We start from the raw sequence: 230,686 nt of genomic DNA on the forward strand, positions 1-230,686 counted from the left end.
TTCGTGTACCCCCATGCCCAGGCCCCACAGGATGGCGCCCGGCAGCACCAGCCAGAAATTGCCCAGGAACACCAGCGGCGCGAAAGCGGCGCACAGCACGCTCAGGACGATCAGCACCACGAAACCGTAACGGTCGAACAGCAAGCCGAACAATAGCGAGCCGGCACCGCTGGCGCCCATGGCGATGGCATACAGGGCCGCCACCCACATGCCGGGCGCTACATTCGTACGGCTGAAGTGATAGGCAAGCAAGGGATAATCGGCAAAACCCGCGGCCATCAGCCCCGCAGCGACCAGGTATAGCCAGAATACCCCAGGCAACTCGCGGCGTGCGCCGGACGCGCCCGAGCTTTCGGCCATGTCCTGCGGCTGGGGATACAACACGCGGGCCAGGCCCAGCACACACCAGTTGAGCAGCGCCGGAATCGCCAGCACAGCGAAGGCCATGCGATAGTCGCCGTGGCGCGCGAGCAGCCAGGCCACCAGCAGCGGGCCGCACAATGCGCCGAGCTGATCCAGGGCTTCGTGCAGGCCGAAGGCCCAGCCGTAGCCGCCGATGTGCTGACCCGCATATGAAAGCATGGCGTCGCGCGGAGGGTTGCGGATGGCCTTGCCGATGCGCTCGATGATGATGAGCGCAGCAGCCTCGGGCCAGGTGCGTGCCAAGGCCAGGGCCGGCACCGCCGCCATCTGCACGAGATATCCAACGATGGTGATGAGCCAGAACCTGCGGGAGGTATCGGCTGCGCGTCCCGATACCCAGCGCAGCGCATAGCCTGCCAGCTCGCCGAAGCCTGTCACGGCGCCGACCACCAGGGCGCTGGCCTGCAAGCTGGCAAGAAATGGGCCGAGGATGCTGCGCGCGCCTTCGTAGGTGAAGTCGGCGAAAAAGCTGAGCGCCCCGATCAAGAGCACGAAGCGGTAAGCCATCCGGCGTGCATCGGGTGCGGCGGCAGGCGAGCGGCGGGATTCCGGAGTTTGGGTATGCGCCATATCGAGATCTTGCACAGTTTTTTTACTTTTGATGCGGCATTTCTTACGCCGTTGCCGCCGGTGCCTTTTATTCCGGGAGTCGGGGCCGTGCCCCGGCGCCGGCGTCGCGGGCCCTAGGCTTCGGGAGCCAGGCCTTCCAGGTGCGCGGTGTCGTTGACGCCGCGCACTTGTACGCGCCGCCCCTGGATCTCGATGTAGTTGATGCAGCATGGGCTTTGCGCAAGCAGCCAATATGCGGATAGAGGCTGGTCGAGCAGTTGCAGCAACAGCGCGCGGTTCACACTGTCGTGGCCGACGAGCAGCGCGACGTCGGCGGCTCCGGGGTGGCGCTGCAGCACATCGCGCAGGCCGTCCGCAGTGCGCGCCACCAGATCCTGCAGCGACTCGCCGCCGGGGAGCCTGATCAACTGCGGGCTGCCGCGCCAGCCCGCATACAGATCGGGCCAACGCTTCTTGACTTCTTCGTGGGTCAGGCCCTGCCATTGGCCATAGTCCAGGTCTTGCAGGCCCTGCAGCGGCCGAGGCTCCAGCTTCAGGAGCCGGGCGAGCGGCTCGGCGGTCTGCCGGCAACGCCCCATGGGACTGGTATAGAGCGATACGGCGGCGGGAAAGCGCGCCGCGACGCGGCCTGCCAGCCGCTCGGCCTGGAGTTTTCCCAAGGCACTGAGGTCGAGTTCGGCGCGTCCGCGAAAACGCGCAGGGAGTATGCCGTCGACGTGTCCGTGGCGCATGAGTATCAAGGTGGTCATCTCAGTCCCCCGGCTGCCCTATGGTGCCGAACTGGACAGGCGTCTTGGCATAGAACAGGTTCAGTTCGGGTTCGGCCAGCAGCCGCTGCATGATGGCGTCGCATTCCTGGTCGGAGACCACCATGGTGATTTCCACCGGCTGCTCGGTGAGGTCGAAGAAATGCGCCGAATGCAGCCTGTGGTGATGGCCGACTCCCTCCTGGGCGATGAATACCGTGACGCCGCGTATCTGCATGGATTGCGCGAGCTCCAGCAGCCATTGATGCAGCGGACGATGGTTGTGGACATGGCTTTGCTGGGTAAAGAACGTAAGTTGGTATCCCTTCATCATGATGGCATTCCCTCTCTTTCTGTGTTTACGTGGTCAATGACGGTGGTGGATCTGCAAGAGGATTGGTGGACGCGTCGGCGGGGCGCCGCGGCATCGGCGGGCGGGCGTGGCGCCGCATGCTCAGATGCCGCGCGCCAGGAAGCGCACCAGCACGACGCCCAGCAGAGTCAGGCACACGGAGCCCGTCACATGTATGCCGATCTCGAACGCGGCCGTAGCCAGTTCGCGGCTCTGTATCAGCGTGGCGGTTTCCATGGAGAAAGTGGAGAAGGTCGTCAGGCCGCCCATGAAGCCGGTAATGACGAACAAGCGCCATTCGGGCGCCAGGCCGGCGTAATGGCGGAAGAATTCGTTGGCCACGCCGATCAGCAGGCCGCCCACGAGATTGGCCGCCAGGGTTCCCAGCGGAATAACCGGCCATACGGAATTGAGCGCCATGCTCAGCGCCCAGCGCAGCAGGGCGCCGAGCGCGGCCCCGACGGCGATCGCAATGACGGAGCTCAGCATGGCTCAGCCTTGCGTGCGCGAGTCTTCGGGCGTCTGCCCGGCAGCGGGCGAAGCGCGCAAGCGGCAGGACAACTGGGTAGAGGAGGAATGGGGGAAAGCGGAGCTGCACGGTGTCATGGCGCCAGATGTTTTCAATACTTGAATACGACCCGGTCGACACCGCGAGGCAAATCATTTCCTGCAGTTCCGCACCGGGACCATGCAGGCATCATCATCCGGAACTAAGCCGGCGTTTATCGGAGGAATGCCATCTCCGTAGGGCATTCATTGTATCAACGAGGGTAGGGCTGCGCAATTTAAAAATGCGTCTGCACTTGCGCCTGTTGCGCGGATATAGCCAAGTGCGCGCAGCGCATTGCGCAAACATGGACTGGCCTGTAAACTTGATCGCAAGGAGATGGCATTCCTCCTCAAAACCGCCACCATACCGGCTAATGATGCCTACCTGTTCTTGCCTCCCCATACGGGGAAAAGGATTGGTGATGCCGGTGTCCAAAGTCCCGATAAGTTCCCAGCTTCCATGCCCGCGCAACGCCCGCCTACGCGACGTGTCGTACCGCGGCCGGCATCTTCGGCGCGCGCCCTGAGCGAGGATGCGACATGGTACGGGACATCTTGCTTCAGATCGCACAGGTTGCCACCGTCGTCATTTTCGCCCCTTTGCTGCAGGGCCTGATCCTGCAGTGGCAGGAGCGGGTACAGCGCGCACAGGGGCCCGGCATCTGGCAGCCGTATCGTGATTTATGGAAGCTCTTCCACAAGGAAATCGTGGTTCCGCAGACCGCCGGCTTCATCTATTGGCTGGCGCCGATACTGGCCTTCACCTGCATGCTGACGGTGCCGATGCTGATCCCGGTGCTGACCAACTATCCCTTGCCGCAGTCCGACATGGGAGACCTGCTGGGCGGCGGCTTCGTGCTGACGCTGGGCGCGTTCATGATTTCCCTGGCGGGCCTGGATTCCGGCAGCGCATACGGCGGCATAGGCTCGTCGCGCTCGGTCATGCTCGGAATTCTCGCGGAACCCACGCTCATCCTGGTGTTCGTCGGCATTACGCTGCTGGCCAAATCCATGTTGCCGTTCGTGGTCAACCATCTGCTGGTGCAGCAGCCAGAAGTCTACTGGGGCCCCGCGCATCTGTTCCTGGTGGCCGCTTTCTTCATCCTGCTGCTGGTCGAGACCGACAGGCTGCCCATACATTCCAGCACCCACATCGAGGTCTACATGATCGAAGAGGCGCGCATCCTGGAATATTCCGGCCCGCTGCTCGCGCTGCTGAAGTGGGGCTCGATGATGAAGCAGTTCATCCTGTACACGATTTTCTGCAATGTGCTGGTGCTGCCCTGGGGCCTTTCGTACAAGGGCGAAGCGCTAGGTGTATTGGGATCGTTGCTGGCGCTGGGCCTGAAATTCATGCTGGTCTCGCTGGTCGTGGTGTTTGTCGAGACGGCGCAATCCAGGTTGCGCTACTACCGCTACCAGGAACCCCTGGCGGCATCGTTCCTGCTGGCCATATTGGCCATCGTCGCCAACCAGGTGAGGTGAAGCATGCTTGCCGCCCATTTGCCGCCGCTGGCCGATTCGCTGTTCAGCCTGCTGGCGATCTGCAGCCTGCTGCTGGCTTTCGTCATGCTGGGTTCGCGCTGGCTCAAGGATTACCTGCTCGCCTTTGCCGCGGAGTCATGGCTGATCGCCATTCTGTCGGCTGCTGTCGGCTACTACGGGCATTACACCGAGCTCTATCTCATCGCCGTGCTTACCGCGCTGTTCCGCGGAGTGGCGCTGCCCTGGATGATCCTGCGCGTAGTCGTGCGCCTGGACGTGGACCGCGAGCTGCATGAACGCCTGTCGCCCAGCATGAGCCTGGTAATAGGTGGGCTGCTGACGCTATTCGCCTTCGTGGTTTCCAATCACCTGGCCGCCAATCTAGGGGTCACAGGCACGGTCGCCGTGCTGGCCCTGACCGTGATGCTGTCGATGAAGCTGATCGGCTTCCTGATGCTGAGCGTGCGCGGCGAGGCCATCAGCCAGGTGCTGGGCCTGCTGGTGCTGGAAAACGGCATATTCCTGGGCAGCCAGATCCTGGTTCCGGGCATGCCGCTGCTGATCGAGCTGGTCATCCTGTTCGACCTGCTGGTGGTGGTGGCTTGCTTCGGCATCCTGGTGCGCTACCTGGCGGCGCATGCCGGCGCCACCAACGCCCGAGCCTTGCGCAAGCTGGTGGGGTGAGCTCATGGCCATCGCCTGGTGCATCGCCCTCATTTTGCTGGCCCCCTTGGCCGCGGCCTTGATCTGTGCCGTCGTGCGCCATGCCCGCGCCGCGGAATTCCTGAACCTGGCCGCGGCATTGCTGGCTTTCGCGGCCACGTTGCGGCTGCTGCCGCTGAGCTTGGGCGGCCCGTTGTATCTGCTCTCGAACTACATCGTGGTGGACCCCATCGGCGCCTGGGTGCTGCTGTGCGTGGCCAGCGTCTACCTGCTGGGATCCATCTACGCCATCGGCTACATGCGCAATGTGGGAGAAGACGCACGCCTGCATCGTTTTTATGCGCTGTATGCCGGGTTCGGATTCACCACGCTGGCCTGTCCTTTCATGAACAACGTCGGGGTGTACTGGATCGCCATCGAGCTCACCACGCTGGTGTCCACCTTCCTGGTGTGTTTCGAGCTGGACGGCGAAAGCATAGAGGCCGCCTGGAAATACATCGTGGTCGTCTCGGCCGGCATCAGCCTGGCGCTGCTGGGCACCGTGCTCTATTACTGGGGCGGCAGCCTGGTCTTGGGGCAGACCTACGACATGACATGGCAGGCGCTGCGCGAGGCGGCGCCGCACCTGGATCGCTCGATCGCCACTGCATCGTTCCTGCTGGTTACCATAGGCTTCGGCACCAAGGTCGGGCTGGCGCCCATGCACACCTGGCTGCCGGACGCCCACAGCGAGGGCCCGGCGCCGGTTTCCGTGATGCTGTCCGGCGCGCTGCTGAATACCGCAATGATAGGCATAGCCCGCTACCTGCAGATAAGCGACGCGGCGCGCCTCGGCCCGATACCCAGAACCGTGGTGGTGGCGCTGGGCGTGGCCTCGCTGTTCATCGCGGCGCTGTTTATCGTGCGCCAGACCAATATCAAGCGCCTGATGGCGTATTCCAGTATCGAGCACATGGGCGTGCTGGCCCTGGGCTTCGGCTTCGGCGGCCCGCTGGGCATCGCGGGCGCGCTCTACCACATGCTGAACCATTCCCTGAATAAATCGCTGATGTTCTTCGGCGCCGGCAATGCGGTGCAGTCCTGGGGAAGCCTGGAGATCAAGTCCATACGCGAAGTGCCCAAGCGCTGGGGCGCTCCGGGCTGGCTGTGGCTGGCCGGCGCAGTGGCCATCACCGGCGCGCCTCCCTTCGGCTTGTTCCTGAGCGAGATCGTGATACTGCGGGCGGGCCTGGCAAGCATCAACGGCTGGGCGGTGTTCGCAATGGCGGTGCTGCTCATCGTGATTTTTGCCGGCTTCCTGAATCATTTCCGGGCCATGTACTTCGGCCGCCCCGCGCCGGGCGCGGCCGGGACAGGCCCGGCTCCGGGGCGGGAATCGCGCGGGCCGCATACGGCAGGCGGCGGCCCGTTGGCGCCGCTGCGCCTGTGGTGCGTGGTCCCCATGTGGCTGGCATTCATCCCGCTGCTGGTACTGGGGCTGTGGTGGCCCGACGCCATCTTGCGCTTTTTTGCCACGGCCGCGGCGAGCCTGGGCATGGGAGGCGGAACATGAACCCGCCGCGGATCGAAGACATGGATACAGGCGATTTGCAGGCGCGCTGCAAACTGCTGGTGGAACACAGCGGCACCATGCTGTTCGCCTATGCATGGCTGCCGCCGGGGGGCCGGGGCCAGCCGGAATTGCGCTACGTCGTGCAGGAAACCACCAAGTCGCCGCTATGCGTCTGGCGCTGCCGCCCGGATGCCCGCGGCGTGCCGAGCCTGGCGGCCTTGCAGCCGCTGATGTCGTGGTACGAGCGCGAGATCACCGATATGTGCGGCCTGGCCTTCGAGAACCAGCCGCAGCCCGAGCCGCTGATATTCCTGCCGGGCGCCGAAATGAGCCAGCCGCCGCTGGATGCTTCGGGCCGCGAGCCGCTGTTGAGCTATCGCGCCGTGCCTTACGAGCTGCCCGAAATGTCCGGGCCGGATCGCGACGACATCCAGCAATTGCCCTTCGGGCCGGTGCGCGCCGGGGTGGTCGAGTCGGCGCAGTTCGTATTCTTCTACATCGGCGAGGCCATACTTCACTATCACGCCCAGTTGTTCTTCAAGCACCGCGGCATGGAAAAGCGCTTCGAAGGACAATCGCCGGAACTCGCGGTATTGCTGGCCGAGCGCGTATCGGGCGTGGGCTCGGTCGCCCATGCCCTGGCATACAGCCAGGCGGTGGAGGCCGCGGCCGGCTGCGAGGTGCCCGAGCGCGCGCAGGCCCAGCGGCTGGTCCTGGCCGAGCTCGAACGGCTCTACAACCACTTGCATTATCTGGCGCACCTGAGCCACACCACGACGCTCAAGGTGGGCGAGGCCGAAGGCCTCTACCTGGAAGAACTCGCCAAGCAAATCAACGGCAAGATCTGCGGCAGCCGCTTGCTGCGCAGCGTGATCGTGCCCGGGGGGCTGCGCCGCGAGCTGTCGCTGCGCAACCTGGAGTCCGAGCTCGACGCGCTGCACAAGCAGATTTCCACTTACATGCGCATGCTGGAAAGCAGCACGCCGCACCTGGACCGGCTGATTACCAACGGCATCCTGGGCGGCCGGGCCGCCTATGACCAGGGCGCCACCGGCCCCATCGAACGGGCCAGCGGGCGCGAGCGAGACTTGCGCAGCGACCAGGCCTATGGCGGCTACGAGCATTGGCCGGTGCGTGTGGCGAGGGCGCATGCGGGCGACGCCCATGCCCGACAGCAAGTGCGGATTGCCGAGATCGAGCACAGCCTGGAAGTGCTCAGCCATGTGCTGAACCAGATGCCGCGCGGCCCGGTGCGCAGCCCTTGCGTGGCGCGGGCGCATGCCGAAGGGCTGGGTTGGGCCGAGTCGCCGCGCGGGGGCCTGTTCTATGCGGTGCACATGGGGCCGGAAGGCCGCCTGGCGCGCGTCAAGATCAAGTCCCCCAGCTTTTCCAACTGGCGCGTGTTCCCGTTTACCGTGCATGACAGCAACATGATGGATTATGCGATCAATGAAGCGAGCTTCGGCCTGACCATGGCCGGCTGCGACCGCTAGGAGCGGGCCCGTACCGAAAGAGGCGGGCGCTTTCCCTGCGGGCCCGCTGCGAGCAACAGGAGAACGACATGCCCTTGTGGACTTTGTACGGCTTGATGCAAGGCAAGGCCAGCACGGCCTGGCCCCGTTCGGGCAACGAGGGGCAGGAAGGTGTGCTGGGCATGCCGCGCTACGACCCCGAGTTGTGCGAGGATGGCTGCAGGCGTTGCGTCGACGCCTGCCTGCCGCATGCCATCACTCTGGCAGCCGACGGGCCGCAAGGGCGGCTGGACGTGGATTACGGGCGCTGCATCGTATGCCAGGCCTGTGTCGAGGCTTGCCCCAGCGGAGCCTTCAGCGCTTCGGGCGACTGGGCCTTCGGCGTGCGCCGGCGCGAAGACCTGGTATGGGCGCAGGCGCTGGCCTCGCATGAGGCGGGCCGGCTCCGGGATACGGTCCGGCGAGTCTTCGGCAGGAGCCTGCACGTGCGCCACGTCGACGCGGGTTCCTGCAACGGCTGCGAGTCGGAGCTCCAGGCCCTGAACAATCCGTTCTACAACCTGCATCGCCTGGGCATATTCTTCACGCCGTCCCCGCGTTTCGCCGATCTGCTGCTGGTGACCGGGCCGGTGACGTATGCAATGCGCGGCCCCTTGATGGAAACCTACGAAGCCATGCCGGCGCCGAAATTCGTCATGTCCATGGGAACCTGTGCGGTATCGGGCGGCGTGAACGGCGGCGGCTATGCTTGCGGCAATGGCTTGGACGGCATGCTTCCCGTCGACGTCTATCTGCCGGGCTGCCCGCCCAATCCGGCAGCCATTATCCAGGCCTTGCTGTTGCTGCTCGAGCGCGGTGCCCAGCAGGTGCACGGGGGCCGAATGGATCGAGGAGGCCAGGATGGCTGAGGGATTTCTTGTCATCTTCGTTTTGTTTGTCCTTGGCCTGTTGGCGGCGCTGTACAAGCGGACTGCCGCGGCCCGCTGGCTGATCGCCACGGGCGCAGCATTGGCCGCCATCCAGGCTGCCTGGGCGCTGCATGCGGGCACGCAGGGCTTCGGCGTGGCCTTGGCGCTGGCCGGCCAGCCCATGCGCTTCGCGTATTCCACCGACGCGCTCTGGCTGATGTTCTTCGGATTTGCGCCGGCCACGCTGGCCGTGGCCTTGTGCACCCCGGCACGGCAGGGTTCGGCCGGATGGCTGTTCGGGGTGGCCGTGTCCCTGCTCGGCGCGTTGGGCGTGTACGGAGCGCAGGATGCCTACGCATTCTTGATCGCCTGGGAACTCATGAGCCTGGGCGGGGCTGCCATGTTGCTGTCCGAATCGCTGTCGGCCCAGTCGGGGCAGGCCAGTCTGTTCATGCTGGCGCTGCTGGAAGTAGGCGCTGTGGCCCTGTTGCTGGCTTGCCTCATCCTGGGCCACGCCGCCCACGGCGCCATGGGCTTCGCGCAATTCCCGCAGGCCGCGCGAGGCATGTCCGGAGGGCTCAAGATATTCCTGGGCTTGCTGTTGCTGGCAGGGTTCGGCGCCAAGCTGGGCCTGCTGCCTTTCTACGAATGGTTCGCCGGAGCCTATGCTTCGGGCAGCGGCGCCTCGGGAGCGATTTTGTCGGGGGTGATACTCAATGCCGCATTCTTTGCGCTTGCGCGCGGGCTGGTCCAGTGGCTGCCCGGCGGGGGCCTGTGGCTGCTGATACTGGGGGCAGTGGTGACGGCGATCGGCGTGCTCTCGGCCATCTTCACGGTGCTGCATGCGTTGCAGCAGAACGACTGGCGCGCGCTCTTGTCATTGTCTACGGCCGAGAACGCGTCGGTTGCGGTGACGGCCCTGGGGGCTTGTCTCATATTCCGCGAAAATGGCCATGCGGATCTGGCGGCGCTCGCCTGGACGGTCGCCTTTCTGCATCTGGCCGGCCACGCGCTTGCCAAGGGCGGCTTGTTCTTGTGCGCCGACGGCATTTATCGCTCGGTGGGACGCTACACCATCGAGCAGCGCGGCTGGTTGCGCAGGGCCGGGCCGGCGCTCGGGGTAGGCGCCTTGTGCTGCGCGATGAGCCTGGCGGCCATCCCTCCGCAAATGGGTTTCGTCAGCGAATGGTTCACCTTCCAGACTGTGTTCCAGGGCTTCCACCTCGACGATCTGGGCAGCAAGCTGATCCTGGCGCTGGCCGGCGCCGGCTTGGCGCTCACGGCCGCAGTGGCGCTGGCCACTTTCATCAAGCTGTTCGGGGTCGGCCTGCTCGGCGCGCGCCCGGCGGGCGACCGGCAGCCTTTCCCGAAGCGCTATGGCTGGTGCGTGCTGGCGCTGGGCCTGGGCGTGCTGGTGTGCGCCGCGGGCCTGCCGGTCTGGATCAAGGCGCTGGACGACATAGACTTTGCGATCTTCGGGGCTCACGGCGCCGCAGCCATGGCCGACAACTGGATATTGGTGCCTCTGACCAATACCTTTGCCTTCATATCGCCGTCGAAGCTGGTGATCGCCATGCCGCTGCTGGCGACCATTCCCTTGCTATTGCTATGGGCCGGCTGGCGCCGCCGCCCCAGGCGGGCGCGGGTCTGGTATGGCGGCATGATCGAAGACCCGCAACGCGCCGCGACCTCCTCGCTCAGTTTCGCCAATGCCTTGCGCAATTATTACCGTTTCATTTATCGGCCGGTGCAGAGCGCCGTGCGCACGCATGGCGCGAATGTGTATTTCCTGCAAAGCCTGGATTTCCGCCACGACGTCGCCAATATGTTCGAAACCATATTGTTCGACCCGCTGAGGGAATTCGTGTGGCGCCTGGCGGGAGGCCTCAGGCGCCTGCAATCGGGCGACTTGAATTTCTATCTGTCGTTCATCGGCCTCTTGCTTGCGGCCATCCTGTTCCTGACCTTGTGGCAGTAGCCTGGGACGGGCCCCTCGATCTGCCGATTTCGCGGGTGTTGCGTGGGTGTTTTATCGACAGCGATGTATATTCAATGTTAAAATACGTGCAAGGAGATGGCATTCCTCCTTCAACCGCTGATCCCATCGGCTGATGATGCCTGCGAAGCTCTGTTCAGGAGATCGTAATGCTTCATGCAGCCAGCCAATTCCAGTTCCTATCCCATTCCCCATCGATCTTGTTCGGCTCGGCCTTGTTGCTTGCCGGGTCGTGGTATCGGTTTTTCAGACGCCCCGAAACGCGCAGCGCTACACGCGCGCAGTGACCGTGCCGATCGCGCCGCCGAGCCGGCGACCTGCGAGTACGCAGCAGTTCCGATGCACGGCCTTGTTGCGAGGCAGGACATGCCGCGGCGTATCGCCGATCCGGGCCTGAAGGGGAAAGCCTATGGACTTCGACAGCATATTGTTCCAGAAAGCCGATGAAGGCTTGCGGGTGCAAGCCTTGCCTGCGCCCGATTTTTTCGTCGACCTGAGCCTGGACAAGATCGTCGCCACGGCCATTGCGGGCAAGGAAGAATACGATCTCGCGCCGTTCTTTCGCGCACCGCTGGGCGATCTCGCAGCCATACGCTATCGCAACGAGATCATGCAGGACCTCGAGGGCGGCAGCCTGATCGACCACGTACGCGCCTTCGCCCAGGCCATGCGCGATATGCGCGAGCGGCTGCAGCAAGCCGAAAAGCTCTACTACAAGTACCAGAAGCAATGGTGGTTTCTGGACGCGGTCCGCACTTACTGTGATGGCGTCATCGCGTTTTCCCGCGACGTGGCCGCCGACCGGCCGCGGTCCGCGGGCATGGCGGCCTTGCGCGACTACCTGTCCGCCTATGTGCAGGGCGCTGCCTTCCGAGCCCTGCAGGAGCAGACTGCCGCGGTCATCGGCGGCTTGGCGGGGGTGCGCTACTGCATGCACATCCATGGCGACACGATCGAAGTCCTGCCCTATGAGGAGGAGCCCGACTACAGCGCGGTGGTCGGCAAGACTTTCGAAAAATTCAAGCTTGGAGCCGTCAAGGATTACCGCATCAAGTTTTCCGAATGGCCGGACATGAACCACATCGAGGCGCAAGTGCTCGACCTGGTGGCGCGGCGCAACCCGGAAGTCTTTGCGCAGTTGGAGGCATATTGCGCGTCCAACAAGGGCTACCTTGACGCGGTGATCGCGCGCTTCGACCGCGAGGTGCAGTTCTATGTAGCCTGGCTCGAGCACATTGCCCGCCTGCGGCGCTCGGGCCTGAAATTCTGCTACGCGGAGATGTCCGACTCCGACAAGTCGCTGCTTAGCGAAGACGGCTTCGACCTGGCCCTGGCCTACAAGCTGGCGCAGGACGGCTCGCCCGTGGTGTGCAATGACTTCCATCTCGAGGGCAAGGAGCGCATAGTCATCGTCTCCGGCCCCAACAACGGCGGCAAGACCACGTTTTCCAGGACGTTCGGGCAGTTGCACTACCTGGCCAGCCTGGGCTGTCCCGTGGCGGGCAGCCGCGCCAGGCTGTTCCTGCCGGACCGCATCTATACGCACTACGAGCGGGAAGAAAACATCAAGAATCTGCGCGGCAAGCTGCAGGACGATCTGGTGCGCATCCACGACATCCTGCAAAAAGCGACGCCTCGCAGCATCGTCATCATGAACGAGATCTTCACGTCCACGACCACGCAGGATGCGCTCGTCCTCAGCCGCAGCGTGCTGGAGCATCTCATCGAACAGGACATTATTGCAGTCTGCGTCACTTTCCTGGACGAGCTGGGCACGCTCAGCGACACGATCGTCAGCATGTCCAGCACCATCGTCCCCGACAACCCCGCGCAGCGCACCTACAAGGTCGTGCGCAAGCAGCCCGACGGGCTCGCCTATGCGCTGTCCATCGCCGAGAAGTACCGGCTTACCTACGCTTTGCTGAAGGAGCGGCTGCAATCATGAAAGCCTTCCTCATGTACAGGGACCGGGATTTCGACTTGAACCGCAAGTTGCCGGCCAACGAATGGATCCTGACCCAGGACCTGGAGCTCAACACCCTGTTCGGCGCCATGGCGCGCGACGACAAGTTCCTGTTCGACGTATCCAGGCACGCGATCCTGTCGGCCATGTCCAACGATGTGGACACGATTCTGTATCGCCAGGCGGTGTTGCGCGATTGCCAGAAGAATGCGGAGCTGGTCAAGAGCATCTACGCCTTGGCGCTGGACGCGATTGAAAAGGAAAAAAAGGTTTATTACGGTTTTTTCGGGAAATATCCGGCCGCAGTCTTGAGCCGCGCCATCGAAGTGCTGCAAACGTTCATTGCCGCACTAAAAAGCTTGCGCGCGACTGCCGAGCAGCATGCGGGCGAGTTCGAGTCCGAGGGCTTCGGCAACTTTTTCGCCATGCTCAAGAGAGAGCTCAGCGACGAGTATTTCGACGAAATCCAGGGGCACTTGAAGACATTAAAATTCCGTGACGGCGTCCTGGTCAGCGCGGAACTGGGCCAGGGCAACAAGGGCACGCACTATGTGCTGCGCCAGCCGGCGCAAAACCGGCGCTGCTGGCTTAAAAAGCTCTTGCCGCATCGTAAATCGCCGTTCGCATTCACCATCGCCGAGCGCGACGAGAACGGTGCGCGTGCGCTGTCCGAGCTCAAGGACAGGGGCATCAATATGGTGGCCAATGCGCTGGCGCAATCCACCGACCACATCCTGAGCTTCTTCACGCTGCTGCAGACCGAGCTGGCGTTCTACATAGCCTGCCTGAACTTGCACGACACCCTGGCGCGCAAACAAGAGCCCCTGTGCCTGCCCGTGCCCGTCGGCAGCGACCGGCACCTGCACGCCTTTCGCGGCCTGTACGACATCTGCCTGTCGCTGCACATGTCCAAAAGAGTGGTGGGCAATGATTTCGAGGCGGAGCCCGAACACCTGGTGATTGTCACCGGCGCCAACCAGGGAGGCAAATCGACCTTTCTGCGCAGCGTCGGGCTGTCGCAGTTGATGATGCAATGCGGCATGCACGTGGCAGCCGAATCCTATACCGCCAATGTCTGCGACGGCTTGTTCACTCATTACAAGCGCGAAGAGGACACCACCATGAAGAGCGGCAAACTCGATGAAGAACTGAGCCGCATGAACGACATCGTCGACCAGATCACCACGCATGCCATGGTGTTGTTCAACGAATCCTTCGCGGCAACCAACGAGCGCGAAGGTTCGGAAATTTCCCGCCAGATCACCGAGGCCTTGCTGGAGCAGGGAATCAAGATCGTCTTCGTCACCCATATGTACGAGTACGCGCACGATTGCTACGAACGCCGCCTTGCCGGCTCGTGGTTCCTGCGTGCGCAGCGCGAATCCGGCGGAACCCGCACCTTCAAGCTGGAATCGGGCGAGCCGCTGAAGACCGGCTATGGCGAGGATCTGTACAGCAAGATATTCGAATCGCCGCCGTCGGCGAGCAGTGCGGCGGCCATAGGAACCGGAGACGCGAATGGCTGACAATACCCGAATTTTGTTCCTGGTGGCCCAGGAAATCCTCGATTCCCGCGGCTATCCGACGGTGGAAGTATGCGCCGGCCTGCGAGACGGCACCGTGGCTTCGGCGGCGGTGCCTTCGGGCGCATCGACGGGCAGGTACGAAGCCATGGAAAGCCGCGATGGCGACCCCGGCCGCTACGAGGGCCGCGGGGTGCTGCATGCGGTGGCCAATGTCAACGACGTCATCGCCCCGGCGCTGGCGGGCATGCGCGCCGATGACCAGGCTGGCGTGGATGCGGCGCTGATAGAGCTCGACGGCACCGAGTACAAGCAACGCCTGGGCGCGAATGCCATCCTGGGCGTTTCCCTGGCCTGCGCCCGGGCCGCGGCGCGGGCGCGGAGGCAAGGCCTGTATCAATACCTGGGCGGCGGCCAGGCGCGCGTATTGCCTGTGCCCATGTTCAATGTGCTCAATGGCGGGGCTCACGCGCCGGACGGGTCCGACATCCAGGAGTTCAAGCTGATACCTGTCGGGGCGTCCAGCTTCGCGCAAGCCCTGCGCTTCGGGGCCGAAACCTATCATTGCCTCTATCACGTCCTGCGGGACGCCGGTTTGCCCACCACGGTGGGCGACGAAGGGGGATTCGCTCCTACGCTGAAGTCGAACGCAGAGTCCCTGGAGCTGATCCTGCGCGCCATAGAGCGGGCAGGCTACCGTCCCGGCGAACAGATAGCCATCGGCCTCGATCCGGCGGCCAGCGGCATGGTCAAGGACGGCCGCTATATTCTGAAGCGCGACGGACTGAACCTGTCCAGCGACGAAATGACCGATTACTGGGAAGACTGGATCGGCCGCTACCCCATCATATCGCTCGAAGACCCGCTGGCCGACGACGATTGGGACGGTTTCAGGAACCTGACGGCCCGCCTGGGCGACAGGGTGCAGGTCATCGGCGACGACTTGTTCGTCACCAACCGCAAGTTCCTGCAGCGCGGCATCGACAGCGGGGTATGCACCAGCATATTGATCAAGCCCAACCAGATCGGCACCATCACGGAGACGCTCCAGACCATTCGGCTGGCGCAACAGGCTCGCTACACCTGCCTGGTATCGCACCGTTCGGGCGAAACCTGCGACACCTCCATCGCCGACCTCGCCGTGGCCATGGACTGCAGGCAGATCAAGGCCGGCGCCCCGGCGCGCGGCGAACGAGTCGCCAAATACAACCGGCTGCTGCGCATCGAGCGCGAACTGGGCGACAAGGCCGTCTATGCCGGCAGATCGGCCTTTCCCCATCTGGGGGGAACCTGCACGGCAGCGCCGTGAATTGGACGCCCGCCGCACACGCGAAATCCTTGGGACGATGATGGTGCCGTCCGATCTCACTCGGGGTACCGGCGCAAATGGCGTTGCGGTGGGCTCCGCCGCAGAGGCGCCTGGCCCAGGCTGCGAGGTATGCGGGCAATTGGGCGAGGCGCACGACAAGTATCTGGCGCGTTTGCGCCGCGATGGCCGCATGCGGCGCGGGTTGACGCAGGCGCTGGTGGCCAGCATGGGATTCTGCCCCGGCCATGAGCAGTTGCTGCGCAGCGATCCCGAGTTGCGCGACTGGGTCGGCCTGCGCATCGATGAAGCCCGCGCGGGGTTTGCGTCGCTACTGAGCCGGACGCGGCTGCAGGACGAGGTATTGCAGGAAATCGTTTTTGGCGCCCGCAATCATTGTCCCGCTTGTCTGTACTGCCGGCGTCTCGCGGGGCACCGCATCTCCCGCAAGTTGCGGGACATCCAGGCAGGGCGGGACCGGGCCTCGGCGCTGCTGTCGGACCGGCTATGCTTCGAGCATGCGCGCCAATTGACCGAGCGCTGCGATGGCGGCGCCCTCAAGAGCCGGCTGCTGCGCGCCCTGCGGCGCAAGGGCAAGGCCATAATCGAACGTTTGCAGGCCCGCGCGGAAAGCGGCGCAAGCATGTGCTGCGATCCTCGCGACACGGCGGCGCTGGTGGAATATGTGTTCGACACAGTGCAGGCCGCATCCGATGCGGGGCAGGCGCCCGGCATGGACACGGTGTCCGGCGCAGATCTGGCGCTTTTTCGCGGCAGCGCGGCTGCAGGATTCGTCTCGTGCCCGGTATGCCGCGAACTGCGGCAGGCCCGGGCAAGTTGGCTGGACGCGGTGAGCTCGACCATACGCCTGGAGCAGCCTGCTTGGCTGGCGCTGCCGACTTGCGCCGAACATCTGGGAATCTGCCTGGACGGACAGACCACGGCCGGCCTGCGGGCGCTGGCGGGCGCATATATAGACGCTGCTTTTGCGGCTCGGCGCAAGCTCAAGCCCGTCGCGGCGCCGGCAAAGAAACGCTCGCGCAACTCCCTGCGCTGGTTCGATCCTCCCGCCAGGGCCGGGGCAGAACCGCCCGGCGGCGACGCCGCTGCGCACGGAGCCGCGCACCCGGAGGAAGATGGCGAAGAGCTTTCCTGCTATATGCGCCTGCATTGTCCGGGCTGCCAGGCTGCGGACATTGCCCTGCGCGGCGCCGTGTCGTCCTGGCTGCGTGCTTATGCCTGCGCCTCGCAAGCCGGGCAGGGCGGTCTGACCCGGCAGTTGTGTCTCAAGCATCTGGCCGAAGCCCTGATCTACGCGCCGCAGCAGAACCTGCGGGCCAGCATTCTTTCGAACTTGCAGGCGGGTGGCGGAGGCCACATTGCCTAGGACAGGGCCGCATATCGGTGCGCGGCGCCGCCGTGCGGCGCAGGGCCGCCACAGGCAGGCCGTGGCGGAGGGAATAGACCGTGCGGCCGCCGTGCCGGCCGCCGGGTTAACTGATGATCAGTACCAGCGCGCCCACCAGCCAGCAATAGAAAGCGAAGGGCCGCATAGCGTTGATTTCGTTGCGCTTGAACCAGCTCATCAGGGCCCAGACGCTGAGGTAGGCGACCACGCCGGCCACCACGGCGCCGAGCAGGGCGGTTTGCATGACCTGTGCTCCGCCTTGGTGGGCAAGCTTGGGGATTTCCAGGATGCTGGCCCCCGCGATGATCGGCGTGGCCAGCAGCATGGAATAGCGGGCCGCCGCAGCGTGGTTCAGGCCGGCCCAGAAGCCGGCGACCATGCTGGCCCCCGAGCGGGAAAAACCCGGTATCAAGGCGAGCGATTGGGCCAGGCCTATGCCCAGAGCTTGCGGCAGGCTGAGCTCGGTCAGTTCGCGAGTGCCGCGGCCGCGCACCTTTTCGCCTACGAACAGGATCACGCCGTTGACGATCAGGAACACGGCGGCGGAGGTCACATCCGAAAAAATGCCTTTCAAGGCTTTTTCGAAGATCAGCCCGATCAAGGCCGCGGGCACCGTGCCGACCACCACCAGCAGCAGTTCGCGCCGCGCCACGGCATCGCGTCCGCCCAGCACGCTGCGGGCAAAGGCGATCCAGTCCTTGCGGAAATACAGCAGCAGGGCGATGGCGGTGCCCAGGTGCAGCATCACCACTACCGGCAGGAAGTGGATCTTGAGGAATTCGGGGGTGAGATTCCAGCCGAAGGCCCAGGGCGTCAGCACCGCGTGGGCCACGCTGGAAATAGGAAACAGCTCGCTCACGCCTTGCACGATGGCGAGCAGGATGATCTGGAAGTGGGACATGGGGAAACCGGAGAGATGCGGGTGGCGGAATTGTAGCGGCCCGGCGAGCCGCCAATTATTGCCGAAAGTAAATGGGCCGAACGGATCGCAAGCATGGGCGCCGGCCGGCATAGGGCTGGAATGCGGTCTTGCGGCAGCTTTTTTGCAGGGGCGGAGCTTGCGGCCTCGTAGACATCGCAAACCTACCCGTGTTTACCCTAGGATCACGCCTGTGTCGCACTCCTGTCAATTTTGCAAGGTATCCTGCCGAGCCGCGCGGATACTGCTTATGCGGCGTTTTTCGCAGTCTCGCACATAATTTCACTCTTGTTGCACGGATGTGCAATATCTCGTATAGTCACCCTGCAATTTTTGCAGACCATGCCCCTGAGGGCCTGTGATTCCATGTCATGGAGCGCAGGGCGCGGGAATCGTTATTCACAAACTGTCGGCGCACCGGACCGCTATCACTATGCGAAAAGGGCGGGTCGGCAGCGGTACGCGGGCTAGTTGCGCACCGCCGCTATACGCGACTCGCTGCGTCGTACGCCATCCGCCGCCATGCTCGGGCGGGACTAGGCTCAAGGAGACCTCCATGCGTTTCAATTTCAAACCCCTGGCAGCCGCGACGCTGATGATGGCGGCCGCAAGCTCTGCGCACGCCGTTACCGAAATCACGTGGTGGTATTCGAATACCGGCGCCTTGAGCGACCGCATCCAGGCCATGGTGGCCGATTTCAACAAGAGCCAGCCCGACTATAAAGTAAAGGCTATCTACAAGGGTGGTTACGACGAGTCGATGGCGGCGGCGATCGCGGCCTATCGCGCCGGCAACGCGCCCAACATCCTGCAGGTGTTCGAGGTCGGCACCGCCACCATGATGCATGCCAAGGGCGCCATTGTTTCCGTCACCAAGCTGATGAAGGACGCCGGCGAGAAGTTCGATCCCAAGGCCTATGTGCCCGCGGTGGCCAGCTACTACACCACCAACAAGGGCGAGATGCTGTCGCTGCCTTTCAACAGCTCGACCACGGTGTTCTTCTATAACAAGGACATGTTCGCCAAGGCGGGGCTGGATCCCGAAAAGCCCCCGGTCACCTGGGCTGACGTGCTGGCCGACGCCAAGAAGCTCAAGGCCAGCGGCGTGCAGTGCCCGTACACCACCTCCTGGCAGTCGTGGGTCGAGCTGGAAAGTTTCTCGGCCTGGCACAACGTGGCGTTCGCCAGCGAAGACAACGGCATGGGCGGCCTGGGCGCCAGGCTGGAATTCAACAGCCCGCTGCATGTGCGCCACATCCAGAACCTCGCAAACTGGGCCAAGCAGGGCCTGTTCGTCTATTCCGGCCGCAAGACCGAGGGCGACTCCAAGTTCTTCACCGGCAAGTGCGCGATGCTGACCTCGTCCAGCGCTACCTACGGCAATATCGTCAAGAACGCGCAGTTCAAATTCGGCGTGTCGCCGCTGCCGTACTATGCGGACGTCAAGGGCGCGCCGCAGAACACCGTCATCGGCGGCGCCTCGCTGTGGGTCATGAGCGGCAAGAAGCCGGACGAATACAAGGGCGTGGCCAAGTTCTTCGAATACCTGTCGAAGCCCGAAGTTCAGGCCGAATGGCACCAGGCCACCGGCTACCTGCCGGCCACTATCGCAGCGTATGAATTGACCAAGAAGTCGGGCTTCTACAAGACGCATCCCGGCACGGACGTCGCAGTCAAGCAGATGATCGTCAAGATCACCGACAAGTCGCGCGGCATCCGCCTCGGCAATTTCGTGCAGATCCGCGGCATCATCGACGAAGAGCTCGAAGGTGTCTGGGCCGGCAAGAAGACCGCCAAGCAGGCGCTGGACAGCGCCGTGGAACGCGGCAACAAGCTGCTGGTGCGCTTCCAGAAGGCCAATCAGTAGCCTGCGCAGCAGACGCGCCGGCAAGCCACGTTCCCTGCCGCCCGGCGGGGGGCTCGGGCGGCCGGCGCCCGACGACGCTACGCACCGCCGCGCCTCATTGAATATTCGCTATGGAAAAACGCGCCCGCTTCAAATCCTACTGGCTACCTTATGCGCTGGTCGCTCCGCAGATCATCGTATCGCTGCTGTTCTTCTTCTGGCCTGCCATCGAGGCCCTGTACCAGTCGGTGCAGATGCAGGATGCATTCGGGCTTTCCTCGCAATTCGCCGGCCTGAGCAATTTTTACGACCTGTTCCAGGACGGCAGCTATCTCGCGTCGTTCAAGACCACGGCTATCTTTTCCGTCAGCGTCGCTTTCTTCGGCATGACGCTGTCGATGATCCTGGCGGCTTTCGCCGACCGGGCCTTGCGCGGCTCGGCGTTCTACCGCACCTTGCTGATCTGGCCCTACGCGGTGGCCCCCGTCGTGGTGGGCACGCTCTGGAGCTTCATGCTGTCGCCGGGACTGGGCATCATCGCCGTGGCGCTGGAACACTTCGGCATACACTGGGACAGCACGCTCAATGGCACCGATGCGATGATACTGATCGTCATCGCCGCCATCTGGAAGCAGCTCAGCTATAACTTCCTGTTCTTCCTGGCGGGCCTGCAGTCGATCCCGAAATCCCTGGTCGAGGCCGCGGCAATCGACGGCGCGGGCCCGGTGCGGCGCTTCGCCACCATCGTCTTCCCGCTGCTGTCGCCCACCACATTCTTCCTGCTGGTGATGAACATCGTCTATGCGTTCTTCGACACCTTCGGGATCATCGATGCCACCACGCAGGGCGGCCCGCAAAAAGACACGCAGATCCTGGTGTACAAGGTGTTCTTCGACGGCTTCCGCGGCGGCGACATCGGCAGCTCGGCGGCGCAGTCCGTGGTCTTGATGACCGTGGTGATCACGCTGACGGTTCTCCAGTTCAAGTACGTCGAACGCAAGGTGCAGTACTCATGATCGAACGCCGTCCCGTCCTCGATTTCATCGGCCACGCCGTGCTGCTGTGCGGCGCCGCGCTGGTCGCGTTTCCCCTCTACATCGCTTTCGTGGCCAGCACCCAGAGCGCCGAGCAGGCGGCCCAGGCGCCGCTGTCGCTGATACCGGGCACGCAGCTCATCCACAACTACGTGCAGGTATTCGTCAGCGGCTCGTCGGGCCACGTCGACGTAGGCTCGATCGGCCGCATGATGTGGGTCAGCCTGGTGTCCGCGCTGGGCATCGCGTTCGGCAAGATAGCCATCTCGATGCTGTCGGCGTTTGCACTGGTGTATTTCCGCTTTCCTGGCCGCAGTGTGGTTTTCTGGCTGATCTTCCTGACCCTGATGCTGCCCATCGAGGTGCGGATCACGCCGACCTACCAGGTGGTGTCCGACCTGGGCATGCTCAACAGCTACGCCGGCCTGACGATTCCGCTGATCGCCTCGGCCACCGCCACGTTCCTGTTCCGGCAGTTCTTTCTTACCGTGCCCGACGAGCTGGCCGAGGCCGCGCGCATCGACGGCGCGGGTCCGATGCGCTTTTTCAAGGACGTGTTGTGGCCGCTGTCGCGCACCAATCTGGTGGCGCTGTTCGTCATCATGTTCATATACGGCTGGAACCAATACCTGTGGCCGCTGCTGGCCACCACCGACCAGAGCATGTACCCCATAGGCATCGGCATCAAGCGGCTGATCTCGGGCGGCGACTCGGCGGTGGAGTGGAACGTGGTGATGGCCACACTGATACTGGCGATGCTGCCGCCGGGCCTGGTCGTGGTGTTCATGCAGAAATGGTTCGTTAAAGGGTTGGTCGATTCCGACAAATGACATGGCACAAGTACATCTGAAAAACGTCACCAAGTCCTACGGCAAGGGCGACAAGGCGCTCGAGGTCATACACGGCATCTCGGTGGATATCGCCGATGGCGAATTCGTCGTGATGGTCGGTCCTTCGGGCTGCGGCAAGTCGACGCTGCTGCGCATGGTCGCCGGCCTGGAAGAAATCACCGGCGGCGAGATCGTGATCGGCGAACGCGTGGTCAACCAGTTGGAACCCAAGGACCGCGACATCGCGATGGTGTTCCAGAACTACGCGCTGTACCCGCACATGAGCGTCTACGACAATATGGCCTACGGCCTGAAGATCCGGCGCTTTTCCAAGGCGGACATCGAGCAGCGGGTGCGCAAGGCCGCGGAAATCCTCGAACTGGCCACGCTGCTGCAACGCACGCCGCGCCAGTTGTCGGGCGGCCAGCGCCAGCGCGTGGCGATGGGACGCGCCATTGTGCGCGAGCCTGCGGTATTCCTGTTCGACGAGCCTTTGTCCAACCTGGATGCCAAGCTGCGCGTGCAGATGCGCCTGGAAATCCAGAAAATGCACCGTACGCTGGGCACCACCAGCCTGTACGTGACGCACGACCAGGTCGAGGCCATGACGCTGGGCCAGCGCATGATAGTCATGAACGCCGGCAATGCCGAGCAGATCGGCACGCCGGTCGAGGTGTACGACAAGCCCAAGAGCACTTTCGTGGCCGGGTTCATCGGCTCCCCGCCCATGAACCTGCTGCACGGCAAGGTCGAGAGCGACGGCTCGGGCTTCATGCCGGGGGAGGGCGCCGCGATTCCCCTGCCGGCGGGCTGCCGCGCACCGCAAGGCCGCGAGTGCATCATGGGCATACGGCCCGAGCACCTGGTGCTGGGCCAGCCCGGCATGGCGCTGGCGGTGGAAATGGTGGAAGCCCTGGGTTCCGAACTGCTGGTATACGGCAAGACGGGCGGGCAGTCGGTGGTAGTGCGTACCGCCACTGGCACCCGCGTCGCGGTCGGCGACAGGGTCACGGCCGGCTTCGAGCCCGCCAGCGTCCACTGGTTCGACCCGCAGACGACACTCCGGCTGGATTGATCCGGCCGCTTGCATGCGGCTGCGGAACATACCCCTGCGGGGCATGTTCCTGGGCCCGGGCACGATGCCGCCAACCGGCATCGGCCAAAACATCGACCGAAAACCGCACACGAGGCACGAGACCGTGATGAAAAGCCCGCTACGTCAATTGATCCGGACCGGGCTGTGCCTGTTCGGTGCCCTGGCCCTGAGCACCGCCGCATCGGCGGCCATCCTGGGCACTCCGCCTTCATATATTCCGGCGCAGGCCAGCACGCCCCCGAATTCCCAGGCGATCACTACGATGATCTGGGCGCCGGGGCTGAACGACGGCTTTGTGCCGCAGGGCATCACGTACGCCGACGGCCATCTGCTGGTTTCCAGCTACCAGAGCGACAATCCCAAGGTCGGCGGCGGCCCGTGCCGGATATACCAGCTCGATCCTCGTACCGGGCGCACCACGGGCCGTTTCGACCTGCCACCCACGGTCAGGCACGCCGGCGGCATCGTCTACGCCGGCAAGGGCATGCTGATCGTCTCCGACACGCGGCGCCTGTACCGGATCGACCTGGCCAGGGCTTTCGCCGACGGCAATTCCGAACATGCCCTGCAGGGCACGATCTCGCTGGGCGGCGCGGTCAAGGGGTCTTTCGTCGATTTCCGCCAAGGGTCCATACTTACCGGAGCCTATGACAAGAAGGCGGAAGGCTCCAAGGTGTTCTACCTGCCGTACGCGCTGTTCGACCGCAAGACGGATACCGTGATCGACGAGCGCGCGGCCACCCGCAGCTTTTCCATCACGCCTATGGCGCAGGGCGCAGCCTTCGATGCCCAAGGCTATCTTTGGCTGGCCTTCAGCAACAGCAAGCATGGCTTGGTGCAGAAAGTCGACCCGGTGTCGGGTAAAGTGCTGGAACAGCACACGATGGTGAACGGCATCGAAGACATGGGCTTCGACCCCCAGGGAGGGTTGTGGGCGGTGTCCGAGGCGGGTTCGCCGCGCTGGTCGAAATGGAAGACCATATTTCCTATCGTATTCAGGATGGACGTAAGCAAGCTGCAGTGACGCGCCGGCCTGCTTTTGCCGTCCGCACCCAGGCTCGGAGCTACTCATGGACTCGATGACGCAAAACGACGCCGCGGCAAACCGTTCGGCCGACGAACCGGGCTTGTGGTCCAGCGCCATTACCGTTGCGCGGCTGTATTACTACCAGCAGATGACCACCACCGACATTGCGCGCGAGCTGGGCCTGTCGCGCTCCAAGGTGTCGCGCCTGCTGAGCTTTGCACGCGACAACGGGCTGGTCGAGATCCGCATCCACGACCCGCGCGAACATCCCGGGCAGCTCGAATCGCTGCTCAAAGAGCGTTTCGGCCTGCGCCGCGCGCAAGTGGTGTCGGTGCCCGAGTCGGCGGGCGAACTGGAATGGCTGCAGCGCGTCGCCAGCCACGCCGCGGCCTACCTGAACACGGTGGTCGCGTCGAACATGGTGATCGGCCTGGCCTGGGGCAACACGGTCAATGCCGTCGTCGAGCGCCTGACGCCCAAGGCCACGGTCAACGTCGATGTGGTACAGCTCAATGGCTCGGGAACGACGCAAAGCATGAGCAACGCGTTCAGCAGCAATATCATCATGCAGTTCGCGGCCAACTACGATGCGCGCCCGCAACCCTTTCCGGTGCCTGCCTTCTTCGAATACCCCGAAACCAAGAAGGCATTGTGGCGCGAGCGCAGCGTGCGCCGCCTGCTGGAAATGCAACAGCGCGCCGACATCATGCTTTTCAGCATCGGGGCGCTGTCGGCCGCGGTCCCCAGCCAGATCCACAGCGGCGGCTACCTCGAGCCGCAGGACATGGAATCCTTGATCGCCGACGGCGTGGCGGGCGACATCGCCACGGTGTTTTTTCGCGACGACGGCAGCTATCGCGACATCGCGCTGAACAAGCGCACCAGCGGCCCCGACCTGTCGCTGTTTCGCAAGGCCAGGCATTCGATCTGCGTCATCTCGGGGCTCAGCAAAATAGACGCCATCCGGGCGGCGCTGCGCGGGCGCTACGCCAACGAACTGATCATCGACGAGCCCACGGCGCGGCTGCTGGCTTCGTCCACGCCGGCGCCCAAGTGATGAGCGCCCGTTTTTTCTGCCTTTGCGTGAGGCCCGCCGGCGGCTAGCCTTATGACAAAACGGCCCCCAGGGCTCTAGGCCTGCATGTTTCCCGGTATTTCCGGGCCGCGCCCGGCGCGGCCTTTATGATCCTTCGACAAACCGACCCTTCGACCAACACCTTCTTTCGAGTTATCAATCATGTGGCCTTTTCCCAAGATCATCGCGCATCGGGGCGGCGGCACGCTCGCCCCTGAAAATACCCTGGCCGCTATGCGCTGCGGCTTCGAGCACGGCTTTCGCGCCGTCGAATTCGATGTGATGCTGGCCGCCGACCAGGTTCCCGTGCTGATGCACGACCCGGTCTTCGGCCGCACGGTCGCCGCCGGCGGCAGCGTGCCGGAATCGACCTCGGCGCAGTTGGTGACCATGGATGCCGGCGCCTGGTTCGATCCGCGCTACGCAGGGGAGCCTGTGCCGACCTTCCTGCAAATAATCGACTACTGCAATGCCAACGACATCTGGATGAACGTCGAGATCAAGCCCGCCCCGGGTTTCGAGACGGAAACGGGACGGGCCGCCGCGCAGTTGCTGCGCCAGCACCTGCCCAAAGGCGGCCGCATGCCCTTGTTTTCCTCGTTTTCGGCCGACGCGCTGCGAGCGGCCAAAGATGTTGCGCCGGAGATCCCGCGCGGTTTTCTGTCCAGCGCGGTGCCCGACGATCTGACAGCGATCATGCAAGACCTGGGCGCGATCGCTCTGCATACGAACTACAAGCACTTGACACGCGAGCAGGCGCAGGCGGTCAAGGCCCAGGGTTTCGGGCTGTTCTGCTATACGGTGAACGAACCCGAGCTGGCGCGCGAATTGTTGTCCTGGGGCGTGGATGCGTTCTGCACCGATCGCATCGACCTGATCGGCCCCGACTTTTCCTGAATGGCGCGAGGCGCGGTCTTCAGTGGCGCGCGGCCAGCAGGCGCCGCGCCACTTCGACGAAGCCGTCGCCGCAGCGCCCCTGTGTGACGTAGGCCGGCGGATGCTCGATATCGCCGATGAATTCGCGCACGTTGGCCACGCCGATCGACTTGGGAAAATAGCGGAACATCGGCGCATCGTTGGGCGAATCGCCCACGAATATATAGTCGCCGCGGGCGGCATCCAGGTCGATGCCGTAACGTTCCCGCATCAGTATGCGCGTCATCGTCAGTTTGTCGTATTCGCCGAACCAGCCGTTGACGTGTATCGAACTGACCTTGGCCGTCATGCCTGCACGGGTCATCAGTTCGACAATGCGCTCTACGCTCTCGCGCGGCAGCGGCGGCACGTCTTCGCAAAAGTCTATGGCCACGTCCGCCACTCGGCAGAACTGGTCCGAGGCAAGCGCGCAGCCCGGCACCTCGGCGAGTATCTCTTGCGCGATCTCGGCCAATCGGCGCGCATTGTGCGCGCGGGCCGGGGCATCCGCCAGGAAGCGCTGGCGCAGCTTGCGCGCCGGCTTGTCGTAATAGAAATAGAAAGCGCCGTTCTCGCCGACGACGGCATCGACCGGCCACATCCGCGCGATATGGTCGCACCACCCGGCGGGCCTGCCTGTGATGGGAACCACGGCCACGCCGCTATCGTGCAGCGCTTCCAATGCGGAATAGGTAGCGGCGGGCAGCTTGCCTTCGGTGGTGAGCGTGTCGTCGATGTCGGTGAAAACGCCCTTGACGCCGGCAAGCGCGGCGTCGGACAAGTCGGTCAATGGCAGCATGGGGAAACAGGGAAGGAAAGGGCAGGGGGCATTCGTCGCAGGGAATATTACAGGACCGGCTCAGCCGGCCATGTTCGCGGGTTCGGCCAGCGCTTGCTGCTCCGGTGCGCCGGACAAGAAATCGCTCAGCGCGGCGCGCTGTTCTGCGTTCATGTGCAGGCCGGTCTTGGTACGGCGCCATAATATATCGTCGGCCTCGTAGGCCCACTCGTGCTCGACCAGGTAGCGAACCTCGCGCTCGTACAGGCCGCCGCCGAAATGGCGTCCGAGATCGCCGGGTTCTTTGCTGTCGCCAAGCACATCGTAGGCCAGAGATCCATAGCGCCGCACCAGATCCGCGAGCAGCGTCGCGGGCAATTGCGGATAGCGCTCACCCAGGCGCGCCTGCAGCCCGGCTGCGCCGCCGGCGCCCATGTCCGCGCCGGGCAAGGCCTCGGTACCGGTCCATTTGCCGCGCCGCTCTCCCAGCCAGGGCTGCAGCTTGTCCAGCGCAGCTTCGGCCAGCCGGCGATAGGTCGTGATCTTGCCGCCGAAAATCGACAGTTGCGGCACGCTTTGGCCGCCGTCGTCCAGCACCAGGGTGTAGTCGCGCGTGACCGCGGAGGGATCGCCCTTGCCGTTGTCGTACAGCGGACGCACGCCGCTGTAGCTCCAGGCCACCATGTCCGGCGTCACCTTGTGTGGCGTGTAGCGGCTGACGGAGGTGCAAAGGTAGTCGATTTCATCGCGGCTGATGCGAGCGCCGTCGCCGACCGCGTCGACCGCCACGTCGGTCGTGCCTATCAAGGTGAATTCATGCTCGTAGGGAATCATGAAAATGATGCGCTTGCCGGCATCCTGCACGATATAAGCGTGTTCGCCCTCGTACAGCCTGGGCACGACGATATGGCTGCCCTTGACCAGGCGAACCTTGGCCGGGCTGGCGTTGCGGCCCAGCGTGTCGGCGACCTGGGTGACCCAGGGCCCGGCAGCATTGACCAGCATGCGGGCCCGCACTTCGTGGCGTTCGCCGCTGCGGCGGTCTTCGAGGCGGGCATGCCAGCGCCCGTCCACGCGCTCGGCGCCGCAAAAGCGCGTGCGCGGCAGGATGCGGGCGCCATGCGCGGCCGCCGAGCGCAGGTTCAATATCACCAGCCGCGCGTCGTCGACACGGGCGTCCGAATAGACGAAGCCCTTGCGGAATTCCGGCTTGAGCCCCGCGCCGTAGGGGCTGCCCGGCAGGCGCACGCCGCTGGATTTGGGCAGGGTGCTGCGGCCGCCCAGGCGATCGTACAGGAACAGGCCGAGGCGGATCATCCAGGCCGGGCGCAGGCCCTGCACATAAGGCATGACGAAGCGCAGCGGATGCGCGATATGCGGCGCGATGCTCAGCAACACCTCGCGCTCGGCCAGCGCTTCGGCCACCAGCCTGAATTCGTAGTATTCCAGGTAGCGCAGGCCGCCGTGAATCAGCTTGGTGCTGGCTGACGAGGTGGCGCCCGCGAAGTCGTCTTGTTCGCACAGGACGACGGACAAGCCGCGGCCCGCGGCGTCGCGCGCAATGCCCGCGCCATTGATGCCGCCGCCGACGACGAGTAGGTCAACTTCCGTAGGGACTTGCATGGTCGAGTGTCTTGGTTTCGTGACTGGGCCCATAACCGGGCTGGCGCCAGGCGAACGTGGCCGCCGCGTGTCGGATAAACAAGGACTATAAGTCACTTTGCACAAACGTGCAACGGTATTGAATAAATGTGCAACAAATCAAAATGCCCGATCCGCGAGGCGGGCAGACGTGCTGCGGATGGGTGGCTGCAGCAGGCATATTGGGGCTTGGAAAAGAGAAAAATGCGGTAGCGCCGGAGCCGCGGCACTCGCGCTGTCCGCGATGGGCAGGCCATACCCGCGCCGCGCTTGCCGGAACTTTCGAAGGCCTGGGAAGTCACTTGATATTGAAGAATGTGATGGACCGGCCGATACCCGCGCCTCAGTCGAAACGCGGGCCAGGCCGATCTTGAGCCCCGTCGCCCGCGCCCGCTGCGGCGCTCGACGCCGGGCCAGGGCAGCCGCGGGACGGGCGACGCAAGAACACCGAGCGCCAAGCCGCAGGCTGCCGCGTCCAATATGCATCGAGGTGCCAGCCATGAGCATTCATATTCATGAGTCTTCCCAGCTTCCCATCGATCCCGAGGGCCGCCGCCGTGTCCTGCTGGGTACGGCAGTGGCCATGGGAACGGTAGGCGTGGTGGCCACTGCCGTGCCGTTCGTCGACTCCATGACACCCAGCGCTCGAGCCAAGGCCGCCGCGGGCCCGGTGGAAGTCGATGTCAGCAAGCTGGCGGTCGGCGACATGATGACGGTGCAGTGGCGCGGCCGGCCGATCTGGATCATCCACCGCTCCAAGGAAGAGCTCGCCACCTTGCCGAAGATGGTCCCGCAGTTGGTGGATCCGTACTCGCACGAGCCGCAGCAGCCCCCGGAGATGAGCAATCTGCATCTGCAAGAGGGCATACGCGCGGTCAATCCCGAATACCTGGTGCTGGTGGGCATCTGCACCCACCTGGGCTGCATTCCCAGCTACATGCCCGAGCCCGGGTCGCTGGATGCGCGCTGGCCGGGCGGCTTCCTGTGCCCCTGTCACGGTTCGCGCTACGATCTTTCGGGCAGGGTGCTGGCGAACTATCCCGCGCCGCTGAACCTGCCGGTGCCGCCTTATTATTTCGAGACCGACACCCTGATCAAGATCGGCGTGCTCAAGGACGGCAAGGGCAGCGAGTGGCAGCCGAATACCTGGTAGCGGGTTCGGCGGGGCCGCAAGCCGCGGCCCCGCGATACGAACCTGCCGCGCGTGCAGACGGCGCGGCTAGAAGGCGATGGTGGTGCGCAGGCCCGCGATGAACGCGTGGTTCAGGCCACGGGTCGGATCGTCGGGATTCTGGCCGCCGTTGGGGTGCAGGATGTATTGCACGTCCGGCTGGATCGTCCACCATGGCGTGATATGCGCCGTGTAGTTCAGTTCGAACACAGTTTCGCTGCTGCGCACCGCATAGGGCGGGCCGCTGAGCGCCAGCGCATCGCGGTCGGCGTCGATGGCGTCGCTGCTGATCTTGGCATAAGCCACGCCCAGCGTCAGGGTGTCGTCGGGGCGGCCCTTGATCAGGCCCTTCCAGCCCAGGCCGCCGTCCACATAGTACGAGAGCAGGTTGCGGTTCGCCGGCGAAAACCCGCCGCGCACGAAAGCATTCACGCTGCTGTCGTGTCCGCGCCAGATCATCTGGTCCGCAACGCCGTACAGGCCCCAGTCGCCGTGGTGGTTTTTGGCCCGGTCCAGCGTAGGGTCGGCCAGCGACACGACGCCGCCGGCGGCGTCGAGCCCATAGCGCTGGTCGGCGAATCTATGGTCCGAATACCAGGTGCCGAGCTTGTAGGTGCCGGGCAGGCCCGAGGCGTTCTTGGATTGATTGATGCCGTACTGCAGTTCGCCGATCAACAGCGTGCCGCCATCGAGCGGAAACTTGGTGCCGTGCCGGTTGCAGGTTTGCGGATCGCCGTCGCAGTCATTGCCGGCCGGATCGCCGTTGAAGACGCCGACCAGGGCCGTGAGCTGGTCGCTGGCCTTGAATTTCAGCCGCGCCCCAGGCGTGGCGAGCGGATAGGCCGGGCCGCCGTTGGTCATATTGGCGGCCATCAGGCCCGCCCAGCCGAAGGTGCCGTTGACCAGGCCCGCCGCGGTGTCGCTGGTCAGGAACTCGTCATCGGCGGCGAGCTGCCCCACGCGCAGGGAAAACCGGTCGTTGAACAGGCTTTGTTCCAGCCAGGCCGTGAAGAGCCGCGTGGTGGGGTGGGCGTCGATATTGCTCGGATCGGCAATCGAGCCCACGTTCTGCGCGGTGTCCTTGCCGCCGTTGTGGATGTTGTAGATCGTGAAGTGCGCCTTGCCGCCTTCCCAGTTCATGAGCTTCTGCAGGTCGGCGTCCACCGACAATTCGACGCGGCCTTCGTAGCTTTGCTTGCGGTCGAGCCCGCCGGAGAGCACGCCGAAGGTTTCGCCGATGTAGTTCAAGGACAGGTCCACGCCGTGATCGGACAGATCGCTGCGCACGCCGCCCCAGTCGCCCGTCAAGGTGCTGCGTTCCCAAATGGAGGGCTGGGATGCCGCGGGCTTGGCGGCGTCGCCGGCGTCGGCCGCGCGGGCCGGGGCGCTTGCCCAAGCCATGCCCGAGAGAGCCACCAGAGCGCCGGCCAGCGCCCGATACGACTTGGAGTCATTCATGTGTATACCTATGCTTCTCTGTTTACGTTTATTTCAGGCCTGGCAGGCCTGCGATATCGGGAAATATTTATGGCCGGGCTACGCATCGGCCCCGGCGGGTTCCGGGGTTCATCCGCATTGCCCCGGGTTTGCAGAGAAGGGCGTGGACCACGGCGGCTTGCGGGCCGCATGAGTCCGGGCTTCAAGTGTTCAAGCCTTTCCCCTTGCTTTGCGTATTCTTTTCAAAAGCACAAATAGAAATGATTAGCAGTTCCGGACTCTACTCGCTCGAATAGTAGTCTGTCAAGTTCTACTATTTATAGAGTAAATCCGTATAAGTATTTGATTTATATATATGTAATTCAGATTTTCAATCGAAATCAAGAGGCTGTGAGAAACGGCATTTTCTGAAAAAAACCGCACCAGGCTCCATGCCCATGGCGCGTCGGATTACGCCCGGGCGAACATGGCCGGTGCCGGTTCGGCAGGGCGCCCGAATACGCGAGATGTGGGGGATGGAAAGAGGGAAAACTCGAGCGGGATCAAAGAAAACAGGATGCGATTCCAGTACTATTTCGGCCATGCACATACTTTGCCTCAGGACTTCCTGACATGTTCGATTCCCTCATCGTGCTGGCCCGCGAGACAGCCGAGGCTTTGTTCATCATCAGCACCGTGTGCGTAGAGCTGCATAAAGCGGGGAAGAGCAGGCATTTGCCCATGGTGATCTACGGTGTGGTTACCGGAGGCCTGGCAAGTCTCGCTCTGTCCCTGGCATGGCCCGGCAGGGGTTTGTCGGGCGAGGAAAGTGCGCTGCTGACCATCTTCGCATCGCTGGCCATAGGCTTTGTCATCATGGAATCGGTGGGCTCCGCCGCATCCATCCAGCGGCGTATGTCCCGCGCTCTGGATGCCTGGCTGGACAGCGCGGCGCTGCCGGTCGCCATCTTCGTTTTTTCCGCGCTGGTCGTCTTGCGGGAGTCGCTGGAGGCCGTGTTCTTCCTGCGCCTCATCGCCGGTTGGGACGGCGCCTTCGATGCCTGGGCGGGGGGGATGCTCGGTCTCGCGGTCATCATCGGGCTGTCCCTGCTCTGGATGCTGCGTAAGCGCATGCGCAGAGGCTTGCAGATCGCCTTCCAGCTGTCTTCCTGCCTGCTGGTCGTGATGACGATACAGGCGCTGCTCACAGGCTTCGAACGATTGTTCCGCAGCTACGGAACCGTACACGTCCACGCACAGTGGGCAACGGCGATCGCCGGGCTATTGTCGGACCAGGCCTGGCATATCTGGCTTTTGGCCGCCCTGGCATTCATGCCTCTCTTCCAGTTGATAACGCGTTGGCGCAAGGAAATATCCGTTCCCGGTTGAGACGGACGCGTATCCGGCGCCGACGGTCAAGGGGACTTGTCGACGCGAGGACTGCGCACGCCGCCCAGCTGGCCGCGCACGGCTTTCCAGAAATTCCGGGTTCCTTCCACGAGGCGCCAGGCGTCGGACCGGTGCGCCAGCCTGCCCACTTCCGGCAGGACCTCTTTGAGGGACTTGAGCCCGAGGATCTTCTGGTATTTTCTGACGGTATTCGGGCTGTGCACCAGCAGCAGCACACGCCAGCCGTAATATCGTCCCAGCATCAACATCCCTACGGCGCTTTCGAGTTCGTCCAGATTGCCGTCGTACTGGTCGACGACCCGATCGACGAGCCGAAGCAGTTCTTCATCGCTCATGGGCACATGCAGCTCCCGCTTTTTAGTTTGATTGCGTGCGGCCCCGGCGCAAATCCCCGATGATTGCGCCGGCGGGCCTACGGGCCCGTCGCCGGTGGCCGGACGTGAAACTATACCTCAGCGATTGCTTGCGGTCGTTCAAAAGAGCCAGGCCCGCATAAGAAAGCGGCCGCCTGCGCCTTGCCGCCCAAGAGCCAGACCCTTACCTGCATAGCCTGTGGAGTGCCCCAGACCCGGCCCGAATGGCATGATCCGGATGACAACAAGTAATGTGATGTTATAACATATCATTTTTTTCGGAGACTACTATGAGTCGACTCTGGTTGCGGGCGGCGGCGCTGGTGCTTGCCGGTTTGCCTTTATTGTCGTTCGGCGCGAATCAGCCCATACGGATCGTGGCGGCGGAAAACTTCTACGGCGACATCGCCCAGCAGCTCGGCGGCACGCATGTGCGCGTCACCAGCATACTCAGCAAACCCGACCAGGATCCTCATCTGTTCGAAGCCAGTGTCTCCACCGCCAAGGCCATGAGCGGCGCGCAACTGGTGGTCTACAACGGCATCGATTACGACCCATGGATGGACAAGCTGCTTGCCGCGGCCCGAGCCCCGGGGCGCAAGGCCATCGTGGCTGGCCAGTTGCTCGGCAGGAAGACGGGCGACAACCCGCACTTGTGGTACGACCCCGCCACCATGCCAGCGGTGGCCAGGGCGATCAGCGCACAGCTCGACATCATCGACCCGGCCAACCGGGCGGACTACAGCCGGCGCCTGCGCACGGTCTTGGCTTCATTGAAACCCATGCAGGACAAGATCCGCGAGATCCGGGCCCGATATGCCGGCGCGCCGGTGACGGCCACCGAGCCGGTATTCGGCTATATGGCTGAGGCGCTGGGCTTGTCCATGCGCAATACCGGATTCCAGCTTGCCGTCATGAACGACACCGAACCCAGCGCGGCTCAGATGGCGGCGTTCGAAAACGACCTGGCCAACGCCCGCGTAAAAATCCTCTTCTACAACAGCCAGGTAGTGGACCAGGCAGCCGAACGAGCCAGGCGCCTTGCGCAGCAGCACCATGTGGCGGTGGTCGGTGTGACCGAAACCCAGCCCGCCGGAAAAAACTACCAGGACTGGATGATGGCCGAGCTGGTCGCGACCGAGCACGCCCTGTCGGACAAATAGCCCATGGCTGCGCTTTCGCTGACGCACGTCACCATCTCGTTCGGTTCCAGGCCTGTCTTGTCCGACATCAGCATGCAGATCGAGGCGGGGCAATTCGTGGGCGTGCTGGGGCCCAACGGGGCGGGGAAAAGCACCTTGATGCAGGCCATATTGGGGCTGGTCCGGCCCGAGGCCGGCGCGATCCAGGTGCTGGGACGGGCCGCCACGCGCGGCAATGCCGGCATAGGCTATGTTCCGCAATCGCGCAGCGCGGCGACTCGGCTGCGATTGCGCGGCTGGGATCTGGTGGCCGGCGCCAGCAATGGCCGCCGCTGGGGGCTGCCGATATTGAGCCGGGCAGCAAGGCGCGACGTGGATCGCGTCCTCGATACCGTTGGCGCGACGGATCTGGCGCACCGACCCGTATGCGAGCTTTCCGGCGGGCAGCGCCAGCGCCTGCTGATAGCCCAGGCGCTGCTGGGCCGCCCGCGGCTCCTGCTGCTGGACGAACCGCTGATCAGCCTGGACCCGCAACATCAGCGCAGTGTGGTGGAACTGGCCGCGCGCATACGGCGGGAAGCCGGGATTACCGTCTTGTTCAGCGCGCACGACTTGAACCCGCTGCTGGGCGCGGTGGACCAGGTGCTGTACCTGGGGCGCGGCCATGCCGCGCTGGGCACGGTAGCGGATGTGGTCACGGGGCCGGTGCTTACGCGGCTATATGGGGTTCCGATCGAGGTGCTGAGGATCGAGGATCGTATCTTCGTGCTGTCGGGCCGGATCGAAGTCGAAAGAGGCGCTCATGTCCACGATGCTTGATTATGATTTCATGCGCAACGCCTTTGCGGCCGGCGGCGTAGTGGCGCTGTTGTCGGGCGTGGCAGGGTATTTTCTCGTCATGCGCGGCCAGACATTCGCGGGCCATGCCTTGTCGCATGTCGGCTTTGCCGGGGCGACCGGCGCCGCTCTGCTCGGCCTGGCGCCGCTGGGCGGGATGGTCGGCGCCACCTTGCTCGGCGGTGTCGTCATGGGGCTCATGGGCGATCGCCTGCAGGGCAGCGACGTCGCCATCGGCGCGATCCTCGCGCTGTCGCTGGGCCTGGGCATGCTGTGCCTGCATTTCTACACATCCTATGCCACCCAGGCTACGGCCTTGCTCTTCGGCAATGTGCTGGGGGTCGGAGCCGGGACGCTGCGGGCCCTGTGCGCAATGGGTGCGCTGTGCCTGGTGTTGCTCGCGCTGATCTCCCGCCCGCTGGTGTTCGCCAGCCTGCAGCCGGAACTGGCCGAAGCCAGGGGCGTGTCCTTGCGCGCAGTCTCCGTGCTGTTCATGGCCCTGGTCGCGCTCGCTACCGCGCAGTGCATTCAGATCGTCGGGGTCCTGCTCGTCTTTACGTTAATGGTGGGCCCGGGCGCCACGGCGCAACGCATGACCAGCCGTCTTGGCCGCGGCGTCGCGCTAGCGGCGGTCCTGGCCATCGCCGAGGCCTGGCTGGGCATCACGCTCGCCTATTACACGGACTGGCCGACCAGCTTCTGGATTGCCGCGCTCAGCGTCGGGGGATACCTGATGGCCGTCTTGATGGAAAAGCGCGTTTTTTCCAGGCGTACGAAGATATTTTCGCTGGATTCCCGGTCTCTTCGATGAGGCCTCGGGATACCGGCAAATAGCCCGGGCCTGCTTTTGGCGTCCGGGCCACGATAAGAATGGAATAAGGTGCCCGGCGGCCCAAGCGCCGCCGCGGCGGGCCCGGCGATGCCGGCTCGCTTCGGGCAATGGGGAAAGAAGTCTAAAGAACGGCCGAAGTATATCGGCCTGCACTGGCATTAAATATGCAACGTTATAACGTTTCAATTTTTGAAGCGAGGCACGGCGCCGGCCACGGTCGCCATGCCGTCGCTCGCGGGCCCATGGCGCGCGCGCCTCCCGTTACTCCGGAACCCCTTTTTACGCCTTCCATCGCTGCGCGCTCGACCCGGGCTCGCGGTTTTCCCGGATATATCGACCCATGAAATGTTCTTCTATCGACTCGTCCCGCTCGCGCAGAGCATCTCGCGGCACATCCCGGCGTGCAATCCTTACGCCTCTTGCGCTGGCCTTGACACTGGCGCAACCTGCCTGGGCGCAGGCCGGCGCCGGCGGCGACCGGCAGCCTCCGATGCTTGAGCCCGTCGTCATCACCGGCAACCCGCTGGGCAGCGATACGCTATCCACGCCCTCGACCGTACTGGATGGCAAAGACCTGAGCCTGCGCCGCGGCGCCACTTTGGGCGAGACGCTCTATGGCTTGCCTGGCGTGGCAAGCACCACCTACGGCCCCATGGTCGGCCGGCCCATCATCCGCGGCATGGACGGCGACCGTATCCGGCTGCTGCAGAATGGGGTAGGCACCCTGGACGCATCCTCGCTGTCCTACGATCATGCCGTGCCGCAAGATCCGCTCTCGGCCGACCGGATCGAGATACTGCGCGGGCCCGCGGCATTGATGTATGGCGGCAATGCCATCGGCGGGGTCGTCAATACGATAGACAATCGGATCCCGCGCGAGGCCGTCGAAGGCGTGCAAGGTGAAATCCAGGGCAATTACGGCGGGGCCAACAACGATCGCGACGGCGCCGTGCAAGTCGAAGCCGGCAATGGGAAGTTCGCCTTGCACGCGGACGCCTTCGGGCGCAAGACAGGCGAACTGCGCATACCGGGCTATGCGCGATCGAGCCGGCAGCGTGCGAGCGACGGTCCGGGAGTCGAGCAGCCTCGATACCGCCTGCCCAATAGCGATGGCAGCGACAGCGGCGGGGCGCTGGGCATGTCATGGACGGGCGAACATGGCTACGCGGGCCTGTCCTACAGTGGCTATGACTCCGACTACGGTTCCGTGGCCGAAGACAGCGTGCGCATCAAGATGCATCAGGAACGCCTGGGCCTGGCGGGTGAAATCCGAGATCTGCCCGGGCCCTTCAAAAGCGTCAAAGGCAATTTCTCCTATACCGATTACGAACACAAGGAAGTGGACGACGGAGAGGTCGGCACGGTATTCAAGAACCGCGGCTATGAAGCCCGCATAGAGGCTCGCCATGCCGACATAGGACCCTTGCAAGGCGCCTTGGGCGCGCAATTCGGCAGCACGCAATTTTCAGCGCTGGGCTCGGAGGCCCTGGTGCCCACCACCACCACCGACACGGCCGCCTTGTTCGTGCTGGAAGAGTGGCCGATCGACCAGCGCTTCAAGCTCAGCGCCGGGGCCCGTCTCGAATACACCCGCCTGTCGCCGTCGGCGGGCGGCAACGACCGGTTCATCGGGTCGGACAAGGCCAGCTTCACCGCGCACAGCTTCTCGCTGGGCGGCGTCTATAAATTGAGCGGCATATGGTCCTTGGCTGCCAACGCCTCGTACACCGAGCGCGCGCCGACCTTTTACGAACTGTATGCGAACGGGCCGCACGAGGCCACCGGCCAGTATCTGGTCGGCGCGAGCGATCTGAAAAAGGAACGCGCCTACTCCAGCGATCTGGCTCTGCGCTTTAAGGACGGCCCGCATCGGGGCAGCGTGGGTGTGTTCTACAGCCATTTCACCAACTATCTGGCCGAGTTCAATACCGGGCGCTTTCGCGACGACGACGGCGAAGTGGTGAGCGCCGACACCGATGACGCCTTGCCGGAAGCGCAATACCGGGCGGTGCCGGCGGATTTCTTCGGATTCGAGGCCGAAGGCAGGTTCCGGATCCTGGAGCAGGGCGGCCATGCTGTCGATCTGCATTTATCGGGCGACTATACCAATGCCCGCAACAGCGACACGGGCGAGCCCTTGCCGCGTATTCCGCCGCTGCGTCTTACCGCCGGGCTGGACTATACCCATGGCCCCTGGGGCGCGGGCGCCAGCGCCACGCGCGCATTCGCCCAGCATCGCAAGCCGGATGACGACACGCCGACCAGCGCCTATTACAGCCTGGATGCCTATGCCACGTACCGGTTCAAGACCGATGGCGTGCACTGGCTGGCCTATGTGCGGGGCAACAACCTGACCAATCAGACCATACGCTACGCCAGCTCCGTCCTGAGGGATATCGCGCCCGAAGGAGGGCGCAGCGTCATGGTGGGAGTGCGCGGCCGCTTCTAGGCTTGTCTTCCCTGCGACCGCAACATGCGTCCGCCCGTGGCCATCCGGCCGCGGGCCGGGCATCTTCGCTTCGACGAGCGCACGCGGGCAGGGTTGCGCCGGGTGCGCGCATGGCCATGGCGCGTTGTAAACTGTCGCCGTGGCCAGCATATCCAAACCGACCTCCAAGCCCCCGGGCTCCAAGGTCGCCTCGCAACTGGAGGCGGCGCAGGCGCATTGCCGCGCCCAGGGAAGCCGCCTGACTGCGCAGCGCAAAGAAATCTACGAACTGCTGCTGCGGCGCGGCGGTTCGGCCAAGGCCTACGACCTGCAGGACGATATGCGCGAGCGCCATGGGCGTGTCGCACCCTCGACGGTATACCGCGCCCTGGAATTCCTGATGGCCCAGCACCTGGTCCATCGGGTCGACGCCTTGAATACCTTCGTGGCATGCACGGCCGGGCACTCGGCGCATCACCCGCTGTTGCTGGTCTGCTCGCGCTGCCAGTCCGTCACCGAACTCCAGGACGACGCAGCCTACGAGGCCGTGCGCAGCAAGCTGCGGCAAGCGGGCTCCGGTTTCGTGGAATCGGATATCGAAGTGAAAGGCGTATGCGGCAAATGCCTGGCACTGGAGCGCCCTGCCGGCCGGCACGCGGCAGCCACGGCAAAAGGCTGACGTTCGTCTTCACGCTGCCTATAGCGGGCGGCCCGTAACTGGCGTGATAGAGGCATGCCGGGCCTATTCAAGCCTGGTTCGAAGGATAGCCCGCAGGGGCGATGGCAGGCCCTTCGACCCCGTGGCTTTGCAGCGACTGCGCAATGAAGCCACCGGCCTTGAGTGATTCGATGAACTCATTCAGGGCGGAGCATGCAAGATCTCCGCGGCTTCGCTTCATGGCCAGCGACTGATGGATGGCCATGAAGGGCTGTTCGAGCATGCGCAGGCCGGGCCGGTGGCCGGCCATGTCGCGCTGGATCTGGCGCCGCACGCCCGCCGCGGCCTCGTACCCGTTTAGGACAAAGGTTTCGACCACTTCGGGCGAGGTGGCGACCTCGACGACCTGCGCGTGCCGGAGTGTCCGCGCAAGAAACAAAGCGTAGGCGCTACCCGCCCCGACGGCCACGCGATGGCCTGGACGGTCGATGTCCGCAACTGCCGTGATCGGAGAATCGCCCGGCACCACGTAGACACCCTCCATGCGGATATAGGGCGGCGTGAAGTGGATTTCCTGGCTCCGTGCCGGATCCATGGCGAAAAAACCTATATCCGCCTCTCCGTCCTGCAGCGCTTTTACAGAGAGGCGGGCGGAGTCGAATGCCACCAGCTCGACCTCCGTGCCCAGCCGGTCGCCCAGCGCCAGGGCGATGTCGGCGGCCAGTCCGGCAACGCGCCCCGACGGGGCGCGGCCGGAACACAACACCGGATTGGCCAGGTTGATGGCCGCGCGCAAGCGGCCGGTGGGCGCGATCGAGTGGGCGTGGACATGTCGCGGGCCCATATCATTGCGCCTTGATGCCTGCATTGCGCAGAATCACTGGCCATTGCGCCAGTTCCCGCGTGATGCGTTGCCCCAGAACCGCCGCCGTGCTGCCTATCGGCCGCGTTCCGGTCGCTATGAGTTTTGCCGACACGTCTTTGTCATGGATAGCCTGCATGAATGCTTTTTCCAGCTTGGCGCGTATCGGCGCCGGCGTGGCGGACGGCACGACAATGCCGATCCAGTAGGTCGATTCGAAACCCGGGTAGCCGGATTCTGCGACGGTGGGAACATTGGGAAGCTGCTCCATGCGCTGCGCGCTGGTGACCGCATACAACTTGAGCTTGCCGCTCTGTACGAAGCTGTTCGCGGTGATGTAGGCATCGACCTTCACTTGGTAGACTCCACGCACCAGGTCGGCCAGCGCGGGCGCGGCGCCCTTGTAGGGGACGTGCGTCATTTGCAATCCGGCGCGACTTTTCAGCATCTCCATCGACAAGTGGGGGAAGGTTCCCACTCCGGCGCTGCCATAGTCCAGCTTGTGTGTCTTGGCGTAGCTGATGAACTCCTTGAAATTGTTGGGTGGCAAGGAAGGATGGGCCACGAGCAGCCCTGGCATGTCGCAAAGCAGGGAGATGGGCGCGAAGTCTTTCTGTGTGTCGTAGGGCAGCGATTTGTATAGCGCCGGATTCGCCGTGTGCGAGGTGGTCGCCATCAATAATGTGTAGCCATCGGGCGCGGATCTTGCCACGTAGGCCGAGCCTATGGAGCCACCGGCGCCCGCGCGGTTCTCGACGATGACGGACTGGCCCAGGATCTGCGCCACTTTTGCGCCGACAAGGCGGCCGACGAGATCCGTGCTTCCGCCTGGCGAGAACGGCACGACCAGATGAATGGGGCGATCGGGGAAAGTATCCGCCCGCGCCATGGCGGTCCCGAATAGCGTGCTTGTCAATAAAGCGGTGGCGATGAAAATGCGCTTCATGAAAGTCTCCTTGTATTTATTGTTTCCGATTCCCGCGATGGCGAGTCGTCCCCGGGGATCCCGGGCTTCAGGCGCCGGACCGCGGTGCTGCACCATATAACTGCCCGGGATTCGTCACCAGTATCCTGGCGCGATCATGCTCGTCGGAAGCCCATTCCGAAATCAGGTCGAACAAGTCGCCGTCATTGGGCATTTCCCGGTCGACCATATTGACGTGAGGCCAGTCCGAGCCCCAGACCATGCGATCTGGAGCATGGCGGATCAACGCGCGAGCAAAAGGCGTGACTGCCGCATAGGGCATGTTGCCCGCGGCGCAGCGCATCGGCCCGGAGAGTTTGATCCAGACGCGGCCCGTGTCGAGCATCTTCAGTATGGTCTTCATCGCCGGCTGGTCCAGGCCCTTGGCCGTCGGGACGCTTCCGAAATGGTCCAGGACGATTTTTCTATTGGGCAAGGAAAGCAGGCGATCCGAATATTCGACGATGTCTTCGCCATGTGGGTAAAAATGGATGGGCCAGCCTATGTTTTCCGCCTGGGCCGCCATGTCGGGCAATATCTGCGGCAGATTCGAGGCTCGCCTGGCGCTGACGAAGCGGATGCCGCGCACGCCCAGCGTATCCAGCCGCGCAAGCTCCTCGTCGGGCAGCGTGTCGGGCGGCAGGATCACGCCGACGAAGCGCTGCGGATGGCGCTTCAGCACGTCCAGCAGGTAGCTGTAGTCGCGGCCATATCCCCCGCCGCTTACGACGACGGCGCGCGCCAGCCCAAGCGTGTCGAGCATTCGTATGGCGGTTTCGGGCAAGGCCGGCGCGGAAACATACGGACTATCCGGATCGAAAGGATAATGCTCGGCTGGGCCAAAGAGGTGAATCTGGCAGTCCCAGCCTCCGGGTGGCACTATCGTAGCCGGCTTTTTCGGGGAACTGTCGGGGGGCGGTGTCAAATAAGGCATCGAAATATAAGCTCCATTGGGCATACGACCGGATTCATGAACCTAATCCTCAGTCTCTGCGTGCAGTATGCAGAAGCGCGGGGGAGGGGGCATAATGCATTTTTGCCATGTAGCGATACTTTTTGCTTATTGTGGACGCGGCGACTTATCGTCGCGCGAGCGCCCCTAGGGACAGCAAGCTGGACGTCACAACCATCGAACCCAATCTACGGCGCCTGCGCACATTCATAGGGGTGGCGCGGTGGGGCAGTGTCAGAAAAGCGGCGCAAGAAATGCATCTGACCCAACCGGCAGTGACGCGCGCGGTCCAGAAGCTTGAAAGCGAGCTTGGGGTGTCCTTGTTCCAGCGCACTGCCCGAGGCATGTGCGCGACGTCCTTCGGCACGGTGGCATTGAAACGCGCCACACGCGCACTGGAGCATCTGGAACGGGCGCAAAGCGAGCTCGGCGACCATCTGCGCCGCGAAGAGACCGGGCAGGAAAACTCCTGGCATACGACTCGCCATCTTGTCCACGCCTTGACGCATCGCCATCTCCAGGCGCTCATCGCCACCGCGGAATCGGGTACGCAGGCGGCCGCGGCCGCGTTCCTGGGCATTTCACAGCCGGCGGTGGCGCAAGCCCTGAACGATCTCGAGAAGCAGGCCGGCGCGCCTTTGCTGCTGAGAGCCGGGAGCGGCATGATCGCCACGACCGCCGGGGAAGTCTTGCTCCGCCACGGGAAACTCGCCCTGGCCGAAATTGCCGCGATGCCCAACGATATTGCGGAGAGCACCGGGGTCATCATGGGCCGTGTCAGGATAGGCGTCCTGCCGCTGTCCGGCACGCTGCTCGTGCCGCGCGCGGTAAGCCGGCTGATCGAGGAACACCACAGCCTGCAGATATGCCTGGTGGATGGCTCCTACGATACGCTGCTGCGGCAATTGCGCTATGGCGACATAGACGTCATCGTCGGTCCGCTGCGCGCGCCGTGCCCTGCGGGCGATATCATCCAGGAGCGCCTGTTCGACAGCACTCTGTCGGTGATTGCCCGCAAGGGCCATCCGCTCGAGAAGCGCAAGGCGCTGACCCTGGCGGAACTGGGCCAATGGGGCTGGGTGCTGCCCAGGCGGGGCACCCCGGCATATCTCCTGATCGAGCGTATCCTGAGCAATGCGGGGCTTGCCATGCCATCCAACCCGATCGAGTCGAACGGCCTGGCGGCGATCCGCGCGCTGCTGGTCGAGAGCAACCGCCTGTCCATGATTTCGAGGCACCAAGTCTATTTTGAGGAAAGGGACGGCTTGCTTTGCATCCTGCCCGTCGAGCTGTACGAGACCGGACGGCCGGTCGGCATCGCAAGCAGAGCCGGAGCCGTGCATTCCGCCGGCGTTCTTGCTCTGCTCAAGCACTTGCGCGCCGTGGGCTCGGGGGATGCTCTGGTAGCGGGCAAGAGCCGTCGGGGCGACAATACAGGGCATACGCCCGCGGCCGGCCGTAGTGCGCGGGAACAAGGCACACTGCCGCGCAGCCTTGAAAATCAGTGATAGTCCTAGTGGCGTCGTCCGGATTACGCCCTAATACTTGAGAGCTTCATGGTTTTTGATTCCGTCGGCCTGCTGTCCGTCACCGAAAAACATCGCACACCCCTCGGAACACATGACCTGTATCAGTGCATCCCATTCCACACCGCATGGCACAAGTTTATGAAAGACGCCGGACAGACGCAGAACAAGAACGCTATCGTCGAGTTCCGGGGGGTGTGGAAGCGCTTTGGCGCGCTTGAAGTACTGAAAGACATCAACCTGTCCGTCGGGCGGGGCGAGGTGGTCGTGATCATCGGGCCGTCAGGGGCCGGTAAATCCACCTTGTGCCGCACCATCAACCGGCTGGAAATCATCGACCAGGGCGAGATATTCGTCGACGGCAAGCCCCAGCCCGTTGAGGGCAAAGAACTGTACAAGTTCCGTGCCGGGATAGGCATGGTCTTCCAGTCCTTCAATTTGTTTTCGCACAAGACCATACTGGATAACGTAACCCTGGCGCCGCGCAAGATCCTCGGCCAGGACAAGGCCGTGGCGCAGGACACGGCCTACCGACTGCTGGACATGGTCGGCATCCGTTCCAAGGCGGACGCGATGCCGGCGCAGCTTTCCGGAGGGCAGCGCCAGCGCGCGGCGATCGCCCGCGCCCTGGCGATGGACCCCAAGGTCATACTGTTCGACGAGCCGACCTCCGCGCTGGATCCGGAATCCACCCAGGACGTCCTGGCCACCATGCAGCAACTGGCGGGGCAGGGGACCACCATGATCGTCGTCACCCACGAAATGTCGTTCGCCCGGTCCTGCGCCGACCGGGTGGTCTTCATGGCGGACGGGGCGATCGTCGAGACGGCCAGTCCCGACGCCTTCTTCACCGAGCCCGAAAGCGAACGTGCCCGCAGCTTTCTGGCATCCGTGCGCTGAGCATTTTGATTTCTTCATCGGTTGCGCAGCTGCGCGGCTGCTGGATCACCAGGCAGATAAAAGGAGTGTAGACATGAAATTCACGAAATTGCCGCAAATCTTCCCCTCGCTGGCTCTCGCCGCCGTTTTGGCCCTGGGCAGCTACGGCAGCGCCGTCGCCGCGGATGCGGCCGTCAAGGCCTATCCGCCGGACACGACCATGGGCAAGATACAGAAGCGCGGCAAGCTGATCGTGGGCGTGAAGGTCGATTTCCCGCTGTTCGGACTGAGAAACCCGGTGACCGGCAAGCTCGAAGGGATGGACATCCTGCTTGCCCAGGGGATAGCCAAGGACTTGACCGGCAGCGCCGACAATATCCAGTACGTGGAAGTCAATAGCGGCAACCGCGAGGTATTCCTGCAGCAGCACAAGGTGGATATCGTGATCGCGACCTATCCGCCCAACGCGAAGCGCGTGAAAGCCGTCGATTTCGCAGGGCCTTATCTCATGAGTCCCATCGGCACCATGGTGAACAAGGACAACACCTCCATCAAGCAGGTGTCGGATCTCAATGGCAAGAACATCTGCGTGACCAAGGGCTCCGGCTCGGAAACTTACGTGCCGCTGAACGCACCGAAGGCGAAGCTCACGGTATTCAGCTCGATGACGCAGTGCATGGAGGCACTGGCACAGCGGCGCGTCGACGGCGTGACGACGACCCAGAGCATCCTGCTGGGCCAAATGAGCCAGAACCCCGGCAAGTTCAAGCTGGTGCCGACGGAACTCGTGAACACCACGGGCAAGAAAGCCTCGGATAACGACTCCATCGGCCTGCCCAAGGGCGACAAAGCGCTGCACGATTACCTGGACTCGTACCTGAAGAAGATTTTCGCCAACGGCGACTGGAAGAAGATGTACGACAGCACGCTGGGCACGGTGATGCCGGGCGACGTGGCGCCGCCTCCCATCCTGTATTGATAGCGCACGTCCGGCGGGGCATTTATGTCGGCTTTGTTTTCCCATCTGGGTGAATTCGCGTGGGGCATCGCGTTCACGGTAGGGCTCGTGGTGCTGGGCTGGATCGGCGCCATGATCCTGGGCACGGTGCTTGCGATCATGCGCGTAAGCCCCATACGCACGATCCGGGTGGCGGCTGCGGCCTATATCCTGGTGTTTCGCAATGTCCCCATCCCGGTCCAGATGGTGCTGTTCGTGTTCGGGCTGCCGCTGCTCGGGGTGGTGTTCCCGCTGTTTCCTTCGGCCGCGATCGTGCTGGTCACCTACCACGCAGCCTTTGTTTGCGAGACGCTCAGGTCGGGGCTGAACGCGGTGGCGGTGGGCGAACTCGAAGCCAGCCGGTCCCTGGGCTTCGGCCCGTTCGGCACCTTGCGCAATCTCGTCCTGCCGCAGGCCTTCGCGGCCGTGGTCCAGCCCATGGGCAATGTGCTGATCCTGCTGGTGAAGAATTCCTCGGTGGCCGCGATCGTCGGGGTCGCCGAACTGACCTTCGTCGCCGACAAGATCGCGATCGAAGAAGTCCAGGCCTTTGCCGTGCTCGGCGGCGCTGCCATCGCCTATGTCGTCATTTGCCTCGTGCTCAAGCGCTTCGTGGCCGTTCTCGAAAACAAGGTGGCTTTCAGCAAATGAATACCAGCCCTTTATTCGAGCAGCCCGGCCCGCGGGGCCGGCGCCGCTACCGCATCTTTGAGGCGCTTGCCTGGATAGTGATAGCCGGCGCGGCGTATCTCGCCATCCGTGCCCTGGACAAGAACGGCGCGTTCGACGCCGCGGCATGGAAGCCCTTCGGCTTATGGGGCGTCTGGCGGCAACTCGGAATAGGGCTGCTCAATAATATCCGGGCGGCGGTCGTAGGCATGCTGCTGTCCATGTTCGTCGGCTGCTTCCTGGGATGGGGGCTGCTGTCCAAAAGGAAAGCCGTCCGGTATCCGTGCCGCGTGTTCACCGACGTGTTCAACGGCATTCCGGTGCTGTTGCTGCTGTTCTTTACTTCCCTGGTGCTGCCCTCGTGGGGCCTGCCATTGCCGGATTTCTGGTTCCTGGTCATCGCGCTGTCGCTCTACAGCACCGCGGTGGTGGGAGACTTGGTGCGCGCCGGCGTACAGGCCCTGCCGCGGGGCGAATCGGAAGCCGCCGCCGCGCTCGGGTTTTCCGGTTTCCAGAGCATGTGGCTGATTCTCCTGCCGCAGGCACTGCGCATGATGAGCCCGGCGCTCGTCAGCCAGATGGTGATCGTGCTGAAAGGCACCACCTTGGCCTTCGTGCTCGGCGGCTACTTCGATCTGCTGCGCGCGGCGACCGTGCTGGGCGCCTATTACAGCCGCTCCTTGCTGCAGGCCCAGGGCATCGCCGCGCTCGCGTTCATGCTGATCAACATCGCCCTGTCGCAAATCGCGTCGGCCATAGACCGCAAGGAAAAGCAGCGCTACGGGGTGCAGCCTGTGGCGCTGGACGAATAGGGCTTCGCGAGCCGCACAGGCCGGCGCTGCGGAGAGTCAATTACTATCTGGAATACGGATAGAGATCATCTAAGTTTTATTTCTTCCGGCTAGGGCGCTCAGTGGAGGCGCTGTCTTTGCACGGCTCCAATTGCAGCCGCAGGCCGCGGAGACGCTGGAGATTGACCCAGCGGTGGAATTGGGCCTGTAGGTACTGCAGGGGCAGATCGAGGTGGGTGGGACGCGCTTATCCAGAGGCGAGTTGGGAGTGTTGAGTAACGGCTCACAGGTACAGATCGTAGCGAGCGATGGCGAGGTCGCGGAACTTGCACTGCTGGGAGGTCAACCCGCCCGGGGGGACATCCTATTCTCGGGGCCATTCGTCATGGACACACCCGAGCGCTTGGCACGGGCCAAGCGGGATTTCGCGACGGGCCGGATGGGTCGCCTGGAAGGCGTGCCGTATTGATGCCGGCGCCGAACTTTTCCTTGGGACGACGACCAAGCTTCGGGATGTGGTTATCGGCATTCCCCAAGGCCTGCGGTGGCCGCCGAGGCGGCCAGTACTCACGCTTCCACTCCAGCAATTGAGACCTTAACGGAGGACTTGTCATGAACGCCCCAATCATTCCGGTCACTTCTCTGGCCGACCTTATGGCCGCATTGACGGGTAGCGGTCCGTGCACGCTGGAGCTGCGAGCGTCCGTTTCCTGTCCTTATTCGATTATGTTGCCGCCAGGCTTTGCGCTAACAGGCAAAGACAAGGATTCCTGCCTCCTGGTGTTTGGTAATGGCGACGGCATAGGCCTGACCGCCAATAACCGCGTGGCGAATCTGAGCATTGCGGCTGCGCCATCAGCCCGCGCGATATACACCCAGGCGGGTCCAGCCGACATGGGCCGGATCACGCTGGAAAATCTGGATGTGACAGGTCAGGTGTCTATCATCACGCGCACGGGAACCGACAAGCTGGAGCTCATCGCGGACAAGATCCACGTCGCAGCCTGCGATGCCCGCCGCTACAGCGAGCAGCCGCAGAAATATGGGGTGAACGTCTACCAGGGGGCGCTGACCGTCTATAACTTCAACGGAAACGCCAAATCGGCAATCCATGCAACGCTCACCGGTATCACGGTTGGAGCAAAGAACGCGCCGGTCTTCGGCTCAGGCATTTTCGTGAGCGGTTTTGGCGACGAGGGCGGTTGGATCGAATTGGAAAAGCTGACCACCGGTGCTGTCTATTCCTGCGGAATGCTTCCTTATGGCACGGCAGACATGATCACCGCAGCTGTCTTCATCGTCTATGGCGTCAAAGCAAAGCGGGTAGAGCACTTCGACGAAGTGGTAACGTATGGCGTGAACGACATGGTTCTGGATACCTGGGGTTCAGTGGATGAGTGGATTGTCCATGCACCGGTCGTGTCGTACGGCCCCAGCGAGATCGGCTTCGTCAATTTCGGGGTGGTAGGCCGCTTTGTCGCCGAACGCGAGATCGTCACCCATGGCCTTGGCGCGCGGGGTTTCAACCTGCCGTGCTCGTCACCGGCAAAGGCTCCACGCCGCTCACCAATGTGCGTGCCAAGGCGGATGCAGGGGAAGCATTGGTCGTGAAAGACGGCGAGGTGACGGATCGGACTGGATTGGCCATCTGATGAGCCGTCCCGCGCCGTCGAGTGGCGCGTTCCAGGCCCTGGGGGCCGGAATAGTCGTTCTGCGGCGTGCCGGAGGCTAATCCGGCCGGATGTCCTTATGGGTTCGGGAGTCAAAGGCCAGGTTGATCATCAGCCGGTGCCTCCATAAATCTAACTTTACATAATATACATTATGCGAATATTCAGTATGGCCCGAAGGGTGCTCTTCCGGTATTCGCCGGGCGAAACGCTCCTGGCGCTCGAAGCTGGGTTCCAGGATTAACACGGCTGGCTTGTTCGGGAATCAGGAAGCCAAGCCCTTCAGCGTAATGCAAAGGCCGCCGGACGGACTATCGCTGATGGTCAAAGCCGCTCGATGATGTGCGGCGATTTCGCGTGCAATGGCCAGTCCCAGGCCGCTGCCGTGTTCTTTGGTGCCGGCAATCCGGAAAAAGCGATCGAATACGCGATCCCGGTCTTCGACCGCGATACCGGGCCCGCTATCCAGCACACTGACAGCGACGCCATCCGAGCCGTGCCGCAGCACTACGTCTACTTTGCCGCCTTCGGGCGTGTAGCGTACGGCGTTGTCGATCAGATTTCCAAGCAAGGTTTCAATGCCGTGCGGATCGCCCGTCACGGTATAGGGATCGTTCACGCCCGGCCCTTCGAATTCCAGCCCGAGATCGATACGTCTGGCGTCGGCAAGCGGCATATAGTTCGCAATGACGCGTTCGCAAAATTTGCGCAAGCTGAACGAGGTAAAGGCCGGAACATGCCGGGCATCTTCCCGGGCCAGGGCCAGGATCTGGCTGACCAGGTGAATGACGCGATTCAGGCGCCCTTCTATGCGCGTCAAAGTTTGCCGGCCATGCGACAAGGCCTCGTCCCGTTGTGCCGCCTGTACTTGTAGCTTCAGTGCCGTCAAGGGCGACCGTAGCTCGTGCGCCGCATCGGCGATGAAGATGCGCTGCGCCCGGGAAGCCGAGTCGAGGCGCAGGAACAGATCGTCGAGCGCATCGACCAGCGGCTTGAGCTCGATCGGGATACTTCCGTCCAGGCTCAAAGGTGCAAGGGAATTGAAGGAACGCGCCTGCAGGCTGCGCGAAATGCTGTTCAAGGGAGTCAGGCCCCGCCTGACGACCAGCATGACAATAACGATAATCGCGGGAATGAGAAGCCCCAACGGCCACAAAGTGCGCAAGGCCAGTTGCAAAGCCAGGTCATCGCGCACGGATACCGGTTGTGCGACCTGGATGAAACGATCGCCTTGTTGTGTTCCGAAGACTCGCCAATGGTATTCACCGTGTTCTATGGTCCGTATGCCCGGTAGAAAGCGCGGCAGCTCGATACCCTCGAGCGATCGGTATAGGGATTTTCCATCTTTGCCCCAGATCTCTATGAAAAGCCGATCCTCCGACAAGCCGCGAAAGTCCGGGACGCCTTTCAGGATCGACGCGGGTCCTTCGATATCCGCCGGCAAAGACAAGGCGACCGTTCTGAGCTCGTAATCGAAAAGCTCATTGGCTTCGCTGCGTGCCGTGTGGAATATGCCGAAACCCGCGGCCAGCGCGGCAGCCGCCAGGCTGGCGATCAGCCAGCCCAGCAGCCAGCGGCGTATGGATGTCATGCCAGCCTCTGCAATCGGTAGCCGACGCCGCGTACTGTTTCGATCCGGTCGGCGCCGAGCTTGCGGCGCAGGCTGTGTATGTGTACTTGAATCGCGTTGCTGCCCACCTCTTCTCCCCAGCCATACAGCTTTTCTTCCAGTTCCGAGCGGGTGTAGACCCGGGAGGGCTCCTCGATCAATATCTGCAGAAGGCTGAATTCACGCGGCACCAGGGATAGCGGCCGGCCTTGGAGCGTGGCTTCATGCGTAATGGGATTCAAAGCCAAGTCGCCGTGGGTATACACGGGGTTGGCCTGCCCGATGCGGCGGCGTAACAAGGCACGTATGCGTGCGGACAGTTCTTCCAGGTCAAAGGGCTTGACCAGATAATCGTCGGCGCCGGAGTCCAGTCCGTCGATACGGCTTTGCACGGCATCGCGCGCAGTGAGAATAATGACGGGAGTATTGCCGCCTCTGCGCCGATAGAGATCAAGCACCTCGAGTCCGTCGCCTTTAGGCAAGCCCAGGTCCAGCATCACCAGGTCGTAGAGATCATGCAACAAGGAAAGCTCGGCCTCCCGGGCATCGCGAGCCCAGTCTATCGCGTAGCCAGTCTGGTGCATGGCTTCGACGATGGTCTCGCCGATCATTTCATCATCTTCAACCAGCAGCAGCCTCATGTTGAACCTCCATTCAATGCCGCCATTCTGGCCGGAAAAACATTAAGGGACCCTTAAATTCCTGGCTTAAGCATCTCTTAATCACCGCTTGGAGAGAATGCTTCCTGTCATGGCGCGCGAGTATGCGCATGAGCGTTACCGTCCGGGAGCATTCCTTTGTATTTGAGTGTGGTTTCTTATTTTATTCGCAGCCCATATGGTTCGGGCTGGCTACGCTGCGCGTCGTTGGCCGGACTGTGCGCCCTGCTCTTCCTGTCCGGATGCGCAAGCTATCAACGCCAACCATTGCCCGGCCAGACAAGCAGCCTGTCCGGTTCGCAACTCGTCCGTGTCCGGATCGACTCAAGCAAAATGCCGCTGCCGGAACTGGCGGGACATCGTTTCGATCCTTCCAATGGGCTGGACATCGACGAAATCGCCATGCTCGCCGTGGCCGATAACCCCGCCTTGAAACTGGCCCGCGACGACTTGAGGGTCGCACGCTCGCAATCGTTCGCGGCAGGCCTGCTGCCCGATCCGCAACTGAGCTTTTCGAACGATTTCCCAGGCGCCGCCAGTGCGACCTCGTCCGCCTTCAGCGCCGGATTGAGTACGGATCTGATGGCCTTGCTCCGGCGCAGCACGACAAAATCCGTGGCCGACGCCGATGCGGCCAAAATCGACCTGGGGCTGTTGTGGCAGGAATGGCAGACAGTCGCTCAGGCGCGGCAATTATTCGTCAAGGCTCGATTCCAAAGCTACATCCTGCCTTTGCTCAAGCGTCAAAGCGATCTTGCGGAAACGCGGTACGCGCACATGGCTCAAGCGTTGCGGCAAGGCAATCTGACGGGGGATGCGCTGACTGCAGCCCTGCTGGCACAATCGGATGTCCAGAAGCAATACTCGGACGCGCAACGTGCAGCCCTGCAAACCCGGCATGCCCTGAATGCGCTGTTGGGCTTGCAGCCGGACGTGGTACTGAATCTGGCCGGAGACGGAGGCCAGGTAGCGCCAGACGACAAAGCTATCGAGAGATCACTGGCCGATCTGCCCACGCGCAGGCCCGACCTACTTGCGCTGCGGGCCGGCTACGTCGCGCAGGACCAGAAATATCGGGCCGCCATCCTTGATCAATTCCCCAGCTTGTCGATTGGCTTCGTCAGGGCGCGAGACACCTCGTCCGTGTATACGAGCGGCTTCCAGATCAGCATCAATCTGCCGATCTTTAACCGCAATCGCGGAAATATTGCGATCGAGAAGGCGACCCGGCGCCGCTTGCGAGACGAATATCAGAACCGGCTCGATCAGGCCTATGCGGAAGTTGCCCAGTTGCGCGCGGACACTGCGCTGCTCGAACGCCGATTGTCCGAAGCCGAGGCGGCGCTGCCCGGCATAAGGGCACAGGCTGTGGCGGCAGCGCGGGCTTATGCAAGCCACGATTTGGGCATGAATGCCTACGTCGATGCGCAAAGCGGGGAAATCGCCAAGCGTATCGAGGCGGCTACGCTGCGTGAATCGATCGCCGAACAATGGGTTGGCATGCAGGCCTTGCTGGGCGGCGCCATACCCGATGCATTTTCTTCTGATGTCGAGATTATCCATTCCCATGAGCATTGAACATTTGCGGCCGCGCATCGGCCGAATTCGTACCTGGCTGGCGACCGCCGCTTTTGCCTTTGGCGCCCACACCGTGGCCGCCGAAGCGCCGCCGACAGTATTGGTACGGACTTCCGTGCCGCAATATGGCGTCATCGCCCAGCCCGTGCGGGCCTACGGCGTGATCGGGACAGCCCAGGGCTCCACGCTAGCAGTGACCCTGCCCTACCCGGCCAGGATTCTCCATATATATGTGCAAAATGGCCAATCGGTTGCGCGCAGCACTCCGCTTTTTGCGGTCCAGGCAGACCCGGCAGCCTTGCTGGCAAGCAAGCAGGCCATCACGTCCTACAGGCTGGCAAAGGACGATCTGGCCCATGTCCAGGCCCTCTATGCCCAGTCCCTGGCGACGCGTTCGCAACTCGAGGCGGCGCGCAAGGCGGCACTGGACGCCAAATCGGCTCTCGACGCGCAGCGAACGCTCGGCATCGGCAACGGCACAGTAACGGTCGCAGCGCCCGCCAATGGCGTCGTAACCCGACTCAGCGCCATTCAAGGCGATCAGATGCAGGCGGGTGCGGCGATTCTATTGCTGGCCCTGCGCGCCTCCGGATCCAAGGCCGTACCGAATGTGATTCTGGGCGTGGATCCCGCCGCAGCCAGCCGGATTCAACCCGGAGATCCGGTATCCGTGAAAGGCTTGTCGCCCGAGGCGGACGGGGTTTCGGTCCGAGGCAGGATAGTGACCATTGGCGCCGCGGTGGATCCGCCGAGCCAGTTCGTGGATGTGGGCGCTGCCGTACCCTTGGCTGGAGCCGGACTGCTGCCCGGCATGCATGTGAAGGGCCGGATATCGACCCAGTCCGGCAAACATTGGATTATTCCCCGCAGCGCCGTGCTGCGCGATGCCCGCGGGGCATACGTGTACCAGGTCGGGAAAGACCGCCATGCGCACCGCGTCGACGTAACAGTACGAATCGAGAACGGCGATGACTATGGCGTCGATGGCGCACTCGACGCCGCGCAGCCATTGATTGTGACTGGCAACTATGAACTGCACGACGGCGATGCTGTACGCACGCAAGCCCAGGGGACAGCAGAGAAGCAGCAAGGAATGGCGCAATGAATTTCGGGCTATGGATGCAGTTGCACCGTCGATCCCTGCTGTTTGTCGTGACTTTGCTTGCGCTGGCGGGCGCGCTGGCGGCGTTCCGCATGCCGATCTCGCTCTTTCCCAACGTGGCTTTTCCACGAGTGGTGGTGTCGCTCGATGCCGGCGACCAGCCCGCGGAACAGATGGCGTCAACGGTGACCATGCCTGTTGAAGAAGCATTGCGGCGTGTGCCGGCGGTGCGCGACATAGAGTCCAGGACCAGCCGCGGATCCGCCGAGATTTCGGTCAACTTCGATTGGGGCACGGACATGGCCCAGGCGACCTTGCAAGCGCGCTCGGCGATCGGCGAGATCATGTCCAGCTTGCCTCCCGGCACTGCGATGCAAGTCCGGCGCATGGACCCCACCGTGTTCCCGGTGCTGGCCTATAGCCTGACCTCTACATTGCAGTCGCAAACCGCCTTGCATGATATCGCTCAATATCAATTGCGGCCCTTGCTGTCGTCGGTGGCCGGCGTTGCGCGCGTAGAAGTCATCGGCGGTGCGCGGGATGAACTGGAGGTTGACGTAGACCCCGCCCGCCTGGCAGCCCACGGCCTGTCTTTGTCCGATGTCTCCCGAGCCATCGGCGCCAGCAACATACTGATGGCGGCGGGCCGCATCGAAGATCATTACAAGCTGTATCTGGTTATCGCCAATACCGCATTTACAGGCATCAAGGACTTGGCGCATGTCGTCGTGTCCGCGCAAGGAACAGGACAAGTGCTGCTGCGCGACATCGCCACCGTGCGGCAAGGCGTCGTGCCGCAGTGGATGCGGGTAACGGCCGACGGCAAGGATGCCGTACTCATCAACATCTATCAGCAGCCGGGCGCCAATAGCGTCGCCATGGCACGGGACGTAAAGACAAAGCTGCAGGAATTCCGGCGCCAATTGCCTGCAGGTGTAGCCCTGGCAAATTGGTATGACCAGAGCGAGCTGGTCACTGCGTCGGCTTCAAGCGTACGCGACTCCATTCTCATTGGTGTAGTGCTGGCTGCCCTGACTTTGTTCCTGTCTTTGCGCAACTGGAAGATTACGGTGATAGCGGTCGGGCTGGTGCCGGTCGTCATGGCCGCAACCGTGCTGATCCTGTATGTCTTCGGCATGGGCTTCAACATCATGACCCTGGGGGGCATGGCCGCCGCGGTGGGCCTGGTCATCGACGACGCCATCGTGATGATCGAGCATATCGTACGCCGTACCAAGGAAGGCGGCACTCACGCCTTCAAGGGGCGGGTCATGGGGGCCGCCCTTGAATTCACAAGGCCGCTGGCCGGCTCCTCGGCCGCGACGCTGATCATTTTTGTTCCGCTGGCCTTCTTGTCGGGCGTGACCGGAGCCTTCTTCAAAGCCTTGTCGATCACCATGGCAAGCGCATTGCTCATATCTTTCCTGTTCACCTGGCTCGCCATCCCGATACTCTGCGACCACTGGCTGACCGAAAAAGATGCTGAAGAACATCGAGAATCGCGCTTTGCGCTATGGCTGCGGGATCGTTATGTACGCCTTGTGCGCCACACGATCGAGCGCCCTGCCCTGGCCCTGGCCGGCGTCATACCTTTGGCTGTCGCTGCAACACTGGCTTTCACTCACGTGGGCAGCGGTTTCATGCCGACCATGGACGAAGGCGGCTTCGTTCTGGACTATCACACTCGGCCCGGCACTTCGATTTCCGAAACAGACCGCCTCATCCGCCAAGTGGAAGCCATCGTCCGGGCGAATCCAAACGTGGCCAGCTATTCCCGCCGCACCGGTACCGGCCTGGGCGGCGGGCTGAGCGAGCCCAATACCGGCGACTTCTTCATACGCCTCAAGCAAGGCAAGCGGGAACCCATAGATGCCGTCATGAGCGAAATCCGCGGCAAAGTAGAGACCGATGTGCCGGGCGTGAGTATCGAGCTGGCCCAGTTGATGGAAGACTTGATAGGCGATTTGACGGCCGTGCCGCAGCCCGTCCAGATCAAGATCTATTCAGACGATACTGCGGTGCTCGAAACGGTTGCCCACAAAGTTGCCAGCCGCATCGCCAGAATCGACGGCATAGTCGATGTGAACGATGGGATCAATCCGGCCGGAGACGCGATCGAATTGCATATCCGCCCCGATGCGGCGGCCGCCGAAGGCATGGATGTCCAGTCCATTGCCCAGTCCGTATCGGGCATGCTGCAAGGCTCGGTTGCCACGCAATTCCAGCAAGGCCCTAGGATGGTCGGGGTGCGCGTGCGCGTGGACCACGCCTCGACGCTCACGGACACGCAACTTGGCCAATTGCTGGTGCGCGCGCCCGACGGCCACTTATTCCCGCTCACGCGCGTCGCCAGGCTCATCAAGGTAAGCGGCCAGCCGGAGATCGGCCGCGACAACTTGAAACGCATGGCAGCAGTAACGGCGCGTATCGACGGCCGTGATCTGGGCTCGACCATTGCCGACGTGCAAAAAGCTCTTGCCAGCCCCCAGATGTTTCCCAAAGGCGTGTACTACGAGCTAGGCGGCCTCTATCAGCAGCAACAAATCGCCTTCAAGGGCTTGATGGCCGTGTTCGGCTCCGCGGTCGCCCTGGTGTTCGGGCTGCTGCTTTTCCTTTACGAACGTTTCCGCGTCGCTCTCGCGGTTCTGGCGATGCCGCTGTTGGCGGCCGGCGCCGTCTTCATCGGGCTCTGGGTAACCGGCATCGAGTTGAATATTTCCGCCATGATGGGCATGACCATGATCATCGGCATCGTGACGGAAGTAGCCATTTTCTATGTCTCGGAACTCCAGGGGCTGGTTGGCGAATCGGGTATGCCGCTGCAGCAGGCGCTGGTGGAGGCCGGGCGCAACCGCCTGCGGCCCATCGCCATGACGACCATCGCGGCCATTCTTGCACTGCTGCCTTTGGCATTTGCCCTGGGCCAAGGTTCGGCGATGCAACAGCCGCTTGCCGTATCGATCATCTCGGGGCTGGTCGTGCAACTGCCGCTGGTACTGCTGGTATTGCCCGCGCTGCTTCGCGCATTGTTGCGGGACAAGCACTGAGGCGACGCGAATTCCGGACGGAGCCTTGCAATGAAATCCAGTGAAGAGTTCAACCTGGCAATTTTCCTGGTGATCAATGCCACGCCAAATCCGCCGCGCTGGCCTATATCCTGGGCGCACCGGTCTGGAATATTGGCGGCATGACCGTCACTCGGTTACTGGCCGCCATCTACCGGAAATTGCTGGCCGTGCCGATTGCGCGGGGATGGATACGCCCATAAAAGGACGATGCCCATGACAAGTTAATGAAGTATAGTTTGGACGCAGGCTATCGCACGGCGAGCCCGATGGGCCGGCCGATCGCGGCTACTGAGAATTATATTTTGAGCCCTGCGCCACCAAACTAGCAGGAGTCATGGGTGCCCTTGAGCGATGAAGAACTTCTTCGGCTCGTCGACCGGGTCGTCGACCAATACGACGGCAATCTGGACGAAATCGAAAGCGCGGTGGGCATGCTGATGCTTGGGCGATACTACGGCTGGCGCGTATTGCTCCTGGCTCATAGCCCCAACACCATCAGAAAATATCAAAAAATACTGGGGATCAAGTCTCTCAAGGACGTCTTGCCGGAGGTGGGTATGCTGGCACATCGATCCGATGCCTGGCGCCTGGTGGAAGGGACTCAGAATTTCTGGAAAGTCGTACGAGGCCAGATAGGCGGCGTGCGCAGCACGCGCGTGGACAAGTCTTCCTGAAATACGGCCTGCGCCGATACCGTTCAGTGCAGGATGGATATTTCCTTGCGCCATTTGGAGACTAGTTGAATAAGGGGCACCAGCGCCAGGCCCGCCAGCAGCCAGATATGCCAAGCCTGGTTCGACAATAGTTGCGCGATGGTCGTTGCCCATGCTGCATCGGAGTGCCCTGCCCCATAGCCGCGGAACAGGCTTTCAAGTCCAGTAAGCAAGGCTTGAACCGTCATAACCACAAGCAGGCACGACGACAACTGGAAGGCTATCTGCAAGCCCCTACGCATCCACCTGCGCAGCATCCATAGACCGATCGCGCAGGCCATGACCAGTACGCCAAGCAGCGCTCCAACCCACGTCTCGGCGGCACTGCTCCAGCTTGTGGCAAGCCGGAGAAAGAAGAACGCCTCCATCGATTCGCGGAAAATAATAAGGGCTGAAAAAACGAAGACGATCGCGGGGAGTGCCGCACTGTCGAGCCAAATGTCGAGCGCACGAGACATCCGGCGTCGGATGGATGCGGTCGAACTGACCGCTTCGGTAACGATGAAGCCTATGGCCAACGAGGCAAAGATAGTCAGCAGCGCACTTTCTTCGCTTGATAATCCCCTGCCGGGCCATGCAAGGGACAATGCAAGGCTTGCCATGCCTCCGGCGGCGACGCCATAAGCCACCATGGACAAGTGCCTGCCCTTTCCCGCTTTGTATAGCTCAACGCATACTGCGCTGATGATAAACAGTGCCTCCGCTGACTCGCGGATCAGCACGATGAGGGAATCAAACATGTCTACGGTTCCTGCATGAGTAGCTCGTCGCAAGAATAGCACTGGATGCAGGGCTGCTCATTTGACTTCGATGGCAGCAAGCCAAGATCTGTTCATTCAGTTGCCGCTATATCTCTGGTAAAAAAATCTACAAAAATAGATTTTTATAGACCATTCATAGCCATTGCTAATTTATATTAAATTATTTTAAATCAATAATTTACGATTTTAATACTTGGCATTAGTAGAACTTGACAGTCTACTATTCAGTGCATAGAATCCGATATTGCTAATCATTTCTATTTGCGCTTTTAACAAATACACAGAAGGACCTCCAAACAAGAAAGGTGCTTGGCGATGGCTTCCGCTACAAGGGGCAATTGTCGAGAAACGCCGGACGTGCATACCTTTGCGGGGAAATGCATGCCAGGCATGGCTCAGGTGCGGGAATCCGCGCTCATGTGCCCAATGCACCGTCAACGATTATCGAGCTCAGTCCCCCTCTGCGCACAGCAGTTGGGAACACCGCTGCGGCAGTAGCCCGCGGGCGACCTATCAATATCCGGGCCAGGAAAACACCATGACTGCCATAGCTGCTGCCTGTCGAAAACCTCATCAAGCGGCCGGCGCGCAGCCGGCTCAATTGTCAGTATCGGAGCGAAAACAATGAACTTCAAACTTTCGTCTGCAGCATTCACGCTTTGCGCTGCGCTGCTTGTGCCTTCGGCCTACGCGACCGTAACAGGTTCTTGCCGAGGACCTTTCTCAACAGTGTGGGCTCCTGGGCCTTAAGTGAAGATCAACAGCATGAGAAAAATAGGCGACCCCATGCATGATCGTGTCCAGCCTGTGTCTTGTTTATGAAAAGTGAGAGATTGATGAAGCCCGTACTGACTATATTCATGAGTGCCCTGATTGCGTCGGCCTCGCTGCCGTATTGTGCGTCCGCCCAGGACGCCAAAAGCACCATCACCGTCTATAACGCCCAACATCGTACCCTGACCAAGGCCTGGGTGGCTGAATTCACGCGCGATACCGGCATCAAGGTCGTACAACGCGACGGCGAAGACGACGAAATGGGCAACCAGTTGGTACAGGAAGGCAGTAAATCGCCGGCAGATGTATTCCTGACGGAAAATTCTCCGGCCATGGTCCTGGTCGACAAGGCCAAGCTGCTGGCGCCGCTGCCTGCCGATATTTTGTCCCAGGTACCGCAAGGTATACGGCCCTCTTCGGGCCATTGGGTGCCCATTGCGGCACGCAGTACGGTGTTCGTCTACAACAAGGGCAAGCTGACCGGCGACAAGCTGCCAAAGTCGATCATGGATCTCGCCAAGCCGGAATGGAAGGGCCGCTGGGGGGCTTCGCCGGCGGGCGCCGACTTCCAGGCAATCGTGAGCGCCCTGCTGGAACAAAAAGGCAAGCAGCAGACGCTGGCATGGTTGAAATCAATGAAGGCCAATGCCGTTGCGTACCGGGGCAATGGCGCAGTCCTGAAGGCTGTGAATGCCGGCCAGATCGACGGCGGTGTCATCTATCATTACTACTGGTTCGGCGATCAGGCCAAGACCGGGGAAAACAGCAACAACACAGCGCTGCATTACTTCCGGCACCAGGATCCTGGGGCATTCGTCAGCCTTTCGGGAGGGGGTGTTCTCGCGTCCAGCAAGCACAAGGCCGAAGCGCAGGCATTCCTCAAATGGCTGACCGGCAAAGAGGGGCAGGAAATTTTGCGCACCGGCACCTCGTACGAATACGCGGTTGGCAATGGCGCAAGCTCCAATTCCAAACTCGTCCCGCTAGCTGAATTGAAGGCTCCGGTTGTCGATCCGTCCAAGCTGAATAGCCGGGCAGTTACAGATCTGATGACCCAAGCCGGTTTGCTTTGAACTCTACGTCGACTTTTATGGCGGCTCGTCACAGGAATGCCCTGGGCTTTACTTCAGGCTCCATGCCGAGACGGGCTCGCAGAGCAACAGGTCGCCACGGGATGGCGGCTGCAGCGGTGCTCGTATCCATTGCGGCGCTCTTGCCGATAGGTTTCATCCTGTGGGCCGCAATACAGGCTGGCTGGTCGACATCGCTGGATCTGATCCTGCGGCCCCGCGTGGCGGAGCTTCTGCTCAATACCGTGTCGCTCGTCGTCTGCACAGTACCCTTGTGCGGCGTATTGTCCATCGCGCTCGCCTGGTTGACCGAACGCAGTGACCTGCCCGGTGCCCGCGCATGGTTGGCCCTGATCGTCGCGCCCCTGGCAGTACCGGCGTTCGTTCAGGGCTATGCATGGGTAACGCTGTTTCCCGCCATGCATGGATTGGCTGCTGCGGTGCTCGTGTCGGTGATTGCTTATGTCCCATTCCTTTACCTCCCCATTGCGGCAACGCTACGCAGGCTCGATCCCGCGCTCGAAGATATCGCAGGCTCGCTGGGGCAGACTCCATGGCGGGTTTTCCGCAAAATAGTGCTGCCGCAGTTACGCCTGGCGCTATGCGGTGGAGGGTTGTTAATCGGACTGCACCTGTTGGCGGAGTATGGGCTATTCGTGCTGATTCGTTTCGATACGTTCACTACTGCAATCATCGACCAATACCGATCCACGTACAACGGGCCTGCGGCAAGCATGCTCGCCGGCGTGCTGGCGACCTGTTGTCTCGGGCTGCTTGGAATCGATGCCGCAATGCGCGGCACGCGGCGCTTTGCGCGACTCGGTTCAGGCGCCGCACGTATCGCACCGCGCTTCGTCCTCGGCCGATTGCGTACGCCTGCATTACTTCTGTGCGCAGCTTTGGTGGCGATCAGCCTGGGGGTGCCGCTCATGACCCTGGGACGGTGGCTGGTCAAGGCCGGAGCCGGGGTTTGGCGATTCGACGAAATCACCTCGGCTTTCGGGCAGACGCTTTATCTTGCGGTAGCCGGAGGAATCGCGGCGATCATCGCAGCAACCCCCATGTCCTGGCTTTCCGTGCGCGCACCGGGCCCATTACAACGCACGCTCGAGGCTTGCAATTACATAACAGGCGCGCTTCCGGGCGTCGTTATTGCACTCGCCCTGGTATCCATCACGGTTGGCCTGCCCATCTATCAGTCGGCCATTACGGTGGTTTTTGCCTATGTGCTGTTGTTTTTGCCCCGTGCAATGCTGAGTCTTCGGGCCAGCATTGCCCAGGTGCCGCTTGAGCTCGAGCACGCGGCAAGCAGCCTGGGCCGATCGCCGGCCCGTGTACTGTGGGCTGTTACGGCGCGACTTGCCGCGCCTGGCGCATCATCCGGCGCCGCGCTTGTCGCGCTGGGCATCATGACGGAATTGCCGGCCACGCAGATGCTTGCGCCCAACGGCACATATACGCTGGCCACGGCGTTCTGGGCTTACAGCAGTGAAATCGACTATGCCTCCGCCGCACCTTATGCCCTCATCATGATTCTTATGTCCATACCCCTTACCTGGCTGCTCTACATCCATTCACATCATATGGCCGGGCGATGACATTTTTGACGATAGACGCGGTTTCCAAGCGCTACGGGGCCACCTCGGCGCTCGACGAGGTAACGCTGCACATCCAAGCGGGTGGACGAACCGCCGTGGTCGGCCCTTCGGGTTCGGGGAAGACCACACTGCTGCGGCTGCTCGCGGGCTTCGATACGCCCCATTCCGGCCGCATAACCATGGACGGGCGCTTGCTTGCCGATGGCGCATCGGCCATACCGGCCCACCAGCGCGACATAGGCGTCGTGATGCAGGACGGCGCCCTCTTCCCCCACCTGAGCGTTGCAGACAATATAGCTTTCGGCCTGAGCGGAAGCACCCGGCACAGAACCGCTCTAGTCCACGAATTGAGCGACCTGGTCGGACTGGAGCGCTTCATGCTCGAGCGCAGGCCGGATGCCTTGTCCGGCGGCCAGCAACAACGCGTCGCCCTGGCCCGTGCGCTCGCCAGGCGCCCGAAACTCATGCTGCTCGATGAGCCTTTTTCTGCCCTGGACACAGGCCTGCGTGCCAATACCCGCAAAGCGGTCGCCGATTTGTTGCAGGCCGCCGGAGTTACGACGGTGCTTGTGACTCACGACCAAGCCGAAGCGCTTTCATTCGCCGATCATGTTGCAGTCATGGATTCCGGCAGAATTCTTCAGGCGGGGCCGCCGCGTGAACTCTATCTGCGGCCGAAGTCAGCCATGATAGCCAGCTTCTTGGGCGAGGCGCTCATCTTGCCGGCGACACTGTCGGACGGCAAGGCCCATTGTCTCTTGGGAAGTATGGCGACCCACGCCCCTGGCCGAGCCGGTTCCGCCGATATCATGCTCCGGCCCGAGCAAGTCTCGCTTTCCTTTCATGGGCCCGGTGTGCCTTGCAGGATTACCGAGGTCGAATTCGGTGGAGCCACTTCCATCATTACCCTTGTGCTGGCGGCTGGGGGCAATTCTCCGATCATATTGCGTCAAGCAAGCGACGCAAGAATGATCGCCGGAGCCGATGCCTGGATTGTCACTTCAGGATGCGCCCACGTGCTGGATACTGTTGATGAAAGGCGCTCACCCAAACAGGTGGATTGCATGGAGTCACCCGATTGAGCCTACGTTCCATCCCCAAACATCGAGTCATTGCAGACCTTGCTGGCAAGTAAAACCGCCACCAGCAAACGAACCATCGCGCGGGCATTGGAATCCGATTCCGGTGCTACGCAAGCCTAAATTTCGACAGAGATACAAATGAGCCTTTTCAGGAAATCCACAAAGAACATAAGCGGCCAAGCAAGCCATCGCGATGTCAATGCGATCTGGAACCACCTGGCCCATGCGCAGGTGGTGCGCCGCTACGCCTTGGCAATACTGGGCGTCGTGGCAGTGGCCGCACTACTGTGGATCGGCTCGGCCTGGCCGGAATTTGGCTGGGTAAACGAAGGCCTGGAATGGCTGGGGCTGGCCTGTATCATCGTGGCCATCCTGGGGCGCTGCGCATGCATGCTGCATCTCGGCGGCCGCAAAGGAGCCGAACTGGTATCTGAAGGCCCCTACTCCATAACCCGCAATCCCTTGTATGTATTCTCCATTCTGGCGGTTTTCGGCATAGGCCTGCAAACCGGGAGCCTGATCGTCGGGTTAACGCTGGCAGCAGCCGCGTTCGCCGTCTTCCGCTGGATCGTCGGCAAGGAAGAAGTGCTGCTGGGCGCGGCATTTGGAGAAAAATTCGACGAATACTGCGCTCGAGTGCCGCGATTCTGGCCCCGCCTGAAGAATTGGAACTCACCAGCACATGTTACCGCCGACCTGGAAGGCGTCTGGAAAACGCTCCGCGATGCGGCGCCATATTTTCTCTCGATCCCACTTTTTGAAGGGATCGAAGCCATGCAGCAAGCGGGCTGGATCCACGTTCGGCTGTGGCTCTTCTGACAGAGCGCACGACGCAACAGTTCTGCTCTTTCAGCGCCCATCGAACACTTGCGGTACGTGCACGAAACCGCTCATCAATATTCGAGCGCTGCGGCTCATGATGGCCTTGGTGACTTTCCACTCGCCGTCTACCGGCTCGGCCTGCGCGCCTACCCGCAAGGTGCCCGATGGATGGCCGAAGCAGACCATGTCGCGTTCGCCTCCGCCCGCGGCCAGGTTGACCAGGGTGCCCGGCACCGCCGCCGCGCTGGCAATGGCAACCGACGCAGTTCCCATCATGGCATGATGCAGCTTGCCCATGGACAGCGCACGAACCAGCACGTCCGTGTCCTGCCGGGCGATGTGCTTGCCGCTGGAGGCCACGTACTCGCGGGCTGGCGACACGAACGCGACCTTGGGCGTGTGCTGGCGCGCGGTGGCTTCTTCCAATGTGCCGATCAGGCCCATGCGCAGCGCGCCATGCGCGCGAATGGTTTCGAAGCGGGCCAGGGCCGCTGCATCGCCGTTGATGTCGTCCTGTAGTTCCGTGCCTTTATAGCCCAGCGCTTCGGCTTCCAGAAAAATCGTCGGAATGCCGGAATTGATCATAGTGGCCTTGAACGTGCCCACGCCGGGCACCTCCAGGTCGTCCACGATATTGCTGGTCGGGAACATCGAGCCGCCCTCGCCTTCTTCGGCGGGATCCATGAATTCCAGCCTCACCTCGGCGGCAGGAAAGGTCACGCCATCGAGTTCGAAGCCGCCCGTTTCCTGGACGGCTCCGTCGGCCATGGGCACATGCGCCACGATGGTCTTGCCGATATTGGCCTGCCAGATACGCACTGTGGCAATCCCGTCGGACGGCACGCGGTCTGCATCGACCAGCCCGTTCGCGATTGCAAACGGCCCGACCGCCGCGGAGAGATTGCCGCAATTGCCGCTCCAGTCCACAAAGGGCCGGTCGATAGACACTTGTCCGAAAAGGTAGTCCACGTCATGGCCGGGCCGGCTGCTACGGGACAGGATGACGGTCTTGCTGGTGCTGGAGGTAGCCGCTCCCATGCCGTCGATCTGCTTGCCGTAGGGGTCGGGGCTGCCAATCACACGCAGCAAAAGCGCATCTCGGGCCGGGCCGGGCTTTCGGGCGGATTCGGGCAAGTCGTCCAACTTGAAGAAAACCCCCTTGCTGGTCCCCCCGCGCATATATGTGGCGGGGATACGGATTTGAGGAGCATGTGTCATATATAGTCCTGGTGTCTATCGTGTCGGGCAAAGCCGGCGGGTGTCCGCCATTATTCTTCCTCGGGCGTAGCCGGCCTGCCGCGCCACGGCGTTCAGCCCGGCTTCAGGCCGCATGCAAGGCGGAGTACAGATCTTCCCCGAACAGCGGATCGAGTCCGCTGGCGATGATCTCCTGAGCCGCGGTGTCGGACGCGAGGAAGCGCGCTACGGCACGTGCGCGTTCAAGATCCCGGCTCCAGGCCAGCGCGCCGCTGGCTACCCACACATACGACTGGAGCTCGTCGGGGATGGGCGTAATGTATGCGATACCTTGCACAGGCCGCAATTCGCTCACCTGCTGAAACGCAAGATCCGCTTCGCCGCGAGCCACCACGGCACCGGTGCGTTCGCCGTTGCCGACGAAACGGCTTTTCGGCAGGCATTCTTTCTCGATCCCAAGCCGATGATAGAGTTCCGTGGTCAGATATTTGCCGCTTTCGCTCGCCGAATAGGCAATACTGCCCGCTTGCAGGAACGTGCGCTTCAGCGCCTCTGGCGTACTCGCATCGGGAGGCGGCTTTCCCGCACGGACGGCGACGGCCGCTACCGATCTGGCAATCAATGTCCGCGTATCCCCCACGACGTAGCCGGTTCGGACGAAGTTCGTCATATTGGGCTCGGCGACGATCACGATGTCGGCAGGCTCGCGGCGACGTAAACGATTCGGGATCGACTGCTCGCCAGTCCCTATGGAGGTCGTCAGAGTGACGACCGGCTTGCCGATAAAGGCTTCGATCGCCGGCACCAACGCCAGATGCGCGGCGGTGAATACCCCCGAAGTCATGACGCGGAAGGCGTCATCGCTGTTGTCTTTCATCAATCGACCTTGATATGCGCTTCCGAAACCACCTTCTGCCACACGCCGATTTCCGTTTCGATCTGGGTGCGTAGTTGTTCCGGCGTACCCGGCGAGGCTTGATCGCCCTCCATGCTCAACTGCCGGGTCACTTCCGGCTTGACGATGGCGGCGTTCAAGGCCTGATTCAGTTTTGTCTGCACTTGTGGTGGCAAGCCCTTCGGCGCGATGAGCCCGTACCAGATCACGACCTGATAGCCAGGCACGCCCGCTTGCGCCACTGTAGGCAGGGCCGGCATTTCCGGCCAAGGCTTCGGTAAGGTCTGAGCGAGCACTTTCAGCCGGCCATTCTTGATGTAAGGCATCGCCGCGCCAGGCGTGCTGAAGAACACATCGGTGCGTCCGGCCAGCGTGTCCATAACCGCGGGCCCTGTGCCGCGGTAAGGCACATGCGCCATCTTGATGCCGGCGTCCATCATGAACAATTCGGTGGCCAGATGCGAAATGCCGCCCACGCCGGACGAGGCGAACGACAAGCTGCCCTTCTTGGCCTTTGCGAGCCGGATCAAGTCCTGAAGGCTGCTCACGGGCAGCTTGCCCGTCGTCGTGATCAGGAATGGGCCGTGTGCGATCATGCCGATAGGGGTCATGTCCTTGACCGGATCGAACGGCAATTGATACAAGCTGGCATTGACCGCATAGCTGTTCGAGATAAGCGTCAACGTGTACCCGTCCGGCTTCGAGCGCAGGCCGTATGCGATACCAATCTTTCCGCCGGCACCGGCCATGTTCTCGACCACCACCGGCTGGCCCAGTGACTCGGTCAACAGCTTCCCGATGGTGCGCCCCACCGCATCATTGCCGCCGCCCGGGGCAAACGGGATGACCAGTTTGATCTGATGGTCGGGGTATGCGGCATAGGCGGATGTCGTCGTTCCTGCAGCGAGGATCAACGCCGCTACGCCAAGGACGTGCCGCGATATCAGTCCGCCGAGCCGGCGTCGAGTCTGGTTTGTAAACATGGAACCTCCTGGTTTGCACAAGTCATGGTGCATATTGAATCAGCAAGAAAAAAGCAATATATGTGCCAGCTTATGGGTACATTGAAAAATCGCTATAAATCATATTGTTATGAAATACCATCATTGCATTTCATGTTTCATGTTCTAATTTATGAAATATTTGGAACATGAAACGAAACATGAGCCAATTCTCGCCGAATGAGCCTCTGCCCGTCATCTGGGCCATCAGCGGCCATCGCCTGATCGATGTCTTTCGCCAGGTAGCGCCCGACATGGAAGGCCGCGCTTCGATATCCATCATCCATCGCGGATACGAAGAGGCGCTGTCGGAGATCGAGCTGCGCAGCGAACGCCATCACTGCGACGTCATCGTGGCGGCGGGCAGCCACGGAGCATACCTGCGACGCAACCTGCCCCATCCCGTCGCCTTGGTAAAGGTCGGAGGGTCGGATCTGCTTGCCGCGCTGTGCAAGGCGCGGCAGCTTTCCGACAGAATCGCCATACTGATGCTCAAGCGCATCCCACCGGAACTCCAGCGTTTTGCCGATCTGTTTTCCTTGCCGCTGGTGCTGCGCTCATATGAAACCGCCGAAGAAGCCAGGCATTGCCTACGGCAATTGGCCAATGACGGTATCCAGGTGGTTGTGGGCCCCGGCCAAGTGGCCGATCTGGCCGACGAAGTAGGTTTGACGGGTGTGTTGGTGTACTCGGCGGAGTCAGTGCAGACGGCCTTCGATGACGCGATCGAAATGGCCGCGGCTCAGCGAGCGGAAAAGTCCCGCCGTACACAGCTCGATTCGATCCTCTATCACCTCGGCGACGGCGTGGTTGCCGTCGACATGGACGCCCACATCGTAATGGCGAACCCCGCTGCCGAGCAGCTTACCGGCAAGCCGATACGCGCGGCATTGGGCAAGCCCTTCGGGGATGTGCTGCCGGCGCTGCATTTGAGGCACGTCATCACGAGCGGTACGCCCGAGCTCGGCGCGGTAGAGGAATTGGCCGGTAAATCCATCGTAGTGGACCGTGTCCCCTTGTTCGATGAAGGAAAGCAGACAGGCGCCATCCTCGCCCTGCATGGCTCGAACAGGCTGGAGCTCGCAGTCAGCAAGTTGCGCGCGCATACTCATCGGCGTTCGCAGGTCGCAAAATACCGGCTGGACGACATGGTGTCGGCATCGCCCGCGATGCGGCGCGTGATCGCGCAGAGCAAAGTGTTCGCGCAACACAGCGATGCCGGCATTCTGATACACGGCGAGAGCGGTACCGGCAAAGAGCTGCTCGCGCAAGGCATCCATAACGCGAGCCGCCGCGCCCGCAATCCTTTCATAGCCATCAATTGCGGAGCCTTCACCGAAACCTTGCTGGAAAGCGAGCTGTTCGGCTATGACGAAGGCGCATTCACCGGCGCGCGCAAACAGGGCAAGGCAGGCCTTTTCGAGGCCGCAGATGGCGGCACGCTTTTTCTCGACGAAATCGGCGAAATGCCGTTGCCGCTGCAGACACGTCTATTGCGTGCCTTGCAGGAGAAGGAGATCATGCGTGTAGGCAGCGTAGATCCTCTCCCCATCAATGTTCGCGCAGTGGCGGCCACGCACAGGGATCTTGCGTCGATGGTGGCCAGCGGCCAGTTCCGGGAAGATCTGTTTTATCGCTTGAATATCCTTCGCGTGGACGTACCCCCGCTGCGGGAAAGACCGGAAGATATCGAAGTCCTGGTCCGCAAGCTGGTTCCCGCGGCCTTGGCGCGAACCGGGCTGGACTCTCTCTGCTCCGAAGTCCTGGCGGCCGTACAACCAGTCATGCGGCAGTATGCGTGGCCTGGCAATGTGCGTGAACTGGAAAATGCCGTTGAGCGGCTTACCATGATCTGCCTGGCAACCGGCAGTGCAATACGGCCGTCCGAAATGAGCGAATTGCTCGATCAGGCCATGCAACGCCAGCGGAACCCGGAAGTGTCGGCGACAGAGGCCGCCACGATGCGCAAACGCCGCCCGCGCGCCAGCCGAGAAGAGGCGGGACGCGTACTCGAGGACTGCCAAGGAGATCACCGGGAGGCCGCGCGCAGGCTTGGCGTCAGCCGTACGACTTTGTGGCGTTGGCTGACCCAGGGATGAAGGCGCATCTCGGCCGCTAAGCTCAGGAGCGCAGCCACAGGGCCTGCGTGGAAAGCCGCGTAGCGCAGCATGTTGGAAGCCCCGGGAGTTTGCTAAAAAGTACAATCGGGTCCGGATTCCAATCAGCCATCAATGATGTAGGTAGCATACGCATGACAGACACAGATTCCCAGGAGCTACGCCGGGTGCTGGGCGCCCTGGCACTGAACCGCGAGCCCGGCTGGCATTTCGCGGGGCATTTTTTCGACGTATCGTTCGACGAAATGGGCGCCGGCGACGTAAGCCTGAGCATATTGCCCGACGCGCATTGCGAGCTGGGCGACGGCCAGGCCCATATGGCGGCGGTCAGCATCCTGGCCGATCTGGCCATGAGCGCTGCTATGCGCTGGCACGCCGATTTCGCGATGCGCATGGCGACTGTCACCATGTCCTTGCAATTCACCGGCGCGCCGCGTCGCGGCCTGCTGCAGGCGCGCGGATACTTCGACGGTTTCATCCAGGCGCCGTCGGGCTTGTGCGACCAGGGGCTGTGCCGTGCGGAAATCCGGGCCGGCGACGACTTGGTGTGCACCGCCACCGGCAGTTTCCTGGCCATGCGCCGGCATACCGGCATGGCCTCCATGCAGTTGCGCAAGCGCGCGGATTCGGAGCCTGTCCAGGCCTTGCTGCCCGAGGCGTTGACTGACGCGGAACGCGCCGTGTACGAGCGCGCCCTCAAGGCGCTGGAGCCGGGCCCGGGTTCGTTCATCGAGCGCTTCTGGGGCCTGCAGCCGCAAAGGCTCGACGACGGGGCCGTGTGCCGGCTGGAAAACGGCCCGCAAGTCGGAAATCGCGTCGGGCACACGCAAGGCGGCATTACCGTGGCGCTGGCCGCCCTGACCGCCAATGCGGCCTTGGGCGAGAAATGGCAACTGGCCGGGATTTCCTCGTGGTACGTACGTCCAGGCACGGGGCCGGCATTGCAGGCACGGGCGACGGTAACGCATCGCGGCACGCATACCGCGGTGGTGGATGTCGACGTCACGAATGAAAACGGCGATACGGTGCTGCGGGCCCTGACCAATCACATAAGCCGGGGATAGGCGGTACAGCCAGGAAAAACGCCGGGCGGCGCGCTGTCGCCCAGGAACTGGCAGCGTCCTGCGCCTTGCCCTAGAATCAGGTCTGCAGGCGGTCGGCAGCCCTGGTTCTTCCTTCCCGCAACCGGGGCCGCCGGGGTGCTTCCGTAGTGGAGGCTTCTACCGCCCGAAAGGAATGAACCCAATGAAATATGTCGACTACTACAAGGTTCTGGGCGTGGAACGCGACGCTACGCAGGCCGACATCAAGAAGGCCTATCGCAAGCTGGCCCATGCCTACCATCCCGACGTATCCAAAAGCCCCGACGCCGAGGAAAAATTCAAGGAGGTCGCCGAGGCCTACGCCACCCTGAAAGACCCCGAAAAGCGCGCCGCCTACGACGAACTGGGCCGCCATCCGCAAGGCGAGGACTTCGTGCCGCCGGAACAGTGGCAGGAACAGTTCCGCCAGTCCGGCGCCGATTTCTCGGATGTGGACCTGGCCGATCTGCTGGCGGCGTTTGCCGCCGCGCAGCGCTCGGCAGAGGCCGGCGGCCGTGGGCATGGGCGCCGCCACGCCCCTCCTCCCCTGCGCGGCCAGGATTTCGAATTCACGCTGCCCGTCACGCTCGAGCAGATATATTCGGGCGCCGAGACCGAGGTCAGCCTGCAGATTCCCGAATACGACGCACAAGGCCTGCTGCACCAGGCGTCCAAGACCTTCCGCATCCATATACCCAAGGGCGCCACCGACGGGCAGCGCCTGCGCTTGCCCGGCAAGGGCGGCGCGGGGCTCAATGGCGGCAAGCCGGGCGATCTGTACCTGGCGATGAAACTGCAGCCGCACAAGCTGTACCGGGTCGACGGCAAGGATTTATACCTGGACCTGCCGCTGGCTCCCTGGGAAGCCGTGCTCGGCGCCAGCGTGCGCATCCCGACGCTGGGCGGCACCGTGGAAATGAAAATCCCTGCGGGCACGGTGTCCGGCCGCAAGCTGCGCCTGGGCGGGCGCGGCCTGCCGGCGGCCACCGGCAGCCAGGGCGACCAGTACGCGGTAGTCCACATCGACGTGCCGCGCACCGTGTCGGACGAGGAACGCGAGCTGTATACCCGGCTGGCCTCGGTGTCGAGCTACCAGCCGCGCAGCCACTTTGATGCAGGAGCATGATCATGGCCACAGACATCACCGAATGCATATGGCTGAACGCGACGGAAATCTGTTCGCTGGACCACCTGATCGAGGTTTCGGGACTGGCTCGCGACGATGTGCTCGATCTCATAGATGCGGGCGTGCTCGAGCCTTCCAGCCGCGGGCCGGAGCCGCAACAATATCTTTTCGAGGCCAGTTGCATCGTCACGCTGCGCACCGCGCGGCGCCTGCGCGACGACTTCGAGCTCGACGCGCACGGCCTGACGCTGGCCTTGCGCCTGCTCAAGCGCATCGAAGGCCTGGAAGCCGAACTGGTGTCGCTGCACGCGCAGTACGGCGGGCCGCCCGCGCACGGCCGGGGCTGATGCGCGCCGGGATAAGGACGCTGCCGTGCGCCCTTATCCCCGGCCACTGTGCTTTCAACCTTTTTCGAGCAGGTCCGCCATGTCGTGGGCGTGCTCTTCTTCCATGGCCAGGATGCCCTCTATCATGCGGCGCGTGGTCGGGTCCTTCTCGCCCAGGTACGACACCATCTGGCGATAGGAGTCGACCGCGATGCGTTCGGCCACGAGGTTTTCCTTGATCATGTCGCGCAGGTCCTTGCCCTCGACGTATTCGGAGTGGCTGCGCGCCGTCAGGCCCTGCGGCGAAAAATTGGGCTCGCCGCCCAGTTCGATGATGCGCGCGGCGATCAGGTCGGCATGCTGCTGTTCTTCGTCCGCATGGGTGGCGAATTCGGCGGCCACGGGTTCGGAATGGATGCCGCTGGCCATGTACTGATGGCGTTTGTAGCGCAGCACACAGATCAATTCCGTCGCCAGCGCTTCGTTGAGCAGTTTCAAGACAGTAGGCAGATCCGCGCCGTAGGTTTCGGTGACGGGCCCCGAGTCCGTGTTCTGCCGGGCCCGGGCCCGGATCTTCTTGACGTCTATCGAGAATTTGCCCGCAGGACTCTGCTTTTTTACTCTGGTAGCCATTGTGCATCTCCTGTATGGGTCCATTGCATCGCGAGCCGACGCGGCCCGCGTCCCTGCGCCCGCGCAGGCGGGCACTGGCTTATTCTGCGCCCTTCGACACGGGCATATGGCGTGGCGAGAAGATGTTTTTCCAACCGGAGTTTTATGTTACAAGAGGATGGAAAGCCGAGGATCGGCATACTCCCGGCGAGTGCCGGCCCGCCTCGTTCCCGCTGCCTTCCGAGCCCCTCGCGCCTCCGCCCTCTTCCTTGCTTCGGCCACGGGAACGGCTGCAATTGCCGCGGACGGCCCCGGCCCGGAAAAGGCCGCCGCGACGATCAGGGCCCCAAAATTTACCGATTGAAACTATGCTGGCTGCGGGTTCGGCCTTATGTCCAAAATAGAAAGGACGAAAATCCGGCCGCGGCCTGCCTCGCCCTGAGCGGCGGGCTTACCGACAGGACTTCAAGGAGATGCACAAAATGCAGCTAGGCATGATAGGACTCGGGCGCATGGGCCGCGATATGGTGCGCCGCCTGATGGACAAGGGACACCAATGCGTGGTGCACGACTCCCGCGCGCAGGCCGTCGACGAGTTGCGCGGCCAGGGCGCGACCGGCGCGGCGAGCCTGCAGGAATTCGTCGCCGCCCTCGAAACGCCGCGCGCCATCTGGCTCATGGTACCGGCCGCCGTGGTCGACGGCGTGCTGCAGTCGCTGCTGCCGCTGCTGGCCGCTGGCGACATCGTCATAGACGGCGGCAATTCCTATTACCGCGACGATATCCGCCGCGCCGAAGAGCTCCGGAAGCAAGGCTTGCATTACGTGGATGCGGGCACCAGCGGCGGTGTATTCGGCTATGAACGCGGCTACTGCATGATGGTCGGCGGAGAGCCCGAAACCGTGCAGCGCCTGGCGCCGATATTCGCCGCGCTTGCCCCGGGCGACGCGGCAGTCGCGCCCAGTCCGGGTCGCGAGGGGCATGCCACTACTGCAGAGCAAGGCTATCTTCATTGCGGCCCGCACGGCGCGGGCCACTTCGTCAAGATGGTGCACAACGGCATCGAATACGGCATGATGGCCGCCTACGCGGAAGGCTTCAATATCTTGCGGCATGCCAATGCCGGCAAGCAGGCGCGCCAGGACGACGCCGAGACCACGCCCTTGCGCGATCCGCAGTTCTATCAATACGACTTCGACCTGCCCGAGATCGCCGAGGTATGGCGGCGCGGCAGCGTCATCAGCTCCTGGCTGCTGGACCTCACCGCCCGCGCGCTCGACGAAGACCCTGTCCTGGAACGCTATTCCGGCAACGTGTCCGATTCCGGCGAGGGCCGCTGGACGGTCATGGCGGCCATCGATACGGCGGTGCCGGCGCCGGTGCTCAGTTCCGCGCTGTACGAGCGTTTCAGCTCCCGGCATATGGGCGATTTCGCCGGCAAGGTGCTGTCGGCCATGCGCCAGCAATTCGGAGGCCACGTCGAAAGAAAGAGCTGAGCCCGCACTGGCAATTCCCGGAGAACAAGCATGACTGAAACCCCACGCTCGGACGCGTTCGTCTTTTTCGGCGCCACCGGCGACCTGGCCTACAAGCAGATATTTCCGGCGCTGTATGCCATGCAGCGGCGCGGGCACCTGGACATGCCGGTCATAGGCGTGAGCCGGTCCTCATGGGACAAGGCCAAATTGGTGCAGCGCGCGCGCGACAGCATCTCGCAGCACGGGCAGATCGACGAGCAGGTGTTTTCCGGACTGGCCGAGCACCTGGAGTACGTATCCGGAGACTACCAGGACCAGGACACCTACCGGTGCCTGCGCGCCGCCCTGGGCCAGGCGCGCAGGCCATTGCACTACCTGGCGATCCCGCCCGGCATGTTCGACGTGGTGGTGCGCGGCCTGGCGCAATCGGGCTGCGCGGGCGAAGCGCGCGTCGTCGTGGAAAAGCCCTTCGGGCGCGACCTCGCCACGGCGCGCAAGCTCGAAGCCATGCTTACCGAGACGTTTGCGCCCGGGTCGATATTTCGCATCGACCACTACCTGGGCAAGGAGCCGGTGCAGAACCTGCTGTATTTCCGCTATGCCAATGTGTTCGCCGAGCCCATATGGAATCGCCACCATATAGACAGCATACAGATCACCATGGCGGAATCGTTCGGCGTGCAAGGCCGCGGCAGCTTCTATGACGGCGTGGGCGCGGTGCGCGACGTAATCCAGAACCATATGCTGCAAGTGGTGTCGCTGCTGGCCACCGAACCGCCGCCGGCGGGCCATCCGGACGCGGTGCGCGATGCCCAATGCAGGGTCTTCCAGGCCATGTGCCCGGTATTGCCGCAAGACGCCGTGCTCGGGCAGTTCCAGGGCTACCAGTCCGAACCCGGCGTGGCCGCCGGCTCTCGGGTCGAGACCTATGCGGCGCTGCGCCTGGCCATCGACAACGAGCGCTGGTCCGGAGTACCCTTTTTCATACGCTCGGGCAAGTGCCTGCCGGTCACGGCCACCGAAGTTCTGGTGAAGTTCAAGCCCTTGCGCCACGCGGTATTCGACACTACGCCCTCGAACTACTTTCGTTTCCGCATCAGCCCCGACGTGCTGCTCTGCGTGGGCGCGCGGGTCAAGCTGCCCGGCGAAGCCATGGCCGGCGAAACAGTCGAACTCACGGCGCATCACCAGGCGGCCGACGAGATGTCGCCTTACGAGCGCCTGCTGGGCGACGCGCTGCGCGGCGATCCCGCGCTGTTCGCGCGCTACGAAAGCATCGAGGCGGCGTGGCGCGTGGTAACGCCGCTGCTGGAAAGCGGCGCGGCTCCCCTGCCCTACGAACCAGGCTCATGGGGGCCGAAACAGGCCGAGGGGCTTACCGCCGCCGTGGGCGGCTGGCACGATCCCAAGCCGCCGGACTCGAAGCGCTAGCCCGGCTCGGCCCAGGCCACGAGCCGGCGCCGGGTTGTGGAGCGCTGCAGACCCGTGCACCGGCATACGGAACCTGTAGCGGCCATCCGGGTCTCAACATCCTGGGCCCGGACGGACTAAGATGAAGACAGAGATCGAAATAGCGATAGCGAGGCTGCCATGAACACTACCAAAGCGACCGCCGTCAACGCGAATACGCGTCGCCTGCATGAACTCGGCCAGAGCCTCTGGCTCGACAATATCACCCGCGACCTGCTGGATTCGGGCACGCTGGGGCGTTACTGCAAGGAATTTTCCCTGACCGGCCTGACGTCCAATCCGACGATATTCGACCAGGCGATCCGCAACGGCAGCGCCTACGACGAGGATATCCGCCGCAAATCGGCAGCGGGCGACGCGGCTGACGCCGTTTTCTTCGAGCTGGCGGTGGCCGACTTGCGCCGCGCCGCGGAGCTGTTCTTGCCTGCCCACAAGGCCAGCGATTCCATGGACGGCTGGGTGTCGCTGGAAGTTTCGCCGCTGCTGGCCTATGACGCCCGGGGCAGCGTCGAAGAGGCGAAACGGCTGCATGCGCAAGCCGCCTGCCCCAATCTTTTCATCAAGATACCCGGCACGCCCGAGGGCCTGCAAGCCATCGAAGATTCCATCTATGCGGGGATTCCGGTCAATGTGACCCTGCTGTTTTCCTGCGAGCAATACGTGGCGGCGGCCGACGCCTATTGCCGCGGTATACGCCGCAGGATCGAAGCTGGCCTGGACCCTAAAGTACACTCCGTGGCTTCGCTGTTCATCAGCCGCTGGGACAAGGCCGTGGCGCAAACCGCGCCCGAGTCGCTGCGCAATCGCCTGGGCATTGCCGTGGCCGGGCGCACCTACCGCAGTTATGTGCAGCGCATGGCAGCGCCCGAATGGGCGCGGCTGGCAGCCGCGGGGGCTGTGCCGCAGCGGCTGCTGTGGGCCAGCACCGGCGTCAAGGATCCGGCGCTGCCCGAAACCTATTACGTCGAGGCCCTGGCCGCGCCCGACACCATCAACACCATGCCCGACAAGACTTTGCATGCCTATGCCGAAAAAGGCCAGTTGCGTGGCGAACTTGCGCGCGACGGCGCCGATGCCGAAGCGCTGCTGGTCGAGTTCGGCCGCGCCGGCGTGGACGTGAATGCCCTGTCCTTGCGCCTGCAGCAGGAAGGCGCCCAGGCCTTCGAGAAATCCTGGAACGACCTGATGGGCCTGATCGCGCAGAAATGCGGCGCGGCGCAGCGCGGCGGCGCTACAGGAGGCGGCAAGCCATGAACGCGTCGACCTGGACCCCGCTGCAAGAACGCCCGGCCTGGAAAGCCCTGTACGCGCATCACGAAAACATGCAGGGCTTGCACTTGCGCCAGCTCTTCGCCGACGACCCCGGGCGAGGTCCGCGCTTCACCGTGCAGGCCTGCGGCCTTTATATGGACTACTCCAAGAATCGCGTCAACGACGAGACCATGGAGCTGCTCATCGAACTCGCGCTGGCCTGCGGCCTGCGCGAGCGCATCGAGGCCATGTTCACCGGCCAGAAGATCAATGTGACCGAGCATCGGGCCGTGCTGCACACCGCCCTGCGCGCGCCGGTGGGCGAACAGGTCATGCTCGACGGCGTGGACGTGGTGGCCGAGGTCCATGCCGTGCTCGACAAGATGCGCGATTTCACGCGCCGCGTCCACGACGGCAGTTGGCGCGGCCATACCGGCCTGCCCATACGCAATGTCGTCAACATCGGCATCGGCGGCTCGGACCTGGGCCCGGTGATGGCCTACGAGGCGCTGCGGCACTACAGCCGGCGCGACATGCGCTTCCGCTTCGTCTCCAATGTGGACGGCAGCGATTTCCTCGAGGCCACGCGCGACCTAGATCCGCAGGAAACACTGTTCATCATTTGCTCCAAGACTTTCAAGACGCTGGAAACGCTTACCAATGCGCAAAGCGCCAGGCAATGGGTGCTGGCGGCACTGGGCGACGAAAGCGCCATAGCGCGGCATTTCGTCGCTGTGTCGACCAACGAGGAAGGCGTGCGGGAATTCGGCATAGACGCCGCCAATATGTTCGGCCTCTGGGACTGGGACGGCGGACGCTATTCGATGGACTCGGCCATAGGGCTGTCTACCATGCTGGCGATCGGAGCCGACAATTTCCAGTCCATGCTGGACGGCTACCGCGCCATGGACCTGCATTTCCGTACCGCGCCTTTCGAGCGCAACCTGCCCGTGCTGATGGGGCTGCTGGCCGTCTGGTACAACAATTTCTTCGGCGCGCAGAGCGTGGCCGTGCTGCCTTACGACAATTACCTGAAGCGTTTCCCGGCCTACTTGCAGCAATTGACCATGGAAAGCAACGGCAAGCGGGTGACGCTCGAAGGCGTGCCGGTGGACTACCAGACCGGCCCGATCTACTGGGGCGAGCCCGGCACCAACGGCCAGCATTCCTTCTACCAACTGATACACCAGGGCACCAAGCTCGTGCCCTGCGACTTTATCGGTTTCTGCCGGCCGCTCGATCCCCTGGGCCGGCATCACGAACTGCTCATGGCCAATCTGTTCGCGCAGACCGAAGCCCTGGCTTTCGGCAAGACCGCCGAGCAAGTGCGCGCCGAAGGCACGCCCGAAGAGCTGGTGCCGCACCGGGTCTTCGAAGGCAACCGGCCGACCACCACGATACTTGCCGAACGCCTCGACCCGGAGACGCTCGGCAGCCTGGTGGCCTTGTACGAGCACAGCGTCTTCACGCAGGGCACGATCTGGCACATCGACTCGTTCGACCAATGGGGCGTAGAGCTGGGCAAGCAACTGGCCGAGAAAGTCATCCCGCAGCTCGAACACCCCCAGCCTGATGCGCTTGCGCACGACAGCTCGACCAATGCGCTGATCCGCCACTACCTGCAGTCGAGAAAAGATTGAGCCGCGCGCGGCGTCGCGCTGCGCAGCCATACAGGCACGCCGCCTCGTCCGCCGCAATAAAAGAAGCCAAGGAACCATCCATGAAACCATCGGCCCCGGATACCCCCGAAATCAGCCCGCTGGCAGGCAAGCCGGCGCCCGCAGACATCCTGTGCAATATCGCCCGGCTGGTGACCGCCTACTACAGCGAAACGCCGGATCCCGAGATCGCCTCGCAGCGAGTGGCCTTCGGCACCTCGGGCCATCGCGGCTCCTCGTTCGAACGCAGCTTCAACGAGGCGCATGTGCTGGCCATCACCCAGGCCATCTGCCTGTACCGCAAGCGGCACGGCACTAGCGGCCCGCTGTACCTGGGCATCGATACCCATGCGCTGTCCGAGCCGGCCAGCAACAGCGCCCTGGAAGTGCTCGCGGCCAATGGTGTGCAGGTCATGATCGCCGCGGGCGGAGAATACACGCCGACGCCGGCGGTGTCCCACGCCATACTGACCCATAACCGGCGCCGCCGCAGCGGCCTGGCCGACGGCATCGTCGTGACGCCCTCGCACAACCCGCCCGACAACGGCGGCTTCAAGTACAACCCCAGCAACGGCGGCCCGGCCGACACCCGCATTACCGGCTGGATCGAGGACAAGGCCAACGAAATCCTGCGCGGCGGGCTCAAGGCCGTGCGCCGCATGCCCTTGGAGCGCGCGCTGCGCAGCGGAACAATCCACCGGCACGATTACTTGCATGCCTATGTCCACGATCTGGACCGGGTCGTCGACATGGATGCGATCCGTGGCTCCCGTGTGCGCATGGGCGTCGATCCCCTGGGCGGCGCCGGCGTGCACTACTGGCCCGCGATCGCCGAACACTATCGGCTCGACCTGGACGTCATCAGCCAGACGGTGGATGCGACCTTCCGCTTCATGACGGTGGACTGGGACGGCAAGATCCGCATGGACCCTTCGTCTCCTTACGCCATGCAAGGCCTGATCGGCGCGAGAAAACGCTACGACATCGCCTATGCTTGCGACACCGACCACGACCGCCACGGTATCGTGACCCGCTCGGCCGGGCTGCTCGCGCCCAACGATTACCTGGCAGTGATGATAGGCTACCTGTTCAGCTACCGGCCGCGCTGGAGCGCCGCCGCGGCCGTCGGCAAGACCGTGGTCAGCACCCAGATGATAGACCGCGTCTGCAGCCGGCTCGGCCGCAGGCTCTACGAAGTGCCGGTCGGCTTCAAATGGTTTGCCTCCGGGCTGCAGGACGGCACGCTGGGCTTCGGCGGCGAAGAAAGCGCCGGCGCCTCGTTCCTGCGGCGCGACGGTTCGGTATGGACCACCGACAAGGACGGGCTGGTCCCTGCCCTGCTCTCGGCGGAAATGACGGCGCGCTGCGGCCGCGACCCCGCCGAGCTCTACCAGGCGATCGAGAATTCCTGCGGCAAGCCGTATGCCGACCGGCTGCAGGCTCCGGCCACGCCGGCGCAAAAAGACCGCCTGCTCAAGCTCGATGCGCGCCAAGTGCGCTCCACGACGCTGGCGGGCGAACCGGTGCAGGCAGTGCTGACTCGCGCGCCCGGCAATGGCGCGCCCATAGGCGGCTTGAAGGTGGTGGCCGGCCACGGCTGGTTCGCCGCGCGCCCGTCGGGCACCGAAGACATCTACAAGATCTATGCCGAGAGCTTCCGCGGCAAAGCCCATCTGCGGGACATACTGCAGCAGGCCCAGGACATCGTAGACCGGGCGCTGGGCGGCCGGGCTTAGGGCTCTAGGGCACTAAGGGCAGCTAAAGATCAAACGCGCGGCAAGACGCCGCGGGGTGCCGGCGTTGCCGGCGCTTCGCTTATGCGCCAGGATTGCGTCCCTGCCGGCAAGCACGGGCGTTACAGCCAGCCGCCCGTAAAGCCAGCCCGCTTCAGGCCCGAGACGATATACGGGCAGGCTTTCATCCATTCCCACAGCTTGCCGCTGCGATAGTTTTCTATCATCAGCACGATAGGACCCTGGTTCAGGCCGTAATGCCAGCGCGATACCCAGCCATAAGGGCTACGGATCTTTTCGGGGTGCGTCGGGTTGAAGGTGGCCTTGAAGCCGTATGGATTGCCCACCTTCAGCTTGACCTCGTGGATGAAGTAATCGATGGCGGGCAACACGATATCCGGCGCGAACGGCAGCGAGGCGACCACCGCCCACGGGGCCAGCGTGCCGTCGTCCGGGCCTTCGGGCACGCCGCGGGCGATATAGTCGTAGAACTGGCAGTCCACGCCGTTGATCTTGCGCACATCCGGGCCCGGGCCGTCGCTGGCGGTGATGCCCCAGCAGTGTTCGCCATAGCGCTTGAAGCCATGCGGATTGTCGATGGCATAGCGCTGCTGCACGCAGGTCGCGCGGCGGCTGTTCTCGAAGTAGTCTATGCCCTTGCCGCGCATGTAGTCATCCTGTATGCCGCGGAAGTCTATCCATATGTGTGAGAGCTGGTGCGTGAACAAGGGGCCGGCGTACAAATAATCGAAGCCGTAGCTGTGTTTCCATTGGTAAGTCGAGGCCCATGCGGCGTAGCTGCTTGCGGGCAGCGCATGTGTGGGCGAGCCCAGGCCCAGCACATACATCAGCAGCGCCTCGTCGTAGCCTTCCCAGCGATACTTGATGAAGCCGCTCTCTGGACGCCAGCCGTGAGTCACCGTCTGGCCGCCATCCTGAGCCCATTGCCAATCGGCGCGCTCGTAGAGCTGCAGCGCGAGATCGCGGATCTCGCGTTCGGCCGGCGCGGCCGCGTCGAAGTACACCGCGGCGGTCAGCCCGCCGGCCAGCAGGAACGCAGTGTCGATCGTGGACAGTTCGCACTGCCATGCGCGCCGCCCCGTCTTCATGTCGAGGAAGTGGTAATAAAACCCCTTGTAGCCCGTGGCGTCAGGTTCGGTGCCCTGCTGGCTTCGATGGAAGAAACGCAGCGTTTTCAAGGTGCGCTGCGCTGCCTCGGCGCGGCTTATGAAGCCGGCCTCGACACCGACCGGATAGGCCGCCAGCGCCAGGCCGGTGGCGGCGATGCTGCATGGCCAATCCGCCGCGGTCTTGTCCAGCACCAGACCCGTGTCCGGATTCGACTCATGCAGAAAGTAATTGAAAGTTTCATGTTGGAGCAATCGCAATTCCGCGTCGGTGGATAATTGCACGTGTATCTTCTCCTGGACTGCCCTGCTTGCAGAGCACAGGTTAGCGCCGTATCGTGTCTCTGTGCAATACCGCGCAGCTTCCCGTAGCGCCTCCAGGCCGGCACGCATCGAGCCGGATGAGCTTCATCATGGCCTTGTCGTGCCGCAGGGCCGCCCGACGGCAAACAGTTCGGGGCTTTCTTTCGCGTTCATGACGCGTTCCCGCGGCGCAAGGCCGCGGCCGGGCAGGCTTATGCCTGCCACCGGGTGCCCCGTCCGGGTAGTCAGTGAACTTAAATCCGGATGCATGCGTCGTACAGATTAGGCGCAAAGTCGCGGCACTAGCTGGTTTTGCCGCGAGGAGTCGCTGCGCGGCATGGGCGCTGCAAGCGCCACTTCAAGCGTGCGGATCGAGCGGGCCGGACGCCAACGCCGCCCGTTTGCGCGGTCCATGCGCAGCGGGCAGCCGGTCGACAAGGAGCCATATCTGCATGAAGCTGGGTTCAAGCATCGCAAGCACACTCGAACGGCGGCACACGGCCGGCGGGTTCGGCCCGTTCGAACCGCCGGTACGCGCAGAACTCTTCAGCCAGGAAAGACTGGAACAACACGCGGCCAGCCTGGCCAAAGCACAAGGCATCGCCCGCAAGCCGGGCCTGAAGCGTTCCTTGGTCCGGCGCATGGCGGAAAACGAAAAAGTCCTGTTCACATGCTATGACGCGATCGCCAGGGCCACGCATGAACGGCGCTCCGTCACGCCCGCCGCAGAATGGCTGCTAGACAATTTCCGGGTCATCGAAGACCAGTTCAAGCAGACGCGGCGCGAACTGGCCACCTCCACATACAGAAAACTGCCCAGGTTGGCCGAGGGCCCCTTGCGCGGCCATCCGCGCATCTACGGCATCGCCTGGGCCTTCGTGGCGCACACCGACAGCCGCTTCGACGCGGCGCTGCTGCGCAGCTTCATGCAGGCCTATCAGAAGGTGCAGCCGCTGACCATCGCCGAACTGTGGGCCCTGCCCCTGGCCTTGCGTTGCGTGCTGATCGAAAACCTCAGGCGCATTTGCGTCTATGTCGCCGGCTCGCAGCAGATACGCCAGCAGGCCGACGAACTTGCCGACGACCTGCTGGCCCTGGACAAGCAGGCCAAGACGGGCAAGCTCGACGATGTGATGCGCGAGCGCGTGAGCCGGCCGCTGCAACCCGCCTTCGCGGTACAGCTCATACAGCGCTTGCGCTACCAGGACGTGTCGCTGCAATGGCTCAGCCGCGAGCTTGCGCGCTCGCACCTGACGGTCGACGGCGTGGTGCAAGCCGAGCACGCAAGCCAGGCCGCGGCCAATATGACGGTGCGCAACATCATCACCGGCATGCGCGACATGTGGGCCTTCGACTGGCAATCGCTGTTCGAAAGCGTCAGCCTGGTCGACGCGTGCCTGCGCGGCAGCGCCGGCTATTCCGCCATGGACTTCATCACCCGCGACCGCTACCGCCATGCGGTCGAGGTGCTGGCCGCAGGCAGCCAGCTCACCGAACTCGAGGTGGCCCAGGCCGCCATGGCCCGGGCCATGGCGGCGGGCGCCGAATTCGAGGACCCGCGCCATGGCGATCCGGGCTATTACCTGATTTCCAGTGGACGCGACAGCTTCGAGCGGGAAATCGGCTTTCGCCCGTCCATAGGGCAGCGCAGCCTCAAGACCTATGCCGCGCACGCAAGCATCTACATAGGCTTGATCCTGGCGATCAGCGCGCTGCTGCTGGCGGTGCCGCTATGCTTGAGCGCGGCGGCCGGCGCAGGTTCGGCCGCCTTGTGGATACTGGGCCTGTGCGGCTTTTTTCCCGCATCCGACCTGGCGGCCCTGCTGGTGGACAAGGCCGTCATGCGCTTGATCACTCCGCACCACCTGGCCCGGCTGGAACTGCCGCAAGGCATCCCGGAACGGCTGCGCACTTTCGTGGTCATGCCCACGCTGCTTACCTCCGAGAAGGACATCCGCTCGCAGGTCGACCACCTGGAAGTGCACTATCTTGCCAATCCCGATGGCGAGGTGTACTTCGCCCTGCTGTCGGACTGGGCCGACGCCGACACCGAGGACTGCGAGGACGACCTGCCCTTGCTGGAGACGGCGACCCGGCTCATCGACGAGCTGAATCACCGCCACGGCCGGATGCCGGACGGCAGCCCGCGCTTTTATCTTTACCATCGCCGCCGCCTGTGGAATGCGGCCCAAGGCAAATGGCTGTCCTGGGAACGCAAGCGCGGCAAGCTGCACGAATTCAACCGCCTGCTGCGCGGCGCGGTAGACACGTCTTTTTTGACGCAGAGCGACAAGCCGGCGTGGGCGCCCAGGGGCGTACGCTATGTCATCACGCTGGACAGCGACACCCGCCTGCCGATAGGCGCGGTAAGAAAACTCGTGGGAGCGGCCGCGCATCCGCTGAACCGCCCGCGCATCGACCACGACACGCAACGCGTGACCGAGGGCTACGGCATACTGCAGCCACGCGTCACGCCCACCCTGCCCTCGGCGCGCGAAAGCTCGATCTTCCAGCGGCTGTTTTCCGGGCCCTGCGGCCTGGACCCGTATGCCGCCGCCGTATCGAATGTCTACCAGGACCTGTTCCAGGAAGGCAGCTATACGGGCAAGGGCATTTATGACGTGGATGCCTTCGAGGCCGCGCTGTCCGACCGCATTCCGGAAAACACCGTGCTCAGCCACGACTTGTTCGAAGGCATATTCGCGCGCTGCGGGCTGGTCACGGACGTCGAGTTCTTCGAGGACTTCCCGTCCAACTACCAGGTCGCGGCCGTGCGCGGACATCGCTGGATGCGCGGCGACTGGCAGTTGCTGCCCTGGATACTCGGGCTGCGCGGCGACACCATTCCCGCCATCGGCCGCTGGAAGATGCTGGACAATCTGCGCCGCTCGCTGTCGGCGCCGGCGACGGTGGCGCTGCTGCTGGCAAGCTGGCTGCTGCCGCATGCCGCGCCAGGCGCCTGGGCGGCATCGGTGATGCTGGTGCTCGCGGCGCCTGCCATATTGTCCTTGTGCCACGGCCTGCTGCCCACGCGTTCGGGCGTGTCCATGCTCAGCCATTTGCGCGCGGTGGCGTACGACCTGCTGAGCGGCTGCGCCTATGTGGCGATTGCCGTCACACTGCTGGCGCACAAGGGATGGCTGGCACTCGACGCCATCGGCCGCACCCTGTTTCGCCTGCTGGTCAGTCACCGCCTGCTGCTGGACTGGGTGACTTCGGCCCAGTCCAGGCTGCGCGCCAGTCTGTCGCTGCTGCATTTCACTTGGTCTCTGCGCGCGGCGGTGCTGATTGCCATCGCCGGCGCCGTCGCCGTGTGGCGGATCGATCCGGCCAATCTGCGCGTGGCCGCGCCGTTCCTGGTGCTGTGGGCCTTGTCGCCGTTTTTCGCGCACCTGATCAGCCTGCCGCCCGAATCGGCCAAGCCTCGCCCCGCGACGCCGCAGGAAATACCGGCACTGCGCGAGGCTGCGCGCCGCATCTGGCGCTTTTTCTCGACCTTCGTGACCGCCCAGGACCACGCGCTGCCGCCCGATAATTTCCAGGAGGATCCACAGCCTGTGGTTGCGCATCGCAGCTCGCCGACCAATTTTGGCTTGTACTTGCTGTCCATCGCGACGGCGCGCGACTTCGGCTGGATCGGCCTGGCGGAAACGATCGAGCGGCTCGAAGCGACACTCGGAACCATGCAAGAGCTGCCGCGCTTCCGCGGGCATTTTTTCAACTGGTACGACACGCGCGACCTGAGCGTGCTGGAGCCGCAATACATCTCGTCCGTGGACAGCGGCAATCTCGCCGGCCACCTTCTGGCGCTGGCCAGCGCCTGCACGGAACTGGCCGGCCGGCCCCTGTTCGAAGCCATGCATCTGCAGGGCATTGCCGATTCCGTGCGCCTGATGCGCAGCGCGATACCCGGCGAGCGCAGCGACCGGCGTACGCTGACCGTCAATCCCAGCCAGTTGCACCAGGGCCTGGACGACTTCGAACAGTCCTTGCTGGCCCATGCGGGCGCGGAGGTCGGAGACTGGCCTGCGCTGTGGCAAGACCTGGACGCACGCGCCGCGGTGCTACTGGACCTGGCTCAAACCAATGCGGACGAACGCGGCGACGCGGACCGCAGCGAAGCCCTGGCCTGGGCCAGGGCAATCCGCTCCGACGTCGCCAGCCACTTGCGCGACATCGACCTGCATGAAGAAGCCCTGCGGGACCGCCAACAACAGACGCAAGCCACGGACAAGGATGCGAACGAGGAAGCAGATACAGAGATGGGCCATAGCGCGGACGAAGCGGCCGCAGACGTGCCCGAGGCGGCCCGCGCCAGGCTCCATGCCTTGTCCGAGCTGTGCCTGCGCTTGTTCCGCGCCATGGATTTCCGCTTTCTCTACGACGCCGACCGGCGCCTGTTTTCCATAGGCTATCGCGTCAAGGAAGCCATGCTGGACAACAGCTATTACGACCTGCTGGCGTCCGAGGCGCGGCTGGCCAGCTACGTCGCGGTGGCCAAGGGCGACGTGCCGCCCACGCATTGGCTGCGCCTGGGCCGTCCGATGACCCGCCAGGGCTGGGGCGCCGTGCTGCTGTCCTGGTCGGGATCCATGTTCGAATACCTGATGCCCTCGCTGGTCATGTATACGCCCAGCCACAGCCTGCTCGACCAGACCTGCCGGCTGGCCATCGCCCGGCAGATCGAATACGGGCAAGAGCTGGGCATACCTTGGGGCATCTCGGAGTCGGCCTACAATGTACGCGACAGGTCCCTGACCTATCAGTATTCGGATTTCGGCGTGCCCGGGCTGGGCCTGAAACGCGGCCTGGGCCAGCAGCTCGTCGCCGCGCCGTATGCCACGGTGCTGGCGGCGATGTACCAGACCGCGGCCGCTGTAGAAAACTTCGGCCGGATCGAAGCCGCCGGAGGACGTGGCGTCTACGGCTATTACGATGCCGTCGATTTCACGCCTGCGCGGATTCCCGAAGGCCAGCGCGCGGCGCCGGTACGCGCGTATATGGCGCACCACCAGGGCATGTCGCTGGTGGCCCTGGGCAACGTGCTGTTCAATGGCGTGATGCGCCATCGCTTCCACCGCCAGGCCATCGTGCGCGCCGCCGACATGCTGTTGCAGGAACCTTGTCCGCGCGAAGTCAGCGTGGCCTTGCCGCGCCGCGATCCGGTCGACGCGGTGCTGTCGAAGGAGACCATCATGCCCGTGTCCCGCAGATTCCGTTCCGCCAGGCAGCCCGTGCCGGCCACTCATCTGCTTTCCAATGGCCGCTATACCGTGATGATTACCGCGGCGGGCTCGGGCTACAGCATGTGCGACGGCATGGCCGTGACGCGCTGGCGCGAAGACAGCACCTGCGATGCCTGGGGCAGCTATCTGTTCTTGCGCGACATGGCCAGCGGCGAGGTATGGTCGGCGGCCCACCAGCCCGTGGGCATCGAGCCCGAGCGCTACGAAGTCGTCTTTTCGGAAGACAGGGCGCGCATTTCGCGCCAGGACGGCGCGCTGTCCACCACCCTGGAAGTGCTGGTCTCGCCCGAGGACAATGCCGAGATCCGGCGCCTGTCCATTACCAACTCCGACCAGCAGGCGCGCGATGTAGAGCTGACATCCTACGCGGAAGTCGTGCTTGCGCCGCTGGCCGCCGACGCGGCGCATCCGGCTTTTTCCAATCTGTTCATAGAAACCGAGTATCTGTCGGACATACGGGGCCTGGTCGCGATGCGCAGGCCGCGCAGTTCGTCCGACCCGCAGCAATGGGCCGCACACATCCTGGCCGGCGGCGCCCACCTGGACAGCGTGGGCTACGAGACCGATCGCGCCCGGTTCCTGGGGCGCGGGCGCAGCGTGCGCACGCCGGTGGCCATACTCGACGGGCGTCCTCTGTCCAATACCGTAGGTTCGGTGCTCGACCCCATCCTCAGCCTGCGTACCCGCGTCCGGATCGAGCCGGGCGCCACGGCGCACGTCCTGTTCGCCACCATGACGGCGCAAAGCCGCGAAGACCTGATCAACCTCGCCGACAAGTACCGCGACCCCGCCAGCTTCGAACGCATCTCGACGCTGGCCTGGACCGAGGGCCAGGTGCGACTGCACCATCTGGGCATCGATGCCGACGAGGCGCACCTGTTCCAGTTGCTGGCCAACCGCGTGCTGTACTCGGATGCGTCGCTGCGTCCGGGCAGCGAAGTGCTCAAGCGCAACACCTTGAACGCCACGGCCCTGTGGCGCTACAGCATCTCGGGAGACCTGCCCATCGTGCTGCTGCGCGTGGACGAGCAGGAAGACCGGGAAATCGTGCGCCAGATGCTGCGCGCCCATGAATACTGGCACGGCAAGGGCCTGTCCGTCGATCTCGTCATACTCAACGAACGCAAGGCTTCGTACATCCAGGACTTGCAGACATCCCTGGAAAACATGGTCAGGGGCAGCCAGTCCGCGCCGGAAGGTTCCGCGCGCGGCGGCATATTCGTGCTGCGTTCGGACCTGATGGAGCCGGCAGAGATCGACCTGCTGCAGTGCGCCGCGCGTGCCGTGCTGGCGGGCCAGAAACAGGGCAGCCTCGAAGAACAACTGGCGCGCCTGAAACGCCGCCCGCTCAAGCCCGCGCCGGCCGCCCTGCCCCATCGGCGTGGCAGCGCAAGCGGGCAAGCGCCCGCGTCACAGCCGCTGCCCGAACTGGAATTCTTCAATGGCCTGGGGGGCTTTGCCGAACGCGGACGCGAATACATGATCGTGCTGGGCGAGGGACAGCGCACCCCTGCCCCATGGATCAATGTGGTGGCCAACCCCGGACTCGGTTTCCTGGCCTCGGAATCGGGCTCGGGCTATACCTGGGCCGGCAACAGCCAGGAAAACCAGCTCACGCCCTGGTCCAACGACCCCGTCGGCGATGCGCCGGGCGAGGTCTTCTACCTGCGCGACGAAGACAGCGGCGTGTGCTGGACGCCCACCGCCCTGCCCATACGCCTGGAACAGACTCGCTACATCGCCCGCCATGGCCATGGCTATACACGCTACCTGCATGCCTCCAACGGCATCGCAACCGAATTGCTGCAGTTCGTCGCCTGGCAGGATCCCGTCAAGATCTCGGTGCTGACGCTGGAGAACCGCTCCACGCATACGCGCAAGCTCAGCGCCACCGCCTACGTCGAGTGGGTGCTGGGGACCTCGCGCGCGGCGGACGCGCCGTTCATAGTCACGGACATGGATGCCGATAGCGGCACTCTGTATGCGCACAACCCATGGAACATGCAATTCGGCAGCCATACGGCTTTCGTGCAATGGACCACGGGGCTCGATTCCTGGACCGCGGACCGCAGCGAATTCATCGGCCGCAACGGCAATCTGGAATCGCCGGCGGCCCTGGCGCAAGGCGTGCGGCTCAGCGGGCACAGCGGCGCGGGCCTGGACCCGTGCGCAGCGCTGCGCACGGGCGTGCAGATACGCCCGGGCCAGCGCCTGCGGCTGGTGTTCGTGCTGGGCCAGGCGGCCGACAGGCAGTCCGCCGCGGCCCTGGCTGCGCGCTATCGCGACGTGGATCCCGACGCACTGCTGGGCGAAGTCACCGGGCACTGGGACAGCATCCTGGGCACGGTGCAAGTGGAAACGCCGGATCGCGCGGCCGACCTCATGCTCAATGGCTGGCTGCTTTACCAGGTGCTGGCCTGCCGCATGTGGGCGCGCGCTGCTTTCTATCAGGTAAGCGGCGCCTACGGCTTTCGCGACCAGTTGCAGGACAGCATGGCGTTGAACCTGGCGCGCCCCGACCTGGCGCGCGCGCACTTGCTGCGCAGCGCGGCTCGCCAGTTTCCGGAAGGCGACGTGCAGCACTGGTGGCATCCGCCCGGCGGCAGCGGCGTGCGCACGCACATATCCGATGACCGCCTCTGGCTGCCCTATGTGGTCGCGGAGTACATGGCGACCACGGGTGACGCCAGCGTGCTGGACGAGCAGATCCCGTTCCTGGAAGGCGCGGCGATCGAGCCGGGCCATGAAGATGCCTACTACCAGCCGGCGGTCTCGTCGCAGACGGCGAGCCTGTACGAGCATTGCTGCCGCGCCATAGAGTGCAGCCTGGCGCGCGGCGTGCACGGCCTGCCGCTCATGGGCACGGGCGACTGGAACGACGGCATGAACCGCGTCGGGCACGAAGGCAAGGGCGAAAGCGTCTGGCTGGGATGGTTTCTCCATAACACCCTGTCGCGCTTCTCGCCGCTGGCGGCGGCCCGAGGCGAACACGACACCGTGCAGCGCTGGAAACAGTATGCGTCGGAACTGCGGGCGGCCATACGCAAGGAAGCCTGGGACGGCGCCTGGTACCGCCGCGCCTACTTCGACGACGGCACGCCGCTGGGCACGTCCTCCGACAATGAATGCCGCATCGATTCCCTGGCGCAGACCTGGAGCGTGATCTCGGGCGCGGCCGAAGCCTCGCGCCAGCGCCGTGCCATGCAGTCGGTGGAGGAATACCTGATACGCCAGGGCGACGACCTGGTGCTGCTGCTGGCCCCGGCCTTCGACAAAATGCCGCGCGACCCCGGCTACATCAAGGGCTACCTGCCCGGGGTGCGCGAGAACGGAGGCCAATACACCCATGCGGCCGCCTGGTGCCTGATCGCCTACACGCTGCTGGGCGACGGCAACCGCGCCGGCGACCTGTTCAGGATGCTCAACCCGGTCCATCACGCCTCGAGCCGCGCGGGCGTGCATGCCTACAAGGTCGAGCCCTATGTGGTGGCGGGAGACATCTATGCCGCACCGGCTCACGTACGGCGCGGCGGATGGACCTGGTACACGGGCTCGGCGGGCTGGCTCTATCGCGCCGGCACCGAGTGGCTGCTGGGCTTGCGCAAGCGCGGCGATACGCTGTCGATCGATCCCTGCATACCCGCCGACTGGAGCAATCTGCGCCTGCAATACCGCCACGGCGCATCCCTGTACACCATAGACATCGAAAACCCGCGAGGCGTATGCCGCGGCGTGACGCGCGTCGAGCTCGACGGCGCGCCCCTGCCCCGCGGCAAGAAGCAGGTCTTGCCGCTGGTGGACGACGGCCAGCCGCACAATGCCAAGGTCGTGCTGGGCGAAGCGCCGCACCCGGCGGCCGACGAATCGGACTGAAGCTCCACGGCAGGCAAGCGTCGCCTGCCGTCCTTGGGCTACTAGCGCATTTTCGGTTCAGGTGTTTACGGTCTTCGCGGCGCTGCATTAGGCAAATATCGCGGAAATTCGGTAAACATTTGCGTCGAACTTGCTACTAGCCCGGCCAGGCCGGCCGATCCGGCCAGCAACAGCTCTGGGCCGACGATTTCGCCTGGCGGGCCGGGCGGGCACGTCTAGCATTAAAATATAATCATTATCATTTGTATTAAAATAACCAGGCCCGCCCGGCACGGCTTTCTGTCGCGCCGCCCTTCCCTCATTCCCGCAGATCGATGAAACAGACGGCAGAAATTCCCGCCACGATGCATGTCGGCGCGCAGCGTGCGCGCCATCACAACCGCCGCGCCGACGTGGTGCGCTGGTTGCGCAAGACCCACGGCTGGTTCGGCCTGTGGGGCGCGGCACTGGGCTTGATGTTCGGCTTCAGCGGCATCTGGCTCAACCACCGTGCCGTGCTGAAATTGCCCCCTGTGGCGCAACAGCGCAGCAACGCGCAGATCAGCCTGCCCGACTCTTTACCCGCGAACCCCGAAGCGGTCGCGCGCTGGCTGCAGCAGGAACTGGAAATGGATCGCCCTCCTTCGATACGCGTGGAACGTGCCCGGCCGGTGCCCTGGGTGCCGCGATCCCGAGGCGACGCGGGCAAGCCCTTGATGCAGCCCGAGCACTGGACATTCCGGTTCGGCGGTCCGCATTCCAGCGTCATGGTCGATGCCTGGGCGGGCAACAAATCGGTCAGCGTGCATCGCCTGGACAACGGGGTGATAGGCACGCTGATGAATCTGCACAAGGGCGTGGGCATGAGCGCGGCCTGGATACTGCTCATCGACACGCTGGCCGGCTCGCTGATCTTCCTGTCGCTGTCCGGCGTGATACTGTGGGTGCAGACCAATCGCCGCCGGACCGTCGGCACGACGATACTCATCGTTTCCGTGGTGGCGCTGTTGGCGCTCGCCTTGCCGCGCATATAGGGCGGGCCAGCCCGGGCAAGTCAGGCCGCGGCGGGGTCGCTGCGGCTGGCGCGGCCGGTCTCGACATGCCCCGCATAGCGCCGTTCGTAGGCCTCGTCTTGCAGCAGGGATATGCCGATGTCGTACCAGTGATGGCTGGCCTCGATATTCCAGCGCGCCGTATACGAGGCGCCGGGCAGCAGCGTGAACTCGCGCGGCTCCTGCCCATAGGCCAGGTCCTTCAATACCAGGGATAGCGGCTGCGGCCCGCGGTTCGTCAATTCCAGGGCGAAGTCGTGCGCCGGGGCTTTACCTGTCGCGGCGGCCTGGCGTATCTGCAGGTACTGGCCGGGGCGATCGGACCGCAGGCTGCCCCGGTAGACGCGCACATAACCGTTGGGCCCGTGCAGAGTCCAATCGTAGACGTCGGTGTTTTCCGCAGCGGGCAGCAGATCTTCCAGATGGCCGCCCGCCGCCAGCGTATAGCAGCGCGGCGCCAGGCTCGCCGCCCGCGAGCGCGCCCAGAGGCTGGCCCCCTGGCGTCCGTGATTGTCGAAACTCAGGCGCAGGCCTTGCGTTACGCCCGCCGCGACTTCGTCGGACAGGTGCAAAGCATAAGGCAGCGCTCGCGCCGGGCGCGTGCCGGGCTCTTGCGGATGCGGCGTCACCGCGCCCGGCGCAGGCACCCGCGGCGCGTCCAGCGTGCTGCATTGCTGGTCGGCCATAGCCTGGTAGCCGCGAGTGTCCGGCAAGGGCGCCGGCCTGTCGTCGCGGCGGGAAAAATCGAATGCCGTATCCAGATCGCCGCAGACCGTGCGGCGCCAGGCGCTGATATTGGGTTCGTGCACGCCGAAGCGCCGCTCGATGAAGCGAATCACCGAGGTGTGGTCGAACACCTGGGAACAGACATGGCCGCCCTTGGACCAGGGCGACACCACGATCATGGGCACGCGCGGGCCCAGGCCGTAGGGCAGGCCGTCGGCCTTGTACAGCGGCTGGTGCTGAGGATTCACGACCGTGTGCAACTCGTCGGCCACGGGCACGCTGCTCTTGCCCAGCCCCGGGCCGGTCGGCGGGCTGGGCGGCACCATATGGTCGAAGAAACCGTCGTTCTCGTCATAGACCACGAGCAGCACGCTGCGGCTCCAGACGGAGGGATTGGCGGTCAGGGCGTCCAGCGCCCGGGCGATGTAGCTGGCGCCGTAGGCCGAGGTCCACTTGGGATGTTCCGAATAGGCGGCCGGCGGCAGCAGCCACGACACCTGGGGCAGGCGCCCGTCGCGCACGTCGCGGGCGAATTGTTCGAGCGGGCGCGCCGTCATGGCGCGCCGGTGCAGGGCCGAGCCGGCAGGCGCCTGGATGTAGGCGCCGAAATTCGCCAGCACATTCAGGCCGAAATTGCCGTTATAGGGATCATGCGGGTTAGTGCCTTCCTGGTAGACCTGCCAGGAAATGCCGGCGCGCAGCAGGCGTTCCGGGTAGGTGGTCCATGTCAGCGCCGGCAGGTAGGGTTGCGATACCGGATCGTGATTGTCGATCAGCGGCCCGCCTCCCCTGCCGCTCGGGTCGTTGGTGCCCGTCATCAGGAACATGCGGTTCGGGTGCGTGGGGCCGGGCATCGAGCAGAAATAATGGTCGCACACGGTAAAGGCATCGGCCAGCGCATAGTGGAAAGGAATATCCCCGCGCAGGTGATAGCCCATCGTCATGTCGGTCTTGTAGCGCGGCCAGCGATCGTAGCGGCCGCCGTTGATCGCGGCATGCGTCTTGCGCCAGGTATGGTCCAGGTCGCCTATGCACTGGGCGCTGGTAGTGTGGGTATCGAGATGGAACGGCGCGATGCTGCCTTGGACCGGGTCGTGGCGCGGCTGCTGCCATACCGGCGCCCCGCCCGGCAGTTCGGCGGGAAAGCGGTCGTTGTAGCCGCGCACACCGCTCAAGTGGCCCAGGTAATGGTCGAAGGAACGGTTTTCCTGCATCAGCACCACGATGTGGCGCACGTCTTCGATCGTGCCGCGCTCTGTGTGCGCGGGAATCGCCACTGCCTTGCGTATGGATTCGGGCAGCGCGTCCAGGGCCGCGGCAGCCGCCGCGGCGGCGCCCGCCCGCTTGAGGAATTCCCGCCTGCCGGAGTGGCTCATGATCCGATTTGCTCGCGTGGGTTCCGAACGGGCCGGTCGGGTGGCCGCGATCCGCCCCGCGTCGCGCCATACTGGAGCCGCCCATTCTTGGGCACGGGCGGATGAGGCCGGCGGGCCGGGTTCATGGTCTAGATCTGTTCGTAGTGTTCGTAGCGCCTGCCGGTGTCCTGGGGCTGGCTGTCGACTTCGGTCACGCGCGCACCCGGCGGACCGACCAGCAGCCACGAGAGCATGCGATCCACTTGGTCGTGTTCACCCTGCAGCAGTGTCTGCACCGAGCCGTCGGCGTTATTGCGCACCCAGCCGGTGACCCCCAGCAGATGGGCCTGGCGCACCGCGGCGGCGCGAAAGCCCACGCCCTGGACCCGGCCCGTGATTCGTACATCCAGGGTTTCGAGTGCGTGATCGCTAGTCAGATTCTTCATGGCGCAAGTATAAGAGTTCGGCGTGGGCGTGTCGCCTCCCCCGGCCATGGCACGGCGCGCCGCACAGGTCTCGCGGCATGCGCTGCCGAAGCCGCGATCAGGGCGGCGCATCCAGCCACAACAGGCCGAAGCGCCGATGCTTGTCCGTCCATACCGGGCCGCGCCTCAGGCCGGCGTGCGTGGCCAGTTCGTGCAGGCTGTCTATCGTGAATTTATAGGAATTCTCGGTGTGCAGCGTCTCGCCTTCGACGAATTCGTAGCGGCGCCCGCAGACGCCGACTTCCTGCTTGCGCAGGCTCATCAAGTGCATCTCGATGCGTTGCTGTCCGGCGTTGTAGAAGGCGCTATGCGCGAAGCCCGAGGGATCGAAATCCGTCCCCAGCTCGCGATTGGCGCGCACGAGCAGGTTCAGGTTGAAGGCCGCCGTCACGCCCTGCGCGTCGTTGTAGGCGGCATGCAGCACCGCGGGCGCCTTGATCAGGTCGGCCCCCAGCAGCAGCGCGCCGCCGCGCAACAGCGCGGCCGCCTGCTTGAGAAAGCGCAGGGCCTCGTCGGGACGCAGGTTGCCGATGGTGGAGCCCGGGAAGAAACCTATGCGCCGGGTGCCGCGATGCAGCCTGGGCGGCAGCCGCAGCCCCTTGGTGTAGTCGGCCACGACGGGCTGGATCTGCAGTTGGGGATAATCCTGCTGCAGGCGGCGCGCCGCGGCCGCCAGGTGTTCGCCCGAGATGTCTATGGGCAAATAGCGTCCCGGCCCTTGCAGCGCATCGAGCAGCAGGCGGATCTTGGCCAGCGAGCCGGCGCCGAATTCGATGATCTCCGCTTCGGCGCCCATGTGCTCGGCGATCTCGGGAGCATGCGCCGACAGCAGGCCCAGCTCGCAGCGGGTCAGGTAGTATTCGGGCAATTCGCAGATCCGGTCGAACAGCGCCGAACCTGCCGCGTCGTAGAAGTATTTGGGAGAAAGCTGGCGCGGGCGCTTGGCCAGCGCGGCCTGCAGGTCGCGCGCGAATTCGCCGCGCGCCGCGGCGGCGGCCGGGTCTTCGATGGCGTCGGCTTCCTTGCGTAGTGTATGGCTCTGCATCAATCGTCCTTGGCCAGGCGCAGGCCCGAGAACTGCCAGCGGGCTTGCGCAGGAAAAAAATTGCGGTAGGTGTGCCGCCCGTGGCCCGGCGGCGTCGCACAGCTTGCGCCGCGCAGCACGAGCTGGCCGACCATGAACTTGCCGTTGTATTCGCCCACGGCCCCCGGCTGCGCGCGAAAGCCCGGATAAGGATCGTAGGAAGAGCGCGTCCATTGCCAGACGCTGTCCATGGCTTGGGCGAGCCCCGGATCGTCCACGGCCGCTTCCCATTCGAACTCGGTCGGCAGGCGCGCGCCCGCCCATTGGGCATAGGCGGCGGCTTCGTAGAAACTGATCTGGCTTACCGGCGCGTCCGGATCCATGGCTTGCAGCCCGCCCAGGCCGAACACTTCCCAGTCTGCGGGCCGCGGCGCCGCGGCGTCGTTTTCGCTTACCCAGTACAAAGGGCCGCGCCAGCCTTCGGCCTGTACCCTGGCCCAGCCGTCGGACAACCACAGCGAGGGATCGCGATAGCCGCCGTCGGCGATGAATTGGGCATACTCGCCGCAACTGACCAGGCCGCTGCCCAGCAGGTAGGGTCGCAACAGCGTGTCGTGGCGCGGCGATTCGTTGTCGAAAGCGAAGCCGGCGGCGGCCCGATCGTCATGGCCGATCGATGCCAGGCCCTCCGGCCGGCTCAGCCAGCGTTGCGATTGCGCCGGGCCGGCTGCGCGCGGCGGCGCGGGCGCACGCCCCGGCGGCAGGTAGGCCGGCCGCAAGGGGTTGCACCACAAGACGTGCAGGATATCGGTAAGCAGCAGCTCTTGATGCTGCTGCTCGTGGTGCAGGCCCAGCACCAGCAAGCGCTCGACCTGCGCCTGCGCGGGCCCGGCGCCTTCTCGCAGCAGCCGGCGCACGCCGGCATCGACGTGGCGCCGATAGGCATGGATCTCTTCCAGCGAAGGCCGTGTCAGCAGCCCGCGCTGCGGCCGCGGATGGCGCGGCCCGAGCGCTTCGTAGTAGGAATTGAACAGATAGAAGTAGCGCTCGTCGAAGGAGCGGTAGCTGGGGCTGTGCGGGCACAGCACCATGGCCTCGAAGAACCAGCTTGTATGGGCCAGATGCCACTTGGTCGGGCTGGCATCGGCCATCGACTGCACGCACTGGTCCTCGGCCGAGAGAGGCGCGGCCAGTTCCAGGCTGCGGGCCCGCACCTGTTCGTAGCGCCGTTGCAGCCCGGCGTCTTGTGCACAGTCCTTGCCCGCTGCGGGCATTTCTAGGGTATCAGCATCGGGTGATAAAGCATCCGGCATGAGCCTGGCCTCCACGATCCGTACACGACAAGCGGCGGCCCCGGCGGGCGCTCGCCATGTAATTTTCCATTAAAACACGCCGGGCCTGCGACGGTTTTTCCATACGTAACCACCTTCGTCCGATCGCCGCAAGCCCGGCACAGGGCGGGCGACGAACGCCCAGGACCGCAAGGCCGAGGTCCTTCACATCGGCTCCGATCTGGGGCACACTCGCGGCAGTAGCTTCACACACCGCCCTGCCCGCAACCCCAAGCCTACCTCATGCACGCGCTGCTCGACTACATTGCCCTGCACCCCACAGGGGCGCTGCTGGCCGTGTTCCTGGTGGCTTTCGCGGAATCCATCGTGCTGGTGGGTACGCTGGTGCCGGCCGGGGTCGCCATGTTCGCCGCAGGCGCCTTGATCGGGGCCGGCGCGCTGGACCTCTGGGTGACATTGGGCATCGCGGCGCTGGGCGCCATCGGCGGCGACGGGCTGAGCTACGAGGCCGGCCGCCGCTGGAACACGCAGATCCGCGCCTGGGGGCCGCTGGCCCGCCGCACTGCGCTGCTCGAGCGCGGGGAACAATTCGTGCGCGATCACGGTGGCAAGAGCATACTTTTCGCGCGCTTCATCGCGCCGGTGCGCGCCATCGTGCCCTTCCTGGCCGGTACGGCGTCCATGCCGCGCCTGCGCTTCTACCTGGTCAATATCGGCTCGGCGCTGGTCTGGTCACCCACGCATATCCTGCCGGGCGTGCTGTTCGGCGCGTCCCTGCAAGTGGCGCGGGCCGTAAGCGGACGCATAGCCGCGCTGCTGCTGCTGATTGTGGCGCTCGCGTGGTTCGTGGCATGGCTGGCGCGGCTCGCGGCTCGCGGCGGTGCACCCGTGCTGCGCAATTGGCGCGACGCGCTGCTGCGCTGGGCGAGCCGCAGCCCTGCCTCCTGCGCGCGCTTGCGCCGCTATGTGCGCGCGGTAATAGACCCTTCGAGACCCGACTCGCGCACCCTGCTGTTCTGGATATTGGTGCTGGGCGGCGGCAGCCTCATGTTCCTGCTGACCGCGCGCGGCGCGGTCACGGCACACTGGTTCACCGGCATCGACATGTCGGTGCTGAATCGGCTGCAGGCCTTGCGCACCTGGCCTGCCGACCAGGCGATGGTGGCGATCACCGAAATGGGCGGCGTGCGCATGCGCGTGCTGGTGGTGGCTACCATGGCGCTCTGGTTCCTGTTGCGCGGCTGCCGGCGCACCATGCGCTACTGGCTGGCCCTGGCGCTGGCCACCGAGGCCACCATCCGCGCACTGGGGCTGCTGATAGACCGCCCCGCGCCGCTGGGCCTGCCCGCGGGCCTGGAGCATGTCTCGTTTCCCAGCGGCCACGCCACTTCGAGCATCATTCTCTATGGCTTCCTGGCTTATCTGCTGGGCCGCAATGCCGGCCCCTATGCCCGCGCCACGCTCGCCGCCTGCGCCACCGCCGGCGTGGTGCTGATCGGCGTGTCGCGCCTGTACCTGGGCGCCTATTGGCTTTCCGACGTAGTGGCCGGATGGAGCATAGGCCTGGTCTGGCTGGCGCTTGCCGTCATCCTCTACACCCGCCGCAAGGTGCGCGAAGACATACATCCGCGCGCGCTGGCCGGCACGCTGGCCGTGGTGCTCGTGGCCGGCATCGCCTGGGTCTTCACGACCCGCTCGGCCTCCGACCTGGCGCTATATACGCCGCCGCTGCGCGTCCAGGCTATCACCCAGGACCAATGGACCGACGCCGCGTGGCGCAAGCTGCCCGCCTATCGCCTGGAATTGCGCGCCCATCGCGACGAACGCTTCCTGCTGCAGTGGGCCGATAGCGCCTCCGATGTCGAACGCGCATTGCAAGGCGAAGGATGGCTGCCGGCCCCGGCATGGTCGGTGCGCAGTGCGCTTACCTGGCTGCTGCCCAGCACCGATGTACGCGACCTGCCCGTGCTGCCCAGGTACGACCAGGGCAGCAATGCGGCCCTGACCTATATACGCCCCGACCGCGACGGACATGGACGCATGGTGCTCAGGCTGTGGCGTTCGGACTATGTGCTGGTGGCGCCGGGCCGCCCGCGCGAAATCCCCGTATGGTACGGCGCGTTCTACGATGAACGCTTCGCCCAGCCCGGCCACTTGTTCCTGCTGGGGCTCACGCGCAATCTGCAAGACCCGGCGCAGGTGCCGCCGCTGCTGCCGCCCGGCCTGCGGCTGTTGCCGCGGCCCGGGCCCCGGGCCGACGTGTTACTGGCCCTGCCCGCCCAGAATCCCTAGCCCCGCGGGTTCGTCCGGCGCACCGAATTCGGGTGTAGGATAAGCACTCTTCTCCAGGAGTCCCCGCCATGCCACGCAAAACTGCCGGCGACTTTCCGCCCCCCGTCCTCAAGCTCTTCGACTCGTACATTCACGGCATCATAGGCCGCCGGGAATTCCTGGAACAGGCCGCGCGCTTTGCGGTCGGCGGCTTCACCGCGGCTGCCATGCTCGAAAGCCTCAAGCCCGACTATGCCCTTGCCGAACAAGTGCCGCGCAAAGACCCGCGGCTGCACACACAGTACCTGAGCTATGCCTCTCCCAAGGGCTCGGGCACGGTGCGCGGCTATTTCGCCCTGCCGGCCAAACCCGCGGGCAAGCTGCCCGGGGTGCTGGTGGCCCACGAAAACCGCGGGCTGACACCCTATATCGAAGACGTGGTGCGGCGCCTGGCGCTGGCCGATTTCGTGGCCTTCGCGCCGGACGCGCTGACCTCGGTCGGCGGCTATCCCGGCAACGAAGAACAAGCCATCAAGCTGTTCGCCGGCCTCGATCCCGCCAAGCGCCTGGAAGATTTCGTGGCCGGCGCCAAATACCTGGAAAGCCGCCCCGAATGTACGGGCAAGATCGGCGCCGTGGGCTTCTGCTATGGCGGCGGCGTGGCCAATATGCTGGCGGTGCGCCTGCCCGAGCTGGCCGCCGCGGTGCCCTTCTACGGGCAGCAGCCCAGCGCTGCCGAGACCGCCCATATAAAAGCGCCGCTGCTGCTGCACTACGCCGGGCTGGACGAGCGCATCGATGCCGGCTGGCCGGCGTACGAGGCGGCGCTCAAGGCCAACGGAATACGCTACCAGGAATACATGTACCCGGGCGTGCAGCACGGCTTCCACAACGACACCACGCCGCGCTACGACCAGGCGGCGGCCACGCTGGCGTGGTCGCGCACCATTGCGTTCCTGAACAAGTACCTGCGTTCCTGAAGCGGCGCTCCGCCCGGAACACCGCCAGGCGCATTTTCGGTTCAGCTGTTTACAGCCTCGAAGCGCTATATATAGGGCGGGTCCTGCGGGGTGGCGGTAAACCCGCGCGCCACGCTTGCCCTAGCGCAGAAACTTCTTCTCGATCTCGCGCATCCGCGCATCGCCCTGCAATGCGATGATGTCCTTCACTCCGGGCAGCGCGGCATCCACGCCTTGGATGCCGCCGTCGCGGCGGATCTGCGCAAAGACGTCGCGCATCGCACCCACTGCGGCGCGGATGGCATGGTTGCCGTAGATCACCACGCCGACCTTGCCGGTGGCGGCGATATCGGCCTCGGTCAGTTGCGGGTAGGCGGTGGGCACCAGCACCAGGGGGACGCGCCCCGACCAGCCCGATATGAAGGCGAGAATCTCGTCGGGTGTCTTCTGCTTGGAATGAATCAATATGGCATCGGCGCCGGCCTCTTCGTAGGCATGCGCGCGCTTCTGCGCTTCTTCCTGGCCCAGCCCGGCGATCAGCGCCTCGACCCGGGCTATGACTACGAAATCCGCATCGCTGCGAGCCTGCGCCGCCGCCTCGATCTTGCCCTGGAATTCCTCGATGCGCACCAGTTCCTGCCTGCCGCCGGCGCGCAGGCTGGTGTCCTTGGGAAAGGTCTTGTCCTCCATCACCACTGCCGAGGCTCCCGCTGCCTCGTATTGCGGAATGATGTAGCTGACGGTCACCGCATTGCCGAAGCCCGTGTCGATATCGGCGATCAGCGGGATGTCGACGGTGGATGCGATCGCCCGCATCATCTCCAGGTGCGTGCCCATGGGCAGGATGCTGGCGTCGGGCACCGCATAGCTGGCGGACAGCTCGAAGCCGCTGCCCCAGATGCCGTCGAAGCCCGCCTCTTGCGCCAGCTTCGCCGCCAGCGGATTGTGGGCCGACATCGCGGTGAACAAGCGCCTTTGCGCCAGGGCTAGTCTCAACGCCTGGTTTTTCTGCTTAGTCATTCCTGCTCCTGGTATGTTCCTGTTGTGCCGGGCCCGGGCGCCCGATGGCGGGGATGCATGGCCTTGCTGCGTGCCAACGCGCTTCGGTCTCGCCTGGCCGGCGCACAAATAATATCGCCCGGCCCTATTGCATGGCTACCCCGGGCCGTGCGCAAAAAGAAACCGGCATCGACCCTCGGGGATCGATGCCGGCTTGTTGCCTGGCTCGCTCGCGGCCTGCATGCCTGCCGGGCGGGCGCGCCAAGCGCCTCACAGTCCGCAGGGGCTGGTCGGCGTCCGGCTTATGCGCCGCGCGGCTGGGTTCGCGTGGCGCGTGGCGGGCTTATTGCAGGGTGATGTGGCGCTCGCGGATCACGCCGCCCCACTTCTGCTGTTCTTCGCCGATGAACTTGCGGAACTGGTCGGGGGTGTCGCCCATGGGCTGCATGCCCATGGCGTTGAGCTTCTTGGCCACGTCGGGATTGGCCAGCGCCTTGTTGATCGCCGCGCTGAGCTTGTCGACGATGTCCTTGGGCGTGCCCGCGGGCAGCACCACACCTTGCCACGTGTAGGCGGTGAAGCCGGGCATGCCTGCTTCGGAGAAGGTCGGTACGTCGGGTATCGCCGAACTGCGCTCGGCCAGCGGAATCGCCAGGGCGCGCAGCTTGCCCGAACGGATCAGGGGCGCGGAAGCCGACAGGTCGGCCATCATGAAATCGACCTGGCCGCCTATGATGTCCTGCAGCGCTTGCGGAGTCCCCTTATAGGGCACGTGGGTTTCCTCGCCCTTGATCGTCGCCAGGAACAGTTCGGCCGCCAGATGATGCGGGCTGCCGTTGCCCACCGAGCCGAAGCTCAGCTTGTGCGGGTTCTTCTGGATGTAAGCGACGAGTTCGGCCAGGTTCTTCACCGGCAGGTTGGGACGCACCACCAGGACCATGGGCAGGCGCACCAGCGCGGTAACCGGCGCGAAGTCTTTGTTCGCGTTGTAGGCCAGCTTGGGATACAGGCTCGGGTTCAGCACCAGGGTGCCCTGGCCGGCGGTCATGACGGTATATCCGTCCGGCGCCGAGCGGCGCAGTTCCTGGGCGGCGATGATGGTGGCCGCGCCCGGCTTGTTCTCGACCACGATGCTGGCGCCCAGGTCCTTGGACACCAGTTGCGCCACCAGGCGGGTCGACACGTCGCTGCCGCCGCCGGCGGTGTACGGCACCAGCCAGCGTATCGGGTGATCCGGCCATGCCGCCTGGGCCGGCGCCGCCAGGGCCGTCGCGCCCGCCACCAGCGATATGCCGCCGCACAACTTCAACAGCCTGCGGCGCAGATTTCCCCTGGATTCCATATTGTTCATATCGTGCTCCTGTACTCGCACGGCCCACGAACTGGCCATGCACAAAAAATTAACATATCAACCATTAAAGTTAACATATTAATTAAAGCCTGGATACTAGGTGTTGCACGGAGGCGGATCCGGTTACGGCCACGAGCACGGCCATAGCTATGGCCGAGGCTAGCGCATTTTCGGTTCAGATGTTTACAGTCTTCGAAGCACTGTATGTGGCGGGTGCTGCAAGAAGGCGGTAAACATTTGCGCCGAACTTGCTCTAGGGTTACGGATCCGGCCTCGGCCGCAACTCCGCCCCGCGGATCCGCCAGCCGCCAGGCGACAGCGGCACGCCACATGCGTGCATGCCGCAGCCCGCCTGGACACTTGCCGCAGCCGGCTGCAGCACGACGCGTCTCGCAATACGCGAATCGTCATCCACGCACCGCCGGGCGCTATCATTGCAGGCGGCGCGGCGCGCCTGCCTGGAAACGGGCGGCCGTACGCCCTCATGCTCGGTTCGCCGAGCCCCCCCGGACATTCAAAGGAGCCCGCATGGAGGGTGCAAGCGTACTGTGGCTGGCCATGATCTACCTGACCGCCGGGGTCATCGCCGTGCCCCTGGCGCAGCGGCTGGGCCTGGGCTCGGTGCTGGGCTATATCGTCGCCGGAGTGGTCATAGGGCCATTTGCGCTGCACCTGGTGGGCGACCAGACCGGAATCAGGCATTTCGCCGAATACGGCGTGGTCATCATGTTGTTCCTGATCGGCCTGGAAGTGCGCCCCTCGCTGCTCTGGAGCATGCGCGCTGCATTCTTCGGCCTGGGAACCAGCCAGGTAGTCGCCACCGGTCTGGCGCTGGCCGGGTCCGCCATGCTCTTCGGCCTGCAGTGGCGCCAAGCCCTGGCGCTGGGCTTCATCCTGTCGCTTTCGTCCACGGCGATCGTGCTGCAGATCTTCGAGGAAAAAGGGCTGCAGCACACCAGGGCGGGCAGCGCGAGTTTCGGCATCCTGCTGTTCCAGGACGTGTCCACGATCCCGATGTTCGCCGCCCTGCCGCTGCTGACGCTGCAGGCCGCCGCCCTGCCCGCCGCGCAAACCGGCGACGGCGCGGGCCTGCTCGATCGCTATCCCGGATGGGTGCACGCGCTGGCGGTGCTGGCCGCAGTCGCCCTGGTGATCGCGGCAGGCCGCTACCTGGCACGGCCTGCCTTCCGCTATATCGCACGCACGCGCTCGCGTGATATTTTCACCGCCGCTGCGCTGCTGCTGGTCATTGCGGTGACGCTGCTGATGCAGGCCGTAGGCCTGTCGCCCGCGCTCGGCGCGTTTCTGGCCGGCATGGTGATGGCCGACAGCGAATTCCGGCGCGAGCTGGAAGGCGACATCGAGCCCTTCCGCGGGCTGCTGCTGGGGCTGTTCTTCATATCCATAGGCGCGGGCATGGATCTCGGCGTACTGACGGCCCGGCCGCTGGCCGTGGCCGGCTGCGTGCTCGGGCTGGTGGCGATCAAGGCTGTGGTGGCGTTCTGCGTGGCGCGCGTGTTCCGGCTGGACGGCCGCGCCGCGGGCCTGACCGCCGTGGCGCTCGCCCAGGGAGGCGAATTCGCCTTCGTGCTGCTGGGCATCGCCGCGGCCTCGGGCATCCTGTCGTCCGAGCTGGCCGCGCTGGCGACCGTCACCGTTGCGATTTCCATGGCGCTGACTCCGGTGCTGCTGATTCTGTACGAACGGCGCTGCTCGGCCGACCTGTCGTCGGCCCCGCAACCGGAAAACGAGGCCTTCGACGAAGCTCCCGACGTCATCGTCGCCGGCTTCGGGCGCTTCGGCCAGATCGCGGCGCGCCTGCTGGTGGTCAATGGCTTCAAGACGTCCACCCTGGAGGCCAGCGCCGAACAGGTGGAACTGGTGCGCCGCTTCGGCCGCCGCGTGTATTACGGCGACGCGACCCGCCCGGATCTGCTGCAGGCCGCCGGCGCGGCGCGCGCCAAAGTTTTGCTGGTGGCCATCGACGATCGCGACCAGGCCGAAAAACTGGTCGAACTGGCACACACGCACTTCCCGAACCTGAAGATTCTCGCCCGCGCCTATGACCGCAGGCACGCCTACCGCCTGCTGGACCAGGGGGCCGACGTGGTCGAGCGCGAGACCTTCGAGGCCGGCCTGACCCTGGGCGCGGAGGCCCTCAAGGCCTTGGGATTCAAGGGCATGCAGGCGGCCCGCGCCGCGCGCCTGTTCCGGCGCCACGACGAAAACATGTTCCAGGCCCTGGCCCCCGTCTGGCGCGACGAAGAACGCTTCATGATAGCCAGCCGCGAAAGCAGCGAACGCATGAACGACCTGCTGGCCGCCGACATCCGCAACATGCTGCAGGAATCCGCCGCCAAAGAGGCGGCCTCCGGAGAGCCGCAGGCGGCCGAAAGCCGTCCCTAGCATCCCGCCCGCGCCATGGCCGCTTACGGCATCGGCGCGGCGGAATGGCCAGCCGCTATTTGGTGGCCGGGACGGCCACTCCGGTCTCGGCCTTGGCCGACAGTACGGGCTTCTCGAAGGGCCCGCCCGGCAGCGCGCCGGGCTGCGGCAAGGTGTCGAAGGATTCGCCGCCGTCCACCGAGGGCGCCGGCACCATCCTGGGCGCATGCCATTTGCCCGCGTTGCGGGTCCATAGCCAGTAGTCCTGCCGTGGGCCCGCGCCGCGTCCCGCTACATAGAGCGTATCGCCTATGGTGCGCAAAGCCGGCGCCGACACGATCCCCGACCCGAGGCTGGTGACTGCGGCGCCTTCCAGCAGCCATATCGAGCCGCGTTCACGCGCCAGCGCCGCGACCGCCACGCCGCCCGCCGGGCTCAGGCCTATGGCCGGGCGCCCCACATAAGAAACGCCGAGATCCACTGGAGGCCCCCAGGGCTGGTCCGGCGTGCCGGGACGCGACTGGGTCAGGACCAGCATGTGGCCGGAGCGGCCGTCGCGTGCATAGAGCTGTATGAGCCCGCGGGCGTTGCGCTGCGCCGCCAGGCCGCCCGAAGTATGGCGGTCGCCGCGTTCGATGCGCTCGCCGGCCAGCGGGGCCGATACCGTCACGCCGCGGATGCGGCTCCAGGCAGCCCAGCGTCCGCTGCCGTCCTGCTCTTGCCAGGTGGTCCAGAGCCCGCCCTTCCTGTCGGAAGCGAAGACGGCCGGATCGCCCTTGGCGTCCAGCGCCAGCGCCGCGTCCGTCACGGCATCGGCCAGCGCGGGGAGTTTGCTCCAGTGCCAGGATGTCGTATCGCCGGTCTGCTGCCGCAGCGCGTAGTGGAATACCCCGTCGTAGCCCATGGCCAGCAAGGTGTTGCGGCCGGCGGCGCTGCGCGCCACCAGGGGAAGGTCGACGACGCGCGGCCCCAGCACCGCCTGCCAGGCGGCCCAATGTCCGCCGGCCGGCCGCGACCGGGTCCACAGGCGCCCGTTGGCGCTGCGTACCAGTATCTCGACGTCGCCGTCGAGCCGGTTGAAGGCCGTGGAACGCCCGGCCACGCGCCCGCCCAGGGCAAGCCAGTGTCCCAGGCGCGAGTCGCGCACATTGGCGGCCGAATTGATTTCCCCCGTGGCGCACAACAGATAGCCTCCTGTGGGTTCCGCGGCCAGGGCCGGCGCCAGGGTGTGGCGGATCACGTAATAGGTACGCCCCACCCAGGACAAGGCCGGGCCCAGGGGCTCTTTGCACTCTGCAGGCCCTTTGGGGCAATAGCGGTAATCGTCCCAGGCATAGTGGCGGAAGGCGCCGGTCTTGCCGGCGACCTCGGCCAGGGTCAGGTTGCGGTGGCGCTCCTGCGTCGGGTAGTCGACATAGGCGATTTCGGCATAATTGCCCGGCACCTGAGCCATGGCGTCGCGCGCCAGGCGGGCGCTGGCGATATGGTCGGGATGGTCGTGGCCCACGCAGCGCCAGCACAGGCGCGTATACGGAATCGACACGGTGTCGTCCATGTGGCGGATGTCGGTGGGCCGATAGGCGCGGATGATCGCCGCCAGCGTGTCCACCAGTCCTGCCCGGTCATAGGTCTCCACATAGGGGCCGAGCGACTGCGCGGTCGCGCCCGGGACGGATTCGGCGCGGCTTAGCGGAGTCAGGCTGCCCCAGCCCTTGCCCAGCCACGGATCCTTCAGGCGCATGTAGATCATCGTGACGCGCGGGTCGCCATTCAGCACGACATGCGCCAGGTGCCGGCCGTCCAGTTGCACAACGTCCTCGGTCCAGCTGTTCGGGGTGCCTGCGATATAGGAGTAGGCGGCGCGCACGCCGCGGGCGCGGCCCATCATGTAGCCTATGCCCTCGCCGCGTTCGGCCGCGGTCAGGTAGACCACCTGCACGCAACCGCCGGAGCGGATGGTCGACTGGATGTCGGGGTTCATGAACAGCAGATCGTCGTCCTGGTGGGCGACGAACACCAGATCCCTGATGCCGTGGCAATCAGCGGCGGCCGGGGCCGCCTGGGCGGATATGTGGATACAGCCACAGACCAGCGCGCTGCACCATGCAGCGAGCCATCGTTGAACGTTCACAGGAATCCTCTGCGATAAATCGGGCCCGAAGCTTGCGGCGCTGCGGGCGGGCGCGGCTACGCCCCGCCGCAAGGCGCGTTCGCCCGTCAAGGAAAACGCGAAGGCTGAAATTTTATGCCTATCCGCCGCGATGGGTAACTAAATGAACCAGGCTTGTCGTTCGAATACCCGATCCGGGCGAAAAAACAACAAATCTCGTCCCTGCATGCTCGCGCGGCAGCGTGAGCGCGAGGATGCTGGCCTCGCGCGAGACGCAACCCAGGAGCCCGAGCATCCCGGGCCGGGCCATAGGGCTTGTTGCAAAGGCAAGCCTCAGCGCGGCAGGGGCCGCACCTGCGCCTCGGGCGTGCCGGACCAACTCAATTGATAAGCTGCAGCGCGGCGCACATTGCCGACCAGGGCGGGACGAAAGCATGCGAGATTGACGCCGCCGGACTGCCGCACGCTGGGATAGACAATACCCATGGAACCGAGTTCCAGCAGGGATTCCGCCAGCGCCTGGGAAGCAATGTAACTGCCGGGATCCAGGCAATCGGCAAAAGCCGGATCGTCGCGGATGTCGTGGAATTCGCTGCTGAAGTCCGCCAGCAGCGCCTGGTAGCTGACCGAGTCGTGGAAATAATCGATTTCCTGGTATTCCACCGTCTTGTGGAAGATGACTTCGGCCAGGGCCGTTTCGATTTCGAAGGAACAGTACCAGCAGCCCCGGTCGCCGCCGTTGAAGCGGCTGCCTTCGGGGCGCGGATAGGTGTAGGCGGCGTTGATGATGCGGAAATTCGGCACGCCGAAGACCAGTTCGTCCACGCCTATGCCAGGCAGGCCGCCGCGCTCGCCCGCCAGGCGCGCATTGGTGGCGTTGTCCAGGTCGAACAGATCGGCCAGGTGCGCCGCGTCTTCGGACAGGGGCTCGAGCACCGAATCTTCCAGGTCGGCGAAACGCGACGGCAGCAGCCGGCAGGTGTCGAAACGGCGCAGCAGGACGGTGGGCGGCGTATGCATCGCGGCGGCGGGCAAGGCTTTACAAGCCGCCGCGGCGCGCGTCCAGCAGCTTGCGCACCATTTGCATGGCCAGTATGCCGCCTTCCTGCATATAGGCCAGCGGCGTCTTGCCGGCAAAGACCGCATTGCGGTTCGGCAAATTGACCCAGCGGTCGGCCAGGTCGTCGCCGTAAAGAATGTGCAGCGCCTTGTAGATGCCGATCAGGTAGGAAATGCGGGTGATGCGATCGACCTCGAGCACGCGCGCCGGCTTTTTCTTCCATTCGTAGAAGGCGCTAGACGACAGGCCGCCCAGCAGGATGCAGGCGTCCTCGTCGCGCAGCGACCAGGCCCGCGCCAGCTTGAAAAACCCCTTGAGCGCGGATGCCGACAGGCGTTCGCGCGCTTCGCGGGTATTGAGGTCTATTACCCTGGCCGGCTCGAACCGGCTGACCGGGTAGGCATAGGCAAGGTTCATGATGCGTTCTCCGTATATGGGTATTTTACACTCCTTATCCGGAGAAATACAGTGCGGGGCCAGCCCGGCACGAGCAGGATCACGGCCGAGCCAGGGCCACGACTCCGGCAATGATCACCGCGCAGCCCAGCAGCCGCCCAGGGCCGACCTTTTCCTTGAGGATCAGGAAGCCCGCCAGCGTGCCTATCATCAGCGACATCTCGCGCAAGGGCGCGATCTGGCTTACTTCCCCGCCCTGGCGCAGCGCGTACAGCACCAGGATATAGGCCATCGGGGACAACAAGCCCACCAGGACGGCAGGCAGCCATCTGCCGCGCATGCGCTCCCAGTACAGGCGGCGCCGCACCCAGGCGTCGGGCGCCATCATCATCGTGATCACCATGCCGGTGCACCAGTCGAGCACTACCGGCGAGACGCGCAGGTTCTTGACGCTATAGGCGTCGGAAACCGTGTAGCAGGCGATCAGCACGCCCACCAGCAGGCCCCAGCGCACGCCCACCCAGGCGCGCGGCTGCTTGAAGATGCGCCAGCGGCCTTGCGTGGCGATGAGCAGCACGCCGCCCACCACGCAGAACATGCCCAGCACCTTGTTCGCCGAAGGAGTATCGCCCAGCCACAAATAAGCCCCGACGCTGGCCAGCAAAGGCCCGGTCCCGCGCGCTATCGGATACACCACGGACAGATCGCCCACCTGGTAGCCGCGCTGCAGGCAGAGTCCGTAGGCCAGGTGGATGACGGCACTGAGGACAATAAAACCGATAGCCGCGACGCTCCAGGTGGTGCCGCCCGTCCACAATTCGTACGCCACCCAGGGGGCGAGCAGCAGCGTCGAGCAAAGCCGGTAGCCGAGCACGAACGCGGCGCCCGCCGGAGCCGCCCGCTTGGACAGCAGATTCCATGTCGCGTGGAATACCGCCGACAGGAAAATCAGCGCGAAGACCTGGACGGACATGCCGCGGCGGGCCCGGTGCCGCTACAGTATTTCTTGCAGCACGTCCGCGGGGCGGCACAGCCGCGTGCCGCGCGCCGTCACGACGAAAGGACGATTGATCAGTATGGGATGCTCGAGCATGGCCGCAAGCAGGCGCTCATCGTCCACCGCAGGGTCGTCCAGCTTCAGTTCCTGGTAGAGCGCCTCTTTGCTGCGCACCGCCTGGCGCACGGTAAGCCCGGAATCGGCGATCAGGCGCAGCAGTTCGTCGCGGCTCGGGGGCGTTTTCAGGTATTCGATGATTTCGGGGTTTTCGCCGCGGTCCTGGAGCGTTTGCAGGACGGTGCGCGAGGTTCCGCAGCGCGGATTATGGTAGATGCGGGTCATGTAGGCTCGAAGTCGGAGGATTATGCTTGTCGGATAGACAATGTATCAAAAACAATAGGCAATAGGCCCAAAAGCGCGCCGTCGCGCAGGCGGCGGCTCGCCGGCAGCCCGACTCGCCGGCGCTTCGCCTGGCCGTCTTGCGTGGCCTTTCATAGTATCCCAATCCCGCGCCCTGCATCTGTGCATGTGCTTCGGCGCGACACGCGGCCGGCCGGGCAATGCACATGCGGGTGCGCGAGCGCGGGGCTGTACCTATCGGCATGCCGGCACGCCTTTTGCCGCGGCGCGGGCCGGCGCGCGTGGTTTGCCGCCCGCGCCCGCTCCCTGTTAAAGTGAGCGGTGCCCTCTTTCGACCACGCCCATGACTTCGATGTACTCGTTCTCGGCGCTTTCGCTCACGGGCGAAACAATAGACCTTGCGCGCTGGCGCGGCCAGGTGGCGCTGCTCGTGAATGTCGCTTCGCACTGCGGCTTCACGCCGCAATACGAAGGCCTGCAGGCCCTGTACCGCGACTATCACGAACGCGGCTTCACCCTTCTGGCCTTTCCGTGCAACCAGTTCGGCCGGCAAGAGCCCGGCGATGCCGACGCCATAGCCAGCTTTTGCGCCAACAACTATGCCGTGAGCTTTCCCTTGTTCGCCAAGATCGAGGTCAACGGCCCGCAAGCCCATCCGCTCTTCAAATGGCTCGAACGCGACAAGCCCGGCATTTTCGGCACGCGCCGCATCAAATGGAACTTCACCAAATTCCTGGTGGGCCGCGACGGGCAGCCCATCCGGCGCTATGGCTCGAGGACGCGGCCCGACAGCCTGCGCCACGCCATAGAACGGGCATTGGCAGCTACCCCGGCAGATGCCGAAACCGGCGCGACACCGGGCTGACCGCCGCCGATCGAGCCGCCCGCCACGCAATGCACAAGCACGCCCGCCACTAGGACACCGCACATGAGCCCGACCGACACAAGATTCACAACAACGAGCCCACTAATGTCTGCCTTCCTGTCTTGCGCCCGCCCGGGCCGCTGGTTGCTGGCTGTCGCGGCCGTGGGCGCGCTGGCCGGCTGCGGCGGCGGCCCGGCCAGCAATATATCCCTGATTCCCGGCAACCAGATCGAGGCGCAAAGCCGCCGCGACGGGCTGTTCACACAACCGGTCAAGTGGGAACACACCAAGCCGGGCTGCCACGGCCAATGCCCCAGCATCAAGCTCGATTCCCTGGCGTTTCCGAGTGTGCAGCGCCTGACGCAACTGGTGGATCACGCCCTGGCCACGATGACCGGCGTCAACCCGCAGCGCATTCCTCCCTATTCCACGATAGCGGGCTACGAAGAGTATTTCTGGAAGACCGCCGCGCCGCGCGATTCCACGCAGCTCCTGGCCAAGGCGCGCTATCGCAGCAAATACCTGACCGTTATCGAGCTGGACACATACCAGTATTTCACCGGTGCAGCGCATGGGGTTTCCGCCACCCAATTCCTGAATTGGGACAATAATCGCCAGACTGTCCTTAGCCTGGACCAGGTGCTGCTGCCGGGCCAGCGCCAGGCCTATGTGGCCGCGCTGCGCGCCGCCCACAAGCGCTGGCTCGCCGGCAACCCCGACGCGCGCCGCGATCCTGCCAGCTACGACAGGTTGTGGCCGTTCCAGCCCAGCGACAATTTTGCGTTCACCGACGACGGGCTGGTGGTGAAATACGATTCCTACCAGATCGCGCCCTATTCGGCAGGCCAGCCCGAACTACGCATCCCCTACGCGGAACTGGCCGGCATCCTCAAGCCCGAATACCTGCCGACCGCGTCCCACTGAGGCCGGCCCGCCCAGCCAGCCCCAGTGCCGGGGTCAGTGCGCTACCGGCTGGCTGTTATTGTCTTCGGAATTGAAATATTTGGCCGTCGAGCCGCCCGAGTCGCCGCCAGGGGCGGCTTGCTGTGCGGACGGGGCTTCCCGCCCAGCCGCGCCGGTGCCGGATGTCGCCGGCCCGGGAGCCGCTGTGTCGGGCGTGACCGCCGCGCCTCCCGGTACAGTGGTGGCGCCCGCCTCTCCGCCTGCTCCGGGAGCCCCCGCGCCGGGGGCTTGTCCGGCCACGTCGTGGGCATGCTGCGCCGCGCGCTCGGCCAGCGTCTTCTGTATGAGCGCATGCAGCTTGTCGGCCAGTTTTTCGTGCTTGCCCAGGCGCGCCCAGTCGGCAGCGTCATGGCCGCCCATGTTCTGCACGATAGGCACCGCCCCCTGGTCCAGTAGGTATTGCACCACCGGCTGACTGCCGGAAAAGGCAGCCATCATGAGCGCCGTCGTGCCGTCCGGAGACGGCGCGTCGATGATCGCATGATGCGCCACCAGCATCTGCACCGTATCCAGATGCCCTTTCGAGGCGGCGTACTGCAAGGGAGTCCAACCCAGCCGGTTGACCTTGGCGCCGCGCGCGATCAATGCCTCGGCGCGCCGGGTCTGGCCTACCACCGACAAGTACATCAACGGGGTTTCATTGTTGACGTTGGTGACATTGACCTTGGTGCGGCTGTCGGCGGCCAGCACGTCGTACACGTGCCAGGCCCCGTCGCGCACCGCCTGCATGATGGAGGGCTGCCCCTTGCCGTTGACGACGTTGGGGTCCGCTCCCTGCACGAGCAGGGCCTTGATGTCGTCCGCACGGTCATTGGTGATATCGACCCACCAGTTTGCTGGGGCCGCCGCATGCGCCGCAGCGCACAAGGCCAGGCCCGCGCAAACCAGCATGGCCTTGCGCCATCCGGTTTTAGCTATCGCAGCATACGAATTTCTATAAATATTCATATTAATCAATGTGATATTAAACATATTTAATCTGAATTATTTAAAGTAAATTGTCTAAAGTTAATTATGATTCGTGCACATTCTATGAACTAATTTACTTTAGTTAATCTCTCTATCTTGCTGAATAATTTGAAAAAATTATCCGTAGAATACTGAGCCACCTGGCTCGCGGCTATCCCTCGCAATTCGGCGATTTTTTCGGCCACATGCACCACTTTCGAGGGGTCATTGAGCTTGCCGCGATGCGGGACAGGGGCCAGGTACGGGGAATCCGTTTCGATCAGCAGCCGCTCCAGCGGCAGCTTGCGGGCGACATCCTGCAGCGCTACGGCGTTCTTGAACGTCACAATGCCCGACAGCGAGATATAGAAGTTCATGTCCATGGCGGCTTGCGCCACCTCCCAGCTTTCGGTGAAGCAATGCATCACCCCGCCGCAGTGCTCTGCGCCCTCTTCCTGCATGATGCGCAGGGTATCGGCGCTGGCCGAGCGGGTATGGATGATGAGCGGCAGGCCGCTTTGGCGCGCGGCCCGGATATGCGTGCGAAAACGCTCGCGCTGCCATTCCAGCGGCTCGGCCAGGCGGAAGTAATCCAGCCCCGTTTCCCCGATCGCCACGACCTTGGGCGTAAGCGACAGGCGCAGCAGCTCATCGAGCGTGGGCTCGGGTATGTCTTCGTAGTCCGGATGCACCCCCACCGAGGCATGCAGTTGCGGATGCGCGTCGACGATCTCCATCAGCCCGGGCCAATCGTCCAGGTTGACGCTGACCACCAAGGCATGCCCGACGTCGTTGCGCTGCATGCGGTCCAGGATATCCGGCAGGTCGCGCGCAAGGTCGGGAAAATTCAGATGGCAATGGGAATCGACGTACATACTAGGCTCGGAAAATAAGGGAATGCGGCCCGGCTGGCGCGGTATTTGAAGCAGGAAGGCGCCGGACGGCCCCGGCCGCTGCGGCCGCCTGCAAGACACCGGGAAGCCGGCCCAGCGTTGCCGCGGCGGCATCCCGGCCACATCCTGCGAGTTTAACCCGCCGGCTGTTTCAGGCGCCCGGCGCGCAGGCCTGCGCCACGCGCTGCAGCACGGCGTGCGCGAACAGCTTGCCGTTCAGCGGGTGTCCTGCCAGTGCGCGCTGCTGGCCGAGCCATTTGCCGGTTTCGCCCAGGTTCGCCAGGCTCGCGCGGCCGGCCGCCAGGCGTATGTTCTTTTCCGCTTGCGGAAAATAGCGCAAGGGCGCGGACGAGGCCGCCAGCAGCAAGTCCAGGAACAGGCGCTGCAGCGCATCGAGCCAGACGGCGGGCGATTCTTTTTCGAGCTGGTCGGCCATCCCGCCTATATCGGGCGCCAGGCCTTGCGCCAGTGACGATAGCAGGCCGTCGAGCCATGGCGGGCAGGCGGCCGCGCGGCTGCGCGAGAGCTCCAGCGCGGCCAGGGGCGCGCCGCCGGCCGCCGCCAGCCAGGGCTCGGGCTGCGTAACGCCCTGCCCGGCAAGCCAGGCCAGCGCCTCGTCGCGGCCGGGAACGGCCAGGGGCAGGCGCCGGCAGCGCGACACCAGGGTAGGCAGCAAGCGGTCGGGCGCATCGGCGACCAGCAGGAACACCGTATGATCCGGAGGCTCCTCCAGCACCTTGAGCAAGGCATTGGCCGAGATCGCGTTCAGCGCCTGGGCCGGATACAGCACCGCGACGCGCCAGCCGCCCCGGTGCGTCGCAGTATTGAACCAGGAACCCAGGGCGCGCAACTGGTCGACGCGGATATCGCGCGACGGTGCGGCCTTGGTAGCCGTGGCGGTTTCTTCTTCGGCCTCGCCGCCCTCTTCCACGGCGACCGCATCGGGGCGGATACGGCGCAGATCGGGATGATTGCCGGCCGCCACCCACAGGCAGGCCGAGCAGTGCCCGCAAGCCAGCCCGTCCTGCGGCGCTTCGCACAGCAGGCTGGCGGCGCCGGCCAGCGCGAACTGCCGCTTGCCCGTGCCGGCCAGCCCATGGATCAGCCACGCGTGCGAAAAGCGTTCTCTGCTGCCCAGCCAGGCGCGCGCCGTGTCGGCTTGCCACGGCAAGAAGGCGGAAATCTCACTCATGGGAGGTTCCGCCGCCCGATGACGGGGGGCGTCCTGGATCCTGCCAGGCCTGCAGCAAGTCGTTCAAGTCATCGGCCAGACCGCTGCGCACCGCCTCGATGGGGCGGGTGGAATCGACGATCCGGATGCGTTGCGGGCACTGGCGGGCGCGTTCGTGATAGGCCTTGCGCGTGCGTTCGAAAAAGGCGCCGTTCTCGCGTTCGAAGCGATCGGGCTCACGCATGCCGGCGAGCCGGCCGCGCGCGACTTCCAGCGGCACATCGAACAGCCAGGTGCGGTCCGGCTGCAGTCCGGGATGGACCCATTGTTCCAGCACGCGGATCGGCTCTGCGCCCAGTTCCCGGCCGCCGCCCTGATAGGCATAGGTGGCGTCGGTATAGCGGTCGCACACCACCCAGTCGCCGCGCGCCAGCGCCGGTTCGATGACTTGTTCTATATGCTCGCAGCGCGCGGCAAACATCAGCAAGGTCTCGGTCCTGAGATGCATGGGCCGTTCCAGCATGATCGCGCGCAGCGCCTCGCCCAGCGCGGTGCCGCCGGGCTCGCGAGTGGCCAGGACCGACACCCCGCGGCCGCGGATCTCGTCGACCAGCCACTGCACGTGGGTGCTCTTGCCCGCGCCGTCCAGGCCTTCCAGCGTGATGAAACAGCCGCGTCGTTTCTGCATCAGCGATCGGTCCTCAATATATATTTGGACACTGCCCTATTATGCTCGGGCAGGCTCTCGGAAAACTCGCTGGTGCCGTCGCCGCGCGACACGAAGTACAGATATTTGCTCACTTCGGGTTGTACCGCCGCCAGCAGCGAGGCGCGGCTCGGGCTGCAGATGGGCGTAGGCGGCAGGCCCGCCCGCGTGTAGGTGTTCCAGGGCGTGTCGGCGCTCAAGTCGCCCTTGTGCAGCCTGCCCTGGTAGGCCGCGCCCAGCCCGTAGATCACGGTGGGGTCGGTCTGCAAAGGCATGTTCAGGCGCAGCCGGTTCATGAACACGCCGGCGATGCGCCTGCGGTCTGCGCCGTTGGCGGTTTCTTTCTCGATGATGGATGCCAGGATCAAGGCCTGGTAGGGAGTCTGGATCGCCAGGCCCGGATCGCGCTTTTCCCATACCGAGGCCAGCAGTTGCTGCTGCGCCTTGTAGGCGCGGCGCAGGATGTCGAAATCGCTGGAATCGGGCACGAACACATAGGTGTCGGGAAAGAACAGGCCTTCGGGGCTGCTTTCCGTGGCGCCCAGGCGCTTGAGCAGGTCCGCGTCGGAAACGTCCTGCAGGGTCTGGCGGATCTGCGGGTTGTCGCGCAGGGCCTGGCGGATGCGCTGGTAGGTCCAGCCCTCGACCAGGGTGATGCGGGTCTGGGTCATTTCGCCGCTGGCCATGCGATGCAAGAGCGTCAGCGGCGTATCGCCGGGCTCGGTCTCGTATGCGCCCGCCTTGATCAGCTTGTCGCTGCCGCTGGCGCGCGCGAGCCAGATGAAGGCTTCTTCGTTGATGCGTATGCCGGCCTTGCGCATGGCCTGGGCCACCGTGCGCGGCCGGCTGCCGACCTCGACCAGATAGTCGATGCGCGGCGCCGCGAGTTCCACCGGGCTGTGCGCCCAGTGCCATGCCGCCCAGCCGCCGGCGCCCGCCAGCAGTACGCAGACCAGCAGCATGTAGAGGAATATCGATACGACTTTCTTCATTATCTCAAGTGTAGCCGAGCGGCGCCTGCCGCCCTGCGCCGCGTCCCCAGGGGGCGAGGCCTGTTCATACGTCTTAAAAGAGGAGCCGCAGCGGCTGGCGCGCAAGCGCCAGGCCGGGCATGGAGAACCCAGGTCTTCCGACCGGAGCCGGCGCCGGGCATGGGGTCATGGCAGCAGCGATCCAGCAAGCCCGCTATCATAATCGCTGTACTTGTTTATGTCTCTGTGATGCGCACCCCATGTCTGCCGATCTGATATCCTCTGCTGCGAACCCAGCCGGCGCCGCGAGCCCGGTCCCCTATTTCTGTGCGCGACTGCGCGACCTGGCCCTGATCGAAATCGCCGGCGCGGACGCTGTTTCTTTCATGCATGGCCAGCTCACCCAGGACGTGGCCGGCCTGCCCGCCGGCCAGGCGGCGCTGGCAGGCTACTGCACGCCCAAGGGACGCCTGCTGGCCACCATGGTCCTGTGGCACGCGCCGGCGGGCACAGAAGCGCCCGCCCTGTATGCACTGGTCAAGGCCGACATCGCCCAGGCCCTGGTCAAGCGCCTGTCCATGTATGTGCTGCGGGCCAAGGCCAAATTGCGCCTGCTGGACGCGCCGATCGCCGGCCTGGCCCCCCGCACCGACGATAACCCTCTGCCGCTGCCCGATGCCGGTTCGACGCGGCAGGCCGCATTGCCGCCCGGCGCAGCCCTGGCCGAGCTGCCTGCAGATCCGCAAGCCTGGACGCTGGTTTCCACCGGCGCGGGCGTTTTCATCGCCGCGCCGAAGGCGCCGGGTTGCGGCCCGCGCTGGTGGTGGATAGGCGCCGCGGCGGCGCCGGGCGGCGCGGACGCGAACCGGGCGCAAGGCGAGGCGGCCGCCGATGACGGAACAACCGCGGATACCGGCACGGACGCGCAGGCCGAGGCCTGGCGTGCCCTGGACATCGCGGCGGGGCTGCCGTGGGTTTCGGCCGCCACCCAGGATTTGTTCATACCCCAGACCCTGAACCTGGACCTGATAGGCGGCGTCAATTTCACCAAGGGCTGTTATCCGGGCCAGGAAATCGTCGCGCGCAGCCATTACCGGGGCACGGTCAAGCGGCGCATGGCCGGCGGCGTGATCGACGCCGCCATCCCGGCGGCCGCACAATTGGCCGGCCGCGACACCTATGACGCCGGCCGCCCCGACAGCCCCAGCGGCCGCGTGATCGACGCCGCGGCCAGCGCCGGCAAGACGATGCTGCTGATGGAAGTGCAACTGGGCGACCTGGCCGGCGCCGCCTACAGGCTGGGCGCCGCCGATGGCCCGGAGATCGCGCTGCAGGCGCTGCCCTACGAAATCAGCCCCGCCGCGCAAGCAGACGCCTGATACCAATCGGCTTTCAAAGAGATAAGAATCCCTTGTATGAATTCTTATATTTTCGATTGCAGATGCGTATGAGGACGCCCGCCCGCATGCGCGGGCCGGGCACAGGGCTTATTTCTTGTACAGCTTCAGGATGCTCGAGAAATCCAGCGGCCCGTTGCCCTGGGCGCTGTGCAGCGAATACAGGTTGCGCGCCAATTCGCCCAGCGGCGTCGAGGCGCGCGAGTGCAACGCCGCCTCGGCCGCCAGCCCCAGGTCCTTGAGCATCAAGTCCACGCCGAAGCCGCCCGCGTAGCCCTTGGATGCGGGAGCGTGATCCATGACGCCGGGCCAGGGGTTGTAGAGCTCGGTGGCCCAATTGCGCCCCGAACTCTTGGAAATGATGTCCGACAGGACTTTGGGATCCAGGCCGCTGGCCGCGCCCAGGGCCAGCGCCTCGGCGGTGCCGGCCATCAGGATGCCGAGCAGCATGTTGTTGCAGATCTTGGCCACCTGGCCGGCCCCCGCCGAACCGGCGTGGAAGATGTTCTTGCCCATTTTCTCGAGATAGGGCCGCGCGGCCTCCAGCGCCTCGGCTTCGCCGCCGACAATGAACGTCAGGGTACCGGCGGCCGCACCGCCGGTGCCGCCCGAGACCGGCGCATCGATCATGCGGATGCCGCGCGCGGCCGCAGCCTGCGCCACCTTGCGCGCCGATTCCGCGGCAATGGTGCTGCACTCGATTACCAGGGTCGACTGCGCGATGTGCGCAAGCAGCTCGGTTTCACCCAGGTACAAGCCTTCCACGTGGCGGCTGGCCGGCAGCATGGATATGGCCACGTCGGCCCCCTGCACCGCCGCGCGCGCGTCCGGGGCGGCTTGCGCGCCGGCGTCGGTCAGCACCTTGACGGCGGCGGGCACCAGATCGAACACCACCAGATCATGGCCGGCCTTGAGCAGATTGAGCGCCATAGGGCTGCCCATATGGCCCAAGCCTATGAAAGCGATACGACTCATGTTGTCTCCTTGTGTGTAAAACAATAATTGCGTCGCGCGCTCGAGGCCTCATGAGCCCTTGGGCGCGTCTCGAATTCCCTATGCCTGGGAGGGCTGGCCCGCCGCTACAGGCTTGCCCGGCGTCACGCCAGTCCTGCCAGAGGATGCGCCTGCCGCGCCGGCCAGGGCGCCTTGAAAAAACGTTCCACCCACGCCGGCGTGGCATCGGCCAGCGTGGCGGGATTCCATTTCGGGTTCTTGTCCTTGTCGATCAGCAGCGCGCGTATGCCTTCGCGGAAATCGCCCTCGACGCCGCAATGCAGCGACACGATGTATTCCTGGCGGAAAGCATCGGCCAGCGACAGCAGCCGGGTACGGCGCAGCAGCTCGAAACACAGCCGCGCCGAGCCCGGCGAGCCGGCCCGGTGGGTTGCCGATGCGCGCTGCAGCCACGGGTCGTCGCAGGCTTGCAGGGCGGCGATGTATGCGCTGATCGCCTGCAGGTCGGCGCCGTCGCAGCCATCGTTGATGGCGGCATAGTGGCGTTGCAGCGGCCCTGGATCCGGCGCCGCCAGGCCCGCGCCTGCCTCGCGCAGCAGGCGGCGCAGCAGTATGTCGGAGGCCTCGCGATCTTCCGGCCACGCCTGCGCCTTCAATTGTTCCAGCAAGCCCGGCCAGGACGCAGCGGCCAGCACGTAGTCGGCCAGGCCCAGCATGCGCAAGTCGCCGGCCCCCAGTTGCGCGCCGCTCAGGGCCAGGAAATTGCCGATGCCGCGCGGCATGCGGCTCAGCATCCAGGTGCCGCCCACGTCGGGGAACAGGCCGATGGTGATTTCGGGCATCGCGAAACGCGTCGTTTCCGTAACCACGCGATGGCTGGCCCCCATCATCAGGCCGACGCCGCCGCCCATGACGATGCCGCTGCCCCAGCACAGCACAGGCTTGGAATAGGTATGGATGTGGTAGTCGAGCCGGTACTCGACCTCGAAGAAGCGCCGCGCATAGGCGTTGTCCCAGGCGCCGCCGGTATTTTCCTGCATGGCCTTGTACAGCCCGTGCAGGTCGCCGCCGGCGCAAAACGCCTTGTCGCCTGCTCCGGCCAGCACTACCAGCGCAATGGCGGCATCGTTTTCCCAGAGCGTGAGCTGCTCTTGCAGCAGCTCGCACATCTCCAGGCTCAGGCCATTGAGCGTCTGCGGCCGGTTCAGCGTGGCCACCCCTATGCGCCGCTGGCCCGCGCAGGCCAGGACTTCGAACTGCACCGCGGCGTTCATCGGATGTCGGCTCCTTTTTCCAGGATCTGGCGCGCGACGATGACGCGCATGATTTCGTTGGTGCCTTCCAGGATCTGGTGCACGCGGCTGTCGCGCACCAGGCGTTCGAGCGGATAGTCCTTCAGGTAGCCGTAGCCGCCGTGAATCTGCTGGGCGTCCAGGCAGACCTGGAAGCCCAGGTCCGTGGCCAGCCGCTTGGCCATGGCGCAGTATGTGCCGGCCTGCGGATCCTGCTCGTCGAGCCTGGCGGCGGCCAGGCGCACCATCTGGCGCGCGGCGACGATGTGCGTCAGCATGTCGGCCAGCTTGAACTGCAGGGCCTGGAAATCCGCCAGCGCGTGCCCGAACTGGCGGCGCTCGCCCATGTAGCGGCGCGCCGCGTCGTAGGCCCCCTGGGCGGCGCCCACCGAGCAAGTGGCAATATTGATGCGTCCGCCGTCCAGCCCCTTCATGGCGAAGGTGAAGCCCTGCCCTTCGGCGCCCAGGAGATTTTCGGCCGGGACTTCGACGTTCTCGAAGCTGATGGGCCGCGTGGACTGGCTGTTCCAGCCCATTTTTTCTTCTTTGCGCCCATAGGTGATGCCGGGCAGGTCGGCCGGCACCGCAAGGGCCGAAATACCCTTGGGGCCGGCGCTGCCCGTACGCGCCATCACGACCAGTATGTCGGTATCCCCGGCCCCCGAGATAAAGGCCTTGGAGCCGTTCAGCACATACGCGCCGCCGCGCTTCTCGGCGCGCGTGACGAGCGAGGCGGCGTCCGAGCCCGAACCGGGCTCGGTCAGGCAATAAGAGGCGAGCTTCTCGCCCGCGCACAATTGCGGCCCCCAGGCCTGGCGCACGGACTCGGTGGCCCACGAACCTATCATCCAGGTGGCCATATTGTGTATGGTCAGGAAAGCGGTGGTCGAAGGATCGAAGGCCGCCATTTCCTCGAATACGAGCGTGGCGTCCAGCCGCGGCAGGCCCAGCCCGCCTATGGACTCGGGCGCATAGAGCGCGCAAAAACCCAGGGCCCCGGCCTGCGCGAAGGCCTCGCGCGGGAATATGCTTTCGGCATCCCAACGAGCGGCATTCGGCGCCAGCTCGCCGCTGGCGAATTCGCGGGCCGCCTGGACAAAGGCCTGCTGCTCGTCACTGAGGCGAAAATCCATGATTTGTCTCTTCCTTGTTCTGGATGGCCGCAACAACGCCCTCGAAGAACCCGCGGGCATCAGGCCACTGCGTTTTTACTATATCATTTGCGGCCCTTGCTTCCGGCCCGCTTATGGGCGGCGCGGCGCCGGCGCGATTCCAGCGGATCGAAATCCAGCGGCCGGTAGATTTCCAGGCGGTCTCCGTCCCGCAGCACATGGTCCGGCGCACAGGCGCGGCCATATATGCCGATAGCGGGATGCTTGCCGGGTTCTTGTCCCGGAAAGCGGCTGAAATATCCACTGGCGTCCAGCGCCTGGGCGGCCGTTGCTCCGGCCGGAAGATCGAGCGTCACGCGCCATGTTCTGTCGGGTTCGGCATACACGACTTCGACGGCGATCGAGGCCGCCGCCACGCCTGGATCAGCCATAGCAGGACTGCGCCCGCTGCGTGAAAGAGTCGATAAAGCTGCTGGCGATGCGGTTAAACACCGGGCCCACGACCGCCTCCAGCGCTCGGCTGGAAAACGCGTATTCCATGGTGTAGAGCACCTTGCAGGCGTTCTCGCCCAGGGCCTTGAATTCCCAGGTGCCCTTGAGCGCCGAGAAGGGGCCGTCGACCAGGTTGAAGGTGATCAGTTGCGGGTAATCGTGCTCGTTGCGGGTGCTGAACGACTGCTTGATGCCGGCAAAGCTGATGATGATCGAGGCCTGCATGCCATGCTCGTCGCGCGAACGCACCTGGGCGCCGCCGCACCACGGCATGAAGTCGGGGTATTTTTCCACATCGGCGACCAGGTCGAACATCTGTTCGCGGCTGTAGGGAACCAGGACGGAGCGTTGTACAGTGTGCATCGAGCAAGGTTAATGGATAGAATACTTTGATTTTACCGTAGCACCCCTACCATACATGAGCATAGTCGAGAACCGCAAGGCCAGCCACGATTACTTTATCGAAGACCGCTACGAGGCGGGACTCGTGCTGGAAGGCTGGGAAGTAAAAGCCATACGCGCTGGACACGTGCAGCTCAAGGAGAGCTACGTCATCGTGCGCGACGGCGAGTTGTGGATCATCGGCATGCACGTAAGCCCCCTGCCCACGGCCTCGACGCACATCCACCCGATGAACACCCGCAGCCGCAAGCTGCTGCTCAAGGCCGAAGAAATCAGCAAGCTCATCGGCAAGGTCGAGCAGCGCGGCTACACCCTGGTGCCGCTGAACCTGCACTACCGCAACGGCCGCGTCAAGCTGGATTTCGGCCTGGGCCGCGGCAAGAAGCTGCACGACAAGCGCGACACCGAACGCAACAAGGATTGGGCGCGCGAAAAAGAACGGCTCATGAAGCACGACACGCGCCGCCGCGACGACTGATATTCCCCGCGCGCCCACAGGCCTGAAACTTCACAGGCCGGATGTGCCGCCCCGCTCGTTCAAGCCACTTTCCCGCCGCCCTTGACCACCGCCATCGCAGTAGCGATCAGGCCACCCACGTCTGCCAGATTGGCAGGCAGTATCAGCGTATTGCCCTCGCGCGCGACATTGCCGAAGGCCTCGATGTACTGTTCCGCCACCTTGAGGTTCACGGCCTCGATGCCGCCGGGGTGGCCCACCGATTCGGCCACCAGCGTGATCGCCTTGGCCGTGGCCTCGGCCACCGCCAGGATTGCAGTGGCTTCGCCCTGCGCCTTGTTGATCTGGGCCTGCTTCTCGCCTTCCGAGCGCGCAATGTAAGCCTCGCGCTCTCCGGTGGCGATATTGATCTGTTCCTGGCGCCGCCCCTCGGAAGCCGCGATCAGCGCCCGCTTCTCGCGTTCGGCCGTGATCTGGGCCTGCATGGCGCGCAGGATCTCGGCCGGCGGGGTCAGGTCCTTGATCTCGTAGCGCAGCACCTTGACGCCCCAGTTCAGCGCCGCCTCGTCCAGGGCGGCGACTATGGTGCTGTTGATGATCTCGCGCTCTTCGAAGGTGCGGTCCAGTTCCATCTTGCCGATGACCGAGCGCAGCGTGGTCTGCGCCAGTTGCGTGATGGCCGAGATATAGTTCGACGAGCCGTACGAGGCCCGCATCGGATCGGTCACCTGGAAATACAGCACGGCGTCGACCTGGAGCTGGGTGTTGTCGCGCGTGATGCAGACCTGGCTGGGCACGTCCAGAGGAATCTCTTTGAGCGAGTGCTTGTACGCCACCCGCTCGATGAAGGGAATGACAAAGCCCGCGCCGGGCGACAGCGTGCGGTCGTACTTGCCCAGCCGTTCGATGACCCAGGCATGCTGCTGGGGCACGATGGCGATAGTCTTGACCACGACGACAAAGACCAGCACTACCAATACGATCAGGACCAGGGTGGAAATGTCGAGTTCCATGCTCATTACCTCCGTCAGCGGAGCGCGGCCGGCGCAATGCGCGCGCCGCGCCCGTATTCAATGCGTGGGATTCTCGGGGCTTACCAGCAGCGTGGCGCCCTGCAGGGCCACGATGCGATGCGGCCCCGCCTGCCGCGCCGCGCCCGCCTGCAGGCGGGCCTGCCAATATGCGCCGCGGTACCAGACCCGGGTGGTATTGTCATCGGACCACGATTGCACGTCCACCAACTGGCCGATGTCCAGGTTGACATTCTTGTTGCGCGAGGCGTCGACTTCCCGCTTCTTGAGCACACCGGTCTTGCGCAGGATGTACAGGCCGACCAGGGTCACCACCGCCACCGCCACGATCTGCATTGCCAATTCGGCGCCCAGCAGCGCCGCCACGCCGCCGGCAGCCAGGCCGAAGGCAAACAGCAGCAGATAGAACGTGCCAGTCATGGCCTCGCCGATCAGCGCCAGTATCGCGAACCCGAACCAGAACCACATTGCATCCCCCCGTGACTAGCCTTGCGCGGCCAAGCCCGTACGCGGCCCGCTCACCGATTGTACCCGCAGCCGGAGCCCGGATCCGGGCGCAACGCTATGCGTCGCCGCCCTCGTATATGGCGACGCTAGGAGCCTGGCCGGCGCGCATGACGCCGCGATACATCCCTTCGGTATTGAAGGGCATGGCCACGCGGCCGGCTGCATCGACGGCGATCAGCCCGCCCTGCCCGCCGATGCGCGGCAGCTTGTCGTGGATGACGCTGCCGGCCGCAGCCGCGAGCCCGGCTCCGGCATATTCCATCTGCGCCGAAACGTCGTAGGCGGCCACCATGCGTATGAACATTTCCCCCGTGCCCGTGGTGGAGACGGCGCAGGTATGGTTATTGGCGTAGCAGCCCGCGCCGATGAGCGGCGAATCGCCCACGCGCCCAGGCTGCTTATTGGTCATGCCGCCGGTGGACGTGGCGGCCGCCAGATTGCCGCGGGCATCCAGCGCGACGGCGCCGACGGTGCCGAGCTTGCGATCTTCGTCCAGCGGCGGACCGCCCGCCCCGCTGCCGGCGGAGGCCCGGAAAGACAGGGGATCGCGCGCCGCCGCGGATTGAGCGTCGTGGTCCAGCATGACCCGATCGGCGCCTTGGCGCCGCACGCGCTCGAGCTGCTCGCGCCGTGCCGCGGTCGAGAAAAAAGCAGGGTCCACCATTTCCAGCCCCTGGCCGCGCGCGTAGGCTTCGGCGCCCGCGCCGATGAACAACACATGCTGGCTGCGTTCCATGACGGCGCGAGCGGCCAGCACCGGATTGCGCACCGTGCGCACGCCGGCCACCGCCCCGCTGCACAAGGTGGCGCCGTCCATGACGGCCGCGTCCAGTTCATGTCCGCCATCGCTGGTGAACACTGCGCCTCGTCCTGCGTTGAACAAGGGGCATTCTTCCAGCAGGCGCACCGCCTCGGTGACCGCGTCCAGGGCCGTGCCGCCGGCTTCCAGGATGCGGCAGCCGCCGCGCAGGACCGCGCGCAGCGCCTCTTCATATTCGTTGCGCGCCTTGTCGGACAGGAGCACGCGCGACAACGCGCCCGCGCCGCCGTGTATCGCCAGGACCGGCGCGAACGGGCTCGGCCCGGCCTTTTGCTGTTTCGTCATTTTTGTTTCGTCATTGTGTCGGTGCTCATGCAGATTAATTTACATTAAATATCAATCCTGGCCGCGATAGGCTCCTATACTTTTCGGCAGGCTTTTCCAACCAATTTCCTCATCCTACCCAAGGAGCCGCCGTGTCCCTCCAACGCACCCTGAATCTCCGTCCCGTCTGCTGCGCCGCCCTGTTGCTGTTTGGCGCCGCGACGCTTGCCCAGGCGCAACTGCTGGATTCCGTCAAAGGCGCGCTCGGCGGCCAGCATGGCTCCAGCTCATCGGGCAGTTCTGCCGGCGGCGCTTCGATGCTGGGCGGATTGGGCGGCAGCCTGGGCGGCCAGTCCATGCCGTCCCTGAGTTCCGTGGGCACCGGCAACATCACGGGGGTGCTTACGTACTGCGCCAAGAACAATTACCTCGGCGGCGATGCCTCCGGCGTACAAAACAAGCTCCTGGGCCAGCTCGGCGGCGCCAAGTCGGCCCAGTCCGACCCGGGCTACCAGCAGGGCCTGAACGGCATACTGGGCGGCAAGAGCGGCCAGAAGGTCGATCTGGGCGGAGGCGGCCTCAAGCAGCAAATCACCGACAAGGTCTGCGACCAGGTCTTGCAGTACGGCAAATCGCTGCTGTAGTCCCGCCGCCGGCGGCTGGGGCCGGCTCGATCAAGTCAGCTCGAAGCCTTCCAGTTCCAGCAGCGCCAGCTTGCGCTCCAGGCCGCCGGTATAGCCGGTGAGCCGGCCCGAATGCGACAGCACGCGGTGGCAGGGAATGATGATGGTGACCGGATTGCGCCCGACGGCGGTGCCCACCGGGCGGCCGTGCTGCGGCGACAAACCCGCGACGCGCGCCACATCGCCGTAGGACACCGCCTTGCCGTACGGGATGCTTAGCAGCGCATCCCATACGCGTTTCTGGAAATCGGTGCCCGACACGGCCAGCGGCACGTCGAAGTTCCTGCGGCGTCCGGCAAAATACTCGTCGAGCTCGCGCGCCGTCGCATCGAACAGGGCCGCCGCGGCGGGCGGCGTATCCGCCTGCAGCAGGCGCAACGCTTGCTCCTTCTTGCCGCCGCCCTGCTTGCGCGCCGGCGCCTCGTCGAACAAGCCCCTGCCCGCGCCGGGGCGAGCCCTGAAGCTGCGTATGGGGCGGCCGTCCAGATCGCCGAAGGACGGCCCTCCCTTTGCGGGCGCGACCGCCGGCAGGCCGTCGACGACGGGGCAATCGGATTGGCCGATGAAATACAGGCCGGCAAGCCCGGCCCCATTCGAGCACAGCAATATGGGCCCCAGAGGCGAGCTGAGCTGCGCATGAAACATATGAAGCTTCTCCGTTATGAATGCGGGCCGCAGCGCCACGCTACGAAAACCCTTGCCGCACGCGGCGCCGCGGCTTGCGCAGCGGCGCGTCCGTCAATGCAGCTTGACGCGCGGCGCGCCGCGCTTGAGCAGCAGTCTCCCGATGGCCAGCATCGCCGTGCGCACTGCCCCGAGCAAGGCGAAATGGTGCATCAGGTGCAGGCTCATGTACATGAAGCGCGCAAACAGGCCTTCGATGAACAGGCCTTTGCCGGTCAGCACCCCCATGAGATTGCCCACTACACGATTATGCCCCAGCGATACCAGCGAGCCGTAGTCCTTGTAGCGGTAGGCGCGTTCGTCTCGCGGCAGGTCGGCGCCGCGGATGCGCGCCGACAACTCGTTCAGCAGGAAGTCCGCCTGCTGGTGGGCGGCCTGGGCACGGGCCGGCACGAACCGGCCCTCGTCGCCCCAGGCAAGCTCGACACAGTCGCCCAGGGCAAAGACCGCAGGGTCGCTGGTGCGCAAGGCCGCATCGACCACGATCTGGTGGCGCGCATTGGTGCGCAGGCCCAGGTCGCTCAGGAACGCCGGGGCCTCGATGCCCGCAGCCCAGACGCACAGGTCGGCCGGGTAATCTCGGCCCTCGCTGTCGGACAGCCCGTCGGCGCGGACCGCGGCAATGCGCACCCCCGTGCGCACCTCGATGCCGCGCTGCGTCAGCAGGCGATGGGCGGCCGTCGAGATCTTTTCCGGTAGCGCCGACAGAATACGCGGCGCGCCTTCCAGCAAGGTGATGTGCAAGTCGCGGGCCGGGTCGAAGTCGGCCAGGCCGTAAGTCGCCACGTCGGCGCAGGATTGGGCGAGCTCGGCCGCCAGCTCCACGCCCGTGGCGCCCGCCCCGACAATGGCTATGTTCAGCCCTTTGCCGCTGCCGTGTGCATGCGCGAGCGCGCGCAGCAGCTTGAGCCGGAATTTCTCGGCCTGGGCGGTGGAATCGATCGCCAGTGCGAACTGGCTCGCGCCTGGAGTGTTGAAGAAATTCGACTTGCTGCCCACCGCCAGCACCAGGGTATCGTAGGCCAGGTCGCGCGGCGGATACAGCTCTTCGCCCTGCGCATCGCGCACCGCCGCGAGGTGTATGCAATGGGCTTGCAGATCGGCGCCCAGCATCTCGCCGCGCACGAACTTGAAGCCGCGGCTCTTGCCCAGCATGAAGTACGACAGCCCTTCGCGGTGTATGTCCAGTGTGCCCGCCGCCACCTCATGCAGCGAGGGTTTCCAGATGTGGAACGCGGCCAGGTCGACCAATGTGACGCAGCGCGGCCCGAAGCGCGAGCCCAGCTTGGCAGCCAGTTCCAGCCCCCCGGCCCCGCCTCCGACGATCACTACCCGGTGCGTATGTGCTTGCATATGCCAGACTCCCAGAGCGAACCGCGAAGGAAAAGCCGCCGGCCGGCCGCGGCAAGCGGCCTACGCCAGGCGGCGCACGGCGACCGGCCGCCGCCCCGGCCGGTACGACCGGGGCCCCCGAGGCGGCCTCAGGCGGCGTCCTGCAGCGAGCGCTCTTCCTGGGCCAGGCGCTGCCAGGTGTCGACCACGGTGTCGGGGTTGAGCGACATCGACAATATGCCTTCGTCGCGCAGCCACAGCGCCAGGTCGATGTGGTCGCTGGGGCCCTGGCCGCAGATGCCCACGTATTTGCCGGCGGCCAGGCAGGCCTTGATGGCCCGGCTCAACATGAACTTGACGGCCTCGTCGCGTTCGTCGAAATCGGCCGCCAGCAGTTCCATGCCGGAATCGCGGTCCAGGCCCAGCGTGAGCTGGGTCATGTCGTTCGAGCCTATCGAGAACCCGTCGAAATATTGCAGGAACTTGTCAGCCAGCAAGGCGTTGGACGGCACTTCGCACATCATGACCAGCCGCAGGCCGTTCTCGCCGCGCGCCAGGCCATGGCGCGCCAGCAGCTTGATGACCTTGTCGGCCTGCTGCAGCGTGCGCACGAACGGCACCATGATCTCGACATTGGTCAAGCCCATGTCGTCGCGCACTTTCTTCAGGGCCTCGCATTCCATGCGGAAGCATTCCTCGAACTCGGCCGAGATATAGCGCGAGGCGCCGCGAAAGCCCAGCATCGGGTTTTCTTCCTCGGGCTCGTAGCGCGAGCCGCCCACCAGCTTGCGGTATTCGTTGGACTTGAAGTCCGACAGGCGCACGATGACCGGCTTGGGGTAGAAAGCCGCGGCGATGGTGGCTACGCCCTCGGCCAGCTTTTCCACGAAGAAGGCGCGCGGGCTTGCGTAGCCGCGTGCCGCCGATTCGACGGCCTTTTTCAGGTCGCTGTCGACGTTCGGGTAATCGAGCACCGCCTTGGGGTGCACGTTGATATTGTTGTTGATGATGAACTCGAGTCGCGCCAGGCCCACGCCCTGGTTGGGGATCTGCGAGAAATCGAAGGCCAGTTGCGGGTTGCCGACGTTCATCATGATCTTGACGCCGACCTCGGGCATCTCGCCCCAGCGCACTTCCTCGATCTCGGTCTCGATCAGGCCGTCGTAGATGCGGCCCTCGTCGCCCTCGGCGCAGGACACCGTGACTTCGTGGCCGTTGTCGAGCACCGAGGTGGCATTGGCGCAGCCGACCACCGCCGGTATGCCGAGCTCGCGCGCGATGATGGCCGCGTGGCAGGTGCGCCCGCCGCGGTTGGTGACGATGGCCGAAGCCAGCTTCATGACCGGTTCCCAGTTGGGATCGGTCATGTCGGTGACCAGCACGTCGCCGGCCCGGACCTGGTCCATTTCGGAGATATCGGCCACGATGCGCACCGTGCCCGAGCCGATCTTCTGGCCGATGGCACGGCCCGTGACCAGCACTTCGCCGGTGGCCTTCAGGCGATAGCGTTCCTGCACGTCGTGCTGGCTCTGCTGCGAGCGCACGGTCTCGGGCCGAGCCTGCAGGATGTAGATCTTGCCGTCGATGCCGTCGCGGCCCCATTCGATGTCCATCGGCCGCTTGTAGTGCTGCTCGATGATGACGGCATAGCGGGCCAGCTCGATGACCTCGTCGTCGGTCAGCGAATAGCGGTTGCGCTCGGATACCGGCACATCCACCGTGCGCACCGCCACCCCGGCGGTACGCTCGGGGTCGAATTCCATCTTGATCAGCTTGGAGCCTATGCGCCGGCCGATGATGGGATAGTGGCCGCTGGCCAGCGTGGGCTTGAAGACGTAGAACTCGTCAGGATTCACGGCGCCCTGCACCACCGTCTCGCCCAGCCCGTAGGACGAAGTGATGAACACCACGCCGTCGAAGCCCGATTCGGTGTCCAGGGTGAACATCACGCCCGCGCTGCCGCGGTCGGAACGCACCATGCGCTGCACGCCCGCGGATAAAGCCACGTCGGCATGCTCATAGCCTTTGTGCACGCGATAGGAAATCGCGCGATCGTTGTACAGCGAGGCGAACACGTGGCGGATTTTTTCCAGCACGTCGTCGATGCCCACTACATTCAGATAGGTTTCCTGCTGGCCCGCGAAGGAAGCATCGGGCAGGTCTTCGGCCGTCGCCGAGGAACGCACCGCGAAGGAGCCCTTGCCGTCGGCGTCGAGCTGCGCGAAGGCCTCGCGGATGGCCTGTTCGAATTGCGCGGGGAACGGCGTATCGATGACCCACTGGCGGATTTCCGAGCCGGCCGCAGCGAGCGCCCGCACGTCATCGGCATCGAGCGCGTCGAGCCGCTCGTTGATGCGCGTATCCAGCCCCGTGGATTTCAGGAAATCGCGAAAGGCGTCTGCCGTGGTGGCGAAACCGCCAGGCACCCGGACTCCGGCGTCCGAGAGCTGGCTGATCATTTCCCCGAGTGATGCGTTCTTGCCTCCTACCGAGTCTACGTCCGACATGCGGAGCCGCTCGAAAGACACTACGTAAGACATAAAGTCACCTTTGAACTATATAAAGAAAGCGTGTTTGCCAAGCACACGGCATGCAGCCCGCAACGCGGACCCATGCGCTAAGCAAACCGGCCTTGCCCCGGCCGAAGGCGACTGTTACTCTAGGAGCCCGCTGGACAAGTCGCCGCGCCGCACGCTATTTGTGGCTACGGGCCGCCTGCGGCGCTGCAAATCCTCGCGACAGCTACCGGCCATCGCAGTTGTTTGCGCCTTGCATCAGACCCGGATCCACGGCGCCTGCCTGCCGCCCGACTCGTTCAGAAGATCCCTTGATTCCTTCGGATTGTACCGTTTCCTCCGCCCCAGCGCCCGCCCTATCACACTCGCTCACATGGCCGACCCACTCATGCAACGCACGGTGTTCATCGTCTCGGACAGCACCGGCATTACCGCCGAAACATTCAGTCACTCGGTGCTTTCCCAGTTCGAACAGATCGAATTCGAACAGATACGCATGCCGTTCATCGACAGCGCCCGCAAGGCCTCCGAGGCGGCCCAGCGCATCAATCGCTGCGCCGAAGAGCAAAACCAGCCGCCGCTGGTGTTCAGCACGCTGGTCGACCCCGATATCGCCCTGCTCATCCGCCAGGCGAACTGTACCTTCCTGGACCTGTTCGGAACCTTCGTGCAGCACATCGAGACCGCGCTGGGCGTCAAGCCCAGCCATTCGATAGGCCGTTCGCACATGGGCGGCCTGTCCAAGCAGTACAACAACCGCATCGAGGCCATCAACTTCAGCCTGGCGCACGACGACGGCCAGTTCGTGCACGGCCTGGAACAGGCCGACGTCATCCTCATCGGCGTCTCGCGCTGCGGCAAGACCCCCACCAGCCTGTACCTGGCCATGCAGTACGCCATCAAGGCGGCCAATTTCCCGCTCATCCCCGAGGATTTCGACCGCGGTTCGCTGCCCGCCACCCTGGCGCCGTTCCGGCGCAAGCTGTTCGGCCTGTCCATCCAGGCCACGCGGCTGGCCGAAGTACGCAACGAACGCCGCCCCAACAGCCAATACGCCTCGCTCAAGCAGTGCCGCCACGAGGTCGCCTCCGCCGAGCGCCTGATGCGCATGGAAGGCATACCATGGCTGTCGACTACCACCAAGTCGATCGAGGAAATCTCCACCAAGGTGCTGGAAGAAGTAGGCCTGAATCGGCGCGCCTATTGATTGAGTCATAGTCCTGCGATTGAGCTACAGTCCCGCTACGCCAGGCTCGGGGCTGTAGCTGCCGTGGGGCACTGCCAGAAATGCAAAGCGCGACCGCTCGTTTCGGGGCCAGGCGCGCGTCTCGCGGCGCGGGCCGTGCGCCAAAGACTGCGTGTCGCCCGCGCGCCGCCGGCGCGCTCAAGCCTTGCTGGCAGAATGCAGCAAACCCTGGCGGCGTTGCTCGAACAGGCAGACCGCGGCGGCGGCGGCGACGTTCAGTGATTCGACCCGCTCGGCCTGCGGGATGAAGATCTTCAGGTCGGCCCGCTGCAGCAAGGCCGGATCCACGCCCCGACCCTCGTTGCCGAAGAGCCAGGCGCAGCGCTCGGGCAGCGCCTGCGCATATAGGGATACGCCGTCCTGCAGGCTGGTGGCCAGCAGCGGCACCGCCAGCCGCGCATGCTCGGCCGCCAGGTCGACATGCTCGTAGATCGCCATGGCGAAATGCGCGCCCTGGGCGCTGCGCAGCACCTTGGCGGACCAGGCCGCGGCGCAGCCTGGCGACAGGTACGCATGGCCCACGCCCGCGGCGGCCGCGGTGCGCAGCAGCGTGCCCACATTGCCCGGGTCCTGGACCCGGTCCAGCCACAGGCAGTTTTGGTCGACGCGCCCCGGACGCTGCGGCTGGGGCACGTCGACCAGGAAGCACACGCCCTGGTCCTGGCCGACCGGCGACAGCGCCCGCATCAGCGCCGGCTCGCAGCTCGCGCAGGCGCTGCCCCCAGAGCGAACCAAGGCTTCAAGTTCTCCGCCCTGCTCGCGTGCCAGCAAGGCGGCATCGAAGAGCGCGAAGCGCGGCGCGCCGTAGCGTGCCGCCCACTCCTGGCACAGATGCACCCCTTCGAGCACGGCCTGGCTGCCGCGATGATGCCCCTCGGACAGGCGCAGCAGCAGCTTGTATTCCGGATTGCTGCGCGAACTGATGTGCTTCATGTGGAAAGCCGCCCCTACGCCGCGCCGGCTGCGTCGGCATAAAACTGCCTGATCGGTGCGAAGCTGCGGCGGTGCGCGGGACAAGGCCCGTGGGCCTGCAGGCGCGCCATGTGCAGTGCAGTGCCGTAGCCCTTGTGGCGATCGAAACCGTAGTCCGGGTACTGCCGGTGCAGCAAGAGGCAGTCCGCGTCCCTGGCCGTCTTGGCGAGGATCGATGCGGCCGAGATGGCGGCAATCTTAGCATCGCCCTTGACGATGGCCTCAGCCATGCAGGCCAGGCCCGCGGGAACCTTGTTGCCGTCGATCTGCGCCAAGTCCGGCGCCAGGGCCAGGCCGGCGCAGGCGCGCCGCATCGCCAGCATGCTGGCCTGCAGGATATTGATGCTGTCGATTTCCTCGACGCTGGCGCTGGCGACGCACCAGGCCAGGCTGCGCTCGTGTATCAGGCAGGCCAGTTCTTCGCGGCGACCCGCGCTCAAGGCCTTGGAATCGGCCAGGCCGACGATGGGCCGCGCAGGATCGAGAATGACCGCGGCGGCGAACACGGGGCCCGCCAGCGGCCCCCTGCCGGCCTCGTCCACGCCCGCCACCCTGAGGGCCTGCGGCATGCCGAACAGATCACGCTGCCCCATGGCCCGCCTGTTCCAGAATGGCGCGCGCGGCCAGCGCGGGAGTATCGCGCCGCAAATCGAGATGCAGGGCCGCGAAGCGCCGGACGATCTCCTGCGCATAGGGCTCGTCGGTCAGCGCCCGCCACGCGGCGTCCGCCAGGGCCTCGGGCGTGGCTTCGTCCTGCAGCAGTTCCGGCACCACGAAATCGCGCAATAGCACATTGGGCAAGCCGACCCAGGGCACATACGGCTTGGCCTGGCCCGACTTCCATTCCATCAGGCGCCGCATGGCCGGCGACAGCACGTACGAGATGACCATCGGCCTCTTGAACAAGGCCGCCTCCAGGGTCGCGGTGCCGCTGGCAGCCAGGACGGCGTCGGCCGCCTCCATGGCGTCCCAGGCGACCGGGCGCACGGCGTCCACAGCCCCTTGCAGCAGGCGCAGGCCTGGCACCGGCAGGCGCCGCAGCAGCGCCTCGAATTCGGCGCGCCGCTGGGCATTGACCATGGGCACGAGCACGACCAGGCCGGGATCGCGCTGCAGCAAGCGCTGCGCAGCCTGCAGGAAACGCGGGCCCAGCAGGCGGATTTCCGAGCCCCGGCTGCCCGGCAGCAAGGCCAGCACGCGCGCCTCGGGGTCCAGGCCCAGGGCGCGCCGCGCACCGGCCTGGTCCGGCTCCAGCGGGATGCGGCTGGCCAGCGGATGCCCGACATAGGTCACCGGCACGCCTTCCTTGCGATAGATTTCTTCTTCGAAGGGAAACAGCACCAGCATGTGCGAGACCGCGGCGCGGATCTTGTGGATGCGTTCATAGCGCCAGGCCCATATCGAGGGTCCGACGAAATGCACCGTGGGCACGCCGGCTTGCCTGAGGCGCTGCTCCAGGCGCAGATTGAAATCGGGCGCGTCCACGCCGACGAATACATCGGGCCGCTCGCGCAGCCAGCGGTTGCGGGCGCCGAAGTAAGTCCCCAGCAAGCCCGGCAGGCGCTTGAAAGCATCGGCATAGCCGAACACCGTCAGGGCATGCATGGGATACCAGGTATCGAAGCCCGCGGCCTGCATGGCCGGGCCGCCTATGCCCGCGCAGGCGCAGCCTGGAGCCTGCGCGCGCAGGCCTTCGATGACGCTGGCGGCCAGCAGGTCGCCCGAAGGCTCGCCGGCCACCATGCCGATGCGCGCGCTCAAGGGCGCTCCTGCGCCGCCGCTAGGCATGGAAGGTTCTCCGGGCGGCGCTCATTGCGCCCGCGCGATGCCCCGCGTCGAGGCTTTGAGGAAGTCGACGAGCACCTGTACGGCCTGGCGGGACTCGGGGTGCTGCCGCTGCAGCTCGGCCATTTGCTCGACGGCCTGCTCGACGCTGAGCTGGCGGCGATAGAGCAGCTTGTAGGCTTCTTTGAGCACGCCTATGGTCTCGGCGCTGTAGCCGCGCCGGCTCAGGCCTTCGGAATTGATGCCCACCGGCCGGAAGGGGTCGCCTGCGCCGATGATGTAGGGCGGGATGTCCTGGCGGATGGAACTGGTGCCGCCGATCATGGTGTGCGCGCCGATGCGCACGAATTGATGCGAGGCCGACAGGCCGCCGACGATGGCCCAGTCGTCGATGTGGATGTGCCCTGCCAGTTGCACGCTGTTGGCGATGACGGTGTGGCTACCGATCTGGCAATCGTGCGCGATGTGCACATAGGCCATGATCCAGTTGTCGTCGCCCAGGCGCGTCGTGCCCACGTCCTGCGCAGTGCCGGTGTTGATGGTCACGTACTCGCGCACGGTGTTGCCGTCGCCGATCTCGAGGCAGGTGGGCTCGCCCGCGTATTTCTTGTCCTGCGGCATGCCGCCTATCGAACAAAAGCGGTAGAAATTATTGTTGGCGCCGATGCGGGTATGCCCGTCGATCACGCAATGCGGCCCGACGATCGAGCCGGCGCCTATGCTGACGTGCTCGCCGATGATGCTGTAAGGCCCCACGCTGACGTCGACCGCGAGCTGGGCGCCCGGTGCCACGATGGCGGTAGGATGAATCAGGCTGCTGGTCATCAATCTTCCAGTACGCGTATGGCGCACATGAGCTTGGCCTCGGCCGCGACCTGGCCATCGACCAGGGCCTTGCCCGAATATTTACAGATGCTGCGGCTGATGCGCTCGGCCACGACCTCGATGCGCAACTGGTCGCCCGGCAGCACCGGCCTGCGGAACCGCGCCCCGTCCACGCCCACGAGGTAATAGGCGATCTTGTGGTCCACGGGATTGACTTCGCTGTCGTCCTCGAACGAAAACAGGGCCGCGGCCTGCGCCATGGCCTCGATGATGAGCACCCCCGGCATGACCGGGTGATGCGGGAAGTGCCCCGTGAAGAACGGCTCGTTCATGGACACGTTCTTGAGCGCCACGATGCTCTTGCCGGGGACCATGTCCAGCACCCGGTCTATCAGCAGCATCGGATAGCGATGCGGCAACCGGTCCATGATTCCCTTGATGTCGAGTTCCATTTTTTAATCCTGAGAGCAAGAAATTTTTTTATGCACTGCTGCTGTCATATGCCGCCTTACCCAGGCGCCTTGCGGCGCAAGCGTCATTGCGGCGGCGTATCGGTTTGCGTGTTTTCCAGCGCGCGCACCCGCTTCCTGAGCTGGGCCAGTTGCGAAATGACCGCCGCATTGCGCTGCCACTGCGCATGCGTGTCGTAGGGGTAGACGCCGGTGTAGCGTCCGGGCCGCGCCACATTGGAGGTGATGGCGGTGCCGCCGGAGACGTGCACGTCGTCGCCCAGCACCAGGTGCCCCGATATCATCGACGCGCCGCCTATGGTGCAGCGCCGCCCGATATGGGTTGAGCCGGCGATGCCGACGCAGGCCGCCATGGCGGTATGTTCGCCGATCGTCACGTTGTGCGCGACCATGATCTGGTTGTCGAGCTTGACCCCATTGCCGATGATCGTGTCTTCGATTGCGCCGCGGTCCACGGTGGTGTTGGCGCCGATCTCTACGTCGTCGCCGACCCGCACCCCGCCTATCTGCGCGATTTTCGCCCAGGCGCCGCTGGACTGGCGCGGATCCGGCGCGAAGCCGAAGCCGTCGGCGCCCAGTACGGCCCCGGAATGAAGAATGGCGCGATCCCCGACGCTGACGCCGTGGTACAGCGTCACGCGCGCATGCAGCAGGCAATCCTTGCCCAGCGTCGACCCGGCGCCGACGATGCAGGCGGGGCCCAGGCGCGTTCCGTCGCCGATGATGGCGCCGGCCTCGACGACGCAATGCGGGCCGATGCTGACTTCGCGGCCCAGCCGGGCCGTAGGGTCGACCACCGCGCTGGGATGGATGCCGGCCGGCAGGCCGGCAAGCCGGTGCCGATCGAACCATTGCGCCAGCAGCGCATACATGAGGTAAGGCTGGCTGCACAGCACCACCACGTAGGCGGCGGCCTGCCCGCGGGCGGAGAACTCGCGGTAGGCTTCGGCAGTCATGATGACGGCCGCCGCCTTGCAGGCGGTCAATTGCTCGTGCAGCTTCGGGTTGGCAAGAAAGCTGATCTCGGAGGGACCCGCACCCGACAGAGACCCCAGGCCGCGTATATGCACCGGCCCGGCTTGCGGAGCACCGAGAATCTCGGTGTCCAGTCCCGCGGTATTTGCCGCCGCCAGCAACTCATGCAAGGTGGGCGCCCGGTCGGGCGGCAGCAATACCGGCATTTAGTTGAGGGCCTTCAGGACCTGGTCGGTGATGTCCACGCGCGGGCTGACCGTGACCGCGTCCTGGATGATCAGGTCGTAACCTTGCGATTCGGCGATTTTCTTGATGGCCGCGTCGGCTTTTTCAACGATGCTCGAGAATTCTTCGTTGCGGCGACGGTTGAAGTCTTCCTGGAATTCGCGGCGCTTGCGCTGCAGGTCTGCATCCATGTCGGCCAGCTTGCGCTGGCGCTTGATGCGGTCGGACTCGGACAGCACGGGGGCGTCCTTGTCCAGCTTCTGGGCCTGGGCGCGCAGGTTGGCGGCAAGGCGCTGCAATTCCGTATCGCGGCTCTTGAATTCGGCTTCGATCTTGGCCTGGGCCGCCTTGGCCGGCTTGGAATCGCGCAGGATCCGCTCGGTGCTGACAAAGCCGATCTTGGTGCCTTGGGCCTGCGCCTTGGTGCTTTGGGCTTGCACCGTCGGCGTCGCCAGCACGCAAGCGGTACCTAGCGCTGCAGCCAGCGCCAGGGCGCGCTGCCCGCGACAGATTCCCTGCGATATCGCTGATACTTTTGATGCAATTTGAGACGTCATGAAAGCTCTACCTTCCTGGGAAGCCGAGAGAAAAAAGGATATTGTGCCACTAAACCAAGCACATCAAAAACCGGTGCCGATCTGGAACTGGAACGCCTGCTTGTTGTCGCCCGGTTTGGCATTGAGCGCACGGCCGTAGGACAACTGCAAGGGCCCCAGCGGCGACTGCCACGAGAAGCCCACGCCGGCGGAATAACGCCAGCCGCAAGGATCGTCGACGGAGTTGCCCGGGCCCGTGTAGCATTCGCCGCTGCCGTTGGACACCTTGCCGGCGTCGGAGAACAGGAACCAGCGCAGGCTGCGGTCGCGGCTCGCGCCCGGGAACGGCAGATATAGCTGCACGTTGCCGACGATACGCTGCGAGCCGCCCAGATAGTCGTTGGAGACCGGGTCGCGCGGGCCGAGCGAGGCGCCTTCGTAGCCGCGCACCGAGCCGATGCCGCCCGCGTAGACGTCCTTGATCACGGGGAACGGCTTGCCGCCGTATGCCTTGCCCCAGTCGACCAGGCCGTTGAAAGCCAGCGTGAAGCTGCGGCTCAGCGGCAGGTAATACTGCTCTTGCGCGCTGAGCATGTAGTACTTCAGGTCCATGGTGGAGAAATTGCCCGACAGCTTGGTGTAATTGCCCTTGGTGGGCGCCAGCGCGCTGTCGCGGGTGTCCTTGGACCAGCCCAGGTTGAAGATCGCGGCGTTCGTGGTACGGCCGTAGTCGTTGACGAAATCCACATAGGCCTGCGGCGGCGTGTCCAGCAGGTCGATGGTATTGCGCTCGAAGGTCACGCCGGCGAAGATCCGGTCGAATTCCGAGATGGGCACGCCGAAGTTCAGGCCTGCGCCGATCGCAGTCACCGCATAGGTGTTGTCGGTGTCGTCGAGGTTGTACGGCATGGTGCGGCGGTAGTACAGCGAGGTGGTCTTGCTGATGCCGTCCTTGGTCCAGTACGGGTTGGTGTGCGAGATCACCGCGGTGCGCTGCACCGAGCTGGTATTGGCCTGCAGGGACAAGGTATTGCCGCTGCCGAAGGCGTTGTCCTGGCTTATGCCGGCCGACAGCATGATCTTGTCGGTGGTGCCGTAGCCCACGCCGACATTGACCATGCCGGTGGGTTTTTCCTTGACGTCGACGTTCAGGTCGACCTGGTCGGGCGAGCCCGCCACCGGTGCGGTATGAATCTGGATGTCGTTGAAATAGCCCAGCCGGTCGATACGGTCGCGCGAGGTCTTGATGCTGTTGGCGTCGTACCAGGCGGCCTCTTGCTGGCGCATCTCGCGGCGCACGACCTCGTCGCGGGTGCGCGTGTTGCCGCCGATCTGGATGCGCCGCACGTAGACGCGGCGGCCCGGGTCGATATAGAAGGTCAGCGCCGCTTCGTGCTTGTCGCGGTCGAGCACCGGGTTGGGATTGACGTTGGCGAAGGCATAGCCCAGGCCGCCCAGGTAGTCGGTGATGGCCTTGGCGGTGGCGTTGGTCTTGGCCGCGGAAAAAGTCTCGCCCGCCTTGACCTGCACCATCTTCTGGATCTTGTCGTCCAGGCCCAGCAAGTTGCCGGCCAGCTTGACGCTGCTCAGCTTATACGGATGCCCTTCGTGGATGGTGAAGGTGATGTAGATATCCTGGCGGTTGGGCGAAATCGACACCTGCGGCGGCTCGGACGAATACTCGAGATAGCCGCGGTCGAGGTAGTACGAACGCAGGCGCTCGACGTCGCCTTCGAGTTTTTCGCGGGAATATTTGTCGGTGCCCGTATACCAGGTCATCATGCCCGGCGTGGTGAGCTGCAGCTCGTCGAGCAGCGTGCCTTCGGAGAAGGTCTTGTTGCCGACAATGGTGATCTGGCGGATCTTGGCCACGTCGCCTTCGAAAATATCGAAGCTGACCCCTACCCGGTTGCGTTCCAGGGGCGTGATGATCGGGTTGATGTCCACCCCGTACTTGCCCTTGGACAAATACTGCTGCTTGAGCTCGAACACCGCGCGGTCCAGCAGCGACTGGTCGAACACCCGGCCCTCGCCGAAGCCTACCTGGCTGAGCGACTGGACCATTTTCTTGGAATCGAATTCGTGCATGCCGTTGAACGACACCGACGCAATGGTGGGCCGTTCTTTGACCGACACCACCAGCACGTCGCCCTGCTCGTCGATCTTGACATCGTTGAACAGGCCCGAGGCATACAGGCGCTGGATGGCCTCGCTCGCCTTGGCCTCGGTGAACTGCTGGCCGACCTTGACCGGCAGGTAGCTGAACACCGTACCCACATCGACGCGCTGGATGCCGTTGACCCGTATGTCGCGCACCACGAACGGCGAGAATGCGCTGGCCGCACCAGGCGCCAGCAGTGCCGCCAGCAATATGGGCAGGACGCGCTTGGTGAAATTAGGGTTGCGGCATGGCGACATACTGGAAAATCCTTGGTCGATCAAATGGTGAAGGATTGTACGGCACAAGGGCCTTAGCTGAAAAGGCGGGAAAAGTCGTTGAAAAACGCCAGCACCATGAGGGCGCCGAGCAGGCCCAGCCCCACTTTCTGGCCGGTCTCGAGCCACTTTTCAGGCACAGGCCTGCCGCGCAGGATTTCAAGAACGTAATACATCAGGTGGCCGCCGTCCAGCAAGGGGATGGGCAGCAGGTTCAGTATGCCGATGCTAACACTGATCAGGGCCAGAAAACCCACGTAGGCGGCCAGGCCGACCCGCGCCGTCTGGCCGGCATAATCGGCGATGGTAACCGGCCCGCTGATGTTGCTCAATGACACCTGGCCCACCACCATGCGCCCCATCATTTTCAGGGACAGCCAGGCGGTATCGAAGGTGCGCCGCACGCCGCGCTGCAAACTCTGCAAGGGGCCGTAGCGTACGGTTACCATGGGTAATTCGCCGCCCAGCATTACGCCTATGCGGCCGATGCGCTTGCCGTCGGCGGCGCTGGCCGCCTGCGGCGTGACCGTCAGGGCGCGCACGGCGCCGTCGCGCCGCACCGTAAGGGCCAGGGGCTGGTCGGCGTGGGCCTGTATGACATGCACCATGGCGTCGGGGGAAGGATCCGCCTGGTCTCCCACGGCCAGCACGATATCGCCGGCGCGCAGCCCGGCGGCAGCGCCGGGGCTGCCCGCCGTTACCTGGGACACCAGAGGGCGAGGCGCGGCCAGGGACAGGCCGGCCAGTTCCATCGGGTCGCGGTCGGTGGAACCACCCGACACCGCGGACAGCGTCAGGGCGTGCTGCTCGCTGCGGCCGTCGGGGGTGCGCACTTCAAGTTCGGCGCGGCCTCCGACCGTAAGCGTGTCCAGCAGGCGCCAGCGCACTTCGGTCCAGGATTGCACCGCGGCGCCATCGACCCGCTCGATGCGGTCGCCGCGCGCCAGGCCCGCTACGGCCGCGGGACTGTGCGCCGGGGGCGCGGCCAGTACCGCGGCAGGCTCGCGCGTGCCCGCCAGGCTCAGCAAGGCGTACAGGATCACCGCCAGCAGCAGATTGGCCACGGGCCCAGCCAGCACGACGGCGAAGCGTTGCGCCACCGGCTTGCTGTTGAAGGCCTGGGCATTGAGCGCCGGGTCGCCGCCGGCAACCGGGTCGTCCAGCATTTTCACGTAACCGCCCAGCGGGATCGCCGACAGGGCCCATTCCGTGCCGTTGCGGTCGACGCGGCTGGCGAGCACCTTGCCGAAGCCCAGGGAGAAGCGCAGCACCTTGACCCCGCAGCGCCGCGCAACCCAATAATGCCCGAGCTCGTGGAAGGTGATCAGTATCCCGAGCGCGACGGCGAATGCAAGCAGAGTGAAAAGCATGGCGATCCAGTGGCCTCCCGGGGCGGCCGGACGCAAGTCCGCGCCGCGTGCCCGGCGGTGTACGTCATTTTACATGGCACAGGCCGGCGGCGACCCGGCGCGCCTCGCCATCCAGCGCCAGCACGTCCTCCAGGCTGTCCTGGGCGTCGTCGCGGCGGCCGGCCATGTGTTCCAGGCAGGCCTCGATGACCTGCGGAATCCGGGTATATCCCAGCGCCCCGGAAAGAAAACGTTCGACCGCGACTTCATTGGAGGCGTTCAGCGCGATGCAGGCGGCCTGCCCGTTGCGCAGCGCCTCGTAGGCCAGCCGCAGGCAGGGGAAGCGGCCGAAATCGGGCTCCGCGAAATCGAGCCGGCCCAGCGCGGCCAGCGACAACAGCCCTACCCCGCTGTCTATGCGCTGCGGAAAACCCAGCCCGTAGGCGATAGGGGTGCGCATATCGGGCTGGCCGAGTTGGGCCAGCACCGAGCCATCGTCGTACTCGACCATGGAATGCACCATGCTCTGGGGGTGTATCACCACTTGTATGCGGTCCACCGGCATGGAAAACAGCCAATGGGCCTCGATGACCTCGAGCCCTTTGTTCAGCATGGTGGCCGAGTCGACGGAGATCTTGCGCCCCATGCTCCAGTTGGGATGGGCGCAGGCCTGGTCGGGCGTGACGGCGTCGAGCAGCGCGAGATCGGTGGTGCGGAAAGGCCCGCCGGAGGCGGTCAGCAGCAGGCGCCGCACACCTGCGGCGGGCTGGTCCGACGCGCTGCCGCGGTAGGCCGCAGGCATGCACTGGAAGATGGCATTGTGCTCGCTGTCTATGGGCAGCAGCTCGGCGCCGTGCTCGCGCACCGCGGCCATGAAAAGCCCGCCCGCCGCCACCAGCGCCTCTTTGTTGGCCAGCAGCAGCCGCTTGCCGGCCCTGGCCGCGGCCAGGGCCGCCGGCAGGCCTGCGGCCCCGACGATGGCGGCCATGACGGTGGTGACTTCGGGGTCGGCCGCCGTCTCCGCCAGGGCCTGGGCCCCCACCCGAATTTCGGGCAGCGGCCGGCCGGCCGGCCAGGACCGTTCGAAGCGGCGCCTTGCGGCCTCGTCGGGCACGATCACGACCCGGGCGCCGCTGGCCCGGGCCTGCTCCGCGAGCCGCTCGATGCGGCTGTGCGCGCTCAGCGCGTACACGGACAAGGTATCGGCGTGGCGCGCGATGACGTCCAGCGTATTGGCGCCGATCGAACCGGTCGAGCCGAGTATGCAGACACGCTGCGTTTTCATGAGATCCATGCCCCCGTCAGCAGCAGCGCGATCGGGGCGACGGGCAGCAAGGCGTCGATCCGGTCATACACGCCGCCGTGGCCCGGCAGCAGGCCGCTGGAATCCTTCAGGCCGGCGCGCCGCTTCAGCAGGGACTCGAACAAGTCGCCGACGATGGACAGCGCGGCCAGCACGGCGGCGGCCACGACGGCTGCCCACCAGGGCATGCGCTGCAGCAGCGCCGCGCCGAAACTGCCCGGCCACCAGGCGCTGATCATGACCCAGGCCGTGGCAACGACCACGCCCGCGATCGCGCCTTCCCAGGTCTTGCCCGGGCTTACCCGGGGCGCGAGCTTGCGGCGGCCCCAGGCCCGGCCGGCAAAATAAGCGGCGATATCGGCGCACCAGATCAGCGCCAGCAGCGACACCAGGAACCAGGCGCCGTGCGCCAGGAACATCTGCACCAGGGCGCTCCAGACCACGACCACGGCCAGCACGCCGAACACGCTCAGGCATGCGCTGCCGCCGCGCGCCGCCACGTCGCCGCGCAACACCATGGCGGTGGCGCCCAGCACCCAGGCCGCGGAGACCAGCGGCACGAGCCAGCGATTCGATATATGCAACAGGGAATACGCCCATTGTGCGGGCGCGCCGCTCAGCCATTGCCGCGCCACGGTACACAGGACCAGGGCCAGCAAGATGCCCAGCACCGCGCCGGCGCGGCTGCCCGCGCCCGGCCAGCTCAATCGCAGCCATTCCCACAGCAGGCAGGCCGCGGCAAGCGTCAGCAGCAGCACCAGGGGCCAGCGGCTAGGGGCCAGCAAGGCGCCCAGCAGTACCGCCAACAGCACGATTGCGGTGATCACTCTTTGCTTGAGCATTGGCGGCGCGCCTCAGGAACCTGTGGAGACCTGGGCGCTGGTGCGTCCGAAACGGCGTTCGCGGCCCCGGTACCACTCGAAGGCCGCGTCGATTTCCTTGGAGCCGAAATCGGGCCAGTAGCCGTCGGTGAAATAGAGTTCGGTATAGGCCAGTTGCCAGATCAGGAAATTGGAGATGCGCTGTTCGCCGCCGGTGCGGATGAACAGGTCGGGCTCGGGGGCCCAGGCCATGGACAAATATTGGGCATACAAGGCCTCGTCGATGGCCTCGGGCGTGGCGGCCAGCTCGGGGCGGGCGCGCAGCAGGGCCCGCATGGCCTGGAGGATATCCCACCTGCCGCCGTAGTTGGCGGCGATCGTCAGGTTCAGCGAGGAATTGGCCGCCGTGCGCTGCTCGGCGGCATGTATCATCTGTTGCAGCTTGGGCTCGAAGGCGGACAGGTCGCCCACGACCCGCAGCCGCACGCCCTGCTGCTCGAGTTTGTCGACTTCTTTTTCCAGCGTCTGGATGAACAGCCGCATCAGCAGCGACACTTCTTCTTCGGGCCGGCGCCAGTTCTCGGAACTGAAGGCGAACAAGGTCAGGTATTCCACCCCGCGCTGGCCGCAGGCCTCCACCACGCGGCGCACCGCCTGCACGCCGCGCACATGGCCAGCGGTGCGGGGCAGGAAACGCCTGGTAGCCCAGCGCCCGTTGCCGTCCATGATCACCGCCAGGTGCCGTGGCACCGAGGCGTTAGACGGGATAGACAATGTAGAGCTTGTTACCATGCTGGCAGGCCGCGCGGGTACGGTCTTCAGACCGTCATGATCTCGGCTTCTTTCTGGGCGACGAGCTTGTCGATCTCGGCCACATTGCGGTCGGTCAGCTTCTGCACGTCGTCCTGGGCGCGACGCTCGTCGTCCTCGGAAATTTCCTTGTCCTTGACCAGCTTCTTGAAGGCATCGTTGGCTTCGCGGCGCAGATTGCGCACGGCGATCTTGGCGTCTTCGCCTTCGCCGCGCACCACCTTGGTCAGGTCGCGGCGCCGCTCTTCGGTAAGCGCTGGCATGGGCACGCGGATGGTTTCTCCCATGGACTGCGGATTCAGGCCCAGGTCGGAATCGCGTATGGCTTTTTCGACTATGGCCACCATCTTCTTTTCCCAGGGCTGCACATTGATCGTGCGGGCATCGATCAGGTTGACGTTGGCCACCTGGCTGACAGGAACCGGCGAGCCGTAGTAATCGACCGTGACGTGGTCCAGTATGCCGGCGTGCGCCCGTCCGGTGCGGATCTTGGACAGATTGACCTTGAGCGTGTCCAGCGATTTGGTCATGCGCGATTCGGCCGATTTCTTGATCTCTGCGAGGCTCATTGCAATTCCTTACTCAAACGTGGACCAGGGTGCCTTCGTCTTCACCGCCTACGATGCGCTTTAGCGCCCCGGGTTTATTGATGGAGAACACCTTGATGGGCAGCTTCTGGTCGCGGCACAGGGCAAAGGCGGTCGCGTCCATGACCTCGAGGCGGCGCACGATGGCTTCGTCGAAGCTGATGCGGGCATAGCGGGTCGCGCTGGGGTCTTTGTTCGGATCGGCGCTGTAGATGCCGTCGACCTTGGTCGCCTTGAGCACGATCTCGGCGCCGATCTCCGCGCCGCGCAGCGCCGCCGCGGTATCGGTGGTGAAGAACGGGTTGCCGGTGCCGGCCGCGAACACCACCACCTTGCCCTCTTCGAGATAGCGCAAAGCCTTGGGACGGATATAGGGCTCGACCACCTGGTCGATGTCCAGCGCCGACTGCACCCGGGTGTCGATGCCGCGGTGCTTGAGCGCGTCCTGCAGGGCCAGCGAATTCATGACCGTCGCCATCATGCCCATGTAGTCGGCGGTGGCGCGGTCCATGCCCTGGGCGCCGGGCGCCACACCGCGGAAGATATTGCCTCCGCCGATGACAATGGCCAGCTCGACCCCCAGCTCGGCGACCTCGGCGATTTCCTCGGTCATGCGCAGGATGGTCGCACGATTGATGCCGAAGGCATCGTCACCCATCAGCGCTTCGCCTGATAGCTTGAGCAATACGCGCTTGTACGATCTGGTTGTCATTGATAGCGTCCCGGATATTCGAACCAACGAAAGTGTAAGCCAGAGTCGGCGCGCATGCAGCGGCCGCCGTGGACAGGGGCCCGCGCGCACCGCAGAGCAGGTCTCTTGCGGCGGGCGCGGGCCTCAGGCCCGAGGCCTTGGCGCGCGGGCAGATGCCTCAGGCGTTGCCGGCTGCGGCTGCGGCCACTTCGGCGGCGAAATCCTCGACCTTCTTCTCGATGCCCTCGCCCACGACATACAGCGCGTAGCGGCTGATCGAGGCGTTCTTTTCCTTGAGCATCTGGGCCACGGTCTGCTTGTCGTTCTTGACGAACGGCTGGGACAGCAGCGTGACTTCCTTCAGGAATTTCTGCACCGAGCCTTCGACCATCTTGGTGACGATCTCGGCGGGCTTGCCCGACTCGGCGGCCTTCTGCTCGGCGACCGAGCGCTCGGCGTCGATGTCGGCCTGCGCCACGCCGCTGGCGTCCAGCGCCTTGGGCTTGGTGGCGGCGATATGCATCGCCAGGTCTTTGCCGATCTCGTCGGCGCCGCTGAAGTCGACGAGCACGCCGATCTTGCCGCCGTGCAGGTAGCTGGCCAGCTTCTGTTCAGTGGCGTAACGCTGGAAGCGGCGCACCGAGATGTTCTCGCCGATCTTGCCCACCAGGGCGGAGCGGGTGCTCTCGACACTGCCTTCACCCAGCGGCAAGGCGTTCAGGGCAGCCACGTCGGCCGGGTTGCTCTTGGCGACCAGCTCGGCCAGTTGATTGACGAAGCCGATGAAATCGTCGTTCTTGGCCACGAAGTCGGTCTCGCAATTGACTTCGATCAGCGCGCCCTGCTTGGCGTCGGCGGAAATATACAGGCCCACCAGGCCCTCGGCCGTGATGCGGCTGGCAGCCTTGCTGGCCTTGTTACCCAGTTTCACGCGCAGCAGTTCTTCGGCGCGAGCCATGTCGCCGTCGGCCTCGGTCAGGGCCTTCTTGCATTCCATCATGGGCGCGTCGGTCTTCTCGCGCAGTTCCTTGACCATCGTTGCGGTAATTTGAGCCAATTCGATTCTCCTGTTCAATAATTGCGCCCCGGGCGAGCCGGGGCACAAACACATGCGGGGCCGGGCCGCGCGCGACGCGGCCGGCACTGTCCGGGCTCGCCCGGCCGGATGCGTTTACTCGCGCTCTTCGTCGACTTCGACGAACTCTTCGCTGCCTTCGGTGATTTCTTCCACCAGGCCGTTGAGGTTCTGCTCGCGGCCTTCCAGCACTGCGTCGGCGATCCCGTGCGCATACAGCGCGATGGCCTTGGCGGAGTCGTCGTTGCCGGGAATCACATGCGCGATGCCTGCGGGCGAGTGGTTGGTGTCGACCACGGCAACCACGGGTATACCCAGCGTGCCCGCCTCGGCGACGGCGATCTTGTGGTAGCCCACGTCAATGACGAACAGGGCGTCGGGCAGCGTGTTCATGTCCTTGATGCCGCCGATCGCCTTGTTGAGCTTGGCCAGTTCGCGTTCGAACATCAGGGCTTCTTTCTTGCTCATGCGCTCGGTGGCGCCTTCGGCCTGGGCGGCTTCCATTTCTTTCAGGCGCTTGACCGAGCTCTTGACCGTCTTGAAGTTGGTCATCATGCCGCCGAGCCAGCGGTTGTCGACGTAGGGCATGCCGCAACGCTGCGCTTCGGCCGCAACCAATTCGCGCGCAGCGCGCTTGGTGCCGACGAACAGCACGGTGCCGCCACGGGCCACTACCTGGCGCACGAACTTGGTCGCTTCCTGGAACTTGGCGACGGTCTGCTCGAGGTTGATGATGTGGATTTTGTTGCGATGGCCAAAGATATAGGGGGCCATCTTGGGGTTCCAGTAACGGGTCTGGTGACCGAAGTGCACACCCGCTTCCAGCATTTCACGCATCAAGGACATAATATTCTCCGAGGGTTGGGTCTTGCGCCGGGCCGGGATTGGTACAATGGTCCAACACCCCGAGGCGGCCAGGCGCGCGATTTGCCGTAAAAATCAACTTACGCTTGCTTGCGCAAGTCAAATTCAAACGGCTGGTTTGCTTAGGTTGGTTTACCTACGTTGGTTTGCCTACGTTGGTTTGCCTACGTTTTTACTTACTGCCTACGCTTTACTGCTTTCGCGTTGCTTCATTATTTGCGATGCTTGCTGCATCTGTATTACTGCATCGATACTGCATATATAAAGCCTTGCAAGCTTTTATATATGTAAGATGTGTAAGGCATTGTCCGTGAACAATTCATGAACAACCCGTGAACATTGCCACAAGCACTGACACAATCTCTTAAAGCATCGCGGCCAATAAAGAAAGCCTATAATTCTACTATCTTTTTCGATTACCCATCAAGCCGCCTCCCATGAGCAGTATCGTTACCGACCCCGAAGACCTGAACAAAATGCGCGCCGCCTGCCGGGATGCGGCCAAAGTCCTGGATTTCCTCGCCCCGCACGTGCGCGCCGGCATCACCACCGGCGAACTCGACCGCCTGTGCATGGACTACATCACCAATGAACTCAAGGTCAAGTCGGCCACGGTCGGCTACGCCCCGCCGGGCTACCCGCCGTTCCCGGGCTCCATCTGCACCTCGGTCAACCACGTGATCTGCCACGGCATCCCGGGCGACAAGGTGCTCAAGAACGGCGACATCATGAATATCGACGTCACCATCATCAAGGACGGCTGGTTCGGCGACACCAGCCGCATGTACTACATCGGCGAACCGTCCATCCTGGCGCGGCGCCTGACCGAAGTCACCTATGACTGCATGTGGCTGGGCATCGAGCAGGTGCGCCCCGGCGCGACCCTGGGCGATATCGGCCACGCCATCCAGAAGTACGCCGAAGGCCAGGGCTTCTCGGTGGTGCGCGAATACTGCGGCCATGGCGTGGGGCGCAAGTTCCACCAAGACCCGCAGGTCCTGCACTACGGCAAGGCCGGCACGGGGGTCAAGCTGGTGCCGGGCATGATTTTCACCATCGAACCCATGATCAACGCCGGCCGCAAGGAAATCCGCCAGCTCGCCGATGGCTGGACGGTGGTGACCCGCGACCACAGCCTGTCGGCGCAATGGGAACACAGCATCCTGGTGACCGAAGACGGCTACGAGGTCCTGACCGTGTCCGACGGCATGCCCTCCCCTCCCGCCATCGTAAGCGCCGCCGCACACTGAACGACGCTGCCGCGCGGCCATGCGAGCGTCTGCCGCCTCTCTCCTGGCGCTCTTGCGGGCAAACCTGCAACGCAAGCGCCAGGAAGCCATCGCCCAGTTCCGTACGCACCTGCGGCCCGAACTGCTGCTGACAGCCTTGCGCAGGGCCGCCGACCAGGCCCTGCGCGAACTCATCAAGCTGTATCCCCTGCCGGCCCACGCGACCCTGGCCGCGGTCGGCGGCTATGGGCGCGGCGAACTCTATCCCTACTCGGACATCGACGTCCTGATACTGCTGCGCGACCCGCCCGACCAGGCCGACGCCCGCCTGCTCGAAGCGCTGGTAGCCGCGCTCTGGGACCTGGGGATGGATCTCGGGCACAGCGTGCGCACCATCGCGGACTGCCGGCGCGAAGCGGCCAACGACATCACGGTCGAGACCTCGCTCATGGAGGCGCGCTGGCTGGCCGGCAGCAAGGATTTGCTGCAAGCCCTGGCGCAAGCCATGACGGATCAAATGGACGCGCAGACCTTCTTCCAGGCCAAGCGCGCCGAAATGCAGCAGCGCCACGCCCGCCACCAGGACACGCCGTACGCACTGGAGCCCAATTGCAAAGAGGCCCCCGGCGGCCTGCGCGACCTGCAAGTCATTCTATGGCTGGCCCAGGCCTCGGGCCTGGGGCATACCTGGAAAGAGATCGCGCGCGCCCAGTTGCTCACCGCGGCGGAATACCGGTCGCTGCGCAAGGCCGACCTGGCGTTCAAGCGCCTGCGCATCGAGCTGCACCTGCTGACCGGCCGGCGCGAAGACCGGGTGCTGTTCGACCTGCAGCCGGCCCTGGCCGCGATCTACGGCTTCGAGCCGACGAAAACGCGCCGCCCCAGCGAGATCCTGATGCAGCGCTACTACTGGGCGGCGCGGGTGGTGAACCAGCTCAACGCCATCCTCATGCAGACCTTCGAGGAACGCCTGTTTCCGCAGCCCGACGCGCCGGTGCACCAGATCGACGACGACTTCTGCATGATCCAGAATCGCCTGGAAGTGTGCCGCGAAGACGGCTTCGAGCGCAAGCCCACCCTGCTGCTGCGCGCCTTCCTGGTCATACAAGAGCGGCCGGAACTGACCGGCCTGTCGGCGCGCACGCTGCGCGCCATGTGGCACGCACGCCGGCGCATCGACGCCCAATTCCGCAAGAACCCCGTCAACCGCAGGCTGTTCCTGCAGATCCTGCAACAGCCCCGCGGCATCGTGCATGCGCTGCGGCGCATGACCATGCTGAACATATTGCCGCGCTACCTGCCGGTGTTCCGCCGCATCGTCGGCCAGATGCAGCACGACCTGTTCCACGCCTACACCGTGGACCAGCACATCCTGATGGTGATACGCAACCTGCGTCGCTTCACCATGCCCGAGCACGCCCAGGAATACCCGCTGGCGAGCCAGCTCATGGCGGGCGTGGACCGGCATTGGCTGCTGTATGTGGCGGCGCTGTTCCACGACATCGCCAAGGGTCGCGGCGGCCATCACTCCGAGCTGGGGGCCCGCGACGCCTATCGCTTCTGCGTCGAGCACGGCCTGGACGCACAGGACACTGCGCTGGTGGAATTCCTGGTGCGCGAGCACCTGACCATGTCGGCCTATGCCCAGAAGCGCGACCTGAGCGACCCCAAGGTGGTGCATGAATTCGCCGGCATCGTGCGCGACGAGCGCCGGCTCACCACGCTGTACCTGCTGACAGTGGCCGATATCCGCGGCACCAGCCCCAAGGTGTGGAATTCCTGGAAAGGCAAGCTGCTCGAAGACTTGTACCACCAGACCCTGCTCGCCCTGGGCGGCTCGCAGCCCGACACCGGCACCGTGCTCAGCCAGCGCAAAGAAGCCGCCGCGGCCGAGACCCGCCTCATGGGCCTGCGCGACGAAAGCCGCGAAGCCTTCTGGCGGGAACTGGATGTGGCCTATTTCCTGCGCCACGAAGCCTCCGAGATCGCCTGGCACACGCGCCACCTGTACTACCGCGCCAATAGCCCGGAGCCCGTCGTCAAGGCGCGCATCGCCGGTGCCGGCGCAGGCCTGCAGATCATGGTCTACACGCGCGACACCGCGGACCTGTTCGTGACCCTTTGCGGCTACTTCGACCGGCGCGGGCTGAGCGTGCAGGACGCGCGCATCCACACCACCCGGCACGGCTGGGCGCTGGACAGCTTCGTGGTATTGCCGCCGCCGCATGAAAAAGACCTGCGCTCGCGGGCCTCGCAGGTCGAGCATGAACTGGCCGCGCTGCTCGCCGGCGGCGAGACGCTGCGCCATGCCGGCACGCCGCCGCGGCGCGCCGGCTCGCGCCGCGCCCGCGTGTTTCCCATCGTGCCCAACATCGAGCTGCAGCCCGACGAAAACAGCGCCTCGTGGCGCCTGTCGATCACCGCGTCCGACCGTCCCGGGCTGCTGTACGGGCTGGCGCAAGCCTTTGCGGAACACGGCGTCAATCTCAAGATGGCCAAGGTCATGACCCTGGGCGATCGCGTCGAAGACGTCTTCATCATCGAAGGCAGCGTCCTGGGGCACCCGCGCCTGCAACTGCAGTTCGAGCGCGGCCTGCTGTCCCGCCTCGACGAGTCGGGCACTTGAGGAACGCGGCCACGATCGGCGCTTGTGCGCCGCTGCGCGCCGCCGCCACGCCGACGATGCCTGCGGCTGCGCGTACGATGCGCCCCGCCGCTGCAAGCCCATGGGTATGATAGCGAAACCGTTCCGCGAGACCCTTAGCCCATGAGCCTGAACGACTTCATCGCCAACTTCGGGCGCAGCTTTTTGTTCGCCCTGGCCACGCTGCTGCCGATACTGAACCCGCCCGCGGCGGCGCCGCTGTTCCTGTCCCTGACCGAGGGCGCCAGCGCCGACGCCCGCACCCAATTGGCCAAGCGCGTGTCGGTCAACATCCTGATCATGCTGTTCGTGGCCATTGTGGCCGGCAACATCGTGCTGGATTTCTTCGGCATTTCGCTGCCCATCGTGCGCGTGGGCGGCGGCCTGCTGGTGATCGCCAGCGCCTGGAAGCTGGTGGGCGCCTCCACGCCCGACGCCGAACACGCGCAGAACATGGCCGGCGCCTATACGCCCGAACGCATCCGCAGCACGGCTTTCTATCCCCTGACCTTTCCCCTGATCTGCGGCCCCGGCACGCTGTCGGCGGCCATCACGGTAGGCGCGACCCTGCACGAACACGGCACTTATGACAGCCTGATCAAGCTGGCCGGCTCCTTGCCGGCGATCGCGCTGGCGGCGTTCAGCACTTATCTCTGCCTACGTTTCGCCGCCCAGTTCCTGCACCGCCTGGGCGCCAACGGCACGGCCGTGCTGATGCGCCTTTCCGCCTTCATCCTGCTGTGCCTGGGCGTGCAGATCGTCTGGGACGGCGCGCAGGCCCTGCTGCTGGGCCTGCTGCACCAGGCCGGCATACATCCCTGACAGGGCCCGCCATATGCGGGCAGCCGCAGCGCCGCGCCTTGCCTTACCTGGTCGTACCGTCCTGTTCGTACCGTCCGCGCTTGCGCGCCCGGCTCTCGCGCCCATGGCTTGGGGCCGAAGCACACGCGGCGGCTTGCGGTATTCGCGGTATGATTTCAGCTTGCATGGGCCGCCCGGCTGCGACAGGGCGCCCGCCACCGTTCCCCATCCGAAACTGCCCCCGATGAATCAAACGCCTTCCAAGTTGCTGCACGCCATTGCGTTGATCAGCGTGCTCGCCGTCTGCGTCGCCCTGGTGTCGCAACACGTGTTCGGCATGCGCCCTTGCGCCTGGTGCGTGATGCAGCGCCTGCTGTACCTGCTGATCGCGATCTGCTGCTGGCTGGGCCTGCTGCTGCGCCGCTGGCGCCCGGCCGAGACGCTGGCCACCGTGGCGGCCGCGGCTTTGGGCATCTGCGGCGTGATGTCGGCCTGGTACCAGTACAGCGTCGCGTCGAACATGTTTTCCTGCGACCGGACCTTTGCCGACCAGTTCATGGTGGGCCTGGGGCTGGACGCCCACCTGCCCTGGCTGTTCGGCATATTCGCTTCGTGCGCGGACGCCCGAGTAAAGGTGCTAGGGGTGGAATACGCCATCTGGAGCCTGATCCTGTTCGCGCTGCTGACCCTCGCCGCGCTGTCGGCCCTGGCGCGCCCGCGCCGCGCCTGAACGAAGACCGCCGCCGTGCGGATGCGCGGCGGCCGGCCCAGGCCTGGAACACGGCGCCTGCGGCAAAGACTGTCGCCGCAAGGCGCGGTACCGCTACGCTGCCGCAGCGGCGGGCCTGCTCCGTAAAACCGTATCAGGCCTCGTCGTCGCCCTCGGCGTCGCGCGCGGCTTTCTCGGCCTTGGCCTCGCCGCGAGTGCGGCTCAGGCGGTCCAGGTAGGCAGCATCGATGTCGCCCGTGATGTACTGGCCGTTGAAGCAGGACGACTCGAAGCCCGTGAGCGCGGGATTCAGGTCGCGGATCGACTGCTCCAGGTCGGCCAGGTGCTGGTAGACCAGGCCGTCGGCGCCGATCTCTTGGGCGACTTCTTCGGGCTCGCGGCCATAGGCGATGAGTTCCGACTGCGTGGGCATGTCGATGCCGTATACGTTCGGGAAACGCACCGGCGGCGCGGCCGAGGCGAAGAACACCTTCTGCGCGCCCGCGGCGCGCGCCATGTCGACGATTTCGCGGCTAGTGGTACCGCGCACGATCGAGTCGTCCACCAGCAGCACGTTCTTGCCGCGGAATTCCATGTCGATCGCATTGAGCTTCTGGCGCACCGACTTCTTGCGCACCGCCTGGCCCGGCATGATGAAGGTGCGGCCCACGTAGCGGTTCTTGATGAAGCCTTCGCGATAGTTCAGGTTCAGGCGCGCGGCCAATTGCATCGCCGCCGGGCGCGACGAATCGGGAATCGGCATGACCACGTCGATGTCGCCCAGCCGCAGGCTGCGGGCGACGTTGTCGGCCAGGTATTCGCCCATGTTCAGGCGCGCATCGTAGACCGAGACGCCGTTCATCAGCGAATCGGGCCGGGCGAAATACACGTATTCGAATACGCAAGGGGTATGCAGCGTGCCGGCCGGTGCGCATTGGCGGCTGCTGAGCTTGCCGTCGAGGTCGATCCAGATGGCCTCGCCCGGCGCCACGTCGCGCACGAAGTTGAAGCCGCAGCCGGTCAGCGCCACCGACTCCGAGGCCAGCATCCATTCGACGCCATCGTCGGTTTCCAGGGAGCCCAGGCACAGCGGGCGGATCCCGTGGGGGTCGCGAAACGCCACCATGCCGTAGTGGGCGATCTGGGCAATGACCGCATAGGCGCCCTTGGCGCGGCGGTGCACGGCCGCCACTGCTTCGAAGACCGCCTTCTCGTCCAGGGACACGCCGCTGGCAGCCAGTTGCAGCTCGTGGGCGAAGACGTTGAGCAGCACTTCCGAATCGGAATTGGTATTGATATGGCGCCGGTCGATCTTGAAGAGCTCTTCGCGCAGTTCCCGCCAGTTGGTGAGATTGCCGTTGTGCACAAAAGTGATGCCGAAAGGCGCGTTGACGTAGAACGGCTGGGCTTCCTCGACGCTGTCGCTGGAGCCCGCGGTGGGATAGCGCACCTGGCCCAGGCCGCTATAGCCCGGCAGCGAACGCATATTGCGCGTGCGGAAGACATCGCGCACCAGGCCGTGGGCCTTGTACATATTGAAGAAGTTGTCGAACGACGTAGCGATGCCGGCAGCGTCCTGGCCGCGATGCTGCAACAGCAGCAGGCTGTCGTAGATCAACTGATTGACGGGGCTGCAGCCTGCGACCCCAACGATTCCGCACATTTGTTCCGGTTTCCTGTGTAGACGATCAATACGGTAGCCATGAGGCTAGGGACGGAGGCAGCAGCACCTTGATCTGCTGCACCCCGCGCACGGCGGCTTGCGACAACTGCGCGTCACGCCACCAGGGCTCTTTGGGCAATTCGGTGTAGCCGGCCGCCGCCACCAGTATGAGCACGATCAGCAGGCCGCGCAGCAGGCCGAACAGCGCGCCCAGGCCGTGGTCGGCCGGAGTAAGGCCGGTCTTGCGGATCAGCGTGTCCAGAGTGACGTTCAGCAAGCCGAGCAGCAGCAGCACCACAATAAATACCGCCCCATAGGCGGCGGCGGTACGCAAGAGCTGGTTTTCGAGGTAGGGGCTGAGCCACAGCGTGACCCGTGGCCCCCACCATATGGCGGCCACGAAGGCCGCCAGGTAGGCAATCAGCGACAGGATCTCTTTTATGAGCCCCCGCAGCAGCCCCAGGAATGCCGACACCGCGAGGATGCCGAGCACAATATAGTCGAAGCTGGTCACTTAGTGGAAATGAAACCGTTGTCGTACCCCAGGGCCCGCAGTCGCGCCTGCGCGGCCTGGGCGGCATCGCGCGTGGGGAAAGGCCCGACGCGCAAGCGGTAAGTGGGCTTGCCGTTGGCGGTGCCGGATTCGACATAGGCGTTGGTGACGCCGGCGGCCACGAGCCGTTCGCGCCGGCTCTGGGCGTCCTTGTCGGCGGTATAGGCAGCGATCTGCAGCACGAAATTCCCGTGCGCCGAAGGCGCCGGTGCGCTCTTGGCGGGCTTGCGGCCTTCGAGCAGCGCAATGGCCACGGAACCGTCGTCGGTGCGCGCCTCGGAATCCCCCTTGGCGCGGGCTTCGCGCCGCGGCTCGGGCTTGGCTTCGGGCTTAGGCTTGGCGGCGGGATGCGTCTCGTGCCGCGCGGGCGTTTCAGGCCGGCTTTCGTTGCGTGCCACGGGCGGCTCGGGCTTGGCCGCCGGAGGGTTGTCTTCGACCTGCCCGGAGGCGACGGGGGCCGCGGGCTCGGTGGGCGCCTGCACGGCGCCGCCCTGCGCAACCGCGCCGGAGTCGCCGGCATTGGCCGCGCCGGCATCGGGCGTGGCTGCTGCGGCATTGGTACCGTCGGAGGGTTCCAGGCCGGTGCCGGTTGCGGCCCCGCCCTGGCTGGACGCGGGAGGTATGACGGCGGGCACCGCCAGCGGCGCATTGGCTTGCTTGGGCGCGGGCGTGGAATCCAGCAGCATCGGTACGATGACGACAGCCGCAAGCACCAGCACCAGTGCGCCGATCAGGCGCCTGCGGGCGCGGCTGCGCAATTCCTGAGCCAGGGTTTCACTGGAAGTGGAGGCTCGCGTTACAGGGCGACGAGCTGCGGCGGCGGACTCGCTGCGAGAAAACAATCCCATGGGCGGCAACCTTTATGGGCAGGCTGCGTGCCTGCCCGCGTGGACAATCGGATTAGCGTCCGAGCTCCCGCAGTACCGGGCCGACCGTGGAAAAGGAGCCGAACACGAGAATTCTATCACCCTCGGCCGCGTGTTCACGCGCCGCGGCAAAGGCGAGCACCGGATTTGCAAAACTTGAAACCGTCACGGGATCGGCGCCCTGGGGAGGCAGCGCGGCGCGCAGGATTTCGGCGAGTTGTTCGCCGGTCGCGCCGCGCGGACCGTCGATCGTGGCGCAATACCAATGGTCGACACGGGTAAGGAATTTGGACAGCACGCCGGCAATATCCTTGTCCTTGAGCATGCCCACCACCGCATGGGTATAAGGGTAGTACGCCATGCCGTCCAGGTTTTGCGCCAGGGCGGCAGCGGCATGCGGATTGTGCGCCACATCCAGGATGACGGTCGGCTGTCCCGGCAGGATCTGCAGCCGGCCCGGCAGCGCGGCCTGGGACAGGCCCAAGCGGATGGCTTGCTGCGGCACCACCAGGCGGTCGGAAAGCGCCTCCAGCGCGGCCAGCGCGGCGCTGGCATTGATCAGCTGGTTGGCGCCGCGCAGCGCCGGATAGGCCAGGCCGGCGCGGCGCCGGCTGCGCCCGCCGTAGGCCCACTGCTGGCGATCGCCGGAATAGTTGAAATCCTTGCCGAAGCGCCACAGGTCGGCGCCGATTTTCTGCGCGTAGTCGACCAGGCTCTGCGGCGGCACGGGGTCGGCGCAGATCGCCGGACGGCCGGGGCGGTAGATATGCGCCTTCTCGTAGCCGATTTTTTCGCGCGTATCGCCCAGCCACTCGGTATGGTCGAGGTCCACGCTGGTAACAACGGAACAATCGGCGTCGACCAGGTTGACGGCATCCAGCCTGCCGCCCAGCCCGACCTCCAGCACCGCGACTTGCACCGCGCGCTGCTCGAACAGCATCAGCGCCGCCAGGGTCGTGTATTCGAAATAACTCAGCGAGATCTCGCCGCGCCCGTTCTCGATGCGTTCGAACTGCTCGATGATGGCGGCGTCGCTGGCGTTCTCGCCGTCGACGCGGATGCGTTCGTTGAAATCGATCAGATGCGGCGAGGTGTACATGCCCACGTGGTAGCCGGCCGCCAGCAATATGGCTTCCAGCATGGCGCAGGTCGAGCCCTTGCCGTTGGTGCCGCCCACCGTGATTTTCACGAAAGGCAGTCGCAGCTCGAGACGCTCGGCCACGGCGCGAACGCGCTCCAGGCCGAGGTCTATGGGTTTGCGATGCAGGGATTCCAGATAGGCGAGCCAATCCTGCAGGGTGGCTGCGGCAGAAGGTTTGGGCAGGGGCATGAGTCGGTTTCGGAAGAGATGGGTCATGGCGCAAGGCGCCTTGCCGCGCAAGCATGAACACCGGGCTTGCGCGAGCCGCGGGCCTGTGCGGCCCGCAGCGGCAGACGCAAGTGTAGCTCAGCCGCCCCGCCCTGCCCCCGCTACACCCTGGGGCATGCATGGGTAAACGGCCGTAGGCAACAGGCGGCCCAGGCCGGCGGCCGACAAGCGCGAAAGCAGGCGGGCGCGTTTCTGCGGCGGCCGCCAAAACCCGGCGCACGCCAAGGGGCTTCCCCGGGCGTTGCCTACGAGCAGCGGCCTGCGAGCCGCGCTACTTGCGGCGTACCGGAGGCAAGTCGGTGCAGACGCCTTCGGCCACTTCGGCCGCCATGCCTATGGATTCGCCCAGCGTCGGGTGCGGGTGTATGGTCTTGCCGATATCGACAGCATCGGCCCCCATCTCTATGGCCAGCGCGATTTCGCCGATCAGGTCGCCCGCGTGCGTGCCGACGATGCCGCCGCCCACGATGCGGTGGGTCTCGGCGCTGAACAGCAGCTTGGTAAAGCCTTCGTCGCGCCCATTGGCGATGGCGCGCCCCGAGGCCTGCCACGGGAACAGGCCTTTCTCGACGGCGATGCCCTCTTTCTTGGCCTCTTCTTCGGTCAGGCCCACCCAGGCGACTTCCGGATCGGTATAGGCGACCGCCGGAATCACGCGCGCGTCGAAGTAGCTCTTCTGCCCGGCGATGGCTTCGGCCGCGACATGGGCTTCGTGCACGGCCTTGTGCGCCAGCATGGGCTGGCCGACGATGTCGCCGATGGCATAGATATGCGGCACATTGGTGCGCATTTGCTTGTCGACCGGGATAAAGCCGCGTTCGGAAACTTGCACCCCGGCCTTGTCGGCGGAGATGCTGGCGCCGTTGGGCCTGCGGCCCACCGCCTGCAGCACCAGGTCGTAGCGCTGGGCTTCCTTGGGCGCCTTGTCGCCTTCGAAGCTGACCCAGATGCCGTCGTCGCGCGCCTCGGCGCCCACGGTCTTGGTGTTGAGCATGATGTGGTCGAAGCGGCCGGCGTTCATTTTTTCCCAGACCTTGACCAGGTCGCGGTCGGCGCCCTGCATCAGCCCGGAAAGCATTTCCACCACGTCCAGGCGCGCACCCAGGGCCGAATACACCGTGCCCATTTCCAGGCCGATGATGCCGCCGCCGACGATCAGCATTTTCTTGGGGATGGACGCCAGCTTCAGCGCCCCGGTCGAATCGACGATGCGATCGTCCTTGGGCAGGAACGGCAGTTTCACCGATTCGCTGCCCGCGGCGATGATCGCCGACTTGAAGCGCACGGTCTGCGTCTTGCCGTCGGCCGCGCGCACCGTCAGGTGCTGCGGATCGGCGAACTGGCCTTCGCCGGTCAGCACCTTGACCTTGCGCGCCTTGGCCATGCCCGCCAGGCCGCCGGTGAGCTTGGCGACGACGCCGTCCTTGAAGCCGCGCAGCTTGTCCAGGTCGATTTTGGGGTCGCCGAAGGACACGCCGTGCGAGGCCAGGGACTTGGCCTCTTCGAGGACGGATGCCGTGTGCAGCAGCGCTTTGGATGGAATGCAGCCCACGTTCAGGCATACGCCGCCCAAGGTCGGGTAGCGCTCGACCAGCACCACGCCCAGGCCCAGGTCGGCCGCGCGAAACGCGGCGGAATATCCGCCGGGGCCTGCGCCCAGCACCAGCACGTCGCATTCGAGGTCGGCGCTGCCCGTGTAGCTGGCCGCCGCGGGTGCGGCGGCGGCAGCGGCCGGGGCGGGAGCCGCGGCGGCCGCCTTGGCGGGCTGCTGCGCGGCCGGCTCGGCGGACTTGGCGGGCTTGTCCGCCCCGGCATCCGCCGCAGCCTCGACCGTCAGGATTGCCGAACCCTTGGAGACCTTGTCCCCGAGCTTGACCAGGATTTCGCGCACCACCCCGCCCTGCGAGGCGGGGATTTCCATGGAGGCCTTGTCGGACTCGACGGTGATCAGGCTCTGTTCGGGCTTGATGGTATCGCCCACGGCCACCAGCACCTCGATGATCTCGACCTCGGAGAAGTCGCCGATGTCGGGCACGGTTATGTTCTGTGTGCTCATGTCGCGGCTCCTAGAGGATGATGCGGCGGAAGTCGGCCAGCAGGCCGGCCAGGTAGGCATTGAAGCGCGCGGCCGCGGCGCCGTCGATCACCCGGTGGTCGTAGGACAGGGACAGCGGCAGCATGAGGCGCGGCTGGAATGCCTGGCCGTCCCACACCGGCTGGTGCGTGGAACGCGACACCCCGAGTATCGCGACTTCGGGCGCGTTGATGATGGGAGTGAAGGTCGTGCCGCCGATGCCGCCCAGGGACGAAATCGAGAAGCAGCCGCCCTGCATCTGCGCCGGCGAGAGCTTGCCGTCGCGCGCCTGGCCGGCCAGTTCGGAAGTCTCGGCGGCCAGCTCCAGCACGCCCTTGCGGTCGGCGTCGCGGATCACCGGCACCACCAGGCCATTGGGCGTGTCGGCCGCGAAGCCGATGTGGTAGTACTGCTTGAGGATCAGTTCGTCGCCGTCGAGCGAGGCATTGAACTCGGGGAATTTCTTCAGCGCCGCCACCACCGCCTTGATCAGGAAGGCCAGCATGGTGACCTTGATGCCCGACTTCTGGTTTTCTTTGTTGAGCTGGACGCGCAGCGCCTCCAGCTCGGTGATGTCGGCCGCCTCGTTGTTGGTGACATGGGGAATCATCACCCAGTTGCGGTGCAGGTTGGCGCCGGAGATCTTCTTGATGCGCGACAGCGGCTTGGCCTGGATCGGGCCGAACTTGGCGAAGTCCACCTTGGGCCAGGCCAGCACATTCAGGCCGCCGCCGGCAGCCGCCCCAGGCGCGGCCGCCGTGCCGGCGCCGCCGGCCAGCGCCTGCTTGACGTAGCTGCGCACATCGTCCTGCGTGATGCGCTGCTTGGCGCCGGAACCCTGCACCAGGCGCAGGTCCACGCCCAGTTCGCGGGCGAACTTGCGCACCGAAGGCGAGGCATGCGGCAGGTTCTTGGCCGAGGCGTCGACCTCGGGATACGACGCCGTGGGCGAAGTATGCTCTACCGGCGCGGAGGCCATCACTGCCGGAGCGGCAGCAGGCGCGGGCGCTGCGGCCGGGGCCGCGGGCTGCGCCGCAGCCGCCGGGGCGGGAGCCGGTGCCGCCGGCGCGGCAGGTTCCGCCGGCTTGGCGGCAGCAGCGGGCTCGGCGGCAGCCTCGAGCTCGAGGATCACCGACCCTTCGCCGACCTTATCGCCCACCTTGACCTTGAGGGCCTTGACCACGCCCGCCGCGGACGACGGTATTTCCATGGAAGCCTTGTCGGATTCCACCGTGATCAGGCTTTGCTCGGCCTTGACCGTGTCTCCCGGCGCAACCAGCAGCTCGATGATCTCGACCTCGCTGAAATCGCCTATGTCGGGAACCTTGACTTCAATCACGTCGCTCATGTGGATCTCCCCTGTTCCTCAGGCGTGTTGCGGGTTCGCTTTGTTGACGTCGATGTCGTACTTCGCAATCGCCTCGGCGACTTTTTCCTGCGGCACGGCGCCTTCGTCGGCCAGCGCCTTGAGCGCCGCCACCACCACGAAATGGCGGTTTATCTCGAAGTGCTCGCGCAGCCGGTAGCGGAAATCGGAGCGCCCGAAGCCATCGGTGCCCAGTACCTTGAAGCCGCGATCCTTGGGTATGTACGGCCGGATCTGGTCGCCGAAAGCCTTGATGTAGTCGGTAGAGACCACGACCGGACCCTTGGTGTCCTGCAACTGCCGGGTGACATAGGGCAGCGGCGCCTTTTTGTCCAGGGGATTGAGCATCTGGTGACGCTCGCAGTCGATGCCGTCGCGGCGCAGTTCAGTGAAGCTGGTGACGCTCCAGACGTCGGAGCCCACGCCCCAGTCCTGCTCCAGCAGGGTCTGGGCTTCCAGCACCTCGCGCAGGATGGTTCCCGAGCCCATCAGCTGCACCCGCAGCTTGCCCTTGCCCACAGACTTGAGCTTGTACATGCCGCGCACTATCCCCTCTTCGTCGCCAGGCTTCAGGCCCGGCTGGGGATAGTTCTCGTTCATGACGGTAATGTAGTAGTAGACGTTTTCCTGGTTCTCGACCATGCGGCGCAACCCGTCCTGCATGATGACGGCGAGTTCATGCGCGAAGGTCGGATCGTAGGCCACGCAATTGGGGATGAGCGAAGCCTGGATATGGCTATGCCCGTCTTCGTGCTGCAGGCCCTCGCCGTTGAGCGTGGTGCGCCCGGCCGTGCCGCCCAGCAGGAAGCCGCGGGCCTGCATGTCGCCGGCGGCCCAGGCCAGGTCGCCGACGCGCTGGAACCCGAACATCGAGTAATAGATATAGAAGGGAATCATGATGCGGTTGTTCGTGGAATACGACGTCGCCGCCGCTATCCAGGAACTGAACGCCCCCGCCTCGTTGATGCCTTCCTGCAGCAGTTGGCCGTCGGCCGTCTCGCGGTAGTACATCACCTGGTCTTTATCGACCGGCGTGTACTTCTGCCCTTCCGGCGCATAGATGCCGATCTGGCGGAACAGGCCTTCCATGCCGAAGGTGCGCGATTCGTCGGACAGGATGGGCACCACGCGCGGCGCCAGTTCCTTGTCGCGCAGGATCTGGTTGAGCACGCGCACGAAGGCCTGCGTCGTGGAGATCTCGCGCCCTTCGGCGGTGGGTTCCAGCACCGCCTTGAAGGCTTCCAGCTTGGGTGCGTGCAAGTGCTCGTCGGCGCGCGCGCGGCGATGCGGCAGATAGCCGCCCAGGGCCTCGCGGCGCTCTTGCAGGTACTTCATTTCGGGCGAATCCGCGGCCGGACGGAAATACGGGATTTCATCGAGCTTGTCGTCTGGCACCGGGATATTGAAACGGTCGCGGAATTCGCGCACCGATTCCATGTTCAGCTTTTTCTGCTGGTGGGTGGGGTTCTTGGCCTGGCCGACCTGCCCCATGCCGTAACCCTTGATGGTCTTGGCCAGGATCACGGTGGGCTGGCCTTCGTGCCGGGAAGCCGCGTCGAAAGCCGCGTATACCTTGTGCGGGTCGTGGCCGCCGCGATTCAGGCGCCAGATGTCGTCGTCGCTCATGCGGCTGACCATTTCCAGCAGCCTGGGGTCCTTGCCGAAGAAGTATTTGCGCACGAAGGCGCCGTCGTTGGCCTTGTATGCCTGGTATTCGCCGTCGACGGTTTCTTCCATGACGCGGCGCAGGATGCCTTCTTTGTCGTGCGCCAGCAGAGGATCCCAGTAGCCGCCCCAGATCAGCTTGATGACGTTCCAGCCGCTGCCGCGGAAGTCGCCTTCGAGTTCCTGGATGATCTTGCCGTTGCCGCGCACCGGGCCGTCCAGGCGCTGCAGATTGCAGTTGATGACGAAAATGAGGTTGTCGAGCTTCTCGCGCGAGGCCAGGCTGATCGCGCCCAGCGATTCGGGTTCGTCCATTTCGCCGTCGCCGCAGAATACCCAGACCTTGCGCTTGCTGGTGTCGGCCAGGCCGCGCGCGTGCAGGTACTTGAGGAAGCGCGCCTGGTAGATCGCCATCAAGGGGCCCAGGCCCATGGACACCGTGGGAAACTGCCAGAACTCGGGCATCAGCTTGGGGTGCGGATACGAAGACAGGCCCTTGCCGCCGACTTCCTGGCGGAAATTGTCGAGCTGCTCGTCGCTGAGGCGGCCTTCGAGATAGGCGCGGCCGTACATGCCCGGCGAGGAGTGGCCCTGGAAGTAGACCAGGTCGCCGCCGTGTTCCTGGCTTTCGGCGTGCCAGAAATGGTTCTGGCCGCATTCGATCATGGTGGCCAGCGAGGCAAAGGAGGCGATGTGGCCGCCCAGGTCGCCGCCATCGGCGGGGTGATGGTTATTGGCCTTGACCACCATGGCCATGGCGTTCCAGCGTATGTACGAACGGATGCGTTCTTCCAGCGCCAGATTGCCGGGGTGCGGCGGTTCCAGCGACGGCGGAATGGTGTTCACATAGGCAGTATTGGGCGAAAACGGAATGTGGGCGCCGGAACGGCGCGCCAGGTCGACCAGCCGTTCGAGCAGGTCGTGGGCCCGCTGCGGCCCTTCGCGGTCGAGCACGGCGGCCAGGGCTTCGAGCCATTCCTGTGTTTCCAGCGCCGCGTCGTCGGGGACCTCGGTGCTTGCTTGGACTTGATCGGACGAGGACATGCGGGGGTCTCCTTGGATGCTTGCCATGATTCGTTACGGCGATCAGCCGTTCCGATTGCGCTGAAATGAAAGGCGGCGGGTATTCGATGGCCGCGCGCCTGTACAACCGATGTATCTCAGCTATTCTAGGAAAGAGTCCAGGCACAGGCAAGCTAAATTTCACTTTATGGTATTAATTTTCATAATGCGAAAAACATTGCTGGCGCCGCTCTACCGCCCCTATTTTGCCGCCACAGACTAAAATAAGGCTGGCCAATTAAATCAAATCGCCGCCGGCGGCCCGCCAGGGATGCGCCATGGCGGCTACGAGCCTATCGCAGCCAGGCACCCTACACGGCTTATGGCAAGTCCATCCAAGAAAACTCTTATTCCCACGACGTTCTACGATCAGGCCAAGGGCAACCGGCGCGGCTTCTACTGGCTGACGCCGGTCATCGTGCTGGTGCTGTATCTGTGCGTGATGGGCGCCTTCATCTGGCTGCAGCGGCTGCACAACGACAGCGTGATGTTCGTCACCATCGACCAGGAAACCCGCCAGCAGCGGCTCATCATGGTGGTGATCGCGCTGTCCTGCGTGATCGTGCTGAGCCTGCTCGCGCTGTGGCGCTACACGCGCTACCGCACCCGGGCCGAAGCCGCGCTCATCGCCGAGACGGGCTTCCGGCGCGCCATGGAAAACTCCATGTCCACCGGCATGCGGGTCTTCGACATGCAGGGGCGCATCGCCTACGTCAACCCGGCGTTCTGCCGCATGATAGGCTGGAACGAGGCCGACCTGATCGGCCGCACCACGCCCTTCCCCTACTGGCTGCCGGGGCGCCACGCGCAACACCAGGAAACCCTCGATATCTTGCTGGCGGGGCGCACTCCCAGCAGCGGGCTGGAGGTCGAGGCGCAGCGCCGCGACGGCTCGCGCTTCACCGCGCGCATGTATGTCTCGCCCCTGCGCGACCCGAACGGCGAACAGATCGGCTGGATGACATCCATGACCGACATCACCGAGCCCAAGCGCATCCGCGAGGCGCTCACTGCTGCGCACGAGCGCTTCATGACCGTGCTGGAAGGCCTGGACGACGCCATCTCGGTGGTGGCTGACACTCCCGACGGGCTGGAGCTGCTGTTCGCCAACCGCACCTACCGGCGCTTCTTCGGCGCGCAGTCCAACGGCCACGGCGAATTGCTGGGCGGGCGCCTGGGCCGCTTCACCGATGAAACCGTGGAAGTCTTTTCCGAGTCGGCGCAGCGCTGGTTCGAAGTGCATCACCGCATACTGGCCTGGACCGACGGACGCCGCGTGCGCATGCAGGTGGCGCGCGACATCACCGAGCGCCGCAAGCACGAAGAGGCCTCGCGCGTGCAGCAAGAGAAAATCCAGCTCACCAGCCGCCTGACCACCATGGGCGAGATGGCCTCGTCCCTGGCCCACGAACTGAACCAGCCGCTGACCGCGATCACCAACTACAGCATGGGCGCGGTGGCGATGATCAAGGCCGGCAACATCCAGCCCGAGATACTGCTGGGCGCCCTCGAAAAAGCCGCCAACCAGGCCGAGCGCGCCGGAAAAATCATCAGCCGCATCCGTGAATTCGTCAAGCGCAGCGAGCCGCGCCGCCAGTCCGTGCCGGTCACCCAGATACTGGATAACGCGATAGGCTTTGCCGAGATCGATGCCCGCAAGCGCCAGGTGGCGATCGAAAAGCGCCTGCCCGAGGCCATGCCCGCAGTCATGGCCGACCCGATCCTGATCGAGCAGGTATTATTGAATCTGCTCAAGAACGGCATCGAGGCCATGGAAAAAAGCGAGCATCGCGTCCTGCGCGTGGTGGTCACCGACGCGCACCCGCTGGTCGAGATCGCGGTCATCGACCGCGGCCACGGCCTGCGCGATCCCGAGCGGCTGTTCGAGCCTTTCTACAGCACCAAGTCCGAAGGGCTGGGCATGGGCCTGAACATCTGCCGCACCATCATAGAATCCCATCACGGCCGCCTCTGGGCGGCAGCCAACCCCGAAGGCGGTACGATTTTCCGCTTCACCCTGCCCTGCGCCGCGCCACAAGCGCCGAGCACGGCCGAGCATTCCCAGGAGTTGCATGCATGACTACACCCCAAGCCCCCGGCACCATATACATCGTCGATGACGACGAGGCGGTGCGCGATTCCCTGCGCTGGCTGCTCGAAGCCAACGGCTACCGCGTACGCAGTTTCGGCGCCGCGGAGGAATTCCTCAACGCCTACGACCCGGACCAGGTCGGGGTGCTGATCGCCGACGTGCGCATGCCCGGCATGAGCGGGCTGGAACTGCAGGAAGAACTGATGGCGCGCCGGGCCCCCCTGCCCATCGTGTTCATCACCGGCCACGGCGACGTGCCGATGGCGGTTTCGACCATGAAGAAAGGCGCCGTCGACTTCCTGGAAAAACCCTTCAATGAAACCGACTTGCGCACCATCGTCGCCAATATGCTGCAGCAGGCCAGCGAGCGCGTCAGCCAGGCCCAGGCCCAGAAAAGCCACCAGGCGGTGCTCAGCCGCCTGACCACGCGCGAGCAGCAAGTGCTCGAACGCATCGTCGCCGGGCGCCTGAACAAGCAGATCGCCGGCGACCTCAACATCAGCATCAAGACGGTGGAAGCCCACCGCGCCAACATCATGGAGAAACTCGAAGTGACCACCGTCGCCGACCTCATGAAGATCGCCCTGGCCAAGGCCGAGGGAACCGTATGAGCTCGTCCGCTGCACCGGCCGCAAGCAGCGGCCTTTCCGATCGGCAAGACGCACAGCGCGCACCAGGCGGGCAAGACTCCGGGCTGGGACGCATCATAGACGGCAAGGCCCTGTCCGAGTCGATCCGCGCCGACGTGGCCCGGCGTGCGCGCGAACTGGCCGCGCGCGGCGTCGTGCCGGGCCTGGCCGTCGTACTGGTCGGCGACAATCCGGCCTCGCAGGTGTATGTGCGCAACAAGGCGGCGGCCTGCGAAAAAGCCGGGCTGCATTCGCGCGTACTGCGCCTGGCGGCCGACATTTCCGAGCAGGCGCTGCTCGAAGTCGTGCAAGAGCTCAACCGCGACCCCGCCGTGCACGGCATCCTGGTGCAACTGCCGCTGCCGCCGCACATGGACGCGGCCAAGGTCATAGAAACCATCGCCGCCGACAAGGACGTGGACGGCTTCCACGTCAGCAATGCCGGCCTGCTGATGACCGGCAAGCCGCTGTTCCGGCCCTGCACGCCCTACGGCATCATGAAGATCCTGGAATCCGAGCAGGTCGCCCTGCGCGGCGCCGAGGCGGTCGTGGTGGGCGCCAGCAACATCGTCGGCAAGCCCATGGCCATGCTGCTGCTGGCCGCCGGCGCCACCGTCACGCTGTGCAATTCCAAGACCCGCGACCTGGGCACCCAGACGCGCCGCGCCGACGTGCTGGTGGTGGCCACCGGCAAGCCCGGCATCGTCACCGGCGACATGATCAAGCCCGGCGCCACCGTGATAGACGTGGGCATCAACCGCAATGCCGACGGCAAGCTGGTCGGCGACGTCGACTTCGAGTCCGCGCGCCGTGTCGCCGGCGCGATCACGCCCGTGCCCGGCGGCGTAGGCCCCATGACCATAGCCATGCTGCTGGTCAATACCCTGGAAGCCGCCGAGCGCAGCCTGCAACATTGACGTTCCCGCCGGCCGGGCGCCCGATTTGAACTTTGGCCCATGCCCTGCGGTCAATACTATTAGATCGATATCAACGCCCTGAACCAAGCAAACGGACTGGCGGCACCGGCCTCCCCCCGGCGCCGCCAGTCCATGCCAACCGCAATACGCCATGCCCCTGACATCCAATCCCCTGATGGTCCCGGCCGATGCGCCGGTCGACTATGCCGCCGTCCAGCCCGCGCACATCGTGCCGGCCATAAGCTCATTCATCGCCACCGCGCGGGCGGCCGTGGAACGGGCCGCCGACCCGGCGCTCGAACCTGCCTGGGACAATCTGGTCGAGCCGGTCGAAGACGCCGGCGAGCAGCTCTGGCGCGCCTGGTCGATCGCCGGCCACCTGAATGCCGTGGTCAATACCGCCGAATTGCGCGAAGCCTATAACGAATGCCTGCCGCTGGTCACGGAATTCTCCACCTGGCTCGGGCTGCACACTGGCTTGTACGCGCAATACCAGCGCCTGCGCGACGGCGCCGGCTTTCGCAAGTTGTCCGCAACCCGCCAGCGCATCGTCGAGCTGGCCTTGCGCGACTTCCGCCTGAGCGGCGTGCAGCTCCAGGGCGCGGACCGCGAACGCTACGCGCAGATTTCCGAACAAGAAGCCCAGGCATCGCAAAAGTTCTCGGAAAACGTGCTCGACGCCACGGACCAATGGTCCTTGCACATCGAGGACGAGGCCAGGCTGGCCGGCGTGCCCGAGGACGTGCGGCAGGCGGCGCACAAGGCCGCCCGCGACGACGGCCTGGCCGGCTGGAAGCTGAGCCTGAAGATGCCCTGCTACCTGCCGGTGATGCAGCATGCCCGCGACCGCACCTTGCGCGAGACCATGTACCGGGCATACGCCACCCTGGCTTCGGAACAGAGCGGCGACCCGGCGCTCGACAACTCGCCGCTGATCGAACAATTGCTGCAACTGCGCGTCCAGCAGGCGGAACTGCTGGGCTATGCCGACTACGCCGAGCTGAAGCTGCAGACCCGCATGGCGGAAAGTTCCGTCCAGGTGCTGGATTTCCTGCGCGAATTGGCGGCGCGGGCGCGGCCCTATGCCGAGCGCGACCTGGTGGAACTGCGCGAATTCGCCGCGCAGAACCTGGGGCTGCAAACGCTGGAAATGTGGGACGTGCCCTATGCCAGCGAACGCCTGCGCGAAGAACGCTATGCGTATTCCGAAGAAACGCTCAAGCCCTACTTCACCGAGCCGCGCGTTCTGCAGGGCTTGTGCGGAATGATCGAAACGCTGTTCGGAGTGCGCGTGCTGCCCTGCCCCATGCCGCTATGGCACCCGGACGCCCACGCCCTGCGCATAGAAACCCCGCAAGGCGAGCTGCTGGGGCATCTGCTCATGGACCTGTACGCCCGCACCGGCAAACAAAGCGGCGCCTGGGTCGACAGCGAGCGCAGCCGGCGCCGGGCCGGCTCGCGCCTGCGCACGCCCATCGCCTACCTGACTTGCAATTTCTCGGCACCGCAGGACGGCAAGCCGGCGCTGCTGACCCACGATGACGTCATCACCCTCTTCCACGAAAGCGGGCATGCCTTGCATACCCTGCTGTCCGAGGTCGACGATCCCGCCGCCGCGGCCTTTGCCAGCGTCGAATGGGACGCCATCGAGCTGCCCTCGCAATTCATGGAGAATTTCTGCTGGGAATGGTCGGTGCTGCGCTCGCTGTCCGCGCACGTTCAGACCGGCGAACCGCTGCCGCGCGCGCTCTACGACAAGCTGCTGGCGGCGCGCAATTTCCAGAGCGGCATGCAGACGGTGCGCCAGATCGAATTCTCGCTGTTCGACATGCTGATCCACGGGCGCGGCGCCGCGCTCGACATCCGCGGCGTGCTGGAAGTGCTGGACCAGGTCCGCAAGGAAGTCGCGGTGCTGATGCCGCCGTCCTGGCAGCGCTTCCCGCATAATTTCTCGCACCTGTTCGCCGGCGGCTACGGCGCGGGCTATTACAGCTACAAGTGGGCCGAGGTGCTGTCGGCCGACGCCTATGCGCTGTTCGAGGAGCATGCCGGCCGCGATGCCGACGGCACGCGCAACACGCTGGACCCGGAAACCGGCCGGCGCTTCCGCAAGGAGATCCTGGCGGTGGGCGGCTCGCGCCCCGCGGCCGAATCGTTCCGCGCTTTCCGGGGACGCGACCCGAGCATGGAGGCGCTGCTGCGCCATAACGGCATGGGCAGCACCGGCCTATAATCGGAACGGCAGCCCCCAGGGCTGCATGGCGCCCGCCGGCCCGCGCCATGCCCGGTGTCCGTTCCGGGCCAGCCCCCAGGCCGGCGCGATCGTCCGGTGGCGCTGCCCAGCGCAACGCCTTTTTTAATGTAATCAGGCCTCAGTCATGAATATTCCCGGTCTGCGCCAGTTGCGCAGCTTGCTACTGATCGCCATGCTGGGTTTTGCCGGCATGGCCTGTGCCGCCGACAGCGCCATCCACAACGTGCGCGGCTTTCTGCCCGACCTGCATTTCACGCTGGAGGGCGCCGGCAACAAGACGATCACACAGGCGAACTTCAAGGGCAAGACCGTGGTGCTGTTCTTCGGCTATGCCAGTTGCCCCGACATCTGTCCGACCACCATGGTGCAGCTCTCGCAAGTGATGCACGAGCTCGGGCCCGAGGCCAAGAACGTGCGTATCCTTTTCGTCAGCGTCGACCCGCACCGCGACACCCCCGACAAGCTGCAGGCCTATGTAGACGCCTTCGACAAGCACGCCATCGGCCTGACCGGCACCGAAAAGCAGATTGCCGACGTGGCGCGCCGCTACCGTGTGTCCTACCAGATAGAAAAGCCCAAGCCGGGCCAGGGCGACAACTACGAGGTGTCGCACAGCCGCGGCATCTATATCTTCGATTCGCAGGGCCGCGCCCGCCTGCTGGCCGCCGACAGCGAGTCGGTGCCGGCGCTCACCCGCAGCCTGCAGACCCTGCTGGCGCAAACCGGCAAGGCGCCGGCGGGCTGATGCCTGCGCTACGTATCGCTCCAGATACGCAACAGGTTGTGATAACAGGCCACCAGGCTGCGCCGCGCCTGAGCATCGCCATTGGTCGCGCCCAGGCGCCGGATCGCATCGTCCATCTCGAACAGCAGCGTGCGCTGTTCGTCCGAGCGCACCAGGCTCTGCACCCAGAAAAAACTCGCCAGGCGCGTGCCGCGCGTCACCGGCCGCACATGGTGCAGGCTGGTGCCCGGATAGACGACGGCATGGCCCGCCGGCAGCTTGACGGGGTGCGCGCCGTAAGTGTCCTCGATCACCAGCTCGCCGCCGTCATAGTCCTCGGGAGGCGTAAGAAACAGCGTCACGGACACGTCGGTGCGCACCCTCAGGCCCTGGCCGGGCGTCAGGCGTATGGCGCCGTCCACGTGGCTGCCGAAATGCTGGCCGCCGGCATAGCGATTGAACAGCGGCGGATACGCCCGATTGGGCAGCACCGCGCTGATGAACAAAGGGTTGCGCTCGAGCGCGCCCAGCACTAGGTCGCCCAGTTCGCGCGCCAGCGGCGAACCCTCCGCGATCTGCTGGTTATCCTTGACCGGCGCGCCGGTGTAGCCGGCCGTGGCCCGGCCGTCGACCCAGGCATCGCCGCCCTGCTCCAGCCTGGCGCGCACGGCCGCCACGGCCTGCTGGTCGAGCACATCGGGAATGGAAACAATCATTGCGAGGCCTTGCCTGGGACTGGTTCAGAACCGATAGTCGAGCGTGGCAAGGAAGGTGCGGCCTATGCCCGGCACCGCTCGTCCACCGTCGGATTGAATGATGCCGTCATAATACTGTTTGTCGGTCAGATTCAGGGCATTTAGCCGTATGTCGTACTTGGCCGCGTGGTAGGCGACCATCGCATCCCAGCGCGTATAGCCCGGCACCTTCACCACATCGTTGTTGGCGGCGTAGCGCGAAGACATATAGGTCGGCCCGCCGCCTATCTCCCAGTGCGGCGCCACTTTGTAAGTGGTCCACAGCGTCAGGGTATTGCGCGGCGTGTTCGCCACCGCGTTGCCCTCGGTGCCATCGAAGGCCTTGCGGATCTCGCTGTCCAGATACGTGTAGCCGCCATAAACCTGCCATTTCTTGGTGATCTGGCCGGCCACGCCGACCTGGTAGCCTCGCACCCGGGTCTTGCCCTCCGACGTGTAATTGCCATCGATATCCATGATGGCCGCGTTCTTCTGGTTGATCTGGAACAGCGACTGGGTCACGGACAGATTGCCGCCCAGCAGCGCCCACTTGCTGCCGATCTCGAACGACTCGCTGGTGGCGGGCTCGAGCGGCTGCGTCTGGCCGCGAGACAGCGTCAGCGCCTCGAGGGACGGGTCGAACGAGGTGCCGTACGACACATAATAGGACTGCCAGTCGGCGGGCTGGTAGATCACGCCGCCGCGCACGCTGGTGTAGGTGCTGGTTTGCGAAAAATGCGCCGGCGCCGTCGTGCTGTTGTCGATCGATGCGTCATAGCGGTCCCAGCGCACGCCGCCCACCAGCTTCCAATGTTCGCCCAGCGATACCGTATCGTTCAAATACAGGCCCAGTGAATCCGCGGTGGAATCCGCGCGATTGCCGGCTACCGTGGTCGTGCCGGCAAGCCTGCCCGTGTATGCCGGATCGGCCAGCGAAACAATGCCCAGGGTGCCGCTGGGCATGCCGGGCGCCGTCGAGGTATAGCTCTGGTTGCTGTAGGTTTCGTGGCCCACGTCCACGCCCGCAATCACGTCTTGCTTCAGCCAGCCTTGCCCGAACTTGCCCTCGACATCCGTAGAGTTGTAGAAGGAATGATCGTTGATGGTCCGGTCCTTGCTCGCCAGCTTGACGTATAGCTGCGACATGGGCAGCGAGGTGTAGTTGCCGTTGGACAGGGCTGGTGACTTGATGGAAGGCCCGGTCAATACACTGGCCGGATTGGTCTCGCGGGCGTCGGTGCCATAGTGGCTGTATTGCGTCTGGTTGCGCAGCGTGACGCCATCGTCGAAGTGGTGCACCACACGCGCCGAGAACGTCTGCACGTCCTGTACCGTACGGTCGTCGGTGAAACCGTAGAATTTCGACTTGTCCACCGCAGCTGGCCGGCCGTTGAGCGCCGGCACGCCATAGTCGGGCTGATCGCGGTTGTGCTGGATCAGCGCCGATAGCGTGACCTCGGTCGGCGTGCCTATGCCCATGCGCAGCGTCGGCGCAAAGCCATAGTCTTTGTTCGTCATCACATCGCGCGTGCTGCCGATGTCCTGCCCGAAGCCGTTCAGGCGCAACGCCGCAGTGTCTGACAGCGGCTGGTTCACGTCGAAGCTCGCCCGATAGTGATCGTCGGTGCCCACCGTGGCCGAAACCGAGGCTGCCTGCTTGAGGTTCGCCTGCTTGCTCACCTGGTTGATCACCCCGCCCGTAGAGCCGCGCCCGAAATACAGGGAAGACGGGCCGTACAGCACATCGATCGATTCCAGGTCGAAGGTATCGCGGTAGTATTGGCCCCGATCCCGGAAGCCATCCAGATAGATGTCGGTGCGCGCAGTGAAACCGCGCAAATTGATGTTGTTGCCGATCTGCCCGCCTTCGGCGGCGCCAAGGGTAATGCCCGGCACATTGCGCAGCGCGTCCTGGAAGGATGTCGCGCCCTGCGACTGCAGCAACTGTTTGTTCACCGAGACGACAGCCTGCGGTATATCCATCGGGTCGGCAGGCACCTTCGCGCCGACGCTGGATTTTTCGGATTGGAACCCGGACTGCTCCGGCTGCAGCCCATACACATTCACCGCCGGCAGCTGCGCCACGCCCGGTGCCTGTCCCGGCTGCCCTTGGGCCGGCGGACTCGCGTCCCGCGCCGGCGCCGTCTGCGCCAGGACCGGGACGGGCACGGGGAGGGCCAGCGCAGCCATGCAGGCGCCGGCCAGTGGATTCAGCTTGAACATGAGGATTCCCTGTATATCAAACCCGCGCGCGGCCATTGCACACCCGGCCGGCCTGGCGGCGCAGACCCTCATTTAGAAGAGAGAGCGCCACCCAGCGGCGGGCAGGCATGACAGCAGGGCCAGCCCTGCCGGATGCGTCCGGAAGCGTCTTTACGCGCATCCGGGTAACGGGTTTAATTGTTTATTAATGAGAATCGTTATTATTGGTATCTTTAAATGATTTCTCAATATATTTTTCCAGGGACGGATTGAAATCGTAGTTTGAGAGCAAATATCGAGTTTTAGCTGCAAGATAGCAACATTTTTGTTCAGCCAGATGTAATATTAAATTCAGAAAGAAGTCAGAAAATAAAACTACCAGCCCGCCGCAACGTCCGCGCCAGTGCCCGGGAAACTTCCACAGCCGCTTGACTCTCCCATTATGGGAAGGCTTACACTGCAGTCAAATCCTAGGGAAACGCAAGGACACCGAGACAACCATGAATACGAAGACTGAATTCCTGATACCCGACATGACCTGCGGGCACTGCATCAAGACCATCACGGCGGCGGTGCAGCGCGTGGCGCCCGGGGCAGTCGTGGCGGCGCAGGTCGATACCCACCGGGTCACGGTCGAGGGCGCGCCCGACGCGGCCGCCCTGCTGGCCGCCATACAGGCCGAGGGCTACAAGCCCAGCCTCGCGCCCGGCCAGGGCCAAGGCTAGGCTTGCGCCAGGACATCGACATGAACATTGGCCAGGCGGCCGCCCGCAGCGGGGTTTCCGCCAAGATGATCCGCTATTACGAAAGCATAGGCCTGCTGGAACCGAGCAGCCGCAGCGCTTCGGGCTATCGCCAGTACGGCGACAAAGACCTGCACGAACTGGGCTTCATACGGCGCGCGCGCGAACTGGGTTTCCCGCTCAAGCAAGTGGCGGCGCTGATGGCGCTTTGGCGCGACAAGTCGCGCGCCAGCGCCGAAGTCAAGCAACTGGCCGAATCACATATCGCCGAACTCGAGCACAAGGCGGAAATGCTCAAGGAAATGGCGGCCACGCTGAAAAGCCTGGCCGATCATTGCCACGGAGACCAGCGGCCCGACTGCCCCATCCTCGAAGGATTGCAGGACGACCGCGTCAGTTGCCGGTCCACTCGGTAACGAACTGCCGGTAGTCGGGGCGCTGCGGCGCCTCGCCGGCCTCGATGGGAGTGCCTATCGCCAGGTAGCCCATGTATCGGTAATCGAGGCCATCGAAGCCCAGGGCTTCGTTCACTTGGTCCACATACGTGCCCAGGCCCGTGCTCCAGTATGCCCCATAGCCCAGCATGTGGGCTGCATCGAGCATCTGGGTCACCGCCGCGCCCGTGGCCAGCATGCGCTCGTCTTCGGGTATCTTGGTGTTCGAATGATCCAGCCTGCAGGCCAGCGCAATCAGCAGCGGCACTTCCGCCAGCCAGCGGCGCGTATTGGCTTCTTTTTCCGGGGGCATGGGCTTGCCCGCCACCTTGCTGGCTTCGATGGCCAGGTCGGCCAGGCGGCCTATCGCCTCGCCGCGGATCAGCGCAAAGCGCCAGGGTTGCAGACGCCCGTGGTCGGGAGCCGTCATCGCGGCCCTCAGTATCAGGTCCAGGTGCTCGGCACTCGGGCCCGGGGCGCGCACGAACTTCACCGAACGGCGCGTCAGCAGATAATCGATGGGAGACATGGACATGCAGCTATCCTATTCATGGGGTTTTGCGCAAAGGCGGCAAGATGAAGCAATGCTGTCATCGCCCCGCATGATCATACGGCTGTGCGCGCGGCGAAAGGACAAGGCGCAAAGCCGCAGACAGTACGAATAGTACGGCGAGGCGAAGCAACGCAGTCGCCGCCCCGCACGATCGTACGGCTGTGCACGCGGGGGGAGGACAAGGCGCGAAGCCGCAGACAGTACGAATAGTACGGCAAGGCGAAGCAACGCAGTCATCACCCCGCGTGCACAGCCGTCAGGGGCGACAGGCGGCTACCAGTAAAGCCTTCATGTCCCGCACCGCCTTTTCCCAGCCGTCGAAGACGGCGCGGGCCACGATGGCGTGGCCGATGTTCAGCTCGGACAGGCCGGGCAGCTCAGCCACGGCTTGCACATTGCCGTAATGCAGGCCGTGGCCGGCATTGACCCGCAGGCCCAGGGCCAGGCCCTGGGCGATGCCGCTGCGTATTCTTTCCAGTTCGCGGGCGGCGGTCGGGGCGTCGGCCGCATCGGCGTATGCGCCGGTGTGCAGCTCGATGACCTGGGCGCCCACACCGTGCGCGGCCTCGATCTGCTGCGCGTCGGCATCGATGAACAGCGAAACCCGGATCCCTGCGTCGCCCAGCATGGCCACGGCATGGCGCACTGCGTCCAAGTGCGTGAGCACGTCCAGGCCGCCTTCGGTGGTGAGCTCGGCGCGCTTCTCGGGCACCAGGCAGACGTCGTCGGGCTTGACCTCGCAAGCGATGGCGAGCATTTCCGGCGTGATGGCGCATTCCAGGTTCATGCGCGTGCGCAGGCCGGCGCGTATGGCCCAGACGTCGGCGTCCTGGATGTGGCGCCGGTCTTCCCGCAAGTGCAGGGTGATCAGGTCGGCTCCCGCGTCTTCGGCGCGCAAGGCTGCTTCGAGCGGGTCGGGATAAGTGGTCAGTCGCTGTTGGCGCAGCGTCGCCACGTGATCGATATTTACACCTAGTTCCATCTTTGTTCCTGCGGGCGCCGCTGCGCCTGGGCGCCTTGGCACCTCAATGCGTCAATACCCGAGCCTTGGTTTCGTTGCAGAAACGCAGCCGCGGCCCGGGACACCACGCTAGCATAGCATCACGAGGCCGACGCCTTTTGCGGCGCGGCCGCGGCCGGCGCGCCGGCCTGGCCCGCAGGGTTCTGCGCGGCCCGGTTGGCGGCGCCGCTGTTCTCGAGCCAGCCGCCGCCCAGCGCCTTGTACAGGTTTACGCGATTGACCAGCGAATCCAGTCCGGCCTGCAGGAAGGCGCTTTGCACCGCATATAGATTCACGGCGGCGGTCTGCACCTGCAGGAAGCTGTCCACGCCGCTCTTGTAGCGCACCTGGGCCAGGTCCAGGGCCTGCTGCGACGCGGCCTGTTCCGAACGCAAGGCATCGAGCTGGTTGGAGTACGTCGCCTCGCCGGCCAGCGCGTCGGCCACTTCGCGGAAGGCAGTCTGTATGGACTTCTCGTACTGCGCCACGGCGATCTTCTGGTTGGCCTTGGCCAGGTCGAGATTACCGCCCAGGCTGCCGCCGGCGAACAGCGGCTGGGTGATCGTGGGCGAGAATGTCCACATATTGTTGCCCGACTGGAACAGGCCGCTCAACGCGGGGCTGGCCAAACCGAGCATGCCGGTGATCGAAATGTTCGGGAAGAATTGCGCCCGCGCCACACCGATATTCGCGTCGGCCGCCTTCAGGCTGTGCTCGGCCTCGATGATGTCGGGCCGGCGCTCGAGCAAGTCGGACGGCAGCCCCACCGGCACCGCCGCCAGGACCTGGTCCCTGCCGAACACGGCGCCCGCCGGCAAGTCCGCCGGCATGGGCCCGCCCAGCACGAGCTGCAAGGCATTGCGGGCCTGCGATTGCGTGCGCAGCGTGGCCTCGAGATTGGAACGCGCATCGTCGAGCTGCGCCTTGGCCTGGCTTACGTCCAGCGCGGAAGACACGCCGTTGTTGAACATGGACTGCACCAGGTCATACGTATGCTGGCGCGATTCCAGGGTCTTGCGCAGCAAGCCGGCCTGCTGCTCGGCGCTGCGCAGGTTGAAGTACGCCTGCGCCACCTGGCCGATCAGGGTGATCTGCACGGTGCGCTGCGCCTCTTGCGTGGCCAGGTATTGTTCGTAGGCGGCCTTGGTCAGGTTCTTGATGCGGCCGAAGAAGTCCAGCTCGAAGGCCGAGAGGCCGACGCCCACCTGCAGCGAACGGCTCATGCGCGTGGAGGCGCCGTTGTTCTGAGTCACCGACTCGGAATTGCTGGTGATGGTGCTGGTGCCCTGTATGCCTATGGTGGGCAGGCGTTCGGCGGCCTGGATGCCGTACTGGGCCCGCGCGGCCAGCACGTTCTGCACGGCGATGCGCAGGTCGCGATTGTTCTCGAGCGCAATGCCTATCAGCGCCTGCAGGCGCGGGTCGCGGAAGAACTGGCGCCAGCCGAGATCCGCGGCGTGCGCGACTTGCGGGGCCGCCGAGCTGACGCTGAGCGTACCTTCCCGCCCTGCCCCGGCCGCAGCCTGCTGCAGATCGGGATACTGCTGCGCCACCGGCGCAGCGGGACGCTGGTAGTCGGGAGCCAGCGAGCATCCGGCCAGCATCAGTGCCGCGGCGCCCGCCGCGCCCGCGTATAGGAAGGAGCGCGAACTCATGCTTGATCCCCGTTCGAGGAGTGCGAGGCATCTGGCGATGGCGCCGCGCCGCCTTGCAGTTCGGGATGCGGCGGCGGCGTGTGCGCCGCATGCGTGCCCAGCACCCTGGGTTTGGTCTTGAACAGGCCCAGGACCACCACAAAGAAGGTCGGCACGAACAGCACGGCCAGCGGCGTGGCCGCCAGCATGCCGCCCAGCACGCCCAGGCCGACCGCGTTCTGGCTGGCTGCGCCGGCCCCGGTGGCGATGGCCAGGGGCACTACCCCCAGGATGAAGGCGAACGAGGTCATCAGGATGGGCCGGAAACGCAGCCGCGCCGCCTCGATGGTGGAATCGATGAGGCTATTGCCTTCGGCGTACATGTCCTTGGCGAATTCCACGATCAGGATCGCGTTCTTGGCCGCCAGGCCTATGACCGTGACCATGCCCACCTGGAAATACACATCGTTGGACATACCCATGAGATAGATCAGCGCCACGGCGCCCAGCATCCCGAGCGGAACCGCCAGCATCACCGACAAGGGGATGGCCCAGCTTTCATACAGGGCGGCCAGCACCATGAATACCACCAGCATGGCCAGGCCGAGCAGGATGCCGGACTGGCTGCCGGCCTGCTGTTCCTGGTAGGACAAGCCGGTCCATTCGTAGGCGAAGCCCTGCGGCAGCTTGGCCACCAGGTCTTGCAAGTGGGCCATGGCCTGGCCGGTCGAGTAGCCCGGCGCGGCCGAACCGCCTATGCGGATCGATTCATAGCTGTTGTAGCGCACCACCTGCACGGGACCCTGGGTCCATTTGGCCGTCACGAACGAGGACAGCGGCACCATCGTGCCCTGGTCGTTGATGGCGTTGAGCTTCATGATGTCGTCGATGTTCATGCGATGCTTGGCATCGGCCTGCACCCACACGTTCTGCACCCAGCCCATATTGGTGAACTTGGCGACGTAGGCCGAGCCTATGGCCGCCGAAATCACATTGGCGGCCTCGCCGAAGCTCACGCCCAGCGCCGCGGCCTTGCTGCGGTCTATGGACAGCAGCAACTGCGGGCCCGGCCCCAGGCCGGTGATGTGCGTCTGCGAAAGCGCCGGATCCTTGGCGGCCATTTGCAGCAGCTCTTGCGCTGCCGCCATCAGGGCGTTGTGGCCAGCGCCGCCGCGGTCTTCCAGGCGCATGTCGAAGCCCGAGGCATTGCCCAGCGACGAGATGGCGGGCGGCACCACCGCGAACACCATGGAATCGGGCAGGCCGAACAACAGGTTCTGGGTGGCCCGGCTGGCGACCGCCTGCGCGGAATTGGCCGCGCCCTTGCGGTCTTTGAAGTCCTTGAGCGTGACGAAGGCGATCGCCGAATTCAGGCCGTTGCCGTTGAAGCTGAAGCCCTGCACGGTGATCATATTGGCCGTCTGCGGCTGCTTCCTGAAGTAGTCTTCGACCTTCTCGATGATTTCGAGCGTGCGATTGGCGGTCGAGCCGGCCGGCAGTTCCATGTTGACCGCGATATAGCCCTGGTCTTCGACGGGCAGGAAGGAAGAAGGCAGGCGCAGATAGATCCAGCCCAGGGCTATGATGATCACCAGGTAGACCAGCATCATGCGGCCGCCGCGCTTCAGGCTGCGGCCTACCCAGCCCTCGTAGCCCTTGGTGGTGCGCTCGAAGCCTCGGTTGAACCAGCCGAAGAACCCTCTCTTGCCCTCGTGGTGGCCTTTCGGTATGGGCTTGAGCAGCGTCGAGCACAAGGCCGGCGTGAAGCTCAGCGCCAGGAAGGCCGAGAACAGGATGGATATCGCCATGGCCACCGAGAACTGGCGGTAGATCACGCCCACGGAACCGCTCATGAAGGCCAGCGGCAGGAACACCGTGGTCAGCACCAGCGTGATGCCGACGATGGCCCCGGTAATTTGCGGCATGGCCTTCTTGGTCGCCTCCTTGGGCGACAGGCCCTCCTCGACCATGATACGTTCGACGTTCTCGACCACCACAATGGCATCGTCGACCAATATCCCGATGGCCAGCACCATGGCGAACATGGTCAGCACGTTGATGGAGAAGCCCAGCGCCAGCATCACCGCAAACGCGCCCAGCATGGCCACCGGCACCACCAGCGCCGGGATCAGCGTATAGCGCACGTTCTGCAGGAACACGAACATCACCACGAACACCAGCACCATGGCCTCGAGCAGCGTTTCCAGCACTTGCTCGATGGACAGCTTAACGTAAGGCGAGGTGTCGTAGGGAATGCTGTAGGTGATGTTGTCGGGGAAGTATTTCGAGAGATTCTGCAGTTCGGCCCGCACGGCCACCGCAGTGGCCAACGCATTGGCGTCGGGCGTGAGCGACAGGGCGAAGGCCGCCGTGGGCTTGCCGTTGAGGCGTGCGCCGAACTGGTAGTTATCGGCCCCCACTTCGATGCGCGCCACGTCGCGCAGGCGCACACTGGAGCCGTCGACATTGGAGCGCAGCACGATGGCGCCGAAATCCTTGACCGTCGAAAGCTGGCCATTGACTAGGATGGGCGCGGTCACGCGCTGCGTGGACGGATTGGGCGGCGACCCTATGATGCCGCCCGAGATCAGCACGTTCTGCGAAGCGATGGCGGACTGGACCTGCGCCATGCTGAGCTTGTAGCCCGCCAGCTTGTCGGGGTCGATCCAGATGCGCATGGCGCGCGGGGCGGCGAACAACTGGAAGTTGCCCACCCCGGACACGCGGGAAATCGGATTCTGGATGTTGCGGGTGATGTAGTCGGCCAATGCCGCCTGGTCCAGCGAGCCGTCCTTGGACGAGACCGTGACCACCATCAGGAAGCCGGGGTTGGTCTGCGCGACCTTCAGGCCTTGCTGCACCACCGCGGCCGGCAGGCTGGAGGTGACGTTGGAGATGCGGTTCTGCACGTCGACCTGGGCCAGGTCGGGATCGATGCCGGGGCGGAAGGTCGCCGTAATCTGCGATTGCCCGTAGGAGTCGCTGACGGATTCGTAATACAGCAGCCCCTTGGCGCCGTTGAGCTGGTTCTCGATGACACTGGTGACCGAGGTCGCGACGTCCTGGGCCGAAGCGCCGGGGTACGAAGCCGTGACATTGATCTGCGGCGGCGCCACCTGAGGATACTGCGCCACGGGCATGTTGGGGATGGCCATCAGGCCGGCCAGCGCGATCGCCAGCGCGACTACCCAGGCAAAAATCGGTCTATCGATAAAAAATTGAGGCATAAATGCTCACTCTGCAAGCGCTGCGGCTGCGGCGCGGAAGGCGATGGCGCAGGCCGTGGCCATCCAGTGTCGTGTACCGGCGGGGCCCTAACCCTTGGCGCTGGACTGCGTGGCGGCGGGCTTGTCCCCTGCAGCGCCAGGCGCCTTGTCTGCGCCAGCCGGGGCCGCCGCCGCTGCAGCGCCTTGCGGCTTGGGCTGGGTCCAGGGCTTGGGCTGCACCGGAGCGCCGGGCCGGACCTTCTGGAAGCCCTCTACCATCACCTGGTCGCCAGGCTGCAGGCCTTTGTAGATCACCGACTTGCCCTTGACTTCGGGGCCGACCTGGACCATTACCTGCGCGGCCTTGCCGTCCTTGACCACGTACAAGGCGCTGAGCCCTTCGGCGGTGCGCTGCAGCGCCTGCTGCGGCACCAGCAGCGCCTTCTGGTCCACGCCTTCTTCGATGCGGGCCTGCACATACATGCCGGGCAGCAGGATCTTGTCGGGATTGGGGAATACCGCCCGCAGGTTCACCTGCCCGGTATTGGGATCGACCGTAACGCCGGAGAACAGCAGTTCGCCGCTGTGGTCATACAGGGTGCCGTCCTCGAGCACGACTTCGGCCTTGGCCTTGCCGGAGCTGGTCTGTTCCAGTTCGCCGCTGGCGAGCGCGCGCCGCAGGCGCGACAGATCGGTGGTCGACTGGCTGAAGTCTACATAGACGCGATCGAGTTCCTGCACGGTCGCAAGCTGGGTAGCCCCGCTGGCGCTGACCAATGCCCCTTCGGTAACCAGCGACTTGCCGATGCGCCCCGTTATGGGGGACACGACGCGCGTATAGCCAAGGTCGATATCGGCGGATTCCAGCGAGGCCTTGGCCGCGGCGACCGTGGCCGCGGCCTGGCCGGCCTGCGCCACCGCGTTGTCGTAGTCCTGGCGGCTGACCGCGTTGACCTTGATGAGGTTGGCGTAGCGCTGCGCCAGCAACTGCGCGCTGCGGGCGTCGGCCTGGGCCTTCTTGAGCTGCGCCGCCGCCTGGTCGCGCGCCGCCTTGTAAGGCGCGGGATCGATGATGAACAGCAGGTCGCCTTCCTTGACGTCGCCGCCCTGGGTAAAGGCTACCTTGGTGACGATGCCGTTGACGCGGGCGCGGATCTCGGCGTCCTTGATGGCTTCGACGCGGCCGGGCAATTCGGTATAGATGGCCGTGTGCTGAGGCTGCACCGTGATGACGCTGACCGGAACTTTCATGCCCCCGGCCGCCGGTTTCGGCTTCTCGCCGCAGCCGGCCAGCGCCAGCGCAGCTATAGACAGACTAACGGCAACCCGGGCTTTCCGCCACAAGGGCGGATGGACTATCGGCATTTATAAAACTCCCTTTCAACACCGCGTCACAGCGAGGCGCGGCGGGAAGATCCTGTCTTTTTGTAAACGGCGAGTATAAAGCTAAATTATGTCTAATAAAATGAAATTCGACGCTATTTTCTTCTTATTTCTTTGAACCGGCCCACAGCGGGCAGCCGGCCCAGGGCCGCGGCAAGCGTTGCGGCCGGCGCCGGGATTGCGGCCATGCCCGCCGCTTTCAGCCGAGCAGCAGCGCGTCGTCCGACAGCTTTTCGCCGCGCACGCGCTCGAACATGGCCAGCAGATCGGGCACGTCCATGCCCTTGCGCTCATCGCCCGACACGTCCAGCACCACATTGCCCTGGTGCAGCATGACGGTGCGCTGGCCCACGTCCAGGGCCTGGCGCATGCTGTGCGTGACCATCATGGTGGTGAGCCGGCTTTCCTCGACGATGCGCACGGTCAGGTTCAAGACGAAATCGGCAGTGCGGGGGTCGAGCGCGGCGGTATGCTCGTCCAGCAGCAGGATACGCGAAGGCTGTAGGGCGGCCATGAGCAGGCTCACGGCCTGGCGCTGGCCGCCCGAGAGCAAGCCGATGCGGTCGGTGAGGCGGTTTTCCAGGCCCAGCCCCAGGATCGCCAGGCGCTCGCGGAATTCCTCGCGCATGGGCTTCTTGACCGCCAGCGACAGCCCGCGGCGCCGGCCGCGGCTGTAGGCCAGCGCCATGTTTTCTTCGATGCTGAGGTTTTCGCAGGTGCCCGCCATGGGGTCCTGGAACACGCGCGCGACTTGCGTCGCTCTGGCCCATACGGGCTTGCGCGTCACGTCCTGGCCGTTGATAAGTATCGTGCCGCTATCTATGGGTAAATCGCCCGAAACGGCGTTCAAGAAGGTCGATTTGCCTGCGCCGTTCGAACCGATCACGGTGACGAACTGGCCCTGGGGTATGTCCAGCGACATGCCGCGCAGCGCCCGGGTTTCGATGGGGGTGCCGGCGTTGAAGGTGATGTTGATGTCTTTTGCGCTCAGCATGTCAGCGTCCCCTCTTGCCGCGCAGGCGCTTCTTGACCAGCGGTATCACCAGCGCGATCGTCACCAGCACGGCGGTCACGAGGTTCAGGTCCTGGGCCTGCAGGCCTATGAAGTCGGCATTCAGGGCCAGGGCTATGAAGAAGCGGTAAAGCACCGCGCCGACTATCACCGCCAGCGTCACAATCACCAGGCGGCGCGAAGGCATTACGCTCTCGCCCACGATCACCGCAGCCAGGCCGATGACGATGGTGCCTATGCCCATGGATATGTCCGAACCGCCCTGCGACTGCGCGAACAAGGCCCCCGCCAGCGCCACCAGCGCATTGGAAATGGCCATGCCGCCGAGGATCATGTTGCCGGTGGCCACGCCCTGCGAACGCGCCATGCGCGGATTCGAGCCCGTGGCGCGCATGGCCAGCCCCATCTGGGTCGAGAAGAACCAGTCGAGTATGAACTTGATCGCGATCACCAGCACCAGCAGCAGCAAGGGCCGCGCCACATAGTCGCTCAGGCCCGGCGGCTGCAGCACCGTGAACACCGTGGGGTTGTTGATCAGCGGCACATTGGGCTTGCCCATGATGCGCAGGTTCACGGAATACAGGGCGATCATCATCAGGATGCTGGCCAGCAGATCCATGATCTTGAGCCTGACATTGAGCCAGCCGGTAATGGCGCCCGCCAGCGCGCCGGCCAATATCGCCGCCAGCGTCGAGGTAAAGGGATCGATGCCCGCGCTGATGAGCGTGGCGGCGACCGCGCCGCCAAGCGGAAAGCTGCCGTCGACCGTCAGGTCGGGGAAGTTGAGCATGCGAAAGGAAATCAGCACGCCCAGCGCCACCAGCCCGAATATCAGGCCGATTTCAAAGGCGCCCCAAAGGGAATAAATAGACATGAAGGAATAAAGATGGGTTCACACTAGAGCGAGCGCCCATTTTAGTGTGAACGGGCCTCGGAGCTGAAACAGGACGTATGTGCGGACGGTATCGCGGTCGGCACAGGGAGGATATATCGGCATGGGCGCGGGCGCCGGTATCGGGCCCGGTGTGGACAGGGCCGCCAGCATATGCCGGCGCCGGGCGTCACCGGGGAACATGGAGGCGGCGCCTCGCCGGCTGGGCCTTGCGCCCGGCTGCCGGCGATACCGGCCAGGCGGCCGCACCTAAGGGGCCACACCTGCGCAGCCCGACCTAGGCGGCCCCATCTAGGCGGCCCCACCTGCGCGGCCCGACCTTTACTGCACGACCTTGGCGGCGGACTTGATGAAGGCTTCGGACAGCGTGACGCCCTGCTTCTTGGCGGCGCCGGGATTGACGTACAGCTCGAGCTTGTGGCTGGTCTCGGAGGCTATGGTGCCCGGCTTGGTGCCCTTGAGTATCTTGACGACCATCTCGCCGGTCTGCACGCCCAGGTCGTGATAGTTCACGCCCAGGGCGGCGATGGCGCCGCGCTTGACGCTGTCGGTGTCCGAAGCGATAAGAGGAATCTTGGCGTCGTTGCCGACCTTGACCAGCGATTCATAGGCCGAGACCACGTTGTTGTCGGTATTGGTGTAGATGACGTCGACCTTGCCGATCAGGCTGCGCGCTGCGGCGCCGACGTCGACTGTACGCGAAGCGGTGGCCTCGACCAGCGACAGGCCGGCAGCCGGCAGCAGCTTGCGCAGGCGCTGCACCACTACTACCGAATTGGCCTCGCCCGGGTTGTACACCATGCCTACCCGCTTGGCCTTGGGCACCACCTGCTTGATCAGTTCGATCTGTTTTTCCAGCGCCAGCGCATCGGACACGCCCGTGACGTTGGTGCCCGACGGGCCCAGCGTCTTGACCAGTTGCGCGGCGACCGGGTCGGTGATGGCGGAATAGACCACGGGTATGGTCTTGGTGGCAGCCACCACGGCCTGCGCCGAAGGCGTGGAAATGGCGACGATCACGTCGGGCTTGTCGCCGACATACTTGCGCGCGATCTGGGCGGCTATGGCGGTATTGCCCTGTGCGGTCTGGAATTGCCACTTCAGGCCCGAGGCCTCGGTGTAGCCCGCCTCGGCCAGCGCTTCCTTGACCCCGTCCTTGACGGCGTCCAGCGCCGGATGCTCGACGATGGAGGTCACCGCCACGGATGCGGGCTGGGCCCACGCCCCGGCCTGCATGCCGGCGCTCGCGAGTATGGCCGCGCCGAACGCCAGTTTGGTGCGTAGAGAAAACTTCATGCCAGGCTCCTTGAACAACAATGGATAGATGGACGGCGCGGCCTTGCCGTCAGCAAGGCCCGCGGGCCCAAGCGCAAGCCGGGCATGCCGGCCCGGCTGCACGCCCGGCCGCAACCAAACGCACCTGGCTCCGGCCGCCTTCCCGGGGCTTGCCCGCCCTGCCGCAAACAGGCAGTAAGTCTAGCGCGTTAGTGCAAGCCCTGCCGCAAGGGATATCCCTGCTTGCCTGGAGACGGGCCGCGGCGCCTCGGGCAGCATGGATGTGGCCTGCGGCACAGGCCTCGCGTACGGACGCCGCCTAGACGCGCAGCGCGCCCGCGCCGCCCGCCAGCAGCGAGCGGGCCCAGCGCAGCGCCGGCAGCCCGTAGCGCGACTGCACCGCCTCGGCGCGCTCGAGGAACTGCCGCACGCTGACATCGAGCAGCGGCCCCTTGAAGGCCAGCACTACGCGGTTGCCCGCGTCCACCTCGGGCAACTGCAGCACCCGCCCATCGAAGGCCTTGCGGATATTGGCCAGGTTGCGGGGAAAACTTTCGTGGTCGCCGAACAGGTTTACCGTGACCACGCCGACCTCGGCCAGCGCGGCGCGGCAATCCAGGTAGAACTCGAGCGTATCGCGCACCGGCCCGCGCGCCTGCGCGTCGTACAAGTCCACCATCAGCGCGGCGCAACTGCCGCGATTGCCGGGCCTGCGGACCCAGAGCGCCGCGTCCTCGTGATCGATGCCCAGGCGCGGATTGTCATGCAAACGGAAATAGGCGCGGCATATGCCCGTCACGCGCGGGTTCCATTCCGCCACGGCGACTTCGGAGCGCGTATGCCGCAGCACATAGCGCAACAGCGATCCGGCGCCCAGCCCCAGGATGCCCACGCGGTCGCTCGCGCCCGGCTCCAGGAACAGCAGCCAGGCCATCATCTGCTGCGTATATGCCAGCACCAGTTCCGACGGCCTGGAAATACGCATCGCCCCCTGTATCCATTCCGTGCCGAAATGCAGATAGCGTATGCCGTCGGATTCCGACAAGGTAGGCTCGTCGCCCGAGGGAGCCCGGGCACCGGGATCAGCGCGGCTCATGCCGGGCCGCGCTGGGTCGTGGATTTCCGGGACAAGGCCCGAGCCCGGACCCGCCCGCAAAGTTGAGCACCAGGGCGCGGCGCTGCGTATGCGCGCGGCGCGCAACAAGCATGTGACGGCATGCTAGACACGCTCGAAGATCGCCGCTATGCCCTGGCCGCCGCCTATACACATGGTGACCAGCGCATAGCGGCCGCGCACCCGCTGCAATTCGTACAGGGCCTTGACCGTGATGATGGCGCCCGTGGCGCCGATGGGATGGCCCAGGCTGATGCCGCTGCCGTTGGGGTTGACCTTGGCGGGGTCCAGGCCCAGTTCCTTGGTGACCGCGCAGGCCTGCGCCGCGAAAGCCTCGTTGGCTTCGATGACATCGAGCTGGTCCAGGCTCAGGCCGGCCTTGGCAAGCACCATGCGCGTGGCCGGCACCGGCCCGATGCCCATGTATTTGGGATCGACCCCGGCATGCGCATAGGCCACCAGCCGCGCCATGGGCATGGCGTTGCTCGCCTTGGCCCGCGAGGCGCTCATCAGCAGCACGGCCGCGGCGCCGTCGTTCAGGCCCGATGCATTGCCGGCCGTCACCGTGCCGTTTTCCTTGGCGAACACGGGCCGCAACCCAGCAAAGTTCTCGGCGGTGGCGCCTTTGCGCACGTGCTCGTCCTGGTCGAAGACCACCTCGCCCTTGCGCGTCTTTTGCACGATGGGCAGGATCTGTTCCTTGAAGCGGCCCGCCGCGATGGCAGCCTCGGCGCGCTGATGAGAGGTCAGCGCCAGCGCGTCCTGGTCGGCGCGCGAAACCTCATATTTGCGGGCCACGTTTTCGGCCGTGACGCCCATGTGCATCTTGTCGAAGGGGTCGGACAGCGCCCCAGTCATCATGTCCACCAGCACGCTGTCGCCCATGCGCGCGCCCCAGCGCTGCGCAGGTGCGATGTAGGGGGCGCGGCTCATGCTTTCTGCGCCCGCGCCGATCGCGATGCTGGTATCGCCCAGGCGTATGGCCTGCGCGGCCGAAACGATGGCCTGCAGGCCCGAACCGCACAGGCGATTCACGTTGAAGGCCGGGGTTTCCTGAGGCAGGCCGGCGTTCAGCGCCGCCACCCGCGACAAATACATATCGCGCGGCTCGGTGTTGATCACGTGGCCGAACACCACATGCCCGACGTCCGGGCCTTCCACTTCGGCGCGGCGCAGCACTTCCCTGACCACCGCAGCCCCCAGGTCGCAAGGCGGCACGTCCTTGAGCCCGCCGCCGAAATCGCCCACTGCCGTGCGGCAGGCTCCCATCACCAGAACTTCTTCCATGGATCCTCCGGAAATCTCGTACCTGAATTCGAATGACTAATCATGCACAGCGGCGCTGCGCGGATGCCGGGTCCATCATACCCGAGGCCGGCAAGGGAATTGCCGCCAGCCATAGGCGGCGGATTGATCCCTGGTTTCATATAAACGATAATACGAATTATTATCACTAATTTTATAAAAATTCTTGTAACCGCATGGAGCGAGACGCATCCTCGACGGCCTACCTGGCCGAGCTTTACGCCAGCCATCAGCCCCGGCTGCTGCGCCGCATCCGGCGCCAATTGCCCTGCTTGCAAGACGCGGAGGACGTAACCGCCGAAACCTTCGCGCAGGTAGTGCAGATGCCGGACGCACGGCAGATCGCCGAACCCGAAGCCTTCCTGACGACCATCGCGCGTCGGCTGGCCATGCGCCTGTGGCGCCGCCGGCGAGTCGAAAACGTCTACCTGTCGCGCCTGCAAACGATGCCCGAGCACACCTGCCCTTCCGCCGAAGAACAATTGATGGCGATACAGGCGCTGCAACAACTCGACGCCTGGATGCACCGGCTGCCCATACCCGTGCGCATGGCATTCCTGCTGCGCATGCTCGACGGCCTGGACCACGAAACGATAGCGCGGCGGCTCGGCGTATCCGTGCGCACCGTAGGCCGCTACCTGCAGCAGGCGACGCTGTGCTGCATCGCCGCCGGTCGCGGGCAAGCGCCAGACCAGGCCACGAACACTTGAACGCATGAAAACACACCAATGCACGAGCGCATGAACACCGAAAACGACCCCATCGTCGCCCAGGCTGTCCGCTACGCGATCCTGCTGGACTCGGGCGGCGCCAAGGCCGCCGACCATGCCGCCTGCGCGGCCTGGCGTGCCTCGTCTCCGAGGCACGAACAGGCCTGGTCCGATGTGCTGCAGCGCCTGCAGGATTGCAGCGCCGGACTGCGCAGCCTGGCCGACATCGTGCCCGGGCGCAGCCAGGGCCTGCAGGAAATCCTGGCCCAGCCCCGATGTACGCGGCGCACGGTCCTGGCGCTGATGCTGGCGGGCGGTGCATCGGCCGGCCTGGCGGCGGCCGGACTGGATCGCGTCACACCCCTGCGCGGACTGCTGGCCGGCTACTCCACCGCAACCGGCGAGCGCCGTACATATCGCCTGGCCGACGGCAGCGGCCTGATGCTCAATGCCCGCTCCAGCGCCGACATGTCGTATGCCGGCGGCGCCCCCAAGCTGAACCTGCTGCAAGGGCAGGCCTTGATATCCCCGGCGGCAGCCGCGCCGTTCCGAGTATCCACGCCGCATTGCGAGGCCAGCACCGCCGGCGGCGACACAGGCCGCTTTCTGGTGTCGCGCGGCACGCGCCACAGCCTGGTCGCAGCCCTGGAACAAGACCTCATCGTCTCGCCCGCGTCCGGCGACTCCTGGCTGCTGCGCGAGGGCCAGGGCTGCCGGCTCGGCGGCTCGCACGTCCAAATGCTGGACGCCGCGGAAATCCGTGCCCGGGCGGCCTGGCGCCAGGGCCGCCTGGAAGTGCTGGACGAGCCGCTATCCGAAGTAGTGCGGGCTCTACAGGCGTACCGCCGCGGCATTCTTCATGTGCAGGCCGCCGCCGCGCCGATTCGCGTCCAGGCCGTACTGCCGCTGGACGACACCGACCGAGCGCTGGACATGCTGGCCCAGGTCCTGCCGGTGGCCATCACCCGCTACGGCGCTCTCTACGTCGACGTCGCAGCGCGCATTTGAAACCAAATGTAATTATTTGTCCGATTCACTGCTCCGCAGGCACTTGCCTAGATATCGCCCGCATCGAAAGCAGAGTCTCTTTCGGTATGGGCGGCCCCTAGACCCACCCCCGTGTCCGTACCGGAGCCTACATGCCACTACGCCCCGACGCCGCCCTGCCGCTGACCGCGGTCCTGGCCTTGTCTACCCTTGCCCCCGTTTATGCGCAGCAGGCGCGCCATGCCTATGACCTGCCGGCCGGCCCGCTGAGCGCCACGCTCAATACCATCGCCGAGATCAGCGGACGTCCGCTGGTTCTCGATCCCGCGCTGGTCAAGGGGCGCATGGCGCCTCGCGTCCAGGGTACGTTCGACGTCGAACAAGCGCTGGGCGCCGCACTCGCCGGCTCGGACCTGCAAGCTCGCACCACCACCGGCGGCGCCTACACCATCGTGCGCCTGGAACCACAGTCCGGCGCCGCGATGCTCAGTCCGGTGCGGGTGCAGGGCGAACGCCTGAGCAGCGGCTATCGCCCTATTGCGGCAGCCTCGCCCAAATTCACCGCCCCGCTGCTGGACACCCCGCGCAGCATCACCGTAGTCCCCGAAGAAATCATCCGCGACACCGCATCCACCTCGCTGCAGGACGTGCTGCGCACCACGCCGGGCATCACCTTCGCCGCCGGGGAAGGCGGCGTTCCGCTGGCCGACCGTCCGGTCATCCGCGGCTTCAACTCCACCTCCAACATGCTGGTGGACGGCATGCGCGACATCGGCGCCCAGACACGCGAGGTTTTCGACGTGGAGCAAGTGGAGGTAAGCAAGGGCCCGGACTCCGTGTATTTCGGGCGCGGCGGAGGCGGCGGCGGCATCAATCTGGTGAGCAAGATGCCCAAGCTGGACAATTTCGCCGAAGGAGAACTGGCGCTGGGAACCGCCAACAATGTGCGCGAGACCGTCGACGGCAACTGGCGGCTGTCGGACACCGGCGCGCTGCGCCTGAACCTCATGCACGACCAAGGTAATGTGCCGGGCCGCGACAGCGCAGTGAATTTCGAGAAATGGGGCGTGGCGCCCTCGATTTCCTTCGGCCTGGGCACCGCCACGCGCGTCACGCTGAGCTACTACCACTTGCAGGACGACGGCATGCCCGATTACAGCATCCCGGTCGATCCGCGCAGCGGCGCACCGCTGGCGGGCGTGAGCCGCAGCAATTTCTATGGCCTGGCCGACCGCGACTTCCGCCATACTGATACCGACATCGGCACGCTGAGCCTGGAGCACGACCTGGCCGACACGCTGACGATCCGGAACACCACGCGCTACGGGGAATCCACCAACAGCTACGTCGCCACCGCTCCCAACGGCGCATCGCCCTTGTACGCCGAGATCAACATGCCGGGTACCCTGGCCGGCACCGTATTCCGCCAGGCCAAGAGCCAATGGACTCGCACCGATACCTTGGCCAACCAGACCGACCTGTACGGCAAGCTCAGTACCGGCTCGATCAAGCATTCATTCGATGTAGGGATGGAATTCAGCCACGAGAAATGGACCGTAGACGGCTGGACCGTGACCAGCAGCGACCCGAACGCGGCGGTGCAGACCGGCAGCGTGCCGCAGTGCCAGGCCTATCCCGACCTGTGGCTGTCGCACGACTGCACCAGTCTGTACAACCCCGATCCGGACCAGGCATGGACGGGGACGGTAAGGCGCAACCACAATCCGACCTATTACAAGACCGATACGCGGGCGCTGTACGCTTTCGACACCATCGAGCTCACGCCGCAATGGCTGGTCAACGCCGGCCTGCGCTGGGACAACTACGACACCCGCAGCATCAAGGGCGGCGCAACGCTGGCGCGCCAGAAGAACGACTTCGTCAACTATCAGTTGGGGCTGGTCTATAAACCCGTGCCCTACGGCAGCATCTACGCGAGCCTGGGCACGGCCTCTACCCCCGCGGCGCTGGGCGGCAGCGACTACGACAAGGTCAGCGCCTCCAACGACAATCTGGAACCCGAACGCAGCACCACGGTGGAAGTCGGCACCAAGTGGAATCTGCTGCATGACCGCTTGTCCCTGACCGCTGCGGTATTCAACACGCAGCGCAAGAACGCCAATATTCTTGTCGAGCCCGGAGTCTACGAGCAGGCCGGCGAAAGCCGGGTGCGCGGCTTCGAGCTGGGGGTCGGCGGCAGCCTGACCCCGAAATGGAAGGTGTACGGGGGGTATACCTATCTCGACAGCGAGATCCAGAAAGGCGCCTATAACGACGATACCGTGGGCAAGCCCCTGCCCGACACGCCCAAGAACAGCTTCAGCCTATGGAGCACCTACCAGACCACGCCCAAGCTCACGCTCGGGGCAGGCGCCTATTACGTCGGCAAGCGCTACGGCACCGCCTGCGGACGCGACTGCTACGCACCCGCCTACTGGCGCTTCGACGCCATGGCCGGCTACGTCGTCAACAAGCATCTGCAACTGCGGCTCAATGTGCAGAACATGTTCGACCAGGTTTACTACACCAAGGTGCATTACTTCATGGGCGACCTGGGCCCGGGCCGCTCGGCCACCCTGACCGCCACGCTGAGCTACTGAATGCGGGCCCCGCTCGCGTAGCGCCCGAAAGCCGAACCACCATGCGCCACTCCAAGACCTGGATCGCCGTCCATCGCTGGACCAGCCTGATCTGCACAGCCTTCCTGCTGATGTTGTGCGTCACCGGCCTGCCTCTCATATTCCACGACGAGATCGATGCGCTCTCGGATCCTCCCGACACGGCGACGGCCGCTGCGGCGCTCGCGCATCCACTCGACCTGGATCAAGTGACTGCCCTGGTGCGCCGGCAATACCCAGGCCGGCGCATCCAGTTCGTGGTGTGGCTCGAACAGCCGCAGTTGTATCGCGTCGGCCTGAGCCGACCGCGCGGCGCGCACGGCGATGTCAAGCCGTTCGCAATCGTCGACGCCGCCCGCGGCGTCATCGTGCGCGAGGCGTGGAGCGAAAAAGACTGGCGCCACGGCAACTTCATGTCGCTGCTGCTGGCCCTGCACACCGATATGCTGATGGGCCCGGCAGGCAAGCTGTTCCTGGGTGCGATGGGCATGCTGTTCCTGGCATCGCTGGTCTCGGGCACTGTGCTGTATGGCCCCTTCATGCGCAAGCTGCGCTTCGGCACCATACGCAAAGGGCGCGCACCGCGCCTGAAATGGCTGGACCTGCACAATCTTCTGGGCGTCGCGGCGCTGGCATGGATGCTGGTGGTGGGCGCCACCGGCGTCATGAACACGCTGGACGCACAAGTGTTCGGCGCGTGGCAGAAAAGCATCTACTCCAGGCTCGACCTGGCGCAGCGCCCGCACCATGCCGGCAGTCCGGGCGCCTCGTTGCAGGCCGCCGTGGACGAAGCACGGCGCGCAATGCCCGACGGCGTAGTGAGTTTCGTGGCCTACCCTGGTTCGATGTTCGGCGGCCCGGCGCACTATGCCGTGTACATGCGCGGGAGCAGTCCGCTGACCTCGCGCCTGCTGCATCCTGTGCTGGTGGACGCCACCGACGGCTCGGCGGCCGATGCCGGGCCTCCACCCTGGTACCTGTGGGCGCTGGAAGCCTCCAGGCCGCTGCATTTCGGCGACTACGGCGGGCTGGTGTTCAAGTTTCTGTGGGCGCTGCTGGACGTGTTCCTGATCGTGGTGCTGGCCAGCGGCTTGTATCTATGGTGGCAGCGCAGGCCGCAACGCCCCGGACGCACAGGCACGTACTGAAGCGCGGCCGCGCGGGCCGGCGGCTTGCCATCAAAACAGGAAAGCGCGCATGCCTGCGGCGGCCCGGCCGGACACCGGACGCCGGGCAGCAAACGCAGGCAAGGCCGCTAGGCGCTGGGCTGGGCCTGGCGGCGCCGGCGCGCGCGCATGCGGCGATAGGTCTTCAGGTTGATCTGCCGCCGCAGGCGCCGGCCTTCCTTCAGGCGGCGCGCATGGGCCGAAAGCAGATCGCCGCGAGTCAGCATGCCCAGCAGCCGGGAGGTATCGGACTTGTCCACTACCAGCAGGCGGCCGACGTTTTCCATCACCATGTGGTCGGCCGCTTCGCGCAGGGTATGGTCCATGGTGATTACCACGGGCGGCCGCACGATCAGCTCGCCCAGGGTGGCGGCAGGCGACCACTTGGGATCGAAGAAGGTGCGCCGGGTCAGCACCCCCAGCACATGCCCGGCCTGGTCGACGATGGGGTAGCCCTGGTGCTGGCCGGCCGGGCGGCCGCCGGCGATCCATTCGCGCACTTCGCCTATGGTCTGGTCGGCCCGCAGCGTCACCACGTCGTTTTCGCAGACGTCGCTCACCAGCACGCGTTCGAGATAGTCGGCCTTGTATTCCGAGGGCACCCGCACCCCGCGGCGCGCGATCTTTTCCGTCATGATGGTGTTGCGCATGAACACCGCCGAAACCAGGTAGGCGGCGGTACATGCGCCCAGCAGCGGCAGCAGGCCGGCGGGCTGGGCGGTGGTTTCGAAGGCGAAGACCACGGTGGTGATCAAGGCCCGCGACGCGCCGGCGAAAATCGCTGCCATGCCGACCAGCGCCGCGATGCGCGGATCCACGCCCATGGAAGGCAGGTAGTTCGCCAGCAGGATGCCCATGATGGCGCCCAGCGCCCCGCCGATCGTGAACAAGGGCGCGAGCGTCCCGCCCGAGGTGCCGCTGCCCAGGCAGATGGACCAGGAAATGAATTTCATCACGCACAGATAGCCCAGGGCACCGAGCGCGAGACGGCCATTGAGGATGTCGTCGATATTGGTGTAGCCCACGCCCAGCGTGAGCGGCGCGAAGTAGCCGATCACGCCCACCACCACCGCGCCGATCGCGGGCCACCACATCCAGTGCACGGGCAGACGCTCGAAGGCGTCTTCGATGCCGTAGACGATATGCGTGACCCCGACGCTGATCAGCCCGACGATGGCGCCTATCAGCACATAGGCTATCAGCGCCTCGCCGCCGGGCGCAGCCAGATGGCTCATGAGGAACACGGGGGTGGATCCCAGCAGCAGGTAGCGCACCCCCGTAGCGGCCACGCAGGCCAGTGCCACCGGTATCAGCGAACGCGCGCGCAGTTCGAACAGCAGCAGTTCCACGGCCAGGGCCACCGCCGAGATCGGCGCCGAGAACACGGCCGCCATGCCTGCCGCCGCCCCCGCCGCCAGCAGCACCTTGCGCTCGCTGGCGGTGACCTTGAGCAGTTGCCCGATCAGCGAGCCGAGCGCGCCGCCTGTGGCGATGATGGGGCCTTCGGCACCGAACGGGCCGCCCGTGCCGATGACGATGGCCGAGGACACGGGCTTCAAGAATGTGATGCGCGAGGGAATGCGCGATTCGTTGAGCAGCACCTGCTCCATGGCTTCGGGGATGCCGTGCCCGCGTATCGCCCGCGAACCCCAGCGCGCCATGAAACCGGCGATCAGCCCGCCCACTACGGGCACCAGGATCACCCACAGGCCCAGGTGGGGCACCGCATCGGCGGGCGAGGAAAACGCCGTCGACCAACGGCCATAGAAACTGAGATTGGTGATGAGGCCGATCAGCACCATCAGCACCTTGGCCACCACGGCCGCGGCCACGCCCAACAACAAGGAAATACCGATGATGCGCAGCACGCGCCGGTCGATCAGCGTGGAACGCAGTGGCATGCGCGCCGCATCCAGGCTGAGACTCAGTTCGGGAGCGACCGGCAGGCCGTCCGTACTGCCCTCTTCGCGTACGCCGGTACGGGCTGCTTCGCTGGTATTGCCTGGGGTATTTATGGTCACGGACTTGCCAATACGTTTTTTCATGATAGCCGAACATTATGGCATGTTCGTCTTTAAGAAACCTGAAAGGCAGTATGCAAGCCTCTGTTTTTCAAGGCCATATTGCCACGGCGCCACAGTCGGGAGAAGCCGGCCGCCTCGGCATGCAGAAATTCCTGCATCAATCGATATTGAAAACGATTCTCATTGGCACTAATATTCTTGGTTTTCGCGGAAACCGATTTCCGCGCCCCCAGCCGAAGAGGAATCAAAGTTGAACATCGAAACGAGCGTTGAACAAGCGCCGCAAAAGCCGGCCCGAGGCCGCGCTGCCATGCGTGCGGGACACGCCGGACACTGGGCACTGCTGCTGGCGCTGGGCGCCGGCATGCCGCTGTGCGCCACCGCCGCAGACCAGGCCGCAAGCTCGCCCGCCAATGACGCCGCGGCCACGGCAGGCACGGACGGCAAGGCCGTCACCCTGCTGCCGGCCGTAAACGTCCAGGGCTCGCGCGAGGACAGCATGCCGCTGCACTTGCGCGACAAGGTCGAAAGCGGCGCGCTGGGCGATCGCTCGCAATTGGAGACGCCGTTTTCCACCACCGTCGTGACCAGCACCGATCTGCAGGACCGGCAGGTAATGAAGCTGGGCGACGTGTTCGCCGCCGATGCCTCGGTGACCGACAACAGCGGAGCCTACACCAGTTGGGCCAGCTATATCACGGTGCGCGGCCTGCCCCTGGATTGGCAGAACGCCTATCGCATCGACGGCAAGCCCTTCCTCAGCTACGCCATCACCCTGCCTTACGAGCAGTTCCAGCAGATCGACCTGCTCAAGGGGTCTTCGGGCTTCATGTACGGTTTCGGCTCGCCCGGCGGCCTGGTCAACTATGTCACCAAGAAGCCCACGGACGAGCCCTTGCGCAGCCTGGACATCGGCTATCACTCCGACAATATCTGGAGCGAACATGCCGACATCGGCGGACGCGTGGGCAGCGACGGCGCCTTCGGCTACCGGCTCAACGCCACCCACGAAGAAGGCCGCACCTATAACGACGGCTCGCTCTACCGCAACTCGTTCTCGCTGGCGCTGGACGCGCGCCTGACCGACAAGCTCACCTGGGATTTCGAATCCATATACCAGGACCGCAAGACCCGCGGCCAGGAGCCTTCTATTTACACCGGGCTGTACACCGCTTCCAGCCTGCCCTCGGTATTCCACGACACCGATCAGCGCCTGCTGGGCCCGGGCCAGCACCTGGATACGAACTTCCAGTTCTATTCCACGGGCCTGAAATACCAGATCGCGCCGGACTGGACCCTGAGCACCAACTTCAGCCACAGCACCGCCTCGCGCTTTCGCAACGAAGGCATTCTGTACCTGACCGATGCGGCCGGCGATTACGACGACTATCGCTCCGACACCAAGGAAGGCCACCAGTTCAACCAGTGGCAGGCCATGCTCGAAGGCAAGTTCGACACCGGCAGCATCAAGCACCACGTGGTCCTGGGCACCTCGTGGCAAAAGCAGGTCAACAACTACAGCGCCAACAGTTTTTACGACAAGATCGGCACCGGCTCGCTCTGGACACAAAATACCAATGCCTACTACAGCGGCGGCAACTACGGCGTGTACCAGGACAGCGACATCGTGCAGCAGGCCCTGTTCGCCAGCGACACGATAGACCTGAGCGATCGCTGGTCGATACTGGGCGGCCTGCGCTACACCAACTACCGCCAGGAAAGCTACACGCCCGCAGGCAGCAGCTCGGCGCGCTATGACAAGAACGGCGTGGTCACTCCGACCGTGGCCCTGATGTACAAGCTGCAGCCACGCACCATGCTGTATGCCAGCTACATCGAGTCCCTGGAACAAGGGGCGACGGTGGACGACATCTACGCCAACGGCGGCCAGATGCTCAGCCCGCTGGTCAGCAAGCAATACGAGGTCGGCATCAAGACCGAGCAGCAGCGCTGGGCCGCCACCGCGGCGCTGTTCCGCATCGAGCGCGGCGCGCAATACGCCAATAGCAACAATGAGCTGGTCCAGAACGGCCTGTCCATTTATCAGGGCATGGAGCTGGGCGCCTCTGCGCTGCTGGGCTCGAACTGGCGCGTCGGCGGCAACGTGATGCTGCTGAAGGCGACCTATGACAAAGGCTCGAGCTACGACGGCCAGCGCGTCTCGGGCGCGCCGCGCTTCGTCGCCGCGGCCCAGGTTTCCTACAGCGTGCCTCAGGTCGAAGGCCTGAGCCTGCACGCCGACGCCAAGTACACCGGCAGCACCACGCTGCGCCCGGCGGGCGACCTGAAGCTGCCCTCGTACACCGTCTTCAACCTGGGCGCCAGCTACGACACGCGCATCGCGGGGCACGACACCACTTTCCGCGTGGCCGTGAACAACCTGGCCAACAAGGCCTACTGGGAATACCAGTACGACAACTACATCAAGCCGGGCGACCCGCGCAACATCAGCCTGAACGCGTCCGTCCGGTTCTGAGCGGAAGAACCGGCGGGCGGCAGCCGCGGGGGCCTGCGATATCGGCTCTTGCGGCTGCGCGCCCCCGCCCTGCTGTTCTCCTGGACAGCCAGGCCGTTCAAGCCTTGCGGGCCGCCGCCTGCAAGGCGCGGATGCGCGCCACGGCGGGGTGGTCGGCAAGCGCCGCGTCGTACATCCGCGCCAGCACGGCCTTGAGCGCCGTGCGCGAGGCGCCGTCCAGGTACACCATGTGCCCCGATGGATAGAAGCGCACATCCAGATTGCGCCGCACCGAGGCATCGGCCAGCGGCATGTCCCTCAGGTCGCACACCGTCTGGTAGAACGGCGTGACGAAATCGTAGTAGCCATTGACCGACAGCACCCTCAGGTCGACGTTCAGGCTCATGGCCGCGGCGAGATCGCCGGCCGTGTAGAGCACCACCCTGCCCTTGGCATCCAGCCCTTTCTGGGCGCCCGTGGGATCGATGTGGCCGAAGTCCCAATGCCGGAACGCCTGGTCGTTCAAGTCCGTGTAGGACGAGTTCGACGTGAATTTCAAGTCTTCGTTCAAGTAGCTGTGCCACATCGCGGTGTAGACGCCCGAGACCGCCGTCATGCTCGGATCATTGCCGCCCGAATTGGGCGATATGCCCGCGGCGATGCCGGTGTCGATCGCGCTGACCCGCCCGTCATAGGCGCCCAGCGCCAGTCCCTGGTCCTTGAGCAGGCCGAGCAGGAACAGCGACCTGCCCTGCGCGTCGCTCGCAGCCAGGTCGAGATGCCAGGCGCGCAGCGTGGCCGCGTCCATCCCGGTGCAGGCGGCCAGTTCGTCCAGGACCGCGGGGTCGATCCCGGGCAACTGCCGCAGCGCCGCCGCATAGGGGCCCTGCGCAAACTCGCATATCTTGCGCAGGTACGCATCCAGATTGCGGGGCCGCGGGCGCACTGTGGATTTCTTGTGATACCAGGCATCGGCCGCCGCGGTGGGCAGCACGCCGACGGGATTGCCCGCCTGGGTGTAGTCCAGTATCGAGGACTGGATCGTGACGCCGTTCAAGTCCACGCCGTCTTCGTGCAGCGCATAGGCCAGGACGGCAGTGCGCGCCGTGCCGTACGACTCGCCGTACAGGAACTTGGGCGAATTCCAGCGATCGTTCGCAGTCAGGTAGCGCTTGATGAACTGCTTGAGCGAGGCGGCGTCCTGGTCCACGCCCCAGAAATCCCGGTTCTTCCAGGGCGCTATGGCGGCCGAATAGCCGGTGCCCACAGGGTTGATGAACACCAGGTCGCTCCTGTCGAGCAGGCTGTCGGAATTGTCTTCCATCGCGTAGGGCGCGGGCGGCGTGTAGCCCGGCATATCGGTCTTGATGCGCCGGGGCGCGAACGACCCGAGCAGCACGAACACCGACGAGGAGCCCGGCCCGCCGTTGTAGAAAAACGTGACGGCACGCTGCTCGGGATGCGCGTCGTCCAGCGTGTAGGCAACGTAGAAGATCCTGGCGCTGGGTTTGGAGCTGCTGGAATCCACCGCCACGAGGTGGCCGGCCGTGGCCGTATAGGCATATATGCGCCTGCCCAGCTTGATGCGGTGATGCGTGACGGCCGCGTTCTCGGTCGCATCGTCGACCGCGTCGTCCGGGCCGTTGCCATAGGCGGTGGGGTCGAAACAGGGCCGGTCGTCGGAGGCCTTGGCGGGTGCCCTGCGTGCCATGGACGTCTGCGCGGCGGCGCGCGGCGCGGCGCTCTTGCCGGGCCCGGAAGCAGGCCCATGCAGCGCTGCAGCAACCTTGGCGCCGTCCGGGCTGCCCAGGCCGGTGCAGGCGTCCCAGCCCGAGGCGGCCGTGAAATAGCCGTTGTTGCCCTGCGTAATGTCGTTGAATGCCGCGGGCCGCCCGTACAGCTTCGCATTGAGGTAGCCCGCGGGCTTGCCGGCGGCGGCGTTGATGCGCGCGATCAGCGCCGCCCACAAGGGCGCCACCGCGCTGGTGCCGCCCACCACTTCGTCGGCGCCGTCCACCCGCACCTTGTAGCCGGTCATGGGGTCGGCATTGCCCGCGACATCCGGCACGCCGCGGCGCGCCAACATCGTCGCGGCGCCGGCACTGTGCACCTTCAGATGCTCTTGCCAGGCGGGCAGCTCGAACAGGCCGCTCACCCCGCCGCCGCTCGCGCCGCCCTGCCTGCCGTCGTTCCACACCACTTCCCCGTGCGCTGCGCCGGCGGCCGCGTGCAGGCTGGTGCCGCCGCAAGCCAGCGCATACGGGCTGGAGGCCGGGAAATCCACATGGTTGGCGCCGTCCTGCACGCCGTCTCCGGCGCCGCTGTCGCCGCTGGCCGCGCAAATCGTCACGCCCATCACGGCGGCGGCCTGCAGGACGCGATCCAGCGCATCGACCGACTGCCTGGACCAGGCCGATTCGGGACCGCCCCAACTGATGGAAATCACTGCCGGCCGGTTGGTGTCGTCGTGCACGGCCCGGCTCAATGCCTCGATGAAGCCGGCGTCGCTATTGGCCGCGAAGTACAGGACGAGCCGCGCCTCGGGCGCCAGCGACCCGGCGATTTCGACGTCCAGCATGACCTCCCCGTCAGGGCCGCCCGGTTCGCCGGTAGGCGCATGCGCGGAGCCGTCCACCGAAATCACGGCGACCTGCGGCATGTCTATGCCTTGCGCCGAAAAATAGGCCTGCGCGTCGCTCGCGTCGTAGCCGCCGCCCAATTCGATCAAGCCTATGCATAGTCCCGTGCCGGCGCCTTGCGGGAATTTGTACAGCGACGCGACCTGCGACGGCAGATAGGCCTCGCGAGCGGCATGCGGCGCGATTTGCAGGGGCGGCCGCAAGCGGAAATGAGGACGCGCCTGGGGACGGCTGTCCAGGCCGACCACCGCGGCGACCGTGTCCCGCAAAGGCTCGGGAAGCTGCAGCGGGCCGGCATGCCCGCGGTAATGCTCACGCCCGTACGCATAGCCTTGCAGATCCACATCGAAGGCCGCGTTGAACTGCGCCACCGTGCCCGACAGCACCACGCCGCCCATGGCGGCATCGCTGCGCAACACATCGAGCCCGCTGTCGCGCGCGAAGCCGGCCACGGCGTCCATGTCGTGCCTGCTTGCGGAATATCTGCGCGCGAATTGCTTGCGGGACAAGGGCACGCCGGGTACGTCGAGCCCTGCGGCCAAGCCCGCGGCCATGCGCCGCAGCTCGTCCTGGCCTTTGCGGCGCACTATCACGAGAGCTTCGAGACGTTCGGCGGGATCGGCAGCGCCCGTGCAACGCGCACCCGCCAACTGCGCTCTTTCGCTGCCCAGAAGTGGAAACTTCGCCATGATGTCGACCTCCCGTCCAAGGGCCAGCACGATCGATCTTCGGCTGTTTTCACTGTAGCAAACGCGCCCCGGCGCGCATAGCCATGCAATAGGTTTTTACACATGGCGCGGCGGTGCATCCCGCCCGCAGCCATGGCCGGCCCGGCAAGCCGGCTCGTGCTTCGAAGCCGGCGCGAGGCCCACGGATAACGTCCGCGTACACGGCATGCACAGCTCGCGCCGCAGGCGCTGCAGTGCACGGTCTTTCAGACACGCATGGCGCCCATTGCGGAAACATGCCTCTTCAAGCTCGAGCGAGTCACCGATTTTCGAGAGCCGCCGCCATCAGGCTGACCAACTCCGACAGCGGGCCGCTCTTGTCCCAGGTATAGATAGAGACGGCCATGGGCGGCGCCACGCCGTAAGGGTTGTACAAGCGCACGCGGCGCCCCTTCGTCGCCCGGACGGGCAGCACGGACAAGCCGAGACCAGACTCCACGCCAACGAGGACGCTTTGGAGACTGCTGCCCGAAAAGGCAATGTACCAGCGCCGACGCTCGCGCTCGATGCGGTCGAACATGGCCTCGCGATAAAGGCCGCCCGGCGGAAACGCGACCAGGGGAATGGGATCGCTCCATTCATGCACACCGTCCTCGCCTTCGAACCACGCCATGGCCTCCGGGAAGGTGGCGAAGCAGTCCGCGCTCGCGGCCGGTTCCTTGACGACGACGATATCGAACTCGCCGCCCCGATAGCGTTCGGCCAGATCGCGGCTCAAACCTGTAGTGATATCCAGCCGGACGGAGCGGTCGGCAGCGGTGCATGCCTTGAAGATCCCGGCCATTTCGCCGCTGACAATATCTTCGGGCAAACCGATGCGGATCGAACGGGCACCCGCCGGGTCGCTCAATGCCGCCTGGGCTTCGCTCTCGAGCATGAGGATGCGTCGGGCGTAGCCGAGCAGCCGCTCGCCGGAGACGGTGGCGCGTATCGGCCTGGCTGTGCGGTCCACCAACTGCTGGCCGACCGATTCTTCGAGCCTGGCGATCTGCTGGCTGATGGTCGATTGCGTGAGGTGCAGTCGGTCCGCCGCGGCGGTGAAGCCGCCGGCATCGACTATGGCCACGAATGCGTGAAGAAGACGAGGATCGAGCATGCCGGGTCGGCTCGCTGAAAGCTCCGATGGGGGAATAATCAGCATAACATGCGTATTTTTAATAATTATTATCCAATAATTTAATTTCCAAATGATGCGCTGCAAGATTATCCTGGATGCAGTCATCATCTTGGAGGCCCCAAGCACACGGCGCGGATCTCAAGAGCACGAATCGCTTTGGAGGTACCGCCCTGATCCCGGCAGATCGTGGACATTCTGCTCAAGGCCGGGGCGAATCCCAATCTCGCTGAGATCGCGGGGGCGTCAGGCCCCTGTCGCACGCATGCTCGCGCGGCTATCGCGAGATCGAACGCCCACTGCTCGCAGCGGGCGAGCATCAGGGCCTGTTCACACGATTCTGGAAAGGACGAAAAATGGAAAAGAACCTGGATTTTCTGCAGCGGGCCATCGAGCTTGCCTACGCCAACGTCGACAAGGGCGGACGCCCTTTCGGCGCGGTGATCGTCAAAGACGGCAAGATCATCGCCCAGGCGGTCAACGAGATCATGGACACGAACGACCCCACGGCGCATGCCGAGCTGTTGGCCATCCGCGCAGCAAGCCGGCACCTCGGCTCGGCCTCGCTCGCGGGCTGCTCCGTGTTCGCCAGCGGCCACCCCTGCCCCATGTGCATGGGTGCGATGCGCCTGGCGGGCATTGCGGAAGTGACGTACGCCTACTCCAACGAAGACGGTGGCCCCTTCGGCCTATCGACCGCGGAGGTCTACGCCGATCTGGCCAGACCGTTCGAAAAGCAGTCCATGAAGATCCGGCACGTTCCGGCACGCCTCGAAGGCAGAACGGACCTGTATCCGCACTGGAAGCAACAGCACTGAGGCGGGACACGCGCGAATGACGACGATCAAACCGGCGCCACATCTATATGCCATGATCGGGCGGAACAAGGCATCGTGCTGATACCATAGCCGCATTCACGCAACACGAAGAAAAGCGCCCATCAAGCCTGAATCGGGTAGCCAGATGGGTAGCTAGCCCATAAAACAGGCTTGTGCTTATGTGACAAGCATTTGACTCTCAACGGTATTATCAATCGCATGAAACTCGCCACCTGGAACGTCAATTCCCTGAAGGTGCGCCTGCCCCAGGTCCTGGACTGGCTGCGCGCCCATCCCGTGGACGCGCTGTGCCTGCAGGAACTGAAGCTTGCCGACGATCAATTCCCGCTGCAGGCTTTTGCCGACATCGGCTATCACGCGCAATGGGCCGGCCAGAAGACCTATAACGGCGTGGCCGTGATATCGCGCGAGCCCGGCGCCGACCCGCAGCGCAACCTGCCCGGCTTCGAAGACCATCAGCAGCGCATCATTGCCACGACCCTGCCCGGCCCGAGCGGCCCGCTACGCGTGATCAGCGCCTACTGCCCCAACGGACAGGCGGTCGGCAGCGACAAATACGCCTACAAGCTGAAGTGGTACGCGGCATTGCACACATGGCTGGCCGACGAGCTGCAGCGCTATCCGCGCCTGGCGATACTGGGCGACTACAACATCGCGCCGGCCGACGAAGATGTACACGATCCGGCCAAGTGGGCCGGACAAGTCCTGGTCTCGGAGCCCGAGCGCGAGGCGTTCGAGGCGCTGACCGCGCTGGGCCTGAGCGACGCCTTCCGCCAGTTCGAGCAGCCGCCCAAGTCCTATACGTGGTGGGATTACCGCCAGTTCTCGTTTCGCCGCAACGCGGGCCTGCGCATCGATCACGTGCTGCTGTCGCCGGCCTTGAGCCCGCACTGCGTTGCCTGCGAGATCGACAAGCAGACGCGCGGCAACGAACAGCCTTCCGACCACGCGCCCGTGATCGCGACGCTGGAATAGGAATAACAGCCGGCAGATGGAATAAAAAAACCGCGGGTTGCAGGCCAAGGGCCCGTAAAACGACGAAGCCGACAGGCGGCCGCAAACGAATATATACTTGGACGATCGGGAGGCTCCCGAGTCGCCGCGGCCCTGGCGCCGTTTACAAATCGTTAACGCAGGCGACGGTCGGGGCTGATAAGGTGGCAGGCCACAAAACCACAGGACGAGGCGGCAGATGCATCGAGTACTGCGTTTTCCACATGCAGAGCGGATCACCGGATACATCAGAAACATCGCCCCCGGACTCTTCATCCAGGAACTCTTCACCCAGCCAGGCGCAGTCGGCGCCATTTGCCCGAGTTCGCGCTACCTGGCGCGAAACATGGCGCGCCAAGTGCCGGCCGAATCGGACGGCCTGGTGATAGAGCTGGGCGCCGGCACAGGCGCCATCACGCAAGCCCTGCTGGACCACGGCGTCGCGCCCGAAGACCTGATGCTGGTGGAGTATTCCCGCCCCTTCGTGCAACGCTTGCGCCAGCGTTTCGCCGGGCTGAACATCGTGCACGGCAATGCCGCCGAACTGGCGCGGCTGGTGCCCGCCGGGCGCAAGATCCGGGCGATCGTATCCAGCCTGCCCCTGTGCTCGCTGCCCGAACACCAGACCCGCGCGATACTGCAGCAATGGCAAACGCTGCTGGGCCGAGACGGCGTGGCCATCCAGTTCAGCTACCACCTGCGCAAGCCCAAATGGCGCCAGTACATGGAACCGCAGCACACCCGATCCCGGATCGTCTGGGCCAACCTGCCTCCGGCCAACATCACCACCTTCACGTTCGGCGCTACAATGCGCGCCGCATGAACACCAGCACTACCCGCGACATGAACGCCACCAGCCGCATCGTCGGCACCCTGGACAACGGCATGATCCTCGAGGTCTCTATCGAGGATCTGCACTTCACGGCCTACGCCGTCATCAGCGAACCCGACGTCAATGCGGTGGCCGACTTCGTGCCGCAGGAACAATTCGAAGCCGACGGCGACCTGCACGTGGCCGCGGTGGGCCATGCCGAAGACGCCGACGAACAAGTGAGCAGCGTGGCCTTCAATATGAATCCCGGAGACGCCGCGGTGTTCCTGTGCATAGACACTGCGGCCTACCGGGCGACGCTCGAGGCGCTGGGACAGCCGCAGGACGCGGGCGGCGCCGCGCACTGACCGCAGCGCCCCGGCGGCTCGCGATTCTCGATCGCGTCCACCTCATTTTTATCTACGAACGACGATGGCATCCTATAGCGGCAATATATTCATGGTGGTGGCCCCCAGCGGCGCGGGCAAATCCAGTCTGGTCAATGCCCTGCTGGCTCAGGAACCCGACATGATGCTGTCGATTTCCTGCACGACCCGCGCCCCGCGCAGCGGCGAAAAAGAAAACCAGCACTACCGCTTTATCGACAAAGAAGAATTCCTGCGCATGCGCGAGGCCGGCGCCCTGCTGGAATGGGCCGAAGTGCACGGCAACTTCTACGGCACTCCGCGCGACCGCATCGACGAGGCCATCGCACAGGGACGCGACGTGCTGCTCGAAATCGACTGGCAGGGCGCCCGCCAGATCAGCCAGCACTTTCCCGAAGCCGTCGGCATATTCATCCTGCCGCCTTCGATCGAAGCCCTGGAAACGCGCCTGTACAAACGCGGCCAGGACGCCCCGCACGTGATCTCGCGCCGCTTGCTGGCCGCCGGCAGCGAAATGTCGCACGCCTACGAGTTTCAATATGTTATTATTAATCAAGAATTTAGCGTCGCGCTGACGCAGCTTTCGCAAATCGTGGCGGCAACCCGCTTGCGGTATGCCACACAAGCCGCGCGCCATGCCAGCCTGTTCTCTCAGCTCGGCATCAGCGGCGCCGCGTAAAATCTTCGTCACGTTCGATTCAGCACGTTTTTTTCGTCATCCACGTCATACAGGTTATCCATGGCTCGTATCACCGTCGAGGACTGTCTGGAACAGATCCCCAACCGCTTCAACCTCACCCTGGCCGCCACCTACCGCGCCCGCGAACTGGCCCAAGGCCACGAGCCGCGCATCGACAGCAAAGACAAACCTACGGTCACGGCCCTGCGCGAAATCGCCGCCGGCGTCACTGGCCTGGAGATGCTGCGCAAGGTCCCGACCTGATACTCTCTTCCGGGCTGGCTCATGGCGTTCTCAGGTCTCCGAGGTGCTTCGTCCGGACTGCTGGCGGTTCTGAAGAAGGGTTCGCGCCTGCGCCGGCGCAAATCCACGCTCAAGTTGCAGGCCGCGCCGGCCGCCCATGAACAAGCGCCGGCCTCGGCGGCGATCGCTTCGCTCGCCCCCCTCACCCGCATCATCAGCCAGTACCTGGACCCGAAAGACGTCGAGCGCGTCAAAGAAGCCTATCGGTTTTCCGACCAGGCGCACCTGGGCCAGTTCCGCGCCAGCGGCGAACCCTACATCTCGCACCCGATAGCCGTTACCGAAATCTGCGCCGGCTGGAAGCTCGACGCCGATTCGCTCATGGCCGCGTTGCTGCACGACGTCATGGAAGACCAGGGCGTGGCCAAGCAGGAACTGGCCGAACGCTTCGGCGCCGACGTGGCCGAGCTGGTGGACGGCCTGTCCAAGTTGGACCGGCTCGACTTCGCCACCAAGGCCGAGCAGCAGGCCGAGAGTTTTCGCAAGATGCTGCTGGCGATGGCGCGCGACGTGCGCGTCATCCTCATCAAGCTGGCCGACCGCCTGCACAATATGCGCACGCTGGACGCGGTCGACCCCGAAAAACGCCGCCGCGTCGCGCGCGAAACTCTCGAAATCTACACGCCGATCGCCCATCGCCTGGGCTTGAATGCGCTGTTCCGCGAAATGCAGGACCTGTGCTTTCACGCGGTGTACCCCAATCGCTACACGGTCTTGCACAAGGCCATGATGGCCGCGCGCGGCAACCGCCGCGAGGTGCTGGGCAAGATCGCCGACGCGGTCAAGATGGCGCTGCCCGCGGCCGGCATCGAGGCCGAGGTCAGCGGACGCGAAAAGTCGCTCTACAGCATCTATACCAAGATGGTCGAGCAGAAGAAGTCGTTCTCCGATGTGCTCGACATCTACGGCTTCCGGGTCATCGTGCACACGCTGCCCGAATGCTACCTGGCCCTGGGCACCCTGCATCAGTTGTACCGTCCGGTGCCGGGCAAGTTCAAGGACTATATCGCCATACCCAAGCTCAACGGCTACCAGTCGCTGCACACCACGCTGGTGGGCCCCTACGGCACCCCGGTGGAATTCCAGTTCCGTACGCGCGACATGGACCACGTGGCCGAGGAAGGCGTCGCTTCGCACTGGCTCTACAAAGAAGACGACGCGACGCTCAACGACCTGCAGAAGCGCACCCATCAATGGCTGCAGTCGCTGCTCGACATCCAGAGCCAGACGGGCGACTCGGGCGAATTCCTGGAGCACGTCAAGGTCGACCTGTTCCCCGATGCGGTCTACGTGTTCACGCCGCAGGGCAAGATCATTTCGCTGCCGCGCGGCGCCACGCCCGTGGATTTCGCCTACACCATCCACACCGACATCGGCAACCAGGCGGTGGCTTCCAAGATCAATGGCGAATTCGCGCCGTTGCGCTCCGAGCTCAAGAGCGGCGACTCGGTCGAGATCGTCACCTCGCCGGCCTCCAGGCCCAGCGCCCAGTGGCTGAACTACGTGCGCACCGGCCGGGCGCGCTCGGAAATCCGCCATTACCTGCGCACGGTCAAGTACGAAGAATCGGTGGCCTTCGGCCTGCGCCTGCTGAACCAGGCCTTCGACCAGTTGCACCTGCCCCACCCGGCCGACGACGACCCCGAGTGGGAAAAACTGGCCAAGAGTTCCGGCGCCAGTTCGCGCGACGAGATCCTGGCCGATATCGGCCTGGGCAAGCGCCTGGCGGCCGTGGTGGCGCGCCGCTTCGCGCCCGAAAACGCCATGCTGGCCACCACCGCGGCGGCGGTCGACGAGATCACCTCGACGGCCAGCGCCCCCATACTCATCCAGGGCAACGAAGGCCAGGCGGTGCAGTTGGCGCCGTGCTGCGGCCCGCTGCCGGGCGACGCCATCATAGGCGGGATACGGCTGGGCCACGGGCTGGTGGTGCATATGGCCGAATGCGCCGTGGCGCAGCGCCAGCGCGCGCGCGAACCCGAGCGCTGGATACCGGTGATGTGGGACACCACTACCGCGCGCCACCTGTCCACGCGGCTGGACGTCACGGTCATCAACGAACGCGGCGTGCTCGGGCGCCTGGCGGCCGAAATCACCGAGGCCGACTCCAACATCATGCACCTGACCATGCAGGACGACGCAGCCGCCACTGCCTTGCTGCACCTGACCGTACAGGTCGACAGCCGCAAGCACCTCGCGCAGGTCATCCGCGCGATCCGCCATGTGCCCCAGGTACAGAAGATCGTCCGCATCAAGGGTTGAACCCGCGCGCTGACGTGGCGCAAAGCAAAGGCCCGCGCTAGCGCGGGCCTTTGCTTTTATCGAGCGTTCTCGTGTGCGCTCAGCCGTTCTGGTCGGCCTCTCCGGCCAGCACCTTCTGGGTTTGCGGCAAGACCTTGATCTTGGTCTGCGCCTTGAGCGCCTCGAGCACGGCGTGCTCTTCGGCCTGGCCCCAGGCCTGCGACAACTCCATAGGCAGCGAGGCCTGCAGGGACGGATTGGGCTTGCCTGGCTGGGCCTTCTGTATGTACAGCACCGAATAGCCCTGGGCCGTCTTGACGCCCTTGAACTGCGGCAGGTCCTTGCCCGGCACGGCCAGGGCTGTGTCCAGCAGCGGCTTGCCCAGGCCCTGGGCATCGATGCGGCTGACGGTCAGCATGGGCCCGAAACCTGCCGGGGCCTGGGCCGGAGCCTGCTTGCCATAGGAGGTCAGCGCAGCCTGGCCGGCCTGCTCGGCTGCGGCCTGGGCGCGCTCGGCCACGAGCCTGCGGCGGATGAGCTCGGACACCTTGCTCAAGTCGGGCACTTCGGCCGGCGTGAACTTGGCCACCCGCACCACGATCATGGTGTCGGACGAGATTTCTATGACGCCGGAATTCTGCTTGTCGGTAAGCACCTGGCCGGAAAACAGCGCCCGGCGCACGCGTGCATCGTCGAGCACGGCCGCGTCCGGGCTTGCCGATGCCGCCGCCGCGCCTACCTCTACGGCAGGCAGCAGGCGGTCGCGGGTGATGCCGTCGGCCGAGTGGACCTTCATGCCGAGCGCGTCGGCGGCCGGCTGCAGGCTCGATGCGTTGTCATAGACCAGGCTGGTGAGCTTGGTGGCCATGTCGGCGAAACGATCCGCGCCGAGCTGGCGCCGCACCTCGCTTTCGACCTTGGCGCGAGCCTGTTCGAAGGGTTCGGTCTGTTGCGGCTGGACGTCCTCGGCCAGGAAGATGTGATAGCCGCCGGGGCCGTCGACCACGCCCGAGACTTCGCCTTTTTTCAGCGCGAACACGGCCTGTTCCAGCTTCGCCGGCCAGGAGCCCTTGGTGATCCAGCCCAGGTCGCCGCCCTTGGAGGCGGTACCGGCGTCTTGCGATTGCTTGCGGGCAATGTCGGCGAAGCGGCTCTTGTCGGCGTGCACTTCCTTGGAAATTTTCTCCGCCTGATCGAGCGCGGTCTGGCGCTGCGCCTCGGTGGCGCCTACCGGAACTTCGACCAGGATATGGCTGAGCCTGACCCGCGCCGGCGTGACGAAGCGCGCCTTGTTCTGTTCATAGTATTTCTTCAGGTCGTCGGTGCTGACGGCCGGCAAGCCCTGCATGGCGGCGGCTTCGTTCAGCAGCAGGTATTGGGCGCTGACCTGCTCGGGCAATTGCAGTTTCTGCTTGTTGTGGTCGTACCAGTCCTTGATGTCCTGTTCGCTGACCTTAACGTCCTTGACATAGTCGGACGCCGCATAGGCATGCACGCTCAGCACGCGCTCTTCGGTGAGCGATTGTTCCAGCGACGCGACCACGGGCTTGGGCACGCTGGCCGTCATGGCCACCGGGCCGAGTACGCGGTCGATCGCCATTTCGGCGCGCCGTCCCTGCTCGAATTCCTTGCTGGTGGCGCCTATGGACTTGAGCACTTCGTTGTAGCGCTCGGCGGAAAACTGGCCGTTGACTTGCAACTGAGGAATGGAAGCGATCGCCTGCCGGAGCACGGCGTCGGACACGCTGAAATGATTCTTGCTGGCAGTGTCCACCAGCACGCGGCGGTCGACCAGGGAATCGAGCAGCGCCTTGCGGGCGGCCGGATTGTCCAGCGAGCTGGGATCGAAGCCGGAGGGATTGGCCTGCTGCATTTGCTGCAACTGATTGCGGCGCGCCTGGTCGAACTCCTGCATGGTGACCGCCGAGCCATCGACCTTGACCAGGTCGTGGTTGCCCGACACATACGTGGTGTAGCCGCTGATGCCGATCAGGCCGAACGACGGCACAATCAACAACAACAGGATAAGCTGCATCAGGCGTTGATGCGTGCGGATGAATTCAAACATGAATGACTCGCTGTCTCGCGCCACGGATCAGCCGGGGCGTGACGATTTATACCAAAAATAGCGCCCCCTCGCTGCGCGGGCCCGCTATCTACCCCGCGCCCCGCATGCCAAGAGGATGCGCCGGGCGTGGTCCCGCCCGCCAGGGCTGTGTCGTTGCAGGGCCCATCCTACGCCGCAGGCCGGCGCCGGGCGACGTTCGACGCGCCTGGCCCCTGTATCGAAATTTTCCTGAAGTTTACCACCCGCCCCTGCCCCGCCTGCCTGTATGCTATCGCTTTGCGCGTCCGCGCAGCGCCGTCTGCGCGCGCGGGCGCTTCATGTCCGGATTGGGGATGCGCCGCCATGTCCGCCGCCGCGAGCGGCTGCCGCACCCTCGCCGCCGGACCGCAGCCGGAGCCTTATTTGTTCAGCTATCGCCACGCCTTCCACGCAGGCAACCACGCCGACGTGCTCAAGCACGCCATATTCGTCCATATCCTGAGGCACCTGAACCTCAAGCCGGCCCCCTATTGGGTCATGGACACGCACGCGGGGGCCGGGGTGTACGACCTGACCAGCGACTGGGCTGTAAAAAACGGCGAATTCGCCGACGGCCTGGACCGGCTGCTCGACGGCGAGCCCGTGCCGTCCCTGATCGAAGATTATCTGGACGAAGTGCAACGCTGCAATGCCGACGGCATCGCCAATATCTATCCCGGCTCGCCGTGGCTGGCGCTGCACGCCCTGCGCGAGCGCGACCGCCTGCGGCTGTTCGAGCAGCATCCTTCCGAGGCGGACGTGCTCAGGCGCAATCTGCGCAGCCAGGGCCGCAAGGCCCAGCGCCAGGTCGCGGTCTACGAGGCCGACGGCTTCGAGGGAATCAAGGCCATCCTGCCGCCGCCGACACGGCGGGGGGTGGTGCTGATCGACCCTTCCTACGAAGACAAGACGGATTACCGCCGTACCCTGCTTACTGTACGAGAAGCGCTCAAGCGCTTCGCCACGGGCTGCTATGCGGTCTGGTACCCGTTGGTGCAACGCCGCGAACCGCAGGAGCTCGGCCGCTCGCTGGAGCGCCTGGGCTGCGGCGACTGGCTGCATGCCACGCTGACGGTGTGCAAGCCCGCGGCGGACGGCCACGGCCTGCACGGCAGCGGCATGTTCGTAATCAATCCGCCCTGGACGCTGCACGCGCAACTGCAGCAGACCCTGCCGTGGCTGCGCGACAAGCTGGCGCTGGACGAACGCGCCGCCTGGACCCTGACGGGCAGCCAGGACACCGCAGCGCCGGCCGGGCCTGCCCACACTAAACGAAACGCTCGCCTTCCTTGAGATAGCGCCACTGCCCCTGCGGCAAGTCGCCCAGCGCCACCTTGCCCATCCGGACCCGCTTCAGGCCCACGACTTTCAGGCCCACCAATTCGCACATGCGGCGGATCTGCCGTTTCTTGCCCTCGCGCAGCACGAAGCGCAACTGGTCGCGATTCAGCCATTCCACCTGCGCGCGGCGCAGAGGCTTGCCGTCGAGCTCGAGCCCGTGCTTGAGCAGCGCCAGGCCGTCGGGCGCGATGCGGCCCTGCACCCGCACCAGGTACTCCTTGTCGACGTCGGAATCGTCGCCGATCAACTGGCGCGCCACGCGGCCGTCCTGCGTCAGCACCAGCAAGCCCTGGGAATCGATGTCGAGACGGCCCGCCGGGGCCAGACCGCGCAGGTGCGCCGGATCGAAGCGCACCTGCGCACGGTCGCCACGGTAGCGGCTGGCCGCCTGGATCAGCGACACAGCCGGCCGATAGCCCTTTTCCGCCTGGGCCGAGACATAGCCCACCGGCTTGTTCAGCAAAATGGTGACGCGCGCGGTCTGGCGCTGCAGGGCCGGACGTTCCAGGGTGATCTGCTGGTCGGGATAGGCTTTGCTGCCCAGTTCCGCGACCACGACCCCGTCCACCCGCACCCAGCCGCGTTCTATATAGCTATCGGCCTCGCGCCGCGAACACAGGCCGCGCTCCGCCATCAGCTTCGAGATTCTGGTCTTTTCCATGAGCGCGATTGTAAGAGTTTGGCGATAATGGCGTTCATGAGCATTACACCCGACCGCCGCGCGGGCTGGCTTGCCGGCGCAGCCCCCACGCTCGACCGCGAGCAGAAATATTGGTTGACCCGCCCCGGCGCCCTGACGGCCGGCCTGCAAGGCCTCGGGCAAGTGCGCCTGCGCGTGCTGCGCGAACGCGTCGAGGGCCTGTGCCGCAGCGAGGCCTGGATGCTGGGCCTGGCGCCGAATTCCCCGATCTGGGCGCGCGAAATCGTCATGAGCATCGACGGCATCGATAGCGTGATGGCGCGCAGCCTGACCCCCTTGGCGGCTTCGCATTCATGGTGGCAAGGCATGCGGCGCCTGCGCAGCCGGCCTCTGGCCGACATGCTGTACGCCGACCCCCGCATCAACCGCTCGCCCTTTTTTACCCGCGGGCTCGACCGCTGGCAGCCCATGTACCGGGCCTTGCGGGCCGGCCTGCCCGCGGCCCGCTACCCGGCGCCGGCGCTGCTGGCGCGCTGCTCGGTATTCCGGCGCGGCGGGCAGCCGCTGTCGGTAGCGGAATGCTTCCTGCCCGAATTCTGGCGCGTGGCGGCACGCTCGGCCACGCCCCGATCCGGCCGCCGCCACGGCCCCCCTTTCCCTACTCCCGACCGCACATGAGCCCCCAGGACAGCGCCGCCGACACCCTCGCCGCCTCGCCCGCCCCCGCCACCCGGCGCAACGCCGTCACGCTCTCGTGCCTGCAGGCCCTGGGCGGAGCCAGCCCCGCGATCGTCATCGCGCTGGGCGGCCTGGCGGGCCAGCAACTCGCCAGCCGGCCGGAGCTGGCCACCGTGCCCGTGACCGCCTACAGCCTGGGACTGGCCTTCGGCACGATCCCCGCCGCGCTGGTCATGCGGCGCCTGGGGCGGCGCTACGGATATGTGATCGGCGTACTGCTCGGCATGGCGGCGGGCCTGATCGCCGCCGGCGGCATCTACCTGCAGGCCTTTTCGCTCTTGTGCCTGGGCACCCTCTGCGCCGGCCTGTATTCCGCCTATGTACAGAGCTACCGCTTCGCCGCGGCCGACGCCGCCGCGCCGCAGTTCCGCACCCGCGCCATTGCCTGGGTCATGGTGGGCGGGCTGTTCGGCGCCATCATCGCCGCCCAGACCATCATCTACACCCGAGGCATCTGGCCGGCCGCGCCCTTCGCAGCCTCGTTCGTCGCACAGGCCTGCATCGCGCTGGTGGCATTGCCCCTGGTGCTGAGCCTGCGCATCGCGCCTCCGGCCGCCGCGGCACGGCAGGCCCACGGCGGCCGGCCCCTGGCGCAGATCGCACGCACGCCGCGTTTCATGGTCGCGGTGCTGGCCGGCGTGATTTCCTACGGCTTGATGAATTTCCTCATGACGGCCACGCCGCTGGCCATGGTGGGCTGCGGCCATACGGTCAGCGACGCGACCCTGGGCATCCAGTGGCACATCCTGGCCATGTACGGGCCGAGCTTCTTCACCGGCCGGCTGATCGACCGCTACGGCAAGATCGCCATCACCACCACCGGCGTGGCGCTGATCGGCGTTGCCTGCAGCGTGGCCCTGTCGGGGCTGAGCGTCGCGCATTTCTGGGGCACGCTGATCGTACTGGGCCTGGGCTGGAATTTCGGCTTCATCGGCGCCACTTCCATGGTCACCGACTGCTACCGGCCCGAAGAGAAAAGCCGGGTGCAGGCGCTCAATGATTTCCTGGTATTCGGCAGCGTCGCGGTGGCCTCGTTCTCGTCCGGGCAGGTCATGGCGCGCGGCGGCTGGCATGCCGTCAATTTCGCCGTATACCCATTCGTCGCGGTCGTGCTGCTGGCGCTGGCCTGGCTCTGGCTTCGGGAGCGGCGCGGCGGCACGGGCCTGCCGGCCTGAATCGCCGCGGCCGTGGCCTCGGCCCCGGCTTGCGGGCATGCTGCGGGCATTATTCCGAGCACGCAAGAGAGGCCAGACTCCCGATCAAGACCTGAGGCGCGGCCCTGGGCTCTTGCGCCAGAACGCTGTACGCGGAAAGCGCCAAAACGCCGCGCGAAAAAAAACGCCCCGGCGTAGCCCTGCTTCGGGCTGCCGGGGACGCACTGCACGGCAATACCTGTCAGTGCGAGAGGATCTTGGACAGGAACAGCTTGGCGCGGTCCGAGCGGGCTTCGGAATTGCCGAAGAATTCTTCCTTGCTGCAATCTTCGACGATAGTGCCCGCATCCATGAATATGACGCGATCGGCCACCTTGCGGGCAAAACCCATTTCGTGAGTCACCACCATCATGGTCATGCCTTCCTTGGCCAGGTCGACCATGACGTCCAGCACTTCATTGACCATTTCCGGGTCGAGCGCTGAGGTGGGCTCGTCGAACAGCATCGCTACCGGATTCATCGCGAGCGCCCGGGCTATGGCCACGCGCTGCTGCTGGCCGCCCGACAACTGGCCGGGGAATTTGTCGGCATGCGCCGACAGGCCTACACGGTCGAGCAGCTTGCGCCCGCGCTCGAGCGCGTCGGCTTCCTTGCGGCCCAGCACCTTGATCTGGGCCAGCGCCAGATTGCGCATGACGGACAAGTGCGGGAACAGCTCGAAGTGCTGGAACACCATGCCGATGCGCGAACGCAGCTTGGGCAGGTTGGTGTCGGGCGCGCCCACCGACACGCCGTCGATCCAGATTTCGCCTTTCTGGAAGGGTTCGAGCGCATTGGCGGTCTTGATGAGCGTGGACTTGCCCGAGCCCGAAGGGCCGCACACCACCACCACCTCGCCCTTGGCAACCGAGGTGGAACAATCCGTCAGCACCTGGAAGGAGCCATACCATTTACTGACGTTCTTGAATTCGATCATGGGCATCCTGCTTTCCTCAACGAATAATCGTCATGCGGCGCTCCAGCGCCCTGACGCTGAGCGATGCGACGTAAGACATCACGAAATAAACCACGGCCGCGAAGATGAACATCTCGACCAGGCGGCCGTCGCGCTGGCCGACATTGTTGGCGGCGCCGAGAAAATCGGTGAGCGACAGCACGTAGACCAGCGAAGTATCCTGGAACAGCACGATCATCTGCGTGAGCAGCACCGGCGTCATGTTGCGAAAGGCCTGCGGCAGCACGACATGGCCCATGACCTGCCAGTAGTTCAGGCCCAGCGCGTAGCCGGCGCCTATCTGGCCGACCGACACCGACTGGATGCCCGCGCGCATGATCTCGCAGAAGTAGGCAGCCTCGAACAAAGTAAAGGTGATGAGCGCGGAGGTGAAACCCCCTACCGCCACCGGCCCCCCGGCGTCCGTGATCCAGCCGACGAAATACGGTACCAGAAAATAGAACCAGAAGATGATCAGGATGAAAGGCAGCGAACGCAGGAAGTTGACATAGCCCGCGGCCACCGTGGACAGCACCCACTTGGAGGACAGCCGCATCATCGCCAGCAGCGTGCCCAGCGCCACCGCCAGGATGGTGGCCAGCACCGTCAGCTTGATGGTGAAGACCATGCCGGTGCCTATGGTGTAGGGCAGCGTGCGCAGGACGATCTCGAAATTGAAATGCATGGCGGCCTCCCTAGCGCTTGCCGCCGGCAAAACCCGGCACGCTGAACCATTTCTCGATGACCCGCATCAGGGACACCACGACGGTATTGATGATGAAATACAGCACGGTAGCCGCGGCGAAGGGCTCGAAGATCTGGAACGAGAATTCCTGCATGGAACGCGCCGCGCCGGTGATTTCCAGCAGCCCCACGGTAAAGGCCACCGAGGTATTCTTGATGAGATTGAGCGCTTCGGAAGTGAGCGGCGGCATGATGATGCGCGCGGTAATCGGCAGCAGCACATAGCGGTATACCTGCATGCGCCCCAGCCCCAGCGCCGTGGCGGCCATGCTCTGGCCGCGCGGGATCGAGCCTATGCCGGCGCGGATCTGCTCGGCCACGCGGATGGACGTGAACAGGCCCAGGCACACCACCGCCGTCCAGTAGGTGCTGATCGTCGGGTCGGCGGACTTTATCCAGTCGCCCAGGCCCTTGGGCACGACTTCGGGAAAGACGAAGTACCACAAGAACAATTGCACCAGCAAAGGGACGTTGCGAAACAGCTCGACATAGGCCGTGCCCAGTTTCCGGAGCCAGGCGATGTGGCCGGTGCGCATCACGCCGATGATTACGCCCATGACCAGGGCGATGATCCACGCGACGGCAGAAACCGACAGCGTCCAGCCCACGCCGCGCACCATGGTGTGCAGGTAGGTGCCCGAACCGTCGGGCGACATGTCCCAGAAGATGGACCAGTTCCAGTGGTAATTCATGCATCCGTCCAGAGTAGCGCCAGGCCTGCGCAGCCTGCCGGGCGAGCGCCCGGGGTGGAATACGACACAGCCCCTTTGAGGGGCTGCGCCGTATATTGCGGAAAGACTATTACTTGTAGACGGCGGGATCGGGCGAGTCGGTCGGGTGGGCGATGACCTTCTTGACCTCGGGCGTCATGGCCCAGTTCAGGTTGACGTTCTTGGGCGGTACAGGCTTGGTGAACCACTTGGCATACAGTGTTGCGACAGTGCCGTCCTTCATCATGGCCTTGACGGCGTTGTCCACCGCGGTCTTGAATTCGGGATCGTTCTTGGGTTCGATCATGCCGTAGGGTTCGATGGTGTAGCCGTCCTTGCTGATCATCCAGTCGCTGGGCTGGTGCGAAGTGGCCACCAGGCCGGCCAGCAGGATGTCATCCATGAAGAAGGCCGCGGCGCGGCCGCTTTGCACCGTCAGGAAGGCCTCGGGGTGATCCTTGGCGGTGATGATGCGCATGCCCAGCTTCTGGTCGGAATTGGCCTGTACGAGCCAGCGCAGGTTGCTGGTGCCGGACACCGACACCACCGTCTTGCCCTTGAAGTCGGACAGCTTGTTCACGTGCGAGGACTTGAGCGCCGCGAAGCGCGTGGCGGTCACGAAAGTGGTGGGAGCGAAGCTGACCTGCTTCTGGCGCTCGGCGTTGTTGGTGGCCGAACCGCAGGCGAGATCGACGGTGCCGTTGGCTACCAGCGGAATACGGGTGGACGAAGTGACGGGCACCAGCTTGATGGTCAGGGGACGCTTCAGGTCTTTGGACAACGCGTCGACGATGCCATGGCAGATATCCATGGAGTAGCCGATGGGCTTCTGGTGGTCGTCGAGGTACGAGAAAGGAATGGATGCGTCGCGATAGCCGAGGGTGACGACGCCGGTCGATTTGATCTTGTCCATGCGGCTGGCCGCCTGGGCGGAGGCCATTCCGACAAAGCCGACCGCGGCGGCCAGTACTAGGGGCATCAACTTCATGAGGTTTCTCCTTTTGGGGCGCTGAAAAGCATACATGCGGAGCGCCGGCCGCGTGACGGCCCATGCGGGCCTCGTATACACATTGTCTCCTGATGAGCCGTCCGCATCCAAGGATGCGGACGGCCCGCCGACTCAAACTGTAACAGTACAGGAATTCTCTGCAACATCCACAATATGCACGATAACTCTGTTGTTTTCTTTAGTGAAATACCCTAATTGTGGAGGATGGGGGTTTGCAATTACCCCCTGTGCGCCCAAGGTTGGCCAGGGTTCGGCCGCGGGCTCCCGAATGGTGCCCGTATTGTTTTTATATAGCCCAAAGTCTCATGCGACACCAGGCAGAGCGCAAGCAAAGGCGCCGCGCAAGAACGCGGCGCCGCAAATCCGCGGCGCGGGCGCCGGCGGGCCCGCAAGACGCCGCAGCCGGCATGGCGCCTACAGCGCGTCGGTGCCGCTCTCGCCGGTGCGGATGCGTATGGCTTGTTCCACGGGCATGACGAAGATCTTGCCGTCGCCGATCTTGCCAGTGTAGGCGGCCTTGACGATAGCGTCGATGGCACCATCCACCATGTCCGCCGGCAGCACCACCTCGACGCGGATCTTGGGCAGGAAATCCACTACGTATTCCGCGCCGCGATACAGTTCGGTATGCCCTTTTTGCCGGCCGAAGCCCTTGACCTCGGTGACGGTCAGGCCGCTGACGCCCATCTCGGCCAGGGCCTCGCGCACTTCGTCCAGCTTGAAAGGTTTGATGATCGCGGCTATCAGCTTCATTGCTTGCTCCATGCTTGCTCCATGATGTATGTGCGGCCCGTCCGGCTCGGGGCGGCCGATGGCCCGTCAGGCTAATTCGGATTGATCGGACGTAGGCATCGGCTATTCGCGGAAACCGTTGGTGATCGGGTAGCGCCAGTCGCGCCCGAAAGCGCGCGAGGTGATTTTCGGCCCGATGGCCCCTTGGCGGCGCTTGTATTCGCTGATGCGGATCAAGCGCACGACCTGGGCTACGGTCTCGGCGGCAAAGCCGGCTTTTTCTATGGTGGCCACCGGCTCGTTGTCTTCCACGTAGCGCTCGATGATGGCATCGAGCACGTCGTAGGGCGGCAGGCTGTCCTGGTCTTTCTGGTCGGGCCGCAATTCGGCCGAGGGCGGACGCTCGATGATGCGGCTGGGGATTACCTCTTGCTCGCGATTGCGCCAGCGCGCCAATTCGTAGACCAGGGTCTTGGGCACGTCCTTGATGACGGCATAGCCGCCGGCCATGTCGCCATACAAAGTGCAGTAGCCGGTGGCCAGCTCGGACTTGTTGCCGGTGGTGAGCACCAGCGCGCCGGATTTGTTGGACAGGGCCATCAGCAGGTTGCCGCGTATGCGCGCCTGGATGTTTTCTTCGGTGGTATCGGCGGCCAGCCCGCGGAACTGCGGCTCCAGGGCCTGCTCGTAGGCCTGCGCCAGCGCGCCGATGTGGATCTCGTCATAGCGCACGCCCAGGCCTTCGGCCATCTGGCGCGCATCGATCAGGGAAATATCGGCGGTATAGCGCGAAGGCATCATGACGGCGCGAACCTGGTCCGCGCCCAGGGCCTCGACGGCCAGGGCCAGCACCAGCGCCGAGTCGATCCCGCCGGACAGGCCCAGCACCGCTTTGGAAAAACCGCTCTTGCCCAGGTAGTCGCGCACTGCCAGCACCAGCGCATTCCAGACTTGTTCCAGCGGCTGCGGCCAGTCGGCCAGGGCCGCGGCCGAGGCCACGGGACGGCCGGCGGCGTCCAGCTCCACCACGGCATGCGCCGGCTCGAACAGCGGCAGGCGCGCCGCCACGCTGCCGGCCGGGTCGAGCACGAAAGAGCCGCCGTCGAATACCAGTTCGTCCTGGCCGCCGACCTTGTTCAGGTAGACCAGCGTCATGCCGGCCACGTGGGGCGCGATGCGTTCGATGCGCTCGCCGTGCTTGCGGGTGCTGTAGGGCGAGGCATTGGGCACCAGCAGCACCTGGGCGCCCTGGCGCCGGGCCAGTTCGGGGGCGGCAGCGAACCATGCGTCTTCGCAGATGTTCAGGCCGAACTTGATTCCCTTTACCTCGAACACGACCGGATCGCCGCCGGGGCGGAAGTAGCGTTTTTCGTCGAACACGCCGTAGTCGGGCAGTTCGCGCTTGAAATAAGTGTGCAGGACGCGCCCGCCGGCCAGCACCGAGGCCGCGTTGTAGAGCAGCCCGCCCTGGCGGCAGGCATGGCCCACCACCACGTGCAGGCCCGGGAATTGCGCCAAGTCGGCGCAGAGGCGTTCGAGTTCGCGGTCTTGCTGCGCCACGAAGGCGGGCCGCAGCAGCAGGTCTTCGGCCGGGTAGCCTATCATCACCAGTTCGGGGGTGAGCAGTATGTCCACGCCCTGGGCATGCGCCCAGCGGGCCGCCTCCAGGATCTGGACCGCATTGGCCTTAACATTACCCACCGTGGTGTTGATCTGGGCGAGCCCCAGCTTTACCGCCGTCATTTCGCTTGGCCTTGTCGTGCAGGAAAATCGAGGTTGAAATTATCGCACGCCCTGCCTGGCGCCTCGTTTGCCCGATCCGCAGGCCCGGATCCGGGCCTGCGGGCCGCCCGGACCGGACACGGGCAGCGGGCCATGGCCGCCGGATTCGCGACGCCGCCGCAAGCCGGACCGGGGGGGCGCCGGGCGCTCCTTTATAATTTCGCCACTATGCCTAAACAAGCCCCTACCCCGCAGCAGGACCAGTTCGCCAACAAAGCCCAAGCCTGGTCCGCCCGGTTTTCCGAGCCGGTATCCGATCTCGTCAAGCGCTACACCGCCTCGGTAGGCTTCGACCAGCGCCTCGCCCGCCAGGACATCCAGGGCTCGCTGGCCCACGCCGAAATGCTCGCCGCCGTGGGCGTCATCAGCAACGAGGACTACGCGGCCATCCAGAAAGGCATGGCAAGCATCCTCGAAGAAATCGACGCCGGGCGCTTCGCCTGGTCGATCGACCTCGAAGACGTGCACCTGAACATCGAAAAGCGGCTCGTCGAGCTGATCGGCGACGCCGGCAAGCGGCTGCACACGGGGCGCTCGCGCAACGACCAGGTCGCCACCGACATCCGCCTGTGGGTGCGGGGCGAGATCGACCATGCGCTCGAGCTGCTGGGCCACATGCGCCACGCCCTGGCGGGACTGGCCCTGGAACACGCCGCCACCATCCTGCCCGGCTTCACGCACCTGCAGGTGGCCCAGCCCGTCACATTCGGGCATCACCTGCTGGCCTATGCCGAAATGTTCGGCCGCGACGCCGAGCGCCTGGCCGACTGCCGCAAGCGCGTCAATCGCCTGCCGCTGGGCGCGGCGGCCCTGGCCGGCACCACCTTTCCCATCGACCGCGAACGCGTGGCCACCACCCTGGGTTTCGACGGGGTCTGCCGCAACTCGCTGGACGCGGTTTCCGACCGCGACTTCGCCATCGAGTTCTGCGCCGCGGCCGCGCTCATCATGATGCACATCTCGCGCCTGTCCGAAGAACTGGTGCTGTGGATGAGCCCGCGCGTGGGCTTCATAGACCTGGCCGATCGCTTCTGCACGGGCAGTTCCATCATGCCGCAAAAGAAGAACCCCGACGTGCCCGAGCTGGCGCGCGGCAAGACCGGCCGCGTCTACGGCCACCTGATGGCGCTGCTCACGCTCATGAAGGGCCAGCCTCTGGCCTATAACAAAGACAATCAGGAAGACAAAGAAGGCCTGTTCGACGCCGCCGACACCATACGCGACACGCTGACCATATTCGCCGACCTGATCGGCGGCATCCGGGTGCGCCCCGAAGCCATGCGCCAGGCGGCGCTGCAGGGCTACGCCACCGCCACCGACCTGGCCGACTACCTCGTCAGGAAGGGCGTGCCGTTCCGCGACGCCCACGAAGCCGTGGCCCGCGCCGTGCGCGCCTGCGAGGACAAGCGCTGCGACCTGTCCGACCTCGCCCTGGAAGACCTGCAAAGCTTCCATTCGGCCATCGGCCAGGACGTCTACGGCTTCCTGACCCTGGAAGGCTCAGTGGCGGCGCGCGCCCACACCGGCGGCACGGCACCCGAACGGGTGCGGGCCGAGGCCGAGCGCATCCTGGCCCAGACCGCCGCGGCGCAATAACCGCCGGCCGGCAAGGCCTGCGCGCCGCGGCCCCGCCGCGGCGCTTTCCATCCGCAAACGGCAGGCACGCCGGGCTGCCGGCGATGCGCCGCTATTCGAATACGGCGATCGACTCGACGTGGCCGGTGTGCGGGAACATATTGATCACCCCCGCGCTCTGCAGCCTGTAGCCGCCTTTGTGGACCAGGATGGCGGCATCGCGCGCCAGCGTGGCCGGGTTACAGGACACATACACGATGCGGCTGGGCCGCTCCTGGGGCTGCAGCTCGGCCAGGGCCTGGGCCACCGCCTCGGCGCCCTCGCGCGGCGGGTCGATCAGCATGCGGTCGAAATGCCCCTGGTCTCGCAGCCACGCGGCATCCACCTCGAACAGATTACAGGTGGCGAACTCGGTATGCCCCGACAGGCCGTGCTCTTGCGCCGCGGCGCGCGCCCTGTCGGTCAGGCTGGAACTGCCCTCCACGCCCAGCACTTCCCTGGCCCGCGTAGCCAGCGGCAGCGTGAAATTGCCCAATCCGCAGAACAGGTCCGCGACGCGATCCGTGGCCTGGACTTCCAGCAGGCCCAGGGCGCGCGACACCAGCACGCGATTGACGGCATCGTTGACCTGGGTGAAATCGGCCGGCTGGTAGCCCATGCGCAGGCCGAATTCCGGCAGCACATAAGACAGCCTGTCGAGGTCGGCGGGCTCGAGCGGATGAATCGTATCGCGCCCCTTGGGCTGCAGCCACCAGCAGACGCCATGCTCGCGGGCGAAGCCGCGCAGCTTTTCCAGGTCGTCGCCGGTCAGGGGCTCGAGATGGCGCAGCAGCAAGGCCGTGGCATCCTCGCCCACGGACACGTCGATCTGCGGAATGCGGTTCGGGGTGGACAAGGATCCGATCAGCCGGCGCAGCGGCACCAGCATGTCGGAAACGTGGCGCGGCAATACATGGCACTCGGTCATGTCGGCCACGTAGCTGCTGTGGCGCTCGTGAAAGCCCACCAGGATGCCGCCCTTCTTCTCGACCAGGCGCACCGACAGGCGCGCCCGATGGCGGTAGCCCCAGGTGGGGCCGTGCAGCGGCGGCAGGATGCGCGCGGGCTTGAGCTTGCCGATATGCCAGAAGGTGTCTTCGAGCACGCGCTGCTTGATGGCGACCTGGGCCGCCGGGTCGACGTGCTGCATGGCGCAGCCGCCGCAGACGCCGAAATGCGGGCACTTGGGGCTGACCCGCAACGGCGAGGACTTCAACAGCCGCTCGATGCGCGCGGTTTCGTAGGACGGCTTGCGCTTGATCACGGCCACCTGGACCTGCTCGAAGGGCAGCGCGCCCTCTACGAATACTACTTTACCGTCGCGGCGCGCGATACCGCGCGCCTCCAGGTCTACGGACTCGATCGCGAGTGCTTCCGGCATTTCTGGCGTTCCAAAACTTTCGAGCCTGGATTTTACAGTCTTAAAAAAGCCGAGGCCTGTGCAGGCGGGAAGAGGATCTTCCAGCTTGCACAGGCCTCGGGCCAGGCGGGCCTAGCCCGCCGGGGGAACAACGCCGTGCGGCGGATCAGGAAGCCGGCGTGGCGGGCGCTTGCGTCGCGGCCGGGGACTTGGGCGCGGCATGACCGTGCCAGCCGCCGTGCTGCGGGCGATGGCGGAACTGCTCGTGATGCCCGCCCTTGTGGCCGTCGGCCCGGCCCTTCAGGTAGGCCGCAACCTGCTTCTGCTGGGTGGCGTCGAGGGCGTCCCAGACGGCCAGCCACTTCTTGGTTACGTCCTGGCGTACGGCCAGCCCCTTCTGCATGGCCGCATCAGACTGCTGCACCGCTGCGTGGGGATCCAGCTTGCCCGCCTTCAGCCCGTCCCAATACTCCTTGCGCTCTTTTTTCATGAGCTCGAAGCGTTCTTTCATTGCCGACTTCTGGGCGGCCTGGGCGTCGGCCACCAGCTTGTTTTGCGTGTCGGTGAGCTTGAGCGATTTCAGCAGGTCGTGGCCCACCGGGCCGTAGCCGGGAACCCAGAGCGCGGCGCGCATTTGATGGTGATGGCGCATGTGGCCATGCCCATGCATGCCCGGCGCAGCCTGGTGTTGGGCGGTCATGGCCGGCCCTTGGGCAGGCGCCTCGGCCGCGGGAGCCGCCATGGCAGCCCCTTGCATGGCAAACGCCGCCGCGACCGCGGCAATGGCGGCCTGCACGGGAGTCTTGAGATATTGCATGATGGTAGTCCCTGTGTTTAAGGAGCTTCCATTGTGCGTTGAGGCCGGTTTCCGATTTGTTTCAGCGCCGGGCCATCGGTTTCAAGCGATTTCACCCGCTTTATTGATGGGGCTCGTCCCAGGCCGCCATGTATTCCCGCCAGTGCGGCTTGTCGCTGGCCTGCAGCGTCTCGCGCACCAGCCGGACTTCTTTTTCGTAGGACGCGGTGTCGAGCTCGCCCTTGAGGAAGCGAAAGCGGCAGTACACCAGCCAGGTATTGACCACGTCGGTTTCGCAGTAGGCGCGCACCTCGTCGGCGCGGCCCTCGGACCAGGCGCGCCAGACCTGGCTGCCGTCCATGCCCAGCTTGCCGGGAAAACCGCAAAGCTTGGCCAGTTCGTCCAGCGGCGCATTGGCGCGGCCGTTGTACTTGGCCAGCAAGTCCATCAGGTCGATGTGGCGGTTGTGATAGCGGCTGATGTAGTTATTGAACTTGAAGTCGCGGTCGTCTTCGCCCGTGTCCCAGTAGCGCGGCGCCTGCACGCCGTGGATCAGGCTGCGATAGTGCAGCACCGGCAGGTCGAAGCCCGAGCCGTTCCAGCTTACCAGCCTGGGCGTATAGCGTTCTATCGTCTTGAAGAAGCCGGCGATCAGGGTGGCCTCGGGGTCGTCGGCCTCGCCCAGCGTCTTGACCCGGAACCCGCTGTCGTCGCGGAACACGCAACCCACCACGGCGACCCGCTGCAAGTGCAGCGGCAGGAAATCGTTGCCGTGGGTCTCGCGGCGCTGGGCCAGCGCCGCTTCGACCACATCGGCATCGCTCATCTCCGGATCGTGCCGATTCAGGCGCCGCAGGCCGGCGGCGTCCGGAATGGTTTCGAGGTCGAAGACGAGGGTCGGGATCATCGCGGCGGCAGGTAGGACAGCGGGTTGACGGGCGTGCCCTTGCGGCGGATCTCGAAATGCAGGCGCGGCGAAGTGGTGTCGGTCTGGCCGAAGGTGGCGATCTTGGCGCCGCGGTGCACCTGCTGGCCGCTCTTGACCAGCAGCGTCTGGTTGTGCGCGTACGCCGTGATGAAGCCGTTGCTGTGGCCGAGCAATATCAGATTGCCCAGGCCGCGCACGCCGTTGCCGGCGTACATGACCTTGCCATCGGCCGCGGCGTAGACGGGCTCGCCCGGCGCGCCGGAGATGTCTATGCCCTTGGTGCTGGCATTGAAGCCCTGAATGATGCGCCCCGAAGCGGGCCAGCCCCAGGTGATCAGGCCGGCATCGCTGGCCTTGGCCGGCGTCTCGGTCTCGGCGCTGGCCGTCGGGGTGACAGGCACGGGCGTGGCCACGGGCGCGGCGCTCGGCGCCGCCGACGCCGAGCCGCTCAGGCGGATGGTCTGCCCTACCCGCAGTTGCGAGGGATCGCTGAGATGGTTCAGGCGCACCAGCGTGGAGACGTCGGTATTGTTGGCCTGCGCGATCTTGTAGAGCGTGTCGCCGGGCCGCACCACATAGGTGCCGCTGCTGGACGCGGCCGCCTCGCCGGGCCCGGCCAGGTCGCTGACCGGCGCATGGGTCGTCCGGGACGCGCAGCCGGCCAGGATGGTCGAGACCAGGACGGCTGCGATCAGCAGGCAGCGCGAGCTGCTTTTGCGATGTTCGACTGCCGGCGCGGCGTAAGGCTGGGACATCCCTGCATGCATATGGCTCTCCTGATTGCTACGATCTGCTACTGCTGTTGCTACATGGTTTTGCGACCCACGGCCGATGCCGGTCGCTACGATTGAATTCCCGCCTTGAGCGGCACAAAACGCACGGCCTCGAGTTCTTCGCGCTGCCAGCTCGCGGACCCGGTCCGCTCCACCAGGATCAGACGTTGCACCGACGCCCCTTCGGGAGCGATCAGGCGGCCGCCCACTGCCAATTGCTCGAGCAAGGCTTGCGGAATTTTAATGCCCGCCGCCGAAATAATGATGGCGTCGAAAGGCGCCACGCCCGGCAAGCCGAGAGTCCCGTCGCCATACGACAGCCGCACCCGGGAAATCAGGCGCAGCGCCCGCAGGTTCTGGCGCGCCAGCTCGTACAGGCCGCGTATGCGTTCGATGCAATGCACTTCTTTGATGAACTGGGCCAGCACCGCGGCCTGGTACCCGCAGCCCGCCCCGACCTCCAGCACCCGGACCGGATCGCGATTCTCGGTTACTGCGGAGATCATGCGCGCCACTACCCAGGGTTGCGAGATGGTCTGGCCATGGCCGATGGGCAGCGCGGCGTCTTCGTATGCGCGGCTGGCCAGGCCTTCGTCGACGAAACTGTGGCGCGGCACCCGCTGCATTGCGTCGAGCACGCGCTCGTCGGCGATGCCCTGCTCGCGCAGGCGCTGGATCATCATGCCACGCGAACGCTCCGAATTCAAACCCAGGTTTGCAATCATTGACACCGGCACGGCCTCGGGCAGGCGCGGCGCGGCCGCGCCCGAAGGCGAGATGCGGGTATTGCTGTTGGCGGCGGAAAAACCGCGCCGGCTCGCACTGCGCCCGTAGCCGCCGGGGAATGGAGCGGGGTTCAGAGGCTTGCGCATAGCGTACCCGCCCAGTCCCGCACGTCGTCGAGGATGCCGTAATCGGTAAGATCCAGGCGCAGCGGCGTGATGGAGACGATATTGTCGGCCACGGCGCCGAAATCCGTGCCCTCGGCCGAATCCGATACATGCCCCACGGGGCCTATCCAGTACACAGGATCGCCGTAGGGCGTGGTGGTCTTGACCACGGGCTCGGAGGGATGGCGCTTGCCCAGGCGCGTGACGCGCATGCCCTGCAGCGCCTGCAAGGACACGGCCGGGATATTGACATTGAGCAGCACCTTGTGCGCGCAAGGCTGCCGGACCTGTTGCTCGATGAGCTGGCGCGCCACGGCCGCCGCGGTGTCCAGGTTGCCCCAGCCTTTTTCGGTGAGGGACAGGGCGATGGACGGCACGCCGAACAGAAAGCCTTCGGTGGCGGCGGCGACGGTGCCCGAATACAGCGTGTCCTCGCCCATGTTAGCGCCGTTGTTGATGCCGGACACCACCAGGTCGGGACGGAAATCCAGCAAGCCGGTCATGGCGACATGCACGCAATCGGAAGGCGTGCCGTTGACATAGTAGTAGCCGTTGGCCGCCTGGCGCACCGTCAGGGGCCGGTTCAGCGTCAGGGAATTCGAGGCGCCGCTGCAATTGGTTTCGGGCGCCACCACGGTCAGTTGCCCAAGGCCGTCCAGCGCCTTGACCAGGGCCTCAAGCCCCGGGGCATTGTAGCCGTCGTCATTGGACACCAGAATACGCATCGCCTTCCCATTGAAATCCCTAGAACCCCAGCGATTGTACCCGGTCGTTTTGGCGTTTTGGGGACAGGCCACGGTAGAATCTCGCACACGTTCCGACCCGGAGTCCCCAGTCATGTCATCTGCAGGCGTCTTTTTTTCCAGCGCGGCCCTGATCGTGCTTTCATACCTGATCGGGTCGATATCCTTCGCCGTGCTGGTAAGCCGCTGCATGGGCCTGCAAGACCCTCGCAGCTTCGGCTCGCGCAACCCCGGCGCCACCAACGTGTTGCGCACCGGCAACAAGACGGCCGCGGCCTTGACGCTGCTGGGCGATGCCGCCAAAGGCTGGCTGGCGGTCTGGATCGTGCTGCGGGTGGCGCCCCATCTGCAACTGCCTGCGCTTGCCATTGGTTTGTCGGCCATCGCGGCCTTCCTGGGGCACGTCTACCCGGTGTTCCTGCGCTTCAAGGGCGGCAAGGGCGTAGCCACCGCCCTGGGCGTGCTGCTCGCGCTGCAGCCCTGGCTGGCGCTGGCCACGGCCGCGACCTGGCTGATCGTCGCCTATGCCACCCGCTATTCCTCGCTGGCTTCCATCGTCGCGGCGATCTTCGCGCCGCTGTACTACCTGTTCGGCGGCAATATCGCCTGGGAATTCGACACAGTGATCTGCCTGTGCATCGTGGTCATCAGCGCGGTGCTGATCTACCGCCACCACGCCAATATCGGCCGCCTGCTGACGGGCAAGGAAAGCCGCATCGGCGGCAAGAAATAAGCCGGGGCGGCGCCCCAAGGACTCAAGCGGCGGTCCGCGCGCACACGTCCTGCAGGTCCCAGCGCGGGCGCACCGTGAAGGCATGGCTGGCGCTGCCCAGGTCCGCCAGGCCGGCCTGCACCCTGAGCGCCGCCGCATAGGCGATCATGGCGCCGTTGTCGGTGCATAGTTCCAGGGGCGGGAAATACACCCGCCCGCCCCGCGCCTGCAAGGCTTGCTCGAGCCTGCGGCGCAGGCGGCGGTTGGCGCCTACCCCGCCGGCAACCACCAATCGGGTGAGGCCGGTACGGTCCAGCGCCGCCAGCGCCTTGCCAGCCAGCACGTCCACGATGGCGGCTTCGGTTGCCGCCGCCAGATCAGTGCGGTCCTGCTCGGACAAGACGCCCTCTTCAGACCGCAGGCTCTTGGAACGCGTCAGCACCGCGGTCTTGAGCCCGCTGAAACTGAAATCCAGGTCGCCGCTGTGCAGCATGGGGCGCGGCAGCTTGTAGCGCGTCGGGTCGCCGTGCTCGGCCAGGCGCGACAGGGCCGGTCCACCGGGATAGCCCAGCCCCAGCAGCTTGGCCGTCTTGTCGAAGGCCTCGCCCGCGGCATCGTCCAGGGTTTCGCCCAATAGTTCGTAGTCGCCCACGCCGCCCACGCGCATCAGTTGCGTGTGGCCGCCCGACACCAGCAGCGCCACGAAGGGGAATTCGGGTCGCGGTTCGGAGAGCAGCGGCGACAGCAGATGGCCTTCGAGATGGTGTATGGGAATGGCCGGCAGGCCGCGCGCCCAGGCGAAGGCCTGCGCCACGCTGGCGCCGACCAGCAGCGCCCCGGCCAGGCCGGGGCCGGCCGTATAGGCCACCGCGTCCAGGTCGGAAAACGACAGCCCGGCCTTGCGCAGGACCTCGTCGGCCAGCGGCAGCACGCGCCGGATGTGGTCGCGCGAGGCGAGTTCGGGCACCACGCCGCCGTATTCCTCGTGCATGGCGATCTGGCTGTGCAGCGCATGGGCCAGCAGGCCCCGTTCCGTGGACACGGCCGCCACGCCAGTCTCGTCGCAGGAACTCTCGAAACCTAGAATGATCATGGAGGGCAAGTTTACAACCGAACCCCGGCAGCAAGCCGACAGACATACAAACCCCGCCCAAACCGTCTTAGAATGGCGATCGGTCGTACCGGTTTGCGCCCACAAGAATCAAAGAACCATTTACATGGGTATGCAGCCGAAGGGAAACAAGGCCCGGCCGCGGGCAGCATGACGCGGCGCGGGCAGCGCCGTAATCCCTCCGATTGCAGCTCCGCATCAACCACTGTCTGGGGAAACACATGCTGCAAAGCTATTTCAGGCTCGACGAGCACGGGACTTCGGTGCGCACCGAAATCCTGGCCGGCCTCACCACATTCCTGACCATGTCCTACATTATTTTCGTCAATCCGGAAATTCTGGCGGGCACCGGCATGGACAAGAGCGCGGTCTTCGTGGCCACCTGTCTGGCCGCCGCGCTGGGCACCTTGATCATGGCCTTCGTGGCCAACTGGCCCATAGGCATGGCGCCGGGCATGGGGCTGAATGCCTTTTTCGCCTTTACCGTGGTCGGGGCCATGGGCTATAGCTGGCAGCAGGCGCTGGGCGCCGTGTTCATATCGGGCGCCATCTTCGTCGTCCTTACCGTCACAGGCATACGAAAATGGCTGGTCGAGGGCATCCCGCATTCATTGCGATCGGCCATAGCCGCCGGCATAGGCCTGTTCCTGGCCATCATCGCGCTGGGCAGCGCGGGCATCGTGGTCGCCAACCCGGCGACCAAGGTGGGCCTGGGCAACCTGACCGCCGCGCCCGCCCTGTTTGCCATCCTGGGTTTCTTCATCATCGCCGCGCTCGACACCCTGAAGGTGCGCGGCGCCATCCTCATCGGCATACTGGTCATCACCGTCCTGTCGATGGTCACGGGCTACAACCAGTTCCATGGCGTGTTCTCCGCCCCGCCCAGCCTGGCGCCGACCTTCCTGAAGCTGGACATCATGGGCGCCCTGCACACCGGCTTCGTGCACGTCATCCTGGTGTTCGTGCTGGTGGAAGTGTTCGACGCCACCGGCACCATGATAGGCGTGGCCAAGCGCGCCGGCCTGGTGCCCGAGGGCAAGCCCAATCGCCTGGGCCGCGCGCTCTTGTCCGACAGCGTCGCCATCGTGGCGGGCTCGTTCCTGGGCACCAGCAGCACCACCGCCTACATCGAGAGCGCCTCGGGCGTGCAGGCGGGCGGACGCACCGGGCTGACCGCGCTCACCATAGGCATACTGTTCCTGCTGTCGCTGTTCCTGGCCCCGCTGGCCGGCTCGGTGCCGGCCTACGCCACGGCCCCCGCGCTGCTGTATGTGGCCGGCCTGATGCTGCGCGAACTCATCGACATCGAATGGAACGACGTGACCGAAGCCGCGCCGGCCGCGCTGGCCTCCATCATCATGCCCTTCACCTACTCCATCGCCAACGGCCTGGCCTTCGGCTTCATCAGCTATGTGGTGCTCAAGGCGGTGACGGGCAAATTCAAGGACATACACATGGCTACGCTGCTGGTTGCCGTGCTGTTCGTGATCAAGTACGGGTTCTTCCCCGGCTAAAGGCTGCGCGGGCCCATGGGCCCGCAATTCCGCTTGCGGCGGCACGGCTGCGGGACGGCCCGGAGCACAGGGCCACCAAGCCATCGCGCCACGACACGATTGCACTGTGGCGTAATGGCCGCACAAGGCTGCGAAACTTCAGCTCTGCGGCTTCACAAGCCGCGCCCACGCAGGGCCTTGCCGCAACGGCAAGCGCGCAGCGGCGTCCTGTCTCGCTGTTGCAACCAGAAACAAGCAAATTCCCCATCTACGGGTAAACAATCAATCGAAAATAATTGCAAAGGCTGTACACTCGGCTTTCCCTTTCTTTTATTGACACCAATGTGTGCGCCGCGCAGCCCGGCCAGCCATTGGTTCGCCCCGCCCATGACCACCATCAATCTGGACAAACACACTTTTCAGGCTGCGATCGGCAGCAGCCAACCCTTGATCGTGGACTTCTGGGCCCCATGGTGCGGCCCCTGCCGCAATTTCGCGCCGGTCTTCGAATCGGCCGCCGGCAAGCATCCGGACATCACTTTCGCCAAGGTCAACACCGAAGAACAACAAGAATTGGCTGCGGGCATGAATATACGCTCCATTCCCACGCTCATGGTGTTTCGCGAACAAGTGCTGCTGTACTCGCAACCCGGCGCCCTGTCCGGCAGCCAGCTCGAAGAACTGATCACCCAGGTCAAGGCGGTGGACATGCAGAAGGTGCATGCCGAGATCGCCGAACAGGAAAGCCGCCAGGACGCCTGATCCCCGCCCGGGCGCAGCCCGGCACGGGTGCAATCAAAAACGTCAAGCGCGCCTGAATCACATGGCGCGGCGCAAGGCATTACCCGCCCCGCATCGAATCCGCACGAAGCACGTCCTGTCGCGCGTCGTGCTCCTGCCATTCCCCCTGCCCCCGCGTCAGATCCGCATACAGCGCCCTGAGTGCGGACACCGCGGCGACGGGCACGTCCAGCGTCCAGTGCACGCCCCGGGCATCGAAATCCTCGGCCTCGATGCGGGCGCCGCACTGCGCCAGGCGCGCCCGCAGCGCCGCAATGTCGGCATAAGGACAATGGCATGCGATGCGCGCGAACTCGACGATTTCCACCTTCCCGGCCAGGCGCAGGCATTCGGCCGCCGAACCGCCATAGGCGCGGGCCAGGCCCCCAGTGCCCAGCTTGATGCCGCCGAACCAGCGCGAAACCAGCACCGCGACGCGATCGCACTGCTGGCTATGGATGGCTTGCAATATGGGGCGGCCCGCAGTGCCGCCCGGCTCGCCGTCGTCGCTGCTGCGATAGGCCGGGCCGATCCGATAGGCCCAGCAATTGTGAGTGGCCGCAGCCTGGGAACGCGCCTGGATGAAGCGCAAGGCCTCGGCCGGCGTCCCGACAGGCGCCGCGCACACCAGGAAACGGCTCTTGCGGATTTCCTGTTCATGGACCGCCTCTGCGGCCAGGGTGTGGCAGCTCATGCGCGAGCCCGCCCGGCGCCGCTCAAGCGGCTTCGCGGGAGCCCAGATAGTCTTCGTAGCCGCCCATGTAGTCGACGATGCGCCCGTCGGGCATGATCTCGATCACGCGCGTGGCTATGCCCGACACGAATTCGCGGTCATGCGAGACGAAGACCAGGGTCCCGGCATACTTTTCGAGCGCGAACTGCAGCGACTCTATCGATTCCATGTCCAGGTGATTGGTAGGCTCGTCCAGCAGCATCACATTGTGCCGCCCCAGCATCAGGCGGCCGAAGCTCATGCGGTTCTTCTCACCCCCCGACAGCACCCGCACCGCCTTGACGATATCGTCGGCCGAGAACAGCAGCCGCCCCAGCACCGAACGCAGCGCCTGGTCGTCGTCGCCCGGCTTGCGATAGGCGCTCATCCAGTCGAACAGATTTTCGTCGGACTGGAATTGCTCGGACACATCCTGGGCCATGTAGCCGATGTCGGCATTCTCGGACCACTTGACCGAGCCGGCGTCCGGCGCCAGGTCGCCGGCCAGCATGCGCAGCAAAGTGGTCTTGCCCACCCCGTTGGCCCCGACGATGGCGATCTTCTCGCCGGCCTCTATCATGGCCGACAAGGGGCGTATCACGGGGTGGTCGAAGGCCTTGGCCACATCCTCGATATTGACCGCCTGGCGATGCATGACCTTGTTCTGCTCGAAGCGTATATAAGGATTCTGCCGCGACGAAGGCTTGACCTCTATGGCGCCCGCTTTGATGCGGTCGATCTGCTTCAGGCGCGAGGTCGCCTGGCGCGACTTCGACTTGTTGGCGGCAAAGCGGCGCACGAAGTCCTGCAGCTCGGCCACGCGCTCCTTGGCCTTGGCATTGGCCGCGGTG

The 230,686-nt window shown here is 64.9% G+C and carries 191 protein-coding genes, 1 pseudogene and 3 riboswitches (2 of these 195 running past the window's edge); of the genes and pseudogenes, 90 read left to right on the forward strand and 102 right to left on the reverse strand.

The window, feature by feature from the left end; translation table 11 throughout:
* From KVP10_RS01265 to crcB, 4 genes are all read right to left on the reverse strand, one after another.
* Positions 1 to 930, reverse strand: the 5' portion of a protein-coding gene (locus tag KVP10_RS01265; protein WP_217962649.1) for an MFS transporter. It extends 237 nt beyond the left edge of the window; only the first 930 of its 1,167 coding nucleotides appear in the window; its start codon is at positions 928 to 930; its stop codon lies off the left edge, out of view.
* Between the two features lie 176 nt (positions 931 to 1,106).
* Positions 1,107 to 1,742 (reverse strand): histidine phosphatase family protein, encoded by a 636-nt coding sequence (locus KVP10_RS01270; protein ID WP_217962650.1) that lies wholly within the window; start codon positions 1,740 to 1,742, stop codon positions 1,107 to 1,109.
* 1 nt (position 1,743) lies between these two features.
* Positions 1,744 to 2,073 (reverse strand): DUF190 domain-containing protein, encoded by a 330-nt coding sequence (locus KVP10_RS01275; protein WP_343218670.1) that lies wholly within the window; start codon positions 2,071 to 2,073, stop codon positions 1,744 to 1,746.
* A gap of 120 nt (positions 2,074 to 2,193) precedes the next feature.
* Positions 2,194 to 2,580 (reverse strand): fluoride efflux transporter CrcB, encoded by a 387-nt coding sequence (gene crcB, locus KVP10_RS01280; protein WP_217962651.1) that lies wholly within the window; start codon positions 2,578 to 2,580, stop codon positions 2,194 to 2,196.
* Here crcB and KVP10_RS01285 point away from each other — a divergent pair.
* From KVP10_RS01285 to KVP10_RS01335, 11 genes are all read left to right on the forward strand, one after another.
* Positions 2,579 to 2,722 (forward strand): hypothetical protein, encoded by a 144-nt coding sequence (locus KVP10_RS01285; RefSeq protein WP_217962652.1) that lies wholly within the window; start codon positions 2,579 to 2,581, stop codon positions 2,720 to 2,722. The two genes, crcB and KVP10_RS01285, sit on opposite strands and share 2 nt — an antisense overlap.
* A gap of 53 nt (positions 2,723 to 2,775) precedes the next feature.
* Positions 2,776 to 2,844: riboswitch (Fluoride riboswitch) on the reverse strand.
* 120 nt (positions 2,845 to 2,964) lie between these two features.
* A riboswitch (Fluoride riboswitch) is annotated at positions 2,965 to 3,031 on the forward strand.
* 149 nt (positions 3,032 to 3,180) lie between these two features.
* Positions 3,181 to 4,125 carry a respiratory chain complex I subunit 1 family protein gene (locus KVP10_RS01290; protein ID WP_217962653.1) on the forward strand — a complete coding sequence of 315 codons (945 nt, stop codon included), beginning with the start codon at positions 3,181 to 3,183 and terminating at the stop codon, positions 4,123 to 4,125.
* Between the two features lie 3 nt (positions 4,126 to 4,128).
* Complete coding sequence (locus KVP10_RS01295; RefSeq protein ID WP_217962654.1) at positions 4,129 to 4,809, forward strand: hydrogenase; 681 nt, start codon at positions 4,129 to 4,131, stop codon at positions 4,807 to 4,809.
* A complete protein-coding gene (locus KVP10_RS01300; protein WP_217962655.1) occupies positions 4,763 to 6,340 on the forward strand; it encodes a proton-conducting transporter transmembrane domain-containing protein in 1,578 nt (525 codons plus the stop codon). Before KVP10_RS01295 ends, KVP10_RS01300 begins: the two co-directional genes overlap by 47 nt.
* A gap of 20 nt (positions 6,341 to 6,360) precedes the next feature.
* On the forward strand, positions 6,361 to 7,833 hold the full coding sequence (locus KVP10_RS01305; protein WP_217962656.1) for a hydrogenase large subunit: 1,473 nt from the start codon (positions 6,361 to 6,363) through the stop codon (positions 7,831 to 7,833).
* A gap of 68 nt (positions 7,834 to 7,901) precedes the next feature.
* Positions 7,902 to 8,720, forward strand: coding sequence for an NADH-quinone oxidoreductase subunit B family protein (locus tag KVP10_RS01310; RefSeq protein ID WP_217962657.1), 819 nt, complete (start codon positions 7,902 to 7,904; stop codon positions 8,718 to 8,720).
* A complete protein-coding gene (locus tag KVP10_RS01315; protein WP_217962658.1) occupies positions 8,713 to 10,698 on the forward strand; it encodes a proton-conducting transporter transmembrane domain-containing protein in 1,986 nt (661 codons plus the stop codon). Before KVP10_RS01310 ends, KVP10_RS01315 begins: the two co-directional genes overlap by 8 nt.
* 83 nt (positions 10,699 to 10,781) lie before the next feature.
* Positions 10,782 to 10,848, forward strand: a riboswitch (Fluoride riboswitch).
* Between the two features lie 277 nt (positions 10,849 to 11,125).
* A complete protein-coding gene (locus KVP10_RS01320; protein WP_217962659.1) occupies positions 11,126 to 12,661 on the forward strand; it encodes a MutS-related protein in 1,536 nt (511 codons plus the stop codon).
* A complete protein-coding gene (locus KVP10_RS01325; RefSeq protein ID WP_217962660.1) occupies positions 12,658 to 14,205 on the forward strand; it encodes a MutS-related protein in 1,548 nt (515 codons plus the stop codon). The genes KVP10_RS01320 and KVP10_RS01325 overlap by 4 nt, the downstream gene beginning before the upstream one ends.
* Positions 14,198 to 15,511: a phosphopyruvate hydratase gene (gene eno, locus KVP10_RS01330; protein ID WP_217962661.1), complete on the forward strand. Its 1,314-nt coding sequence runs from the start codon at positions 14,198 to 14,200 to the stop codon at positions 15,509 to 15,511. The genes KVP10_RS01325 and eno overlap by 8 nt, the downstream gene beginning before the upstream one ends.
* A gap of 37 nt (positions 15,512 to 15,548) precedes the next feature.
* Positions 15,549 to 16,895 (forward strand): hypothetical protein, encoded by a 1,347-nt coding sequence (locus tag KVP10_RS01335; RefSeq protein WP_217962662.1) that lies wholly within the window; start codon positions 15,549 to 15,551, stop codon positions 16,893 to 16,895.
* A gap of 106 nt (positions 16,896 to 17,001) precedes the next feature.
* Here the strand turns inward: KVP10_RS01335 and KVP10_RS01340 are convergent, their stop codons facing one another.
* Entirely contained in the window at positions 17,002 to 17,817 is an 816-nt protein-coding gene (locus KVP10_RS01340) for an undecaprenyl-diphosphate phosphatase (protein ID WP_217962663.1), read from the reverse strand.
* Between the two features lie 574 nt (positions 17,818 to 18,391).
* On the opposite strand from KVP10_RS01340, the gene ugpB reads away from it, so the two are divergent.
* From ugpB to ugpQ, 7 genes are all read left to right on the forward strand, one after another.
* Positions 18,392 to 19,702, forward strand: coding sequence for a sn-glycerol-3-phosphate ABC transporter substrate-binding protein UgpB (ugpB, locus tag KVP10_RS01345; protein ID WP_217962664.1), 1,311 nt, complete (start codon positions 18,392 to 18,394; stop codon positions 19,700 to 19,702).
* 110 nt (positions 19,703 to 19,812) lie between these two features.
* The gene (gene ugpA / locus KVP10_RS01350) at positions 19,813 to 20,697 is read left to right on the forward strand and encodes a sn-glycerol-3-phosphate ABC transporter permease UgpA (RefSeq protein ID WP_217962665.1); all 885 of its coding nucleotides are present in this window, start codon (positions 19,813 to 19,815) and stop codon (positions 20,695 to 20,697) included.
* On the forward strand, positions 20,694 to 21,545 hold the full coding sequence (gene ugpE / locus KVP10_RS01355; protein ID WP_217962666.1) for a sn-glycerol-3-phosphate ABC transporter permease UgpE: 852 nt from the start codon (positions 20,694 to 20,696) through the stop codon (positions 21,543 to 21,545). Before ugpA ends, ugpE begins: the two co-directional genes overlap by 4 nt.
* Position 21,546: 1 nt before the next feature.
* Positions 21,547 to 22,620 carry a sn-glycerol-3-phosphate import ATP-binding protein UgpC gene (locus tag KVP10_RS01360; protein ID WP_217962667.1) on the forward strand — a complete coding sequence of 358 codons (1,074 nt, stop codon included), beginning with the start codon at positions 21,547 to 21,549 and terminating at the stop codon, positions 22,618 to 22,620.
* Positions 22,621 to 22,747: 127 nt separating this feature from the next.
* Entirely contained in the window at positions 22,748 to 23,665 is a 918-nt protein-coding gene (locus KVP10_RS01365) for an NHL repeat-containing protein (RefSeq protein ID WP_217962668.1), read from the forward strand.
* Between the two features lie 46 nt (positions 23,666 to 23,711).
* Positions 23,712 to 24,725: a sugar-binding transcriptional regulator gene (locus KVP10_RS01370; RefSeq protein ID WP_246600234.1), complete on the forward strand. Its 1,014-nt coding sequence runs from the start codon at positions 23,712 to 23,714 to the stop codon at positions 24,723 to 24,725.
* A gap of 180 nt (positions 24,726 to 24,905) precedes the next feature.
* The gene (ugpQ, locus tag KVP10_RS01375; RefSeq protein WP_217962669.1) at positions 24,906 to 25,640 is read left to right on the forward strand and encodes a glycerophosphodiester phosphodiesterase; all 735 of its coding nucleotides are present in this window, start codon (positions 24,906 to 24,908) and stop codon (positions 25,638 to 25,640) included.
* A 19-nt stretch (positions 25,641 to 25,659) separates the two neighbouring features.
* Here the strand turns inward: ugpQ and KVP10_RS01380 are convergent, their stop codons facing one another.
* Together KVP10_RS01380 and glpD are read right to left on the reverse strand one after the other, a co-directional pair.
* The gene (locus KVP10_RS01380; RefSeq protein ID WP_217962670.1) at positions 25,660 to 26,457 is read right to left on the reverse strand and encodes an HAD-IIB family hydrolase; all 798 of its coding nucleotides are present in this window, start codon (positions 26,455 to 26,457) and stop codon (positions 25,660 to 25,662) included.
* Between the two features lie 60 nt (positions 26,458 to 26,517).
* Positions 26,518 to 28,059: a glycerol-3-phosphate dehydrogenase gene (glpD, locus tag KVP10_RS01385; RefSeq protein ID WP_217962671.1), complete on the reverse strand. Its 1,542-nt coding sequence runs from the start codon at positions 28,057 to 28,059 to the stop codon at positions 26,518 to 26,520.
* 517 nt (positions 28,060 to 28,576) lie between these two features.
* Here glpD and petA point away from each other — a divergent pair.
* Complete coding sequence (gene petA, locus KVP10_RS01390) at positions 28,577 to 29,230, forward strand: ubiquinol-cytochrome c reductase iron-sulfur subunit (RefSeq protein WP_217962672.1); 654 nt, start codon at positions 28,577 to 28,579, stop codon at positions 29,228 to 29,230.
* Between the two features lie 66 nt (positions 29,231 to 29,296).
* Here petA and KVP10_RS01395 read toward each other — a convergent pair whose 3' ends face one another.
* Positions 29,297 to 30,706 (reverse strand): carbohydrate porin, encoded by a 1,410-nt coding sequence (locus KVP10_RS01395; RefSeq protein WP_217962673.1) that lies wholly within the window; start codon positions 30,704 to 30,706, stop codon positions 29,297 to 29,299.
* A 591-nt stretch (positions 30,707 to 31,297) separates the two neighbouring features.
* Here KVP10_RS01395 and KVP10_RS01400 point away from each other — a divergent pair.
* Positions 31,298 to 32,053, forward strand: a complete 756-nt coding sequence (locus KVP10_RS01400; RefSeq protein ID WP_217962674.1) for an FTR1 family protein — start codon at positions 31,298 to 31,300, stop codon at positions 32,051 to 32,053.
* Positions 32,054 to 32,079: 26 nt separating this feature from the next.
* Here the strand turns inward: KVP10_RS01400 and KVP10_RS01405 are convergent, their stop codons facing one another.
* On the reverse strand, positions 32,080 to 32,409 hold the full coding sequence (locus KVP10_RS01405) for a hypothetical protein (protein WP_217962675.1): 330 nt from the start codon (positions 32,407 to 32,409) through the stop codon (positions 32,080 to 32,082).
* A gap of 308 nt (positions 32,410 to 32,717) precedes the next feature.
* Between KVP10_RS01405 and KVP10_RS01410 the strand changes: the two genes are divergently transcribed.
* From KVP10_RS01410 to KVP10_RS01430, 5 genes and pseudogenes are all read left to right on the forward strand, one after another.
* Positions 32,718 to 33,590 carry a metal ABC transporter solute-binding protein, Zn/Mn family gene (locus KVP10_RS01410; protein WP_217962676.1) on the forward strand — a complete coding sequence of 291 codons (873 nt, stop codon included), beginning with the start codon at positions 32,718 to 32,720 and terminating at the stop codon, positions 33,588 to 33,590.
* A 3-nt stretch (positions 33,591 to 33,593) separates the two neighbouring features.
* A pseudogene (locus KVP10_RS01415) lies at positions 33,594 to 34,382 on the forward strand (metal ABC transporter ATP-binding protein); the annotation flags it as partial.
* Entirely contained in the window at positions 34,381 to 35,217 is an 837-nt protein-coding gene (locus KVP10_RS01420; protein ID WP_217963057.1) for a metal ABC transporter permease, read from the forward strand. The pseudogene KVP10_RS01415 and the gene KVP10_RS01420, both read left to right, overlap by 2 nt.
* A 361-nt stretch (positions 35,218 to 35,578) precedes the next feature.
* On the forward strand, positions 35,579 to 37,687 hold the full coding sequence (locus KVP10_RS01425; RefSeq protein WP_217962678.1) for a TonB-dependent receptor: 2,109 nt from the start codon (positions 35,579 to 35,581) through the stop codon (positions 37,685 to 37,687).
* Between the two features lie 139 nt (positions 37,688 to 37,826).
* Entirely contained in the window at positions 37,827 to 38,345 is a 519-nt protein-coding gene (locus KVP10_RS01430) for a Fur family transcriptional regulator (RefSeq protein ID WP_217962679.1), read from the forward strand.
* A 67-nt stretch (positions 38,346 to 38,412) separates the two neighbouring features.
* Here the strand turns inward: KVP10_RS01430 and KVP10_RS01435 are convergent, their stop codons facing one another.
* The 3 genes from KVP10_RS01435 to KVP10_RS01445 form a co-directional block, all read right to left on the reverse strand.
* Positions 38,413 to 39,168 carry a transporter substrate-binding domain-containing protein gene (locus KVP10_RS01435; protein WP_217962680.1) on the reverse strand — a complete coding sequence of 252 codons (756 nt, stop codon included), beginning with the start codon at positions 39,166 to 39,168 and terminating at the stop codon, positions 38,413 to 38,415.
* Between the two features lies 1 nt (position 39,169).
* Positions 39,170 to 40,132 (reverse strand): Bug family tripartite tricarboxylate transporter substrate binding protein, encoded by a 963-nt coding sequence (locus KVP10_RS01440; RefSeq protein WP_217962681.1) that lies wholly within the window; start codon positions 40,130 to 40,132, stop codon positions 39,170 to 39,172.
* Between the two features lie 67 nt (positions 40,133 to 40,199).
* The gene (locus KVP10_RS01445; RefSeq protein ID WP_343218671.1) at positions 40,200 to 41,108 is read right to left on the reverse strand and encodes an amidohydrolase family protein; all 909 of its coding nucleotides are present in this window, start codon (positions 41,106 to 41,108) and stop codon (positions 40,200 to 40,202) included.
* A 107-nt stretch (positions 41,109 to 41,215) separates the two neighbouring features.
* Between KVP10_RS01445 and KVP10_RS01450 the strand changes: the two genes are divergently transcribed.
* The 7 genes from KVP10_RS01450 to KVP10_RS01480 all read left to right on the forward strand — a co-directional run bounded on the left by KVP10_RS01450 (position 41,216) and on the right by KVP10_RS01480 (position 47,575).
* Positions 41,216 to 42,610 (forward strand): LysR family transcriptional regulator, encoded by a 1,395-nt coding sequence (locus KVP10_RS01450; protein ID WP_343218682.1) that lies wholly within the window; start codon positions 41,216 to 41,218, stop codon positions 42,608 to 42,610.
* A gap of 195 nt (positions 42,611 to 42,805) precedes the next feature.
* On the forward strand, positions 42,806 to 43,528 hold the full coding sequence (locus tag KVP10_RS01455; RefSeq protein ID WP_217963058.1) for an amino acid ABC transporter ATP-binding protein: 723 nt from the start codon (positions 42,806 to 42,808) through the stop codon (positions 43,526 to 43,528).
* 73 nt (positions 43,529 to 43,601) lie between these two features.
* Positions 43,602 to 44,486, forward strand: a complete 885-nt coding sequence (locus tag KVP10_RS01460) for a glutamate ABC transporter substrate-binding protein (RefSeq protein ID WP_217962684.1) — start codon at positions 43,602 to 43,604, stop codon at positions 44,484 to 44,486.
* A gap of 24 nt (positions 44,487 to 44,510) precedes the next feature.
* On the forward strand, positions 44,511 to 45,155 hold the full coding sequence (locus tag KVP10_RS01465; protein WP_217962685.1) for an amino acid ABC transporter permease: 645 nt from the start codon (positions 44,511 to 44,513) through the stop codon (positions 45,153 to 45,155).
* The gene (locus KVP10_RS01470) at positions 45,152 to 45,985 is read left to right on the forward strand and encodes an amino acid ABC transporter permease (protein WP_217962686.1); all 834 of its coding nucleotides are present in this window, start codon (positions 45,152 to 45,154) and stop codon (positions 45,983 to 45,985) included. Before KVP10_RS01465 ends, KVP10_RS01470 begins: the two co-directional genes overlap by 4 nt.
* A gap of 193 nt (positions 45,986 to 46,178) precedes the next feature.
* On the forward strand, positions 46,179 to 46,433 hold the full coding sequence (locus KVP10_RS21545) for a pirin-like C-terminal cupin domain-containing protein (RefSeq protein ID WP_376810920.1): 255 nt from the start codon (positions 46,179 to 46,181) through the stop codon (positions 46,431 to 46,433).
* A 143-nt stretch (positions 46,434 to 46,576) separates the two neighbouring features.
* The gene (locus KVP10_RS01480) at positions 46,577 to 47,575 is read left to right on the forward strand and encodes a hypothetical protein (RefSeq protein ID WP_217962688.1); all 999 of its coding nucleotides are present in this window, start codon (positions 46,577 to 46,579) and stop codon (positions 47,573 to 47,575) included.
* A gap of 324 nt (positions 47,576 to 47,899) precedes the next feature.
* Here the strand turns inward: KVP10_RS01480 and KVP10_RS01485 are convergent, their stop codons facing one another.
* Positions 47,900 to 49,225, reverse strand: coding sequence for an ATP-binding protein (locus KVP10_RS01485; protein ID WP_217962689.1), 1,326 nt, complete (start codon positions 49,223 to 49,225; stop codon positions 47,900 to 47,902).
* Positions 49,222 to 49,884, reverse strand: coding sequence for a response regulator (locus KVP10_RS01490; protein ID WP_217962690.1), 663 nt, complete (start codon positions 49,882 to 49,884; stop codon positions 49,222 to 49,224). Before KVP10_RS01490 ends, KVP10_RS01485 begins: the two co-directional genes overlap by 4 nt.
* 156 nt (positions 49,885 to 50,040) lie before the next feature.
* Between KVP10_RS01490 and KVP10_RS01495 the strand changes: the two genes are divergently transcribed.
* From KVP10_RS01495 to KVP10_RS01510, 4 genes are all read left to right on the forward strand, one after another.
* Positions 50,041 to 51,480 (forward strand): TolC family protein, encoded by a 1,440-nt coding sequence (locus tag KVP10_RS01495; RefSeq protein ID WP_343218672.1) that lies wholly within the window; start codon positions 50,041 to 50,043, stop codon positions 51,478 to 51,480.
* A 4-nt stretch (positions 51,481 to 51,484) separates the two neighbouring features.
* Complete coding sequence (locus KVP10_RS01500) at positions 51,485 to 52,585, forward strand: efflux RND transporter periplasmic adaptor subunit (protein ID WP_217962691.1); 1,101 nt, start codon at positions 51,485 to 51,487, stop codon at positions 52,583 to 52,585.
* Complete coding sequence (locus KVP10_RS01505; RefSeq protein ID WP_217962692.1) at positions 52,582 to 55,629, forward strand: efflux RND transporter permease subunit; 3,048 nt, start codon at positions 52,582 to 52,584, stop codon at positions 55,627 to 55,629. The genes KVP10_RS01500 and KVP10_RS01505 overlap by 4 nt, the downstream gene beginning before the upstream one ends.
* A 365-nt stretch (positions 55,630 to 55,994) precedes the next feature.
* Entirely contained in the window at positions 55,995 to 56,324 is a 330-nt protein-coding gene (locus tag KVP10_RS01510; RefSeq protein ID WP_217962693.1) for a hypothetical protein, read from the forward strand.
* 23 nt (positions 56,325 to 56,347) lie between these two features.
* Here KVP10_RS01510 and KVP10_RS01515 read toward each other — a convergent pair whose 3' ends face one another.
* A complete protein-coding gene (locus KVP10_RS01515; protein ID WP_217962694.1) occupies positions 56,348 to 57,103 on the reverse strand; it encodes an FTR1 family protein in 756 nt (251 codons plus the stop codon).
* An 881-nt stretch (positions 57,104 to 57,984) separates the two neighbouring features.
* Here KVP10_RS01515 and KVP10_RS01520 point away from each other — a divergent pair.
* The 4 genes from KVP10_RS01520 to KVP10_RS01535 all read left to right on the forward strand — a co-directional run bounded on the left by KVP10_RS01520 (position 57,985) and on the right by KVP10_RS01535 (position 62,467).
* Positions 57,985 to 58,971, forward strand: a complete 987-nt coding sequence (locus KVP10_RS01520; RefSeq protein ID WP_246600237.1) for an iron ABC transporter substrate-binding protein — start codon at positions 57,985 to 57,987, stop codon at positions 58,969 to 58,971.
* Positions 58,972 to 59,072: 101 nt separating this feature from the next.
* A complete protein-coding gene (locus KVP10_RS01525) occupies positions 59,073 to 60,566 on the forward strand; it encodes an ABC transporter permease (RefSeq protein ID WP_246600238.1) in 1,494 nt (497 codons plus the stop codon).
* The gene (locus tag KVP10_RS01530) at positions 60,563 to 61,648 is read left to right on the forward strand and encodes an ABC transporter ATP-binding protein (RefSeq protein ID WP_217962696.1); all 1,086 of its coding nucleotides are present in this window, start codon (positions 60,563 to 60,565) and stop codon (positions 61,646 to 61,648) included. Before KVP10_RS01525 ends, KVP10_RS01530 begins: the two co-directional genes overlap by 4 nt.
* Before the next feature lie 138 nt (positions 61,649 to 61,786).
* Positions 61,787 to 62,467 (forward strand): methyltransferase family protein, encoded by a 681-nt coding sequence (locus KVP10_RS01535; RefSeq protein ID WP_217962697.1) that lies wholly within the window; start codon positions 61,787 to 61,789, stop codon positions 62,465 to 62,467.
* A 30-nt stretch (positions 62,468 to 62,497) separates the two neighbouring features.
* Here the strand turns inward: KVP10_RS01535 and prpF are convergent, their stop codons facing one another.
* From prpF to KVP10_RS01550, 3 genes are all read right to left on the reverse strand, one after another.
* The gene (gene prpF / locus KVP10_RS01540; RefSeq protein ID WP_217962698.1) at positions 62,498 to 63,688 is read right to left on the reverse strand and encodes a 2-methylaconitate cis-trans isomerase PrpF; all 1,191 of its coding nucleotides are present in this window, start codon (positions 63,686 to 63,688) and stop codon (positions 62,498 to 62,500) included.
* A 103-nt stretch (positions 63,689 to 63,791) separates the two neighbouring features.
* Entirely contained in the window at positions 63,792 to 64,544 is a 753-nt protein-coding gene (locus KVP10_RS01545; RefSeq protein ID WP_217962699.1) for a substrate-binding domain-containing protein, read from the reverse strand.
* Positions 64,544 to 65,545, reverse strand: a complete 1,002-nt coding sequence (locus KVP10_RS01550) for a tripartite tricarboxylate transporter substrate binding protein (RefSeq protein WP_217962700.1) — start codon at positions 65,543 to 65,545, stop codon at positions 64,544 to 64,546. Before KVP10_RS01550 ends, KVP10_RS01545 begins: the two co-directional genes overlap by 1 nt.
* Positions 65,546 to 65,724: 179 nt before the next feature.
* On the opposite strand from KVP10_RS01550, the gene prpR reads away from it, so the two are divergent.
* From prpR to KVP10_RS01570, 4 genes are all read left to right on the forward strand, one after another.
* The gene (gene prpR, locus KVP10_RS01555; RefSeq protein WP_217962701.1) at positions 65,725 to 67,662 is read left to right on the forward strand and encodes a propionate catabolism operon regulatory protein PrpR; all 1,938 of its coding nucleotides are present in this window, start codon (positions 65,725 to 65,727) and stop codon (positions 67,660 to 67,662) included.
* Positions 67,663 to 67,814: 152 nt separating this feature from the next.
* Positions 67,815 to 68,744: a hotdog domain-containing protein gene (locus tag KVP10_RS01560; RefSeq protein ID WP_217962702.1), complete on the forward strand. Its 930-nt coding sequence runs from the start codon at positions 67,815 to 67,817 to the stop codon at positions 68,742 to 68,744.
* A gap of 181 nt (positions 68,745 to 68,925) precedes the next feature.
* Positions 68,926 to 69,888 carry a DnaJ C-terminal domain-containing protein gene (locus tag KVP10_RS01565; protein ID WP_217962703.1) on the forward strand — a complete coding sequence of 321 codons (963 nt, stop codon included), beginning with the start codon at positions 68,926 to 68,928 and terminating at the stop codon, positions 69,886 to 69,888.
* Between the two features lie 2 nt (positions 69,889 to 69,890).
* A complete protein-coding gene (locus KVP10_RS01570; RefSeq protein WP_217962704.1) occupies positions 69,891 to 70,235 on the forward strand; it encodes a chaperone modulator CbpM in 345 nt (114 codons plus the stop codon).
* Between the two features lie 54 nt (positions 70,236 to 70,289).
* Here KVP10_RS01570 and KVP10_RS01575 read toward each other — a convergent pair whose 3' ends face one another.
* Positions 70,290 to 70,847 carry a ferritin-like domain-containing protein gene (locus KVP10_RS01575; protein ID WP_217962705.1) on the reverse strand — a complete coding sequence of 186 codons (558 nt, stop codon included), beginning with the start codon at positions 70,845 to 70,847 and terminating at the stop codon, positions 70,290 to 70,292.
* Between the two features lie 461 nt (positions 70,848 to 71,308).
* Between KVP10_RS01575 and gnd the strand changes: the two genes are divergently transcribed.
* The 5 genes from gnd (at position 71,309) to pgm (ending at position 78,419) form a co-directional block, all read left to right on the forward strand.
* Positions 71,309 to 72,322 (forward strand): phosphogluconate dehydrogenase (NAD(+)-dependent, decarboxylating), encoded by a 1,014-nt coding sequence (gnd, locus tag KVP10_RS01580; RefSeq protein WP_217962706.1) that lies wholly within the window; start codon positions 71,309 to 71,311, stop codon positions 72,320 to 72,322.
* Positions 72,323 to 72,352: 30 nt separating this feature from the next.
* Positions 72,353 to 73,735, forward strand: coding sequence for a glucose-6-phosphate dehydrogenase (gene zwf, locus KVP10_RS01585; RefSeq protein ID WP_217962707.1), 1,383 nt, complete (start codon positions 72,353 to 72,355; stop codon positions 73,733 to 73,735).
* Positions 73,736 to 73,894: 159 nt separating this feature from the next.
* A complete protein-coding gene (gene tal, locus KVP10_RS01590) occupies positions 73,895 to 75,028 on the forward strand; it encodes a transaldolase (RefSeq protein ID WP_217962708.1) in 1,134 nt (377 codons plus the stop codon).
* The gene (pgi, locus tag KVP10_RS01595) at positions 75,025 to 76,665 is read left to right on the forward strand and encodes a glucose-6-phosphate isomerase (RefSeq protein WP_217962709.1); all 1,641 of its coding nucleotides are present in this window, start codon (positions 75,025 to 75,027) and stop codon (positions 76,663 to 76,665) included. Before tal ends, pgi begins: the two co-directional genes overlap by 4 nt.
* Before the next feature lie 80 nt (positions 76,666 to 76,745).
* Complete coding sequence (pgm, locus tag KVP10_RS01600) at positions 76,746 to 78,419, forward strand: phosphoglucomutase (alpha-D-glucose-1,6-bisphosphate-dependent) (protein WP_217962710.1); 1,674 nt, start codon at positions 76,746 to 76,748, stop codon at positions 78,417 to 78,419.
* Between the two features lie 119 nt (positions 78,420 to 78,538).
* Here pgm and KVP10_RS01605 read toward each other — a convergent pair whose 3' ends face one another.
* Positions 78,539 to 79,828 (reverse strand): glucoamylase family protein, encoded by a 1,290-nt coding sequence (locus KVP10_RS01605; protein ID WP_343218673.1) that lies wholly within the window; start codon positions 79,826 to 79,828, stop codon positions 78,539 to 78,541.
* Positions 79,829 to 80,298: 470 nt separating this feature from the next.
* Between KVP10_RS01605 and KVP10_RS01610 the strand changes: the two genes are divergently transcribed.
* Positions 80,299 to 88,965: a GH36-type glycosyl hydrolase domain-containing protein gene (locus tag KVP10_RS01610; RefSeq protein WP_217962712.1), complete on the forward strand. Its 8,667-nt coding sequence runs from the start codon at positions 80,299 to 80,301 to the stop codon at positions 88,963 to 88,965.
* Positions 88,966 to 89,279: 314 nt separating this feature from the next.
* A complete protein-coding gene (locus tag KVP10_RS01615) occupies positions 89,280 to 89,978 on the forward strand; it encodes a PepSY-associated TM helix domain-containing protein (protein WP_217962713.1) in 699 nt (232 codons plus the stop codon).
* Positions 89,979 to 89,998: 20 nt separating this feature from the next.
* Here the strand turns inward: KVP10_RS01615 and KVP10_RS01620 are convergent, their stop codons facing one another.
* From KVP10_RS01620 to egtB, 4 genes are all read right to left on the reverse strand, one after another.
* The gene (locus tag KVP10_RS01620; RefSeq protein ID WP_217962714.1) at positions 89,999 to 92,098 is read right to left on the reverse strand and encodes a phosphocholine-specific phospholipase C; all 2,100 of its coding nucleotides are present in this window, start codon (positions 92,096 to 92,098) and stop codon (positions 89,999 to 90,001) included.
* A gap of 128 nt (positions 92,099 to 92,226) precedes the next feature.
* Positions 92,227 to 92,523, reverse strand: a complete 297-nt coding sequence (locus tag KVP10_RS01625; RefSeq protein ID WP_217962715.1) for an acylphosphatase — start codon at positions 92,521 to 92,523, stop codon at positions 92,227 to 92,229.
* A gap of 97 nt (positions 92,524 to 92,620) precedes the next feature.
* Positions 92,621 to 93,607: an L-histidine N(alpha)-methyltransferase gene (gene egtD / locus KVP10_RS01630; protein WP_217962716.1), complete on the reverse strand. Its 987-nt coding sequence runs from the start codon at positions 93,605 to 93,607 to the stop codon at positions 92,621 to 92,623.
* On the reverse strand, positions 93,607 to 94,860 hold the full coding sequence (gene egtB, locus KVP10_RS01635; protein WP_217962717.1) for an ergothioneine biosynthesis protein EgtB: 1,254 nt from the start codon (positions 94,858 to 94,860) through the stop codon (positions 93,607 to 93,609). Before egtB ends, egtD begins: the two co-directional genes overlap by 1 nt.
* 300 nt (positions 94,861 to 95,160) lie before the next feature.
* Here egtB and KVP10_RS01640 point away from each other — a divergent pair, with 300 nt between their 5' ends.
* Positions 95,161 to 97,170 carry a bifunctional DedA family/phosphatase PAP2 family protein gene (locus tag KVP10_RS01640; protein WP_217962718.1) on the forward strand — a complete coding sequence of 670 codons (2,010 nt, stop codon included), beginning with the start codon at positions 95,161 to 95,163 and terminating at the stop codon, positions 97,168 to 97,170.
* 68 nt (positions 97,171 to 97,238) lie between these two features.
* Positions 97,239 to 98,129: a dienelactone hydrolase family protein gene (locus KVP10_RS01645; RefSeq protein ID WP_217962719.1), complete on the forward strand. Its 891-nt coding sequence runs from the start codon at positions 97,239 to 97,241 to the stop codon at positions 98,127 to 98,129.
* 120 nt (positions 98,130 to 98,249) lie between these two features.
* Here the strand turns inward: KVP10_RS01645 and KVP10_RS01650 are convergent, their stop codons facing one another.
* A complete protein-coding gene (locus tag KVP10_RS01650) occupies positions 98,250 to 99,128 on the reverse strand; it encodes a phosphonopyruvate hydrolase (RefSeq protein ID WP_217962720.1) in 879 nt (292 codons plus the stop codon).
* A 322-nt stretch (positions 99,129 to 99,450) separates the two neighbouring features.
* A complete protein-coding gene (locus tag KVP10_RS01655; protein WP_246600239.1) occupies positions 99,451 to 100,458 on the reverse strand; it encodes a Bug family tripartite tricarboxylate transporter substrate binding protein in 1,008 nt (335 codons plus the stop codon).
* Positions 100,459 to 100,986: 528 nt separating this feature from the next.
* On the opposite strand from KVP10_RS01655, the gene KVP10_RS01660 reads away from it, so the two are divergent.
* Positions 100,987 to 102,864 carry a monovalent cation:proton antiporter-2 (CPA2) family protein gene (locus KVP10_RS01660; RefSeq protein ID WP_217962721.1) on the forward strand — a complete coding sequence of 626 codons (1,878 nt, stop codon included), beginning with the start codon at positions 100,987 to 100,989 and terminating at the stop codon, positions 102,862 to 102,864.
* A 55-nt stretch (positions 102,865 to 102,919) separates the two neighbouring features.
* On the opposite strand, the gene KVP10_RS01665 is transcribed toward KVP10_RS01660, so the two are convergent.
* From KVP10_RS01665 to arsC, 5 genes are all read right to left on the reverse strand, one after another.
* A complete protein-coding gene (locus tag KVP10_RS01665; protein ID WP_217962722.1) occupies positions 102,920 to 104,974 on the reverse strand; it encodes a DUF8189 domain-containing protein in 2,055 nt (684 codons plus the stop codon).
* Between the two features lie 312 nt (positions 104,975 to 105,286).
* Positions 105,287 to 105,973 carry an RES family NAD+ phosphorylase gene (locus KVP10_RS01670; protein WP_217962723.1) on the reverse strand — a complete coding sequence of 229 codons (687 nt, stop codon included), beginning with the start codon at positions 105,971 to 105,973 and terminating at the stop codon, positions 105,287 to 105,289.
* Between the two features lie 19 nt (positions 105,974 to 105,992).
* On the reverse strand, positions 105,993 to 106,430 hold the full coding sequence (locus tag KVP10_RS01675) for an MbcA/ParS/Xre antitoxin family protein (protein WP_217962724.1): 438 nt from the start codon (positions 106,428 to 106,430) through the stop codon (positions 105,993 to 105,995).
* Between the two features lie 79 nt (positions 106,431 to 106,509).
* On the reverse strand, positions 106,510 to 107,382 hold the full coding sequence (locus KVP10_RS01680; protein WP_217962725.1) for a DMT family transporter: 873 nt from the start codon (positions 107,380 to 107,382) through the stop codon (positions 106,510 to 106,512).
* A 21-nt stretch (positions 107,383 to 107,403) separates the two neighbouring features.
* Entirely contained in the window at positions 107,404 to 107,748 is a 345-nt protein-coding gene (gene arsC / locus KVP10_RS01685) for an arsenate reductase (glutaredoxin) (protein WP_217962726.1), read from the reverse strand.
* Positions 107,749 to 108,109: 361 nt separating this feature from the next.
* On the opposite strand from arsC, the gene KVP10_RS01690 reads away from it, so the two are divergent.
* Both KVP10_RS01690 and KVP10_RS01695 read left to right on the forward strand, forming a co-directional pair.
* Positions 108,110 to 108,631: a glutathione peroxidase gene (locus KVP10_RS01690; RefSeq protein WP_217962727.1), complete on the forward strand. Its 522-nt coding sequence runs from the start codon at positions 108,110 to 108,112 to the stop codon at positions 108,629 to 108,631.
* Positions 108,632 to 108,736: 105 nt separating this feature from the next.
* Positions 108,737 to 109,555 carry an RsiV family protein gene (locus KVP10_RS01695; protein ID WP_217962728.1) on the forward strand — a complete coding sequence of 273 codons (819 nt, stop codon included), beginning with the start codon at positions 108,737 to 108,739 and terminating at the stop codon, positions 109,553 to 109,555.
* Positions 109,556 to 109,588: 33 nt separating this feature from the next.
* On the opposite strand, the gene KVP10_RS01700 is transcribed toward KVP10_RS01695, so the two are convergent.
* The 5 genes from KVP10_RS01700 to mltG all read right to left on the reverse strand — a co-directional run bounded on the left by KVP10_RS01700 (position 109,589) and on the right by mltG (position 114,304).
* The gene (locus KVP10_RS01700) at positions 109,589 to 110,542 is read right to left on the reverse strand and encodes an ankyrin repeat domain-containing protein (protein ID WP_217962729.1); all 954 of its coding nucleotides are present in this window, start codon (positions 110,540 to 110,542) and stop codon (positions 109,589 to 109,591) included.
* A gap of 89 nt (positions 110,543 to 110,631) precedes the next feature.
* Entirely contained in the window at positions 110,632 to 111,417 is a 786-nt protein-coding gene (locus tag KVP10_RS01705; protein WP_217962730.1) for a TatD family hydrolase, read from the reverse strand.
* Between the two features lie 169 nt (positions 111,418 to 111,586).
* A complete protein-coding gene (holB, locus tag KVP10_RS01710) occupies positions 111,587 to 112,627 on the reverse strand; it encodes a DNA polymerase III subunit delta' (protein ID WP_217962731.1) in 1,041 nt (346 codons plus the stop codon).
* A complete protein-coding gene (gene tmk, locus KVP10_RS01715; protein WP_217962732.1) occupies positions 112,620 to 113,294 on the reverse strand; it encodes a dTMP kinase in 675 nt (224 codons plus the stop codon). The genes holB and tmk overlap by 8 nt, the downstream gene beginning before the upstream one ends.
* Complete coding sequence (mltG, locus tag KVP10_RS01720) at positions 113,294 to 114,304, reverse strand: endolytic transglycosylase MltG (protein WP_217962733.1); 1,011 nt, start codon at positions 114,302 to 114,304, stop codon at positions 113,294 to 113,296. The genes tmk and mltG overlap by 1 nt, the downstream gene beginning before the upstream one ends.
* A 239-nt stretch (positions 114,305 to 114,543) precedes the next feature.
* Here mltG and ygfZ point away from each other — a divergent pair, with 239 nt between their 5' ends.
* Entirely contained in the window at positions 114,544 to 115,662 is a 1,119-nt protein-coding gene (gene ygfZ / locus KVP10_RS01725) for a CAF17-like 4Fe-4S cluster assembly/insertion protein YgfZ (protein ID WP_217962734.1), read from the forward strand.
* A gap of 108 nt (positions 115,663 to 115,770) precedes the next feature.
* Here ygfZ and mmsB read toward each other — a convergent pair whose 3' ends face one another.
* The 5 genes from mmsB to KVP10_RS01750 form a co-directional block, all read right to left on the reverse strand.
* On the reverse strand, positions 115,771 to 116,655 hold the full coding sequence (gene mmsB, locus KVP10_RS01730; protein WP_217962735.1) for a 3-hydroxyisobutyrate dehydrogenase: 885 nt from the start codon (positions 116,653 to 116,655) through the stop codon (positions 115,771 to 115,773).
* Positions 116,656 to 116,777: 122 nt separating this feature from the next.
* Positions 116,778 to 117,908 carry an enoyl-CoA hydratase/isomerase family protein gene (locus KVP10_RS01735; protein ID WP_217962736.1) on the reverse strand — a complete coding sequence of 377 codons (1,131 nt, stop codon included), beginning with the start codon at positions 117,906 to 117,908 and terminating at the stop codon, positions 116,778 to 116,780.
* Positions 117,905 to 119,059 (reverse strand): acyl-CoA dehydrogenase family protein, encoded by a 1,155-nt coding sequence (locus KVP10_RS01740; RefSeq protein WP_217962737.1) that lies wholly within the window; start codon positions 119,057 to 119,059, stop codon positions 117,905 to 117,907. Before KVP10_RS01740 ends, KVP10_RS01735 begins: the two co-directional genes overlap by 4 nt.
* An 83-nt stretch (positions 119,060 to 119,142) precedes the next feature.
* The gene (locus tag KVP10_RS01745; RefSeq protein ID WP_217962738.1) at positions 119,143 to 119,469 is read right to left on the reverse strand and encodes an RnfH family protein; all 327 of its coding nucleotides are present in this window, start codon (positions 119,467 to 119,469) and stop codon (positions 119,143 to 119,145) included.
* The gene (locus KVP10_RS01750; protein WP_217962739.1) at positions 119,462 to 119,893 is read right to left on the reverse strand and encodes a type II toxin-antitoxin system RatA family toxin; all 432 of its coding nucleotides are present in this window, start codon (positions 119,891 to 119,893) and stop codon (positions 119,462 to 119,464) included. Before KVP10_RS01750 ends, KVP10_RS01745 begins: the two co-directional genes overlap by 8 nt.
* Before the next feature lie 55 nt (positions 119,894 to 119,948).
* On the opposite strand from KVP10_RS01750, the gene smpB reads away from it, so the two are divergent.
* On the forward strand, positions 119,949 to 120,410 hold the full coding sequence (gene smpB, locus KVP10_RS01755; protein WP_217962740.1) for an SsrA-binding protein SmpB: 462 nt from the start codon (positions 119,949 to 119,951) through the stop codon (positions 120,408 to 120,410).
* A gap of 59 nt (positions 120,411 to 120,469) precedes the next feature.
* Here the strand turns inward: smpB and KVP10_RS01760 are convergent, their stop codons facing one another.
* From KVP10_RS01760 to KVP10_RS01770, 3 genes are all read right to left on the reverse strand, one after another.
* Positions 120,470 to 121,402: an SPFH domain-containing protein gene (locus KVP10_RS01760; RefSeq protein ID WP_217962741.1), complete on the reverse strand. Its 933-nt coding sequence runs from the start codon at positions 121,400 to 121,402 to the stop codon at positions 120,470 to 120,472.
* A 57-nt stretch (positions 121,403 to 121,459) separates the two neighbouring features.
* On the reverse strand, positions 121,460 to 121,888 hold the full coding sequence (locus KVP10_RS01765) for an NfeD family protein (protein WP_217962742.1): 429 nt from the start codon (positions 121,886 to 121,888) through the stop codon (positions 121,460 to 121,462).
* A 94-nt stretch (positions 121,889 to 121,982) separates the two neighbouring features.
* Entirely contained in the window at positions 121,983 to 123,032 is a 1,050-nt protein-coding gene (locus KVP10_RS01770; protein WP_217962743.1) for an isoaspartyl peptidase/L-asparaginase family protein, read from the reverse strand.
* Positions 123,033 to 123,163: 131 nt separating this feature from the next.
* On the opposite strand from KVP10_RS01770, the gene KVP10_RS01775 reads away from it, so the two are divergent.
* Positions 123,164 to 123,655, forward strand: a complete 492-nt coding sequence (locus KVP10_RS01775; RefSeq protein ID WP_343218674.1) for a DUF2501 domain-containing protein — start codon at positions 123,164 to 123,166, stop codon at positions 123,653 to 123,655.
* 30 nt (positions 123,656 to 123,685) lie between these two features.
* Here the strand turns inward: KVP10_RS01775 and KVP10_RS01780 are convergent, their stop codons facing one another.
* From KVP10_RS01780 to ppsA, 3 genes are all read right to left on the reverse strand, one after another.
* Complete coding sequence (locus tag KVP10_RS01780; RefSeq protein ID WP_217962744.1) at positions 123,686 to 124,339, reverse strand: methylated-DNA--[protein]-cysteine S-methyltransferase; 654 nt, start codon at positions 124,337 to 124,339, stop codon at positions 123,686 to 123,688.
* A gap of 93 nt (positions 124,340 to 124,432) precedes the next feature.
* Positions 124,433 to 125,731, reverse strand: coding sequence for an NAD(P)/FAD-dependent oxidoreductase (locus KVP10_RS01785; protein ID WP_217962745.1), 1,299 nt, complete (start codon positions 125,729 to 125,731; stop codon positions 124,433 to 124,435).
* Positions 125,732 to 125,859: 128 nt separating this feature from the next.
* Complete coding sequence (gene ppsA / locus KVP10_RS01790) at positions 125,860 to 128,250, reverse strand: phosphoenolpyruvate synthase (protein WP_217962746.1); 2,391 nt, start codon at positions 128,248 to 128,250, stop codon at positions 125,860 to 125,862.
* Positions 128,251 to 128,599: 349 nt separating this feature from the next.
* On the opposite strand from ppsA, the gene ppsR reads away from it, so the two are divergent.
* Complete coding sequence (gene ppsR / locus KVP10_RS01795; protein WP_217962747.1) at positions 128,600 to 129,433, forward strand: posphoenolpyruvate synthetase regulatory kinase/phosphorylase PpsR; 834 nt, start codon at positions 128,600 to 128,602, stop codon at positions 129,431 to 129,433.
* Positions 129,434 to 129,610: 177 nt separating this feature from the next.
* Here ppsR and KVP10_RS01800 read toward each other — a convergent pair whose 3' ends face one another.
* The 16 genes from KVP10_RS01800 to rpsB all read right to left on the reverse strand — a co-directional run bounded on the left by KVP10_RS01800 (position 129,611) and on the right by rpsB (position 145,178).
* Positions 129,611 to 130,405: a TrmH family RNA methyltransferase gene (locus tag KVP10_RS01800; RefSeq protein ID WP_217962748.1), complete on the reverse strand. Its 795-nt coding sequence runs from the start codon at positions 130,403 to 130,405 to the stop codon at positions 129,611 to 129,613.
* A 14-nt stretch (positions 130,406 to 130,419) separates the two neighbouring features.
* Positions 130,420 to 131,037: a ribonuclease HII gene (gene rnhB, locus KVP10_RS01805; RefSeq protein WP_217962749.1), complete on the reverse strand. Its 618-nt coding sequence runs from the start codon at positions 131,035 to 131,037 to the stop codon at positions 130,420 to 130,422.
* Entirely contained in the window at positions 131,024 to 132,205 is a 1,182-nt protein-coding gene (lpxB, locus tag KVP10_RS01810; RefSeq protein WP_217962750.1) for a lipid-A-disaccharide synthase, read from the reverse strand. The genes rnhB and lpxB overlap by 14 nt, the downstream gene beginning before the upstream one ends.
* A gap of 48 nt (positions 132,206 to 132,253) precedes the next feature.
* A complete protein-coding gene (lpxA, locus tag KVP10_RS01815; RefSeq protein ID WP_217962751.1) occupies positions 132,254 to 133,054 on the reverse strand; it encodes an acyl-ACP--UDP-N-acetylglucosamine O-acyltransferase in 801 nt (266 codons plus the stop codon).
* On the reverse strand, positions 133,054 to 133,506 hold the full coding sequence (gene fabZ / locus KVP10_RS01820) for a 3-hydroxyacyl-ACP dehydratase FabZ (RefSeq protein WP_217962752.1): 453 nt from the start codon (positions 133,504 to 133,506) through the stop codon (positions 133,054 to 133,056). Before fabZ ends, lpxA begins: the two co-directional genes overlap by 1 nt.
* 83 nt (positions 133,507 to 133,589) lie before the next feature.
* Complete coding sequence (gene lpxD, locus KVP10_RS01825) at positions 133,590 to 134,705, reverse strand: UDP-3-O-(3-hydroxymyristoyl)glucosamine N-acyltransferase (RefSeq protein WP_217962753.1); 1,116 nt, start codon at positions 134,703 to 134,705, stop codon at positions 133,590 to 133,592.
* A complete protein-coding gene (locus KVP10_RS01830) occupies positions 134,706 to 135,281 on the reverse strand; it encodes an OmpH/Skp family outer membrane protein (RefSeq protein ID WP_217962754.1) in 576 nt (191 codons plus the stop codon).
* 63 nt (positions 135,282 to 135,344) lie between these two features.
* Positions 135,345 to 137,678: an outer membrane protein assembly factor BamA gene (bamA, locus tag KVP10_RS01835; protein ID WP_217962755.1), complete on the reverse strand. Its 2,334-nt coding sequence runs from the start codon at positions 137,676 to 137,678 to the stop codon at positions 135,345 to 135,347.
* 53 nt (positions 137,679 to 137,731) lie between these two features.
* Positions 137,732 to 139,066 (reverse strand): RIP metalloprotease RseP, encoded by a 1,335-nt coding sequence (gene rseP, locus KVP10_RS01840; RefSeq protein ID WP_217962756.1) that lies wholly within the window; start codon positions 139,064 to 139,066, stop codon positions 137,732 to 137,734.
* 64 nt (positions 139,067 to 139,130) lie between these two features.
* Positions 139,131 to 140,330, reverse strand: coding sequence for a 1-deoxy-D-xylulose-5-phosphate reductoisomerase (locus KVP10_RS01845; RefSeq protein WP_217962757.1), 1,200 nt, complete (start codon positions 140,328 to 140,330; stop codon positions 139,131 to 139,133).
* Complete coding sequence (locus tag KVP10_RS01850; protein ID WP_217962758.1) at positions 140,327 to 141,190, reverse strand: phosphatidate cytidylyltransferase; 864 nt, start codon at positions 141,188 to 141,190, stop codon at positions 140,327 to 140,329. Before KVP10_RS01850 ends, KVP10_RS01845 begins: the two co-directional genes overlap by 4 nt.
* Positions 141,191 to 141,202: 12 nt before the next feature.
* Positions 141,203 to 141,961: a polyprenyl diphosphate synthase gene (gene uppS, locus KVP10_RS01855; RefSeq protein ID WP_217962759.1), complete on the reverse strand. Its 759-nt coding sequence runs from the start codon at positions 141,959 to 141,961 to the stop codon at positions 141,203 to 141,205.
* A 26-nt stretch (positions 141,962 to 141,987) separates the two neighbouring features.
* The gene (frr, locus tag KVP10_RS01860; protein WP_217962760.1) at positions 141,988 to 142,548 is read right to left on the reverse strand and encodes a ribosome recycling factor; all 561 of its coding nucleotides are present in this window, start codon (positions 142,546 to 142,548) and stop codon (positions 141,988 to 141,990) included.
* Between the two features lie 13 nt (positions 142,549 to 142,561).
* A complete protein-coding gene (pyrH, locus tag KVP10_RS01865; RefSeq protein ID WP_217962761.1) occupies positions 142,562 to 143,278 on the reverse strand; it encodes a UMP kinase in 717 nt (238 codons plus the stop codon).
* Between the two features lie 157 nt (positions 143,279 to 143,435).
* Positions 143,436 to 144,314 (reverse strand): translation elongation factor Ts, encoded by an 879-nt coding sequence (gene tsf / locus KVP10_RS01870; protein WP_217962762.1) that lies wholly within the window; start codon positions 144,312 to 144,314, stop codon positions 143,436 to 143,438.
* A gap of 114 nt (positions 144,315 to 144,428) precedes the next feature.
* Positions 144,429 to 145,178, reverse strand: coding sequence for a 30S ribosomal protein S2 (gene rpsB / locus KVP10_RS01875; protein ID WP_217962763.1), 750 nt, complete (start codon positions 145,176 to 145,178; stop codon positions 144,429 to 144,431).
* Between the two features lie 455 nt (positions 145,179 to 145,633).
* On the opposite strand from rpsB, the gene map reads away from it, so the two are divergent.
* From map to KVP10_RS01895, 4 genes are all read left to right on the forward strand, one after another.
* Complete coding sequence (gene map, locus KVP10_RS01880) at positions 145,634 to 146,446, forward strand: type I methionyl aminopeptidase (protein WP_217962764.1); 813 nt, start codon at positions 145,634 to 145,636, stop codon at positions 146,444 to 146,446.
* 19 nt (positions 146,447 to 146,465) lie between these two features.
* Complete coding sequence (locus KVP10_RS01885; RefSeq protein WP_217962765.1) at positions 146,466 to 149,051, forward strand: [protein-PII] uridylyltransferase; 2,586 nt, start codon at positions 146,466 to 146,468, stop codon at positions 149,049 to 149,051.
* 141 nt (positions 149,052 to 149,192) lie between these two features.
* Entirely contained in the window at positions 149,193 to 149,891 is a 699-nt protein-coding gene (locus tag KVP10_RS01890; RefSeq protein WP_217962766.1) for a MarC family protein, read from the forward strand.
* Between the two features lie 223 nt (positions 149,892 to 150,114).
* Positions 150,115 to 150,600, forward strand: coding sequence for a disulfide bond formation protein B (locus KVP10_RS01895; protein ID WP_217962767.1), 486 nt, complete (start codon positions 150,115 to 150,117; stop codon positions 150,598 to 150,600).
* Between the two features lie 133 nt (positions 150,601 to 150,733).
* Here KVP10_RS01895 and purF read toward each other — a convergent pair whose 3' ends face one another.
* The 7 genes from purF to aceE form a co-directional block, all read right to left on the reverse strand.
* Complete coding sequence (gene purF, locus KVP10_RS01900; protein ID WP_217962768.1) at positions 150,734 to 152,242, reverse strand: amidophosphoribosyltransferase; 1,509 nt, start codon at positions 152,240 to 152,242, stop codon at positions 150,734 to 150,736.
* A gap of 25 nt (positions 152,243 to 152,267) precedes the next feature.
* On the reverse strand, positions 152,268 to 152,756 hold the full coding sequence (locus KVP10_RS01905; RefSeq protein WP_217962769.1) for a CvpA family protein: 489 nt from the start codon (positions 152,754 to 152,756) through the stop codon (positions 152,268 to 152,270).
* Positions 152,753 to 153,643 (reverse strand): SPOR domain-containing protein, encoded by an 891-nt coding sequence (locus tag KVP10_RS01910; RefSeq protein ID WP_217962770.1) that lies wholly within the window; start codon positions 153,641 to 153,643, stop codon positions 152,753 to 152,755. Before KVP10_RS01910 ends, KVP10_RS01905 begins: the two co-directional genes overlap by 4 nt.
* A gap of 52 nt (positions 153,644 to 153,695) precedes the next feature.
* Positions 153,696 to 154,991, reverse strand: a complete 1,296-nt coding sequence (gene folC, locus KVP10_RS01915) for a bifunctional tetrahydrofolate synthase/dihydrofolate synthase (RefSeq protein WP_217962771.1) — start codon at positions 154,989 to 154,991, stop codon at positions 153,696 to 153,698.
* A 310-nt stretch (positions 154,992 to 155,301) separates the two neighbouring features.
* Positions 155,302 to 157,086, reverse strand: coding sequence for a dihydrolipoyl dehydrogenase (gene lpdA / locus KVP10_RS01920; protein WP_217962772.1), 1,785 nt, complete (start codon positions 157,084 to 157,086; stop codon positions 155,302 to 155,304).
* Positions 157,087 to 157,096: 10 nt separating this feature from the next.
* Positions 157,097 to 158,452 (reverse strand): dihydrolipoyllysine-residue acetyltransferase, encoded by a 1,356-nt coding sequence (gene aceF / locus KVP10_RS01925; RefSeq protein ID WP_217962773.1) that lies wholly within the window; start codon positions 158,450 to 158,452, stop codon positions 157,097 to 157,099.
* A gap of 18 nt (positions 158,453 to 158,470) precedes the next feature.
* On the reverse strand, positions 158,471 to 161,179 hold the full coding sequence (gene aceE, locus KVP10_RS01930; protein ID WP_217962774.1) for a pyruvate dehydrogenase (acetyl-transferring), homodimeric type: 2,709 nt from the start codon (positions 161,177 to 161,179) through the stop codon (positions 158,471 to 158,473).
* Between the two features lie 340 nt (positions 161,180 to 161,519).
* Between aceE and KVP10_RS01935 the strand changes: the two genes are divergently transcribed.
* The 5 genes from KVP10_RS01935 (at position 161,520) to KVP10_RS01955 (ending at position 167,834) form a co-directional block, all read left to right on the forward strand.
* Positions 161,520 to 163,277: a PAS domain-containing sensor histidine kinase gene (locus tag KVP10_RS01935; protein ID WP_217962775.1), complete on the forward strand. Its 1,758-nt coding sequence runs from the start codon at positions 161,520 to 161,522 to the stop codon at positions 163,275 to 163,277.
* Entirely contained in the window at positions 163,274 to 163,900 is a 627-nt protein-coding gene (locus KVP10_RS01940) for a response regulator transcription factor (RefSeq protein WP_217962776.1), read from the forward strand. The genes KVP10_RS01935 and KVP10_RS01940 overlap by 4 nt, the downstream gene beginning before the upstream one ends.
* A complete protein-coding gene (gene folD, locus KVP10_RS01945) occupies positions 163,897 to 164,835 on the forward strand; it encodes a bifunctional methylenetetrahydrofolate dehydrogenase/methenyltetrahydrofolate cyclohydrolase FolD (RefSeq protein ID WP_217962777.1) in 939 nt (312 codons plus the stop codon). Before KVP10_RS01940 ends, folD begins: the two co-directional genes overlap by 4 nt.
* 151 nt (positions 164,836 to 164,986) lie before the next feature.
* Positions 164,987 to 167,068, forward strand: a complete 2,082-nt coding sequence (locus KVP10_RS01950; protein ID WP_217962778.1) for a M3 family metallopeptidase — start codon at positions 164,987 to 164,989, stop codon at positions 167,066 to 167,068.
* A 145-nt stretch (positions 167,069 to 167,213) separates the two neighbouring features.
* The gene (locus KVP10_RS01955) at positions 167,214 to 167,834 is read left to right on the forward strand and encodes an SCO family protein (protein WP_217962779.1); all 621 of its coding nucleotides are present in this window, start codon (positions 167,214 to 167,216) and stop codon (positions 167,832 to 167,834) included.
* An 8-nt stretch (positions 167,835 to 167,842) separates the two neighbouring features.
* On the opposite strand, the gene KVP10_RS01960 is transcribed toward KVP10_RS01955, so the two are convergent.
* Together KVP10_RS01960 and KVP10_RS01965 are read right to left on the reverse strand one after the other, a co-directional pair.
* A complete protein-coding gene (locus tag KVP10_RS01960) occupies positions 167,843 to 168,529 on the reverse strand; it encodes a Fe2+-dependent dioxygenase (RefSeq protein ID WP_217962780.1) in 687 nt (228 codons plus the stop codon).
* A gap of 24 nt (positions 168,530 to 168,553) precedes the next feature.
* On the reverse strand, positions 168,554 to 170,770 hold the full coding sequence (locus tag KVP10_RS01965) for a TonB-dependent receptor (RefSeq protein ID WP_217962781.1): 2,217 nt from the start codon (positions 170,768 to 170,770) through the stop codon (positions 168,554 to 168,556).
* A gap of 479 nt (positions 170,771 to 171,249) precedes the next feature.
* Here KVP10_RS01965 and KVP10_RS01970 point away from each other — a divergent pair, with 479 nt between their 5' ends.
* Together KVP10_RS01970 and cueR are read left to right on the forward strand one after the other, a co-directional pair.
* A complete protein-coding gene (locus KVP10_RS01970) occupies positions 171,250 to 171,474 on the forward strand; it encodes a heavy-metal-associated domain-containing protein (RefSeq protein WP_217962782.1) in 225 nt (74 codons plus the stop codon).
* A 20-nt stretch (positions 171,475 to 171,494) separates the two neighbouring features.
* Positions 171,495 to 171,908: a Cu(I)-responsive transcriptional regulator gene (cueR, locus tag KVP10_RS01975; protein ID WP_217962783.1), complete on the forward strand. Its 414-nt coding sequence runs from the start codon at positions 171,495 to 171,497 to the stop codon at positions 171,906 to 171,908.
* Here cueR and KVP10_RS01980 read toward each other — a convergent pair.
* The 10 genes from KVP10_RS01980 to KVP10_RS02025 form a co-directional block, all read right to left on the reverse strand.
* Positions 171,886 to 172,461 carry a nitroreductase family protein gene (locus KVP10_RS01980; protein WP_217962784.1) on the reverse strand — a complete coding sequence of 192 codons (576 nt, stop codon included), beginning with the start codon at positions 172,459 to 172,461 and terminating at the stop codon, positions 171,886 to 171,888. The two genes, cueR and KVP10_RS01980, sit on opposite strands and share 23 nt — an antisense overlap.
* Positions 172,462 to 172,735: 274 nt before the next feature.
* Entirely contained in the window at positions 172,736 to 173,461 is a 726-nt protein-coding gene (locus tag KVP10_RS01985) for a pyridoxine 5'-phosphate synthase (protein ID WP_217962785.1), read from the reverse strand.
* Positions 173,462 to 173,580: 119 nt separating this feature from the next.
* On the reverse strand, positions 173,581 to 175,134 hold the full coding sequence (locus KVP10_RS01990) for an efflux transporter outer membrane subunit (RefSeq protein WP_217962786.1): 1,554 nt from the start codon (positions 175,132 to 175,134) through the stop codon (positions 173,581 to 173,583).
* Positions 175,131 to 178,340 carry an efflux RND transporter permease subunit gene (locus tag KVP10_RS01995; protein ID WP_217962787.1) on the reverse strand — a complete coding sequence of 1,070 codons (3,210 nt, stop codon included), beginning with the start codon at positions 178,338 to 178,340 and terminating at the stop codon, positions 175,131 to 175,133. Before KVP10_RS01995 ends, KVP10_RS01990 begins: the two co-directional genes overlap by 4 nt.
* Positions 178,341 to 178,427: 87 nt before the next feature.
* Complete coding sequence (locus KVP10_RS02000; protein WP_343218675.1) at positions 178,428 to 179,570, reverse strand: efflux RND transporter periplasmic adaptor subunit; 1,143 nt, start codon at positions 179,568 to 179,570, stop codon at positions 178,428 to 178,430.
* A 331-nt stretch (positions 179,571 to 179,901) separates the two neighbouring features.
* Positions 179,902 to 180,696, reverse strand: a complete 795-nt coding sequence (locus KVP10_RS02005; protein ID WP_217962789.1) for an ABC transporter ATP-binding protein — start codon at positions 180,694 to 180,696, stop codon at positions 179,902 to 179,904.
* Position 180,697: 1 nt separating this feature from the next.
* A complete protein-coding gene (locus tag KVP10_RS02010; protein ID WP_217962790.1) occupies positions 180,698 to 181,588 on the reverse strand; it encodes an ABC transporter permease in 891 nt (296 codons plus the stop codon).
* A 339-nt stretch (positions 181,589 to 181,927) separates the two neighbouring features.
* Positions 181,928 to 182,902 (reverse strand): ABC transporter substrate-binding protein, encoded by a 975-nt coding sequence (locus KVP10_RS02015; RefSeq protein ID WP_217962791.1) that lies wholly within the window; start codon positions 182,900 to 182,902, stop codon positions 181,928 to 181,930.
* 298 nt (positions 182,903 to 183,200) lie between these two features.
* A complete protein-coding gene (locus KVP10_RS02020; protein WP_217962792.1) occupies positions 183,201 to 183,977 on the reverse strand; it encodes a class I SAM-dependent methyltransferase in 777 nt (258 codons plus the stop codon).
* Between the two features lie 123 nt (positions 183,978 to 184,100).
* Positions 184,101 to 185,282 carry an acetyl-CoA C-acyltransferase family protein gene (locus KVP10_RS02025; RefSeq protein ID WP_217962793.1) on the reverse strand — a complete coding sequence of 394 codons (1,182 nt, stop codon included), beginning with the start codon at positions 185,280 to 185,282 and terminating at the stop codon, positions 184,101 to 184,103.
* A 194-nt stretch (positions 185,283 to 185,476) separates the two neighbouring features.
* Between KVP10_RS02025 and KVP10_RS02030 the strand changes: the two genes are divergently transcribed.
* From KVP10_RS02030 to KVP10_RS02045, 4 genes are all read left to right on the forward strand, one after another.
* A complete protein-coding gene (locus KVP10_RS02030; protein ID WP_217962794.1) occupies positions 185,477 to 186,010 on the forward strand; it encodes a sigma-70 family RNA polymerase sigma factor in 534 nt (177 codons plus the stop codon).
* A 30-nt stretch (positions 186,011 to 186,040) separates the two neighbouring features.
* Positions 186,041 to 187,018: a DUF4880 domain-containing protein gene (locus tag KVP10_RS02035; RefSeq protein WP_217962795.1), complete on the forward strand. Its 978-nt coding sequence runs from the start codon at positions 186,041 to 186,043 to the stop codon at positions 187,016 to 187,018.
* Positions 187,019 to 187,149: 131 nt separating this feature from the next.
* A complete protein-coding gene (locus tag KVP10_RS02040) occupies positions 187,150 to 189,597 on the forward strand; it encodes a TonB-dependent siderophore receptor (protein ID WP_217962796.1) in 2,448 nt (815 codons plus the stop codon).
* Positions 189,598 to 189,638: 41 nt separating this feature from the next.
* On the forward strand, positions 189,639 to 190,763 hold the full coding sequence (locus KVP10_RS02045) for a PepSY-associated TM helix domain-containing protein (protein WP_217962797.1): 1,125 nt from the start codon (positions 189,639 to 189,641) through the stop codon (positions 190,761 to 190,763).
* Positions 190,764 to 190,870: 107 nt separating this feature from the next.
* On the opposite strand, the gene KVP10_RS02050 is transcribed toward KVP10_RS02045, so the two are convergent.
* On the reverse strand, positions 190,871 to 192,826 hold the full coding sequence (locus KVP10_RS02050) for a chloride channel protein (protein ID WP_217962798.1): 1,956 nt from the start codon (positions 192,824 to 192,826) through the stop codon (positions 190,871 to 190,873).
* Positions 192,827 to 193,169: 343 nt separating this feature from the next.
* Here KVP10_RS02050 and KVP10_RS02055 point away from each other — a divergent pair, with 343 nt between their 5' ends.
* Entirely contained in the window at positions 193,170 to 195,281 is a 2,112-nt protein-coding gene (locus KVP10_RS02055; RefSeq protein ID WP_217963063.1) for a TonB-dependent siderophore receptor, read from the forward strand.
* A 97-nt stretch (positions 195,282 to 195,378) separates the two neighbouring features.
* On the opposite strand, the gene KVP10_RS21195 is transcribed toward KVP10_RS02055, so the two are convergent.
* Complete coding sequence (locus KVP10_RS21195) at positions 195,379 to 198,588, reverse strand: protease pro-enzyme activation domain-containing protein (RefSeq protein WP_246600242.1); 3,210 nt, start codon at positions 198,586 to 198,588, stop codon at positions 195,379 to 195,381.
* A gap of 298 nt (positions 198,589 to 198,886) precedes the next feature.
* Positions 198,887 to 199,828, reverse strand: a complete 942-nt coding sequence (locus KVP10_RS02070; protein WP_217962799.1) for a LysR family transcriptional regulator — start codon at positions 199,826 to 199,828, stop codon at positions 198,887 to 198,889.
* Between the two features lie 269 nt (positions 199,829 to 200,097).
* Between KVP10_RS02070 and KVP10_RS02075 the strand changes: the two genes are divergently transcribed.
* The 7 genes from KVP10_RS02075 to KVP10_RS02105 all read left to right on the forward strand — a co-directional run bounded on the left by KVP10_RS02075 (position 200,098) and on the right by KVP10_RS02105 (position 206,014).
* Complete coding sequence (locus tag KVP10_RS02075; protein WP_217962800.1) at positions 200,098 to 200,559, forward strand: nucleoside deaminase; 462 nt, start codon at positions 200,098 to 200,100, stop codon at positions 200,557 to 200,559.
* Between the two features lie 219 nt (positions 200,560 to 200,778).
* Positions 200,779 to 201,555, forward strand: coding sequence for an exodeoxyribonuclease III (gene xth, locus KVP10_RS02080; protein WP_217962801.1), 777 nt, complete (start codon positions 200,779 to 200,781; stop codon positions 201,553 to 201,555).
* Between the two features lie 229 nt (positions 201,556 to 201,784).
* On the forward strand, positions 201,785 to 202,396 hold the full coding sequence (locus tag KVP10_RS02085) for a class I SAM-dependent methyltransferase (protein WP_376810919.1): 612 nt from the start codon (positions 201,785 to 201,787) through the stop codon (positions 202,394 to 202,396).
* Entirely contained in the window at positions 202,393 to 202,752 is a 360-nt protein-coding gene (locus KVP10_RS02090; RefSeq protein WP_246600244.1) for a hypothetical protein, read from the forward strand. The genes KVP10_RS02085 and KVP10_RS02090 overlap by 4 nt, the downstream gene beginning before the upstream one ends.
* 64 nt (positions 202,753 to 202,816) lie before the next feature.
* On the forward strand, positions 202,817 to 203,449 hold the full coding sequence (gene gmk / locus KVP10_RS02095) for a guanylate kinase (protein ID WP_217962803.1): 633 nt from the start codon (positions 202,817 to 202,819) through the stop codon (positions 203,447 to 203,449).
* Between the two features lie 60 nt (positions 203,450 to 203,509).
* Positions 203,510 to 203,713 carry a DNA-directed RNA polymerase subunit omega gene (gene rpoZ, locus KVP10_RS02100; protein ID WP_217962804.1) on the forward strand — a complete coding sequence of 68 codons (204 nt, stop codon included), beginning with the start codon at positions 203,510 to 203,512 and terminating at the stop codon, positions 203,711 to 203,713.
* Between the two features lie 21 nt (positions 203,714 to 203,734).
* Positions 203,735 to 206,014 (forward strand): RelA/SpoT family protein, encoded by a 2,280-nt coding sequence (locus KVP10_RS02105; RefSeq protein ID WP_217962805.1) that lies wholly within the window; start codon positions 203,735 to 203,737, stop codon positions 206,012 to 206,014.
* Positions 206,015 to 206,093: 79 nt separating this feature from the next.
* Here KVP10_RS02105 and KVP10_RS02110 read toward each other — a convergent pair whose 3' ends face one another.
* A complete protein-coding gene (locus KVP10_RS02110; RefSeq protein WP_217962806.1) occupies positions 206,094 to 208,061 on the reverse strand; it encodes a SurA N-terminal domain-containing protein in 1,968 nt (655 codons plus the stop codon).
* Positions 208,062 to 208,463: 402 nt separating this feature from the next.
* Between KVP10_RS02110 and KVP10_RS02115 the strand changes: the two genes are divergently transcribed.
* Entirely contained in the window at positions 208,464 to 209,372 is a 909-nt protein-coding gene (locus KVP10_RS02115; protein ID WP_217963066.1) for a 23S rRNA (adenine(2030)-N(6))-methyltransferase RlmJ, read from the forward strand.
* Here the strand turns inward: KVP10_RS02115 and KVP10_RS02120 are convergent.
* Positions 209,347 to 210,081: a pseudouridine synthase gene (locus KVP10_RS02120; RefSeq protein ID WP_217962807.1), complete on the reverse strand. Its 735-nt coding sequence runs from the start codon at positions 210,079 to 210,081 to the stop codon at positions 209,347 to 209,349. The two genes, KVP10_RS02115 and KVP10_RS02120, sit on opposite strands and share 26 nt — an antisense overlap.
* 36 nt (positions 210,082 to 210,117) lie before the next feature.
* Here KVP10_RS02120 and KVP10_RS02125 point away from each other — a divergent pair, with 36 nt between their 5' ends.
* Complete coding sequence (locus KVP10_RS02125; protein ID WP_217962808.1) at positions 210,118 to 210,738, forward strand: chorismate--pyruvate lyase family protein; 621 nt, start codon at positions 210,118 to 210,120, stop codon at positions 210,736 to 210,738.
* A complete protein-coding gene (locus KVP10_RS02130; protein WP_217962809.1) occupies positions 210,735 to 211,973 on the forward strand; it encodes an MFS transporter in 1,239 nt (412 codons plus the stop codon). The genes KVP10_RS02125 and KVP10_RS02130 overlap by 4 nt, the downstream gene beginning before the upstream one ends.
* Positions 211,974 to 212,193: 220 nt before the next feature.
* Here KVP10_RS02130 and KVP10_RS02135 read toward each other — a convergent pair whose 3' ends face one another.
* The 6 genes from KVP10_RS02135 to KVP10_RS02160 form a co-directional block, all read right to left on the reverse strand.
* Complete coding sequence (locus KVP10_RS02135) at positions 212,194 to 212,928, reverse strand: amino acid ABC transporter ATP-binding protein (protein WP_217963067.1); 735 nt, start codon at positions 212,926 to 212,928, stop codon at positions 212,194 to 212,196.
* Between the two features lie 16 nt (positions 212,929 to 212,944).
* Positions 212,945 to 213,631, reverse strand: a complete 687-nt coding sequence (locus KVP10_RS02140) for an amino acid ABC transporter permease (protein ID WP_217962810.1) — start codon at positions 213,629 to 213,631, stop codon at positions 212,945 to 212,947.
* A gap of 10 nt (positions 213,632 to 213,641) precedes the next feature.
* Positions 213,642 to 214,382 (reverse strand): amino acid ABC transporter permease, encoded by a 741-nt coding sequence (locus tag KVP10_RS02145; protein WP_217962811.1) that lies wholly within the window; start codon positions 214,380 to 214,382, stop codon positions 213,642 to 213,644.
* Between the two features lie 109 nt (positions 214,383 to 214,491).
* Complete coding sequence (locus KVP10_RS02150; RefSeq protein WP_217962812.1) at positions 214,492 to 215,388, reverse strand: amino acid ABC transporter substrate-binding protein; 897 nt, start codon at positions 215,386 to 215,388, stop codon at positions 214,492 to 214,494.
* Between the two features lie 435 nt (positions 215,389 to 215,823).
* Entirely contained in the window at positions 215,824 to 216,162 is a 339-nt protein-coding gene (locus KVP10_RS02155) for a P-II family nitrogen regulator (protein ID WP_217962813.1), read from the reverse strand.
* A 102-nt stretch (positions 216,163 to 216,264) separates the two neighbouring features.
* Positions 216,265 to 217,884 carry an NAD+ synthase gene (locus KVP10_RS02160; protein WP_217962814.1) on the reverse strand — a complete coding sequence of 540 codons (1,620 nt, stop codon included), beginning with the start codon at positions 217,882 to 217,884 and terminating at the stop codon, positions 216,265 to 216,267.
* A 207-nt stretch (positions 217,885 to 218,091) separates the two neighbouring features.
* Here KVP10_RS02160 and argH point away from each other — a divergent pair, with 207 nt between their 5' ends.
* Positions 218,092 to 219,519, forward strand: a complete 1,428-nt coding sequence (gene argH / locus KVP10_RS02165) for an argininosuccinate lyase (protein WP_217962815.1) — start codon at positions 218,092 to 218,094, stop codon at positions 219,517 to 219,519.
* Between the two features lie 91 nt (positions 219,520 to 219,610).
* Here argH and rlmD read toward each other — a convergent pair whose 3' ends face one another.
* The 6 genes from rlmD to surE all read right to left on the reverse strand — a co-directional run bounded on the left by rlmD (position 219,611) and on the right by surE (position 225,009).
* Positions 219,611 to 220,918 (reverse strand): 23S rRNA (uracil(1939)-C(5))-methyltransferase RlmD, encoded by a 1,308-nt coding sequence (gene rlmD / locus KVP10_RS02170; protein WP_217962816.1) that lies wholly within the window; start codon positions 220,916 to 220,918, stop codon positions 219,611 to 219,613.
* Between the two features lie 145 nt (positions 220,919 to 221,063).
* Positions 221,064 to 221,714 carry a Spy/CpxP family protein refolding chaperone gene (locus KVP10_RS02175; protein ID WP_217962817.1) on the reverse strand — a complete coding sequence of 217 codons (651 nt, stop codon included), beginning with the start codon at positions 221,712 to 221,714 and terminating at the stop codon, positions 221,064 to 221,066.
* Between the two features lie 100 nt (positions 221,715 to 221,814).
* The gene (locus KVP10_RS02180) at positions 221,815 to 222,600 is read right to left on the reverse strand and encodes a 3'-5' exonuclease (protein WP_217962818.1); all 786 of its coding nucleotides are present in this window, start codon (positions 222,598 to 222,600) and stop codon (positions 221,815 to 221,817) included.
* Complete coding sequence (locus tag KVP10_RS02185; protein ID WP_376810918.1) at positions 222,597 to 223,376, reverse strand: peptidoglycan DD-metalloendopeptidase family protein; 780 nt, start codon at positions 223,374 to 223,376, stop codon at positions 222,597 to 222,599. Before KVP10_RS02185 ends, KVP10_RS02180 begins: the two co-directional genes overlap by 4 nt.
* 86 nt (positions 223,377 to 223,462) lie before the next feature.
* Positions 223,463 to 224,266, reverse strand: a complete 804-nt coding sequence (locus KVP10_RS02190; protein WP_217962820.1) for a protein-L-isoaspartate(D-aspartate) O-methyltransferase — start codon at positions 224,264 to 224,266, stop codon at positions 223,463 to 223,465.
* On the reverse strand, positions 224,251 to 225,009 hold the full coding sequence (gene surE, locus KVP10_RS02195; protein WP_217962821.1) for a 5'/3'-nucleotidase SurE: 759 nt from the start codon (positions 225,007 to 225,009) through the stop codon (positions 224,251 to 224,253). The genes KVP10_RS02190 and surE overlap by 16 nt, the downstream gene beginning before the upstream one ends.
* Before the next feature lie 112 nt (positions 225,010 to 225,121).
* Here surE and plsY point away from each other — a divergent pair, with 112 nt between their 5' ends.
* Positions 225,122 to 225,760 (forward strand): glycerol-3-phosphate 1-O-acyltransferase PlsY, encoded by a 639-nt coding sequence (plsY, locus tag KVP10_RS02200; RefSeq protein ID WP_217962822.1) that lies wholly within the window; start codon positions 225,122 to 225,124, stop codon positions 225,758 to 225,760.
* A 22-nt stretch (positions 225,761 to 225,782) separates the two neighbouring features.
* Here the strand turns inward: plsY and tsaD are convergent, their stop codons facing one another.
* Positions 225,783 to 226,832 carry a tRNA (adenosine(37)-N6)-threonylcarbamoyltransferase complex transferase subunit TsaD gene (gene tsaD, locus KVP10_RS02205; RefSeq protein WP_217962823.1) on the reverse strand — a complete coding sequence of 350 codons (1,050 nt, stop codon included), beginning with the start codon at positions 226,830 to 226,832 and terminating at the stop codon, positions 225,783 to 225,785.
* A 239-nt stretch (positions 226,833 to 227,071) separates the two neighbouring features.
* Here tsaD and KVP10_RS02210 point away from each other — a divergent pair, with 239 nt between their 5' ends.
* Both KVP10_RS02210 and trxA read left to right on the forward strand, forming a co-directional pair.
* Positions 227,072 to 228,364: an NCS2 family permease gene (locus KVP10_RS02210; RefSeq protein ID WP_217962824.1), complete on the forward strand. Its 1,293-nt coding sequence runs from the start codon at positions 227,072 to 227,074 to the stop codon at positions 228,362 to 228,364.
* A gap of 366 nt (positions 228,365 to 228,730) precedes the next feature.
* Positions 228,731 to 229,105 (forward strand): thioredoxin, encoded by a 375-nt coding sequence (gene trxA / locus KVP10_RS02215; protein ID WP_217962825.1) that lies wholly within the window; start codon positions 228,731 to 228,733, stop codon positions 229,103 to 229,105.
* A gap of 79 nt (positions 229,106 to 229,184) precedes the next feature.
* On the opposite strand, the gene KVP10_RS02220 is transcribed toward trxA, so the two are convergent.
* Positions 229,185 to 229,817: an IMPACT family protein gene (locus KVP10_RS02220; protein WP_217962826.1), complete on the reverse strand. Its 633-nt coding sequence runs from the start codon at positions 229,815 to 229,817 to the stop codon at positions 229,185 to 229,187.
* A 22-nt stretch (positions 229,818 to 229,839) separates the two neighbouring features.
* Positions 229,840 to 230,686: the 3' portion of an ABC-F family ATPase gene (locus tag KVP10_RS02225; RefSeq protein WP_217962827.1), read on the reverse strand. 752 nt of this gene lie beyond the right edge of the window; only the last 847 of its 1,599 coding nucleotides appear in the window; its start codon lies beyond the right edge, outside the window — the gene reads right to left on this strand; the stop codon is at positions 229,840 to 229,842.

The organism is Candidimonas humi, assembly GCF_019166065.1.
Taxonomy (GTDB): domain Bacteria; phylum Pseudomonadota; class Gammaproteobacteria; order Burkholderiales; family Burkholderiaceae_B; genus Candidimonas; species Candidimonas humi.

Coding starts and splice junctions, on each gene's coding strand:
- KVP10_RS01995 (WP_217962787.1), bottom strand. CDS start 178,340: ATGCCTCAATTTTTTATCGATAGACCGATTTTTGCCTGGGTAGTCGCG.
- zwf (WP_217962707.1), top strand. CDS start 72,353: ATGACTGAAACCCCACGCTCGGACGCGTTCGTCTTTTTCGGCGCCACC.
- KVP10_RS01940 (WP_217962776.1), top strand. CDS start 163,274: ATGACTACACCCCAAGCCCCCGGCACCATATACATCGTCGATGACGAC.
- arsC (WP_217962726.1), bottom strand. CDS start 107,748: ATGACCCGCATCTACCATAATCCGCGCTGCGGAACCTCGCGCACCGTC.
- KVP10_RS01380 (WP_217962670.1), bottom strand. CDS start 26,457: ATGCTGCCATTGACCGACTTGTCCGACGCCGCGCTTGCCGGCGTCAAG.
- ugpQ (WP_217962669.1), top strand. CDS start 24,906: ATGTGGCCTTTTCCCAAGATCATCGCGCATCGGGGCGGCGGCACGCTC.
- aceE (WP_217962774.1), bottom strand. CDS start 161,179: ATGTCCTCGTCCGATCAAGTCCAAGCAAGCACCGAGGTCCCCGACGAC.
- KVP10_RS01765 (WP_217962742.1), bottom strand. CDS start 121,888: ATGTGGTTCTGGTTCGGGTTCGCGATACTGGCGCTGATCGGCGAGGCC.
- KVP10_RS01650 (WP_217962720.1), bottom strand. CDS start 99,128: ATGACTAAGCAGAAAAACCAGGCGTTGAGACTAGCCCTGGCGCAAAGG.
- KVP10_RS02055 (WP_217963063.1), top strand. CDS start 193,170: ATGCCGCTGTGCGCCACCGCCGCAGACCAGGCCGCAAGCTCGCCCGCC.
- KVP10_RS01845 (WP_217962757.1), bottom strand. CDS start 140,330: ATGAAAACGCAGCGTGTCTGCATACTCGGCTCGACCGGTTCGATCGGC.
- KVP10_RS01960 (WP_217962780.1), bottom strand. CDS start 168,529: ATGATTGTTTCCATTCCCGATGTGCTCGACCAGCAGGCCGTGGCGGCC.
- xth (WP_217962801.1), top strand. CDS start 200,779: ATGAAACTCGCCACCTGGAACGTCAATTCCCTGAAGGTGCGCCTGCCC.
- rlmD (WP_217962816.1), bottom strand. CDS start 220,918: ATGCCGGAAGCACTCGCGATCGAGTCCGTAGACCTGGAGGCGCGCGGT.
- KVP10_RS01745 (WP_217962738.1), bottom strand. CDS start 119,469: ATGGCTGATCCAGGCGTGGCGGCGGCCTCGATCGCCGTCGAAGTCGTG.
- KVP10_RS02160 (WP_217962814.1), bottom strand. CDS start 217,884: ATGACGGCGGTAAAGCTGGGGCTCGCCCAGATCAACACCACGGTGGGT.
- KVP10_RS02140 (WP_217962810.1), bottom strand. CDS start 213,631: ATGCATTTCAATTTCGAGATCGTCCTGCGCACGCTGCCCTACACCATA.
- KVP10_RS01640 (WP_217962718.1), top strand. CDS start 95,161: ATGCACGCGCTGCTCGACTACATTGCCCTGCACCCCACAGGGGCGCTG.
- KVP10_RS02090 (WP_246600244.1), top strand. CDS start 202,393: ATGAACACCAGCACTACCCGCGACATGAACGCCACCAGCCGCATCGTC.
- KVP10_RS01955 (WP_217962779.1), top strand. CDS start 167,214: ATGAATATTCCCGGTCTGCGCCAGTTGCGCAGCTTGCTACTGATCGCC.
- gmk (WP_217962803.1), top strand. CDS start 202,817: ATGGCATCCTATAGCGGCAATATATTCATGGTGGTGGCCCCCAGCGGC.
- KVP10_RS01760 (WP_217962741.1), bottom strand. CDS start 121,402: ATGGAACTCGACATTTCCACCCTGGTCCTGATCGTATTGGTAGTGCTG.
- KVP10_RS02010 (WP_217962790.1), bottom strand. CDS start 181,588: ATGTCTATTTATTCCCTTTGGGGCGCCTTTGAAATCGGCCTGATATTC.
- KVP10_RS01660 (WP_217962721.1), top strand. CDS start 100,987: ATGGAGGGTGCAAGCGTACTGTGGCTGGCCATGATCTACCTGACCGCC.
- KVP10_RS01370 (WP_246600234.1), top strand. CDS start 23,712: ATGGACTCGATGACGCAAAACGACGCCGCGGCAAACCGTTCGGCCGAC.
- KVP10_RS01990 (WP_217962786.1), bottom strand. CDS start 175,134: ATGAGTTCGCGCTCCTTCCTATACGCGGGCGCGGCGGGCGCCGCGGCA.
- KVP10_RS02110 (WP_217962806.1), bottom strand. CDS start 208,061: ATGTTTGAATTCATCCGCACGCATCAACGCCTGATGCAGCTTATCCTG.
- KVP10_RS02130 (WP_217962809.1), top strand. CDS start 210,735: ATGAGCCCCCAGGACAGCGCCGCCGACACCCTCGCCGCCTCGCCCGCC.
- ugpE (WP_217962666.1), top strand. CDS start 20,694: ATGATCGAACGCCGTCCCGTCCTCGATTTCATCGGCCACGCCGTGCTG.
- KVP10_RS01885 (WP_217962765.1), top strand. CDS start 146,466: ATGCGAGCGTCTGCCGCCTCTCTCCTGGCGCTCTTGCGGGCAAACCTG.
- KVP10_RS01460 (WP_217962684.1), top strand. CDS start 43,602: ATGAAATTCACGAAATTGCCGCAAATCTTCCCCTCGCTGGCTCTCGCC.
- tal (WP_217962708.1), top strand. CDS start 73,895: ATGAACACTACCAAAGCGACCGCCGTCAACGCGAATACGCGTCGCCTG.
- tmk (WP_217962732.1), bottom strand. CDS start 113,294: ATGCAGAAACGACGCGGCTGTTTCATCACGCTGGAAGGCCTGGACGGC.
- KVP10_RS01785 (WP_217962745.1), bottom strand. CDS start 125,731: ATGCAAGCACATACGCACCGGGTAGTGATCGTCGGAGGCGGGGCCGGG.
- tsaD (WP_217962823.1), bottom strand. CDS start 226,832: ATGATCATTCTAGGTTTCGAGAGTTCCTGCGACGAGACTGGCGTGGCG.
- rpsB (WP_217962763.1), bottom strand. CDS start 145,178: ATGTCCTTGATGCGTGAAATGCTGGAAGCGGGTGTGCACTTCGGTCAC.
- KVP10_RS01570 (WP_217962704.1), top strand. CDS start 69,891: ATGGCCACAGACATCACCGAATGCATATGGCTGAACGCGACGGAAATC.
- KVP10_RS02020 (WP_217962792.1), bottom strand. CDS start 183,977: ATGAGCCGCGCTGATCCCGGTGCCCGGGCTCCCTCGGGCGACGAGCCT.
- KVP10_RS01400 (WP_217962674.1), top strand. CDS start 31,298: ATGTTCGATTCCCTCATCGTGCTGGCCCGCGAGACAGCCGAGGCTTTG.
- KVP10_RS01680 (WP_217962725.1), bottom strand. CDS start 107,382: ATGTCCGTCCAGGTCTTCGCGCTGATTTTCCTGTCGGCGGTATTCCAC.
- rseP (WP_217962756.1), bottom strand. CDS start 139,066: ATGCTTTTCACTCTGCTTGCATTCGCCGTCGCGCTCGGGATACTGATC.
- KVP10_RS01515 (WP_217962694.1), bottom strand. CDS start 57,103: ATGTTTGATTCCCTCATCGTGCTGATCCGCGAGTCAGCGGAGGCACTG.
- frr (WP_217962760.1), bottom strand. CDS start 142,548: ATGAGCCTCGCAGAGATCAAGAAATCGGCCGAATCGCGCATGACCAAA.
- pgm (WP_217962710.1), top strand. CDS start 76,746: ATGAAACCATCGGCCCCGGATACCCCCGAAATCAGCCCGCTGGCAGGC.
- KVP10_RS02135 (WP_217963067.1), bottom strand. CDS start 212,928: ATGATCGAATTCAAGAACGTCAGTAAATGGTATGGCTCCTTCCAGGTG.
- KVP10_RS01800 (WP_217962748.1), bottom strand. CDS start 130,405: ATGAAGCACATCAGTTCGCGCAGCAATCCGGAATACAAGCTGCTGCTG.
- KVP10_RS01550 (WP_217962700.1), bottom strand. CDS start 65,545: ATGTTTACAAACCAGACTCGACGCCGGCTCGGCGGACTGATATCGCGG.
- KVP10_RS01535 (WP_217962697.1), top strand. CDS start 61,787: ATGAGCCTTTTCAGGAAATCCACAAAGAACATAAGCGGCCAAGCAAGC.
- KVP10_RS01895 (WP_217962767.1), top strand. CDS start 150,115: ATGAATCAAACGCCTTCCAAGTTGCTGCACGCCATTGCGTTGATCAGC.
- holB (WP_217962731.1), bottom strand. CDS start 112,627: ATGAGTGAGATTTCCGCCTTCTTGCCGTGGCAAGCCGACACGGCGCGC.
- petA (WP_217962672.1), top strand. CDS start 28,577: ATGAGCATTCATATTCATGAGTCTTCCCAGCTTCCCATCGATCCCGAG.
- rpoZ (WP_217962804.1), top strand. CDS start 203,510: ATGGCTCGTATCACCGTCGAGGACTGTCTGGAACAGATCCCCAACCGC.
- KVP10_RS01445 (WP_343218671.1), bottom strand. CDS start 41,108: ATGCCCAATGGAGCTTATATTTCGATGCCTTATTTGACACCGCCCCCC.
- KVP10_RS01435 (WP_217962680.1), bottom strand. CDS start 39,168: ATGGGCCCGCGACATGTCCACGCCCACTCGATCGCGCCCACCGGCCGC.
- cueR (WP_217962783.1), top strand. CDS start 171,495: ATGAACATTGGCCAGGCGGCCGCCCGCAGCGGGGTTTCCGCCAAGATG.
- lpxA (WP_217962751.1), bottom strand. CDS start 133,054: ATGACCAGCAGCCTGATTCATCCTACCGCCATCGTGGCACCGGGCGCC.
- KVP10_RS01505 (WP_217962692.1), top strand. CDS start 52,582: ATGAATTTCGGGCTATGGATGCAGTTGCACCGTCGATCCCTGCTGTTT.
- KVP10_RS01780 (WP_217962744.1), bottom strand. CDS start 124,339: ATGTTTCATGCGCAGCTCAGCTCGCCTCTGGGGCCCATATTGCTGTGC.
- mltG (WP_217962733.1), bottom strand. CDS start 114,304: ATGAAGAAAGTCGTATCGATATTCCTCTACATGCTGCTGGTCTGCGTA.
- KVP10_RS01300 (WP_217962655.1), top strand. CDS start 4,763: ATGCCGGCGCCACCAACGCCCGAGCCTTGCGCAAGCTGGTGGGGTGAG.
- KVP10_RS01625 (WP_217962715.1), bottom strand. CDS start 92,523: ATGAAGAATCTGACTAGCGATCACGCACTCGAAACCCTGGATGTACGA.
- KVP10_RS02105 (WP_217962805.1), top strand. CDS start 203,735: ATGGCGTTCTCAGGTCTCCGAGGTGCTTCGTCCGGACTGCTGGCGGTT.
- KVP10_RS01965 (WP_217962781.1), bottom strand. CDS start 170,770: ATGTTCAAGCTGAATCCACTGGCCGGCGCCTGCATGGCTGCGCTGGCC.
- ygfZ (WP_217962734.1), top strand. CDS start 114,544: ATGTCTGCCGATCTGATATCCTCTGCTGCGAACCCAGCCGGCGCCGCG.
- KVP10_RS01490 (WP_217962690.1), bottom strand. CDS start 49,884: ATGAGGCTGCTGCTGGTTGAAGATGATGAAATGATCGGCGAGACCATC.
- KVP10_RS01830 (WP_217962754.1), bottom strand. CDS start 135,281: ATGACGTCTCAAATTGCATCAAAAGTATCAGCGATATCGCAGGGAATC.
- lpdA (WP_217962772.1), bottom strand. CDS start 157,086: ATGAGCACACAGAACATAACCGTGCCCGACATCGGCGACTTCTCCGAG.
- KVP10_RS02155 (WP_217962813.1), bottom strand. CDS start 216,162: ATGAAGCTGATAGCCGCGATCATCAAACCTTTCAAGCTGGACGAAGTG.
- KVP10_RS02150 (WP_217962812.1), bottom strand. CDS start 215,388: ATGAAGTTGATGCCCCTAGTACTGGCCGCCGCGGTCGGCTTTGTCGGA.
- crcB (WP_217962651.1), bottom strand. CDS start 2,580: ATGCTGAGCTCCGTCATTGCGATCGCCGTCGGGGCCGCGCTCGGCGCC.
- KVP10_RS01310 (WP_217962657.1), top strand. CDS start 7,902: ATGCCCTTGTGGACTTTGTACGGCTTGATGCAAGGCAAGGCCAGCACG.
- KVP10_RS01850 (WP_217962758.1), bottom strand. CDS start 141,190: ATGCTCAAGCAAAGAGTGATCACCGCAATCGTGCTGTTGGCGGTACTG.
- KVP10_RS01910 (WP_217962770.1), bottom strand. CDS start 153,643: ATGGGATTGTTTTCTCGCAGCGAGTCCGCCGCCGCAGCTCGTCGCCCT.
- KVP10_RS01545 (WP_217962699.1), bottom strand. CDS start 64,544: ATGAAAGACAACAGCGATGACGCCTTCCGCGTCATGACTTCGGGGGTA.
- KVP10_RS02125 (WP_217962808.1), top strand. CDS start 210,118: ATGAGCATTACACCCGACCGCCGCGCGGGCTGGCTTGCCGGCGCAGCC.
- KVP10_RS01735 (WP_217962736.1), bottom strand. CDS start 117,908: ATGAACGCCGCGGTGCAGTTCGAAGTCCTGGCCTGCGCGGGCCAGCGG.
- ppsA (WP_217962746.1), bottom strand. CDS start 128,250: ATGTCTTACGTAGTGTCTTTCGAGCGGCTCCGCATGTCGGACGTAGAC.
- KVP10_RS21195 (WP_246600242.1), bottom strand. CDS start 198,588: ATGGCGAAGTTTCCACTTCTGGGCAGCGAAAGAGCGCAGTTGGCGGGT.
- trxA (WP_217962825.1), top strand. CDS start 228,731: ATGACCACCATCAATCTGGACAAACACACTTTTCAGGCTGCGATCGGC.
- KVP10_RS01295 (WP_217962654.1), top strand. CDS start 4,129: ATGCTTGCCGCCCATTTGCCGCCGCTGGCCGATTCGCTGTTCAGCCTG.
- KVP10_RS02000 (WP_343218675.1), bottom strand. CDS start 179,570: ATGAAAGTTCCGGTCAGCGTCATCACGGTGCAGCCTCAGCACACGGCC.
- pyrH (WP_217962761.1), bottom strand. CDS start 143,278: ATGACAACCAGATCGTACAAGCGCGTATTGCTCAAGCTATCAGGCGAA.
- gnd (WP_217962706.1), top strand. CDS start 71,309: ATGCAGCTAGGCATGATAGGACTCGGGCGCATGGGCCGCGATATGGTG.
- KVP10_RS01305 (WP_217962656.1), top strand. CDS start 6,361: ATGGATACAGGCGATTTGCAGGCGCGCTGCAAACTGCTGGTGGAACAC.
- KVP10_RS01560 (WP_217962702.1), top strand. CDS start 67,815: ATGACAGACACAGATTCCCAGGAGCTACGCCGGGTGCTGGGCGCCCTG.
- KVP10_RS01705 (WP_217962730.1), bottom strand. CDS start 111,417: ATGTACGTCGATTCCCATTGCCATCTGAATTTTCCCGACCTTGCGCGC.
- KVP10_RS01360 (WP_217962667.1), top strand. CDS start 21,547: ATGGCACAAGTACATCTGAAAAACGTCACCAAGTCCTACGGCAAGGGC.
- KVP10_RS01395 (WP_217962673.1), bottom strand. CDS start 30,706: ATGAATGACTCCAAGTCGTATCGGGCGCTGGCCGGCGCTCTGGTGGCT.
- KVP10_RS01520 (WP_246600237.1), top strand. CDS start 57,985: ATGAGTGCCCTGATTGCGTCGGCCTCGCTGCCGTATTGTGCGTCCGCC.
- KVP10_RS02035 (WP_217962795.1), top strand. CDS start 186,041: ATGAACACCGAAAACGACCCCATCGTCGCCCAGGCTGTCCGCTACGCG.
- KVP10_RS02075 (WP_217962800.1), top strand. CDS start 200,098: ATGGAAAAGAACCTGGATTTTCTGCAGCGGGCCATCGAGCTTGCCTAC.
- KVP10_RS01740 (WP_217962737.1), bottom strand. CDS start 119,059: ATGGATTTTCGCCTCAGTGACGAGCAGCAGGCCTTTGTCCAGGCGGCC.
- purF (WP_217962768.1), bottom strand. CDS start 152,242: ATGTGCGGAATCGTTGGGGTCGCAGGCTGCAGCCCCGTCAATCAGTTG.
- uppS (WP_217962759.1), bottom strand. CDS start 141,961: ATGGTAACAAGCTCTACATTGTCTATCCCGTCTAACGCCTCGGTGCCA.
- KVP10_RS02025 (WP_217962793.1), bottom strand. CDS start 185,282: ATGGAAGAAGTTCTGGTGATGGGAGCCTGCCGCACGGCAGTGGGCGAT.
- KVP10_RS02220 (WP_217962826.1), bottom strand. CDS start 229,817: ATGAGCTGCCACACCCTGGCCGCAGAGGCGGTCCATGAACAGGAAATC.
- eno (WP_217962661.1), top strand. CDS start 14,198: ATGGCTGACAATACCCGAATTTTGTTCCTGGTGGCCCAGGAAATCCTC.
- KVP10_RS02145 (WP_217962811.1), bottom strand. CDS start 214,382: ATGAATTACCACTGGAACTGGTCCATCTTCTGGGACATGTCGCCCGAC.
- KVP10_RS01285 (WP_217962652.1), top strand. CDS start 2,579: ATGGCTCAGCCTTGCGTGCGCGAGTCTTCGGGCGTCTGCCCGGCAGCG.
- KVP10_RS01700 (WP_217962729.1), bottom strand. CDS start 110,542: ATGAATATTTATAGAAATTCGTATGCTGCGATAGCTAAAACCGGATGG.
- KVP10_RS01530 (WP_217962696.1), top strand. CDS start 60,563: ATGACATTTTTGACGATAGACGCGGTTTCCAAGCGCTACGGGGCCACC.
- surE (WP_217962821.1), bottom strand. CDS start 225,009: ATGCGTATTCTGGTGTCCAATGACGACGGCTACAATGCCCCGGGGCTT.
- ppsR (WP_217962747.1), top strand. CDS start 128,600: ATGGCCGACCCACTCATGCAACGCACGGTGTTCATCGTCTCGGACAGC.
- KVP10_RS02015 (WP_217962791.1), bottom strand. CDS start 182,902: ATGAAGTTTTCTCTACGCACCAAACTGGCGTTCGGCGCGGCCATACTC.
- bamA (WP_217962755.1), bottom strand. CDS start 137,678: ATGTCGCCATGCCGCAACCCTAATTTCACCAAGCGCGTCCTGCCCATA.
- KVP10_RS02040 (WP_217962796.1), top strand. CDS start 187,150: ATGCCACTACGCCCCGACGCCGCCCTGCCGCTGACCGCGGTCCTGGCC.
- egtD (WP_217962716.1), bottom strand. CDS start 93,607: ATGCAGAGCCATACACTACGCAAGGAAGCCGACGCCATCGAAGACCCG.
- KVP10_RS01615 (WP_217962713.1), top strand. CDS start 89,280: ATGAAACAGACGGCAGAAATTCCCGCCACGATGCATGTCGGCGCGCAG.
- KVP10_RS01935 (WP_217962775.1), top strand. CDS start 161,520: ATGGCAAGTCCATCCAAGAAAACTCTTATTCCCACGACGTTCTACGAT.
- KVP10_RS01645 (WP_217962719.1), top strand. CDS start 97,239: ATGCCACGCAAAACTGCCGGCGACTTTCCGCCCCCCGTCCTCAAGCTC.
- KVP10_RS01425 (WP_217962678.1), top strand. CDS start 35,579: ATGAAATGTTCTTCTATCGACTCGTCCCGCTCGCGCAGAGCATCTCGC.
- glpD (WP_217962671.1), bottom strand. CDS start 28,059: ATGCAAGTCCCTACGGAAGTTGACCTACTCGTCGTCGGCGGCGGCATC.
- KVP10_RS02045 (WP_217962797.1), top strand. CDS start 189,639: ATGCGCCACTCCAAGACCTGGATCGCCGTCCATCGCTGGACCAGCCTG.
- ugpB (WP_217962664.1), top strand. CDS start 18,392: ATGCGTTTCAATTTCAAACCCCTGGCAGCCGCGACGCTGATGATGGCG.
- folD (WP_217962777.1), top strand. CDS start 163,897: ATGAGCTCGTCCGCTGCACCGGCCGCAAGCAGCGGCCTTTCCGATCGG.
- KVP10_RS01440 (WP_217962681.1), bottom strand. CDS start 40,132: ATGAAGCGCATTTTCATCGCCACCGCTTTATTGACAAGCACGCTATTC.
- KVP10_RS01950 (WP_217962778.1), top strand. CDS start 164,987: ATGCCCCTGACATCCAATCCCCTGATGGTCCCGGCCGATGCGCCGGTC.
- KVP10_RS01670 (WP_217962723.1), bottom strand. CDS start 105,973: ATGCATACGCCGCCCACCGTCCTGCTGCGCCGTTTCGACACCTGCCGG.
- KVP10_RS01325 (WP_217962660.1), top strand. CDS start 12,658: ATGAAAGCCTTCCTCATGTACAGGGACCGGGATTTCGACTTGAACCGC.
- KVP10_RS01575 (WP_217962705.1), bottom strand. CDS start 70,847: ATGGCTACCAGAGTAAAAAAGCAGAGTCCTGCGGGCAAATTCTCGATA.
- KVP10_RS01275 (WP_343218670.1), bottom strand. CDS start 2,073: ATGATGAAGGGATACCAACTTACGTTCTTTACCCAGCAAAGCCATGTC.
- KVP10_RS01410 (WP_217962676.1), top strand. CDS start 32,718: ATGAGTCGACTCTGGTTGCGGGCGGCGGCGCTGGTGCTTGCCGGTTTG.
- KVP10_RS01890 (WP_217962766.1), top strand. CDS start 149,193: ATGAGCCTGAACGACTTCATCGCCAACTTCGGGCGCAGCTTTTTGTTC.
- ugpA (WP_217962665.1), top strand. CDS start 19,813: ATGGAAAAACGCGCCCGCTTCAAATCCTACTGGCTACCTTATGCGCTG.
- KVP10_RS02120 (WP_217962807.1), bottom strand. CDS start 210,081: ATGGAAAAGACCAGAATCTCGAAGCTGATGGCGGAGCGCGGCCTGTGT.
- argH (WP_217962815.1), top strand. CDS start 218,092: ATGCCTAAACAAGCCCCTACCCCGCAGCAGGACCAGTTCGCCAACAAA.
- KVP10_RS01340 (WP_217962663.1), bottom strand. CDS start 17,817: ATGTCCCACTTCCAGATCATCCTGCTCGCCATCGTGCAAGGCGTGAGC.
- aceF (WP_217962773.1), bottom strand. CDS start 158,452: ATGAGCGACGTGATTGAAGTCAAGGTTCCCGACATAGGCGATTTCAGC.
- KVP10_RS02185 (WP_376810918.1), bottom strand. CDS start 223,376: ATGTCCCAGCCTTACGCCGCGCCGGCAGTCGAACATCGCAAAAGCAGC.
- KVP10_RS02175 (WP_217962817.1), bottom strand. CDS start 221,714: ATGCAATATCTCAAGACTCCCGTGCAGGCCGCCATTGCCGCGGTCGCG.
- mmsB (WP_217962735.1), bottom strand. CDS start 116,655: ATGAGTCGTATCGCTTTCATAGGCTTGGGCCATATGGGCAGCCCTATG.
- KVP10_RS01565 (WP_217962703.1), top strand. CDS start 68,926: ATGAAATATGTCGACTACTACAAGGTTCTGGGCGTGGAACGCGACGCT.
- KVP10_RS01695 (WP_217962728.1), top strand. CDS start 108,737: ATGTCTGCCTTCCTGTCTTGCGCCCGCCCGGGCCGCTGGTTGCTGGCT.
- KVP10_RS01465 (WP_217962685.1), top strand. CDS start 44,511: ATGTCGGCTTTGTTTTCCCATCTGGGTGAATTCGCGTGGGGCATCGCG.
- KVP10_RS01610 (WP_217962712.1), top strand. CDS start 80,299: ATGAAGCTGGGTTCAAGCATCGCAAGCACACTCGAACGGCGGCACACG.
- KVP10_RS01270 (WP_217962650.1), bottom strand. CDS start 1,742: ATGACCACCTTGATACTCATGCGCCACGGACACGTCGACGGCATACTC.
- KVP10_RS02030 (WP_217962794.1), top strand. CDS start 185,477: ATGGAGCGAGACGCATCCTCGACGGCCTACCTGGCCGAGCTTTACGCC.
- KVP10_RS02210 (WP_217962824.1), top strand. CDS start 227,072: ATGCTGCAAAGCTATTTCAGGCTCGACGAGCACGGGACTTCGGTGCGC.
- KVP10_RS01470 (WP_217962686.1), top strand. CDS start 45,152: ATGAATACCAGCCCTTTATTCGAGCAGCCCGGCCCGCGGGGCCGGCGC.
- smpB (WP_217962740.1), top strand. CDS start 119,949: ATGAGCATAGTCGAGAACCGCAAGGCCAGCCACGATTACTTTATCGAA.
- KVP10_RS01970 (WP_217962782.1), top strand. CDS start 171,250: ATGAATACGAAGACTGAATTCCTGATACCCGACATGACCTGCGGGCAC.
- KVP10_RS01320 (WP_217962659.1), top strand. CDS start 11,126: ATGGACTTCGACAGCATATTGTTCCAGAAAGCCGATGAAGGCTTGCGG.
- prpR (WP_217962701.1), top strand. CDS start 65,725: ATGAGCCAATTCTCGCCGAATGAGCCTCTGCCCGTCATCTGGGCCATC.
- KVP10_RS01365 (WP_217962668.1), top strand. CDS start 22,748: ATGAAAAGCCCGCTACGTCAATTGATCCGGACCGGGCTGTGCCTGTTC.
- plsY (WP_217962822.1), top strand. CDS start 225,122: ATGTCATCTGCAGGCGTCTTTTTTTCCAGCGCGGCCCTGATCGTGCTT.
- folC (WP_217962771.1), bottom strand. CDS start 154,991: ATGCCCCTGCCCAAACCTTCTGCCGCAGCCACCCTGCAGGATTGGCTC.
- pgi (WP_217962709.1), top strand. CDS start 75,025: ATGAACGCGTCGACCTGGACCCCGCTGCAAGAACGCCCGGCCTGGAAA.
- KVP10_RS01750 (WP_217962739.1), bottom strand. CDS start 119,893: ATGCACACTGTACAACGCTCCGTCCTGGTTCCCTACAGCCGCGAACAG.
- KVP10_RS01655 (WP_246600239.1), bottom strand. CDS start 100,458: ATGAACAATATGGAATCCAGGGGAAATCTGCGCCGCAGGCTGTTGAAG.
- fabZ (WP_217962752.1), bottom strand. CDS start 133,506: ATGGAACTCGACATCAAGGGAATCATGGACCGGTTGCCGCATCGCTAT.
- rnhB (WP_217962749.1), bottom strand. CDS start 131,037: ATGGGGCAGCGTGATCTGTTCGGCATGCCGCAGGCCCTCAGGGTGGCG.
- KVP10_RS01335 (WP_217962662.1), top strand. CDS start 15,549: ATGATGGTGCCGTCCGATCTCACTCGGGGTACCGGCGCAAATGGCGTT.
- KVP10_RS01315 (WP_217962658.1), top strand. CDS start 8,713: ATGGCTGAGGGATTTCTTGTCATCTTCGTTTTGTTTGTCCTTGGCCTG.
- KVP10_RS01290 (WP_217962653.1), top strand. CDS start 3,181: ATGGTACGGGACATCTTGCTTCAGATCGCACAGGTTGCCACCGTCGTC.
- KVP10_RS02005 (WP_217962789.1), bottom strand. CDS start 180,696: ATGCTGAGCGCAAAAGACATCAACATCACCTTCAACGCCGGCACCCCC.
- KVP10_RS01985 (WP_217962785.1), bottom strand. CDS start 173,461: ATGGAACTAGGTGTAAATATCGATCACGTGGCGACGCTGCGCCAACAG.
- KVP10_RS01770 (WP_217962743.1), bottom strand. CDS start 123,032: ATGACGAAACAGCAAAAGGCCGGGCCGAGCCCGTTCGCGCCGGTCCTG.
- KVP10_RS02050 (WP_217962798.1), bottom strand. CDS start 192,826: ATGAAAAAACGTATTGGCAAGTCCGTGACCATAAATACCCCAGGCAAT.
- KVP10_RS01420 (WP_217963057.1), top strand. CDS start 34,381: ATGCTTGATTATGATTTCATGCGCAACGCCTTTGCGGCCGGCGGCGTA.
- lpxD (WP_217962753.1), bottom strand. CDS start 134,705: ATGCCGGTATTGCTGCCGCCCGACCGGGCGCCCACCTTGCATGAGTTG.
- KVP10_RS01980 (WP_217962784.1), bottom strand. CDS start 172,461: ATGTCCATGTCTCCCATCGATTATCTGCTGACGCGCCGTTCGGTGAAG.
- map (WP_217962764.1), top strand. CDS start 145,634: ATGAGCAGTATCGTTACCGACCCCGAAGACCTGAACAAAATGCGCGCC.
- egtB (WP_217962717.1), bottom strand. CDS start 94,860: ATGCCCGCAGCGGGCAAGGACTGTGCACAAGACGCCGGGCTGCAACGG.
- KVP10_RS01480 (WP_217962688.1), top strand. CDS start 46,577: ATGAACGCCCCAATCATTCCGGTCACTTCTCTGGCCGACCTTATGGCC.
- KVP10_RS01485 (WP_217962689.1), bottom strand. CDS start 49,225: ATGACATCCATACGCCGCTGGCTGCTGGGCTGGCTGATCGCCAGCCTG.
- KVP10_RS02190 (WP_217962820.1), bottom strand. CDS start 224,266: ATGCGCAAGCCTCTGAACCCCGCTCCATTCCCCGGCGGCTACGGGCGC.
- KVP10_RS01690 (WP_217962727.1), top strand. CDS start 108,110: ATGACTTCGATGTACTCGTTCTCGGCGCTTTCGCTCACGGGCGAAACA.
- KVP10_RS01525 (WP_246600238.1), top strand. CDS start 59,073: ATGGCGGCTGCAGCGGTGCTCGTATCCATTGCGGCGCTCTTGCCGATA.
- KVP10_RS01405 (WP_217962675.1), bottom strand. CDS start 32,409: ATGAGCGATGAAGAACTGCTTCGGCTCGTCGATCGGGTCGTCGACCAG.
- KVP10_RS02180 (WP_217962818.1), bottom strand. CDS start 222,600: ATGATCCCGACCCTCGTCTTCGACCTCGAAACCATTCCGGACGCCGCC.
- KVP10_RS01675 (WP_217962724.1), bottom strand. CDS start 106,430: ATGAACCTTGCCTATGCCTACCCGGTCAGCCGGTTCGAGCCGGCCAGG.
- prpF (WP_217962698.1), bottom strand. CDS start 63,688: ATGACACATGCTCCTCAAATCCGTATCCCCGCCACATATATGCGCGGG.
- KVP10_RS01620 (WP_217962714.1), bottom strand. CDS start 92,098: ATGAGCCACTCCGGCAGGCGGGAATTCCTCAAGCGGGCGGGCGCCGCC.